Annotated in this window: 175 protein-coding genes (1 of these 175 cut by a window edge); 48 read left to right on the forward strand and 127 right to left on the reverse strand. The window is 34.6% G+C overall.

The features are described 5' to 3' along the window. On the reverse strand, nt 1–579 hold the 5' portion of the coding sequence (locus tag LY01_RS08675) for a stage II sporulation protein M (protein ID WP_104515448.1). Its footprint begins 393 nt before the window's first position; the window shows 579 of its 972 coding nt (coding positions 1–579); it begins with the start codon at nt 577–579; its stop codon lies beyond the left edge, outside the window. Nucleotides 580–618: 39 nt separating this feature from the next. On the opposite strand from LY01_RS08675, the gene LY01_RS08680 reads away from it, so the two are divergent. Both LY01_RS08680 and LY01_RS08685 read left to right on the forward strand, forming a co-directional pair. After that, on the forward strand, nt 619–1,341 hold the full coding sequence (locus tag LY01_RS08680; RefSeq protein ID WP_104515449.1) for an RDD family protein: 723 nt from the start codon (nt 619–621) through the stop codon (nt 1,339–1,341). Beyond that, entirely contained in the window at nt 1,338–1,964 is a 627-nt protein-coding gene (locus LY01_RS08685) for a trimeric intracellular cation channel family protein (protein WP_104515450.1), read from the forward strand. The genes LY01_RS08680 and LY01_RS08685 overlap by 4 nt, the downstream gene beginning before the upstream one ends. Before the next feature lie 57 nt (nt 1,965–2,021). Here LY01_RS08685 and LY01_RS08690 read toward each other — a convergent pair whose 3' ends face one another. From LY01_RS08690 to LY01_RS08710, 5 genes are all read right to left on the reverse strand, one after another. Continuing rightward, nucleotides 2,022–2,897 carry a rhomboid family intramembrane serine protease gene (locus LY01_RS08690; RefSeq protein WP_104515451.1) on the reverse strand — a complete coding sequence of 292 codons (876 nt, stop codon included), beginning with the start codon at nt 2,895–2,897 and terminating at the stop codon, nt 2,022–2,024. 2 nt (nt 2,898–2,899) lie between these two features. Beyond that, complete coding sequence (locus tag LY01_RS08695; protein ID WP_245890669.1) at nt 2,900–3,532, reverse strand: rhomboid family intramembrane serine protease; 633 nt, start codon at nt 3,530–3,532, stop codon at nt 2,900–2,902. A 26-nt stretch (nt 3,533–3,558) separates the two neighbouring features. Then, entirely contained in the window at nt 3,559–5,391 is a 1,833-nt protein-coding gene (gene mutL / locus LY01_RS08700; protein WP_104515453.1) for a DNA mismatch repair endonuclease MutL, read from the reverse strand. 8 nt (nt 5,392–5,399) lie between these two features. After that, a complete protein-coding gene (locus LY01_RS08705) occupies nt 5,400–5,681 on the reverse strand; it encodes a riboflavin synthase subunit beta (protein ID WP_104515454.1) in 282 nt (93 codons plus the stop codon). A 195-nt stretch (nt 5,682–5,876) separates the two neighbouring features. Then, entirely contained in the window at nt 5,877–7,493 is a 1,617-nt protein-coding gene (locus LY01_RS08710; protein WP_104515455.1) for an ABC-F family ATP-binding cassette domain-containing protein, read from the reverse strand. A gap of 140 nt (nt 7,494–7,633) precedes the next feature. Between LY01_RS08710 and LY01_RS08715 the strand changes: the two genes are divergently transcribed. Further along, nucleotides 7,634–9,094: a redoxin domain-containing protein gene (locus LY01_RS08715; protein WP_104515456.1), complete on the forward strand. Its 1,461-nt coding sequence runs from the start codon at nt 7,634–7,636 to the stop codon at nt 9,092–9,094. 77 nt (nt 9,095–9,171) lie between these two features. Here LY01_RS08715 and fsa read toward each other — a convergent pair whose 3' ends face one another. Further along, nucleotides 9,172–9,828 carry a fructose-6-phosphate aldolase gene (gene fsa, locus LY01_RS08720; RefSeq protein ID WP_104515457.1) on the reverse strand — a complete coding sequence of 219 codons (657 nt, stop codon included), beginning with the start codon at nt 9,826–9,828 and terminating at the stop codon, nt 9,172–9,174. Nucleotides 9,829–9,941: 113 nt separating this feature from the next. On the opposite strand from fsa, the gene LY01_RS08725 reads away from it, so the two are divergent. The 5 genes from LY01_RS08725 to LY01_RS08740 all read left to right on the forward strand — a co-directional run bounded on the left by LY01_RS08725 (nt 9,942) and on the right by LY01_RS08740 (nt 14,851). Beyond that, complete coding sequence (locus LY01_RS08725; RefSeq protein WP_245890670.1) at nt 9,942–10,760, forward strand: SUMF1/EgtB/PvdO family nonheme iron enzyme; 819 nt, start codon at nt 9,942–9,944, stop codon at nt 10,758–10,760. A gap of 259 nt (nt 10,761–11,019) precedes the next feature. Beyond that, on the forward strand, nt 11,020–11,289 hold the full coding sequence (locus LY01_RS15265; RefSeq protein WP_245890672.1) for a DUF421 domain-containing protein: 270 nt from the start codon (nt 11,020–11,022) through the stop codon (nt 11,287–11,289). Then, the gene (locus LY01_RS15270; RefSeq protein WP_245890674.1) at nt 11,280–11,498 is read left to right on the forward strand and encodes a YetF domain-containing protein; all 219 of its coding nucleotides are present in this window, start codon (nt 11,280–11,282) and stop codon (nt 11,496–11,498) included. Before LY01_RS15265 ends, LY01_RS15270 begins: the two co-directional genes overlap by 10 nt. 96 nt (nt 11,499–11,594) lie before the next feature. Beyond that, nucleotides 11,595–12,548 (forward strand): calcium/sodium antiporter, encoded by a 954-nt coding sequence (locus LY01_RS08735; protein ID WP_104515458.1) that lies wholly within the window; start codon nt 11,595–11,597, stop codon nt 12,546–12,548. 116 nt (nt 12,549–12,664) lie between these two features. After that, entirely contained in the window at nt 12,665–14,851 is a 2,187-nt protein-coding gene (locus LY01_RS08740) for a glutamine synthetase III family protein (protein WP_104515459.1), read from the forward strand. Nucleotides 14,852–14,871: 20 nt separating this feature from the next. On the opposite strand, the gene LY01_RS15150 is transcribed toward LY01_RS08740, so the two are convergent. Then, nucleotides 14,872–15,015 (reverse strand): hypothetical protein, encoded by a 144-nt coding sequence (locus tag LY01_RS15150; protein ID WP_170034574.1) that lies wholly within the window; start codon nt 15,013–15,015, stop codon nt 14,872–14,874. Between the two features lie 167 nt (nt 15,016–15,182). Between LY01_RS15150 and LY01_RS08745 the strand changes: the two genes are divergently transcribed. Continuing rightward, on the forward strand, nt 15,183–16,361 hold the full coding sequence (locus LY01_RS08745) for an AIR synthase related protein (RefSeq protein WP_104515460.1): 1,179 nt from the start codon (nt 15,183–15,185) through the stop codon (nt 16,359–16,361). Nucleotides 16,362–16,480: 119 nt separating this feature from the next. Here the strand turns inward: LY01_RS08745 and LY01_RS08750 are convergent, their stop codons facing one another. Beyond that, nucleotides 16,481–16,789, reverse strand: a complete 309-nt coding sequence (locus LY01_RS08750) for a GIY-YIG nuclease family protein (protein ID WP_104515461.1) — start codon at nt 16,787–16,789, stop codon at nt 16,481–16,483. 85 nt (nt 16,790–16,874) lie between these two features. Then, nucleotides 16,875–17,378: a peptide-methionine (S)-S-oxide reductase gene (locus LY01_RS08755; RefSeq protein ID WP_104515462.1), complete on the reverse strand. Its 504-nt coding sequence runs from the start codon at nt 17,376–17,378 to the stop codon at nt 16,875–16,877. Nucleotides 17,379–17,441: 63 nt separating this feature from the next. On the opposite strand from LY01_RS08755, the gene prfA reads away from it, so the two are divergent. Both prfA and pyrF read left to right on the forward strand, forming a co-directional pair. Then, on the forward strand, nt 17,442–18,518 hold the full coding sequence (gene prfA, locus LY01_RS08760; RefSeq protein ID WP_104515463.1) for a peptide chain release factor 1: 1,077 nt from the start codon (nt 17,442–17,444) through the stop codon (nt 18,516–18,518). 113 nt (nt 18,519–18,631) lie between these two features. Beyond that, on the forward strand, nt 18,632–19,441 hold the full coding sequence (pyrF, locus tag LY01_RS08765) for an orotidine-5'-phosphate decarboxylase (protein ID WP_104515464.1): 810 nt from the start codon (nt 18,632–18,634) through the stop codon (nt 19,439–19,441). A 111-nt stretch (nt 19,442–19,552) separates the two neighbouring features. Here the strand turns inward: pyrF and LY01_RS08770 are convergent, their stop codons facing one another. Continuing rightward, entirely contained in the window at nt 19,553–20,353 is an 801-nt protein-coding gene (locus LY01_RS08770) for an SAM-dependent methyltransferase (protein WP_170034576.1), read from the reverse strand. Between the two features lie 44 nt (nt 20,354–20,397). Here LY01_RS08770 and LY01_RS08775 point away from each other — a divergent pair, with 44 nt between their 5' ends. Together LY01_RS08775 and LY01_RS08780 are read left to right on the forward strand one after the other, a co-directional pair. Then, nucleotides 20,398–21,567: a THUMP domain-containing class I SAM-dependent RNA methyltransferase gene (locus LY01_RS08775; RefSeq protein WP_170034577.1), complete on the forward strand. Its 1,170-nt coding sequence runs from the start codon at nt 20,398–20,400 to the stop codon at nt 21,565–21,567. An 80-nt stretch (nt 21,568–21,647) separates the two neighbouring features. After that, a complete protein-coding gene (locus tag LY01_RS08780) occupies nt 21,648–22,316 on the forward strand; it encodes a ZIP family metal transporter (protein ID WP_104515465.1) in 669 nt (222 codons plus the stop codon). A 5-nt stretch (nt 22,317–22,321) separates the two neighbouring features. Here the strand turns inward: LY01_RS08780 and LY01_RS08785 are convergent, their stop codons facing one another. Together LY01_RS08785 and LY01_RS08790 are read right to left on the reverse strand one after the other, a co-directional pair. After that, nucleotides 22,322–23,287 (reverse strand): type I phosphomannose isomerase catalytic subunit, encoded by a 966-nt coding sequence (locus LY01_RS08785; protein ID WP_104515466.1) that lies wholly within the window; start codon nt 23,285–23,287, stop codon nt 22,322–22,324. Nucleotides 23,288–23,313: 26 nt separating this feature from the next. Then, entirely contained in the window at nt 23,314–24,129 is an 816-nt protein-coding gene (locus LY01_RS08790) for a dolichyl-phosphate beta-glucosyltransferase (RefSeq protein WP_104515616.1), read from the reverse strand. Between the two features lie 183 nt (nt 24,130–24,312). On the opposite strand from LY01_RS08790, the gene LY01_RS08795 reads away from it, so the two are divergent. Genes LY01_RS08795 through LY01_RS08805 form a run of 3 tightly spaced genes read left to right on the forward strand, consistent with a single transcriptional unit; the run spans nt 24,313 to nt 30,106 of the window. After that, nucleotides 24,313–27,354, forward strand: coding sequence for a hypothetical protein (locus LY01_RS08795; protein WP_104515467.1), 3,042 nt, complete (start codon nt 24,313–24,315; stop codon nt 27,352–27,354). Then, the gene (locus tag LY01_RS08800; protein WP_146080403.1) at nt 27,351–28,586 is read left to right on the forward strand and encodes a hypothetical protein; all 1,236 of its coding nucleotides are present in this window, start codon (nt 27,351–27,353) and stop codon (nt 28,584–28,586) included. Before LY01_RS08795 ends, LY01_RS08800 begins: the two co-directional genes overlap by 4 nt. Then, a complete protein-coding gene (locus LY01_RS08805) occupies nt 28,583–30,106 on the forward strand; it encodes a cellulase family glycosylhydrolase (protein WP_104515469.1) in 1,524 nt (507 codons plus the stop codon). The genes LY01_RS08800 and LY01_RS08805 overlap by 4 nt, the downstream gene beginning before the upstream one ends. Here the strand turns inward: LY01_RS08805 and LY01_RS08810 are convergent. The 4 genes from LY01_RS08810 to LY01_RS15155 all read right to left on the reverse strand — a co-directional run bounded on the left by LY01_RS08810 (nt 30,093) and on the right by LY01_RS15155 (nt 33,152). After that, the gene (locus LY01_RS08810; protein ID WP_104515470.1) at nt 30,093–31,295 is read right to left on the reverse strand and encodes a glycosyltransferase; all 1,203 of its coding nucleotides are present in this window, start codon (nt 31,293–31,295) and stop codon (nt 30,093–30,095) included. The genes LY01_RS08805 and LY01_RS08810 overlap by 14 nt on opposite strands. Before the next feature lie 39 nt (nt 31,296–31,334). Then, nucleotides 31,335–31,634, reverse strand: coding sequence for a hypothetical protein (locus tag LY01_RS08815; RefSeq protein ID WP_104515471.1), 300 nt, complete (start codon nt 31,632–31,634; stop codon nt 31,335–31,337). 122 nt (nt 31,635–31,756) lie between these two features. Beyond that, nucleotides 31,757–33,007, reverse strand: a complete 1,251-nt coding sequence (locus tag LY01_RS08820) for an MATE family efflux transporter (RefSeq protein WP_104515472.1) — start codon at nt 33,005–33,007, stop codon at nt 31,757–31,759. A 4-nt stretch (nt 33,008–33,011) separates the two neighbouring features. Beyond that, complete coding sequence (locus LY01_RS15155; protein ID WP_170034579.1) at nt 33,012–33,152, reverse strand: hypothetical protein; 141 nt, start codon at nt 33,150–33,152, stop codon at nt 33,012–33,014. A 347-nt stretch (nt 33,153–33,499) separates the two neighbouring features. Between LY01_RS15155 and LY01_RS08825 the strand changes: the two genes are divergently transcribed. Continuing rightward, entirely contained in the window at nt 33,500–35,521 is a 2,022-nt protein-coding gene (locus LY01_RS08825; protein WP_104515473.1) for a tetratricopeptide repeat protein, read from the forward strand. Between the two features lie 71 nt (nt 35,522–35,592). Here the strand turns inward: LY01_RS08825 and LY01_RS08830 are convergent, their stop codons facing one another. The 17 genes from LY01_RS08830 to mnmA all read right to left on the reverse strand — a co-directional run bounded on the left by LY01_RS08830 (nt 35,593) and on the right by mnmA (nt 55,480). Next, a complete protein-coding gene (locus LY01_RS08830; RefSeq protein WP_104515474.1) occupies nt 35,593–35,892 on the reverse strand; it encodes a hypothetical protein in 300 nt (99 codons plus the stop codon). A 462-nt stretch (nt 35,893–36,354) separates the two neighbouring features. Next, the gene (locus LY01_RS08835; protein ID WP_104515475.1) at nt 36,355–38,787 is read right to left on the reverse strand and encodes a DUF4114 domain-containing protein; all 2,433 of its coding nucleotides are present in this window, start codon (nt 38,785–38,787) and stop codon (nt 36,355–36,357) included. Nucleotides 38,788–38,897: 110 nt separating this feature from the next. After that, a complete protein-coding gene (locus LY01_RS08840; protein WP_104515476.1) occupies nt 38,898–39,623 on the reverse strand; it encodes a LytR/AlgR family response regulator transcription factor in 726 nt (241 codons plus the stop codon). A 36-nt stretch (nt 39,624–39,659) separates the two neighbouring features. After that, nucleotides 39,660–39,977 (reverse strand): Hpt domain-containing protein, encoded by a 318-nt coding sequence (locus LY01_RS08845; protein WP_104515477.1) that lies wholly within the window; start codon nt 39,975–39,977, stop codon nt 39,660–39,662. Nucleotides 39,978–39,981: 4 nt separating this feature from the next. Continuing rightward, nucleotides 39,982–41,028, reverse strand: coding sequence for a sensor histidine kinase (locus LY01_RS08850; RefSeq protein ID WP_104515478.1), 1,047 nt, complete (start codon nt 41,026–41,028; stop codon nt 39,982–39,984). Beyond that, complete coding sequence (locus LY01_RS08855; protein WP_104515479.1) at nt 41,029–42,159, reverse strand: FIST signal transduction protein; 1,131 nt, start codon at nt 42,157–42,159, stop codon at nt 41,029–41,031. 4 nt (nt 42,160–42,163) lie between these two features. Beyond that, entirely contained in the window at nt 42,164–43,375 is a 1,212-nt protein-coding gene (locus tag LY01_RS08860; RefSeq protein WP_104515480.1) for a sensor histidine kinase, read from the reverse strand. Beyond that, a complete protein-coding gene (locus LY01_RS08865) occupies nt 43,362–43,910 on the reverse strand; it encodes a heme NO-binding domain-containing protein (RefSeq protein ID WP_104515481.1) in 549 nt (182 codons plus the stop codon). The genes LY01_RS08860 and LY01_RS08865 overlap by 14 nt, the downstream gene beginning before the upstream one ends. Continuing rightward, nucleotides 43,910–44,326: a response regulator gene (locus tag LY01_RS08870; RefSeq protein WP_104515617.1), complete on the reverse strand. Its 417-nt coding sequence runs from the start codon at nt 44,324–44,326 to the stop codon at nt 43,910–43,912. The genes LY01_RS08865 and LY01_RS08870 overlap by 1 nt, the downstream gene beginning before the upstream one ends. A 253-nt stretch (nt 44,327–44,579) precedes the next feature. Further along, a complete protein-coding gene (locus LY01_RS08875; RefSeq protein ID WP_104515482.1) occupies nt 44,580–46,016 on the reverse strand; it encodes a TolC family protein in 1,437 nt (478 codons plus the stop codon). Further along, nucleotides 46,006–49,185, reverse strand: a complete 3,180-nt coding sequence (locus tag LY01_RS08880; RefSeq protein ID WP_104515483.1) for an efflux RND transporter permease subunit — start codon at nt 49,183–49,185, stop codon at nt 46,006–46,008. Before LY01_RS08880 ends, LY01_RS08875 begins: the two co-directional genes overlap by 11 nt. Nucleotides 49,186–49,206: 21 nt before the next feature. Beyond that, nucleotides 49,207–50,280: an efflux RND transporter periplasmic adaptor subunit gene (locus LY01_RS08885; RefSeq protein ID WP_245890676.1), complete on the reverse strand. Its 1,074-nt coding sequence runs from the start codon at nt 50,278–50,280 to the stop codon at nt 49,207–49,209. 197 nt (nt 50,281–50,477) lie between these two features. After that, complete coding sequence (locus LY01_RS08890) at nt 50,478–50,822, reverse strand: hypothetical protein (RefSeq protein WP_104515485.1); 345 nt, start codon at nt 50,820–50,822, stop codon at nt 50,478–50,480. A gap of 114 nt (nt 50,823–50,936) precedes the next feature. After that, on the reverse strand, nt 50,937–51,572 hold the full coding sequence (gene trhA, locus LY01_RS08895; protein WP_104515486.1) for a PAQR family membrane homeostasis protein TrhA: 636 nt from the start codon (nt 51,570–51,572) through the stop codon (nt 50,937–50,939). Further along, nucleotides 51,565–52,521, reverse strand: a complete 957-nt coding sequence (locus LY01_RS08900; protein ID WP_104515487.1) for an NAD(P)H-dependent flavin oxidoreductase — start codon at nt 52,519–52,521, stop codon at nt 51,565–51,567. The genes trhA and LY01_RS08900 overlap by 8 nt, the downstream gene beginning before the upstream one ends. A gap of 140 nt (nt 52,522–52,661) precedes the next feature. After that, nucleotides 52,662–54,242 carry a S8 family serine peptidase gene (locus tag LY01_RS08905; protein ID WP_104515488.1) on the reverse strand — a complete coding sequence of 527 codons (1,581 nt, stop codon included), beginning with the start codon at nt 54,240–54,242 and terminating at the stop codon, nt 52,662–52,664. 41 nt (nt 54,243–54,283) lie between these two features. Beyond that, complete coding sequence (gene mnmA / locus LY01_RS08910) at nt 54,284–55,480, reverse strand: tRNA 2-thiouridine(34) synthase MnmA (protein ID WP_104515489.1); 1,197 nt, start codon at nt 55,478–55,480, stop codon at nt 54,284–54,286. Between the two features lie 166 nt (nt 55,481–55,646). Here mnmA and LY01_RS08915 point away from each other — a divergent pair, with 166 nt between their 5' ends. The 3 genes from LY01_RS08915 (at nt 55,647) to LY01_RS08925 (ending at nt 57,640) form a co-directional block, all read left to right on the forward strand. Beyond that, nucleotides 55,647–56,624, forward strand: coding sequence for a fasciclin domain-containing protein (locus tag LY01_RS08915; RefSeq protein ID WP_104515490.1), 978 nt, complete (start codon nt 55,647–55,649; stop codon nt 56,622–56,624). A gap of 69 nt (nt 56,625–56,693) precedes the next feature. Next, complete coding sequence (locus LY01_RS08920) at nt 56,694–57,161, forward strand: transcription elongation factor (protein WP_104515491.1); 468 nt, start codon at nt 56,694–56,696, stop codon at nt 57,159–57,161. A gap of 20 nt (nt 57,162–57,181) precedes the next feature. After that, nucleotides 57,182–57,640, forward strand: coding sequence for a DinB family protein (locus LY01_RS08925; RefSeq protein ID WP_104515492.1), 459 nt, complete (start codon nt 57,182–57,184; stop codon nt 57,638–57,640). Here the strand turns inward: LY01_RS08925 and LY01_RS08930 are convergent, their stop codons facing one another. The 3 genes from LY01_RS08930 to LY01_RS08940 form a co-directional block, all read right to left on the reverse strand. Next, nucleotides 57,641–58,636, reverse strand: a complete 996-nt coding sequence (locus tag LY01_RS08930) for a hypothetical protein (protein WP_105023060.1) — start codon at nt 58,634–58,636, stop codon at nt 57,641–57,643. A gap of 168 nt (nt 58,637–58,804) precedes the next feature. Beyond that, complete coding sequence (locus LY01_RS08935) at nt 58,805–59,170, reverse strand: hypothetical protein (RefSeq protein ID WP_104515494.1); 366 nt, start codon at nt 59,168–59,170, stop codon at nt 58,805–58,807. A 118-nt stretch (nt 59,171–59,288) separates the two neighbouring features. Beyond that, on the reverse strand, nt 59,289–59,816 hold the full coding sequence (locus tag LY01_RS08940; protein WP_104515495.1) for a hypothetical protein: 528 nt from the start codon (nt 59,814–59,816) through the stop codon (nt 59,289–59,291). 144 nt (nt 59,817–59,960) lie between these two features. On the opposite strand from LY01_RS08940, the gene rluF reads away from it, so the two are divergent. After that, entirely contained in the window at nt 59,961–60,716 is a 756-nt protein-coding gene (gene rluF, locus LY01_RS08945) for a 23S rRNA pseudouridine(2604) synthase RluF (RefSeq protein ID WP_104515496.1), read from the forward strand. 16 nt (nt 60,717–60,732) lie between these two features. Here the strand turns inward: rluF and LY01_RS08950 are convergent, their stop codons facing one another. The 4 genes from LY01_RS08950 to LY01_RS08965 are packed head-to-tail and all read right to left on the reverse strand — an operon-like array spanning nt 60,733 to nt 65,887. Further along, on the reverse strand, nt 60,733–62,196 hold the full coding sequence (locus LY01_RS08950; protein ID WP_104515497.1) for a TolC family protein: 1,464 nt from the start codon (nt 62,194–62,196) through the stop codon (nt 60,733–60,735). Next, entirely contained in the window at nt 62,183–63,538 is a 1,356-nt protein-coding gene (locus LY01_RS08955; RefSeq protein ID WP_104515498.1) for an HlyD family secretion protein, read from the reverse strand. The genes LY01_RS08950 and LY01_RS08955 overlap by 14 nt, the downstream gene beginning before the upstream one ends. 2 nt (nt 63,539–63,540) lie before the next feature. Continuing rightward, nucleotides 63,541–65,214, reverse strand: a complete 1,674-nt coding sequence (locus tag LY01_RS08960; RefSeq protein WP_104515499.1) for a peptidase domain-containing ABC transporter — start codon at nt 65,212–65,214, stop codon at nt 63,541–63,543. Further along, complete coding sequence (locus LY01_RS08965; protein WP_104515500.1) at nt 65,201–65,887, reverse strand: TetR/AcrR family transcriptional regulator; 687 nt, start codon at nt 65,885–65,887, stop codon at nt 65,201–65,203. Before LY01_RS08965 ends, LY01_RS08960 begins: the two co-directional genes overlap by 14 nt. A gap of 172 nt (nt 65,888–66,059) precedes the next feature. Here LY01_RS08965 and LY01_RS08970 point away from each other — a divergent pair, with 172 nt between their 5' ends. Then, nucleotides 66,060–66,737, forward strand: a complete 678-nt coding sequence (locus LY01_RS08970; RefSeq protein WP_104515501.1) for a M24 family metallopeptidase — start codon at nt 66,060–66,062, stop codon at nt 66,735–66,737. Between the two features lie 99 nt (nt 66,738–66,836). On the opposite strand, the gene LY01_RS08975 is transcribed toward LY01_RS08970, so the two are convergent. The 7 genes from LY01_RS08975 to LY01_RS09005 all read right to left on the reverse strand — a co-directional run bounded on the left by LY01_RS08975 (nt 66,837) and on the right by LY01_RS09005 (nt 73,120). After that, a complete protein-coding gene (locus tag LY01_RS08975) occupies nt 66,837–67,112 on the reverse strand; it encodes an ATP-dependent Clp protease adaptor ClpS (protein ID WP_104515618.1) in 276 nt (91 codons plus the stop codon). Between the two features lie 58 nt (nt 67,113–67,170). Then, a complete protein-coding gene (gene prmA / locus LY01_RS08980; RefSeq protein ID WP_104515502.1) occupies nt 67,171–68,022 on the reverse strand; it encodes a 50S ribosomal protein L11 methyltransferase in 852 nt (283 codons plus the stop codon). Next, nucleotides 68,012–68,596: a DUF1287 domain-containing protein gene (locus LY01_RS08985; RefSeq protein WP_104515503.1), complete on the reverse strand. Its 585-nt coding sequence runs from the start codon at nt 68,594–68,596 to the stop codon at nt 68,012–68,014. Before LY01_RS08985 ends, prmA begins: the two co-directional genes overlap by 11 nt. After that, complete coding sequence (gene tpiA / locus LY01_RS08990; protein WP_104515504.1) at nt 68,586–69,338, reverse strand: triose-phosphate isomerase; 753 nt, start codon at nt 69,336–69,338, stop codon at nt 68,586–68,588. Before tpiA ends, LY01_RS08985 begins: the two co-directional genes overlap by 11 nt. 152 nt (nt 69,339–69,490) lie before the next feature. Next, on the reverse strand, nt 69,491–70,564 hold the full coding sequence (locus tag LY01_RS08995) for an ABC transporter permease (protein WP_104515505.1): 1,074 nt from the start codon (nt 70,562–70,564) through the stop codon (nt 69,491–69,493). After that, nucleotides 70,561–71,652 carry a BT_3928 family protein gene (locus LY01_RS09000; RefSeq protein WP_104515619.1) on the reverse strand — a complete coding sequence of 364 codons (1,092 nt, stop codon included), beginning with the start codon at nt 71,650–71,652 and terminating at the stop codon, nt 70,561–70,563. The genes LY01_RS08995 and LY01_RS09000 overlap by 4 nt, the downstream gene beginning before the upstream one ends. A 535-nt stretch (nt 71,653–72,187) precedes the next feature. Then, a complete protein-coding gene (locus tag LY01_RS09005; RefSeq protein WP_104515506.1) occupies nt 72,188–73,120 on the reverse strand; it encodes a peptidylprolyl isomerase in 933 nt (310 codons plus the stop codon). A gap of 127 nt (nt 73,121–73,247) precedes the next feature. Here LY01_RS09005 and LY01_RS09010 point away from each other — a divergent pair, with 127 nt between their 5' ends. Beyond that, nucleotides 73,248–73,910, forward strand: a complete 663-nt coding sequence (locus tag LY01_RS09010; RefSeq protein WP_104515507.1) for a hypothetical protein — start codon at nt 73,248–73,250, stop codon at nt 73,908–73,910. An 84-nt stretch (nt 73,911–73,994) separates the two neighbouring features. Here LY01_RS09010 and LY01_RS09015 read toward each other — a convergent pair whose 3' ends face one another. Continuing rightward, a complete protein-coding gene (locus LY01_RS09015) occupies nt 73,995–74,603 on the reverse strand; it encodes a hypothetical protein (protein ID WP_104515508.1) in 609 nt (202 codons plus the stop codon). A gap of 265 nt (nt 74,604–74,868) precedes the next feature. Beyond that, a complete protein-coding gene (gene recQ, locus LY01_RS09020; RefSeq protein WP_104515509.1) occupies nt 74,869–77,061 on the reverse strand; it encodes a DNA helicase RecQ in 2,193 nt (730 codons plus the stop codon). An 86-nt stretch (nt 77,062–77,147) separates the two neighbouring features. Between recQ and LY01_RS09025 the strand changes: the two genes are divergently transcribed. The 3 genes from LY01_RS09025 to LY01_RS09035 are packed head-to-tail and all read left to right on the forward strand — an operon-like array spanning nt 77,148 to nt 79,319. Next, nucleotides 77,148–78,113, forward strand: coding sequence for a KpsF/GutQ family sugar-phosphate isomerase (locus LY01_RS09025; RefSeq protein WP_104515510.1), 966 nt, complete (start codon nt 77,148–77,150; stop codon nt 78,111–78,113). 2 nt (nt 78,114–78,115) lie between these two features. Then, the gene (gene tatC, locus LY01_RS09030) at nt 78,116–78,952 is read left to right on the forward strand and encodes a twin-arginine translocase subunit TatC (RefSeq protein WP_104515511.1); all 837 of its coding nucleotides are present in this window, start codon (nt 78,116–78,118) and stop codon (nt 78,950–78,952) included. 4 nt (nt 78,953–78,956) lie between these two features. Beyond that, complete coding sequence (locus LY01_RS09035; RefSeq protein WP_104515512.1) at nt 78,957–79,319, forward strand: carboxymuconolactone decarboxylase family protein; 363 nt, start codon at nt 78,957–78,959, stop codon at nt 79,317–79,319. Between the two features lie 81 nt (nt 79,320–79,400). On the opposite strand, the gene LY01_RS09040 is transcribed toward LY01_RS09035, so the two are convergent. The 17 genes from LY01_RS09040 to LY01_RS09120 all read right to left on the reverse strand — a co-directional run bounded on the left by LY01_RS09040 (nt 79,401) and on the right by LY01_RS09120 (nt 97,175). Next, on the reverse strand, nt 79,401–80,471 hold the full coding sequence (locus LY01_RS09040; RefSeq protein ID WP_104515513.1) for a glycosyltransferase: 1,071 nt from the start codon (nt 80,469–80,471) through the stop codon (nt 79,401–79,403). Continuing rightward, entirely contained in the window at nt 80,468–81,613 is a 1,146-nt protein-coding gene (locus LY01_RS09045; protein WP_104515514.1) for a glycosyltransferase family 4 protein, read from the reverse strand. Before LY01_RS09045 ends, LY01_RS09040 begins: the two co-directional genes overlap by 4 nt. Beyond that, a complete protein-coding gene (locus LY01_RS09050; RefSeq protein ID WP_104515515.1) occupies nt 81,610–82,158 on the reverse strand; it encodes a serine O-acetyltransferase in 549 nt (182 codons plus the stop codon). Before LY01_RS09050 ends, LY01_RS09045 begins: the two co-directional genes overlap by 4 nt. Next, nucleotides 82,158–83,147: a glycosyltransferase family 2 protein gene (locus LY01_RS09055; protein WP_104515516.1), complete on the reverse strand. Its 990-nt coding sequence runs from the start codon at nt 83,145–83,147 to the stop codon at nt 82,158–82,160. The genes LY01_RS09050 and LY01_RS09055 overlap by 1 nt, the downstream gene beginning before the upstream one ends. Nucleotide 83,148: 1 nt before the next feature. Continuing rightward, nucleotides 83,149–84,180, reverse strand: coding sequence for an exostosin domain-containing protein (locus LY01_RS09060; RefSeq protein ID WP_104515517.1), 1,032 nt, complete (start codon nt 84,178–84,180; stop codon nt 83,149–83,151). Next, nucleotides 84,177–85,670 carry a glycosyltransferase family 2 protein gene (locus LY01_RS09065; protein WP_104515518.1) on the reverse strand — a complete coding sequence of 498 codons (1,494 nt, stop codon included), beginning with the start codon at nt 85,668–85,670 and terminating at the stop codon, nt 84,177–84,179. The genes LY01_RS09060 and LY01_RS09065 overlap by 4 nt, the downstream gene beginning before the upstream one ends. Beyond that, on the reverse strand, nt 85,667–86,809 hold the full coding sequence (locus LY01_RS09070; RefSeq protein WP_104515519.1) for a glycosyltransferase family 4 protein: 1,143 nt from the start codon (nt 86,807–86,809) through the stop codon (nt 85,667–85,669). The genes LY01_RS09065 and LY01_RS09070 overlap by 4 nt, the downstream gene beginning before the upstream one ends. A gap of 5 nt (nt 86,810–86,814) precedes the next feature. Continuing rightward, the gene (locus tag LY01_RS09075; RefSeq protein WP_146080404.1) at nt 86,815–87,618 is read right to left on the reverse strand and encodes a hypothetical protein; all 804 of its coding nucleotides are present in this window, start codon (nt 87,616–87,618) and stop codon (nt 86,815–86,817) included. Nucleotides 87,619–87,680: 62 nt separating this feature from the next. Then, complete coding sequence (locus LY01_RS09080; RefSeq protein ID WP_104515521.1) at nt 87,681–89,114, reverse strand: MBOAT family O-acyltransferase; 1,434 nt, start codon at nt 89,112–89,114, stop codon at nt 87,681–87,683. A gap of 2 nt (nt 89,115–89,116) precedes the next feature. Continuing rightward, complete coding sequence (locus LY01_RS09085; RefSeq protein WP_146080405.1) at nt 89,117–90,082, reverse strand: hypothetical protein; 966 nt, start codon at nt 90,080–90,082, stop codon at nt 89,117–89,119. Next, a complete protein-coding gene (locus tag LY01_RS09090; protein WP_104515523.1) occupies nt 90,052–91,461 on the reverse strand; it encodes a UDP-glycosyltransferase in 1,410 nt (469 codons plus the stop codon). The genes LY01_RS09085 and LY01_RS09090 overlap by 31 nt, the downstream gene beginning before the upstream one ends. Next, the gene (gene neuC, locus LY01_RS09095; RefSeq protein ID WP_104515524.1) at nt 91,448–92,581 is read right to left on the reverse strand and encodes a UDP-N-acetylglucosamine 2-epimerase; all 1,134 of its coding nucleotides are present in this window, start codon (nt 92,579–92,581) and stop codon (nt 91,448–91,450) included. Before neuC ends, LY01_RS09090 begins: the two co-directional genes overlap by 14 nt. Next, on the reverse strand, nt 92,578–93,624 hold the full coding sequence (locus LY01_RS09100; protein WP_104515525.1) for an N-acetylneuraminate synthase family protein: 1,047 nt from the start codon (nt 93,622–93,624) through the stop codon (nt 92,578–92,580). The genes neuC and LY01_RS09100 overlap by 4 nt, the downstream gene beginning before the upstream one ends. 9 nt (nt 93,625–93,633) lie before the next feature. Beyond that, a complete protein-coding gene (locus LY01_RS09105) occupies nt 93,634–94,566 on the reverse strand; it encodes a polysaccharide deacetylase family protein (protein WP_170034581.1) in 933 nt (310 codons plus the stop codon). Further along, complete coding sequence (locus LY01_RS09110) at nt 94,563–95,375, reverse strand: formyl transferase (protein ID WP_104515526.1); 813 nt, start codon at nt 95,373–95,375, stop codon at nt 94,563–94,565. The genes LY01_RS09105 and LY01_RS09110 overlap by 4 nt, the downstream gene beginning before the upstream one ends. Then, nucleotides 95,372–96,043: an acylneuraminate cytidylyltransferase family protein gene (locus LY01_RS09115; protein ID WP_104515527.1), complete on the reverse strand. Its 672-nt coding sequence runs from the start codon at nt 96,041–96,043 to the stop codon at nt 95,372–95,374. The genes LY01_RS09110 and LY01_RS09115 overlap by 4 nt, the downstream gene beginning before the upstream one ends. Further along, a complete protein-coding gene (locus tag LY01_RS09120) occupies nt 96,030–97,175 on the reverse strand; it encodes a glycosyltransferase (RefSeq protein ID WP_104515528.1) in 1,146 nt (381 codons plus the stop codon). The genes LY01_RS09115 and LY01_RS09120 overlap by 14 nt, the downstream gene beginning before the upstream one ends. A 109-nt stretch (nt 97,176–97,284) precedes the next feature. Here LY01_RS09120 and LY01_RS09125 point away from each other — a divergent pair, with 109 nt between their 5' ends. Further along, nucleotides 97,285–98,361: an acyltransferase family protein gene (locus LY01_RS09125; protein ID WP_104515529.1), complete on the forward strand. Its 1,077-nt coding sequence runs from the start codon at nt 97,285–97,287 to the stop codon at nt 98,359–98,361. On the opposite strand, the gene LY01_RS09130 is transcribed toward LY01_RS09125, so the two are convergent. The 13 genes from LY01_RS09130 to LY01_RS09190 form a co-directional block, all read right to left on the reverse strand. Then, the gene (locus tag LY01_RS09130) at nt 98,342–99,832 is read right to left on the reverse strand and encodes a hypothetical protein (RefSeq protein ID WP_104515530.1); all 1,491 of its coding nucleotides are present in this window, start codon (nt 99,830–99,832) and stop codon (nt 98,342–98,344) included. The genes LY01_RS09125 and LY01_RS09130 overlap by 20 nt on opposite strands. A gap of 17 nt (nt 99,833–99,849) precedes the next feature. Then, nucleotides 99,850–100,908 (reverse strand): glycosyltransferase family 2 protein, encoded by a 1,059-nt coding sequence (locus LY01_RS09135; RefSeq protein WP_104515531.1) that lies wholly within the window; start codon nt 100,906–100,908, stop codon nt 99,850–99,852. Between the two features lie 6 nt (nt 100,909–100,914). Continuing rightward, on the reverse strand, nt 100,915–101,940 hold the full coding sequence (locus LY01_RS09140) for a glycosyltransferase family 2 protein (RefSeq protein ID WP_104515532.1): 1,026 nt from the start codon (nt 101,938–101,940) through the stop codon (nt 100,915–100,917). A 5-nt stretch (nt 101,941–101,945) separates the two neighbouring features. After that, the gene (locus LY01_RS09145; protein ID WP_104515533.1) at nt 101,946–102,863 is read right to left on the reverse strand and encodes an NAD-dependent epimerase/dehydratase family protein; all 918 of its coding nucleotides are present in this window, start codon (nt 102,861–102,863) and stop codon (nt 101,946–101,948) included. A gap of 164 nt (nt 102,864–103,027) precedes the next feature. After that, entirely contained in the window at nt 103,028–104,146 is a 1,119-nt protein-coding gene (locus LY01_RS09150) for a glycosyltransferase (RefSeq protein ID WP_104515534.1), read from the reverse strand. Beyond that, complete coding sequence (locus tag LY01_RS09155) at nt 104,143–105,135, reverse strand: glycosyltransferase family 2 protein (RefSeq protein ID WP_104515535.1); 993 nt, start codon at nt 105,133–105,135, stop codon at nt 104,143–104,145. The genes LY01_RS09150 and LY01_RS09155 overlap by 4 nt, the downstream gene beginning before the upstream one ends. A 33-nt stretch (nt 105,136–105,168) precedes the next feature. Further along, nucleotides 105,169–106,341: a glycosyltransferase family 4 protein gene (locus tag LY01_RS09160; protein WP_104515536.1), complete on the reverse strand. Its 1,173-nt coding sequence runs from the start codon at nt 106,339–106,341 to the stop codon at nt 105,169–105,171. Nucleotides 106,342–106,352: 11 nt separating this feature from the next. Next, on the reverse strand, nt 106,353–107,297 hold the full coding sequence (locus LY01_RS09165; RefSeq protein WP_104515537.1) for a class I SAM-dependent methyltransferase: 945 nt from the start codon (nt 107,295–107,297) through the stop codon (nt 106,353–106,355). Further along, entirely contained in the window at nt 107,285–108,505 is a 1,221-nt protein-coding gene (locus tag LY01_RS09170) for an ABC transporter ATP-binding protein (RefSeq protein WP_104515538.1), read from the reverse strand. Before LY01_RS09170 ends, LY01_RS09165 begins: the two co-directional genes overlap by 13 nt. Continuing rightward, the gene (locus tag LY01_RS09175; protein WP_170034583.1) at nt 108,498–109,325 is read right to left on the reverse strand and encodes a polysaccharide pyruvyl transferase family protein; all 828 of its coding nucleotides are present in this window, start codon (nt 109,323–109,325) and stop codon (nt 108,498–108,500) included. The genes LY01_RS09170 and LY01_RS09175 overlap by 8 nt, the downstream gene beginning before the upstream one ends. Beyond that, on the reverse strand, nt 109,325–110,182 hold the full coding sequence (locus LY01_RS09180) for an ABC transporter permease (RefSeq protein ID WP_104515540.1): 858 nt from the start codon (nt 110,180–110,182) through the stop codon (nt 109,325–109,327). The genes LY01_RS09175 and LY01_RS09180 overlap by 1 nt, the downstream gene beginning before the upstream one ends. 3 nt (nt 110,183–110,185) lie before the next feature. Next, entirely contained in the window at nt 110,186–112,645 is a 2,460-nt protein-coding gene (locus LY01_RS09185; RefSeq protein WP_104515541.1) for a polysaccharide biosynthesis tyrosine autokinase, read from the reverse strand. A gap of 2 nt (nt 112,646–112,647) precedes the next feature. Further along, nucleotides 112,648–113,523: a polysaccharide biosynthesis/export family protein gene (locus LY01_RS09190; protein WP_317044689.1), complete on the reverse strand. Its 876-nt coding sequence runs from the start codon at nt 113,521–113,523 to the stop codon at nt 112,648–112,650. 227 nt (nt 113,524–113,750) lie between these two features. Between LY01_RS09190 and LY01_RS09195 the strand changes: the two genes are divergently transcribed. Then, nucleotides 113,751–115,637, forward strand: coding sequence for an ABC-F family ATP-binding cassette domain-containing protein (locus LY01_RS09195; protein ID WP_104515542.1), 1,887 nt, complete (start codon nt 113,751–113,753; stop codon nt 115,635–115,637). Nucleotides 115,638–115,876: 239 nt separating this feature from the next. Here the strand turns inward: LY01_RS09195 and rimO are convergent, their stop codons facing one another. Beyond that, nucleotides 115,877–117,187 carry a 30S ribosomal protein S12 methylthiotransferase RimO gene (gene rimO / locus LY01_RS09200; protein ID WP_104515543.1) on the reverse strand — a complete coding sequence of 437 codons (1,311 nt, stop codon included), beginning with the start codon at nt 117,185–117,187 and terminating at the stop codon, nt 115,877–115,879. A gap of 262 nt (nt 117,188–117,449) precedes the next feature. Here rimO and LY01_RS09205 point away from each other — a divergent pair, with 262 nt between their 5' ends. Continuing rightward, complete coding sequence (locus tag LY01_RS09205) at nt 117,450–118,646, forward strand: autotransporter domain-containing protein (RefSeq protein ID WP_105023063.1); 1,197 nt, start codon at nt 117,450–117,452, stop codon at nt 118,644–118,646. Between the two features lie 122 nt (nt 118,647–118,768). Continuing rightward, nucleotides 118,769–119,632: a carboxypeptidase-like regulatory domain-containing protein gene (locus LY01_RS09210; protein WP_104515545.1), complete on the forward strand. Its 864-nt coding sequence runs from the start codon at nt 118,769–118,771 to the stop codon at nt 119,630–119,632. Here the strand turns inward: LY01_RS09210 and LY01_RS09215 are convergent. The 11 genes from LY01_RS09215 to guaB all read right to left on the reverse strand — a co-directional run bounded on the left by LY01_RS09215 (nt 119,629) and on the right by guaB (nt 128,202). Continuing rightward, on the reverse strand, nt 119,629–120,240 hold the full coding sequence (locus LY01_RS09215) for a DUF1684 domain-containing protein (protein WP_104515546.1): 612 nt from the start codon (nt 120,238–120,240) through the stop codon (nt 119,629–119,631). The genes LY01_RS09210 and LY01_RS09215 overlap by 4 nt on opposite strands. 8 nt (nt 120,241–120,248) lie before the next feature. Beyond that, entirely contained in the window at nt 120,249–120,590 is a 342-nt protein-coding gene (locus LY01_RS09220; RefSeq protein WP_104515547.1) for a hypothetical protein, read from the reverse strand. Between the two features lie 35 nt (nt 120,591–120,625). Then, nucleotides 120,626–122,224, reverse strand: coding sequence for an amidase family protein (locus LY01_RS09225; RefSeq protein ID WP_104515548.1), 1,599 nt, complete (start codon nt 122,222–122,224; stop codon nt 120,626–120,628). A gap of 82 nt (nt 122,225–122,306) precedes the next feature. Beyond that, a complete protein-coding gene (gene ftsY / locus LY01_RS09230) occupies nt 122,307–123,260 on the reverse strand; it encodes a signal recognition particle-docking protein FtsY (protein ID WP_104515549.1) in 954 nt (317 codons plus the stop codon). Nucleotides 123,261–123,856: 596 nt separating this feature from the next. Continuing rightward, a complete protein-coding gene (locus LY01_RS09235) occupies nt 123,857–124,009 on the reverse strand; it encodes a DUF4295 domain-containing protein (RefSeq protein ID WP_101012092.1) in 153 nt (50 codons plus the stop codon). An 8-nt stretch (nt 124,010–124,017) separates the two neighbouring features. Further along, nucleotides 124,018–124,203 carry a 50S ribosomal protein L33 gene (gene rpmG / locus LY01_RS09240; RefSeq protein ID WP_104515550.1) on the reverse strand — a complete coding sequence of 62 codons (186 nt, stop codon included), beginning with the start codon at nt 124,201–124,203 and terminating at the stop codon, nt 124,018–124,020. A gap of 20 nt (nt 124,204–124,223) precedes the next feature. Beyond that, complete coding sequence (gene rpmB, locus LY01_RS09245) at nt 124,224–124,463, reverse strand: 50S ribosomal protein L28 (RefSeq protein ID WP_104515551.1); 240 nt, start codon at nt 124,461–124,463, stop codon at nt 124,224–124,226. A 59-nt stretch (nt 124,464–124,522) separates the two neighbouring features. After that, on the reverse strand, nt 124,523–125,779 hold the full coding sequence (locus LY01_RS09250; RefSeq protein WP_104515552.1) for a CinA family nicotinamide mononucleotide deamidase-related protein: 1,257 nt from the start codon (nt 125,777–125,779) through the stop codon (nt 124,523–124,525). Then, on the reverse strand, nt 125,780–126,115 hold the full coding sequence (locus LY01_RS09255) for an Hpt domain-containing protein (protein ID WP_104515553.1): 336 nt from the start codon (nt 126,113–126,115) through the stop codon (nt 125,780–125,782). Beyond that, nucleotides 126,112–126,726 carry a fumarylacetoacetate hydrolase family protein gene (locus tag LY01_RS09260; RefSeq protein ID WP_104515554.1) on the reverse strand — a complete coding sequence of 205 codons (615 nt, stop codon included), beginning with the start codon at nt 126,724–126,726 and terminating at the stop codon, nt 126,112–126,114. The genes LY01_RS09255 and LY01_RS09260 overlap by 4 nt, the downstream gene beginning before the upstream one ends. A gap of 3 nt (nt 126,727–126,729) precedes the next feature. Continuing rightward, on the reverse strand, nt 126,730–128,202 hold the full coding sequence (gene guaB, locus LY01_RS09265) for an IMP dehydrogenase (RefSeq protein WP_104515555.1): 1,473 nt from the start codon (nt 128,200–128,202) through the stop codon (nt 126,730–126,732). Between the two features lie 189 nt (nt 128,203–128,391). Between guaB and LY01_RS09270 the strand changes: the two genes are divergently transcribed. Then, nucleotides 128,392–129,480 carry a DNA topoisomerase IB gene (locus LY01_RS09270; RefSeq protein ID WP_104515556.1) on the forward strand — a complete coding sequence of 363 codons (1,089 nt, stop codon included), beginning with the start codon at nt 128,392–128,394 and terminating at the stop codon, nt 129,478–129,480. Nucleotides 129,481–129,491: 11 nt separating this feature from the next. Here the strand turns inward: LY01_RS09270 and LY01_RS09275 are convergent, their stop codons facing one another. After that, a complete protein-coding gene (locus LY01_RS09275; protein ID WP_104515557.1) occupies nt 129,492–131,924 on the reverse strand; it encodes a hypothetical protein in 2,433 nt (810 codons plus the stop codon). Between the two features lie 83 nt (nt 131,925–132,007). After that, entirely contained in the window at nt 132,008–132,589 is a 582-nt protein-coding gene (locus tag LY01_RS09280; RefSeq protein WP_104515558.1) for a ribonuclease HII, read from the reverse strand. A 77-nt stretch (nt 132,590–132,666) separates the two neighbouring features. On the opposite strand from LY01_RS09280, the gene LY01_RS09285 reads away from it, so the two are divergent. From LY01_RS09285 to LY01_RS09305, 5 genes are all read left to right on the forward strand, one after another. Further along, nucleotides 132,667–134,640, forward strand: coding sequence for a putative porin (locus LY01_RS09285; protein WP_104515559.1), 1,974 nt, complete (start codon nt 132,667–132,669; stop codon nt 134,638–134,640). A 169-nt stretch (nt 134,641–134,809) separates the two neighbouring features. Continuing rightward, nucleotides 134,810–135,820, forward strand: a complete 1,011-nt coding sequence (locus tag LY01_RS09290) for a hypothetical protein (RefSeq protein ID WP_104515622.1) — start codon at nt 134,810–134,812, stop codon at nt 135,818–135,820. Between the two features lie 99 nt (nt 135,821–135,919). Beyond that, complete coding sequence (locus LY01_RS09295; protein WP_146080406.1) at nt 135,920–136,207, forward strand: hypothetical protein; 288 nt, start codon at nt 135,920–135,922, stop codon at nt 136,205–136,207. Nucleotides 136,208–136,260: 53 nt separating this feature from the next. Next, nucleotides 136,261–138,726 (forward strand): TonB-dependent receptor, encoded by a 2,466-nt coding sequence (locus LY01_RS09300; RefSeq protein WP_104515561.1) that lies wholly within the window; start codon nt 136,261–136,263, stop codon nt 138,724–138,726. Between the two features lie 19 nt (nt 138,727–138,745). Next, nucleotides 138,746–139,297, forward strand: coding sequence for a type 1 periplasmic binding fold superfamily protein (locus LY01_RS09305; RefSeq protein ID WP_245890678.1), 552 nt, complete (start codon nt 138,746–138,748; stop codon nt 139,295–139,297). Between the two features lie 120 nt (nt 139,298–139,417). Here the strand turns inward: LY01_RS09305 and LY01_RS15345 are convergent, their stop codons facing one another. The 6 genes from LY01_RS15345 to LY01_RS09330 all read right to left on the reverse strand — a co-directional run bounded on the left by LY01_RS15345 (nt 139,418) and on the right by LY01_RS09330 (nt 143,889). Next, complete coding sequence (locus LY01_RS15345; protein WP_262497513.1) at nt 139,418–139,549, reverse strand: hypothetical protein; 132 nt, start codon at nt 139,547–139,549, stop codon at nt 139,418–139,420. Between the two features lie 36 nt (nt 139,550–139,585). After that, a complete protein-coding gene (locus LY01_RS09310; RefSeq protein ID WP_104515563.1) occupies nt 139,586–139,753 on the reverse strand; it encodes a lmo0937 family membrane protein in 168 nt (55 codons plus the stop codon). 171 nt (nt 139,754–139,924) lie between these two features. Next, nucleotides 139,925–141,466, reverse strand: a complete 1,542-nt coding sequence (locus LY01_RS09315) for a cryptochrome/photolyase family protein (protein WP_104515564.1) — start codon at nt 141,464–141,466, stop codon at nt 139,925–139,927. A 178-nt stretch (nt 141,467–141,644) separates the two neighbouring features. Beyond that, nucleotides 141,645–142,973, reverse strand: a complete 1,329-nt coding sequence (locus LY01_RS09320) for a DASH family cryptochrome (protein WP_104515623.1) — start codon at nt 142,971–142,973, stop codon at nt 141,645–141,647. A gap of 145 nt (nt 142,974–143,118) precedes the next feature. Then, on the reverse strand, nt 143,119–143,250 hold the full coding sequence (locus LY01_RS09325) for a DUF2256 domain-containing protein (protein ID WP_104515565.1): 132 nt from the start codon (nt 143,248–143,250) through the stop codon (nt 143,119–143,121). Between the two features lie 3 nt (nt 143,251–143,253). Then, entirely contained in the window at nt 143,254–143,889 is a 636-nt protein-coding gene (locus LY01_RS09330) for a flavin reductase family protein (RefSeq protein WP_104515566.1), read from the reverse strand. A gap of 84 nt (nt 143,890–143,973) precedes the next feature. Between LY01_RS09330 and LY01_RS09335 the strand changes: the two genes are divergently transcribed. Beyond that, complete coding sequence (locus LY01_RS09335; RefSeq protein ID WP_104515567.1) at nt 143,974–144,774, forward strand: class I SAM-dependent methyltransferase; 801 nt, start codon at nt 143,974–143,976, stop codon at nt 144,772–144,774. A gap of 23 nt (nt 144,775–144,797) precedes the next feature. After that, nucleotides 144,798–145,394, forward strand: a complete 597-nt coding sequence (locus LY01_RS09340) for a hypothetical protein (RefSeq protein ID WP_104515568.1) — start codon at nt 144,798–144,800, stop codon at nt 145,392–145,394. Between the two features lie 69 nt (nt 145,395–145,463). On the opposite strand, the gene LY01_RS09345 is transcribed toward LY01_RS09340, so the two are convergent. The 7 genes from LY01_RS09345 to LY01_RS09375 form a co-directional block, all read right to left on the reverse strand. After that, on the reverse strand, nt 145,464–145,790 hold the full coding sequence (locus LY01_RS09345) for a YegP family protein (RefSeq protein WP_104515569.1): 327 nt from the start codon (nt 145,788–145,790) through the stop codon (nt 145,464–145,466). A gap of 143 nt (nt 145,791–145,933) precedes the next feature. Continuing rightward, on the reverse strand, nt 145,934–148,360 hold the full coding sequence (locus LY01_RS09350; RefSeq protein WP_104515570.1) for a TonB-dependent receptor domain-containing protein: 2,427 nt from the start codon (nt 148,358–148,360) through the stop codon (nt 145,934–145,936). Next, nucleotides 148,341–149,732, reverse strand: a complete 1,392-nt coding sequence (locus LY01_RS09355) for an HTTM domain-containing protein (protein ID WP_104515571.1) — start codon at nt 149,730–149,732, stop codon at nt 148,341–148,343. Before LY01_RS09355 ends, LY01_RS09350 begins: the two co-directional genes overlap by 20 nt. 56 nt (nt 149,733–149,788) lie before the next feature. Continuing rightward, entirely contained in the window at nt 149,789–150,907 is a 1,119-nt protein-coding gene (locus LY01_RS09360) for an imelysin family protein (protein ID WP_104515572.1), read from the reverse strand. A gap of 150 nt (nt 150,908–151,057) precedes the next feature. Continuing rightward, the gene (locus LY01_RS09365) at nt 151,058–152,263 is read right to left on the reverse strand and encodes a DUF4856 domain-containing protein (RefSeq protein ID WP_104515573.1); all 1,206 of its coding nucleotides are present in this window, start codon (nt 152,261–152,263) and stop codon (nt 151,058–151,060) included. A gap of 287 nt (nt 152,264–152,550) precedes the next feature. Then, a complete protein-coding gene (gene lipB, locus LY01_RS09370) occupies nt 152,551–153,246 on the reverse strand; it encodes a lipoyl(octanoyl) transferase LipB (RefSeq protein WP_104515574.1) in 696 nt (231 codons plus the stop codon). Nucleotides 153,247–153,298: 52 nt separating this feature from the next. Next, on the reverse strand, nt 153,299–153,457 hold the full coding sequence (locus LY01_RS09375) for a YqaE/Pmp3 family membrane protein (RefSeq protein ID WP_015362843.1): 159 nt from the start codon (nt 153,455–153,457) through the stop codon (nt 153,299–153,301). Nucleotides 153,458–153,625: 168 nt separating this feature from the next. Between LY01_RS09375 and lysS the strand changes: the two genes are divergently transcribed. The 4 genes from lysS (at nt 153,626) to LY01_RS09395 (ending at nt 157,167) form a co-directional block, all read left to right on the forward strand. Then, on the forward strand, nt 153,626–155,317 hold the full coding sequence (gene lysS, locus LY01_RS09380; protein ID WP_104515575.1) for a lysine--tRNA ligase: 1,692 nt from the start codon (nt 153,626–153,628) through the stop codon (nt 155,315–155,317). Between the two features lie 214 nt (nt 155,318–155,531). Beyond that, a complete protein-coding gene (locus LY01_RS09385) occupies nt 155,532–156,098 on the forward strand; it encodes an OmpH family outer membrane protein (protein WP_104515624.1) in 567 nt (188 codons plus the stop codon). 143 nt (nt 156,099–156,241) lie between these two features. Then, nucleotides 156,242–156,664, forward strand: a complete 423-nt coding sequence (locus tag LY01_RS09390) for a guided entry of tail-anchored proteins factor 1 (RefSeq protein ID WP_104515576.1) — start codon at nt 156,242–156,244, stop codon at nt 156,662–156,664. A gap of 131 nt (nt 156,665–156,795) precedes the next feature. Then, nucleotides 156,796–157,167: a hypothetical protein gene (locus LY01_RS09395; protein ID WP_104515577.1), complete on the forward strand. Its 372-nt coding sequence runs from the start codon at nt 156,796–156,798 to the stop codon at nt 157,165–157,167. Between the two features lie 67 nt (nt 157,168–157,234). On the opposite strand, the gene LY01_RS09400 is transcribed toward LY01_RS09395, so the two are convergent. From LY01_RS09400 to LY01_RS09425, 6 genes are all read right to left on the reverse strand, one after another. Beyond that, a complete protein-coding gene (locus LY01_RS09400) occupies nt 157,235–157,732 on the reverse strand; it encodes a hypothetical protein (protein ID WP_104515578.1) in 498 nt (165 codons plus the stop codon). Next, nucleotides 157,729–158,265, reverse strand: coding sequence for a class I SAM-dependent methyltransferase (locus tag LY01_RS09405; protein ID WP_211289289.1), 537 nt, complete (start codon nt 158,263–158,265; stop codon nt 157,729–157,731). Before LY01_RS09405 ends, LY01_RS09400 begins: the two co-directional genes overlap by 4 nt. A 100-nt stretch (nt 158,266–158,365) precedes the next feature. Further along, a complete protein-coding gene (gene hemL / locus LY01_RS09410) occupies nt 158,366–159,658 on the reverse strand; it encodes a glutamate-1-semialdehyde 2,1-aminomutase (protein WP_104515580.1) in 1,293 nt (430 codons plus the stop codon). Nucleotides 159,659–159,671: 13 nt separating this feature from the next. Continuing rightward, nucleotides 159,672–160,517: a glucosaminidase domain-containing protein gene (locus LY01_RS09415; RefSeq protein WP_104515581.1), complete on the reverse strand. Its 846-nt coding sequence runs from the start codon at nt 160,515–160,517 to the stop codon at nt 159,672–159,674. Continuing rightward, a complete protein-coding gene (locus LY01_RS09420) occupies nt 160,501–161,448 on the reverse strand; it encodes a 1-aminocyclopropane-1-carboxylate deaminase/D-cysteine desulfhydrase (RefSeq protein WP_104515582.1) in 948 nt (315 codons plus the stop codon). Before LY01_RS09420 ends, LY01_RS09415 begins: the two co-directional genes overlap by 17 nt. Next, complete coding sequence (locus LY01_RS09425; RefSeq protein ID WP_104515583.1) at nt 161,441–161,782, reverse strand: hypothetical protein; 342 nt, start codon at nt 161,780–161,782, stop codon at nt 161,441–161,443. The genes LY01_RS09420 and LY01_RS09425 overlap by 8 nt, the downstream gene beginning before the upstream one ends. Nucleotides 161,783–161,900: 118 nt before the next feature. Between LY01_RS09425 and LY01_RS15160 the strand changes: the two genes are divergently transcribed. Genes LY01_RS15160 through LY01_RS09435 form a run of 3 tightly spaced genes read left to right on the forward strand, consistent with a single transcriptional unit; the run spans nt 161,901 to nt 164,669 of the window. Beyond that, nucleotides 161,901–162,062, forward strand: coding sequence for a DUF5522 domain-containing protein (locus LY01_RS15160; protein ID WP_170034585.1), 162 nt, complete (start codon nt 161,901–161,903; stop codon nt 162,060–162,062). A gap of 6 nt (nt 162,063–162,068) precedes the next feature. Next, nucleotides 162,069–164,072 (forward strand): urocanate hydratase, encoded by a 2,004-nt coding sequence (locus LY01_RS09430; RefSeq protein WP_104515584.1) that lies wholly within the window; start codon nt 162,069–162,071, stop codon nt 164,070–164,072. A 60-nt stretch (nt 164,073–164,132) separates the two neighbouring features. Continuing rightward, complete coding sequence (locus LY01_RS09435) at nt 164,133–164,669, forward strand: DUF4136 domain-containing protein (protein WP_104515625.1); 537 nt, start codon at nt 164,133–164,135, stop codon at nt 164,667–164,669. Nucleotides 164,670–164,731: 62 nt separating this feature from the next. Here LY01_RS09435 and LY01_RS09440 read toward each other — a convergent pair whose 3' ends face one another. The 7 genes from LY01_RS09440 to LY01_RS09470 all read right to left on the reverse strand — a co-directional run bounded on the left by LY01_RS09440 (nt 164,732) and on the right by LY01_RS09470 (nt 172,907). Then, nucleotides 164,732–167,140 carry a hypothetical protein gene (locus LY01_RS09440; RefSeq protein WP_146080407.1) on the reverse strand — a complete coding sequence of 803 codons (2,409 nt, stop codon included), beginning with the start codon at nt 167,138–167,140 and terminating at the stop codon, nt 164,732–164,734. Continuing rightward, nucleotides 167,112–168,149 carry a hypothetical protein gene (locus LY01_RS09445; RefSeq protein ID WP_104515586.1) on the reverse strand — a complete coding sequence of 346 codons (1,038 nt, stop codon included), beginning with the start codon at nt 168,147–168,149 and terminating at the stop codon, nt 167,112–167,114. Before LY01_RS09445 ends, LY01_RS09440 begins: the two co-directional genes overlap by 29 nt. 96 nt (nt 168,150–168,245) lie before the next feature. Next, the gene (locus LY01_RS09450) at nt 168,246–168,653 is read right to left on the reverse strand and encodes an OsmC family protein (RefSeq protein ID WP_104515587.1); all 408 of its coding nucleotides are present in this window, start codon (nt 168,651–168,653) and stop codon (nt 168,246–168,248) included. A 9-nt stretch (nt 168,654–168,662) separates the two neighbouring features. Then, nucleotides 168,663–169,064: a hypothetical protein gene (locus LY01_RS09455; RefSeq protein ID WP_146080408.1), complete on the reverse strand. Its 402-nt coding sequence runs from the start codon at nt 169,062–169,064 to the stop codon at nt 168,663–168,665. A gap of 23 nt (nt 169,065–169,087) precedes the next feature. Further along, nucleotides 169,088–171,172, reverse strand: coding sequence for an alpha-ketoacid dehydrogenase subunit alpha/beta (locus tag LY01_RS09460; protein ID WP_104515589.1), 2,085 nt, complete (start codon nt 171,170–171,172; stop codon nt 169,088–169,090). 56 nt (nt 171,173–171,228) lie between these two features. Further along, nucleotides 171,229–171,546: a GIY-YIG nuclease family protein gene (locus tag LY01_RS09465; protein ID WP_104515590.1), complete on the reverse strand. Its 318-nt coding sequence runs from the start codon at nt 171,544–171,546 to the stop codon at nt 171,229–171,231. Between the two features lie 47 nt (nt 171,547–171,593). Continuing rightward, nucleotides 171,594–172,907, reverse strand: a complete 1,314-nt coding sequence (locus LY01_RS09470) for a dihydrolipoamide acetyltransferase family protein (RefSeq protein WP_104515591.1) — start codon at nt 172,905–172,907, stop codon at nt 171,594–171,596. 126 nt (nt 172,908–173,033) lie between these two features. Between LY01_RS09470 and LY01_RS09475 the strand changes: the two genes are divergently transcribed. Continuing rightward, nucleotides 173,034–173,378 carry a hypothetical protein gene (locus tag LY01_RS09475; RefSeq protein WP_104515592.1) on the forward strand — a complete coding sequence of 115 codons (345 nt, stop codon included), beginning with the start codon at nt 173,034–173,036 and terminating at the stop codon, nt 173,376–173,378. Nucleotides 173,379–173,485: 107 nt separating this feature from the next. Here the strand turns inward: LY01_RS09475 and aqpZ are convergent, their stop codons facing one another. The 6 genes from aqpZ to paaZ all read right to left on the reverse strand — a co-directional run bounded on the left by aqpZ (nt 173,486) and on the right by paaZ (nt 179,109). After that, the gene (aqpZ, locus tag LY01_RS09480; RefSeq protein WP_104515626.1) at nt 173,486–174,190 is read right to left on the reverse strand and encodes an aquaporin Z; all 705 of its coding nucleotides are present in this window, start codon (nt 174,188–174,190) and stop codon (nt 173,486–173,488) included. 140 nt (nt 174,191–174,330) lie between these two features. Beyond that, nucleotides 174,331–174,927: an acyltransferase gene (locus LY01_RS09485; RefSeq protein ID WP_104515593.1), complete on the reverse strand. Its 597-nt coding sequence runs from the start codon at nt 174,925–174,927 to the stop codon at nt 174,331–174,333. A 46-nt stretch (nt 174,928–174,973) separates the two neighbouring features. After that, nucleotides 174,974–175,369 (reverse strand): four helix bundle protein, encoded by a 396-nt coding sequence (locus LY01_RS09490; protein WP_245890680.1) that lies wholly within the window; start codon nt 175,367–175,369, stop codon nt 174,974–174,976. A gap of 41 nt (nt 175,370–175,410) precedes the next feature. Beyond that, nucleotides 175,411–176,163, reverse strand: coding sequence for an enoyl-CoA hydratase/isomerase family protein (locus LY01_RS09495; RefSeq protein WP_104515594.1), 753 nt, complete (start codon nt 176,161–176,163; stop codon nt 175,411–175,413). A 42-nt stretch (nt 176,164–176,205) separates the two neighbouring features. Further along, nucleotides 176,206–176,517: a GIY-YIG nuclease family protein gene (locus LY01_RS09500; RefSeq protein ID WP_262497514.1), complete on the reverse strand. Its 312-nt coding sequence runs from the start codon at nt 176,515–176,517 to the stop codon at nt 176,206–176,208. Nucleotides 176,518–176,556: 39 nt separating this feature from the next. After that, nucleotides 176,557–179,109: a phenylacetic acid degradation bifunctional protein PaaZ gene (paaZ, locus tag LY01_RS09505; protein ID WP_104515596.1), complete on the reverse strand. Its 2,553-nt coding sequence runs from the start codon at nt 179,107–179,109 to the stop codon at nt 176,557–176,559. Nucleotides 179,110–179,429: 320 nt separating this feature from the next. On the opposite strand from paaZ, the gene LY01_RS09510 reads away from it, so the two are divergent. Both LY01_RS09510 and LY01_RS09515 read left to right on the forward strand, forming a co-directional pair. Beyond that, nucleotides 179,430–180,191, forward strand: a complete 762-nt coding sequence (locus tag LY01_RS09510; protein ID WP_146080409.1) for a hypothetical protein — start codon at nt 179,430–179,432, stop codon at nt 180,189–180,191. Between the two features lie 26 nt (nt 180,192–180,217). Beyond that, on the forward strand, nt 180,218–180,988 hold the full coding sequence (locus tag LY01_RS09515; RefSeq protein ID WP_104515598.1) for a hypothetical protein: 771 nt from the start codon (nt 180,218–180,220) through the stop codon (nt 180,986–180,988). A gap of 63 nt (nt 180,989–181,051) precedes the next feature. On the opposite strand, the gene LY01_RS09520 is transcribed toward LY01_RS09515, so the two are convergent. After that, the coding region (locus LY01_RS09520; protein ID WP_146080410.1) for a transposase at nt 181,052–181,309 on the reverse strand (258 nt) is incomplete at its 5' end.

Below are 181,309 nucleotides of genomic sequence, written 5' to 3' on the forward strand. Positions count from 1 at the left end.
AATACCATTATTAAAAATAATATATAACGAGCCTATAGAGGTAAGTAGACCGAAAGCAAAACACATCATACCTACTCTTATATTATTGATCGTAATACCTAGAAACATACCTCCTTGCCCACTATCTTGATATATAGCAGTAGGATTACCATTTGCTATATTTTCAAGTGTCATGTTTACATAGTAATCACCTAGTATTAACCTAACAAAGCTGTCGTCATACAAAGTGCTTATGGTACCTATAAATATCGCTACAAAAAATGCAAGGATGGCATAAAGAAATTCTTTTTGATATCCCGAGAAAAATAATGGAAAGTCGGTTTTAAAGAATTCTACTATACTGTTTTTGCTTTCTTTCTTATTGACATAAATTTTTTGATGTGCCTGACTAGCAAGAGAGTTTAAATACTTTAATGTATTAGAATTCTCATAGTAAGTCTGTGCATAAGACAGGTCATTAGTAAGATGAATATATAAATCAGATAGGTGATCTGGATTAATTTTCACATTAGCGTCCAGTGCTCTTTCAAAAGCTATCCATTTTTCCTTATTTTGCTTCACAAAAGCAGCTTCACGCATGGGCTATTTTTTTTTATAAAGATATAAACTTACAACTGTATGTCAAATACTGCAATTAACACAGCACAAAATGTAAACATAGAATATGAATTTGCCGGTGTTGGTAAACGCATGTTAGCCTTCTTATTAGACTTAGTTATATTTGCTATTTATCTGATTACCATGTCTCTTACTATATACAGAGCGGTAGGATTATTTGACGATAATAATACATTAGGAATTCAAGAACTTTCTATGCTTCCTATTTTTTGCTACTCTCTATTAATGCATCTTATCTTTAATGGACGTACGGTAGGTAAATTTATTATGGGTATTAAAGTGGTAAGAGAAGACGGATCACCTGCTCGTTTATCAGATTATTTAGTGCGATGGATATTCAGATTAGTAGATATTGTAATCTTTTTTGGTACCGTAGGTGTAGTTTCTATTCTATTTTCAGAAAAAAAACAACGCTTAGGTGATCTAGCTGCAAAAACCATAGTCATTAACACTAAGAAAAGCACAAAAATATCGCATACCATTCTAGAAGATCTAGACCCTAATTATCAGACTCAATTTCAAAATGCTTATCTATTAACAGATGCAGATGTTAATGAGATAAAAGATATTTACCGCCTTGCTGGAGAAAGTCGTGATTATATGACTCTAAGAGAATTGCGTATAAAAGTAGAATCTCTTTTAAATATCAATTCAGATTTGAGAGATGGAGTCTTCATACGCACTGTGCTCAAAGACTACACTTACCTAACTCAAGGACGATGAATTTTATAGAAATTATTGATTTTCTAGGGATTATTGCCTTTGCCATTTCTGGTGCACTCGCAGCTTTTTCTAAAAAACTAGATCCATTTGGGATAGTCATCATAGCCTTTGTCACAGCCGCTGGTGGTGGTACTTTAAGAGATGTTCTTATAGGAGTGCAACCCATCTCGTGGATGCGTAACATGAACTTGATCTACACCATACTAGCTTGTGTGGTCATCACTTTTATCTTCAGGGCCCAACTAGCAAAACTGCGTAAAACTCTCTTTTTATTTGACGCTATCGGTATAGGTCTATATACAGTAGTAGGTCTAGAAATGGGACTGGCCGCTGGTTTACATCCATTAATCTGTATTATTATAGGGTGTATCACTGCTTGTTTTGGTGGTGTGCTCAGAGATATTTTGATTAATGAAATTCCCGTTATTTTCAGGAAGAATATCTATGCTACGGCTTGTATTATAGGTGGTATGGTATACTTTATACTTTTAAAGTTCAACTTACCTAACAATATTGTTTTTACAGCATCTGCAGTGACGGTAATATTAACACGTGTGCTTGCCGTGGTCTTTAAAATAAAACTACCATCGCCTTACTCTAAAAATGAAATTATAAATAAGTGATTTCATTATTCCGCTTTCGCGAAAGCGGAACCAATTATCCAACTATAAAGAAATAAACTAGTCTTTTCCTGCTTTAAACAAGTAATCTTTTTCTGCTTTTGATAAAGATTCATAACCACTCGCCGAAATTTTATCAAGAATAGCATCTACCTTTTTCTGATCTGTAGATTTTACTTTACTAGCTGTTTTTGAAGATGCTGTTTTCCCTTTATAAACTGTTTTCATTTTTGCTTTACGCTCTGACTTAGGTTTCTTAACGGTAGGTTTAAAAAGGTTTAAAAAGAAGTCTCCTATTCTAGCAAAAAACTCTAGAATATCATCTCCTTCTTTCATGCGTACAGCAGCAAAATAACCTACTGCAGCACCAGCAAGATGAGCAAGACTACCGCCTGTATTTTCTTGTACCGCAACCATTACTATGTTTATCGTTAAAAAAAAGTAAGCAAAATATTTAAGCTTAATATTTACAAATACGAGTCGGTATTCAGACTCTGGAAAATAAGTGCATGCAAAAAAAATCAATGCAAAGACTCCAGCACTAGCACCTAAAATACTAGTCCCTCTAAAAAAATCAGGAAGCAATCCTGTTGCTAAAACAAATGAAATTGCGCCTGCCAAGACACCTAAAAAGAATAAAGTAAGAAATTGCCTTCCTTTAAAAATATTCAAAATAAATCCGCCAGAAATATAAATACCTAATCCATTACCTATGAAGTGCCATATATCTAGATGAAGAAAACCGTATGTAAACCAGCACCATGGTTCTAACAGTGCTGGCAAAAATCCGTTAGATAAAGTTAAAAAACCAAAAGCTGGACTATAAATACGTATTAAAAGCCAACTTAAAAAAGAAGTGAAAAACAATACTGTTATAAGTTGACCACTAGTATCAATCGTCGCAAATTTTGCTCTAAATTTATCCCAAACATTCATATTTAATAGATTCTATATTTATCCATATCGTTTTTCTTCCAGTACCATATCATGATAAAACCAAATATAGCACCACCTATATGAGCTAGATGCGCCACATTTGCAGATGATGCAATGTAGCCTAATGTAGCAAGTAATTCTTTGATCATATAGAACCCTATCAAATATTTAACTTTTATAGGTATAGGAATTGGGAATAAGATCAACTTTTCATTTGGGTACAACCATAAAAAAGCGGCTAGAATACCATAGATCGCACCACTAGCACCTACAGAAGGCACATTGTAATCTGTCGCCATGAAATGAGCATAATCAAAGGTGAAGTTATAATAATTAACCGCAGCTACTGTAAGGAAAGCACCGATACCACAAGCTAAATAAAAGAAAAGAAAACGGTTAGAATCCATCCATCTTTCAATTGCAGGACCTAAAAAAACCAATGCCAGCATATTGTACAATATATGCGTATAGTCATACTGACTGTGCATAAACATATGAGTAAGCGGTTGCCAAATTCTAAAATTAGGGTTTTGAAATGGCCACAATGCAAAGGTGCTGAACAACGGCCCTGCATTAGGAATAAACATAAACCCAAGGTAAATCACCACATTTAAAATGAGGAGATTCTTAACCATAGGTGATAAATTGAAATTAAACATCTTTAGTTAAATTTTGAATTAAGACTATCGCCAGATAGATTTATAAATATTTTCTTTCCTGAAGAGGTGATCTCAGGTTCTTTACATGCAAATAATTCATCCACTAGATTCTCCATCGCCTCGCTGTTCAACACCTCACCTGTTTTAATAGACATGCTGGTCGCCATGGTTTGTGCTAGTCTGTCTGCAGGAGAATAGGTGTTTTCTGGTAAATCATGTTGCTCTTTTGCAATAACTGCTTCTAGAACGCCAGGCACATCTTTTTCTTTTAATTCTAGCGGTAAGCCTTCTATCTCTACCACATTATTTTCTAGACTTTTAAATAAAAAACCAGTATGCTCTAACTCTTCTTGTAAAGCAATAAGTATCGCAACCTCTTCTACAGGTAAGTTAATCTTGATAGGAAAAAGCAATTGCTGGCTCACTCCATTTTGCACGGTAAGTTGTCTTAATAGTTTTTCATAAAGAATGCGCTCATGCGCTCTTTGCTGATTGATAACTAACAGTCCACTTTTTAAAGTACTGATTATAAACTTGCGTTGTAATTGAAAAATATTGCGCTGTTCTACCTCATGTTGTTGAAACATAGAAGAAGTAGACTCTTCTGTATGCGTTTCATCAATTAACTGCGTGGTTTCTTCTATACCTGCATAAAGTGATTCCCATGGTTGAGACGGTGGCTTTTGAAACGTAGGCGCTTGGTATGATTTTTCTGGTTTTGAATCTTGTTGAAACGGATTAAAATCAGGATCTACCTCTATCTTAGGCGCTTGTGTAAAGCCATTTTTTGCCACATCATAAGGCACTTCATATTGTTTCTCTTGTTGAAAATCAATAGAATTCACAGAAAACTGACCTAATGCATGCTTTACACTTGCTCTAAGGATAGCATATAGACTATGCTCATCGTCAAATTTCACCTCCGTTTTTGTAGGGTGGATATTTATATCAACACTATCAGTCGGTACGGTTAAATAAAGAAAGTACGACGGATTTGATTTGTCCTTTAACAATCCTTCAAAAGCACTTGCTACCGCGTGATTTAAATAATTATGTTTTATAAATCTATTGTTTACAAAGAAGTATTGAAGTCCTCGAGTTTTTCTAGCAAATTCTGGTTTACCTATAAAACCTCTTATAGACATCAATTCTGTTTCTTCTTCTACAGGAACTAATTTTTCATTAGTTTTTGCTCCCATAATACCTACTATACGCTGTCGGTAGGTACTCTTAACAAGATTAAAAAGTGAAGTATCATTATGGGTGAAACTTATTGCTACTTCTGGATGTACCATTGCCACACGATGGAACTCGTCTGTAATGTTACGCAATTCTACCTGATCAGATTTAAGGAATTTTCTTCTTGCTGGCACATTGTAAAACAAATTACGTACACTTATCATTGTACCTTTAGAAGTAACCACAGGTTCTTGCTTTGTGATTTTACTTCCTTCTATTGCTAACAATGTACCTAGATCGTCTTCTTCTCTTTTAGATTTTACAGAGATTTGGGCAATAGCCGCAACAGAGGCAAGTGCCTCACCTCTAAAACCTTTGGTATGGAGATTAAAAAGGTCATCGGCAGTAGAGATTTTTGAGGTCGCATGACGTTCAAAAGCCATACGAGCATCTGTCATGCTCATACCCTTACCGTTATCAATAACTTGTATTAAAGTTTTACCAGCATCTTTTATGATCATCTGGATTTGTGTCGCTCCTGCGTCTATAGCATTTTCTAGCAACTCTTTTACCACACTGGCAGGTCGTTGTACTACTTCTCCGGCAGCGATTTGATTTGCAACGTGATCTGGTAATAATTTTATAATGTCTGACATGAAGTCAATTAGAATCTAAAGATGGATAAATCAAAGTCAATAATCCAAAGAAAAATGAGAACAAGAATCGAGATAATAATTAAGAGTCTTCTCTTAACCAGCACATCTGCTCCTTGTTTTAAATCTTGTATCGCATTACCGAATTTGCCCTTGAGCCCTACATTTTGTACTGTAGAACGTTGATCATCAAACTTATGTTTGATCTCAAAGGGTTTACCGCCGGTACTATTTTTATAGTAACGTGGCTCATAATCGTATTTCTTATTCTTTCTGCGACCTATAATTCCCATAACCTCTGGTATTTTACAAATTTAACGAATACTCGATAGACAATGAACAAAGATGATGCCTAGTTATTAAGACAGTGCAATTAAGTTGCTCTAGATCTTCTTATCTCATGACAAATGCTTTTTAATTATCTCTTAAGCAAAAAAAATGCGGGCTTTGCCCGCATTTTTTTTTACTCTTATTTTATAAAATAAAGACTAAGAATACATCTTATCTCTCAATTCTTTAATTTTCTTATCGTCCATATACTCTTCAAAAGTGGTGTAGCGATCTATAACTCCTTTAGGCGTTAACTCTATCACACGATTACCTACTGTCTGAGCAAACTCATGATCATGCGTAGTAAGCAACACGGTACCTTTAAAGTTTTTTAAACTGTTGTTTAAAGCTTGTATAGATTCTAGGTCTAGGTGGTTAGTAGGCTCATCTACTACAAGAACGTTTGCTCTTTTCATCATCATGCGAGATAACATACATCGTACTTTCTCACCTCCAGAAAGTACACGTGCACTCTTAAGAGCTTCTTCTCCAGAAAAAATCATCTTACCTAAGAAACCTCTTATGTGTACTTCTTCTCTCTCTTCTTCAGTTTGTGCATACTGTCTTAACCAGTCTACCAGATCTAGATCTACATCAAAGAATTCAGAATTATCAACTGGTAAATAACTTTGCACTGTGGTAACACCCCAAGCAAATTTACCAGCGTCTGCAGTAGCGCGATCGTTTATGATATCATAAAATAAAGAGGTGGCACGACTGTCCTTAGAAAACAAAACAACTTTATCACCTTTGGCTAGATTAATATCTACATCCTTAAAAAGTACTTCACCGTCTACAGATCCTGCTAGTTTTTCAACATTTAAGATTTGGTCACCTGCCTCGCGATCTCTTTCAAAAATAATTGCAGGATAACGTCTAGAAGATGGTTTTATCTCAGATATATCTAGTTTATCAATCATCTTCTTACGAGAAGTTGCCTGTTTAGACTTTGCCATGTTTGCGCTAAAACGAGCAATAAATTCTTGAAGTTCTTTCTTCTTCTCTTCGGCCTTTTTATTTGCTTGCTGGCGCTGTCTCGCTGCTAGTTGAGAAGACTCATACCAGAAGGTATAGTTACCAGAGTACTGGTTAATTTTACCGAAATCAATATCGGCTATATTCGTACATACCGCATCCAGAAAGTGCCTATCGTGAGATACTACTATTACCGTATTTTCATAATTAGCAAGAAAATGCTCTAACCATGAGATAGTTTCATAATCCAGGTCGTTAGTAGGCTCATCCATTACTAACACGTCTGGAGTTCCAAAAAGCGCTTGTGTTAAAAGAACACGCACCTTTAATTTGTTATCCATATCTCCCATAAGGGTATAATGATACTCCTCACCTATACCTAAATTAGAAAGCAAAGATGCTGCAGAGCTGTCTGCATTCCATCCATCCATTTCTTCAAAGGCAACTTGTAACTCACCTATTTTCTCGGCATTCTCGTCAGTATAATCGGCATAAAGAGCATCGATTTGAGTCTTTAAATCATAAAGAGGCTTATTACCTTTAAGTACTGTTTCTAGTACGGTATCTTCGTCATGAGCGTTGTGATCTTGTTCTAGAACAGACATTCTTTTTCCTGCCTCTAGACTAACATGACCGCTAGTAGGCTCCATTTTTCCTGTAAGAATTTTTAGAAAAGTAGATTTTCCAGCACCATTTGCTCCAATGATACCATAGCAGTTACTACCGCCAAATTTTGCATTTACTTCATCAAATAATACACGCTTACCGAATTGAACCGATAAATTAGAAACAGTTAACATAGATTGATTTTTGAATTTGCAAAAATACTCATTCTATTCAGTTTAAAAAGAACTCTTTGACATCATTTTAACAATGCATTAACGCCACATGTAAATCAATAAGTCTTTTTTTGTGGCTATCTCTATTATATAGTGCCTTTATGATTGATTATATCTCGCTTTCGCGAAAGCGAAACTATAAAATTCTTTACATCGCTTTACTGGCGGTGTCTCTAGCAGCTTTAATAAGTTGTGAAGAAGAAAATAGTGGCGAGACTTCTATTGTATTAACTGGAAAAATTATAAATCCTAAGGCCGATTTTATCGTTCTAAGAAACTATTCTGGAGTTAGAGACACGATTAAACTAAATAAAAAAGGTGTGTTTCTCAAGGAATATGAATCTATAACGCCTGGATTATACACTTTTGCACACCCCTCTGAATACCAATCTATTTATATAGGTTATGGGGATACCTTAAGGTTAAGATTAAACACAAAAGCATTTGATGAGTCTCTTGCTTTTACTGGTGCCGCTGCAAAGGAGAATAACTATTTGATCAATTTATTTCTAGAAATTGAAAAAACAAATAGAAATTTAATGAGTGAGTACCATCGTGAGCCTAGTGACTTTAAAAAAATGATCGATGAGCTGACTGCAAAGCGAATCAAATCATTAAAGAAAACAGCAAAGAAAAATGGTTTTCAAACCAACTTTGTGGAGAACACAGAGAAGATTATCAGATTTAGCTCTTGGTCTACACTAGAGCGATATGCCTTCACACATTATGGCAAAGGTGATATTTTAAAGAGTGATGTATTACCGTCTAATTTTTATTCTTACAGACAGCATCTAGAAATATGTGACACAAAATTACTTAACAACTATGCTTATAGACCTTATGTAACCTCATTAGTTTCTAATGTTGCTTTATATAACTGCGCTCGTAAACATGGGTCTGGTGAGGCTGTAGATAGACATGGTTATGAATACCGTAAAGAGAAATTACATGTTATAGATAGCCTTTTTACTAATGAAGAATTAAAAGGTTTATTTGCAGGTATCGAGACTAGAAACTTTATTAGAAGTAGAAAAAATGCAGGAGAAATTAATGATCTGGTTGCAGAGTTTCTAGAAATATCACAAGACGAGCAACTCAATAATCAAATTACTAAAATAGCTGCAACTTATATTAATCTAGATCCAGGAAATAAATTACCTGATTTTAAGATTTATGACGACCATAAGAATATCACTCAACTATCTTCTAACATAAATGGTTTATCTGTTCTTTTTTATTGGTCTAATAAAAATGAATCTTATGCTTTAAGGGTGCATAGAAAGGTGAATGAGTTGCGATATAAATATCCAGAGATTAAATTTATAGGTATTAATCTAGATAACCCTGAGAGCGACGCCTGGAAAGATGCTAGAGAACAATTTGGTTTTAATATGGCAACCGAATTCCAACTGGTAAACAGTCAGTCCATAAGCAAGCAACTCGCTTTGAGAAATGATAATAGAAGTATGGTTATAGCACCAGGACTTACTATTCTAGACCCTAACATTAACCTGTTTCATTATAAAATAGAAACTACTTTATTAGGTTATTTAAGTAGATAAGCTAGTTACATAAAACGTAAAAAAAAGGTGCTTAGTAATATTACTAAGCACCTTTTTTATGTTTAACTAGATAAAGATTAAGCGTTTCCTTTATTGTAATCTTCTAGAAATTTTGCAAGACCTATATCTGTTAATGGGTGTTTTAATAAACCTTCTATAGAAGAAAGAGGTCCAGTCATTACGTCTGCTCCTAATTTTGCACAATCAATAACATGCATAGTATGTCTTACTGAGGCAGCAAGAATCTCTGTATCAAAACCATAGTTATCGTAGATCATTCTAATTTCGGCAATTAGGTTAAGACCGTCAGTACTTATGTCATCTAGTCTACCTATAAATGGAGATACATAAGTAGCACCTGCCTTAGCAGCAAGTAACGCCTGTCCCGAACTAAAAACTAAGGTCATGTTAGTTTTAATACCTTTATCTGTAAAATACTTACATGCTTTTACACCATCTTTGATCATGGGTAATTTTACAACTATCTGGTCATTAAGAGCTGCAAGCGCCTCTCCTTCTTTTACCATTCCTTCATAGTCAGTAGAAATAACCTCTGCACTGACGTCTCCATCAACTAGTTCACAGATTTTTTTATAGTGATTGATAATATTCTCTTGACCAGTTATTCCTTCTTTAGCCATAAGAGAAGGGTTTGTAGTCACTCCATCCAGGATTCCCATATCCTGAGCATCAGCTATTTGGTCTAAGTTTGCGGTATCAATAAAAAATTTCATCGTTGTGTATTTAGATGTTAAATATAAATCTAGTACAAAAATGGAGATTCCCTTTATTAAATAAGTATTTTTGGATCATTAAATATGATTATTTTTTAACAAGCTTAAATATTATGAATAAAATTACAAAGCACTCATTTGTAGCACTCTGTATTTTAATAATTACCACCAGTTGCAGTGTTTTTCAACCTGTAGATACTAATGATCCTTTAGTAACAGACCCATCTACTCCACCTGGCACGATACAACTTACAGAAAATTTATACATAGACAGAGTTCCAGTAACAAATCTCATGTACAAAGAGTTTCTAGATAACTTGAGTAACTACTGGTCTATGAAGAAGCATGAAGAACTTAAAACATTCCCTAGATTTAATCTAGATGCAGATAGTGTTTTTATACCATGGACTGGTAACACGAGACTTTTAATGTCTGCAACGCACAGCAACCCACAGGAAATGATCACTTCTAAACTGAGTACTGGTAACTATTCTAGTAGTCCTTTTTTTCAATGGCACCCTGTAGTAAATATTAATAAGGAACAAGCAGAATTATTTTGTCTGTGGAGAACTGACCTAGCAAATGCTGTGTATGCAATTAAAAGTAAAAACGAGAGTAAGAGAGCTCGTTTTCCATATAAAGTAAAGTACAGATTACCTACCGAAAAGGAAATGATTGCTGCACAGAATAAATTAGAACGTGAGTTTAAGCTGACTAAATATCAAAATCAAATTTTTGCGTACACTGGTGATTTTGGTTTATTTAGAAGAATGCAAAATGAAACCGAGCAATTAACCATAACTGAAATTAAGGAAATAGGAAAAGATAAAACTTATAACGCCATGCTAGATAGAAATCTTTCTTACTACCAGCAAAGTGAGCTAAAGACTGGTTTCCGTTGTATTTGTGAAATAATAGAAGAAGATGAATAATCTTTATCTCAATTTATAAGTAATTTCTAGTTAAAACAGAATTCACTTTTTAAGCTCTATAAGTATCTATAAAAAAAGATCTTGTAGAGCTTTTATTTTTTACTCTATATTCTATTCGCACATATTTTTAAGCATTTTCATAAAACCTTATCTTCTTAAATCTTTCAAAACAACTCGTCTAGTCCCTATTTTAATATGTATTTTAAGAAGAAAAACTATGGAAATTAATTGGGATCATTTCACTAAAAATTTAGACATTATGCCAGAGATACTAGTAGGAACTGTTATCATCTATGCACTTATAATTATATATACTAGAATTTTTGGATTAAAGAGTTTTAGTAAAATGACTGGTTTTGATTTCATAAATACTGTAGCAATAGGTAACCTACTTGCCATGAGTGCAGCTACTAGCTCACCATCCTTACTTGTAGGAGCTTTATTGATAGGTATCTTCTACTTAATTAATTACCTCATTACATGGTTCACTTTCAATAGCGAAACCGTTGAAGATCTCCTATGCTTTTGATGAAAGATGGTAAAGTATTACATGATAATCTAGAAAAAACTAAGGTCACCGAAAACGAACTAAGAGGTAAACTAAGAGAAGCAAATGTTTTAAGATTAAGCGAGGTAAGAGCTGTGGTACTGGAAACTACAGGTGATGTAAGTGTCATTCATACATCTGGTGATGAAGAATTAGAAGATTATATAATGAAGGATGTAAGACGGTCTTAATTCATGAAGAAAGGACAAACAACTTTCTCAACTAGATAGAAATTCATTAATACAACGATTTTCTTTTGTAGTACATTTGTTCACTAAATTGAATTAATGAGTTTATTATATTTATTTCTAGGTTTTATATTATTAGTAGTAGGCGGTGAGTTTTTAGTTAGATCTTCTGTAGGACTATCTCTTAAACTTAGTTTATCTAGAATGATCATAGGTCTAACTGTTGTCTCATTTGCCACTAGTGCTCCTGAGCTTATCGTCAGCATACAGGCAGCAATGGACGGCTCTTCTGGAATTGCACTCGGTAATGTAATCGGTTCTAACATTGCAAACATAGGACTGGTATTAGGTGTAACAGCATTAATCGCCCCACTTGCCATCGATAAAGACTTTTTTAAATTCAACTGGCCTTGGATGATTGTTTTCAGTCTATTATTATTTGTATTCTTATTTTTTAATCACGATATCAATAGATTTGAAGGTGCCGCACTATTATTATTATTAATAGTTTTCTTAGTTCTACTAATAAGAAGAGCTCGTAAAATGCCAGAAGCCGTTGCCGTAGATGATGATCTTAAAGAATCTAAATGGTGGAAAATATTTCTATTCCTAAGTTTAGGTGGTGCTGCATTATGGATAGGATCTGAATTGCTAGTAAAAGGAGCTGTTGATATAGCAGAGAGTCTAGAAATTCCAGAAAGTATTATCGCAGTTTCTATGGTTGCCATAGGTACGTCAGTTCCAGAATTAGCAGCATCTGTAATAGCCGCACTTAAAAAAGAAAAAGCAATATCTTTAGGTAACTTAATAGGTTCTAATATTTTCAATATAGCATCTGTATTAGGTATCACCTCCCTTATACAACCTATCACGATAAGCGGTGAGAATTCTGGACTTATAAGTAATGACATCTTTTGGATGCTAGGTTTTGCATTCATTATGCTTCCACTAGCATTTATACCTAAGACATATTCTATAGGCAGGTTTAAAGGTATCTTTTTAATGGCTTCTTACGTTCTTTTTGTTTACTTGATATTTACGACCCTAGCATAACAAGGGATATTCACACAATTTAACTATTATTTTATATCAATACCCTATTTAAATCAGGGGTGTATTAATTATTATACTTATTTTTGCGGTGTATTTTATTAAAATAACACCACATCATGTCTACATTAAGATTTAATGCCTTAAAAGAAACACTCAATCGCCAGCCTATTGAAGTGAATGAACCAAAACGTCGTAGCGATATATTCGGAAAGAATGTATTCAACAAATATGCGATGCGCCAGCACTTAACTAAGCAAGCTTACAAAAGTGTCATAGACGCTATGGAAAACGGCACTAAAATAAGCCGTGAAGTAGCAGATCATATTTCTACAGGTATGAAAGAATGGTCTATCCAGAATGGTGCAACACACTATACTCACTGGTTCCAACCACTTACTGGTGGTACTGCAGAGAAGCATGATGCTTTCTTTGAACTAGAAATGGATGGTGAAGTAATAGAAAAATTTGGTGGTGGACAGTTAGTTCAACAAGAACCAGATGCATCTTCTTTCCCTAATGGTGGAATAAGAAACACATTTGAAGCTCGTGGTTACACAGCTTGGGATCCTACATCACCTGCATTTATTATGGGAACTACATTATGTATTCCTACTGTATTTATAGCTTACACAGGAGAAGCTCTAGATTACAAAACACCTTTACTACGTTCTTTACAGGTAGTAGATCAAGCAGCAACAGATGTATGTAAATACTTTGATAAAAACGTTTCTAAAGTAGTTGCTACCTTAGGATGGGAACAAGAATATTTCTTAATAGATGCTGCTCTTGCAGACTCACGTCCAGATTTACAAATGGCTGGTCGTACTTTATTAGGACACTCCTCTGCAAAAGGACAACAACTAGACGATCATTACTTCGGTTCTATACCATCTAGAGTATTGAACTACATGCGTGACATGGAAACAGAATGTATGCTTTTAGGTATACCTGTTAAAACACGTCACAATGAGGTTGCTCCTAACCAGTTTGAGCTTGCTCCTATATTTGAAGAAGCAAACCTTGCGGTAGATCACAACTCTTTATTAATGGATGTGATGAGAAAAGTAGCTTCACGTCACAACTTTAAAGTATTATTCCATGAAAAGCCATTTGCAGGAGTAAACGGTTCTGGAAAACACAATAACTGGTCACTTGCGACTAACACTGGTGTAAATTTACTTTCTCCAGGTAGTACACCTATGAAGAACTTACAGTTCTTAACTTTCTTTGTGAACACTATTAAAGCTGTACACGATAACGAAGAGTTAGTTAGAGCAACTATCGCTAGTGCCTCAAACGACCACCGTTTAGGAGCAAATGAAGCGCCACCAGCAATTATTTCTGTATTTATAGGCTCTCAATTAACTAAGGTTCTTGACGAATTAGAGAAAGTAACTGATGGAAAACTTTCTCCAGAAGAAAAAACAGATCTTAAACTTAATGTAGTAGGTAAAATTCCAGAAGTAATTCTTGATAACACAGACCGTAACCGTACGTCACCATTTGCATTTACAGGTAATAAGTTTGAATTACGTGCCGTAGGTTCTACAGCAAACTGTGCAAATCCTATGACCGTTCTTAACGCGATAGTTGCAAAACAATTAATCGAGTTTAAAGAAGAAGTAGACGCACTTATTAAGGACAAAAAACTTAAGAAAGACGAGGCTATTTTTAATGTATTGCGTGAGTACATCAAGCAATCTAAGAAGATACGTTTTGAAGGTGATGGTTATGGAGAAGCATGGGAAAAAGAAGCTAAAAAACGTGGACTAAGCAATAACAAAACAACTCCTACTGCTCTTAAAGCAAAAGTTTCTAAGAAAACGATAAAGCTTTATGAAGACCTAAACATCATGAGTAAGGTCGAGACAGAATCTCGTTATGAAATTGAGGTAGAAGAATATGCAATGCGCATCCAGATTGAGGGACGTATCCTAGGTGACATCGCACGTAATCATGTGATTCCTACAGCAGTTAAGTATCAAAACAGATTGATAGAAAACGTAGTAGGATTAAAAGAAATCTACGGTAAAGACTTTAAAAAGTATGCCAAAGAGCAAATGATTCTTATTGAAGATATCTCAGAACACATTGAGAAAATCAACAAGGGAATTACAGAAATGACTGATGCTCGTAAAAAAGCAAACAAAGCTAAAAACGCTGAAGAAACTGCTGCTCAATACTGCGATAACGTAAAACCTTACTTTGATGTGATACGTTACAGCTGTGATAAATTAGAATTATTAGTAGATGATGAATTATGGCCACTTACTAAGTACCGTGAGTTATTATTTACTCGTTAATCAACTAGTTAATAAATGATTTAAAAGCCTCTAATTTTATTATTAGAGGCTTTTTTATGTTTCGCTTTCGCGAAAGCGGAAACGAAAAAACAATAATCAAAATAAGTAGTCAGACCATAAAACCAGACTATATATACGATAGAAAAAGGTGAAGTATGTCTCATCTACTTTGTTAGCTTTAAAAATAGCAGCGATATTTTAAGTGGATGTTCTTTAAATTTTTGAAAGAGAACCATCTGATTGGGATATTTCTTAACAACCTATTCATACTTTTTACTTAATACTTAAAAGTTAATAGCTCTTAATTGCTTGTAAATATTAAATTTGCCATATGAGCCAAGACATTTCCAAAAGATATGCGCAGCGTGGTGTAAGCGCTGGCAAAGAAGACGTACATAACGCGATAAAAAACGTAGATAAAGGACTGTTTCCACAGGCTTTTTGTAAAATAGTACCAGATTCTCTAACAGGATCTGAAGATCACTGCCTTATTATGCATGCAGACGGTGCTGGGACAAAGTCTAGTCTAGCCTACATGTACTGGAAAGAAACTGGAGACATATCGGTCTGGAAAGGAATCGCTCAAGATGCTTTAATAATGAATGTAGACGACTTACTTTGTGTAGGCGCAACAGATAACATTCTACTTTCTAGCACTATAGGAAGAAATAAAAACCTCATTACAGGAGAAGTAATCAGTGCTATTATCAACGGTACAGAAGAACTTATCGCAGATTTAAAATCACACGGCGTAGAAATTATTTCTACCGGTGGAGAAACGGCCGATGTTGGTGATCTAGTAAGAACCATTATCGTAGACTCTACCGTTACCGCACGTATGAAACGCAGTGATGTAGTAGACAATGCAAACATAAAAGCTGGTGACGTAATAGTAGGTCTTTCTAGCTCTGGACAGGCCACTTATGAAACAGAATATAACGGTGGTATGGGATCTAATGGTCTTACCAGCGCTAGACACGATGTTTTTAATAAGAGCCTAAAAGAAAAATTCCCTGCGAGTTATGATCCAGCAGTACCAGAAGATCTAGTTTATTCCGGTTCAAAAAACCTAACTGACGCTGTAGAAGGCAGCCCGCTAGATGCAGGTAAATTAGTCCTTTCTCCTACTCGTACCTATGCACCTATCATTAAAAAGATATTGAGCAATGTAAATCGTGCAGATTTGCACGGTATGGTTCACTGCTCTGGTGGTGCACAAACTAAAATTTTACACTTTGTAAAAGACCTGCACATCATCAAAGACAACATGTTTGAATTGCCACCACTTTTCAAAATGATACAAGAAGAATCTGGTACCGACTGGAAAGAAATGTATCAGGTTTTCAACATGGGACATCGCATGGAACTTTATGTAAATGAATCTATAGCACAAGAAATTATAGAGATTTCTAAGTCATTTAATGTAGATGCAAAAATCATAGGTCGTGTAGAAGCTGCAAGCTCTAAGAAACTTACTATCGATAGTGAGTTTGGTGTTTTTGAGTATTAGATTATAAAAGTATCTAGGGTAATTACAAGGTATACTCAAAATTAATTCAGTGTGACAAGTTATGTTTTCCTGTCACGCTGAATTTATTTCAGCGTCTTATCGATAGGAACTCAAAAAGATTATTCTAGCACCCAACCTGCCGCAAGATCCTGCCATTCAGGATTTTCTTCTTCGATCAAATTTATTTTCCATTCTCGATGCCAATTCTTCAATTGCTTTTCTCTCGCAATGGCATCATTGATATACTGAAATTCTTCGAAGTAGATTAATTTATGAGCGTTGTACTTTTTAGTAAAAGCAGATCCTTCTCCTAATCGGTGTCTTCTTAACCTATCGTCAATTCCACCGGTAACACCGATGTATAGAACACCGCCTTTCTTATTTGTAAGAATATAAATCCAATAAAGGTGTAGTGATCTTATTGCCATGGAAGTAAGATAACTTAAAATCCTCGATAAGTTCCAACAGATGCTGAAACGAGTTCAGCATGACAGTCTCTTTTCTTTTTTTTTGTTACGCTCTATTTATTTGCGCATCCCCATAATCCTTCAACATTTCCTTCACAACCTCCAACTTCGGCTCAATATATCGTTTACAAAACGGTGCTTCTGGTCTTGTCTTGTAATAATTTTGTATCGATTCTCGCGATGCTTCAAAAGATGAAAACGGAATGATATGAGTGATGTATTTTTCGTTCCGCTTTCGCGAAAGCGAGAACACAATATCCTCTATCCTACTTTTCATTTCTTCATCAAAATAATAAATAGCACTGCGGTAATCCTCACGCCTGCTGTGTTCCTTAGTCGAAGAATGTGTCTGCAAATGAATATCGATTAATTTTTCTAGATTCATAGAATCAGTAAGATGGACGATTACGGCCTCACTTCTAGTTTCAAATGGTGTGACACTAGAGACATAACCTTGTTCTACTCTCACCACACCGGTAATCGACTGAAATACAGCTTCTGTACACCAATGACAGCCACCTCCTAAGCCTAGTTTCAAATCTGTTTTCATAAGCAAGATTATAGTTTAAAATTAGAAGCAAATTCCGTATTTTCGCAACACTTGATATAGACCATGATAGATAAATTAAATATTGTAAAAAATCGTTTTGACGAGGTAAACGACCTAATCATTCAACCAGATATTATATCTGATCAAAAACGATACGTACAACTGACCAAAGAATATAAAGATCTTAAAAATCTCATGGATAAACGTGAGATTTATATAGAATTAACTGCAAATCTTGATGAGGCAAAAGAAATCATAGCAGACGGTAGCGATGCTGATATGGTTGAGATGGCTCAAATGCAACTAGATGAAGCTAAAGAGGCTATTCCTGCTCTTGAAGAAGAGATACGCATGATGCTGGTTCCTAAAGATCCAGAAGATGCAAAGAATGCTGTAATGGAAATACGTGCTGGTGCAGGTGGTGACGAGGCGAGTATTTTTGCTGGTGATTTATTTAGAATGTATGAAAAATACTGTTCTAGTAAAGGCTGGAGTACGAGTGTTGTTGATACCAGTCATGGTACTAGTGGTGGTTATAAAGAAATTATTCTAGAAGTAAATGGTGAAGATGTGTATGGAACACTCAAGTTTGAAGCTGGAGTGCACCGTGTACAACGTGTACCCCAAACTGAAACTCAAGGTCGTGTGCACACGAGTGCCGCTACGGTAATGGTACTTCCTGAGGCCGAAGAATTTGACGTAGAACTGGACATGACAGAAGTACGCATAGAACGTACTACTTCTACAGGTCCTGGTGGACAGTCGGTAAACACTACTTATAGTGCGATAAAATTACACCACGAGCCTACTGGTATGATCGTGAGTTGTCAAGATCAAAAATCGTCGCATAAAAACTTAGAAAAAGCTTTAAAGGTTTTACGTTCTCGTTTATATGAAATGGAGCTTGCTAAGAAAATGGAAGCCGATTCTGAAAAGCGTAAAAGTATGGTAAGTTCTGGTGACCGTAGTGCCAAAATTAGAACTTATAACTACTCACAAGGACGTGTTACAGATCACCGTATCAACCTTACTTTATATGATCTAGATAACATTATCAATGGTGATATTCAAAAAATCATCGACGAGCTTCAACTGGTAGATAATACCGAGAAGTTGAAAATGACGGATGAAGGTTTATAACGGCGCATGCCATGTGCCGAAACATATTTTCAGTTCATATATACCAATATTGACGCATCGCATCCATCAAACTCAGTAAAGGGCGGATCGCATCCGCCGAAATAACTACCTCTATGACCTTAGAAAAACTTTACTCTCAAATACAAGAAAAAAAATCCTTCCTATGCGTAGGATTGGATGTTGATCTAGAAAAAATACCTGCTCAGTTATTACAGGAAGAAGATCCTATTTTTGCATTTTCAAAAGCTATTATTGATGCAACTCATGATCTATGTGTAGCTTATAAACCTAATACGGCTTTTTTTGAAGCTTATGGTGTAAAAGGCTGGATGGCTTTAGAAAAAACGATCAATTACCTCAACGAGAATTATCCAGATCATTTCACTATAGCCGATGCTAAACGTGGCGATATAGGAAATACGTCAACAAGATATGCCAAGGCTTTTTATGAAGACTTGAATTTTGATAGCGTAACGATTGCTCCATATATGGGAAAAGACTCTGTGGAGCCGTTTCTTGCATTTGAAGATAAGTTTGCCATTTTACTAGCACTTACTTCTAATCAAGGTGCCTTTGATTTTCAGACTAAAACTGTAGATGGAAAACCTCTATATCAAGAAGTTCTTAAAACAGCTTCTCAATATGAGAATAGTGATAGATTAATGTATGTAGTAGGTGCTACAAAAGCAGAATATCTAGCTGATATTAGAAAAATAGTTCCAAAATCTTTTTTACTAGTCCCTGGAGTTGGTGCTCAAGGTGGCTCACTTGAAGAAGTAGTAAAATATGGAAAGAATGATCAAATAGGATTGTTAGTAAACTCTTCACGTGGTATTATCTATGCATCTAATGGTAGTGACTTTGCAGAGGCTGCAAGAGCAAAAGCTCTCGATTTACAGCAACAAATGGCCGACTTGATCTAGGTAACGGTCATTTAAAAATTTTATCCAATATTTCATAATCCCTTATCTAATTCGTTTAAGAATTAAATAAGGGATTATGAAATTATAATTGAATTAACCTTTACGGCTATTTTAATTTTTAAAAATCATGATCAAACGATCTGAAGTTTCTTGATCGTAATCTTCTAACTGGTAATTACCATAAACATCTATTAACTCTACTCCTGCTGCTGCAAAATAACTTTGAAAATCTTCTAAAGTTAATGCACTTACACGCTCAGTAAAATGGTAATCATGATCGTTATCTCTAAATTTTATGTCTTTGTAGATAAAGCCGTTTTCAAAACGTCGTGAGTTATGAAAGGTGATTCCTTCTTCTGTTTTAGAGTTTTCTTTTACTAGGTTTTCAACTACATAATGTGCGTTCATAAAATCTATAACCGCATATCCACCTGGTTTTAAGTTTGACTTAATCGCCTCGATCGTTTTTAGATTATCTGCAGCATCATCAAAATATCCAAAACTGGTAAATAGATTAAAAACAGCATCAAAAGTCTGGTCATAAGGAACGGTCATGTTGTGCACATGAAACTCTATTCGAGAAGCATCTATAGGATTTAAATCTTTAATTCCTTCATTAATAGAAGGTGTAGAAGTGGTTTTTCTTAATTCCGCTTTCGCGAAAGCGATACTACTATCACTCAAATCAACACCAGTTACACGATATCCTAATTTATTAAGATACATACTATGTCGTCCACGACCACAGGCTAAGTCCATGATATGAGAGTCTTTACTCAACTTTAAACGTTGTGTAAGTCGTTGCATAAACTGTCCAGCCTCTGTGTAATCACGATCTCTATATAAGATGTGATAATACGGTGTGTCGAACCAACTAGCGAACCATTGATCTGATGTGTTTACATTGCTCATAGACCGCAAAAATACCTTAATTTTGCCGTTCAAATCTCACGAAAATGTCTCAAAATTTTAAGATGATTGCCAAAACGCTTTTTGGCCTAGAAGAAGTACTTGAAAAAGAGTTGCGTCAACTAGGTGCCATGAATATAAAGCGTGGTGTCCGTATGGTAGAATTCACTGGTGACCAAGGCTTTATGTACAAAGCAAACATGATGTTGCGTACCGCTATTAGAATCTTAAAACCTATTTATAGTTTTAGAGCGCGTAACGAGGTGGATCTTTATGACGGAATTTATCAATATGACTGGTCTAAACATTTAACACATCATGACACGATTGCTGTTCATGGTACGATAGCGTCACAGTATTTTAACCACAGTCAGTATGTGGCTTTAAAGACTAAAGATGCTATAGTAGATCAAATACGTCGCAATACAGGACAACGTCCAGATGTGGATACTAAACATCCTGACTTGAGAATATCGGTACATATAAATGACCAAAATGTAGATGTATCTCTAGATACAAGTGGCGATCCTTTATACAAGCGTGGTTATAGAAATATGACTAACGAGGCACCGATTAATGAAGTGCTTGCTGCTGGTATTATTCTTTTGAGTAATTGGGACCAACGTTCTACGTTTATAGATCCTATGTGTGGTAGTGGTACGATAGCTATCGAGGCAGCTATGATAGGTGCTAACATTGCGCCTAATATAAACCGTCCTGAATTTGGTTTTGAAAAATGGCCAGATTATGATAATCAGTTGTTTGAGAATATTCAAGAGAGTTGTTTGAAAAAGATGCGCGAGTTTGATGGTAAAATAATCGCACGTGACGCAGATGGTTACACGGTAGAAAAAGCTATAGAGAACGTAAAGAATGCCAATCTAAGTGATTTTATAACGGTAGAAAAGGGAGACTTTTTTAGAGATCATCAAAGTGCGAGTGCTTTTATTTTGTTTAACCCACCGTATGATGAGCGTATATCTGTAGATGTTGAGGAGTTTTACAAAGAAATAGGTGATACTTTAAAGCAACGCTATGCTGGGTCTACCGCATGGATGATTACTGGTAATATGGGGGCGCTTAAATTTGTAGGCCTGCGTCCATCTCGTAAAATCCAATTATATAACGGTAAAATCGAGGCGAGACTAGTTAAATATGAGATGTACAAAGGGACTAAAAAAATACATAAATTAGTAGATAAAGAAGAAGAGGAATAGGTTTAAAACCTCTATAGCTTTAATTATTTAAGTTGATACAGTAATTAAAACTGTATTTCAATTTGCTTTGTAAAAATATAATGAATTTACTTTTACCTTTTCTCGGTGTATTAATCGGTTTTGTGGCTGCTTTATTAATAAAAGCAAAGTCTAGAAATCGCATGAAATTACTTCTCGCTTTTTCTGGAGCGTTTTTATTAAGTGCTGTAGCTAGCGAGTTTTTACCTGATATTTATGAAGGTGGTAATAGCAGGTATGGTGCCTATCTATTAGGTGGTGTGTTTTTACAAATTATTTTAGAATTCTTTTCTAAAGGTGCAGAGCATGGCCATTTACATATAAACAAAGAAATGCCGGTGTTTCCTTATTTGCTTTTCGGTAGTTTATGTTTGCACGCATTTCTAGAAGGCATGCCTTTACAAGGAGAGAATAGTATGATATATGGTATTTCTATTCATAAAATACCGATTGCTTTTATTTTTACTTCATTTCTATTATCTAGTAATTATAATAAAGTCAAAGCTGTAATTATTCTATTATTCTTTGCAGCAATGTCTCCATTAGGAAGTATTACTGCTGGAAATATAGATTTTCTACAAGATATTATGTTACCTATAAAAGCGATAGTTGCTGGTATTGTACTTCATGTTTCTACTACTCTTATTCTAGAGGCTAGTGAAGCACACAAATTTAATCTAGCAAAAATAGTAGTGATGCTAATAGGTGCGGTTCTAGGTTTTTTACTTTAAGGTAATTATTTGATATAGACTTCTATAATTTTTGCAGCCTCTGTGTCTACAGATACATTTGTTGAATTTGCAGGGATTAAAACCGTTTCTCCTACACTTATCATTTCTGTATGGTTATTTATAGTAATCTCAAATGAACCTTCTACACACATATAAATCACAAACGAGTCCTTGTTAGTATAATCCATTTGCATCGCTCTGTCTACGTCTAAAATAGTAGATGTAAAATAGGTACAGTCTGCTAATACGTTTGTGTCAGATTGAAATTCTATGTTATTACTTAAAGTAGTATTACTTCTTTTTACAGCTCTCATAGATTGATCCATGTGTAGTTCTCTTTCCTTCCCAAAATTATCTACTCGATCCCAATCATAAACTCTGTATGTGATATCAGACGTTTGTTGAATCTCTGCAGCTAGAACACCTGCTCCTATAGCATGTACCTTACCAGCTGGTATAAAGAAAGAATCACCTTTACTTACTTTCTCAGTATTCAATATTTCTTCTACATTATTTATAGTAATTTCTTGAAGTGAGGAAGTCGTTACTTTATCATCTTTAAATCCATTAATAACACAAGCGTCTTCTTCATGATCCATGATGTACCACATTTCAGTTTTACCCTTAGAATCGTGCTCTGCCTTTGCCATTTGATCATCTGGATGCACTTGAACAGATAGATTTGTTCTTGCATCTAGATATTTAATTAATAGTGGAAATTCATTACCAAAGTGACGGTAATTTTTCATTCCTACAAATTGTTCTTTATGATTTTTTATAAGATCTACTATAGAGAGACCTTTATACATTCCATTACTTACTACAGATATGTTATCCTGTACACCAGATATTTCCCAGCTTTCTCCTGTAGAATCACTGATAGCTTTTTTGTTTAAAACTGTTCTTAGTTTAGAACCGCCCCATATTTTTTCTTGAAGTATAGGCTCGAATTTGATAGGATATGCTTTCATAATAAATAATTTTAAAGAGTAGAAATTTATGCTGCTATAGAATATTCAGTTGATGCGGTGTTCATTTCAAAAGAGCCACCGTATATTTCACGTACTGAGTTATCTGTGTTCAATAAATTATAGTTGAACCATATTTGAGTTAATTTACTAGGGATAATTAAAGCATCTTTAGTACCTAATTTAGAGTCATCTACATGTACCCATCTCATTAATGGTTGCTCTGTAATTCTCTTCATAACATTATCCTTACCTAGGTGTTTTTTAAGTCTTAAAAAGATCTCTACATCAAACAACCACTTACTTAAAAAAGCTTCTTGATATACAACAGGCACTATATCTCTAGTAAAAACTTTTGCTCCACATTGAGTATCTCTGATAGGCATGCCTAGAATCAATAGAATAAATTGTTTTATGAACTTAGAGAAAACATTTCTCATAAAGTTCCTTTCTATCTTGCTATTCCCACCAGAGTTTCTAGAACCGAAAACCATGATCTTATTTTCGTTTTTCATAGTTTTTACCAGATCTTTAAAATCTCTAAAATCTGTAGAAAGGTCAGCGTCCATAAAACCTATAGAAGAGATATATGATTCATTATATAAAAATCTCGCTCCTGCTCTAACAGCCGTTGCTTTTCCAGAATTTTTCTTTACGTCTACTATACTTATAGCGTCTGGCGCTTGTTCTTTCATTTTATGTAGAACATCTAGCGTGTTGTCTTTACTACCGTCGTTTACAAAACACAGATGGTAGTCTTCATTTTGAGATACAAAAGAAACAAATGCTTCTTGGTCTAGTCTCTTTTCTTCATTATAACAAGGGATAATAATTCCAGTTTTCATACTTGTAAAATTTAAGTTTTTCATTAATTACACTACAAACATACTGAGGTAAAGAGGTCCAAATCAGCGATTTTCGATGGACGACGGTTAAGCATAGACAGAAACCACTCGTCGATAGACGGACCATTTATCGAAAGATTTATCTTTACATCGTAGAAAGAATGACTATTTTTCAAGTTCATAATGCAGACTTCAAAAACCAATAAATATTTAATCACCGCTGTCCTACTAGGAATCATATTCCATGGGACCTCTATGTTCTTTACTATAGAAAAGACATATGATGCATTGATTCATTTATTTTTTGCGAATCATTATGCTACAAGCTGGTTTGAACCATGGAGTTATAGCTGGTATACAGGCTTTACCGTTATGGGATATCCTCCACTAGTCCATCAGACTATAGGAGTACTTTCTTTAATAGGTGGATTAAAATTTGGAATGTTTACTGTAGCACTAATAGGTGTAGTTCTATTTATTACAGGTGTTTATAGGTTTACAAAGGTTCTTATTCCTAATGAGAAGGTTGCTGGTTATGCGGCGATCATGGCAGTATTCTCATCTTGCTTTGTAGAAACCTTACACATATTTGGTCAGTTGCCTAGCGTGATAGGTATCTCCATTCTCATGCATGCGCTTCCAGAGATCTATAAATGGTTAAAGACTGGTAAGAAAATATATCTTTTCAAATCATTAGGATTACTAGCCATTACGGTAACATCTCACCATGTAACACCTATTTTTGGAATGGTCTTTTTCATTTTCCCATTAATAGGCACGGTATTAATGGATGCTGCAAGAGAGAAAGTTGATAACAATAATGAGGTTACTATTTCCGCTTTCGCGAAAGCGTTATGGACACACTTAAAACGCATTATCTTATTCGGTGCATGTTCTCTAGTATTAATAATAGGCTGTATTCTACCTTACTGGATCAACACAAAAAACAATCCTATTACTCAAGTACCCATACCGCATGGATCTAGAGATAGTTTTATAGAAGTGACATCTTCTGGACTGGTATTCTTTATTATTCCATGGGGTATTTTATTGTTACTTCTTCCCTATTTTTTCTATCGTTATTACAGTAAAAGGCTTTTGTTTTTCGGAATCTCTTTTAGCATTTTATTTGTTTTAGGGACCGGTGGCACCACACCTATTCCCTTAATGGTATTGGGAGAAAATGCATTCAACATTCTTACCCTAGACCGTTTTACTTTATGGGCATCGATAATGGCTCTACCGGCATTTGGCGAGTTTTGTTATCGATTTACCGATGGAGATTATAAAGAGTTATTACAGAAGAAATGGGGCGCGGTCATTCATAGAGCTAGTGGTGGTTTTCTAGCTGTTACTTTTATTTTTATAGCTGTTTTTACCATGACGCTCGGTAAATTTAGACCTAGCCAGCCAGACCCTATAAAAATGCAACCTATTGTCAATTTCTTAAATGAAGATGATCATGACAAGTGGCGTTACCTGCCACTAGGTTTTGGAGATCAAATGGCATGGCTGTCTGCACAAACTAAGGCCACTACAGTAGATGGCAACTACCACTCTGCACGTAGATTACCAGAACTTACTTCTAGAGCCGTAGAACGTCTAGAAAACTCTAAATACAGAGGTATAGAAGGTCTGGGATCTTTACAACAATTTCTTACCGTACCAGAAAAATTTCATTTAAAGTATGTCTTCTCAAATGACAAATTCTATGATCCACTACTCTATTTTACAGGGTGGCATAGACTTAGTTTATTAGAAAACGGCATAACTGTATGGGAACGCTCTGGTATCGCTCCTTTACCTAGTATTTTACCTAAAGATGATGTCCCATTATTTCAAAAATTAATGTGGGGTATTATTCCCTTTTCTACAGTAATCATCGCGATATTGCTTTACCTAGGTAGTATGTGGTTCAACTCTTACAAGGATAATAAAGAAAAGCAACGCATTTACTTTACAGTAAAACCTGCCTCACGATTAGTCTTAAAGTTATTATACGGTATTTCACTTTTATGGTTAGGTGTTATGCTATTTTTTATCGTGTATATGGTTTACGGTTTTTACCTAAAGAAATCTGTACAAATGAGTCCTGAAAGTGTAGTAACTGCCTATTATGACGCACTAGATTTTAAAGAATTTGAAAGAGCACATTCTTATATAGATCCATCTAGTGAAAAGGAGATCTCGCAATTTATGTTAGAAATTTCTGTGACTGATGGTCTATTAAGTTCTTATGCAAAAATGGATAGCATATCGGTAAATGTTATTGATCAAACTAAGTCTACTGCAACAGGTGTGGCATCTATAAGCTGGATTACACCACTTAAAGAGATTAAAACTAGAGACACTCTTTCTATTAAAAAAGAAAAAGGTAAATGGTATATAGTGCCTAAAAATGTAGATCCTGACATCCCACCAGATCAATTAATGTTCGAGAGCGGTACACGATTTTTTAATCATGGAAAACGCAAAATAACATCAGAACAAACTTTTCATGAAGATGTTTTAAAACAGCCAGTGGTAGAGGTCGTTAATGCAACACTTGTTCAAAGAGACACTACTTTTTATATAGTTGGGTCTATCCAGAATGTAGATAATATTCCAGCAGACATTGCAGTAACTGGTGCTATTTATAATAAATTGAATGAAGAAATTGCTAGATACAATGCACAAGATATTGTAAAACACAAATTACTGGCCAAAGAGACTACTCCATTTTTAATCGAATTTAATAGTAGTAATGATCCTGACAGGCCATTTGAAATGCCAGAAAACTTTGAAATACAGGTTAAAGCAAATGTCGCGACCACCGATTTATATCAAGCTGTTGCTCCTTCTCAAATACATGTAAATAACAGCGAACTGACAGGCTTTTTATTCAACCCTAGCATAGAAGCAGCTACTATACCGCAGCTACTTATAAGTTATTATAACGAATCTAAAGAAATGATATGGACAGATGCCGTTTATGTAGATGAAAGTGTACGCCCACAACGCAAAAGACCTTTTAGCATACACTTACCAGAAATGGAGCAGCCGTTAATTATTTCTTCTAGTCTCTTAAACGTGTCCGTAAATGGACTACCCAATAAGAGTATTGCTGCCAAGGTAAACCCTAATAGAAACAAAGCTGGAACTAATGAATTTTTAATACCTGTAACTCGCTTACCATATTCATATATATCTATAAGTACTAATGCATATATAGGTAATCCACGATGATAAAAAGAAATCTACATATCCATATTTTTATAATCGTGACTCTTATAGCTCTACTTTTTTCTTGCTCTACGGCTAGTAAAGAAGAAGTAGAAAAGACTACTACCTATAATTACAGCATTAAATCACCTATTGACCAGGTAGTTACTAATACTGGAATACTAATTCAATTTGAATCTTTTGAAGAAGAGTATGTAGACCAACTAGAATTTATAATTTCAAGTACTTATGGAACAACCGTTTTACCTATTGAAATGGGTAACAAACAACTCAAAATTAATATCCCTAAAGAAATAACTCAACATGCAGGTATTATTAACTGGAAACTTATTGCTGGTGGTAAGACCATACAGAATGGCGATTTTAAATTGTTTTCAAATGTAAATGCATTAAAAACAGTAGAAAATTATTTGGGTCCACGCAGTATTATTGCAAATAATAGAGACTACACCATGCTGGTCAGCATACCTGTAGACAGTCTGGATAACTTATTACCTGATGGTACAAATGTTTTAATGCAACATCAATTTAAAGGAACTATAAATAAAGAAACACACCAGGTAACGGCAGGTTTTACATGGCAAAGAATCAACTCTCCATTAACTACTGGCAGGTTGATAACTGGTAGCACGTTAAGTAATATCTCTTCTACAGAACTAGTTGCCGATGTTTTTCCTGACATCGCAAGACCTTTTAAAATATATGAAGATAGCAACCACAACTATGCAGACGGTAACGAAATCATCAGCATTAAAACTGATCAAATTAAAGACCCTAATGGTAACGCAATGAGCGACGGTACTATAGTGACCTTTTTTATGACAGATAATTTTAATCAAAGATGGACTACTACGGCAAGTACTGTTAATGGTTACGCTTTCGCGAAAGCGTTACATCCAGAAAAACCTTCTACATGGACAGTAAGAGGAGTCATTACCGGCATGGTAGAGAGTCCTGAAATAGATATAAATTTTAAGTCTATTTTAAAAGAAATCATCATACAAAAACAAGAAAGAAACACCATAACCATAGGTCCTTTAACTAGTTATTTAGGACAAACAGTACCAGACGGCATACAAGTATCTCTTAAATTAGATGGTAAAGAAATTATCTTAAGGACTAAAAAAGGGATCGTTTCTCATACGTATAACACAAAAAATATCCTGCCAGGCAACTATGAATTAAAGGTAAAATCTCTTGGGATTACTGCATTAAAATCTATAGATCTCAAGTGAAAAAAAATAAAATCCTATACCGCATTTTTATTATCGCCGTGTTTATTTTTTTAAACGCTGGTGTTATTTATGGAATAAGTCAGGTTATTGCATACCTCAACACTGGTGCAGATAGTTCTAAGATGTTGCATCTAGATGTGGCACGCACAGATTATTATTTACCAGATGTAACCTGGGTATCTATTGATAACCCTGGTAGACCTATGGAGGCTGCAAACCAACAAAAAATAGAACAAGATTACTTGGACGCATGGTACGTTAAGAATCTAGCTCTAGAAAACAATAACATAGATGGTATTTATGATCATTATACAGAAACTGCTCGTAAAAAAGTAAATGCGTTAATTGAGTACAACGCTGCTCAAAATATATCGATACAGTCTACCACATTGAGCCATCACATTACACTCAATTTTTATAGTGCAGACGGTACTGTAGCTGTTCTGACCGACAGGCAGGTCACTGGAGTAGAAAAAATTTACAAAGACCATGTGTTTGTAACACAACGAGAATTTAACGAAGACTATAGAATCATTTTATTACTAGAAGATGGTTTCTGGCGTGTGAGACATTTTGAAAAACTTGCCGTACATCAAAATACAACCATAGCACAAATCGCGCCTGTAGGAATAGAACAAATGCAAGGGCTTAATTATTATCCAGAAAAACACCCTTGGGACACTTTTAATGATTCTATAAAAGAAGAGACTCTAATTGCTGACTTTAAAATAATTAAAGACTTAAATCTAAATACGATTAGAATATTTATAGGCTATGAAGATTTTGGAAAAGCAGAGATAGATGACCTCAAATTAAACAGATTGAACACTCTTCTAGACCAGGCTCAAAAAGCCGACTTAAAAGTTATGATTACTCTTTTTGATTTCTATGGTGATTATGACATGAACAACTGGACACTAACTAACAAGCATCTTAAAGGTATTGTTAGTTCTGTAAAAGATCATCCAGCGGTTCTATCTTGGGATATTAAAAATGAGCCCGATCTTGATTTTAAAAACCGCGGTAAGGATCGTGTACTTTCTTGGTTATCTCAAACTATTAAGGCGTTAAAACAACTGGACTCTTTACATCCTGTGACTATAGGATGGTCTTCTCACAAGGCTGCTCTTAATTTAAAAGACGATGTAGATTTTATATCTTATCATTATTATCAAGATCTAGAAGAGTTAAGTAATGCTCATAATGCACTAAAAAAGTCTACCTTAAAACCGATAGTTTTACAAGAAATAGGACTACCTAGTTATGATGGTTTCTGGACATTAAATGGAAATGATAAAGAAGATCAGGCTCTTTTTTATAAACAACTTCTTGAAACGCAAAAAAGAGATAGCATTAACTATCTCTTTTGGACTCTTTATGACTTTGATAATATTCCCCAAGATGTCGCAGGATCGCTTCCATGGCGCAAAAACAAACAGGCTTACTTTGGGATTATGGACTCCACAGGTATAAAACCTGCTTACAATGTCATTAAAAATAGATCTTCTAGACTGCCATAGGCATTTGAGGATAAGTAACCATCTCTTCTACACCAAATTCATTTAAATACATTCTTGTAATTACAGACATAGGTAATGCCGTTGCCGCTTTATAATTTGCTTGTGCTATCCCATTTCTGTATGCTGTATCCTGTACTAATTTCTCAATAGCTCCAGCTAGACTTTCTACACTTTCTGGTTCAAAAAACTCTCCTTTGTAACCTTCTTCTTTTACTAATATACTTAGATCTCCTAAGTCTGGCATTACTACCGCTTTACCATAACTACCAGCCTGGTGCAATACACCTGAGCTACCTGTGGTAGAAGTGTAAGGAAATACAACCATAGCACTTTCTGAAAATATAGTGGGCACATCTTCCTCTGCAACATAACCTGTAAAAGTAATGTTAGACACTTCTTTATATTGTTCTTTTACATTATCAAGGTATCCTATTGTGTTAGGGTTATCTGTACCAGCAATAACTATTTCTAGATCTTTACCTGTACGAGTTCTCACTTGCTCTACCGCTTCTATTAAATTCTCGACCTTTTTGTACGTACCGAATTTTCCGAAAGTCATTATTTTAAGAGCTCCAGTAGGTAACTGATAAGAAGGCTCTTCTGGTATTTCAAATGTACCATGTGGTATCAACACACAATTATCTGCTTGATACTTTTCTTCTAAGATATCTACATATTTACTTATGGTTAGTACAACTTTATCTGCTTTAAGAATAACACGTGTTAAAGATTCTCCTATGAAATTAAAAATTCCTTTTTTGATTTTATTGGTTGTAAAACCTGCACTCTCAAGATCTACCGTTTCCATAATGTTATGAAGTAGTACCGTAGTTTTTACTTTCATTAACTTAGTTAACCATGGAGAGAATAAGCCTAATGCAGCTGGTATTTTCTTATCTCCAAATTTCATGAATTGTAAATTGTACAACACCATATCTGGTTGTGTAATTCTGACTGCTTTTGCAATAGAAAGTACATTTGCATAACTATTAAATTTCCAACATGGTTTTACAGTTACTTTACAACCTTCTTCTTTAAAATCGATCACCGCCTCAGCCGCAAGATCATCTGTTAAAAGCACCAGTTCTGATACTTCTTGATGCTGTCTAAAATGTTTTACTAAATGATAGGCATATTCATTAAGAGTTACTTTACTAGGTGGATATGCTGTGACGATTGCTAATTTCATGATTTTGGTTTTTAAAGTGAGTGGAATCTTTGTAGTGGATTATGCTGCTAGCCTATTAGGATAAATAGGATTATTAATTTGTTGGAATAAAAGACTAACATTTTCAGTCTTTGCTCCATAAAACAAAAGCATCTTATCGTCTGCTATTGTTCTTTTCATTTCATTTAATCTACCCATTAAAAGTTCCTTTCCTTCTTTTAAACCACATAGGTTAAGAATTACTTTATCTTCTGTTTCTACCACTATAGAAATAAAGTTTAACAACTCTTGAACGTGAGTGTTAGAAACTGTTCCTGTTAGTGTAAGTACTCCTTCTATTTCGTTGATTTCTAAAGCCATGATATTTGTTTTAAATGTTATTATTGTTTGTTTACACTGCAAATATCTAGCATAGATTCCTTGATTTTAAGAAATAACGATAGATCGACATTAAGTGTAGACGAGTGATCATTTACTATCGTTTACGCTTTTTTTGCTCTGTGTTGTTCTTTTGAGAAATAGCAAAGTTGTGCTATAAGTAATCCTGCCATTACATATACTTGGTCCATCACAACTTGTAAAAGGCTATCATGAAATAATATAATAGTCACTACTTGTAGTGCTCCAAAAATGGCTGTTATTACTATAGGCTTGTAATGATCTAATGATAAAAAATAATAAGCAAAAATATTTGCCAAAGCAAAAAATGAAGTTGCCAGTGCATACCATCCTAATAAGGGAGCAATGCTCACATAATCTTCTCCAAAAAGTAAATACACAGCTGTAGTTGGAAAAATAAATGTAAAACCTACTATTACTAAAGAAAGAGCTGTAATATATCCTACAAACTTTTTAAGTACAGGCACAGCATCTTTTCCTTCTTTACGATTTTGAAGAACCTTAGGAAGAAGTAACATAACAAACATCCATGTTACAAAATAAACCACTCTACCTATTAGAGCTAGAGATGCATATAAGCCAGCATCATAAGATGGGAAATAATGTTTTACTAATAATATATCACTGTTATTACATACTATTTGAGTAAGCTCATAACAGGCAGTAAGAATAAAAAACAATAAAATTCTCTTTTGTTCTGTCTTAGAAATAATAATTGCTGGACTTGTATTCTTAGAATTTCTATTCAAAGGAAAAAGTCCTGCAATAAAAGAAACACCTATTGCTATAGAAACAGCATATTCTGATGGTAAGTCTACTAATAGAAGTAATGAAAAAGTAAGCAGCAACCTGCAAAGCATTTCTGTCTGATAGGTAATCGATAGGTTGAAAAAATTATTCTCCCCTTGTAAAACACCTCGATTGATACTCATTATAAAATATAAAGGTATCGCCATACCAAATGCGACAAACATACCTGAAGATTGTGTCTGAAATATATCTTTAAGCCCTCCAGCAAACCCTACCGTTATCATTCCTAAAAAAAGCCCAGTACCTATCGCATACTTATAAATCTTTGCTATAAAACTCTTTTTTTGCTCAGGAGCAAATTCTACCGTAACCTTAGTTACGGTTAATTGAAAAGTCATCGCGATAAATGATAGTACTAATAATAAGGTTATTAAAATAGCAGCATCTGCAAATTGAGTGGGTCCTAAATAACGCCCTAACATGAGGTTATAAAAATAGTTTCCGCCGTTTACTATAAATGCGCTGAGCATAAAAAGCTGCTCTTGTGTAATATTATTTCTTAAACGTTGAGTAATGGCTAACATAGTTTTATATTGTAGAAGCAATTAATTGTATAACAGGCTTATCTACCCTTTTATGTACTACGGTTAATTGATAGTTCTTTGAACTCATTCTGCCGTTATGTACGATTCTCATTGCGTTTTCATTCTTTATAAGTGTAAGTTGCATAGCTGTGTTGTTTTTAAATTCTGATACAAATATGCGATCTCAACAGCGTGTAAAACGCTCAATTTCGACCAGATGAAAAATGCTGTAGACGAATGGTAAGTATCGTTCTTTAAAAGAATTTTAGAGGTTAGAAGTGTTCCGCTTTCGCGAAAGCGGTATAAACACCTACTATATAGAGCAGTTATAAGCTATCTAAAAAACTCACTTTTTAAGTGCTGCTAGTAGTAAACTGTCGCAGGTAGAAATGGAATGTCTTTGAATCGACAAAAAGTGTAGACCAGTTGCAATTAACCGCAGATTAAAACTGTGGTATGTGGTGATAACTTGCAGGTGTAAATAAACGAACAATGAAAAATCTAGGTCTCTTTTTAATTTTATTAGTAAGTACGATGTGCTACGGTCAGGATATGAATGCTGGTTTCCGTTTTTTAGAAACTGGTAAATATGCTGAAGCACAAACCTTTTTTCAAGAAGTACTTAACGATTACCCTACTAATAAGACAGCTAGGTTATGTTATGGTCGCGCTCTAGGTCTTAATGGCCATACGGTAGAAGCTAAAGAACTTTTTACAGATCTTAAAGCTACCTATCCTAATGATTTTGAGATTTTATTGAATTATGCTGAGTCCTTATTATGGAATAAAGATTTTAAAGAGGCTAAGGGTATGTATGAAGGCCTAGTAAAAAAAGACATCACTAGTTTTCCTGCAACACTAGGATATGCAAACACACTATCTAATCTAAAAGAATATGACGCAGCTTTATTATATGTAAATAAAGCTCTAGAGATTTTACCTGGTAACCAGAATGCAGTTGTTTCTAAAAAATACATGAGACTAGGTAAAGCATCTCAATCATTAACCGCACAGGACTACCCTACTTCTATAAGTCTACTAGAAGAAAATCTTGTTGATTTCCCTAACGATGCAGACTCTATGAGTGCGCTAGCAAACGTTTATATTACCAGTTCTGATTTTGAAAAAGCAAACGATATTTATAACAAAATAGAAGACCGTAGTAATGCACTAGTAGGGTTATCACTAGTTGCACACTTAGATAGTAAAGATAAAGAAGCTCTTCAATATGCAAAAGAGGCTACTACACTAGCAAAAAACGACTCACTTAAAATCATGACTACTCAAGAGCGTTTTATACAGGCGCTTATATGGAATGGGAAATATAAAAATGCAACCCTTGCAATAGACTCGTTAACTAACCTACTAGGATCTAGTAATAGAATAAATGCTCTAAGTGCTTCTATGTCTATGTATACTGGTAAAATAAATAAAGGTATAGCCTATTATAATACTATTCTAGAAAAGGATAGTACCTCTTTCAGCGGTAATTTAGGAATTGCAAATGCATACCGTGGTCAGGGAAATTTAAAGAAAGCATATGCCTATGCTCAGAAAACTCTAGAATATTATCCAGAGCAAAAAGATGCTAAGTCTTTAATAGCAGCCATTGATAATTCATTAAGTCCTACGATAAACACAACTGCTGCATACACTAGAGATAATGGTGATAATGAAGCTTATGGAGCAAGTATAAATGCTACGGTTCCTTTTTCAGATCGTTTTACGGCTAGCTTTAATTACTCTTATAGAACTACAGAAAATATGACACTGGGTAATATGGCAAATAATACTAACATCTCATTAGGCACTAAATACAGAATCAAAAATAACACTTGGGTAGAAAGCACTCTAGGTTTTACAAAAGCAAATGCAGACGTGAATAGCTATACAGATGTAAATGGTTCTTTGTTCTTAAAAACAAGACCATTTGCTCTACAAAATCTAGAGATAGGTTACAGTCGTGAGTTACAAAATTTTAATGCTGCTCTTATAGACGAGAAGATATTTTTAAACAATTACATGCTTAATTATAATATGGGTACGACTTTTAATTTAGGCTGGTACACCGGTTTAATGCATACGCAACAAACAGATGGTAACTCTAGAAACTTGTTATTCACTTCTCTTTATTACACATTTACTAAAGCGCCAGCTATTAAGGCAGGTTTAAACTATCAGTATTTAAGTTATAAAGAGCAGTTACCTAATCAATATTTTAGTCCTAGTATCTATCAGGCTGCAGAGGCTTTTATAGATCTCAATGGCAACAGTGGTAAATGGACATATCTAGCAAATGTAGCTGGTGGATATCAATTTGTAGAACAAGACGAGGCTACTACTTTACTAAGAGCTGAGGCAAAATTAATCTACAGTTTCTCTCCTAGATTACAAGCTGGTGCTTATGGGAAATACAGTAATATAGCCAGCGCAACAGCAGCAGGATTTGAATTTACTGAAGTTGGTTTTACTCTTAGACTACAAGTTACTAAAGGAAAGTTGTTTAAATTCTAGCCTCTATTATAATCGAGTGCTTATTTAATAGTACCGCTATTTTACTTTATAAAAGTGAGATAGCGGTATTTTTATGTGGTGGATATTTCTATGCGAATACTATTTTTATTAGTCTCAATCTCTTGATTGCACTCTAGTCTATCTATAACTATTGCACACTTTTCTTTGCCAATTTCTACGTCAACCATATTCTCTAAGTATTCAATTTGGTCTGCACTGACTCCATGGTAATCAAAAACAAGAAGATCATACTTTTCAAAATCACATTTGATGGACAGCGCTTTTCGTTTTCCACCAGGTAGTTGATTAACCTTATCATGTACATCTAATTTTAAGTAGTCGGCTATCTTCTGAGCATACTTAGTATCCACTTTTATAGCATTATTAAGGTATTACTCTACAGTAATAGATTTGGTAAAGTTGAAAACTCCGCTTCTGTATGTTCGTTTGAGTGTTTTGATTTAGGTAGTATTATCTCAAAGTGATTTAATAATCTGTACCGGAAATCGCCAGTTAGATCACCTCCATTAGAGTCAAAATTGGGTAAACATAATCTAATTAGTTTTCCTGACTCTATAGTAAACTCAGGTATTAGAACTCCCTTTATAATCAAATTGAAAACTATTAAAAATCGCATTTGACATATAGATAGATAACTTACATATGTTTACTTATCTATTTTAGAATAGCAAATACACTGACATAAAATTACAAAACATTCTTAACCAGAAAATAATTACACACACTCAACTGTTCAATGAAATCAGATCCAACACAAAAAAACCATCACTCTTTCAAGTGATGGTTTTAGTATTAATAATTTTTTAAAGAATTTACTCCTTTACAACTCTACCTGAGTAGCTTTGGTTTTTATCGTCTGTGATTCTATACATATATATTCCTGGTTTTAAAGACGGCTTTGAGTAGCTCACTGTACGGTTGTTTTGACCAGTTTGTGTTTTTTGAACGTCTACTACTCTACCAGATAAATCAAAAAGTGTGATGCTTACTTTATCACTTTCATTTACTAGTTCAAATGTAGTATTGTTAACAAATGGATTAGGGTAGTTACTTACCGTTGCTTGTTCTAATAGACTATTATTATCAAGACTTAGTGTATTGCTGCTTGATTTAAATTTTAAGTCATTTATACTTAAATTAAATGGTTGAAACGTGCTATAATCTCCACTTACAGAAAACACAACAGATCTTAATTGGTCACTAGTAGTAGATGCTCCTGACGAATTCAAAAAGTCTGAAAAATTAATAACTAAATCAGCTGCTGTAAGATGTGCAGGTATGTTGTAACGGTAACGGTCTGCCCATAGTACATCTTCATCTGTAATTAAAATAATCTCCATAGGTAAAGAGTTATTTACCGTAAATGACATCTGGTCATAATCTGAAACTGTCACTAATTGATCGCCTGCTTTTAAGTGTCTGAAAAGATTTAATGTTTCTTTGATCTGACCTTGTATCGATGGATTTCTTTCTACATAATAAACATTGTTTTCCATAAAAGAATTTGTAGTGGTAACGTCAAATGTATTGATAAGAACCTCACCGTCTACATAGTCTGTACCCCATGGCCCATCTGCCAGATATAAAGCATCTATTTGTTCATTTTGATTAGGCGTTATAGAAACTCCTGCGTCAAAAATACTACCAGTATCTACTACTATAGATTCTATAGTGCTACCTGTTAAACTCAACGTACTATTAGAAGGTACTAAGCTTGCTACCTCTGTTGCTTTAAGGTTGGTATTTAAAAATAAGCTTTGATATCCTTGTGAGTTATTGATTTCTAAATACAATTTACCTTCTTCATAATAACCACTACGTACAAATACTGGTGGCACTACATTGCTTAAAGCGACGCTATTCAATGTTTTTTGAACAGTATATGCATCTAGTATATGATTTACTATATGGAACACTTGAGAATAAGAACCTCCCCAAACTTGATAGTTGTTATAATCACCAGCAGGGTAACGATCTATACTCCAAAAACTAAATACCTCATTTGCTGCAGTTCCTAATTTAATAGAAAAACTAACGGCATATTCTACTTCTCCATTATCACGTATGATAGTCGATATTAATAACTGGTGTCCTCTTGCTGTTACCGTTCTAACATCATCTAAGACTGATTTATTTAATCGATCACAAATAGCCTTAGAGTGATCATAAACCCCATTTTGGGTAGATGTAGCAAGAACTGCAGATACACGATCTGCCTGCAGGTAATAATCCACAGCCAGCACTTCATTTGCATTTGTAATACCTATTAAGTCGGTAGGTGTAGAATACTGAGCCACTTCTGTATTAAACTTACCAGAGTTAGGTAAATAACCATCTAATGAAGTAGGTATGGTTCCATTTTTCATTAAAAAAGATCTTTGCATCGACTTTTGAGACATTTTGTTGTTCTCTTTTAATCTAGTCAAATTACGTTTGGCTATAAGACCAGCTAGATCTCCATTGCTCTCTAAACCACCATCGTTACCAGAAGAAACTGTTTTAAGACCTGAATCTGGAACAGATAAATTAGTTGTTTTTAAAGCTGAAAATGGATTTGCAGTGATGTAAAAAATGGCATCATTAAAATCTTGATCACAAGATGCATAATCGCGTCGTATATCTTCAAAACCTAAAATGATACGTTCATTTTCTGAATCATTTAATAATACATTATGCTGTCTTATTGTTGGATCATTTTCTGGATTGTAATCTTCATTAGAATAAAGTTGCCACAAACCTGGAGTTACCTGGTTATTTTGATATCCATTTGCTAGTAATACCCATCCTATTCCTGTTCCTGCTGTAAAAGAACCTAAATGTACTTTGTTTCCAGGTATAAGTCCACCACCACTAAACTGTGCTGATATGTTAGGAAAAATAATAGTTACATCACTAGGTGTAGGTGCAGGATGAACAGCTACAGTCGCATCATAGGTATAAAAGCCTAAGACATTTTTATAACCGGCACCTTCTCCTACAAAGGTTACCCAGATATCTCCATCTGCCTCTAAAACAATATCAGTATCATATCCAGAAGATAAATATTGCGGATTAAAATCTGGAACTGGATAACTTTCAGGAAGTGCATTATTAACCGTTTCTAATAAGGTACCTGTAATAACATCATTGACTGGTTCTAGATAATCTGGTGTCCCATCAGAACTAAATGTTCCTAGATATTGATAATTCTGAGAAAGCGCTATTGTACTGCAAATTAATGCTAAGAGTAAAGTAATTTTTTTCATGACCTATTGATTTATAAGCCAAATTTAATCTGCTACATCGTCTTAAAATTTTTAAAACGATTAGTACCTTTTTACTGTCGACGAATGGTCGTTCTAGCTAGTTAACCTATTTACAATAAATTAAGTCTGCGCATTAATTCTGGTCTATTGGACCTACTTATAGGAATAACATTCTTTGCTATAAGCACACTATTATCTTCTATATCTATTATTTTCTTGAAATTAATAATGTAAGATCTGTGAACTTTTAAGAATAAGGAGTCCGGTAATTTTTCTACTATTTTCTTTAATGTAGAATGAACCGTATAATTTTTCTTTTCTGTTTTAATGAGTATATAATCCCCTTTGGCTTCTATCAAATAAATATCTTCAAAAAGTATCTTAACCAGCCTGCGATCTATATTCACATACAGTTCTTTTTCCACTAGTGCGGTAGATTCTTTTACAACAGGAGCTGCTGGTGCTGCCGCAACACGAGGTGTAACCTTCTCTTTTTGAGCTTTTTGAACTGATTTTAAAAAACGAGGGAAAGTAATAGGCTTTAGTAAATAATCAACAATACAGTCGTAACCAAAAGCCTCTATAGCAAAGTTTTTATCTGACGTAGTAAGTACTATTTTAGGTGGATTTTTGAGTGTCTCAATAAAATCAAATCCGCTAAAATCCGGCATATGAAGATCTAGAAATATAAGATCAATATCATTTCTATTAAGAAATTTCATTGCACTTATGGCATTAGGAAATTCTTCAATAACATCTAGATTATCTACCTGACTGCACAGGTGTGCCACTATAGTTCTCGCAGCCGCTTCGTCATCAATTATTATACAATTCAAAAGGTTCTAGGTTTTAGTTATAGAGCAATTTACATATTATAAATCATTTATAAAATGATTACATGCAACAAGTATGGATTCAAATTCAGTTTTAAGACTGCTCTTCCCTAATTTCAATTCTTCTTCGTAAGCAATAGCAGTTTCATACCCATCTACTAGTCCTAAAATTCCTAGCTTGTGTTTTAATTTATGTACGTTTTCTGCCGCTTTCGCGAAAGCGGAACTATTCATATTACTATGGTAAATTTCTATTTCTACCGGTAGTTCATCCTTTACCACCTCAATAAGTTTATTCTTAAAAGACTCATCTCCTGCAGCAAGATCGTTGATATAACTCAAATTAGGTTGTTCCATAATATTATGATTTAGGTAATGTAAAGAAAAACGATGTCCCTTTTCCTAGCTCGCTATCCAGCCATATTTCACCGTCATAGTAGTTAATAATTTTCTTTACGATGGAGAGTCCTATACCGGTGCTTTTAGAATCATTTTCTAGCTTTTGAAAAATTTGAAAAATTTTATCAAAGTATGCCGCATTTATTCCTTTACCGTTATCCTTAATCTCAAACTGGTATTTTGTATCTAATTCTCTAGAAATAATATCTATGCGCCCATTTTCTTTATCCATATTACTTACTGCATTATCAATAAGATTCTGGAATACCTGTTGTAATTTAATTTGATCTCCTTTTACAATAGGTAAATGGTGTATTTTCACCTTTATATGTTCTGGTATATGTAGTAATTCTACCGTTTCTTGAACTAATAAGTCTAGGTTTATATCTCGCTCTACTCGAGTATCTTTATCTATAGAAGAGTATTCTAGAATACCAGAAATAAGAGCATCCATTTTTTCAACGTTTGCCACTATAAGCCCACAATATCCTCTACCTTCATCTGTAAAATTAGAACTATATTCTTCTTTAAGCCAGCTTACTAGTGCTTCTATACTTCTTAATGGGGATTTAAGATCATGTGATACTATATGTGCATAATCGTTTAACTCTTGATTTTGAAGTGCTAGTTCTTCCAGTAATTTCTCTTGATTTTTATTGACTTTAATCAACTGCTCTGCCTGCTCGCTTATATATTCTGCAATGTTTTTACTTCCATTTATAGAATAACTCTCCTTATCACCATCACTACTTTCTGGTTGTACTGTATTAATTACGGTCTGCAACCTTAAGAGTAAACTACGCTGTTGTCGTGTTTCCTCCCTTAGGGATTTATTAGCTTCAAACAACTCGTCAGAACTTATTTTCATAGCTCTTTGAGTCATTTTAAACTGGTCATCTAGATTTTCATAAGAAGCTGCTACAGATTTTAAAAAGTCCTGAACATCTTCCCTATCCTTAACATCGTCTGGCAGGTATTTACGTATTTGTCTATTTAACAGTGGATTCATTTATTCACTTATTAAAGTTATAGTCATGGTCTGGTTGTGTAGTTTACAGCTGCGTTCTCCATAAAAGGGTGCTATTTCTCCATAAGAATACATACCACTTACTACCACATCTTCTCCTATTATACCACGTACTTCTTCTATTTCTTCTTCTATTCTTTGATCTAGAACTAGTTTACGACCTATACAACTTATTAGAAATGCTAACTGTGGAGATTCATTTCTTCCTTCCATGGCTCTTATGGCTGCAGTTTCTGACGCTGCGGCTATACTATCCATATTAGTCATCATTAACTGTACAGAAGAATTAATAGGTACATCTCCTGCTAGAATCATGGCATTTTTTTCTTCGTCTATATTGAGAATGGTACGAACAAATGACTGTTCATTCTCTTCACTTTTTACGTTTAATGGATATATAAGTGCAGACGCTGGTAAATCTTTTGCCTTCTCACCTAGGTAGGTTTTGTATAGATCTAGTGCTGGTTTCCCATCTATTTCATAAAGTACATTTCCTTCTGATTTTGTGACTAATCTCTCTGGGCCAAATGGTGTCCAGCCTCCATAAATAGAAAAAGAAGCCTCAAAACTATCTCCATAAAAACCGATGACAATAATCTCTCCTTCTTTAGGTGCCTCGTTATAAGAAGCAAGTGTTTTTTCAAAACGAGCGTCGTCACCACAAAGCCCACCAGTAATTAAAACCTTGGGTAAGGTTTCTTGCATCCCTTTTGTAAGAGCAGATCCATTTACAGAACTACCTTCTGATATTACAAATATGTGTTTAAGCCCTTCTGGATTAAGTTTACTTACTACTTCCTTTCCTGCAATCTCGCTATCACCTTTACTTTCTTGTATATTAAAAGTTTGAACCTCAAATGTTGTGCGTTCAAATTCAATAGCTGTTACCGTAATGTGTTGATCATTCACTTTACTACCTACCAGCTCTCCACAAGAAGAACCGAAAACTAAATGTCCATCAGGAAATAAAGATTTTAATTCATTATAAATGTATTGATCCTCTAGCATAAATCTATTTCCTAAAATAAGAACTAGTGGCTTTTTAAGCTTTATTTTCTCACTCAGGTATTCCCAATCTTTCCCTTTAGCCTTCTGTAACTGTAGTGTCTTCATAATTTTATTTTTCTATGGTAAAAAAGAAAGTTGTGCCTTTACCCAAAGTACTTTCTAACCAGATACGTCCATTATATAAATCAACAATTTTCTTTACAATTGATAATCCTATACCGGTAGACTCTTCTCTTTTATTGAGAGATTGGAAAATCTGAAAAATCTTTTGATGGTATTCTTTATCGATTCCTATTCCATTATCTTTTACAGAAAAGGTATATTCTTTGTCACTCTCTTCAAAGTCTATTTCTATAAGACCTTTACTTTTATCGCTATAATTAACGGCGTTGCTTATCAAGTTTTGAAACAATTGCTGGATTTTAACTCGATCTACTTTAATCTTGGGAAGTGGTTTTATAACCGTACAATGTATATGCTCAGGAAAGTGTAGCAAGGTTATTATGTCGTCCATGACAATGTTTAAATCTACATTAGTAAGTGAGCTAGTATCTCCCACAATACTCGAGTATTCTAACACATCTGATATAAGTTGCTCCATTTTTTCTAGAGTAGCCTCTATCATGTCAAAGTTAGTTAACGTGTCTGGAGACAGCTTTCCTTCATTATCATCTTTAATCCAACTTATCAATGCATTTATACTGCGCAATGGTGACTTTAAATCATGAGATACCACATGTGCATATTCTTGCAGCTCATCATTACTCTTTTCTAGTTTTTTAAGAAGACTTTGTTTTTGTAATTCTAGACTTCTTAACTCTGTAATATCTCTAACTATTCCTTGTGCGGCAATAGGTCTATTATCGCTATCATAGATCATACTAGCATTAACATGTACGAGACGTATAGCACCATTTGCTATAGAGATTTTAATATTAAAATCTGTTATAGAGCCATTTTCATAAAGTTGTTGAAAGCTTTCTGCTAGTCTTTCATGTTCTTCAGGAATGACAAGGTTTAATAAATTTATTTTATCATCAACAGTGTAACCTAATAGTTTTTCTGCAGCTTCATTCATTTTAAGAACATTACCAGGAATGTCCATTACTACATAAGCGTCCACTATATTTTCAAAAACCCCTTTAAGTTCTGAAGTTTTTGCTTCTACCAGTTCTTCTAATTTTTTATTAGAAACTTCTAATTCTTTGGACTTAAAATATAGCTCTCTAGATTTTTCTTCTAGAATGCGCTCTGCTTCTTTACGAGCAGCTTTTTCACGAGCGATGGCTCGTTCATACATTTTAAGTTTATCCTCTGCCATGAATTTCAATACTGAATTTTACCTCTGTACCATTTTCTTTAATGTTCTCTACTAATATACTCGCTTTAGCATTAAAATGCTCTAGAGTTTTATTCATAAGTCCTTTACCGAATGATGACATCGCTCTACTCGATTTATAAATCATCACTAGTGTATTTTCAGTTTTTTCTACCACGGTAAAAGTAGGCAGTTCTGCATCAGGGTATATCTTGCGCACCTCTACGTGTATATGATTTTCTATAGAAGATAGCATTTCTATTGGGTCAGTAAATTCTTCTAAAAAGGTAGGATAACTCTTTTCTACTACACTAAAAAAATGTTCTCCATAAACAAAAAGCAAGTCGTTTATCGGTACTCCTGTTTCTTTATTCAAATTGGTCAACAGACTTAACATCTCTGAAAAACTATAAGTTCCTACAGCAGTGTATACGCCGTTAGAAGGCAAATCGGCATTACTAAGTATGGTATCTACCATTTCAAAGCCAAATTTCTCTTCTACTAATTCTAAAAATTCTGTAAAAACTATTCCTTTCATTATGCCTTAATTAATTCATTCATACTCCAGTACTGTAAAGCTACCTCAATTTTCTTTACGTAATCGTCATATTTGAGTGGTTTTATTATATAACCAGCAACACCTGTTTCATAACATGCAAGTACATCTTTACGATTATTAGAAGTAGTTAACATGACTGTAGGTATGTATTTTAATACATCATCCTTTCTAAGTATTCTTAAAAATTCAAGCCCATTTATCTTAGGCATATTGAGATCTAGAAAAATCACATCTGGAATCACTTTATCATCTCTCAATATAACAAGTGCTTCTTCTCCATTCTTTGCTTCTATAAGTTCATGACTCAACTCAAGTTTCTTAATTGCTCGTTTTAATTTCATTACTTCTATAGCATCATCTTCAATAAGAAGAATTTTAAGCTTTATATTTTCCAACAGTTCTATTTTAGAGTATCGCCAAATATGATCATAAATTATACATTTTTTGGATAAAGTTAGATCAATACCCATTTTAGTGTCGACGAATGACCGTTAAGTGTCGACGGAGCAAATTACCGATAGATTGTTTTTGTCTCGCTTTCGCGAAAGCGGAATTATAAAAAAGCTATTTCTACCTAAAAAAGAAATGGGTAATGCCATCCACATTACCCATTTCTAATCACTCCAATCAAATAATCTTACTCATAATTTAACGCCAGCCACCACCTAGTGCTTTATAGAGATCTACAGTTGCTATCATTTGCTCTTTTTTAGTATGGATCAATTCCTTGCGAGCCTCTAATGCATCACGCTGCGTTAAAAGCACCTCCATATAATCTGCTCTCGCATATTGAAATAGTTGGTTTGCTATCTCAATGGATTCTGTTAATGACTGTACTTGTTGCTCTTTTAAATTATAACTTTTAACGAGATAATCCAGATTAGAAACTTGATTTGCAACTTCTTTATAAGCATTTAAAAGTTGCTGCTCATACTCAAATGCAGCCTGTATCTGTCGGGAATTTGCATTTTTGTACGCTGCTTTAATAGCATTTCTATTTACTAACGGCGCCATAATGTCTGCCGCGGCAGAGTATAAAAGTGACTCTGGTGTGTTTAATAAAAACTTAGGATTAAAAGCATTAAAACCTACACCAGCTTTTATACCTATAGATGGATAGAAATCTGCCTTAGCAACTTTAATGTTTAAGCGACTTGCGGCTAGTTCTAATTCTGCCTGACGTACATCTGGTCTGTTTTGCAACAATTGTGACGGGATACCAGTTTGTACAATTTTAGGAACTAGGTCTATAAAATCTGTCGCATTTCTAACGATAGGTTGCGGTGTGCGACCTAGTAAAAAATTGATTTCATTTTCTGTCTCACGTATTTCTTGTTTTACGAGATATACTTCACTTTTGTTCTTTTGCACCTCTGCCTGAAAACGTTTTACTGCTAGTGATGTGGTACGTGCACCTTCTTTTAAAAGTTTAACCACTTCTAGTGCATTTTCCTGAATTTCGATATTCTGATTCAAATTTTGTAATTCATTATCAAGTGCAACGAGTTCATAATAAGAACGTGCCACTTCAGAAACAAGATTAGTTACCAGTAGATTTTTACCTTCTGTAGTGGCTAGATATTCTAGAACAGCAGCTTTTTTTGCATTTCTAAGTTTTTTCCAAATATCTAGTTCCCATGATGCAGTAGCTCCTAATTTAAAATCACCTAATGGATCTGGAAATGCTTTTCCATCTCTTATGTTTAAATTTTCTTCTACGGCACCATTGCGAGTGTATCGACCCACTTTTTCTACCTCAGCTCCTGCTCCTAGGTTTACAAATGGTAGGTACTCTCCTTTTCTAGTCTGAATCTCATTTTGAGACATCATGATCTTTTGGAGCATGATGTTTACTTCTTTATTATTCACAACAGCCTCATCAATAAGGTTTGTTAAAGCAGGGTCTTCAAAGAAGGTTTTCCAGTCTGCCTTTGCAGAGTTTACAGAATCTGTGACTTCATTTTGATATGTTGTCGGTAGATTCTTATTAGGATCTTTTTGAGTCACTTTAGGTAATGCACAAGAGTGCACTAATAGTACAATCAGTACAGCGACTAGGGCTTTTATTATTGAATTAGTCTTCATTTTTCTGATCGTTGTAGTTATACTCTTCCGTTAATGGTTCAAAATCTTCGTCCTTAATCATAGAACGTTTATCTGCTATAGTTGCAAATATGTAATACAGTCCAGGAATTACTAGAACACCGAATACGGTACCGAATAACATACCACCCATGGCAGATGTTCCTATGGTACGGTTACCTACAGCACCTGCTCCACTAGCTATTACTAGAGGTATAAGTCCTGCAATAAAAGCAAACGATGTCATTAAAATAGGACGGAAACGAACCTTTGCTCCTTCTATAGCTGCCTCTCTTATGGACATGCCTTGATTACGTTTCTGTACAGCATATTCTATAATTAAGACGGCATTTTTACCTAGCAGTCCTACCAGCATGACCAGACCTACTTGTGCATATATATCGTTTGCCAAACCTAGAATTTTCAATAAAAAGAAAGAACCGAAAATACCTACTGGTAAGGATAGAATTACTGCTAGTGGCAGTATAAAACTCTCATACTGTGCAGCAAGAACGAAATAAACAAATATCAACACGATTCCAAAAATGATAATCGCTTCATTACCTCTTCTAGCCTCGTCAAAAGAAAGTCCTTCCCATGCGATGTCATAACCTCTAGGCAGGGTTTCTTTTGCTACTTCTTGAACGGCTTTTATCGCATCATCTGTAGTAAAACCTTTTGCAGGGTTACCTCTTATCGCTGCAGAGTTGTACAGGTTATACCTAGTAACTTCATTAGGCCCTTGCTTTTTATTCAATTTCATAAAGGCAGAATAAGGTACCATTTCACCTACATCATTCTTTACATAATAATCCAGTATATCGCTAGGATATCTTCTGTATTCCGGACCAGCTTGAGTATATACTTTGAAAAAGTTATTGAATCTTGTAAAACCTTGTTCATAGGTACTACCTATTAGAATGTTTAAGTTTTCCATTGCAACACCTATAGAAACTCCCTTTTGCATAGCAAGAGCGTTATCTATCTCTAACTCATATTGGGGATAATTTGCTGCATAAAAGGTAAATAGACCACTCAACTCTTCTCTTTTACCTAGTGCATCCATAAAATCTTGATTGATTTTATCAAACTCTTGGTAATCTGTTTCATTGTTTTGATCTATTAAACGTAAGGCTAGACCGCCAGCTGCTCCATAACCTGGTACTGCAGGCGGCTCAAAAAACTCAATGACCGCACCCATCTTTTCAGTTTCCTCTTCTAGCTGTTCAATAATCTCGTGTACAGAATGCTCTCTATCTGACCAGTCTTTTAAATTGATCAAACAAGTACCAGCATTAGAGCCACGTCCTTCAGTTAAGATCTCATAACCTGCAAGGGATGAGACAGATTTGATTCCATCTATCTCTTCGGCTATGGCTTGTAACTGTCTAGAAACTTTATTAGTTTCTTCTAGTGTAGACCCTGGTGGTGTTTGCACAATAGCATAAATCATCCCTTGATCTTCATTAGGTATAAACCCTGCAGGAAGTGTTTTATTTACAAAGAATGTAGCGGCAATAAAAGCTCCTAAGACTACAATAGTTAATAAACGTCTTGAGACTATTTTCTCTAAAACATTAGTATATCGACCGGTTAGTTTTTCAAATAAATTATTGAAACCATCTATTAAATAAGTGATAGGTGTTTTACGTTTTTTCTTACCGTGATTGTTTTTTAAAATCATTGCACATAACACTGGTGTTAAAGTAAGTGCTACCACTGCAGATAAAGTAATTGCCGAAGCCATAGTAATAGCAAACTGTCTATAAAACACACCTACAGGACCACTCATAAATGCTACCGGCACAAATACAGCTACCATAAGCAAAGTAATGGCTACAATTGCACCACCTATCTCACCTAGAACTTGCTGCGCAGCTTTATATGGAGAAATACCAGGTACTTCTTCCATTTTTGCATGCACTGCCTCTACCACAACTATGGCATCATCAACCACAATCCCTATAGCAAGAACTAACGCAAACAATGTGATTAAGTTAATTGTTAAACCAAACATTTGCATTACAAAAAATGCTCCTATCAATGATATAGGAACTGCAAGAACTGGTATTAATGTAGAGCGCCAGTCGCCTAAAAATAGAAATACAACTAGAGATACTAAGATGAAAGCCTCTCCTAATGTGTGTATTACTTTTTCAATAGAAGCGTCTAAGAAATTAGAGACATCATAACTGACCTCATATTCCATACCTGCAGGAAAATCCTGCTTCATTGTTTCCATTTTTTCTTTGATCTGCTCGATAACATCACTGGCATTACTACCATATGATTGCTTTAAAACTATCGCCGCAGATGGATATCCATCTTTATTAGAATAAATATCAAAGAATTCACTTCCTAATTCTACTCGTGCAAGATCTTTCAGTCTTAATATCTCACCATCAGGACTTGCTTTTATAATTATATCTTCATATTCTTCTGGCTTATTGTACCTTCCTTTGTAAACTAGTACATATTCTAATGATTGTGCTTCCTGACCAGAACTACGACCTAATCGCCCTGGTCTACCGATAACACTTTGCTCATTAATGGCTTCCATAACCTCTTCTGTAGAAACATTATATGCTCGCATGCGATCTGGTTTTAACCATAAACGCATCGCATACTGTCGACTACCTAGAATCTTTGCACTAGAAATACCGTTTACCCTTTTTATTTCAGGAATCACATTTGCATTAGCATAGTTGTACAAAAACTTTTCATCGTCATTTTTGTTTTTACTAAAGAGATTCACGTACATCAACATACTAGGTTGTACCCTAGAAACTACTACACCTTCTAGTTGTACTAGTGGTGGTAATTTATTGATAACCTGATCTACACGGTTCTTAACGTTAACCACCGCTACGTTAGGATCTTCACCTAATTCAAAAATTATTTGAATAGTAGCCTCTCCTGCACTAGTTGCGTCAGACACGATATATTTCATTCCTTGTACACCATTTATCGCTCTTTCTAGCGGTATAAGTGTCGTATTAGTAAGTACCTCAGCACTAGAACCTGGATAGGCTACAGTAATAAGTACACGTGGTGGGGCTATTTCTGGAAATTGCGAAATAGGAAGACTCTTAATCGATAATCCACCTATGATCATAATAATCAACGAGACTACTATGGCCAGTACTGGTCTTTTTATAAAATTTTTAAACATCTTATTATTTTTTGAAACCTATTATTCAGCTACTAGCTTTAAGTCTGCTAGTACTGTTTCTGGTTCTATGAAGTCTGTATTTATTTTTTGCCCATTACGCACTTTTCTTAATCCATCAATTAATATGCGGTCGTTGCTATCTATACCGTCTTTAACGATATACAGATAAGGCAATTCTTCTAAGATGCTTATCTGACGTTGTTCTACTTCTTCTTTATCGTTCACGACGAAAACGTACTTTTTATCAAGAATCTCGAATGTTGCTTTTTGAGGAATTATTTTAGCATTCTTGAACGGTATATTCATCAAAATGTTCCCAGTCTGTCCATGTCTTAAAAGACTTTCTGGATTAGGAAATGTAGCTCTAAACTCGATGTTACCAGTCTCGTGATTAAACTCACCTTCTATAGTTTCTACTTTTCCTTTATGATTAAAAATAGCCGAATTTGCCATTTGTAATTGAACACTAGAAGCGTGTGTCGTAGTATCCGTTACATAATTAATATACTCAGACTCAGGAACATTAAAGTATACCCACATCTTACTATTGTCAGATATTTTAGTAAGCAATTCACCTTCTTCAAGTAGGCTACCTTCTCTTGCTTCTAGATGATCCATAATCCCAGTAAAAGGAGCGTGAATAGTGGTGAAATTTAAATGTGTTTGCGCCATACGAACTTCCGCATTTGCTTTTGCAAGTCTAGCTTCTGCAAGAGCTAGTTCATTTTTAGAAACTACATTTTTATCAGATAACATTTTTGTGTTATCATATTCTATTTCTGCAGCTCTTGCTTCAGACTTTGATTTTTGAAGTTCGGCTTTGTAGACATTTGCATTTATAGCAAACATGGTCTGCCCTTTTTCTACTTTCTGTCCTTCATCGACATATATTTTTTGAAGATAACCTCGTTCTAAGGCTCTTAACTCGATATGACGCATCGCATGGATTTGACTCACATACTTTCTAGTTATGGTAGTATCTTTTAAAATTAGATTTGTTACTCTTAGAGTAGGGATGGATTTATGTTTTTCTTCTTTGTGCTGGCAACTCACAACAAGTAAGGCCATTACTATAAAAGGAATGATTTTTTTCAACGGAATGATGTATTAATTGATAGATAAATTGAGTGAGTTTAATTCAAGACATAGCAGTGTATAGAAAGCAAAAAACTTTCATAACCTACTGATTAATAAAATAAATTAAACTGAGTATCGGAATCACAGATAGAGACAGCAAAGGACTGTCTATAAAACACCTCTAAAAGGTGAAACCTGTAATTAATGGATAAAACCTAGACTCTGATATCTTCGTAAATGAGATACAAATTCTGTTGAGAAACTAAATAAACACCTTCTCTAGTAGTGAAATTTTCTTTTTTGAAAGAGTTTACTTCGGCAATAATATTACTCGAGGTGGAATGAAATAAGCTAGAAACGGTATCTGTAGAATCTTTCTCACTAACCTCTTCTTCTTCACCTACTTCTTCATAAGCGTCTATCTTTTCTTTAGAATCGTGATCTTCTTGTTGTATAGTAACGAGATTACTCAATAAACCATCATATGATGAGGAATCACCAGTTGAGGCTAGATTAAGAAAACTAGCAAATAAGAATAATAACAGCGTACTGTATTTCACGTCTTTCTATTGAGACTTCAAAATTATATAAGAAGACGTTAAGATAATATGTCTTAGTAGTACTTTAACATAAATAATCAATGAAGAAAATAAATAAGAAACTCAAAGTACTGATTATCTACCTTGTACTATACTCCATACCATGGCGGCATGACTAAGACTACCTCCTAAAACAAAAACATGCCAGATGACATGATTAAAATAAAGCTTATTCCACGCATAAAAAATGATTCCTACGGTAAAGAAAACACCACCAGCAATTAGAAGATTCATTTGTAAATCTGTAAAAGCATCACTTAGAGTTTGCAAATCAAAGACAATCATCCAGCCCATTACTAGATAAAGAATGCTAGAAAAAGCCTCAAATTTACCTGTAAAGAAAAGTTTCCAAATAATTCCAAATACAGCAATTCCCCAAACCGCAGCAAGTATATACCAGCCACTGGATTGTTCTAAAGTAATAAGGCATACTGGTGTGTAGGTACCAGCAATAGAACCATATATAGAGATGTGATCTAATTTTCTCAGTTTAAACTTTAATTTACTAGGCTCTACTTTATGATAAACTGTAGAAGAGAAATATAAAAACAATTGAGATAACACATATACAAGAATAGCTGGCAGCATGTAATCTACTGACCAGTTAGCCTCATAAATTAAGCCTATGGTAATCGCTATGAATAAAAGAAAACCAAAACCATGAGTGATTACATTCCACTTTTCTTCTATTGCAGTTTGAGTTCTAGCCATTTAAAGAAAGGTTAGATAATTCTTTTCTAGCTTCTTCAAATTCTGTAACCATATCCACCACCACTTGTGCAGCAGGAATAATATCGTTTATTAATCCAGAGACTTGTCCTATTTCTAATTCTCCTTCAATTAAATCTCCTTCAAACATTCCTTTTTTTGCTCTCGCTCTACCTAAAAGCTCTTTTAAATCTTCTGGAGTGGGCGCTTTTTTGTAAAGTTCTTGAACATCGTTCCAAAATTTGTTACGTATTAAGCGTACTGGTGCTAGTTCTTTTAAGGTTAAGTGAGTTGCTCCTTCACCTGCCTCTACCACAGCATTTTTAAAATTCAAATGACTACTCGCCTCATGTGTTGCAACAAATCTACTACCTACTTGTACACCATCTGCCCCTAGAGTCATGGCTGCTAGCATACCACGACCAGTGGCTATACCACCTGCAGCAATTAATGGAATATCAATAGCTTGTGCCACTTGCGGTATAAGAGTCAAAGTGGTAGACTCTTCTCTACCATTATGTCCACCAGCTTCAAAACCTTCGGCAACCACGGCGTCCACACCAGCTTCTTGAGATTTTAAGGCAAATTTTACAGAGCTTACTACATGAACCACGGTTATTCCAGCATCTTTTAAACGCTTTGTGTAGGTTTTAGGATTTCCTGCACTTGTAAAAACTATAGGTACTTTTTCTTCTATTATTATTTGAAGAATTTCCTCTAAATCTGTATAAAGAAGTGGAACATTTACCCCAAAAGGCTTATCTGTCCCTGCTTTTGTTTTTTGAATATGCTCTCTCAATACTTCTGGATACATAGAACCTGCACCTATTAATCCTAATCCACCAGCATTACTTACCGCAGTGACTAGTTTATGACCGCTTGCCCATATCATACCACCTTGAATAATAGGGTATTTAATTTTGAAAAGCTGAGTAATTGCGTTTTGAGACATAGATTTTGCTACTTGAATTTGATTGTGCTACAAATTTAAGGAAGATTAAATAGTTACAGTCTTCCCTTTGCTAAGAGCTTAATATTTAATTTAGAAAAGGCTTCAATATGAATAAAACACATTAAATAATACTAATTCAATTACCTAATCACCACTTTATAAGTAACATCACTTTGATCTATAGTAAAAAGATACAATCCACTAGAGACTTGGTTAAGATCTATAAAACCATCTTGTGTTGTCGCTTTTTTAATGACCTGCTGCCCTTGCAAGTTATAGAGCTGGAAAGAGGTTACGTTTTCGCCTTGAGCAGTATTAAAAAACAGAGTTTTATCTTTTACGTAATAATTAAAATCTTGTGTATTAAAACTGACAGAACTAAGTGTCTGTTGTGCTGCGCCAAAATCAGGAATTCCATAACCTAATAAATTATCTGGCAACATGGACTGGTCACTACTAGCACGCACGGCATCTATTATTTGTTGCGGTGTGAGATTAGGAAATGCTTGCATGAGACATGCCATCGCGCCGCTTATCATGGGTGCACTGAACGATGTACCACTAGTGGTCACAAGATTACCAGACTCATCTATACTCGCAGTCGCGCTACCTTGTGCTGCAATATCAGGACGTATGCGACCGTCTACGGTAGGTCCTATGCTTGAGAAACTAGATTTTGCTCTTGTGTCTGTTACAGACCCTATGGCAAATGCTCCTAAAGCGTCTGCAGGAGAGGCAACATAAGGATGCGTGGTGCTGTTACCAGAATTACCTGCACTGGTCACTACTATTATCCCTTTTTCAAAAGCAACATTAGTCCCTTGAGATATAAAAGAAGTGACACCATTCATGTCCTGGTAATCGAGACTTTCTGCCGTGTTATCAAAGCCTAAATAGCCCAAAGAAACATTAATAACATCTACTCCTAGAGAATCGGCACGCTCTGCAGCCTGCACCCAGTAGGACATCTCTGCTGGTGTTTCTTGTGCTCCTTCTTCTGTACGGAATAAGTAATAACCAGCGTCTGGTGCGGTACCTTCAAAATTATTAGGATCATTTCCTGCCATGACACTCAGTACTCTAGAGCCATGAAAGTTATCTTCATAAATAGAATTATCTCGTTGTACAAAATCCCAAGTTCCTTTAATACCATTATTGTTGCGCAATTGTGCAAAACCTGTATTTATGTCTACGTTAGGAAAACCAGAGTCTGTTACTGCTATTAACATTCCTGCACCGGCGTTACCTGTATTGTGTAAATCATCTAGGCCTATCATTTCTATCTGATTTCTAGCTGTTCCATAAACCAGAGGTGTGGTAACCATGTTTGCAAATTTATCACGATTGCTTACAGACGCACTTTTTGTAGGGTCTGTATAATCTATACTAGAAACAAAAGGCAAACTGGCCAGTGCATCGATAGCTGTCGTAGTACCTACCACATGCACACAGTTAAACCACTTAGACTGGGCTTTATAACTTATACCTGGCTGACTTTTTATTTGTGCTACATATATTTGATTCATAGGCACATCACGATCGTCTATCGCAATGTTATGTCTCATTTTACGATCTATAGATCTTTGAGTCAGTATACTCTGCGGATTTGCTAACGACGTCGCCACATTAGGTTTATCTACAAAATAAACCAATGCATGAAAATCTTGTGCATTTGTAGCAATAGAAATAAATGCAAAAAGAATAAATATTATTTTTTTCATAGAAGTAAATTTACACTTATTCTATCACAATTTGCGTGATACTAAGCTATTACCCCAGATCCTAAACAGTCATTATCTTGATACCATGCTACAAACTGACCTGGAGAGATCGCGCTTTGCTCGTCATTAAAAATGACATAAAGACCATCTTCTGTGCGGTGCAAAGTTGCTGGCTCTAGAGTCTGTCTGTATCGTATACGCGCCATAACATCTAGAGTCTCACCTACTGCTATTTCTAGATCTTCTCTTATCCAGTGCGTCTCTGCAGCTGTTACAAATAATCCACGACGGTATAAACCTGGGTGTTGTTTTCCCTGACCTACATAAATAGTATTGGTATTTACATCTGTCTCTATAACAAAAAGAGGCTCTGGTGTACCACCTACGGCTAGTCCTTTGCGCTGCCCACGAGTAAAATAATGAGCACCTTGATGTACTCCTACCTTTTTCCCGTCTGTAGGTTGATATTTACGCTTTCGCGAAAGCGTAACCAATTCATTCCCCTCGCCAGAATCTGCAGCAGCATTTACTTCTAGCATTTTATCACGACTGGTTTGTGCATCTATTTCTACAATGTCACCAGCTTTTGCTTGTAACTTCTGTTGTAAAAAATCTGGCAATCTTACTTTACCTATAAAACACAATCCTTGAGAATCTTTCTTTCCTGCGGTAATTAAATCTTGCTCAGCAGCTATTTCTCTTACCTCAGGTTTTTGAAGATGACCTATTGGAAAAAGAGTTTTAGCCAGTTGTTTTTGAGACACCTGACAAAGAAAATAGCTTTGATCTTTATTTGCGTCTGCTCCACCTATTAAGTGATGTATTTCTTTACCGTTTTCTACGGTGGTTGTTTTCTGGCAATAATGTCCTGTTGCAACATAATCTGCCCCAAGTTCTAGTGCTATATCCATAAACACATCAAACTTAATCTCGCGATTACACAATACGTCTGGATTAGGCGTGCGCCCACTCGCATACTCGTCAAACATGTAATCTACTATGCGCTCTTTATATTGCTCACTTAAATCTACTGTTTGAAAAGGGATACCTAGTTTATCTGCAACCAGCATTGCGTCGTTAGAATCTTCTAACCACGGGCACTCATCACTTATAGTAACGGTGTCATCATGCCAGTTTTTCATGAAGAGACCTATCACCTCATGACCTTGTTCTTTTAATAAATGTGCCGCTACACTTGAGTCTACGCCACCAGAAAGTCCTACTACTACTTTTGCCATGGTGCAAAAATACAATAAGAGTCAACTATAAGAGTTTTTAACGTGTTAGATTTTTCTTATCGCTACAAGTACTTTCTCTATCAAAAATAACGAGAGTTTCCACTTGCAACTAGCAATATAAATGCTTTGATTTCGTTATTTTGCAAGCTGAAAAAGAATATTGAAAATGATGAATACTTTTAAGAAATACACCATAGCTATTTTTGCTACTGTAGCTTTATTATTTACCGCTTGTGAAGATGCAGATGATGGTGGTAATATAATACCTGGCGTTAACTCGATACTCAATCAGACAGAAAACAATGCAGATCTAAGCATGTTAAACGCTGCACTTATAAGAACAGGTTTAAATACTACCTTTAATTCTTCAGTTACTTATACTTTATTTGCTCCTAACAATAATGCTTTTACAAATTACCTGACCGCTAACGGTATCGCTAGTATAGATGATATTCCTGTAGCAGACTTAAGGGATATCCTTCAATATCATACATTAACGACCGAGGTTACTACCGATGTAATGACTACCGATTATATAAAAACACTAGGTAAAGATGACGAGATAGAATTTCTAGATTTATTTATAGAAACAGGTACTTCTATTCTATTAAACGGTAATGTAACTATTATAGATGCAGATAACGACGCAGATAATGGCGTCGTACACATAGTAGATACTGTGATAGAATTACCGACTGTCTTTTCTTTAATTGCTGCAAATCCAGAATTCAGTGAACTGACTGCAGCTTTACAAACAAATGGATTACAAACTGACCTTTCTAATACGGATGGTACTTTAATGGATCCTTATACCATTGTTGCACCTAACGATGCTGCATTTCAGGCACTGGTAGACTTAAACACTACAGACGAGTTTGATTCTATTGCAGACATAACAGGTCAGACAGACATAGACGAAGATTTATTATACCACGTAGTAGGTAATGACCGTTTACGTTCTGGAGATCTTAGTACTGGTTTAAGAGTTAACACTTTAAGACCTAGCACATCTTTTACTGTAGATATAAGTGCTGGTACGGTTATAACAGACGGCACAATGAACACAGCAAATGTTACTACTACAGACATTACAGCTATTAATGGTGTGGTGCATATTATTGATTTATTTATACGCAGTAATTAATTACACACTATTCTTATTTTAAAAGTCTCGTTTAAAACGAGACTTTTTTTATTCTATATTTACTTTTATATGAGTATTATCGATTTTCCTGAATTTAAAAAAGCTATCAACACATACTGTCTAGAAACTGTAGGTGAACGATTATCTATTATAAAAAAAAATCTAGATTCTTTGATGGATGCAAAGCGCAATGAAACTAAAAGTAGCGCTGGTGATAAATATGAGACAGGAAGAGCGATGATTCAAAATGAAGAAGAACTCTATAAAAGACAACGAGCAGAAACATCTATTATCTTAGATCAACTCCTGCGCATCGATCCTGATAAGGAATGCTCCTTTATAGAACCTGGAGCCCTTGTTGTACTTCCGTCCGGTTATTTTTACATAGGCGCCGGAATGGGAAAACTAGTGGTTAATCATATAGATTGCTTTGCAATATCTCTATCTTCACCTATAGGACAGGCATTAAAAAGTAAAAAAAAGGGAGATACTATTCTATTCCAAAATCGGGAAGTAATGATACTTAACGTATATTAATTTAAATGCTCCACTCCATTATGTCAGATCAATTATACAATCAATTAACTGAAATTAAACCCTTTATAAACAAAGGAGATATAGAAAATAATAAAGTTTCTAAAAAAGGAACTTACTGGCACATAGATCATAGTTTACAAATATTAAATTCCATATGCGAGGTATTAGAACACTCTAATCCTGGAGATTATCAACCTAAATTTTCTTTTACCAAATTCATAATAATGAAAACTGGTTACATACCTAGAGGTAAAGGCCGCGCACCTAAACAAACCTTACCGCAAAATATCAAGACTAAAGAAGAACTATTAATAGAACTCGATAAAGCTGAAAAGGCTATAAAAAGTCTTAATACTTTACCTAGTAATAAGACTTTTAGACATCCTCTTTTTGGATGGTTAAACCTAGAAGACACGATTAAATTTATGGGAATACACACGCATCATCATATTAAAATATTGAGAGATATTGTGAAGTAATTATTTGCTCAGTTTATCATAATAAAGATAAGCGCCATCTTTAGCTTTACTACCGAATAATTCCTTAGCCATGTTTTCTTCAATATAAACACTATGCATAGACTCAAAATTTATGTCAGTGTCCTTACCATACCTATTTCTTTTAAATTTATTAAAAGAAACTCTTGCTCCATTTACTAGCACTAAAGGTTGAGGGTCAGAAACTCTATAATGGCTTACACCTCCTAACATCATCACCATATAACTAGCTAGAACATCTTGATTCTTTCCTAAATCAGTTTTTGAGATAATTACGTTTTTAAATTCAAAATGAGGATTATATATAAGACCGTTGTCTTCTCTTTCTATTGCCTTTATATCACTAAACTCATAACTCACTAAGTTTTTATCCTTAATTAAATGAGTAGGGACTTTTAAAACATAATTCCCTTGCGCGTCAGAATAGGTGGTTACATAATCAGTTAGACCATAAAAAGTGATTTTTGCATTTTCTATGTTTCTTTTATTTTCTTTAGATTTTATAGTACCCTTTATTTGAACAATTTCTTCAACTCTAGAAGTTGTAGCTGTTTCTATAGAAGCGTTATTTACTGCCACATTTTTATTAACTACTGCTTTATTCTCCTTACCATCTTGATAAGTATCGATCACCTTTTCAAAAGGCTCTGTAACTTTTAAAGGATTAGTTTGCCCATTACCTAAAGTGACTGCGCCTAAACTTGCTGCCATCATTAGACTCGCCGCTGTATTAGAATAAGGAATTTGAAAATAGTCTTTATCTGCTATTATTACTGGCTGTCTTAACTGGTTAGAAGACATTCTACCACAAGTGTTTTTATTTGCTTTTAAATACACCAATACTTCTTCAGGAGTTTTTCCTGTAAAATCGATAACGCTTTTTGAACATAAGTCACAAAATCTACCTTTTTGATCAGGTGTCATCTGGCTCCAGTCTTCGTCACAGGTATTGTCAAATTTGATTTGGTATGATTTCATAATACTTCAATTTTACAAGTAACTATCTAGGTGTTACTAAATTTACAAAATAAAAGTATATGATTTACAGCATCCTTTCTAGTCAGATTGAGTGAATACTGCATATCAATTAGTGAAAACTAAAAAACCAGCCTAACGGCTGGTTTTTGAATACTATAATTAAGAAGATTACTCCTCTTCTTCGTCTTTTTTCTTCACTTTGGGAACAAACAAAGCCGCACGTTGCAATAACTTTTCAGATACTTTAAACTCTCCACTAAAGTGATAGTTTGCATCTTCTCGAGCATATTTAAAATAAGCAGTTTTTGCCCATCTTAAATCAGTTGCTTTTTTAAGAAACTGATCGTGTGTAAGAACTTGCTCCACCTCATCATTTTTCCAAACGAGTACTTTGTACATTCCTACACCATTTTTCATACTTCTTTCTATCACCTCTCTGAAGGATTCTGATGGAAAAACGTGCACGCCATCTTCAGTAACTTTGTAGTCTAGGTCTTTGAATAAGATGTCAGTAAGGAATTGTTCTAAAGTCATTATCTATTTAATTTCTAATTGCAAAGGTACTGCTATCATCTCTCAAATTGATTAAAGAAATAGGTAATTAATTAAAGATGGATGTAGATTCCGCTTTCGCGAAAGCGAAACACAAATATTACTGAATATTACCTAACGGATTTAAGGGATCATAACCAGGTTGAAACTGAGCTTGTACATGAGGTTTATTCAAATCTAATATGGTAAAAATACCTAAGACAATACCCAAAACTCCTGTGATACAGTTAATGATAGCTATCGCAAAAATGAAGTTGTAATTGCGTCTTTCCTTAATGTATTTACCTGCGAGGAGTGTCAAGATCCCAATAGTCACTGTTATTAAAAACCCTATCCCACCTATAATAACGAATATATTACCTGGATGAAAAGGCATATCTACATCGCCTTGCATAGGTGCAAACGTCATTGCAGTACCTATAAACATATATAATAGAAAGAATAATGAAAATAGTATGGTTAAGATACCTTTTACGAGGTGTAAAGTCGCAAAGGTGCTTAAATTATCTGTAGGCATGTAATTATAATAATGCTGCTGGTATTGCTGTGAACCAGAAGGTTGCCCATATTGCTGTTGTTGTTGTTGTTGTTGTTGTTGATTTGGATTGTTGTTTTGGTTCGTTTCCATAATGATAGCGTTTAACTATAAGTAGTCGCGATACTTATTTTGTTACATGGGTATATTAATGATCAAGGATTTATCAATTATATATAATCCTTAAAGTGTAAAAAGTAGAATGTAAAATATGGTACAAAATCCTACCTTTGCAACATGTCAGAAACTACAGGAATACGTATTAATAAATACTTAAGTGAGCAAGGGTTTTGCTCTCGTCGCGCTGCAGATAAATTAATCGAGCAAGAACGTGTAACTATTAATGGTAAAGTACCAGAAATGGGGACTAAAGTAATGCCCAATGATGCTGTTGCTGTAGATGGAGAATCTATCTCTAAGAAGAAAGAAAAGCCTGTTTACATAGCTTTTAACAAGCCTGTAGGTATTGTGTGTACTACAGACACACGTGTTGAAAAAGACAATATTATAGATTTTATCAACTACCCTACGCGTATTTTTCCTATCGGTAGACTGGATAAAATGAGTGAAGGATTAATTTTACTTACTAACGACGGCGATATCGTGAACAAGATATTGCGCTCTCGTAACAACCATGGTAAGGAATACATAGTTACCGTAGACCGTACAATTAATGAGGATTTTATTAGAAAAATGGCATCTGGAATACCTATTCTCGATACGGTTACTAAAGAATGTGAAGTGGAACAAATAGGTCGCAAGACTTTTAAAATAATTCTCACACAAGGACTTAACAGACAGATACGTCGCATGTGTGAATATCTAGACTATCGCGTGACTAAATTAAAACGTGTGCGCATCATGAATATTCCTCTAGATGTAGCGCATGGTACATATAGAGACCTGACTAAAGAAGAGTTAAATAAACTTAACGAGCTGACTAGTGAGAGTTCTAAAGAATACCATAGACAAAAAGCGCAAGGAAATAACTAACTGTTTAAACAGCTAGTTATAAATTCTCTGGCACTATAGCTAGGCTATTAAATAATCGAGCTTTTGAGCCCAATAATTTCATACCTACTTCTAGCCTTTTAAGACTGGCTTCTATTAATTTAGTCTCTCTAGAGTTGATTAAAAATAGAGAGCTATCTCCTAATTCAAATTTACGCTCCTCTGCAGTGAGCATGAGTCTAGAATCTTGCTCGATCTCTTGTGTGATTTCATTTTGCACGAGATAAGAATCGATCTCACTAAATATTCCTTTTATTTTATTCTCTATCGCTAGACTAGAAGATAGAATATCATATTCTGCATCCTGTAATTTAATTTGAGCTAGCTTTAAATCACCACGTTCTTTCCTTAAAAATAAAGGTACAGAAAATTTTACACCAGCTTTATAATCACTTAATTTATATGAGCTTGCGTTATTCCAGTCTGGTGATAAAACATCATATTTTGCTTCTATTTTAGGCAACAATTTATTTGCTTTGAGTTTTTTATCTACCTCTAACTGATCCATTTTAAGATTTAATGCTAGAATTTTAGGATGATTATCTACCGTAAAAAGATCTAGAGACTGTCCCATGATTTCTAGTGCAGCATCTATTTGAGAAATAAGTTCTTCTTCTGGAATCACATTTTCTTGCAATTCTACTGGTACGTCATCTATCCATAGATAATTTGATAATTCTAGGCTTTTCTTTATAAAATCTATCTTTGCCTGCTCATAGCCCAAGAGTCTTTTTTTAACCGCAATGCGCGCTTCTACAGAATCTATAACGGCCTTATCTCCCGTTTCTACACTGCGTTTTACACCTCTTAATCTAGTTTTGGCATTTTTTAAAATACCATTAAATAGATCTATTTCTTGCGATGCTTGCCACCATTCAAAGTAAACTTGTGTCGCGTCATATATAACAGCATTAACTAGTAAATCTTTTTCTGACTGGGTTTGTTGTTTAAATAACTTTGCTTTTCTCAAAGTTGCCATACGGTCATTAATCCATAATCCCTGACCTAATTGTACACTAACACCAGCACTGTAAAGCCCATCTTCTGGAACAGTAAGTGATGGATCTAGAAACTCACCTTTATTACGCTCTGCACCTGCTTTAAATTCTACACCATACCATGTTGGAATTTTAAATGCGCCGCTTAACTCGTCATAATATTCTGTTCCTTTAAAATCTTTACGATTATAATCTACCTCTATTTTAGGGTCAAAACCACCACGAGCCTTTAACAATTGTGCCTGACCTTCGTCTATTACTAGATTTGCTTGTTTTACAACTGGGTGGTGCTTTTTTACGTAGCCTAAAAACTCTCTAAGACTCATTACCGTAGTATCTAGAGATATAGTTTCTGGAGGTTGTTGTAGGTCTCGCTTTCGCGAAAGCGGAGCCGCCATCACACTTAAGGAAACCATTAATAACACTATCGTAAAACAAATAGAGAATGATTTATTTCTTCCCATTCTGATCTTTTTTAGTAGTTTGAGGTGTGTAATAATTAGGTGGGAAACCGTTGAGTTTACGCCACAATTCATACCAGATAGGCACATCTTCTAACAAGGCAATGGTGCGCGCACCAGAACCTGGACGCAAGGCATCTGGCCACTCATGGTCTTCCTCATCTGGAGCAAGTAGCACACGGTATTTACCATTGTTACTTATAAAGGTCTCTACAGCAACGACTTTTGCACCATAGGTTCCATAAGATGCGTTAGGCCATCCTGAAAATATAATCACTGGCCAGCCGTCAAATTGCACACGCACTTCTTCTCCTACGTGCATAAGTGGTAAATCTATAGGCTCGATAAATGTTTCTACAGCCAGATCATAATTAGTAGGCATGATATTGATAAGCGCCTCTCCATCTTTAAAAGTCTCACCTATACCACCTTTTATTGCTTTATTTATAAAACCATCTTGTGGTGCGGTAACAAAGTACAAGTCGTTTCTAATTTGATAATTAGTACGATCTGTCTCTAGTTTACTGACCTGCGCTTCTACATCTAACTGACTCGATTGTGCCGTGAACTGATCACTTCTCGCCTTTGCTATCTTCTCAGCATATTCTTGTCTTATCCGGTTAAGCTCTATCTCTGCATTAATTAATGAATTTCTACTTTGCAATAACTTTTGCTGCTGAGATATTGTTTTAGATTGGGTTGTTCTAGCTTTTAGGTTTTTCTCTTCTACGTCTGCCTGAGATTTGAAACCTTCTTTTTCTAGCGTCTCTGTACGAGTTAATTGTGTTTGAGCAATTTGCTCGTCGTTTTTTGCTGCTTCTAGATCTGTACTGTCTTGAATAATTTTAAGTCGGGACTGGATCAACTTATTTTTTGCTTGATCTAACTTTAACTCGCGCTCTCTTCTTATAGCTACTATCTGGTTATCTAGCGCGGCTATTTTCTCACGATACGATTCTACACTAGCAGATTTTGCGTCTATCTGTTGTCCTGTACGATCTACTAGATTAGGGTCAAAGTATTCACTTTTAACCTCGCTTATTTTTAAAATGGTATCCCCTTTTACCACTCTATCACCTTCTTTTACATACCACTCTACAATACGACCTGCAATAGGAGACTGCAGCGTTAATGGTCTTTGATCTGGTGTTAATGTGGTAATAAATCCATTACTACTCACATTTTGAGTCCAAGGAAAAAACATTAATATGATGGCAAATATGGCAAAACCACCTAAAAATCTATTGAAGAATTTAAAATGCTTGCGCTTCAATACTCTTCTACCAGCCTTAAAGTTATTTAAGTCCAGCTGTTCTGAAAGTTTATTTTTAGAAATATTAAGCATAGTTATTGATCTAAGATTAATTTACCGTTGTGTAATGTGATCATTCTACCACATCGTTTCATCCATTCTCTATTCTGACTAACCACTACAATAGACCAGCCATTAGACTTATCAGTTAAAAAGTCCATAATTCTAGCAGACTCTTCCTTTTCAAATTGATCTAACGGATCTTTGAGAATAAGCATCTTAGGATATCTAACAATACTGCGCGCCAAAACAATTTTCTTTGCTACTGTATAACTTAATTGTTTACCCTCTGGAAATATGACCGTATCCAGTCCTTTAGGTAATTTTTTAAGATAATTAACCAGTCCTAATTTTTCTAGTGCCCAGTATATACGCTCGTCATTAACTGAAGCATCTCCAAAGGTTATGTTATCCCTCAAAGTACCTTCAAATGGGCTTTCTTCACTTAAGGATTGCCCTAGATTTGCTCTATAATAATTAAGATCTAGACCTCTTAAGTCTGAATTATTCACATAAATACTACCTTGAGTAGGCTCTATGATACCAGCTATTAACCTTAATAGGGTGGCTTTACCGCTACCGTTTGCGCCGTTTACTAAAATGGTACAGTTCTCTGATATTTTTAAAGATATATTATTAAGAATAGGTTGTGTTCTTTCTGGTACTGTAAAAGTTACTTGATCCAACTCTACACTAAAACTTTGATCCTGAGCAAAGGGATGCTCTCCTGATTGAGGTTCTAATTCTTTGTCTACGACTTCCCCTAATTTTTCTAATGAAGTAAGCATATCATAAAATGACTCTAGACCAGAGATTATTTTTTCAACCGCACCTATAATGATTAGGATAATAAGTTCTGCTGCGACAAATTGACCAATATTCATCTCCTGACTTAAAACTAATAAACCACCTATAATTAATAACCCTGCAGTGATTAAAACTTTAAATCCTATTAATTGAATGGCCTGTCGTACTAAAACTTTAAAATGTTGCTCTCTATAATTAAGGTAATTTGAAACTAAAGCATCATTTTTTTCCACGGCATGATTAGTAATTCCAGAGAGTTTAAAACTAACTAGTGACCTTGCAATTTCTTGTAGCCAGTGCGCTACTCTATACTTACTTTTTGACTCTAGAATACTGGTTTCTAAACCTTTTTCGGCTGTAAATTTAAATAATATATAAGCCAGACCTACTAGTAAAACACCGTAAACGATAAAGAATGGGTGATAAAACGATAGTAAAAGCAATCCTAATAAAATTTGTAATAACGCCGTAGGATAATCTACTAATAATTTAGAAAGACTTTTCTGTATAGTAAGGGTATCAAAAAATCTATTAGCTAGTTCTGGTGGGTACGTGCCGCGCAGCTCACTCATTCTAATTTTAGGAAATCTGAAAGCAAAATCAAATGAAGATCTTGTGAAAATCTTCTGCTGAATGTTTTCTGTAATTCTTATTTGCATAATTTGCAGCACACCACCAAAGGCAACACCAGCAGTTACCAAAACTACAAGAAGTATCCATGAGGTACTTATTTGCGCACCTTGTATAAGGTTAATAATAGCTTGTATCCCTAGTGGTAAGGATAACCCTACTATTCCTGCAAAAATAGCATAGTAAAAAATCTGTCTAATATCTTTTCTATCAACTTCTAACATGCGCATTAAACGCTGCCATGCTGTGAGTATATTTTTATCTTTTTTCATTTGTGATAATAAGTTGATTAATTAAGTTTAAAAAGTAATGGGTAGGTGTGGTATGACTATTACAGTCTGTGATTGCCGCAAAATGATCTTTAAGAAAATGTTGATGTAAAGCACCATCTATAATCATACTACTTAAAGAAGAAGGGAATTTATACGTAGCATCTACTGCAGTAATTAAATCCTTAAGTCGCACCACGAGGCGTTTGTAAATAGCAAAAAAACCTTCTTTATTCTCTTGATCTACCGATTTAGTCAGATATGATTTTGAGAACTCTGAAATGATTATTTTATTTAAAAGGACTTCATTTATATGACTGAAGTTAGAATCTTGAGAAACTTCTTGAGTTAAAATCTCTACCGCTTTAATTAACTTATCCTGGTCGGTAGTCATTACCATGGTTTCTAAAATCAACTGGTATTCTATCCAGCTCCAGTACCATGAGGTGAGATATAGTAAGAGTTTATGCTTACTCTCAAAATACCTATAAATAGAACTCTCGTTAGATTTTATAACAACACCTAACTTCTTAAAAGTAAATTGTTCAAAACCCAATTCATAAATCATTTCTATACTGTGACTTACTATGCGCTTACCTAAGTCAGAGCTTTCTGGATCTTTAAGATATAATTTATCATTAATCTCAACCTTTAGATTTTTAAGAAGTGAATGCATATTTTTCAATTATTAAACAAACATAATAGTATTACTATTAATCATAGTTAGTTTATATATTAATTAACACCTTAAGTGTTTTAGCTTAATGAATTAAAATAACAGAATCCCAGCTTAGTTAATTTAAAGCAAATTATAATGCTGCATATTAATGGAACATTATTTTTACTTTATGACAGACACCTTACTAGAACTTCAAAAAGCTGAAGAGAAAGCAGCGATTTTATTTCAAGAAATTGAAAATAAAGAACTTATAAAACCAGGTAAAACTGAAAAGCAAATTAATACTGAAGTTTTTGAACTAGCAGATGAGTTGTTCGGAATCAAAAAATACTGGCACAAACGCATAGTTAGAGCAGGTAAAAACACGCTACATCCTTATGATGAAAATCCAGAAGATCTTACTATTAAAGAGGACGACATACTATTTATAGACTTTGGTCCTATTATAGAAGATTGGGAGGCAGACTTTGGTAGAACTTATGTAGTGGGTAATGACATACGTAAGATAAAATTAATGCACGATGTAGAAAGCATGTGGAAAGATGCCAATGACTATCTAATTAAAAACCCAGATATCACTGGCGCACAACTCTACCAGTATTGCACCATTCTAGCTCTAAACAATGGATGGGAATACGGTGGTCCTATCGCCGGTCATTTAATAGGTCACTTCCCACATGAACAACTGGATGGTGAGGATAAGACTAATTACATACATCCTGAAAATCATACACCTATGAATCAAAAAGACACGAGCGGTAAGGATCGCTACTGGATTATAGAGATTCACCTCATTGATAGTAAGAATGAGATCGGTGCTTTTTATGAACAACTAGCAGGTTTTTAAAAATCTATCCTGAAATCACGTGACACACAAAATGCCTGCTATAAACAGGCATTTTTTATGTTTTTATTCTAATTGAATAAAAAGGGGAAAGCAAAATCTTTATTGAATCTCTGCAGTTAAACCAGCTTCTAGTAAAGCGGTACAACGCGGTTTTAAATCATCATAACCACCTGTTTTAACATTACATTTTCCTTTATAGTGAACTATAAGAGAACATTGCTCTGCCTGTACAGGCGTGTGATCACAGGCAGCTACTAGCATGTCTATCACGTGATCAAAGGTATTTACTTCGTCATTAAAAAGGACTATTTTATTTTCCTTTTGCTCCAAGACTTCCAAATCTAGTTCTGGAAGAACCTGGTCTTGTGTGCTCATTTTCATAGGCTAAATTTAATCAAATACATTGATAATATTCGTTTTTAAACCGATTAAATTAGGATTTAATCATTTTTGCAGCTATCCAGTTGTCTTTTTTGAGGTGAGAGTCATAAACAATACCACTCTCCATACATTTATTTTTAATATGAACTAAGTCCTCTTCATAAAACCCACTAAAAAGTATGGTACCGCCTTTTTTAAGGCTCTTTGCATAAACAGGAATATCCTGTAGCAGTATATTTCTATTAATATTGGCTATTATAAAATCATAAGATTTACCTTCCAGTTGCTCTGCACCACCTAGAATAACAGCGACTTTATCTGTTTTATTACGCTTTACATTTTCCAGTGCATTTTCATAACACCAGGTATCTATATCGATGGCATCTACTTTAACAGCACCTCTCATTTGCGCTAGAATACCTAGTACACCTGTCCCACTACCCATGTCTAAAACCTCAAGATTTTCCACATTTTCATTAAGTAAATGTTCTATCATCATATGTGTAGTCTGGTGGTGTCCCGTACCGAAACTCATCTTAGGCTCTATCACGATGTCATACTCTACACCACTAGCTTGGTGAAACGGCGCACGTACTTCACATCTATTATTAACCGTGATTGGGTTAAAATTCTTTTCCCATTCTGCATTCCAATTTGTTGGTGGTATTTCCGCTTTCGCGAAAGCGATATCACATAAATCATTATTCATAATATCTACTGTATCGAGAATAGTAGCAGCGTCTGTAGTTTTTAAAACATATGCTTTAATCCCAGTTTCAGTCTCTATAAAGCTCTCAAAACCTACCTCTCCTAGTTGTGCCATAAGAACATCATTCCACGGTAATTGTGGTGTAACTGTAAAGTCGTACTCTACATAAATCTGGTCGGTAGTATTATTTTCCATAACGGTAATGTCCTGTAATTTTAAAATTAAAAAGGCAGTCTTCTAACACTTGCCCTGCTCCTATATTATGTACCATTAGGTACCTTTTTTGATCTTTTGATTTGGTTTTAGAAACCATTCCTATGTGTGTTAGTCCATTATTTAAGGTCCAACTTACTATATCACCAGGTAAATAATCTTTTGCATTTTGAGTTACCGCAATACTTAATCCTTTACGTTTAAAGAACCTACGCAAGTTGGGTACTCTTCTATGATCGATATTAGTATCTGTTTTTTTCAATCCCCAGTTATTTGGGTATTTTGAAAAATGTGCTTTCATATCTACATGAACTTCTTTCTGTAAATCAACACCTAACTTTCTGTAAGTTCTTATGACTACGTCAGTACACACTCCGTATCCTGCAGGCACATCACCATCTGGATAAGGAATGCTAAAATAGCTACCGTTATAAACCACGTGATCCTTTGTTAATTCTTGGGCAGCCGCAGCTACTTTTAAACCATAATCCGTTTGTGCTATTGCTGGTAGACCAATAGTGAGAAATAATAGTAGAATTAGTTTCTTAAAAAGCATTTGCAATATCAAGGAAAGATGATCCATCTAGAGATGCACCACCTACTAGTCCACCATCTACATCTGGTTTTGCAAAAATCTCAGCAGCATTTGCTGGTTTTACACTACCACCATAAAGAATACTGGTATTATTTGCCGTTTCTTTTCCAAATTTAGTTTCTATAAAAGAACGTAAATGCGCGTGCATTTCTTGAGCTTGCTCTGGACTTGCAGTTTCTCCTGTACCTATAGCCCATACTGGTTCATAAGCTACCACTACATTTTCCATTTGCGCAGCTGTAAGATCAAAGAGACCTAATTCTATTTGTTTAGTTACCGTATCAAAATGGTTCCCAGCTTTACGATCTTCTAAATGTTCTCCACAACAAAAAATAACTCGCAGTCCTTTATCAAGAGCTGCTTTCGTTTTGGCAGTAATTAATTGATCTGTTTCACCATAAGTATCTCTACGCTCAGAGTGACCTATAATAACTGTCTTAATACCTATACTTTGCAACATAGGTACAGAAATCTCTCCTGTATATGCACCACTGTCTGCTTCACAAACATTTTGTGCTACAACCTCAATTACGGTATCACAAGTACTGTTAAAAGCATTATATAAAAAAGGATGAGATGGCGCTATCATTAATTCACAGTTAACGTCATTAACTAGGCCTTTTTTTAAATCTGTTATTAAAGCTTGTGTCTGTGCAAGATCACAATTCATTTTCCAGTTTCCGGCTACTATATTTTTTCTCATCGCGTTTGTTTTAAGGTCATTAAGGTTTCAATAATACCAAAATTGATTATTTTAATACTCTTATGCAAGCAATTGCAAAGGTATTGCCTTTTAATTATTGAATAAAGTTTGTGTGCAGATGTTTATTAAGAAGACCGCAAGTATTTTATAATTTACTCTAACTTTACTCTTGGGTCTAACCACACGTAAATTAAATCTACCATAATATTGATAAGAATAAACAACGTTGCTATTACAAGAACCGCTCCTGTGATAACTGGCAAATCTTGTGTATTGAGCGCCTCTACTATTTCTTTACCTATACCATTCCAGTTAAAGATATATTCTACAAAAACTGCTCCTGCTAGCATACTCGCAAACCAGCCACTTACTGCTGTAATTACAGGATTAAGTGCGTTTTTAAAAGCATGTCTTTTTATTACTTGTAATGTAGTAAGTCCTTTGGCATATGCGGTAGTTATGTATTCTTGCCCCATGACTTCTAGCAAACTATTTCTCATTAATTGAGATACTACAGCTAGCGGTCTAATTCCTAAAACTAATGCTGGCAATATAAGATTGCGCCACTGTAAATGCATCGCCTCACCATAATCATCCATCTCATATAGACTACCACTCATTTTAAGGCCAGTAAATTCATGAAGCACAAAACCGAAGATAAAAGCAAAAATAATAGCACTAAAAAAGCTAGGCACACTCATGCCCATAGTACTTATCACCTGTATCAATTGATCTATCCAGCTGTTTTTATACAATGCCGAAATGACTCCTAAAATCAATCCTAGAATTAGAGCTACACTTATTGCTGCAAGTGCAAGAATCATCGTGTTAGGTAAGGTCTCTCCTATTATGTAGCTTACCTTTTTACCAGTTTTCTGAAACGATTCTCTTAAATAAGGCCATTTAAAATAAGTAGATGTAGTCCCTATAGTAAAGAGATCTACACCTGTATATTTACCATTATCATAAGTAAAATCACTCTTGTCAGTACTGTGAAAAGAAACTGGAGACAGGTCATTTAAAAAGTACATATACTGAGTACCTATAGATTTATCTAGCCCGTATTTTGCTCGCACATTTGCCAGCTGTTCTTCAGACTCGTTTTGCCCCAACATCATTTGTGCTGGGTCACCAGGTAAGAGGTAAAATAATAAGAATATAACGGTTACCACTCCATAGAGAGTCAGTAAGGCATATCCTATTTTTTTAAGCACATAGCTTATCATAGAGATAAACTCTCAAAATCATTCCAGTGAGATTTACCTGTAACTACTCCTTTTTTAATAGTCATAACAGCTGGTGTAGAACGTACAGCAGTTTTTAATTGTGTTCCATCTGTCGTGTAAAACGGAATACTAAAATCATAAGATTTCATTAACGGCTCTAATTGCTCTATACCATTTGCGCTTAAACCTATAACCTCATAACCAGCTGCTTGTGCTCTCGTAGTAAAACTAGCGAGCTTTTCCATACCACCTTCCTCAATTTTTGAAACATCATAAATCATAACAAAGGCAACTTTTTCCTTATCTAGAATCTCTTGCGTATAATCTTCTCCATCTTTTTCTATAGAAAAGTCATGAATTTTAGGAAGTGCTGCTTCTTGAATAATACGTGTTTCTACTTTATCATATCCTGGACGACCTTCTGGCACCTGACCATCTGTAGTAATTATCTCTTCTTTACCATCTACCGTGTAATACCAGTCATAACCATAAATATCTGGTTGGCTAGGGTCTTCTTGCATAGCCACCTCTATATCAGTTCCTACCTTATAAGCTCTAAAATCTAAAATCGGTAAATGCATTAATACATAGTAAGCGATTATAAAACAAATGATAGTAGAAACGAGAATGATTATGGAGGACTTCGCTTTCGCGAAAGCGGATTTCCATTTATCCATATTGAAAAACAAAATCAATATCATGACTAATAGCACCACATCTTTTGCAAATGATTCCCATGGTACTAGAGGTATAGCGTCACCAAAACAGCCGCAGTCCGTTACTTTATCAAAATAAGCAGAATAAAAAGTTAGGAATGTAAAGAAACCGATCATCAATAAAAGTGACCAGATCGTAAATTTTCTTTGAAATCCTATTAATAACATGATTCCTAAGATCACCTCAAAAATCACTAAAAAGATAGCCAGAGGTAATGCAAATGGCTGTAAGAATTCTAACCCTAAAACCGCTGCACTAAAGTATTCATCTAGTTTATAAGAAAACCCTAAAGGATCATTTAACTTAATTAAACCACTAAAAATAAATAATACCCCAACGAACCAACGGCAAAATGTAACTAATCCTTTCATGCTTTTTTCTTTGTTGAGACAAATATAAGGATTAGCCATGAGGCTTATGGCATGTGATATGAGGAATTAGGACTTAAAAATTGATTAATAAAACTCTTTGTTTAAAAGAGGTTTTCTAAATAATGAAAGCTAGTGACATCCATTTCTAGACATCTGATAAAAGCATGGTTGTAGTCTTATTTTTTCAACAATTACGTAGTCAAAACCCACCTAGAAATGATAATAATGAAAAGAAACTTTTTCTTTGATCGTATTTCACCTATCTTTAGTTTAAGATTTAATAGACAAGATGAAATTTTATAGCAAACTCTTTTTAGTAACTGAATTACTCATTTTAATATCCGTAATCACTTTATATTATTTTGATGGAGTTGATGGACTTTCTTGTTTTTTGATTTCAATGTCTATGGTCTTTTTAATCATTAACCACTTCTACAAGATGTCCTATAACGCAGAATAATTTGTTTCATTCCATAAAAAAATAAAAGCCCTATTCCATAAAGAATAGGGCTTTTAAATTATAATTTAAGAATAATTACTTTACAGCAACTAACTCTACATCAAATACTAATGTTGCATCTGGCGGTATAACACCACCTGCACCAGCACTACCATAAGCGATATGCGATGGTATAACTAGACGTGCTTTATCACCTACTTTAAGTAAAGCGATACCTTCATCCCAACCAGCGATTACCTGTCCCATACCTAGTGCAAAGTCTATAGGTTGCTTGCGATCAAAACTAGAATCAAAAACTTTACCGTTAGGCAACATTCCTTTATAATGTACGCTTACTGTTTTTCCTTTTTCAGCTTTTACTCCATCACCTTCTTGAATGATTTTATAACGTAAACCACTTTCTGTTTTATCAAAGCCCATTGCGATCTCGTCGATCTCTTGGTCAGCTTGTTTTCTAGCTTGCTCTTCACGTAGTTTTCCAGCTCCTTCAAACTGACGGAATTCTTCTACAGCATTAAATGCTTTTGCCGCATCACCTTCTCTTACAATAGTAACCGTTTTAATCTCGTCACCTTGTGCGATAGCATCTACCACATCCTGTCCTTCTATAACTTTACCAAAAACAGTATGCTTGTCATCTAACCAGTCTGTAGCGATGTGTGTAATGAAAAACTGAGAACCATTTGTTCCTGGTCCAGCATTTGCCATACTTAAAACACCAGGTCCGTCATGACGTAATTCTGGGTGAAATTCATCATCAAAATTATAACCAGGACCACCAGCACCAGTTCCCTGTGGGTCACCACCTTGGATCATGAAATCTGGAATTACTCTGTGAAACTTAAGACCATTATAATAAGGTGTTCCTTGATCTTTGGCTTTGTTCTCTAAATTACCTTCAGCTAGCGCTATAAAGTTACCTACAGTTCCAGGTGTTTTATCGTGATGAAGTTGAACAAGGATTTCTCCTTTACTTGTATCAAATTTTGCGTAAATTCCTTCTTGCATTTTTATAGTTTTTTAAGGCTGCAAAGATAATTCATTAGAATTCAGTCTTCAGAAAGCTGGTATAGTTTTTTTTACTTCTTATATTGTTAGCTTTTATCTCAAACCCAACCATAAAACCAACCTACCAATGACTCGAGAAGAACAAATTCTTTTTTGTGAAAAATGTACCAATAGAAAAATGGACATGCAACAAGGCATGTTATGTGGACTAACAGGCCGCAAAGCAGATTTTCAAGGCCAATGTTTGCAATATGTGCCCGATACTAGCATCGTTGAAAGACGCGACCCATTAAATCCTGAAGATGACGTTAATCTTTACCGATTATCAGAAACGATGAATGAAAAATTAAGAGCTCAACAAAATTTACCTGTAGGAATTCTTGCTGGTATAGTCGCTGGACTAGTAGGCGCAGTAATCTGGGCAGCGGTAACCGTTGCTACTGGTTATCAAATAGGTTATATGGCTATAGGAATAGGATTTATAGTCGGTTATTCTGTAAGATTTATGGGTAAAGGTATCGACATGATATTTGGAATATCTGGTGCTGTAATAGCCGTTTTAAGTTGTTTCTTAGGTAATTTCTTAAGCTCCATAGGCTTCATGGCAGAGTATTCTGAAATAGGATATTTAGAAGCTTTAACTTCTTTTGACTATTCCTTCTTCATAGATTTAATGACAGAAACTTTCGGTTTCATGGACATACTTTTCTATGGATTTGCAGCTTATGAAGGTTTTAAGCTTGCATTCAGACAGGTTACTGCCCAAGAAATAGAAGAACTTAGAGACTAATATTACTTAATTAATCATAATCAAAAAACCTCTTAAGAAATTCATCTTAAGAGGTTTTTTCATTTATTCACTTACACAGCGATTTTATTTTTTAGAATTACGTTTAAAGTAAATTCCGTTATCCCAGTCTTGATTATCATCTTCCTGATCATGAAAATGACCAAAGTTATGATCGTTACAATCGTGTCCACGTCCATAGTTATTTCTAACAAGTACATGACCTCTTGCCGCAGTAATCTTACCGCGTCTATTATATTGTACCTCTAGGCCACCTACTTTACGCAAGACACCATTTCTGTAAGCTACATTTAATTTACCTACTCTAGCCACATCACCTCTACTGTTATAATAAATACGAGTATCCCCTATTTTCACGGCCTGTCCACTACGGTTATACCTCACATAGTTTCTTCTATAAGTAGAATAGTTAGACACACTATTAAGGCTATATCTTCGGTTCACACCTCGTCTATTAGTAGATCGCGCATTTCTATTAGGCAATTTAAATTCTATTTTACCATTAGGAAAAATGGCATAATCCACATTATTATAAGTAAATAATACCGGTTGTGCGCTACGGTATCTACTATCGGTAATTTTGAAATCATTTGATTCTTTCAGGTCGATTTCATTTGCCTGAGCAGTAATCGTCATCATCAGACCAGCTGCAATAAAAAGTAATATTCTTTTCATGATTTCTATATTTTAAATGTTGCCTACACTATCAGGTTTTCGGCTTGCCCTTGCTTACCTACTTTCAAGAGCCGTGCCATTTACTAAAACTTTTTAGAAATCAAATCAGATAAGAATATAACTTATTGATAATGTATCTATTAATTCCGCTTTCGCGAAAGCGGAATTAATAAAAAAACCCACTAAGAATAAATTTCCTTAATGGGTTTCTAATGATAAATGTATTTTTAAAAGCGTCTATCTATATAACATAATGATGTACTAATTAATTAGCTACTTCACTTATAAAGCGCAATCTATAAAGTCTTATTTCTTCTTCTTCATAATCGCCATCAAATTCTTCTACAGCTGCGTCTATTTTATCAGACTCTGACTCTATAAAATATTCATGCAATTCTTCTTGTTGATCTTCGTCCAGCATTTCATCAATCCAGTAACCTACATTAAGTTTTGTACCGCTGTAAACGATACTCTCTAGCTCGTTGATTAATTGATCCATGTCCATGCCTTTTGCACTGGCCATATCGTCAAAACTAAGTTTGCGATCTATACTAGTAATAAAGTATAGTTTATTACCAGATTTTGCACCAGTACTTTTAATTACTAGATCATCTGGTCTAGTAATATCATTATCATCTACATATGTGGATATTAGTTCTACAAAAGGTTTTCCATATTTTTTTGCTTTACCTTCTCCTACACCATGAATATTTGCCATTTCTTCCATATTCACAGGATACTTAGTAGCCATATCTTCTAAAGATGGATCTTGAAATACAATATATGGAGGTACATTCTTTTGCTTAGCTACTTTTTTACGCAGGTCTTTTAAAAACTTAACTAATTGTGCATCTACTGCGCCACCCTTTGCAGCACCTACTATTTGATCTGAAGACGTATTATAAGTATGATCATCGCTCATCATGAAAGTCTTCCCAGACTTAATAAACTCACGACCAGCATCTAGCACTTTTAAAGTACCATAAGTTTCTATATCTTTTTTAATAAGTCTAGCCACTAGAACCTGACGTATTAAGGCGGTCCAATAAGCTTTATCTTTATCCTTACCACTACCAAAGTACCCTTGTTGATCTACCTTATGGCTAGAAATCATGGCGTTATTTTTCCCCATCAGGATACTAACTATGTCCTTTGATTTATAGCGCTCACCAGCATCACCTATTAATTGAACTAATTTTTTAACCTCTTCTACTGCTTCTTTTTGTGGTTTAGGATTGCGCATGTTGTCATCCATATCACCACCAGCACCAGTAGCTGGATCAAATTTCTCACCAAAATAGTGGAGAATATACTGTCTACGACTCATGCTGGTTTCAGAATACCCTACCATTTCTTGTAGTAACGCATGACCTATCTCTTGCTCTGCAATAGGTTTACCTGACATGAATTTCTCTAGTTTTTCTATATCTTTATATGCATAGTAAGCTAGACAGTGACCTTCACCACCATCACGACCAGCACGACCAGTTTCTTGATAATACGACTCTATACTTTTAGGTATATCGTGGTGTATCACAAAACGTACATCTGGTTTATCTATTCCCATACCGAATGCAATGGTAGCAACCACCACATCAGTATCTTCCATTAAGAACATGTCTTGATGCAGAACTCTAGTTTTAGAATCTAAACCAGCGTGATAAGGAACTGCTTTTATACCATTCACTTGTAATACTTGTGCAAGTTCTTCTACTCGTTTACGAGATAAACAATAAACGATACCAGATTTACCCTCATTTTGTTTGATAAAACGAGTAATATCTGCATCTACCGTAGCGGTTTTAGGACGCACTTCATAAAAAAGATTAGGCCTATTAAACGACGCTTTAAAGGTAGTAGCCTTTGTAATCTGTAAGTTTTTAAGAATATCTTCTTGCACTTTAGGCGTAGCAGTTGCGGTAAGACCTATGATAGGAATATCTTTTCCTATACGATCTATAATCCTGCGCAAGTTTCTATATTCAGGACGGAAATCGTGTCCCCATTCACTGATACAGTGCGCCTCATCCACAGCAAGAAAAGAAATCGTTTGCTCTTTTAAGAACTCTACATATTCTTCTTTGGTAAGTGATTCTGGTGCGACGTATAATAATTTTGTAATTCCACTAGTAATGTCATCTTTTACTCGCTGCACATCACCCTTTGATAAAGAAGAGTTTAATACATGAGCAACACCATCATGATCAGAAACACCACGTATAGCATCTACCTGATTCTTCATTAATGCAATAAGAGGTGAGACCACGATAGCGGTACCTTCTTGCATTAATGCTGGTAGTTGATAGCATAGTGATTTACCACCACCGGTGGGCATGATCACAAAAACATCTTCCTTATTTAATAAGGAGGTTATTACTTTCTTTTGCAATCCTCTAAATTGCCCGAATCCAAAATATTTCTTTAGATTTTCTTCTAATCCTATCTGCGTATCTGCCATGCGGCTGCTGCGTTTTTGTTTATCTTTGTAAGCTAAATTTACGATATAATTTGCTTATCGCAAATTATAGTTAAAAGTAATCAAGTTTGGATCAAGAAAATAAAGTATTAGAAGTTGCGAGGAGAACAATTCGCATTGAAGCACAAGCTATTACAGATCTTGTAGATGGAATCGATTCCGCTTTCGCGAAAGCGGTATTACACATACATCACTCAAAAGGTCGAGTAATTATCACTGGAATAGGTAAAAGTGCCATAATTGCGCAGAAAATAGTTGCCACAATGAACTCTACAGGTACGCCTGCGATTTTCATGCATGCTGCAGATGCTATTCATGGAGATTTAGGTATTGTACAAGATAATGATGTGGTGATCTGTATTTCAAAAAGTGGAAATACTCCAGAAATTAAGGTTTTAGTGCCGCTCATTAAAAACTTCAATAATAAATTAATTGCTATTACTAGTCATAAAGATTCTTTTCTAGGTCTAGAAGCAGACTATGTATTGCACGCTCCTATTAAAGAAGAGGCGTGCCCTAATGGTCTTGCTCCTACTACTAGCACAACCGCACAACTGGTTATAGGTGATGCACTTTCTGTTAGTTTATTAGAACTAAAAGGTTTTACCGACAAAGATTTTGCTAAGTACCACCCAGGTGGCGCTCTAGGAAAAAAATTGTATTTAAGAGTGCAGGGAATTATAGACGGTAATAAAAAACCAGAGGTAAGTGCAAGCACATCGTTAAGAGTTGTTATTGTAAACATATCAGAAAACATGCTGGGCATGACCGTAGTTACAGAAAATAATAATGCAATAGGTATTATTACAGATGGTGATTTAAGACGTATGCTCTCTAGTGGTAAGAATATAGACGATCTAGTTGCGAGCGATATTATGAGTAGTAATCCTAAAACTATTACTGCAGACTCGATGGCCGTACAGGCTCGCGAATTAATGGAAGAAAAAAACATCTCCCAATTAATTGCTGTAGATGATAAAGGATATGCTGGTGTCGTGCATATACACGATTTAATTAGAGAAGGAATCGTATAATCATGGCTCGTAAAAATCTAGACCCTAATAACATGTCATTTTTAGATCACGTAGAAGAACTGCGCTGGTGTTTGATACGTTCTATAGTCGGTATTCTGGCAGGTGCTATAATAGCTGGTGTCTTTACTGACTTTATTTTTGACACGATTATCTTCGGTCCTAAGAGAGGTACCTTTGTTACTTATGAATTCTTTTGTGAATTTGGGAATTACTTTGGAGTAGTTAGTGATTTTTGTAATCCTGACTTTAACTTTAAAGTACAGTCCAAAGAAATGTCTGACGAGTTTTCTACTCACATATGGACTTCTATTCTTGTAGGTTTTATAGTCGCTTTTCCATGGGTACTTTACCAAGTATGGAAATTTATATCGCCCGGTTTAAAAGCTAGTGAAAAGAAGTACAGCAGTGGTTTTATAATCGTTTGTTCTTTGCTCTTCTTTATAGGAGTGACTTTTGGGTATTTTGTCATAGCACCATTATCAGTTCATTTTATGATGACTTATAATTTGAGCCCAGAAATATCCACAGAGCCTAGTTTATCTAGTTATATAGGCTATATAAGAGCCTCTATATTATCTTCGGGACTATTATTTGAACTACCGGTAATTATTTATTTCCTTACTAAAATAGGACTAGCAACACCTGCTGGTTTAAGAAAAAATAGAAAATTTGCTCTAGTTATAGTCCTTATAGTTGCTGCAGTAATAACACCACCAGATGTGGCTAGTCAAATAATAGTTGCCATACCTGTGTTAATTTTATATGAAATGAGCATTTTCATATCTAAATTTGTCCTCTACCGTCAGGAAAAAAGAAATAAGAAATTAGGTACCCCTTAAAATTATGAGCAATCAAGTAGAAGAATTCAATGCGTATCGTGAGAAAATGAACGATGCCATTCTTGAAGACAATAATAAAATTATAAAACGCATCTTTAATCTAGATACCAATGCTTTTACAGCAGGTAAACTAGATAAGAGAACAAAGGAATTACTAGGTCTAGTAGCTAGTACTGTTTTAAGATGTGACGACTGTGTAAAGTACCATCTAGAAGCTAGTCATAAAGAAGGGATTTCTAAAGAAGAAGTGGTAGAAGCTCTTTCTATAGCTACTCTAGTAGGTGGAACAATTGTAATACCTCACTTGCGTCGTGCCTATGAATACTGGGATGCTGTAGAAGAAAAAGCTGCCTCAGAGAAAGCTTAAATCAATTCAACATCACATAGATACTATGTTAGATCTTTTTAGTTTTAGAAAGATCTAACATAGTTTTTTTATGCCCTAAAATCAAGCGCTCTGATAAATGCTTACTAGCTTATTTATATAACGCTTGCTCCCATATTGATCCATCACATGATTGTGAAACTTTGTAGCATAATCTTCTCGCTGTATTTTATTATCAATCAACTTTAAAATAGCTGCTGACAGTAATTGAGCATTTTCTGACTCTACAACTATTCCATAATCAGCAACGACTTCTTTACACGCTCCTACATCGGTCACTACCACTGGTAAATGATGCAGGCCGTATTCTAATAATGCTACTGGTAAACCTTCTGATCGAGAAGAAAGCACCGCTATATCACAAGTGTTTAAAACGGCTCCTACATCTGCTCGAGAACCTAAAAGAAACACGTGATCCTTGAGATCTCTTTGTTCTATCGCTTGCTTTATCCTTAAAGAATAATCATCATTAAAATCTTGACCACATAAATGCAAGCTCCACTCTGGACACTCCTTTTTAAGAACTTCAAAAGCTTTTAATAAATTTAAATGATCTTTTTGTTCTCTTAGGTTGGCCAGACAGACGATTCTCTTATTCTCTCTACCAGCTAGTGGTGTTTGCAATTCTTGATTAAAAGTAGCCGTTGCAAAATTTTCTAAATACGTTACCGACTCACATTTCAACTCTTTTAAAGCCCAAGCTTTTAAAAGCTTATTTACACTTATCACCTGATTAAAATACCCAGATAAAAACCTCAATACTTTTAACGGTCGCGCTTCTAGTTGATTTGCCTTACCATAATGATCGTGCCAGATTAATTTAGGTTTATTTCTCAATAAAAGTAATATCATTACTGCAGTAAATGCAGATGTACTGTGAGCATGAACTAGTTCTATTTGATGTTCTTTAATATATCTTTTCAGCTTACTTAAAGCTACCCATCCTAGTTTCCCCTTTTTTTCTATAAATATATATCCGACTTCTTTACTTATAGCCGTTTTAAGAAGACCTTCTTTCCTTGTAACACACAAATGAGATTCATGTCCAGCTGCTTGCAACTCGTTTGCTATATTAACCGCCATACGCTCTGCACCACCAGCATCAAGACTATCTATGATTTGAAGTACTTTCATGAATGGATCAATTTAACTATTTCACGTTCAAACTTTTCAATGGTATACTCTTGAGACCAGGCCAGAGCATTTTGTGACATAACAGCCATTGCCTCAGGTTTACTTATTAGTTTTTTAATATCAAAAACTACCTGCTCTTTATTATTATAAATCAGCCCTCTAGAGCCTCTCTGTTCTAAACTGTCGTTTTCATAAGTTAGTTTTTCACCTATTCCAAGCATCCACGGTACGCAGCTTACTGGTGTCGCGATAGGTATACATCCATACCACATAGATTCTGCCACGGCTTTGGGCCAGCCTTCACTTTGAGACGCTAGAAAAGAAAAATGAGCCTTTTTATAAGCCGACTTAAGAACCTCGCTATTTTGGTTTCCATAAAAATAACATGGTGTAGAATGAGAATCGGTCCTAGTTTTTAACTCTTCCATCATGGGACCATCACCATAAAAATGAGCTTGTACCGCAATACCTTCTTTATGAAATTGCTCCATAAGTTCTACTAACAATTGCGGATTCTTATTTTGAGAAAGTGTTCCTACAAAAATGAACTGATAGGGTTCATTAAGTTCTTTTGAAAAACTGCCCTTATCGCTTTCTGAATAAGTAGCCGTAAAAAATGATTTTATATTTTTAGTCTGTCCTGTCCATTCTCCATAAACCAGAACGTCTATATTTTTAGTTAACGTGGTGTTGGAGAGTATTTTCTTTTGCCATCTATAAGCTAAGGGTTGCGACGCATGAGGATCAAAATTCCCTGCATATTTAACTGTTTTACGCTTTCGCGGAAGCGTAACCTGTATCATACTAGCCAGCAAAGCAAGATTACCTGGACATCTTAGATGAATATGATCTGCCTTGCGCATGGCATTCCATAACACTATGGCTTGGTATGGAATCGTGATTAACGATATGAATGCCGAAAGCAATGTGTGAAATTCTAGTCTACGTAAACCTATTTGTTTAAAATCTTGTTTTTTGAAAGGTTGTGTCAGCAGCTTGCGATCATACTTTGTAGGACATACGAAAGAAACATCACTGGCATGTTGCATCCATAAATCCATTTCCTTTACATAAGGTGCATACGCTTCTTTCTTAGCAGAATTACTTAAAATAGGTGCGTCAGATATAATGAGTAATCTCATAAAATATAATCAGCTGAATCGTTATCACTTACTTTAATCGCCGGCACACCTACCACAGTGGTTCCCGCAAGAACGTCTTTAACTACAAGACTATTGGCTCCTATCACCGCTTTATCTCCTACTTTTATTTTCCCAACTACCGTTGCATTAGCACCTATATAAACACGATCACCTATTACAGGAACTCCACGATTATCTCCACGACCACTTATACCTATGGTTACCCCTTGAGATATGTTACAATTCTTGCCTATAACAGCATTTGCATTAATTACAATACCAGAATGATGGCCTATATAAAAACCTTCTCCTATGGTTGCACTATATGGAATGGTTATCCCTGTTAAGATTTCTATGGCTTTTAATTTGAGAACTCCTATAGCTAATAGTGGCCATTTTAATATTTTAGGCAGCTTAGATGTATAAATCCAATTGAAAAATCGATACTGTAGTAACGCCCATAATCCTTGCTGAGTCAACAACATGACTAAAGCAGACTTACCACTGTAATCTGTATACCGTTTGATGTCTTTAGAAAACTTCATTACTTAGGTTTATTAAATATCAAACTGATCATTCCTACTGTTCTTCCCAGCGCTTCTGTAAACGCTTCTTTGCGCTCGCTCGTAGTAAAGATATTGAGAAATCTAATACCGGTAAGCAATATGGTGATTTGATACCACTTGAGTTTATTTTTAAAAGAAGGTTGAGGATGTTTTACTCGCCATACGTACCAGCCGTTACGGACCACCATTTTACCGTAGGCATATTTATTAGGTCTTCCTGCTGCGTCGTGATGGTGTTCTAACTTCACACTCGTCGAGAGATAATTTTGCCCGTATTGTAATGCTCTCAGAGAATAATCTGCATCTTCATAGAGACCATATCCTTCAAAATAGGTAGAGAATTTTATAGAATCCACCACCTTTTTTCTAAAAGACATACTCATTCCCACTAATAAATCAACTGGATAGTTATCACCTGTTAATGGATAAGAAAAAGTTCTACCATGTGAGTATGCTGGCATGAGGCTAGGCAACACATTAGACGCAAGACCTAATTTATTACGCAACACATTACGAGAAGATTCTTTAACTACATAATTTTCTAAAGCGTAAAAAGCATTCTTATCGTATTCTTTATTTTCTTTAGGCTGCCATCTATTTTCATTAGTTGCTACACCACCTATTCCTGATGCATCTGGCAAACTTTCATAAGCCTTGATAAGATTAGAGAAATATTTCTTTTCTAAAATGGTGTCATCATCAAGAAACGCAACAATATCCATACCTGACGCCACTTTATTTATTCCAAAATTGCGTTGTCTCGTGAGTCCACGATGTTCGGTTGGTACTTTGTGATAATGTATGATATTATTTCCGCTTTCGCGAAAGCGTGCACTAGTATCATCATTAGTAGAACCATCGATAATCAATACCTCATCTGGTAACTTAGATTGTATCATCACACTATCCATTAACCTTGACAAAGGCTCTGGTCTCATGTAGGTGCAAATGATAAGGGATACTTTCATATTACAATATCGATTTTAAAATAGGATGAATTTCACAAAGATAAGCGTGTCTATTCAGGTATCTCTCATATAAACTACGATTGCTATTTTGTAATTCTATGAACGATTCACGATCATGAGAATTATGAAATCTAGTTATCGCATCTGTAAGATTTTCTTCTGTACTAACACGACATATATGTTTATCCCAATTTATGATTCCTTCTAGCGGTAATTGCACGTCCGTATCTATTAATATAGGTATTCTTCCCAATGCAAGGGATTCAAAAAATCGAACTGAAAAATTACCTGCACCACGCAAGCAAAAAGTATACGGAGAGCTATTTAAATTTCCGAAAAACTCACGAGTAGATTTTTCTCTTTGTTCTACTGTTATTGAACCAGCTCTGTATTTATCCCTGTATATAAAATCTGTTTTTATACCTGTAGATTTTTCTAACCTTTTAAGGTAGCTGAATCTTTTACCAGCTGCATTATATACCTTCTGATAATCACTATGATCTTTTTTGAACCACCTCTTGATGTTACTTTTTAACGTTGACAAATTGATTCTAACCTCTTCTTTAAAACTAGCCGTGGCAAAACCGGTAAATGAAACGTGTGGAACTTTTTCATATTCTATCTGTTTAATAAATACAAAATCCTTTTCTAATGGATCGTTCATAAAAGCAGGTAAAATAAGTGTATACTCATCATTAGAACTCTTAAAACCAGCATTGCGCCATGTAATAATATTGGGGTCATTAAATGTTTTACCATAATCTCCTCCTGTATACACTAACAGCTTTTTATTCTCTTTTTGGGCTAAAGCAATCAATAGCTCATAAGATTTTCTCAAATTAGAAATTCCTTTAGATAAATAGTTCAAAGGGAAAATAATAGCGTCCGCTTTTTCAATTGTATCTACCAGTTCATACTTCTCAAAAACAATTTGAGGTGTATGTTCATAGTAATGTAGATCAAATATCAATGGATGAGCGTGTTTTCTATTTTCTGGAAGTAAAAGAGAATAGTCCGTATATAATTTAATCATAGCTCTTTTGCATAACGTTCACTAAGACTCCATGCCTTTTTAAAATGATTAAAATACTGTATTGGATTCTTAATTCCAGAATTCTTATACCATTTAAAGAAGTGAATCATCTTATAACCTAACAACTGCTTGTGCGTATAATTTTTTTTGCGATGATACATGATTTGAGGAGATGGCTTAGGCTGAATCTCTTCTTCTTGCCATGGAAACACATGAGGTTTTCTAAATCCTCCTACCGGCGCTTTTAAATGCAACATTTGAATTTGCGGTGCATAAATCACATCATTTCCAGCGTTACGTATTTGCATACCGTAATCTACGTCTTCTCCATAGCCATGCTCTAAAGCCATGTCAAATTTACATTTCTCTAAAACTTCTCTATGCATTAAAGAACATCCTGATCCAAAAGCTTCCCACTGTTTAAATGTTAATTGATTTTCTACTTCTCCTTTTTGTAAACAACACAAGTTAAGAACATCACATTTGGTTTCTTTTAAAGATTTAAAAATAGAAGTCATAAGCACAGGCTCAAATCTAACATCGTCATCAAAAAACAAGGTCCAGGTTGCTGAAGTTTTAGTCAATGCGATATTTCTAGCATTACATGCCCCAATTTGATGGATAAATTGATGATCGATTTGAAATGGCCACTCTTCATTTTTTAAATAATCTAAATCTGTGGTAGCTGTTGTATCTGCATTTTGTTCTATAACAACAACTTTTTCAGGTAAAATAGTTTGTACCGAGAGGTCTCTAAGAACATCTTTTAAATAAGATGCTCTTCCCATTGTTGGGATAATAACATTATAATCTGTTTCTACATTTTCGGTATCATTATTTTTTTGAATATCTAAAATATCTATTTTAACATTTTCTTTTTTGTAAAATAATGCTTTCGCGAAAGCGAGAAAAGGAAAACGCTTTTCATAAATCAAATGACATAATAACAAAAACAAGATCCAACCACGTTTTTTAGTTTGCGCTACAAACTTATATATCAATACATTTAACTTCTCTGACGATTGATTTTTAATCAAATGAGAATAACAAAAAAGTCCTTGAGATTGTAGGGTTCTAGTCAATAGGTTTAAATCATACTCAAAATTATCTTGAGGCTTATCAAGATTAATCTCATTTATAATCGAACTGTGAATCATTCCTAGTTCTACACTCATTATCCATGTAGGAAACCATTGATTTTCTTTAAAATTGATAAAAGGAGTATCTTCTACATAATCTATTCCTTTATTCAAAAACCCTGGCGCATTCCCTTTACTTAAAGCAGTATAATTAGTTGGTTTACGATCATAAAAACTGTCCCATTGATCTAACTTTCTTTCTTTATTTGTCCATCCTATCCATTCATTAGGAAACTTAAAAGATAAATATTTTAAATGCTCTAAAGAAGAACCTTGAGGCAACGGAATGTCTTTACCATTAAGTAAAGCTTTATTTTGATTTGTATTTTCTTGATGTATAAGTACAATCATAAATTCAAAACTAACTTATAATAATCGATATTTTCAAGCGCGTTCTTTTTAATATCAAACTTATTTTGAATTGTTTGAGTGGCGTTTTCTCCTAATTCCTTTACTAGTTCTCTATTATTAAATAATCTAGAAATCGTAGTTACATAACTGTCTATATCATCTGGATGATACATAAATCCATCCACACCATGATCAATCAAATCTTGTGCCCATCCTATATCAGTATTTACAACTGCCTTCTTTAATGCCATAGATTCTATGGTTACCATTCCTAGCGTTTCAGCAAGCGATGGAAATACACAAACATGAGCCTTCTTGATCTGACCTTGTACTTCATTATAAGGTATTTTGCCTAAATAAGAAATGCGCGCAGCCGCATTGGTCGTCATTTTTTCTTTCATCAATTCCCATGTAGACGTTGATCCGGTTTGTACGTCGCCACTGTCTGCACCTATAAAAACCAATGTACTCTTAGGTTCTATTTCTACCAATTTATTGAAGGTTTCTATAAGTTGGAAAACGCCCTTTTTCCTGATCAAGGTTCCTATATTAAGAAGGCGATACTTTTCATATGTATCTGGATGTGTATTATTAAATTTCTCTAATTCCAGACCATAATGAATAATTTTTAATTTATCCTTAGGCAAGTTAAAGAGCTCCATACTTTTTTCACCTGCAAAATTTGTAGGGGCTATAAATGCGTTTGCTCTACTCACTGCTTTTTTTTCAAAAAATTTATTTTTGAATTTTTGAGCTCGTTTTTCTATGTGACAGAAATAAGTATCACTACCATGAAATCTAATAATTAAAGGCAGTTGCAAATTCATAAAAGCAGTGATTCCTGTCCAGTCTGGTGCTTCTAGTAATTCTATGCTACCTTTATTCATATTGATATATTTTTCAATATGTTTTCGATAAAAATAAAAACCACCTAGTTGATACTTCTTTTGCGCTATTAAATGAAAGGTGATTTTATGATCTACAAACACAGCATCTACCGCCTGACCATAAACAAATACAGTTACTTCATGACCTAATTCTACTAGTGCTTCTACTAGGTTTTTAATACTTGTACCCATGCCACCACCATTGCTGATTTTTTCATGAGGATATTCTGGTGTTAGGTAGGCAATATGCATTAAGTCTATAAATTAAAATCTTTAATAATTTGCTTGGTAAAAACTTGTGCTCCTTTATCATTCATATGCGTACAATTAGCAAAATAATGTGATTCCTTGTAAAAAGAACTATAATTGATATACCCTGGATAAAAAGAAGTCAGTTTATTAAAAACAACTGTGTTATCCATATCAGGACAATAAGGTGAAGTAAAGAAATGGATTTTAGCTTTATCATTTACCGCCTCCTCTTTTATCAGTTCGGTAAATCTATTTTTTAAAGCAAAATCTTCTAACATACCAAAGTTGCTATTACCTGTATGGTATTGAGGTACATATCCCAATTCTACATATTCACTTGTATTTTTATATAGTTGTGCAAAGCATGCTCGTACACCATAAAGGTAGTCATACTTTGCATACTTGTAGAAAGGCAAATGATCTTCAGCTGGCGACAAATTTAATGCTACATGATCAATTTGTATCTCATAACTATTTACAAAAGGAACTAATGAAGCTCTAAAGCTTTCTGTCATTGCCTCATTTTTCAAACTTGGATCTAATTGAATAAATAAATTATCATAAGTGAGTCCACTTCTTTTGAGTAATTTAAGTAATACATAAGCATCTTGATAAGAACTACCACTCATCGCATAATTCTTACATATCTTACCGCTGGCTGCTTCTATAATAGAACAATCTATATAATTCTCTACTCGAGAATTCCCTAAAAAAAGATAATCTATATGTTCTTGTTCTTGCTTAATTGCTAGCTGTAATTTACCTCTAGGTGAAGTGTTTAAAAAAACATTATCGTACAAGTTATTCAAAATAACTACCCCTATGGATAGCATTAGAATCAAAATGCTTATATGCTTAAAAAAACCTTTCATTAAAACTGAAAATAAATAAAATCTTGATGATTTGAATAAACACCTAAAGTAAGTAACATTAAGATGACACTTGCTATTTTAATCCATTTCCATTTCCCAGTAAAAGGATGTTCTTCTTCTCTATGAAACCATTCATACATTACAAAAATGAATAGTATCAATAACATCTCAATATTATAACGTTCAATGTTTAGATACTCTATTTTAAAACTAGCTTCCGTAAAAACATTCTTAAGGTAATCAAATGCTGCTGCAATGTTCGGTGCTCTAAAGAATACCCAAGCTATACAAGCCAGTAGGAAAGTGAATAACATTTGTCCCATCTCTTTAAAGCTAGGTAATAATTTTCCTTTTGCTACTTGATCAAGATTATTTCTATTTCTATTTAAGAGCAATATTGGAACAAAGAACAGTGCATGAAGAAAACCCCAAAAAACAAAAGTCCAGTTAGCACCATGCCATAAACCACTCACCATAAATATGATAAACACATTACGCAACTGCATCCATTTAGAACCTCTAGAACCACCTAGTGGTATGTATAGATAATCTCTAAACCATGTCGATAATGAAATGTGCCAGCGTCGCCAAAACTCTGCCATGTCTCTGGAAAAATATGGATAATTAAAATTACGCATTAAATCAAAACCAAGTAAACGTGCTGTACCGATTGCGATATTTGAATACCCTGCAAAGTCACAATAAATTTGAAAAGCAAAATAGACAGCGCCTAGAATAAGACTCAAGCTGTTCATACTTTCGTAATTATTAAAAATACTATTTACATAAGGTGCGCAACTATCTGCTATTACCACTTTTTGAAATAAACCCCATAGAATAAGATTAACTCCAGAAATAGCTTGTTCTTCATTAAAGACGCGTTTCTTTGAGAATTGCGGTAATAAATTAGTCGCTCTCTCAATAGGACCAGCGACCAATTGAGGAAAAAAGGCTACATAAGCAGCAAAATTGATCAAGTTTTTAGAAGGCTCTAATTTCTCACGATAAACATCTATAGTATAACTTAATGTTTGAAAAGTGTAAAAAGAAATACCTACTGGTAATATAATATTTAAGGTACTCGCGTGCATCTCATAACCTAGAGAATTAAAAGCCTCTATCCATGAATCTACAAAGAAATTGAAGTACTTAAAGAAGCCTAATAAACCTAGATTAATGGCTAGTGATATAAAAAGGAATAACTTCTTTCTCGACTTTATTTGTGATTTACTAATAGCGATTCCCAAGGAATAATCTATAACAGTACTAAAGGCTATCAGACCCAAAAAACGATAATCCCACCAACCATAAAAAAAGTAACTCGCTACAAGAATAAAAGCATTTTGCAATTTCAAATTGCGGTTTACCACAAACCAATACAGGATAAAGCACAATGGTAAGAAGATTAAGAATTCTATAGAATTGAAAAACATATTTAATCTTGCTTAATTAACGAAACCAATTTTCTAGAGAACCATTCAGAACCAGAAGCGTTTAAATGAAATGAATCATAAAAATATTTTGAGTCATCACCTATAATATCATCTCTTAAATCGATAAAATGCATATTACTATTGATCAAGGTCTTTTTTTCAATAATCGCAACACAATCATTGATAACATCTCTTTTAAGATCTCGCCGCACATTTAATTCTGGTGCCCAAACAAAATAAATTATAGTATTCTCAAAGCACTTTTGATTATAAAAATCAAATGTATGATGGATTCCTTCCAACTTATTTTCTAAGTTTAAAGACTCTAGCCTCAATAAATTACTTTTATCCAATTCAAAACTTTTTTCTATACCTTTATATCCCTTGATTTTAGAAGAGTATTGAGGGTCAAGTCCAATTAGGTTAGAAAGACTCAATTTAATAAGTCTAGTATCGACTGAAAATTTAGAAACCCCTTTATATTTAAATTTTTGTAACGTTCCAGGGATCTCGTCATATACATTTTGAATATGTGAAGAATTTATAGTGGTTATTAATTGTTTTTCAAATGGGATCACATTAATCTTCGAAAAATGAGCAATATCAATATTCTGAATAATAATTTGAGGCATTTTATTTTCCTTCAAATAAGAATTTAATTTTGCATATTGTAAATTATGAGGTCCTGCATCAAAACTTAGATTAAAACATGAAAAACCTAATGTATCTTCAATAATAGCTGAATTATAACCAACCACACCTCTAGAACTACCCATAACTATTATGTCAGCATTAACATTTCCGTTTACTATTTTATTCCACTCATTATAAACACTTCCTTCCAGACTATTTAATCCATGATCCAAAATAGGTTCTAGACCATAATTTAAAACGACAAGAATTATTAAAACTTTTGATATGTATGAGAAAAACAACTTCATTTCACCATCTCCTTTATCCCATCCCAAATACGCTCACTCGCTTTTTCTGGAGACTCTGGATGGTTCACGACCTCAAACCAATCATTAGATTCTACTACAGATGATATTTTTTGATCCAACAGATCTTTAATACACTCATAGATCTCACTTTTACTCTTTGCCCAAATTACTGCTTTCTCAACATCTGGCATAGATCTAAAATGGACATATTCATACACATGTTTTATATTACTTAAACTAGGTGTTAATTGTGGTTGTTCATAATTAGGATAAATGCATGATTTACCATGTATGGCAAAATCAAACACCATAGAAGACCCTATGTTCACAACAAACTCACTATGGAAACAAGTATTTACCAGTCGTTCAAAATCTTCTTTTGTAGGCATGATTTGATTCCACTCTTTACCTACCGGTTTCCATAAAGGCTCAATACTAGTAATTACATCTTTATATTTCTCTAATACGGCATCATACCTTCCTGTAAAATCAACAGGCACTTTACGATAAATAATTCCTAAGTTATACCCTTCAGAATTCAATTTCTCCACCGCTTGTGCGCAGTCTTCAAGATAATATTGATCTAATGGCGACGTTGTATAATCATCTCCAGAAAAACAGAAATATCTTTTTTGAAGATCTAAAGAATGATCTTTAAAAAAGGCCTCCTTAGTTTTTATTATACCCTCATTATAATGAGGTTCAAATTGTGGTGTTCCTGTTATATGTATGGCAGCATTCTTAGTTTCTGGATAATACTCCAGCAATTCCTTCTTCATTAATTCTGACCAGACAAAATAAGCATCGGTAGTAATGGTCGACATTCCTTTGGGTAGATTATCCCAACTATATACCCACGTAGCCGTTTTAATACCTAAATCTTTTGCTGCAAGTATAGGCGCTATTCCCATAGTTGCCCGTTGTGTCGTAGAAAAAACCATTACCGGCTCATGTTCTTCTAGCTGACTCTTTAATTCCTTATAACGATCAGTAGAACGTTCTTTGTCATCGATTTTAATCAATAACTTTTCTAGCCCACTTTTTGAAGATCTAAAATTTTGATAATAAAAAACTATTAGATTTTTAAGCCCTTCTTTAATTCCTTTCCAGCGTAATGGAAATTTGTATGTATCGTAGACTTTATCATTAGTTCGCTTTCGCGAAAGCGATAACTCTACACGTTTTCTTGCACGAGATAAAACACCTGTTAAAGGATGAAGCCCTGCATTAGAAATTACAACTTCTTTAAACCCTAACTCTTCCTGAAGTGGAAATATAGTGTTGTTCCAAAAAACGACCTCAAAACCCATTTGCTCGCCAATTTCTTTAAAATCAGTAAAAGCAAAATTCCTTAAACCCACCCCATCTGGTAGAAGTACAAATATCTTAGGCTTATGGTCTGACATCTAGAAACTGTTTTTGATGGTTTAAATTCCATAAATCATCACTTTCTAGCGATTCCTTAAAAAGTGTTGCACTATTCCCTGAGCCAAATGTATTTTCGATTTCAAAACGCTCTTCTGGCAGATTTAAAATCGCCTCTAAAATTTCTTTTTTATCGGCATTTACATTAATCACTGCACTAGAAGTAACTCTATTTAACTGTCTTGATCCAATGTTTATGGATGGTATTCCATAATACGGTGCTTCTCGCACACCTGCACTGCTATTACCTATCATAAAAGAGGCATATTTAAGCGCTACTAGAAAATATTCAAATCTTAAAGAAGGTAGTATTCTAAATTGTTTATGAGACGCTATACTTTTCCAAGCATCTAGTATAATACTAGAACCGTGATCGTTATTAGGGTAAATGATTAAATAATTCTTACCAGATTCTATCATAGCATCTCTTAATGCATAGATTTGATCTTTTAATAAATCAACCTCGGTAGTTACTGGATGAAACATGCATATCGCATATTCTTTAAAATCGATGTCATAATAATTCTTCACTTCTTCTAGATCTGGAAGTTGATCTGAGAACATGATATCGACATCTGGAGAACCTATTACAGAAATTGCTTGTGGTAATTCTCCCATTTGCATCAGTCTGTTTTTTGCTTCTATGTTAGACACATAATGTACATGACAAAGCTTTGAAACCGCATGACGTATCAATTCGTCTATAGTACCGCTTAATTCTCCACCTTCTATATGAGCTACTAAAATATTATTCAAAGCTCCTACAGTTGCTGCTGCCAGCGCCTCTACTCTATCTCCATGAACGACTATTAAATCTGGCTCTACCTCTTTTACATAAGCACTAAAACCTTCTATAGTTTTAGCCAGTGTAAGATCCATCGTATTCTCACTTGTAAAGTTCTCAAATCGATAAAGATGAGGGAAATTACATCGTTCTATCTCTACAATCGTATCGCCATAAATAGGAATTAGATGCATACCAGTTGCAAATACATAGGGATCAAAACCATCGTGCTCCACAAGCATTTGAATCAAGGATTTTATTTTGCCAAAATCTGCTCGAGTACCTGTAAGAAATGCTATTTTTTTTATTCCAATCATGAAAGCTCTACATCACTTTTAAGCAACTGACTATCTATCTCTATATCTCTAAGAGCAACCTGACCTAAAACCTGATCATAATCTACTGCTAGTATTTCTCCTGTACCTGGTCTTTTCACCCAAATATTATCTTTAGAAAAAGCCTCTCCTTTTTTAATAGGTTGAATAGCACATACGGTTGCAAAGGCAAAATCTATGGTCACTTGCTCTTCGGCAGTTGGTTCTTTTGTCCCACCACGCATTTGTTGTAGTAACGCACTTCCTTCTATTAATTCTTTGGTTTCTTTCTCGTCCATAGAACACACTATATCTGGACCTGTGCGCTGCATGTGGTCTGTAAAGTGTCTTTCTAAAATAGATGCTCCTAATGCTACAGCACCAAAACACGCTAGATTAGAAACTGTATGATCTGACAGTCCAAAAACCAAATCTGGAAAAGCCTCATGCATCTCTACCATTGCTCCATAACGTACGAGATGTGCTGGTGTTGGATATAAATTGGTTGTATGTAAAATCGCTAGTGGTACGTTGTGTTTTTTAAATATAGCAACCGCTTTAGAAACACTCTCTATGGTATTCATTCCTGTACTGAGAATCACAGGTTTTTGAAATCTAGCGATATGTTCTAGTAAAGGATAATTATTACACTCACCACTACCTATTTTATAGCCTTCTACATCCATAGATTGCAATCTATTTGCAGCTGCTCTAGAAAAAGGGGTTGATATAAAGATCATTCCTTTTTCTTCTACATAGGCTTTTAATGCTCTTTCATCTTCTTCATTAAGAGCACAACGCTCCATTATTTCATAGATAGAAACGTCTGCATTACCTGGTATCACTTTCTTTGCAGCACCAGTCATCTCGTCTTCTACGATATGCGTTTGGTGTTTAAGAACCTCTACACCAGCTCTCGCTGCTGCGTCTACCATTTCTTTTGCAGCTGTTAGACTACCTTCATGGTTAATACCTAATTCTGCGATTATTAATGGCGGATAATCTGGACCTATTTTACGTCCTGCTATTTCTATAAATGGATTCATAGTTAATTGTTAATTGCGGCATTTGCCATATGGAAACTCATTACAATCATATCGAGGTAACGCTTGTTTCCTATTGTGCAAATCATTTGATGTAATATCCCTAGATTCTACATTAAATGAAAACTGCACCTGATGCTTTTCTAGCAAGGTTTCTGTTTCTTTTGTAAAGGTATGAAATCCTCCATAAGGGTAACAAAATGTCTTTATATCTAATGGAACAATATGAGTCATTAAATGTTCAAAGGAATCTACTATTTCTTCTTCTTGTCTAGCAAGACTTAACTTACTCATGATTAGATGATTTACCGTGTGGCTACCTATGACCATCCCTTTTTCTTGCATCTCGATCATTTCTGTAGGTGATATATAAGTTTCAGAAAATAAGTGATCTTGGTTTTCAAAAAAATGATCCATTAACACATCTAGAATAGACTCTCTATAGTCATAATCTATGTAATAATTTAATGTGCGTTTTACCAGTGCTGCATGAGCATCATTAACCTGTAATTGATAGGTATCTTCTTTAAAGGCGGTTATTTCTTCGTCCTTTAAATGCTTGTTTTCTAGAATTTCATTTAATTTGAGATACACTTCTTCACCACTGTACTTACCCAATAATAAGTGTATGCGATGTACATCTAGTATTTTCTGCTGTTGATGTACTCCTGTGTTGATATAAAACAATCCCCATAGTTTTCTTCTTAAAAGAACAGGCATTACATACTTATAATGGTCTTTAAAGCCATCGTCAAAGGTTAGAACGACACCTCGGACAGGTTGCCCAGTTTCTAAACTTTTCAAAAAATCATTTTTATCTACAAACCCATAAGTTTCTTCAAAAAAATCTAATTGTTTTTCAAAATCCTCTACATGTAGATTTTTAAAAAACGGCAGGTTTGTAGAGTCAGGTCTTACATAATGATACATAACTGCTTTCATCATAAGGCACTATTTTTTATAATAGGTACAAGAAGATCTTTTTGTTTTTTATCTCTTAAGTAGTTGGTAATTCCGCTTTCGCGAAAGCGAGAATACAACATCTCTACACTACTCTCGTCAAACATTGCGTTTTTATAAATCTTATCTTTATTTGAATCTTTAATTTGAGGCATAGAAATTAATCGATCATATTGATTAATTAGGGATGCACAAGTCTTAAAAGATTTAATAAGCAATCGATTACATATCACATGAAAAGTATCTAGCGGATACATATCTGGACGTATTTGATGTATCACTTTTCCAGTATCTATTCCTCTATCTATATTCATAAAAGTGACACCGCAATATTCTGGTTCATCATTTACAAATGGCCAGAAGTTAGTCCCACTACCTCGATAATAGGGCGATAATCCTAAATGTATATTTATAAAACGATCTGGAAATGCCTCTATCAAAGGCGCTTTGATTATAGAGCAACCGTATGAAATTATTAAATCTGGAGACAACTCAATAATTTCTTGAACGATCTCTGGATCATTAATAGCTCCTTTTTCAATATGTTTAGATTGTGATAGATCTTGACTATACGCAACAAATATTGAAAAGAAATCGATCTCTGTTTGTTCTCTAGCCTGTAAATGTTGAAATCTAAGATGAGACTGCTTTGTATCTTTAATTTTAGAAACTAGATTTCTTTCGATACTCTCGCAGTAAGTCCTGACTACCTCTATTCCAGGCTGCAACGAGATGTACATCTTGAAAAAATCATGACGCAATTCTCCAGAAGTTAAAAGTACAACTCTTTTCATGAGGCATGCATTTCTAGCATTAACTCAGCAAATTTAAAATCGGTGATATCATCTATATCTACTCTAGAAAATGGATGATCTACGACCATAGCAAAATTATGTTCTGCAAGAATGTTTCCTTCTAAAATCTCACTCACCTTTGTGATATAAAGCAGCCCATTTTCTCGATACAATTGTGGCAAATCCTGACTTCTTTGTCCCATAATATAGTTTTCTGGCACAAATTTATCGCCTACTATTTTACCGAATTTTTCTTTTAGAAAATCCACCGTCATTAAACTATCTACTTTAGAACTCTCAAAAGATTCTAAAGATTCTTTCAGTAAATTCTTTGGTCGCAACGGATTTGTAGGTTGTAACAAGATGACATTTTCATAAGAACCTGATAGGGATTCCAGAGTATGTTGCATCGCACTTATAACGGGCTCATGATCACCAGATAGTTCTGTTGGCCTTTTGATCACTTCTACGCCACAATCCATAGCCACTTGCGCTATGTCATTACTGTCTGTGGTAACGACGATTTTATCAATTAGACTACCAGCTAATAAAGCATATTGTATACTATGCTGGATTAATGGTATACCATCTAATTCTTTTAAGTTTTTTCCAGGCAGCCTTTTTGAGCCACCGCGTGCTGGTATAATGACTAGGTTAGTTAGTTGCATAGTTGGGTTCTGTAGATTGATACATTAGTAGTACTTTCTTTGTAACAATTGTGCGAGATAAATGCTCTTGCGCATAGAGCTGATTGTATTCAAAAGCTTTTTGAATCATATCTAAGTTTTGTATAGTAAAAGTAATGTTTTGCTTAATTTCTTCCATATCCTCACAATCTTCAATAAGCAAGCCATTAGACTGATGCGTCAAAACCTCGGCAGTGGCGTTTCCTGGATTGCTTTGGATAGGAAAAGCACCGCTGCAAATAGCCTCTAACATAGTATTAGGCATACCGTCAGAATTGCTGTTACCTATATAAATTAGAGATGAAGACATCAGCTTGAGTATTTGATCATGACTCAAAATACCATTTACGGTTATGTCTAGTTCCTTCTGGTTTTGAAATGCTCTGACCTCAGGATTTGTAGCACCGAAAACGATAATTTTATAATCAATGAGTAATTTACTTATAGAAACTATTGCTTCTAAAACTGGCAATGCTCTACCAGATCTATTTTGATTTCCTTTTATGAGAATAACCTTCCTTTCTGCAACAGGTTTTATATATTTTTGAATAGCTGTTAGTTTAAAACCACCACCACCAGGAAAGGCACCTAAGAAATCTCCTTTAAAACCATGTTTAATTGCAATCTTATGATCTCTTAAACAGTCTGTTATTAGGTAATCGACTCGTGGTAATACTTTTTGAATATCATTTAAATACTCTGGTATATTTTGATAATAATACAAATCGCTACCCCATGAAGAATACATCCATTTTACATTCTCATGTTTTTTCATCACCTTAAAAATAGGTGTACATGAAATATATAAAGCAAAACTATGAACGACATCTGGTTGTATTTCTAAAAGCGCTTTTTCAAATGCTGTTTCTACAGATATGTCTAATTTTGATGATAGAAACGAGAAGAATTTAGGGAACCGTTTTTTAACAAAGGTTCTTCCTCTCTTTTTTAAAAACCCTTTTTTCCATCCAGTGACTTGAGTCATCCAACTCAAAGCAGGAGAATATCCTTGATCTAATATATCAAACCAGTATACCTCATGACCACTTTCCCTCAACTGGTCAGACCAGCGAGTAAAGTGTAAATTATTCATGGAAACTAGGAGGATTTTCATATGGTAAATTTAAACATCTCTAGTACCATTCTAAGCAGATATTAAATTAAAAATTAAATAGCGCTAGAAAAAAAATAGTAGATTGCCGCTTTAAATTTTATAGTTTAAAATGAGGATTGATCAATTAACATTTACTAGATTTCTAGCAGCTATTGCCATAGTTTCTTATCACTATGCTAGAGAAACGGTTTTGTTTACTCATGAATCTATTGATTTCATTTTTAAACATGCCTATTTGGGAGTCAGTTACTTCTTTGTTCTTTCTGGATTTGTAATGGTTATAGCATATCAAAATAAAGGCCGAATCTCATTTTTTTCTTATTTAAAAAACAGAATCGCGAGAATAGTTCCTCTATACTTATTTGCTCTAGTAGCCTGCATGATTATTGACAAATCTTTAGGTTATGATAAATTAGATATCATTTACACATTTATATTAATTCAATCTTGGATTGCTGGCAAAGGTCTAGTCATTAATTTTACGGCATGGTCACTATCTGTAGAGTTTTTCTTTTATGCGATGTTTCCATTTTTAACCAATTGGATATACCAAAAATGGGAACTTAAAAATATCTCCATTGCACTGAGTCTGTTTTGGATCGCATCACAAATTCTACATATTCTTATTATAGAAAACATGGTAGAATTCCCTTATTACATTGAGAGAGATTTGAGATATCATCCTATCATGCATTTCAACTCATTTTTAATTGGTAATCTAACCGGACTAATATTCTTAAAGTATCGAAATCAGTTAAACAAACTGGGTAACATCTACCTAAGTCTATTACTTGTATCATTAATATTCTTTTCATTTAGAATGGAGATAGTAAAATACTTCCATAACGGAATTTTATCTCCTTTAATGGCTGTGTTAGTATTAACAATTGCTCTAAATGAAAAACCTCTTGCTAACTTCTTTAATAAAAACATTTTCTTGTTTCTAGGAGAAATAAGTTTTGGAATCTACATTTTACAAAAACCAGTTTGGTCTTTATTAGCAAACTTAAACCTAGAGGCACATCTAGAACGACTATATATTACAAATGTAAATGCCTTATTTAGTATTCGTCTACTCATTTTGATTACGATTTCTATGATCACTTACAAACTGATAGAAATACCTATGCAGCAACTCATCAAGAAAAATTGGAATTTCAACTTCTTTAAAACTCTAAAGGATTAACTATTTTTCTACTTGACAAATTCTCATTCTTAACAGTTTCTAATATCAACCTCTCTAATTTATCATGAAATTCAATTTCTTCTTTATTGGCAAAGACAACTAAATCATTATCAATATAGCTTTTAAACACCTCTAACCCTACTGTATCAATTAGTATGGTTTTAACTCCTAATTCCCTTGCCTCAATTGTACAACCTGAGTAGTTTGTTATGTGCAGTAAGGATCCTCTTAAAACTTCAGGCAACGGAGTGTCACTAGGTCCTTGAATAGTGTATTTTTCTTTTCTTACATGATTTTCTTCTAGGTAACTTTCAACTAAATGTGAATCTTGAGAATTACTGGGATGCAACCTAAGAATCCATTTATACTTTGAATTTTCTATTAATTTTATAATATCCGGTGTGAATGTATTCTCTAATGTAAATAAAGGAAAGGTTTGTAGGGTATATAAAACAAAAGGTTCCTTTTCTGAAGTATCTACCTTCTTATTTTCATTTTGTGTAAAAGCTAACCATGGTTGTCCATAAACTTTTGCTATTGTGTTTACCGATATTGCCCATTTATTGATTTCTTGAGCAGACTCTTTATCCCAACACCAATATTCCTTAGGCATAATCGAGAATCCATTTTTAGGAATTTTTGACCAACTAGCATATGCCATATGCACCTCAGTCTGTGGACCATGCTGAAAATCTACCGTAGGAATACCTAATTTGTTTGCTGCATGCATGCAAGACCACATACTGTCAAATCCATAATAACTAACTGCAATAACTTTCTTTGTCTTAGCCTTAATTAGGTACCTCGTATAGAAATTTGAAAAAACTCTAATCTTAGTCGACCATTTTTCTAAATTAGAATTTTTGAGTTGATTAGAAATTTCAAATAATCCATTATTATTTAAAAACACCCTAAACTGATCAACTCCTTGGGTATTGTTAGATTCTAGATTCATTAATGGATATAAAAAGCGAGTTATTTTGTATCTCTTATTATAAAAATCTAAGTACGGTGCTACTGTTTCCACAGCATTCTGGTTATAACAAGGACACAAATGTTTCTTGATTTCAAATGTAAACGAATTCTTTTCTAAATCATTTACCGCAATCATAGAGTCAAAAAACCTATTAAAATAGATCTCATTATGAATTACCTTATGCATATCGAGGCTCATAAAAAGCAACTCTCTCTTATTTACACTTTTAATAAAATTTTTAAAAGCAAAAAAAGAAATCCATAATTGTTTTAACTGTTGTAATCTAGAAGTGCATATTTGATTAACATGAATTGTTTTATTAACTTTTTGATGCTCTTGATTATTAACAGACTGAATAAGCGCATAATATAGCTTTACCCTAATATGAGGCCAGAATGGAATATCATTATACACCCATTTATCTACAGGATATTTATCTTCTATTTCTAGAATAAAGTCTTTAATAGCTGTATAACTGGTCACTTTTTCAATCATCGATATTTAGTTTGCCATTAAATGAGCACCTTTATAACCGCTAAATTTGTATCATACTCATAAAAGTACGGACGGTTGCGATAATGCAAGATAATCGTTTCTAGTAGTCTATCATTAACCAGATCCATATCTAGAACAGGTTTCGTTCTTTTGTGAAGAATTTTTTTAATTTTATCCTTACTATTTTTTAAAACCTTGGTTATTCTTATCTCCACAGGGTTTTCTGGTGGCTGAACTATTAGGCTCGCAAATAAACCGATAATTTCTTGTTGATAGTTTTGAAATTCCCAGATTTCGGCAGGTTCTTTTAAACGTGTATATGCCGCAGGATCACAGGCCAAACCCCAGTTATTATTTAGGTTGACTTTTGTGATGTTACGCTTTCGCGAAAGCGTGTAATATTCATGATTCACCTTTTCTAAGTAGCTATGAAACGGTTGCTTACTTTTTATATTTCTATACCCTTTTTCATGCCATTGATGCAATAACAAAACATCTTCCTTATACAAGGTAATCTGTACACCAATGCGTTCTAGACGGTCAAACATATCGGCATCTTCGGCACCCCAACTGTGATAGAACTCATCAAATCCATTTATGGTTTGTAATTTATCTGTATTAAAAATAGCTGTGCCGGTTAATCCACCTATAAAATCTATATGATAATCACTGAATGTTTTTAAGCTCTTACTTTCTTCTTCTTTTAAAAATCCATAGGGAAAATTAATCACCTCATTTTCTGAGGCTAGTATCAACGCCTTTTCTATAAATTCTGGATGTGTTATACAATCCATATCTAAAACCATAAAAAAGGTTGTCGTACAATTGCGCAACACCATATTAATAGCACGCGTTTTATGAAAAAGTTGACCTTGCGTAGGGCAAAGTATCAAATAAATTTTGGGATAACTTTCTTCTATTAGTGCTTTAAATTTGTCTTGATAATCTATATCACTACCGTAATCTACAATGGTAAGCATAATGCTATCATTGAGCTGTGGATATATAGAATCTAGCGTCTTTTCAACAATTTCAAAAGTTCTATTTCTATTCACTATGACTATGGAGAGATTCATTTTAATTTATTTCAAGTAATGATCTCTAAAAACTAGTGGTAGCTTGAAACAACTTATTGCATAATTGTAAACCTTTTTTTTAGAGAGAAGATTTTTAAAAAAAATAAATTTAATCCAATACCTCAAAGGTTTTTCTTTTATTTTACTGTAACTAGGCCAATATATTTTTTCTGTATCTAAGTTATTCAAATTAGATAGCTCTTGGTCCATCCAAGATTCCCAAGTATTACCTAAATGGTATGCATGGTTTTTATGAGTCGATAATCTGTATCCATCATTTCTTACAGTAGGAATGTCTAAATAAACTTCTTCCGAATTGCCGCTTAACACAAACTCCGAAGATTCATTTGGTGCAAATAGAAGAGCATCTCTTTTATAAGTAGCACAAAAATGACCGCATCCCACAGTAGCTTTAAAATCTTTTATAGTAATAGTCAATATTACATCTTTTTGATTGTCATTCAAATAAGGCCATCCAATACTTTTTGCGAATTTTTCTAATCCTTCAGGATCTGCCGAATTCTCAAATACCACCTTACCACTCCATAAATGTTCTAGCCATATATTACTAGTGAATTGATTAAATGTCTTAAAATTAGGAACAGGTGATACAACAGTCGCACGTGGAAAATTTTGAAAAACTTGTGAAACTTGAGCATCCCATCCTTTTAGAAACATTACATCACCATCCGTAATAGTAAGGTATGGCTCTTCACTTGCCCCTATCACGCGACGCAAACTATTGACCTTCCCCAATTGTTCCGTTTCTAATAAAAGCTCATCAATAAGCCCATCGTTTTGTAAATCAAGAAGTTTTGAATGTATTTCTTTAGAACATCCATTTGCAATAACGCTTATCGGTGTAATATTATCTGAAGTTAATCGTAAACTAGTCACACATGATTTAAAAATTTTGAAAGAGTCTTTGTAATAATCATTCTCATGTGGAATGTATAAAGGTATAATAACTCTATTTAAAGCTTTACTTCCTTGATATTTCTTATCATGTTCCTCGCTACGACCTATGCGCATATTTATTATTTACTTTGTTTATTCAATAATTTTGATATACCATCCTCCAAGGATACTAAATCTCTATTTAAAATCGCTCTCATTTTAGAAATGTCCGGTTGCCTGCGTGTCATATCTCCTTCTTCTAAGGCTGGTAAATGAATTACTTTTGAAGAGCTTCCTGTCACTTTTAAAATAACTTCTACTAATTCTTTAATGTTATAAACAATGTCATTACCTATATTAAACACATCATTTTTCAAAGAAACATTATCAAATATGAGCTGACTAGCCTCTATATTGTCATCTATATAACAAAATGTTCTAGACTGTAAACCATCACCATAAATTGTTATGTCATGATTATTCAATGCTTGTTTTAATAATTTAGGTATAACAAAATCAATGCTTTGCTGAGGACCATAGGTGTTAAAAAATCTAAAAATAACATAATCTAAGTCATATTCTTGTTTATATGATCTGAAATAAGCCTCTCCTATATTTTTAACAACAGCATAGGGTAGCTTTGAATTTAAGGGAGTTTCGTTCTCAATTTGAGGTAAACTTACAGGCTCTCCATACACCTCACTACTAGAAGAGTAGGATATTTTTTTTACTCCTGTGTTTTTACTGAGTTGTAATATATTTTTTATCCCATCTATGTCCTTTAGTACATCTATTGGACGTTCCAATGTTCTTTGAACACCTACTAAAGCAGCATAATGATGGACATAATCAAAAGGTTGAGACAGCATAACTTCAGCTATTTCTTCATAAACATTTACATCTAGTTTAATAAATGTAAAATTGTTATTTAGAGGCAGTTTGTTTTTATCTCCAGTACTTAAGTTATCTACCCCTACTACCTTATGACCGTTATTAAGTAAATGTGCAGCAAGCGCACTCCCTACATTTCCTGCTACCCCTGTGATTAAATGATTCATTATATTTATCTTTAGAGATACAAATTTACGTTATCTAATCAATCTTAAACAATGTACTTTGTAATTGTCGATATAAATAACAATTATTAATATCTACTATTAAGTTGATTTCTTTAAATTAAAACTTCATATTGCTAAACTTCAATTAGAAATGATTAACGATACTAGTCATAAAGTTTATTTATTTGCTTTTTAACAAAATCATAATTATACTTTAAATTAATTGTCGATTGGTTTTCAACGTAAGCTTGTTCAATCAAATGCTTTTCATTTAGCGCAAACAATATTTGATTTGAAATATCTTCAACATCTAAAGGATTATCTATTAAACACCCATTGAATCGATGAATTATTAAATCCGCTGTACTACCTCCTGGATTACTTTGAATTGGAAATGCTCCCATCATCATAGCTTCTATTAGAGTATTAGGTATACCATCTGAAATACTATTGCCGATATATATATAAGTTTGCCCCATAAGTTTAAATAATTCTTCATGGCCTAAACTATGCCTTCCATAAGTTAATAAATCTAACTTGTTCTCATTAATAAATTGAATTGTTTTTGCGTGTGCTCCAAAAACTATTATTTCAAATCTATTAGGTAAGCTAATATTATTTAGGGCTTTGATGACATTTATTGCTCGTCCAAAATCATGTTCATAACCTTTAACTAAAATAATAGATCGCTTAGATACTGGTTTATTATATTTAAAATAAAAGTTTGTTTTATAGCCACCACCTCCTGGAATTATTGTTGTTAAACCTTTATAACCAAGCCTCCTTGCTATCTGTATATCTCTTTGATTATCAACATGTAACAAATCTACTAGTTGTAAAGCATTTTTTATCTTCCTCTTATGGTTTTTAAAAGATTGATAATAGAATAAATCACTACCCCAGCAAGAATATATGACCTTTATATCAATGTAAGACTTTAAAGTTCTCACAATAGGATAAAAACAAGTTTGCATCTCAAAGACATGAATAATATCAGGTTTAATTTGAGAGATTATTTGATGTAAATATTGATTTTCGGTAATTTCTAAAATAGGCCTTATCAAAGCATATAATTGGGGCTTAGATTTTGATAAAGAGTACTCTCCTTTAATAGGCGTTATTTTGCGTTTATGCCATTCATTAAATTTTACAACTCTATTTTCAAATTCAACATTATCTTTACTTAGAACATTAAACCAATATAATTCATTAAAGTCATCATCTACATTAGATATCCATCTAGTTGCATGTACTGACGGCATTGATATAAATAATATTTTCATTTAATGATAATATTGAAGTATTTATTTTTTATCCTTTTATATAAAAAGTAATAACCTTTTTTATTCTTAAATGTTTTATTCAAGTAACCCAGACTATATAGTAAAAACAATTCCTTCTTATTAAGGTCTAATAAATCATTTGATTTTGATATAGTTTTATATAACGTTGAAATATCAACCTTTGAATTCATATAATTGTTTATGATTTCAAAAATCCATTCCTTTATTTTCTCTTTAGGTAAAGTTATATTAGAATCATCTAAGCATGACATGATGGATTCAATAAATATTCCTACAGATTCTATAACATGTTGAAAAAACTCTGGCTTTCTAGGATTATTATTATCTGCTACCCTATAGTAGCAATCTATTAGTGGAATAGATATATAGTTAGGCTTAACAGTAGCTAGTAATCTTATGTTAAAATCTACATCTTGAAATCTTTGAAGGGTTTCATTAAATTTAATATTCTCAAGAACACTTTTTTTAAAGGTAGGTCGACAAATACTCCAAGGCAAAATTTTTAAAGTTAAAAAATGATCGAGCGCTACCTTCCAACTTCCGTTAATAACTAAAGATTTGTCTTTAGCTTTTAAATCGTTATTTACAAATTTCCCCATTTCAAAGATAACTATGTCTACATTATCATTTTTTTGAAATTCCTTTATTCTATTTTCAAAGGCTGTGGATACTAAAACATCATCACTATCAAAAAATATAATATAATCCCCATTTGAAATACTCAAGCCGTAATTACGACAGGCATTTGCTCCCTTAGGCTTATTTAATGGCCTATGTTGATATGAAAACCTAGACTTATCTATTATATAATCATTTACAACCTGTTCCGTATCATCAGTGCTACCGTCATCCACAATAATACATTCCCAATTAGAATAGGTTTGATTTTTTATAGATTCTAAAGTTTCTAAAATAAGATTCGCTCTATTATAACTCGGTATTATTATAGAAATTAAATTGTCTTTCATTACTTAATGAATATAGATTAAATATTTAAAATATTAATACAATAACCCCAATATTGTCTCAAAAACATCTCTTCCATATTCTTTTAAAATATACTGTCGATTGCTCTTACCTATTGCATCCCATGAACTCTTTAAAAATATCATTTGTTCTAATCCTTGAACCATTTCAGATGGTTCATTTCGAGAACATAGAATATTATCATCAGGTAATTCATAAGGAATTGAACCTACTGAGGTTGACACGATAGGTAACCCCATACTCATAGCCTCTAGCATAACTGTAGGTAATGCTTCATGCAAACTACTTATTACTAAAAAATCAGATTGATTATACATCTCTTTTATCTCAAATCTATTTTTAGAACCAGTTAAAGAAACTACATTCTGTATTCCCAATTCCATAATAAGCATTTCTAAATTTTGCCTTTCTGCGCCTTCTCCTATTATAGTTAACTGTATCTCAACTTCCTTCTCCTTTAATAACGTTAGTAATAGAGAGACACTTCTTAAAAGGTTATCAAAGCCTTTAACTTTTTCTAATCTACCTACGGCTAGTATTTTTATTAAACTCTGCTTTTCTTTTACATTAATCGTAGAAAAAAACTTATCATCAATTGGGTTATTTATTCTCTTTATTTTCTCTGAATTAAATCCAGCAGATAACAAAGCCTTAAAATTCCAAGTAGAGATTGCTATAGGTGTATCAACATGTTGGATTATCGGAGTATAAAATTGAGGATATTGTGAAAGGTGCCTAATATCATAACCATGAAAAGTGACATGAATCTTTACATTTTGTATCGGCCCAATAACTTTTAAAAACTCTCTAGCTACATCCCCAAAATGAAAATGTATGTTTTCTATCTGATTATTCTCAACAAGTTTTTTAAACCTTTTATTGAGTATTTTTTTTTTGAAATCTTTTTTATTAAACTTAAGTAAGAGAAAGTCATAAAAATTAAATGGATTAATTAATGACAGAAGAGCTTTAAATTTTGTCAATTCATAAAAGGTTCCTATCTCAAAAATTTTTACCTTAGATATAATATCATGATATCCTTCTAACGCCTGCGTATTTGATTTTATCGTTTTTGCACCAACATAAACACTTTCTGAAACATTTAAAGCAGAAAGAATATGATCTCTAATAAAAGTCTCTGAAAGCTCTGGAAAAGAGTTCATAACTATCAGCACATTTTTATTCATTTTAAAATCAATTACAATTTCTTATACACAACAACACTATTTAAACCTTGATCTTTAATTAAGAACTTATAGATAACAAGTTTCAACTTAATCGGGAGTTTATTTATCAAATTAGTTGATTTATTAACGGACTTGAGTGAAATAGCGACTTGATTCCAATTATTTAATTTTGTTATTTTCTTTAAAAGAAAATTATTAACTATACCTAGACGATACTTGCGAGATTTAGAAATCTTAACCGATTCTACAGATATCAGTTTTAAACCAAAAACATCTAAACTTTCAAATGATTTCTTAGTAAACCTAGATATATGATGTGGTGGTAAATTCAAAGTATGGTTGATACTAGATGTGTCATGATTATCATTATTCGGTACGGAAAAAATATAGTATCCATCTTTCCTTAAACATCTTACCCCAGCTTCTATAAAACTATATAAATCACTTACATGTTCATGAACATGATTACTTACAATAATATCATAAACCTCTTTGTTCGATAAAGAATGAGTTTCAACACTTTCATCTTTAAGTCTAACACCTTTTGCCATTGCATTTTTAATGGCCAGATCATTGAATTCTAAACCTACATAGCTATTACAACTTATAACTTTTGCAAAATCTCCATCGCCAGCACCTATTTCTAAGACTTTATCTTTTTGAGTTATATATTTTTTAATCATTAAAAATTCAGGTCTCAACGGACTGTAATAATTATCTCTTATCTCTTGTAAAACTTCATAGAACTTATCATTACCAGCCATTCTAGGATCAAAAAACAAATGGCTACAATCATTGCATTTAAAAAAAGAAAAAGATTCAAGGTTGAAAAACTGAGAAAAATCTCTACCAAATGACTCTTGATAAATATTATTAATCAATTTTGAATCAAAAGTCGACTCAATTGACAAGTCATTTGATTTGCATAATATGCAATTTGTTTTTACTGAATCCATAAAGTGCTAAAGTAATTTTGTCCCCAATTCTTTTTTGGCAAGGTTATATTATAATTCCATTCCATAGAAAACTCGCAAACATTTCTCAATTCTTCTAAATCAAAAGTTCCATTTCCTAGGAATAATGAAATGTTATAAAGACCTGGAACTAGAGTCATATTTTGAATCTCTATGACTACATCAGTTCCGTTTTGTTTTTCAAATTTTAGAGAGGCTTGATGCATATTTGCTGCTGCTACTCTTTCTCCAAAATTATTTTCTAAAACATAACCAATGGTTATCGTATCATATTCTTTATAATCTAACTTTAAATGAATACGTAAATTTTGGTTATGATTAATGTTTTTCTCTTCTAATCGGATTTCAGAAATAAGGTCAGATTGTTTTATCTGCATATCATTCTGATTATTCGATGATATCTTTAAATAATCATTTATCGCGTCATTAGTTTCTCCTACAAAACTAATTTCTCCATTACTTAAAACAATAGTTCTCGTGCACAAACTCTTCACAGCAGCCATATTGTGACTCACAAAAAGCACCGTCCTTCCACTAGTATTAGAAATGTCCTGCATTTTACCAATAGCCTTTTTCTGAAATTCGGCATCTCCTACGGCCAGTACCTCATCTACCACTAGAATATCTGGCTCGAGAAAGGCAGCTACTGCAAACCCTAATCGCACGCGCATACCGCTAGAATAACGCTTTACAGGTGTGTCGATGTACATCTGACAGCCAGAAAACTCAACTATCTCATCAATCTTACTTGCTATCTCTGTTTTAGTCATTCCTAAAATAGCACCATTGAGATATACATTTTCTCTACCTGTAAGTTCTGGATGCATACCAGTACCTACTTCTAGTAAACTCGCGATGCGACCTTTAGTTTTTATAGAACCTGTTGTAGGGCTGGTTACTCTAGAAAGTATCTTTAATAAAGTAGATTTACCAGCACCATTCTTTCCAATAATACCTAGTATCTCGCCACGTTTTACCTCAAAGTTTATATCCTTTATCGCCCACACATAATCACTAGTGGCCGCAGCACTGCGATCATTTACAGCACCTATTTTAAGATAAGGGTCTTCTTTACCTCTTATCTTAGCCCAAAATCTATTTAAATCATGACTTAAGGTACCAGTTCCTACGGTTCCTAAACGGTATTGTTTAGAAACATTTACAGCTTTTAAAATAACATCATCACTCATCGCTTGCAGTTTTAAAAGGACACACAGCCATTAATCCTTGCTGTATATTATGAATTACCTGATTAGATGGTAATGAACTTTCATGATTCTTTATCATAGTCACCGCTTCATTTACCCCTATCTCATTCTTTATAAATTCTGGTTGATAAGTATTTAAACCTACAGACAATAAATAATCGTGATACTTAACACCATCACCATAAATATTATCTGAAAACTTGACCTGTACAGCCGGTATTTGATAAGCATGCGCAACGATAATACCATGTAAAGAAGAAGATAAAACCTGCTCACAATTTAGTATTTCACTAGTTGTTTCTTCTATATCGTTGGTATTAAAATCTATAATTTTGACACCTTTACTTTGCCCATAAAGTTTCTTTGCTATTTCTAGGTCAGTGATATGTGGTATGATTCCTAATGTATATTTTTTATCTACTTTAGGCTGATAATATAACGGTAATAAAAGTGCCGGATCTCCATAGACCTCTGGACACTCATAACCTAGTTCGAGTATTCGCTTTCGCGAAAGCGGACCTCTAACAGACAAAAATCTAGCACTAGCTATAGATTCATCTTTATGGTTAATACCACTACCCCATACCGTGCAATAGGTATTGATATGTGCGAGAACACTGCCTATGGTCACATACAAAGGACTGAATAGATTTCTAATAGAAAATTTTTGAGCACGTACCCAAGTTACTTTTTTACTAGAAATTTTTTCTACTAGATATTTACCTAATAGATCGCCATAGTTTTCTTTCTGTTTTTTCTGGATAAAGATTTCACTCCACCAGTATAGTCGTATTGCTGCCATTATACGGTGTCGATAAAAGTTTTTTCGGTTCTATTAAAAATTACAAGACCTACTAAAAAAGCAATAATCGCTATACACGAACTGATACCTAAACCAGAAAAAGAAATATCACCTGTACCTAATAATAGGTTTCTATATAGTTCTATCACTTGCGCTAGTGGATTTGCTTCTATAATCCATGCCCAATCTGGGCTTTTTATTTTTGCCTCGCTTAATGGATACATCACCGCACTTAAATACATTAATAGGTTGATACCAAAGGAAACTAATATAGTAAGATCTCGATACTTAGTAGTCATAGAACTCAAAATCATACCTATACCTAGTCCTAGTAAAGCCATGTTGAGTATGGCCAATGGAAATAACCAAACGTATATAGATGGAAGAATATCTATATCTTTTACAAATACAAAATATAAGTAAAAGATGACAAATATAAGTAACTGTATACCATACTTAAACAGTCCTGACAGCACCTTAGAAGCCGGTACAATAAATCTAGGAAAATACACTTTACCAAATAAGCTCGCATTTGCTGTAAATGTGGAACTAGAAGAAGTTAGACATTCTTTAAAATAATTCCATAAGGTAATACCTGCCAGATTAAATAGAAATGGTGGTACACCGCCTGTTTTAATATCTGCAAATGTGTTAAAAACTAGCGTAAAAACCACACTCGTAAAAAGTGGCTGAATTAAAAACCATAAAGGCCCTAAAACGGTTTGTTTATAGACAGTGACAATATCACGCTTAACAAAAAGAACTAGCAGGTCTCTATAACGCCATATTTCTTTTAGGTTCAGGTCAATTAATTTTCCTTTAGGCTTGATTTCATAAAGCCAGTCTTTATCTGACATAAATTAGCTCTTAAGTTTAAATATAGATCGTACGACTTTTTTAATTTTCATTAAAAAACCATCTTTCACATCATTTTCATGATATCCATTACCATAGGCTCCATAACCATAGCCGTAACCGTAACCGTAGCCATAACCGTAAGTCCCTTTATCACTAAAATGATTAAATATAAAACTCAAGTTTTTTATCTCTTCTCTTTTATATTTTTCATTCACCACATTTAGCATTTCCTTTTTAGTATAGCCCTGACGTATCATGTAAAGAGATGCATCGGCATGTTTTGCTATTTCTAACGCATCTGCCACTAGACCTAATGGTGGTGTGTCTAGAATGATGTAATCGTAATTCTTTTTAAATTCTTCTATCATATCACCGGCACGCTTAGACATTATAAGTTCGCTAGGATTAGGCGGTACAGGACCAGAAAGTACTATATCCAGATTTTCTATTCCTGCAGACCTTATAATATCATTTAAGGAGCAATCGTTTACTAAGTAGTTAGAAACTCCTAAATCGTTATCAATCTCAAAATCATCAAATATCTTAGGCTTTCTTAAATCTAAACCTACCAGCAAGGTGCGTTTACCACTTAAAGCAAAAACAGTAGCAAGGTTGATACTGGTAAATGTCTTCCCTTCCCCACTTACACTACTGGTAACCATAATAGTACGTGAGTTGTATTGTGATTCTTGATCGTAAATAAAGTGTAAACTAGAACGTATACCTCTAAAAGATTCTGCTATCGTAGATTTAGGTTTGTCACGCACTATTAAATTAGTAGGATGATCCATTTTACCCACAACACCTAACACAGAAACTGGGCTCAGTTTTTCAAGGTCTTTAGGGCTATGCACATAGTTATCTAAAAAAGTAAGTACAAAAGCGACTGAAATAGGAGCTGCAAATGCCACCATTAAAGCAATTAAGTAATTGATATTTGAGTCTTTGCGCTGTCCACCTCTACCTATATTTTTTGCAGCATCTATGACATAAATATCCGACACGTTTGCTGCTTTAACTAACTCTGCCTCTGCTCTTCTAGCCTGAAAGATATTATAAGCATTCTGTCTCAAATCAAACTGACGCTGTATTTTAAGATATTCTTGTTGTTCTTTAGGTAAGGTTTTAATCTGAGCTTCTATTTTATAAATCTCAGAGTTGAGTTGTTTTAACTCGCCATTAAGTTGAGCTTTTGAACTAGAAATATTTTCAAAAATAACTTCTTTAATAGCGTTGATATCGCGATCTATTTCTCTGAAAATAGGTGCATCTTCTCTCATGGCAAACTGCCTGCGTTTACGCTCTTCAGATAATTGTATTAATCTGGCAACACTTCCTACTACACTACCTTCTGTAATACCAACTACGGTAGGTGCCTGTATGGCTGTGTAATCTGTTTTATCTCTTAGGTAATTGCGTAGGTTATTGTAATAATCTAATTTATTCTGAAGGTTAGTTCGCTGAAATTCAAAATCAGTAAGCTTTGTATTGAAATCACTATTTTGAACTGTTGCGTCTATTAACTGACTCTTAGATTGAAAATCTTTCAATTCATCTTCAGATGCTTTAATAGCCTCTGCCTGAGCGATAAGACTACTATCGATATACTTAATCGTACTGACAGCAAATTTATTCTTACGTTCTAGTTCTCCTTTTTCTAGAACAACAGAACTGGAGTTGATATAATCTACTAACCTATCTTTATTAGAACCTCTCAAGGAAAGTTGTATGATAGAAGAACCAGTAGGCTTTTGAAGAATAGATATACCTTTATAACGACTTACCGTACCCCAGTAATCACCAAAATTAAATAACCAAGTCCCTTTTTGAATGGTACTGCTGGTCTTTTCTATAGTCACATGTAAAAAAGGCAGATCTATAGGCTTACCAAATTCAAATTTCTGTTTCCACTCTCCTTGTGGAATATCTACCTGACCTGTTTCTTTGGTGAAATAATTAAAAGCACCTGCCTTATTTGAACTAAAATCAGCACTTAACTCAAATTCTTTATCGTTTAAAACATTAATACGTATGGAATTGCCTTTTATTTGCAAGGCATCTTCTACGGCATAAATAAAGAAAGGTGTTTGCTTATAAGCGTCTACATTATAATACTTACCTTCTTTAATGTAATTGATATAAAACTGAAGTTCGTCCACAACTTTCTCTGAATGAGAGCGTGATTTGAATTGAGTAATCGCTGTAGTAACCTTATCTGTAGTACCACCCCAATTAAAGGTAAGACTGGTATTACTTGTAAATAACGGATTTGAATTGTCCTTAATACTAATTAAGGATTCCATATCATAGTAGGTCTGTATAAATTGGTTCTTATAATAGGCATAACCTATACCTACACCTAGGCAAAGTAATAACAACCACCACAAGCGCAACAATTTAGACAAAAACTGTCTTATATCAAATATACCAGTTAGGCTGTTAACTTCATTTTCTTCTTCCATGGTTAATTAGAGATATTGTTAATCAATAAAACAGTTCCTACTAACGCAGTAAACACAGATAATATAGTCGTAAAAGAAGACAAGCCAGTTGTTCCTGTTCCTAGTGCTTTTTGTGGTTTTGGATTAACGACTATCATATCATTAGGTTGTATGTAATAATAAGGAGAATATACCACATCTATACTTGTTAAATCTAGCTCGTGTGTTTTCACACCATCAGGATACTGTCTTACTATTTTTACAGCGGTTAAATCGCCCGTAATGGGCACACCACCACCGTCTGCAATAGCCTCTATAATACTTACCTGATCTCTATAGATGTTTTTTTGTCCTGTACCATTTACCTCTCCTACCATAGTATATCGCAAACCATCTAATTTTACGGTAACAAATAAATTTGCATTTTCTTTAAAATATTCAGTCAGTAGTCTTTTTTCTATCAATTCACGCAACTCTTCTACCGTCATGCCTATCGCTTTTATTTTACCCAATTGCGGCACACGTATATCTCCATGTTGATCTACCGTATAACCTGTAAAATATAAACCAGCACCTTGAGTAGATCTTGTATTACCTTCATCACCTTGTACATTAAACATCTTTACCAGATCTGGGTCTATAGGTGCTTTAATTTGAATAGAAAGTATATCGTTAATTTGTAAACGATAAGGTGGTTGTATTTTTCTAATAACAATTAAAGAATCGTTTGCAGTGCTATTAGACTCCTGTAAATAAGTAATCTTAGATGTGGGAACACAGGAACTAGCCAGCAATAATAAAAAAAGTACCAATAAACCCAACAGATTTCTCATGTAATAGAAAATAAAGTAAGCTGCAAATATAGAATTATTGAATTGAAAATCTCCTTTTGACACCATTCATTAGTATATAATCGATACATATGTTAAAAGATGTTTTATAATCTCGCTTTCGCGAAAGCGGAACAAACATAAAACAATGGAGACCACACTAGCCCATCACAGACTAATTTGAATATCCTAATATAGGAATACCATCTCAAGAAGCTTCAAATTTTATGGGATGACCTCACTATACTAACACTTAACACCGTAATATTGCATTTCTTAATTTAAGCAGGATTACCATGAATTATATAACTGTAGAAAACGTTTCCAGAGCATTTGCTGACAAAGTTCTTTTTAAAGACCTATCACTAGGTATCAACCAAGGACAGAAAATAGGTTTTGTAGCAAAAAACGGTTATGGTAAATCTACTTTGCTCAATATCATCACTCGAGCAGAAGAACCTGACAGCGGTAATGTAGCTTATAGAAGTGATCTAAGAATGGCGTTCTTATCGCAAGAACCTAATCTTAATCCAGAAATGACTATTGAAGAAGTAATTCTAGATAGTGACGTACCTACGATGAAAATCATAGCAGATTATGAGCACTCGATGGCAAATCCTGATGATGCTGACATGATGCAAAAAGCACTGGATGCTATGGATGCGGCAAACGCTTGGGATTTTGAAACTAAGTACCGCCAGATTCTTTCTAAATTAAAACTGGATGATCTGACTCAAAAAGTAGGTAAATTAAGTGGTGGACAAAAAAAACGTATCGCCATGGCTATGGCTTTACTGTCAGACCCACAACTTTTAATAATGGATGAACCTACTAACCACCTAGATCTAGAAATGATCGAGTGGCTAGAGGCATACTTTAAACAAGAAGACTACACCATACTTATGGTAACACACGACCGTTATTTCTTAGATCGTGTGTGTAATGAAATTATAGAATTAGATCAAGGTCAACTTTATACCTATAAAGGAAACTACTCTTACTACGTTGAGAAAAAGCAAGAACGTTTAGAAATAGCTCAAACTAATCAAGAAAAAGCACAACAACTTTATAAAAAGGAATTAACGTGGATGCGTCGCCAGCCTAAAGCGCGTCGTACTAAATCAAAATCTCGTATAGACGACTTCTATGTAATTAAAGAAGCCGCTCATAACCGTCGTAAAGATCACCAGGTAGAACTAGAGATTAATATGCAACGTATGGGAACAAAGGTTGTAGAATTACACAAACTGAGTAAATCGTTCGGTGATAAACATTTGATTAAGGACTTTTCTTATAATTTCATACGTGGAGAACGACTAGGAATCATAGGCAAAAATGGTACTGGAAAATCTACGTTCTTAAACATGATTACTGGTGCACTTACTCCAGATACTGGTAAAGTAGTTATAGGAGAAACAGTTAAAATAGGGTATTACACTCAAGGTGGTATTGAAGTAAAACCTGGTCAAAAAGTCATAGATGTCGTTAAAGAATACGGTGAGTACATCCCTTTAAATAAAGGTAAAATAATCAGCGCGAGCCAGTTACTGGAGCGTTTTATGTTTGATAACAAGAAAAAGCATGATTTTGTAGAAAAACTAAGTGGTGGAGAACGCAAACGTCTTTACCTATGTACAGTTCTCATTCAAAATCCTAATTTCTTAATTCTTGATGAACCTACTAACGATCTAGATATCCCTACACTAAATGTACTAGAGAACTTCCTAATGGATTTCCCTGGTTGTATTATAGTAGTAAGTCACGACCGTTACTTTATGGATAAGATAGTAGATCATTTATTTGTATTTAATCAGTCTGGTAATATTACAGATTTCCCTGGTAACTACAGTGATTTCAGAGCTTATGTAGGTAATACAGACATCGCTCTAGATAAGGATGCCACCGAAGAAGAAAAACCAGTAATAGTAAAAAAGGTAGAAACCACAACTGCTGCCCCTACATCTGGACCGACTAGAGAGCAACAAAAAATGCTTTCTAGAATGGAGAATAAAATCAAGCAACTGGAAGAGTTAAAGAAAAAACTACAAGACAGTTTCTTAGATCCTAACATTCATGCAGACCAAATGACTGAAAACTCTATACAACTAGAAAAAACTAAAGCACAACAAGAAGAACTAGAGATGGAATGGTTAGAATTAAGTGAGCAAATTGCTAAAAACTGACCTATTTCACACCTTATTATAGATTTAAAACCTTCCTCTTAAAACAGGAAGGTTTTTTTTTGTTTTCTTGGTTCCGTTCCTCAGCCCTAAAGGGTTTGGAAACAAAGGCTTTTTGCTGTTTTGTTGTTTCCATTCCCCAACTCTAAAGGGTGCAGAAACATCCACAAAAAAAAGGAACAGAATAAATCCTGTTCCTTTTTGATATAAATTATTTAGTATTTATAGATGTTGCTATAAATCTATTTCTCATCTACAGGCACGCCAAAAAGATCAAAATCTTCTGCCTCGGTGATTTTTACATTCACAAAAGAGCCAACTGATAAATAATGCTTCTCTGCATCAATAAGCACCTCGTTATCCACATCTGGACTATCAAATTCTGTACGACCTACAAAGTGATTACCACGCTTGCGATCTATCATCACCTTAAATTCTTTACCTATTTTTTGTTGGTTCAGCTCCCAAGAGATTTGAGACTGAATTTCCATGATCTCATTAGCACGTTCTTGTTTAACATCTGCTGGGACATCGTCTTCTAACTTGTAGGCATGTGTATCTTCTTCATGAGAATAAGTAAAACATCCCATACGCTCAAAACGCTGGTCTTTTACCCATTGCTTTAAAATCTCAAAATCTTCCTCAGTCTCGCCAGGGTAACCTACTATAAGAGTCGTACGTATTGCCATCTCTGGAACTAACGTTCTAAATTTCTCTAGAAGCGCATTAGTTTTTTCAAAAGTAGTACCTCGACGCATCGATTTAAGAACTGGTGTAGAAATGTGCTGTAAAGGAATGTCTAGGTAAAAACACACCTTAGGCTCATTTTTCATTACATCTAGAACATCTAGTGGGAAACCGGTAGGGAATGCATAATGCATACGTATCCACTCTATTCCTTCTACTTTTGCTAGCTCACGTAATAACTCTGCCAGTCTTCTTTCTTTATATAAATCAAGACCGTAATAGGTAAGGTCTTGAGCGATAAGAATTAATTCTTTAACACCTTTTGCTGCAAGTTTTTCAGCCTCTGTAATTAGGTCTTCAATAGGCGTACTTTTATGTCCACCACGCATTAATGGAATCGCACAAAAAGAGCAAGGTCTATCACAACCTTCGGCTATTTTAAAATACGCATAGTTTTTAGGTGTGGTTGTAACACGCTCACCTATCAACTCGTGCTTATAGTCTGCACCCAGTGCTTTTAATAGAGATGGTAATTCTGTAGTACCAAAATACTGGTCTACATCTGGGATTTCATTTTGAAGATCTGGTTTATAACGCTCAGACAGACATCCAGAAACAAAAACCTGATCTACCTCTCCATTTTGCTTACGTTCTACAAAGTCTAAAATCGTATTCACCGACTCCTCTTTTGCATTATCAATAAAACCGCAAGTATTAATCACGACTATATTCCCTTCTTCTTCATGCACAACGTCCTTACCACTAGCCTTTAACTGGCCCATCAGCACCTCACTATCGTACACATTCTTAGAGCAACCTAAAGTTATTACGTTGATCTTATTCTTTTTTCTTGTTTTTGTTCTCATAAGCGGCTGCAAATTTACGACTTAGCCCACTACTATGTACGGTTAATGGTTGTTTTTATCTCGCTTTCGCGAAAGCGCAACTTTTAAACGCATTTATGATAATGACTAATATTAAAATGACAAACAAACAGCTCTAGAACACATCCTTATTTCTAGTCCCATGAAAAAATGAAAGCAACACTTAAATCTTAAATAAATATTAAAATTTAAAACCAATGTACTAGCAGGCGATATATTAGCAGCCAACCCAATCAAAATTATTATGAAAAATTTATTATTATTAACATTGTTAATGATCAGTTTTCTGAGCTATTCTCAATCTACATTCTACTCAGGAACCTTAACAAGAAAGGATGGATCAAAAGAAACTGTATATTTTAAGAATAGAGATGTAATACTTAACTCTAACGGAGAGATAAACATTTACAAGGAAGAAAATAATAAAAGTAAAATAATTATCACTGCAAATGATTTTACTGAAATTCACTCAACAGATAATGAATTAGTGTTTATAACCTCAAGAATTAAAGAGTATAGCAATTCAAACGATGTTATCTTAAAAAAACTAATTAAGGGACAAAATTCTCTATATGTTTTTACCGATAACAAACAAGATTACTTTGTAAATGAAAAGAAAAGTGATTTTGAATTACTTGAAAAGTCAAAAACTGACAGAAAGGAGTCCATATCTTATAAAGAGTGGTTATATAAAAATCTTAATTCAACAAATAAGAATCCTGCAGCATTCAGTAAAGTATCCTACGACTCCTCTAGTCTAATTAAAGAATATTTAATGAATGACTCAAATGCTCAAGAATTAAAACTAGAGCCTAGGATTGATTTTTTTAATTTAGGTGTGCATGCTGGATGGAGTAGCAATAATTTAAAACTAGATAATAATACTGGCGCATTAACCATTGATGACATAAGTGCTTCTAATTATAGACTAGGTATCAAAACCTTTTTTAATTTAGATAGGGTTTCTGATAAAATCACAATTGTGTTAGGAGCTGATTACCATACCTCAATAGAAGGTGACTCTAATTCTATTTTTCTCCCTGAATCTGACCAACAACGTAGAGACGCTAAGACATCATTAGAATTAAATTATATTAGCTTTAATATAGCCGCTCAATATAACCTGCATTTTAACAAGTTCAGTATTTCTCCATATTTAGGTTTTGAATCAGGAAGTTATATCAATGACAACAAATTCACTACCGTAATTGAAGATAGCGAGATCAATTATGACCAGGCTATTTTTACAGAATCACCAGTAGGTTTAAATATAGGGTTATCATTTAGCTTGTTCAAAAACTTTTATGGTTTTGTGGAATATACATCTATGGGAGACATAAAGGTTACAAGTATATACTCACAAAGCGCTCAAGAAAGTTCTTTGTTAATCGATGGAAACAATGATAGAATCTCGTTTGCCATAGGTTATAAAATATTTTAAAACTAAATAAATCCTATTTAAAAACGTATCAAAGAAACCTTTGATACGTTTTTTTTGAGCCTAACTGAAATTATTTTAATGATTTAAAATTAATCAGTATCTTAAATGTTTTATTCTATTTTATGAAAAGTCTATTCATAATTTTAAGCCTTTTAACTACCATTTTTTGCTTCTCACAAAGAACAATTACTGGGACGGTTAGCGATGTTAATGGAAAACCTATTCTTGGTTCCACCATTAAAGTGAAAGGAACATTCATTACAACTGTATCAGACCTTAGTGGTAAATACTCCATTGCTATTAATCAAAATGATTTTTTAGAATTTTCATTTTTTGGATATAAGACCAAGGAAATTAAGGTAGAAAATCAAGAGGTGATCAACATTAAACTTAAGGAGGATCCGGCTTTTATAAACGTTTACTTAGGAAGAGGAAGAGAACAAGATCTGAAATTAATCACAGGAATCAATTATGAAACTTATGGATTTCATTTTTCTAGTAAACGCAGAATAATACCTAGACCTTATTCTTTTGATTTTGGAGCACAATCTGGTTTTAATGGAAACTATAATTATAATTTAGGTTTAGAACGTAACATAACTTTTAAAGATTACACTTCGATAGATCTAAAAGCCGCTTTTGAAACGGCAAATTTTAATGATAATCAGTATCATAGTTATAAAATAAGTCTGAGTAAATTATTTAGTATTCTCTCAGCAACTAAGCATCAACAATTTAGCCTAATTAGTGGTTACATGAATTATGACGGGCGTTTTGATAGTAATCAAATAGGTTACGGTTTAGGATTGAAAAGAGAAATGTGGAATTTAACCCTAAGTTCAAGTTTCATTTATTGGCAAGATTTCAATGAATTGAACGCCCAAATTGTTTACTACATCAATAATTTTAATTTAAATATAGGCTACAAACACCTCGCCAGTTATGAAGAATTTCAACTAGGATTAGGGTATTCCTTCTATTTCTAAAACTTCCTAAAACTCTTAAAACCTTTTTTAACACCTGCCGTTATTTCTAGCGGCAAATAATTCTCTGCAGAAGGAATTGGGCATGAAAACCGATTATTATATGCACAATATGGATTATACGTATTATTGAAATTAAGAACTACTTTTTCACTTAATGGGGATCTCAATTCCATATAACGCCCAACGACATAAGAACCTTTATCGTTAGTCATATCTGTAAAAAACACCGATAGGTAATTGTAGTACTCTGGATCATCTTTTAAACTAGGGCTAGATAAAACTAGTAATTTACATTTCTTCCCTTTTAAGGTAAAGTGTAAATAGCCATACTTTACATAAGAAGCAATGCGAGAGGTAGATGTTGCTAGCTTCACCTCTTCTGTATTATTTATTTTTTCAAATCGAGCTTCAACAACAAATTCAGGATCAAAATCATAGAAATTCAAATAGCCGAAGGTTTTTCTTTCTTTGGCCGTTAACACATTATTCTCTCCCGACTTATATTCGGCAGATAAATTCTTGCGGTAGTCTAATGATTCTTGCTCATAATCTTGCGCCGATAATCCTAAACTGAAAACTAATACTAAAAAAGTGAAAGTGATTTTCATAAGATCATTTAATAAAATGGTGTCGCACTTATATTCCAAATATACTCTGCTATTTCATTATAATAAAATCGAGACAGCGTGACGATTAATGCAGCAATAACCGTTACTACCCAATGGTAGTTTTTAAATAAAACGCTGGCGCCGGTTAGTATCAATACTATCAAATGAATAGCCGCCATTAAATAAAGTGGATAATAAGCATTTGATGGAGCAAGTGGATTATCCCACACCGGATTTGTAAAAATTTGTCCAATAACCACGCATAAATAAAAAGCAGCATAAATAGCAATCACTTTAGTTACAGTCGCGATACTCTTACTATTCCATATAGGCGGTCTTGTTTCTTCCAATTTCTATGCTGTTATAAATTCTTAAAATGTATGTCCTAATTTTTATAATCTTGTGGCATGACTCTATGATGAGTCATTTTCTCATAAGCGGCAGCCCAATTAAAAAGTAGCCTGTCTTCTTCATTAGGTGCTATAAAAGTAAGTCCATAAGGTTCTCCTTTGTCGTCATAACCCATAGGAACTGTCATCGCTGGAAAAAAAGCAACAGCAGCGGTACCTGCGGTGTAATTATTAATAGATATAAAACCACTCAAATCATGAGTCTTTATAAGTTTATCAAAATATTCTTGAGCTCTAGCCGTCATAGCGGTCTTAAATTCCCAAAACTCTCCATCTGTTATACTAGGCTCGTCAATAATACCCTGGAATAAACTTTGCCCATAAGGCATAGATCGTATCGAGTCTTTTTTATTTAGATCCATAACCGTATTCACATCCCAACCGCGATACTTAGAATTAGACTGACCTGCAAAATAAGCAGGAAGATCTCTCTTCATATCGGCATTAAGCAATTTTAAGAAACCATCTAATTGCGGTCTTGTATCATTTAACTCTATAAGCACCGCACCAGCTTTTTCTAGATCTAACAATGCTTGTGCATATAAAGGATTCTCTCTGAAAGAGGCCCATACTCCAAAACGCACACCTTTTACAGTTGCATTTTCTAAGTTATGAGCACCAGATCTCTCTATTAATTCAAAAGGCACACCTAGTGCTTGAGATAAAATAGCATTATCTATAACATTTTTAGTCATAGGTCCTGCGGTATCTAAATAACTAGAAATAGGCACAATTCCAGAACCACTAAAAGTCCCTGTAGAAGGCTTATAACCTACAACACTATTTTGAGACGATGGTGACAATATCGACCCAGAAGTCTCTGTACCAATAGCAGCAACAGCAAAATTTGCAGCAACTGCAACACCACTACCACTACTAGAACCACCTGTATCTAGCGATCTTCTTCCGTATGGGTTTAAAGTCTGTCCACCTACTGCACTATAGCCACTAGGACAGTCCCCACAGAAAAAGTAAGCCCACTCACTTAAATTAGCTTTACCTAAAATAACAGCACCTTCTTGTCTCAGGTTATTAACAATTTTAGCATTTTGAGAAGTTTGATTACCTATCAACACAGCTGCACCAGCCGTGGTAGGCATATCTATTGTATTGATATTATCCTTGAGTAACAGAGGCATACCTCTCAAAGTATGGTAAACTATATCTGCACCATCTTCCTTTAGGAAAGCAAGGTCTTTGTCGGCTGCATCTGCTTGCTTTAAGACATTAGGATTGATGCTGATTACTGCATTAAGTGATTTTGAATTTTCTCTATCGTACTTATAAATTCTTTTTAGATAAAAAAGAGTAAGATCACGATAAGAAAGTTGCCCACTAGCAATGGCTTCTTGAATTTCTGGAATGCTCTTCTCTAGAATTAGATCTTTTAAGTTTCCGCTTTCGCGAAAGCTAACCACCTCATCTAGCAAATCGCCAAAAATCTGATCTTTTACCAGGTACTTAGAATCTATTACTTTAAATTCTCTAAAATCTTTACTTGATGATTTAACACCTGTATCTGAAGATTTACATGCTAAAAAAAGCAGCGGTAAGAAGTATAAAATTTTTCTCATTTGGTAATTTTGTATAAAAATAAAACTCTCGCAGATATAATTAACTATCTACGAGAGTTCTAAATATATGTTTTAATGTATTCTAATTGAAGAAACTGTCTACAAATTCTACTTTATTAAAAACCTGTAAATCTTCTACTCCTTCTCCCACACCTATATAACGTACAGGAATTTGAAATTGGTCAGAAATACCGATCACTACACCACCCTTTGCAGTACCATCCAGTTTTGTAACCGCAAGACTACTTACTTCGGTAGTAGCTGTAAATTGTTTTGCTTGTTCAAAAGCATTTTGCCCTGTAGATCCATCTAGCACTAACATAACGTCATGTGGTGCGTTAGGTATTATTTTTTGCATTACTCGCTTTACTTTAGAAAGCTCGTTCATCAGGTTGATTTTGTTATGCAAACGACCTGCGGTATCAAGAAGTACAACGTCTGCATTTTGAGCTACCGCACTTTGTAAAGTATCAAAAGCAACACTAGCAGGGTCACTGCCCATATCTTGCTTAACGATTTCTACACCTACACGTTGCGCCCATATATCTAGTTGATCTACTGCCGCGGCTCTAAAAGTATCTCCTGCACCTAATACAACTTTTTTACCAGCCTTTTTAAGTTGATAAGCCAGCTTACCTATGGTAGTCGTTTTACCAACACCGTTAACACCTACTATCATTATTACATAAGGACCGTCAGTTTCTGGAATAGTAAATTCTGTAGCATCGCCATGATTTACTTCACTCATTAATCCTGCAATCTCTTCACGCAATATACCATCTAGCTCTGACGTACCTAAGTACTTATCTCTTGCTACACGTGCTTCTATGCGATCTATAATTTTTACCGTAGTAGCTACTCCTACATCACTAGAGATCAACACGTCCTCGAGATCATCGAGAACATCTGTATCTACAGTAGACTTTCCAGCTACGGCTTTACCTAATTTATCAAAAAAGCTGGTTTTAGACTTCTCCAGCCCTTTATCTAGGGTTTCTTTTTTTTCTTTAGAAAATATTTTTTTGAAAAAACTCATGGTTTGTTTAAAAGTGATACAAAAATAGGAAAGTTAATTGCAATAACGACTATCGATATGATTAAAGGATGGTTATAAGTAAATGAATGATTGATTTACAACCAGACAAGCCTATTTCAACACACTAACTGAACGAAAAATATGAATCTATCTAATATTGCTGGACGCACACAAGTAACTATGATAACAAATGTTAAAATTAAGACTTGAAATTATTAGCCTAAAAAAAATATTAGATTCTTTTAAATAAGCACGAGAGCATATAATCCATTATTTCATAAAATAGAAGTAAAAATAAAAATACATGTAATTGCTGCTTTTGTAATTTACAGCTAGAGCTAAGAATACTCTATAACGTAGAAAAAGTCAACATTTAATTATAAAATTAATTTTACATTTAAATGAAGAGATAGAAAATAAAAAAAACACCATAAACATGGTGCTGCAAAATACTTTAAAGAATGAAGTGTCTTACAAATAATGCCCTAATAGTGTATCAAATCTTAATGAGTAAGAATAGACTTTAAAACTAATAGGGATATAATAAAAAAACGTCTTACTTTTCAGCAAGACGTTTTTACGTTTTAATAACCAACTTATTTCTTATTCAAGAAATCGTTTACTAAATCTGGCGCCATAATAGCACTTACAAATGTATAAGCTCCTGTTTTAGGAGATTTTACCATTTTGATTGCTTTCGTTAATCTTACATTTCCCGTTTGTAGGGATGCGATGGATTTCTTTGCCATGTCTTAAATTATTTAATTTCTTTATGAACAGTCATACGCTTCAAAACCGGATTGAATTTTTTAATTTCAAGACGATCTGGCGTGTTCTTCTTATTCTTTGTCGTGATGTAACGAGACATACCTGGCATTCCAGATTCTTTGTGCTCTGTACATTGTAGAATCACTTGAATTCTATTTCCTTTACTTTTTGCCATCTTATATAACTTTTATAAAACTACTTAGTATAAAGACCCTTAGCACGGGCTTCTTTAATTACTTGAGTAATTCCTTTCTTGTTGATGTTTTTTATTGCTCTAGTAGACACTTTTAAAGTGATCCACTTATCTTCTTCAGGTAGATAGAATTTCTTCTTGAAAAGGTTAACGTTGAATCTACGCTTAGTTTTATTCATAGCGTGAGAAACGTTGTTCCCAGTCATCGCTCTTTTACCAGTAAGTTCACAAACTCGAGACATGATTATTGTTGTTTAAAATCGGAATGCAAAATAACGATATATTATTCGATCTCACAAGTCTATTGACCACCCTTTTTCAATAATTCTTTTTGAAGCAATTCAAACGCCTTATTTACCGTCTTCTGAATCACTCTTTCTCGATGATTTCCCATCATGAATTTTAACGCAAAACTCTCATCCTCTGTAGCTATACCAATGTATACAGTCCCTACCGGAGCATCGCTATCACCCTTTGAGGGACCAGCATTACCTGTGGTCGCAATAGCATAATTTGATTCAAATTTTTTCTTTGCAGCCACAGCCATCGCCTCTGCAACTTCATGACTTACTACCGAGTATTTATCTATTAACGTCTCGTCGATGCCTAAGATGTCCACTTTGGACGCTGTAGCATAAGTTATCGTGCTTCCTTTAAAAAATTGTGAAGCTCCAGGAATTTCGGTGATTAAATTTGCGATTTTACCGCCGGTACAACTCTCTGCAGTTGCTAGACTTTTATTCTGTTCTTTAAATAAACGACTCACCTGATCTACTAGACCTTCTTCATTACTTTCTCCCACAATAATATCTGGAATAAGTAAGTACAATTCTTTTATTTGATCATCTACACTTTTAAGAATGTGACCTTTATCCATTCCCTTACTACTCAACCTTAAACGGACTGTACCTAAACTAGGCAAGTAAGCTAACTTGATAGATGCTGGTAAATTATTCTGCCAATCTTCTAATCGAGTAGCTATGGTACTTTCTCCCTGTCCAGCCGTTAAAATAGTCCTGTGGTGTATAAATGGCAATCCCGGCATTGCTTTTAACCTAGGTAAAACTCCTGACAACATGATCTCCTTCATCTCAAAAGGAACTCCTGGCATAGATATAAATATAACACCGTTATTCTCAAACCACATTCCTGGTGCCGTACCAAAATCGTTTTTAATAATCTGAGCCTGAGAAGGTACAAGAGCCTGATCTTTATTCATATCTACCATAGCATCTTTTACATATTTTGCAAATAATTGCGTCACATGATCTAGAACATCTTGATTAAGAACAAGAGTATCATTTGTATACTCACAGATTGTTTTCTTGGTTATATCATCTTTTGTAGGACCTAAACCACCAGTCATGAGCACGATGTCAGATTGGGATTCCGCTTTCGCGAAAGCGGACAAAATATGCTCTCTATTATCACTTATAGAAATAATCTCATACACATCTACTCCTATTTTATTGAGTTCTTGAGCCATCCATTCTGAATTAGTATCCACAATCTGACCGATGAGAATCTCATCACCTATAGTTATAATAGTCGCTTTCATTTAGAAATCTCTTTTGAGCTGGATTAATATTTCGCTTAAATTTTGATTAAGACGCAGGAAATCTTCTTTAATATTTAATTCTACATCGCTTTTACCCCACAATTCTAAGGCTGCAGCATGTCTAAAGGACTCTATACCGAATAATTCTAGAGTCGGTTTTATCCTGTGAGCATAACGATGTACCCCAGCACGATCTTGCTCACTTACAGCTACTGCAAGACGTTCTAGATCGCGAGGTATATCTTTTATAAATGTATGCACCATGAGTTTAACAAAATCGCTGTCATTATCTGACATAGCTATAACGTTTGTTAAGTCGTAGGATACTTGTTTCATTTCACTTTAATATCAAACATCTCCTTACCGTGAAGAACACCTTTCAAGACGTCATTTTCTCTCACTTTTGAAACGCCGGCTGGAGTTCCTGTAAAGATCAAATCACCTATTTTAAGTGTAAAATATTGAGATACGTAAGCTATAATCTCATCGATTTTCCACAACATATGTGAGGAATTTCCATCTTGTTGCAACTGTCCGTTTTTAAACAATTGAAAATCGAGGTTATCCATTTCTGGAAGCTCTTTTTTATTTACAAACTCTCTAGAGACTACTGCTGCTCCGTCAAAAGCTTTTGCTTTTTCCCATGGCAGCCCTTTCCCTTTAAGTTTTTGTTGCACATCTCTAGCAGTAAAATCTATTCCTAAACCTATTTCTTCATAGTATTTATGAGCAAATTTTTGATCTATATGCTTCCCTATACGATTGATTTTCACAATAATCTCTACCTCATGGTGCACGTCATCTGTCCATGGTGGTATAAAAAACGGTTGTTTATGTAATAATATAGAAGTGTCTGGCTTTAAAAAAACGACAGGTTCTTCTGGACGCTCGTTTGCTAGTTCTTCTATATGATCTGTATAATTACGACCTATGCATATAATCTTCATATATTATCTACTATAATTAGGTGCCTCTTTTGTAATAGTAACGTCGTGTGGGTGACTTTCCATCATTCCTGCCGAAGTAATTTTAACAAAACGACCAGATGCTTTTAAAGACTCAATATCCTTTGCACCACAATACCCCATACCAGCTCTTAAACCACCTATGAACTGCGTCATGCTTTCTACTAAATCTCCTTTATAAGGAACACGTCCCACGATACCTTCTGGCACTAGTTTTTTAATATCATCTTCAACATCCTGGAAATAACGATCCTTAGAACCATGCTGCATCGCCTCTACAGATCCCATACCACGGTAAGATTTAAATTTACGACCGTCATAAATAATAGTTTCTCCAGGAGACTCTGTCGTACCAGCTAGCATAGAACCTAGCATAACACAGTCTGCTCCTGCTGCTATTGCTTTAGGAATATCACCTGTGTAGCGTATACCACCGTCTGCAATAACAGGAACACCAGTTCCTTTTAAAGCATGAGCTGCCTCCATGATCGCACTTAATTGCGGGAAACCAACTCCAGCGACTACACGAGTTGTACAAATAGATCCAGGACCTATTCCTACTTTTACAGCATCTGCACCAGCATCTGCCAGATATTTTGCTGCCTCAGAAGTAGCTACATTACCTACCACTACTTCTAGTTGAGGGAATTTTGCTTTAACTATTTTTAAAACATCTACCACACCTTTAGTATGTCCATGAGCTGTATCGATAACAACAGCATCTACTCCAGCAGCAACTAGTGCAGCTGCTCTTTCTAACGCATCACCTGTTACACCTATGGCAGCTGCCACTCGCAAACGACCGAACTCATCCTTACTTGCATTAGGCTGTAAAGTAAGCTTAGTAATATCTCTAAAGGTGATTAAACCTTCTAATTTACCAGAATCATCTACGACTAATAATTTTTCTATTTTATGTTCTTGTAGAATTACCTCAGCTTCTTGTAAAGACGTACCAGTCTTTGCCGTAACTAGGTTTTCTGAAGTCATCACTTCCTTTACCGACCTATCATTATCTTTTTCAAAACGCAAATCACGATTAGTAATAATACCTTTTATAAATCCTTGCTCATCGATTATAGGTATACCACCTATACCATGTTCCCTCATACTAGCTTTGGCATCACCTATGGTAGCCTGCTCTGTAAGAGTAACCGGATCGATAATCATACCGCTCTCTGCACGTTTTACACGACGTACTTTTTGCGCTTGCGCATCGATAGTCATGTTTTTATGCAAAATACCTATACCGCCTTCTTGAGCCATAGCAATAGCCATACGACTTTCTGTAACGGTATCCATGGCTGCCGATATAACCGGAGCGTTAAGCGTTATGTTTCTTGTAAATTTAGTTTTAATACTTACTTCTCTAGGAAGCACCTCGCTATATGCTGGTACTAGAAGTACGTCATCATAGGTTAAACCTTCACCTAAGAACTTGGAATCGTGGGAGATCATGCAATAGAATTTTATTGCACACAAAGGTAACTTTTTAATTGCTGCCTTTATAGGTAATTTTATATTAAAAACAAGATATGTTGAACTTTAACCTTTAAAATATCTTTAGTTAATAAACATAGAACTTAAATTATAGCCAATTACCTATTTATTAGGTCAGACAAAAAGAGTTCTTAATTAAATTTGAGTATGACACTGACCTCAAAGCAAATAAAAGAATGCCTTACTCAACCAGAGGCAGCTGCACATCTAGCAGACCTAGTTTATATTCAAGACCAACATCTTTCCATACATCGTAAAAAGCATGGAAAAGGCTTCACCTATTTAATAGATAACAAAGAAAGATTAAGTGACGCAAAGCAATTAAAAAGAATAAAATCACTTGTCATACCACCAGCATGGCAAGAGGTACGCATCAGTAAAATTCCTAATGGTCATTTACAAGTGGTTGGTAGAGATGATAAGGGTAGAAAAGTCTATTTATATCATAACATATGGACTTTGCTACGTAATCAGACTAAGTTTTTTAAAATGTCCGCTTTCGCGAAAGCGTTACCCAAAATAAGAAAAAGATTACAAAAAGACCTAGACCTAAAAGGGATGCCTAGGGAGAAATGCCTAGCTCTAGTGCTATCTATCATGGATTTAACCTACATAAGGGTAGGTAACCAATACTATGCAGATAAAAACAAAACTTACGGACTTTCTACTTTGAGAACCAAGCATGTAGATGAAGAGAATGGCAAAATTCTATTTTCTTTTACCGGTAAAAAAGGTGTTCAACAAAATACAACGATAGAAAACCCAGAGTTAATAGAATTTATCCACCAGTGTGAAGAGATTCCTGGATGGGAACTTTTTAAGTATTATGACACAAACGGTAAACACCACGCTATAGACAGTGGTATGATTAACGATTATATGCATGAAATAGCTGGAGAAATATTCAGCGCAAAAGATTTTAGAACATGGGGAGCAACTAGAGAGTTCTTTGAAAAAATAATAGAATTACCCCAACCAAAGTCTGAAAAAGAATGCGATAAAAACATTTTAAAAGGTTATGACGCGGCAGCTGCGGCATTAGGAAACACGAGAGCTGTGTGCAAACAGTATTACGTACATCCTCAAATTTCAAATATTTATGGCACTGATCAATTTGCGGATTATAGAGATAAAATAAGGTCTTATAAAGACGATGCTCTTTTTAGCGCATCAGAAAAATGCATACAAGAAATTATTGATGAGTTTGAGATAACATTTTCCCTAACCAAGGAATAACCCTATTTAATTTACCATTTATAGATAATGACATCATCTCCATCTAGAGTAGACAAATATCTATTTTTAGACTGTGCAACATCACTTTGTGATTTCCCGTACACTGGCAATGAAGATAACACCTCACCATCTTTATTTAAAACATACACTCTATGCTCTCCAGTTTCTACCACGTGGATAAAATCACCGCTAGATAAGTGTTCTACTTGTGCTGCCAGATACGTACCGTATGGCAGCGTTATTTTTTTATTATTAATGGTAATATTATTATTATCCTGTATCAATTTAATAGAACTCGTAGCATCTAGCCCAGCGTCTTTATGATAAGAACCTGTATACTTGAGAGTCCCTTTAACAGGATCTAACTCCATTAATTTACCGCTCTCTGTTAGGGCAATAGCTTTGTTTCTATACAAGAATATTTGAGAAGTTAGCTTCACTTTTTCTTTAACCTTTGTACGCACTCCACCTGTCCTGTTTAATAAAGCTATTGAGTTATCAGCTTTGGCAAAGGTTATATAATCCTTCTTCCCTACACGTATATGTTTAGGTTGAGTTTTTATAGCAGCATCTTTTTTATACTTAAAACCAGTTACCATTTTACCATCTCGATCTAGCATTACCAGCTCTTCTCCTTGTGTAACTAAAAATCGATAATCTCTTTTATTATCATAATCAAATACACTTAAAGGTTGCGTAATAGCATCTTTAAATCTTTTAGGATATGCATTAACATCTTTACCATTTCTATCTAGAAAATAAACTGAACTACCGGTTGCAAACACCATCTGTTTACGACCATTCTTATAAGCATCTGTCACTTCTATATTTCCTAGAATAAGACCATCTAACTTTTTACTCCACCATTTTACTCCTGTATCTGATAACAAATGCAAGGTAAAATCTTCATCTTGAAACGCTACATCATGCTTCTTATTTAAATGATTAGGAAACAAGAATGGACCAGCCACAATCTTCTTAGGTGATTTATAAGTACCTACCTGACTTACCTGTTGCTCTACATCATTAGAATTTACAATAGGAATAAGCATATGATAATGAGCGTACTCGTCTTCATGAACATACTGACTTACCATTAGTGGATAATCATCTTCATTTAACTTCTCAATGACTTTAAGATCATTCTTACTGCTCTTTGATGCGATATTCTTAAATTCCTTGAGACTAGTTATCTTGAGCAGACTACTGCTAGAACTTAAATATTCGCTCGTGTTTTCCCACCATGATTGCTCTGAAAGGACAGTTTTATTCTGAAAGTTAGATATAAACTCTTCAGGTGTTGTGGAGCTGTTAGAAAAGATAAGGTGCTCTTCTATAACCGTGACATATTTATATTCTCTAGCCATTACAAGCGGTTGTATCGCAGCAGTTTTCACAGGGTTAGTCAGTTCATAAACTACTTGATCTCTGTAAGTAAACTTTGCTGTAGAAAGACTATCTAGATTCATAAAGATGGCCTCATATGGTTTTAAAGTAAATACCAGAGCATTAGTTTTTTCTAGATAAACTTCACTCATTTCTTGAGTATTATCTAGAATCTCCATGAGCTGGCTGCCTACTTTTACATCGTTGCTATGAAACCTTCTCAGATTATCAACTAACTGCGATGGCTTCTTATAAGTAACTGACTTTACACTACGCAAACTTACTGGCACAATTTCTTGTATGCGATTTTCAGTAGATTGAATATTATTATATAAATCGTGATCCATTCTTACACTATCGCGATAGGTGATCACACCATCTAACTGTAGTGCAACATCATTAGGTTGCACCTCTAGTTGATACCATTGTGCATGATTACCGTTGTCATTTATATTCTTGCCTAATAAAAATTGTTCTAGCCATTTCTTTTCTGTAGCCTTTACAAAAAAGGTATTACCACTTTTTGTTCTTTTATAAATTTTCTTAAATCCATCGTCAAAAACATAATCATCTACATTTCTTCTTATCAAACTTTCTATCACCAATTGAGAAGAACTAGCCAGATGCATTCCCTTATGGTTTATAGCAAAATAAGCCCCATCAGGTTTTTGTGTTTTAATAATCTCTTCATTATTATAATTAATCAATGATGTGACACTAGTAGAGTCATTAACTTGCTCAATAGGTGACGTGATAAGTGTAATCACTACTTCATTTTTACCTTGCATACTCAATGCTATTAGAGAGTCGTCTTCTAGATCGTAGTATTTTAAAAATGATGCTGCAGCTTTCAATTCTTTAACACGTGAGAGATTAGCTACACCTTGATACAATGGGCTCGTACTAAAAAACTGATCTAAATCTTCAAGATTATCTGTATGCACAATAACCTTAGAGTCTGTAGGAATGCGATTTATAAGATCATGATTAATAACCTGATCTTCTTTACAGCCGGTAATTGTTAAGATAATAATTATAAAGACTAAAAAATGACGCATAGAATTGATTTGGATAGACAAAAATAAAAATGAAATTACTTCTAAACCAAATATTTAAGAACAACTTATGTAACTAATATGAATTAATCTGGCAGTAATTTAAAACTCACACGATGATAAGGCGTAGCACCGTATTTTTTAATTGCAGCTCTATGTTTCTTAGTAGGATAGCCTTGATTTTGTTCCCAACCATATTCAGGATGTTCTAGTGCGATGGCAGCCATATAATCATCTCTATATGTTTTGGCTAGTATAGATGCCGCAGCGATATGTAGATACTTACCATCACCTTTTATAACTGTTGTAGACTTTATATCAGGATAAGGATTAAATTTATTACCATCCACAGCAATATGTTCTGGCCTTAGCTTTAGCCCATCTATAGCCTGGTGCATCGCAAGAATACTAGCTTGTAAAATATTAATACGGTCTATTTCACCCATCATAACATGGGATACATGATAATCTAGAGCCTGCTCTTCTATTAATGTTCTTAATTCATACCTACGCTTTCGCGAAAGCTTCTTACTATCATCTAAAAGATCAGATTCAAAATCTTGCGGTAATATTACGGCAGCAGCGGTTACTGGACCAGAAAGACACCCACGACCAGCCTCGTCTGTACCACATTCTATGATCCCTTTATGTATTTGATTTAAAAGCATTTTCAAAAGTACATAATAGCACGAGTTTAAAAACGTTTAAATGGTTACTTTTGAACCTTGAGAGTGTACCCTTTTTTATGAAACGTCTTTTATTTTTATTGTTTTTAATGCCATTAGTTCTTTTTTCTCAAGAAAGAGAAATTTTTGAGCAAAATGGAACAGGAACATATGATAACCTTAACAACCCTACTAATGAGAAGGAGGTCAGCGTAAAAGGAGAAAAACCACCTATTACTGATTATCTAATTATCACTCAAAAGCGAGATACTACACATCTAGATACAACGCTTACCATGGCAAAGGATTTTAAATTTAATTTTTTTCGCAAAGATGATTTTGAATACATTCCCTTTCATAACGTAGGTCAACCTTATAATCAATTAGGTAAAAGTTTTGATCTCGATCTACTATCACCTAGAATGGGGTCACAAGCCAGACATCAAAATTATTATGAGATAGATGACATACTAGACTACTACGTCCCTACTCCACTAACAGATTTATACTTTAAAACTGTTGTAAATCAAGGGCAGCAACTAGAAGCTCTCTTTACTTCAAACTTATCACCTCAATTTAATTTTTCTATAAGTTACAAAGGAGTACGTAGCGCAGGAGATTACATAAACACCTTAACTAGCTCTGGCAATTTTAAATTCACATCTAATTACACATCTAAGAACAAACGTTATAGATTAAGAGTTCATACCGTATTTCAAGATCATTTTAATGAAGAAAATGGCGGTCTAGAAGCAGCATCACTTCAAGGTTTTATAGATGATACAGAAGATTTAAGTAATCGAGGTCGTCTAGAACCTAATTTAACTGATGCAGAAAGCACCCTAGATGGTAAACGTTTCTATATAGACCATGATTATGAATTAATAGGCGACAAAGACAGTACTTCTTATTATAGCGGTCGTATTTACAACAAGGCCTACTATGAAGATAAATTCTATAGGTATTCTCAAGACACTGCCGATGAAGACTTTTTAGGAGAATCCTATATTTCTACTAATCTAGAAGATAAAACCAATCTAGAAGAAGGTATGATAGAAGCTGGTGCATCTTATGAACACCATTTATTAGGTTACTACAAAGCTGGTGTAGCTAGACATAAATACAATTATGGGTATGACCGATTAATTAATCAAGCTAGCGGCGTTATTAATAATAGACTGATAGGTGAACTTTATCAATTTAAAGCAGAATTTGCAAAGCGCGTCGGTAAATTTGATATTACAGCAAACGGTGGTGTAAATATAACTGGTGACCTAGACGGACAGTTTATAAACAGTCAGGCCTCTTATAAATTTAAAGATTTTGATGTAAAAGCTGGAATTGCGATAAGCTCCAGAGCTCCTGATTTTATTTACACACTTCACCAAAGTGACTACATCAATTACAACTGGCAAAACAACTTTAATAACACAGAGAAACAAGAGTTTAACTTCCGCATCAACTCTGAAAAGTTTTTAAATGCCCAAGTAACTTTCACCACCTTACAAGATCATGTTTATTTCTCTCAAAATCTCGTGGTTGATACCGATGGTAATACAACTGGATATAATGCAACGCCTATTCAAACTACCGGAGATATCACCTATTTAAAAATTAAAGTAAATAAAGACATTAAGTTTTTAAGAAAATTTGGACTTGATAATACCATCATGTACCAAAACGTGACACAAACTGACGATGTAATTAACGTACCAGATTTTACAGCTCGCAGTACTTTTTATTACAAAAACAGATTGTTTAAAAATGCTCTATTACTTCAAACCGGTATCACAGCAAAATATTTTACTAAATACTACATGGATGGTTATGATCCTGTATTAGGTGAATTCTACAGTCAAAACACTGATGAGCTAGGTGGTTTTCCTATGGTAGATTTATTTGTCAATGCTAAAATAAGACAGACTAGAATCTTCTTTAAACTAGAACATGCTAATCAACTTTTTGCAAGTAATACCGATTATTTTAGCGCACCGCGCAATCCATATCGCGACTTTACGATACGTTTTGGTTTAGTTTGGAACTTCTTTTTATAAGAATAAATCATAATATCCATCCTCTTTATACTTTTAAAATGAGTTCATAGAACATCCATTTTCAATAGTTTGCACCCTAAAAAGAATTAAAATTATACGGTTTTAGAATTATTAAAAACCAAGGTTGTTAGAATTACGTAAATACATAGAAATATTAAAACTATTAACTATGAAAACTAAAATTTTATCAATTTGCTTAATCGCCGGTTCACTTTTCTTTACATCATGTGATGATGACGATAACATCAATGAAGAAAGAGCTGACAGAGCAGAATTATACGCCACTAGTGTAAACAATGGAGACATTACCATTTATGACTTCAGTGAAAACAACAGCGTTTCTACAACTACTTTAACAACTACTTCTACTTCTAATGAAGGTATCCAGTACGACGGTTCTACTGATGAATTATTTGTTGCCTCTAGATCTTCAAATAATCTTAATGCCTTTGTAAATGTAGAATCATTTTTAACTGGTGGAGTTTCTGCAGTAGTTGGTACGAGTGGATCAGTTGATTTTGCAAGCCCAAGAGCATTAGCTGTAAGCGGTAACTCTATAGTTGTTGCAGATAATTCTAACAATGTATTTTATGTTTACACTAGAACTGCAAGCGGCCTGCAACTAACTAACCAATTCGACATAAGCTTTCCAGTATGGGGTGTAGAATTTGTAGGTAACGATCTTTATGCAGTAGTGGATTCTTCTGGAGATCTTGCTATATTCAATAACTTCTTGAGTAATTCTTCTAATGGAGCACTAGCCGCAACTAAAACGATTACAATAGAAGGTATAGTAAGAACTCACGGTATCGCTTATGATGCAGAAGACAACTTATTAATCATGACGGATATAGGTGCTGCGACTGGTACTGACTTTGATACTGATGGTGGTTTCCATATCATAAGTAACGCAACTTCTTCTATAGGAGCTGTTGCAGATGGTGGTACCCTTGCTATCGCAGGAATTCAGACTAGAGTTGCCGGTGCTGCCACATTCATGGGTAACCCTATAGATGTAACTTATGACACTAACACAAATACTGTTCTTATTGCAGAAATTGCAAACGGTGGTGGACGTGTACTAGGATTTAGTAATGTAACTGCAGGTGGTAATATTGCACCTACGGTAAACAATACACTTGCAGGTGCCAGTTCTGTAGATTTTTATTCTGAAGATTAATTCTTAATAAATTTAAAGTATTAAAAAGGCTGTCCTATCGGACAGCCTTTTTTTTGAATCTTAATTTTTTTTTAACATAACATAGTTTACATTTGGCACTTGACTAATTATAAATCCATAATAGCCTCTTTGCTGTTGCTACTTTTTACTGTAGCGCAACTTTCTGTGGTTCATGAACTTTCTCATGACGACCACAGTCAGGAGTGTGCGATTTGTATAGTTGCTCATGACTTTCAGTCACAATCTTTTGATCTATCGTCTCAGATAGATTTTCAGGTTTTAGAAATTACTCCTTTTACAGATAGGATAGTTGTAGCTATCGCGTTTACAAAAACCGACTCTCAGCCTACCATCCACACCACTAGGCCACCGCCTTTTACTATTTAAATATCTTAAAAGGACCTAAGTCCTTACATAAAATAGTAATTTAAATACCCCTAATGTTTACGAAACAACTCGTGGCAATGGCTTTATTTATAAGCTTTTGTTACACAAATGCGCAAGATTGTGATCTTGTGCTCAAAGGAAAAATAGTAGATTTTCACGATTCACAACCTTTAGAACTTGCACAAATTTATGTAGTCCAACTACAAAAAACCTATACATCTACAGGTGATGGATCTTACCTCATACCAGACTTATGTCCAGGTATTTATGAATTAAGCGTATCTCACTTTGATTGTGAGATTAAGAAAGTATCTATTGAAATAGTTGCAAACAAAACTTTAAACATTGCTCTAGAACATCATGTAAATGATCTGGAACAAGTAAAAGTAATTGCAGACGTGCATGATAATCATGCTAGTACACAATCTAGCACCAGAATAAATAAGGAAACGATACAAACCTATAGTGGTGCTACCCTAGGCGATGCACTTTCTACTGTTGCAGGTGTCAGCTCTTTAAAAACTGGTAACAGCGTTGTAAAACCTATAGTTCATGGACTTTATGGTAGTCGTGTTGCTATTGTTAACGATGGCTTGCGACAGCAAGATCAAGAATGGGGCATCGAGCACGCACCTAATATAGACGTGAATACCGCCAGTAGTATTCAAGTGATAAAAGGAGCTAGTGCCTTGCGATATGGTGGTGATGCCATAGGCGGTACTATTCTTATAGAGCCTAGCCGCATTATATCAAAAGATACTTTGAATGGTCATGTAATTTTACAAGGTCAGACTAATGGTCGCGGCGGTACTGCAACCACTACAGTTAATAATTATAGACAGTCTGGATGGTACCAGCAAGCAACCCTAACTTATAAAAAACTTGGTGATTATGACGCGCCTAATTACGTACTTAGTAATACTGGTAGTGAGACAGCAGCAGCAAATCTAGCTTTAGGTTTTAAAAAATTTGAATACGGTGCTAGTTTAAAATACTCTTTTTACAACACAGAAATAGGAATATTAAGAGCCTCTCATATAGGTAATGCAAGTGATCTAGTACGTAGCATTAACTCTGGAGAGCCTACAGTTATTAATGATTTCACCCATGATATAGATGTACCTAAACAAGAGGTTGCTCATCACGGTATTCAACTTAATGCTTATAAAAGGTTTACTGGTTTAGGTAAATTGAGTTTAGACTATTCGTTTCAATTTAACAATCGTAAGGAATTTGATATAAGACGTGGTGATAACGCAGGTCGTGCATCTTTAGATATAGATCTACAGACTCAAAATGTAAGTCTTTATGGATTAATTGATCGATTTGAAAAGACCACCTATGAGGTAGGCATAAATTACATGAATCAAGTAAATAGTCCTGATTCTTCTACAGGAGTAAGAAGATTAATCCCAGATTACAATGCAAATAAAGCAGGAGCATTTGCTAGCGTTACTCATTTACCTTCAGAAAATTGGATTCTAGATGCTGGATTACGTTACGATTATTATAAAATAGATGCCGATAAGTTTTACCTGCAAAGCCGTTGGGAAGACTTAGGCTACGATCAACAATTTCCTGAATTTGAAGTAAATGAACAAGGAAATCAAATCCTTACTAACCCTCAATTTGATTATAACCTATTTGCATTTACAGCAGGTGCAAAGTATTTATTTGATGATCATTATGATCTTGCTATTAATTTGAGTACCGCAAACCGTGCTCCTAACCCTAGTGAATTATTCAGCGATGGATTGCATCATGCCCTTGCAACCATAGAATTAGGTAGACTGGATTTAAAGAAAGAACAATCCTTTAAAATCAATACCACTCTTCACGGTAATGTAGGTAAACTAGACTTTGAAATTAATCCATACATCAACCTAATAAATGACTATGTACAACTCGTACCTACAGGGCTAGAAACTACCACACGTGGCGCATTCCCTGTGTATCAATATGAACAGATAGACGCAAGACTTTATGGTATAGATGCTAGTGCGACCTATGATTTCTGGATTAAAAAAAGGTCTACAGAAATGAATACAACTTCTAACGAACTTGTTTATAATGCGGTAAAATTAATTAGTTTCAATACTAACTTCTCTTACATACATGGTACAGACTCTAATAGCGATGTGCCACTTATAGACATGCCGCCTGCACAATGGCAAAATCAATTGACATGGCACGATGCGTTAGTAAAAAACCTAGATTTTAAGCTTTCTAACCAGTTGGTGTTTCAACAAAATCGTTTTCCTGATAACAATTACGAAGTGAGTATTCCTAATGATCAAGGGGAATTAATCACCTCTACCGTAGATATTTCTAGCACACCAGATTCTTATAATTTATGGAATGCTGGTTTAAGTTACGCTTTCGCGAAAGCGAATACCAAAATAAATCTAACCGTAAACAACCTATTCAATACAAAATACAGAAATTATTTAAACCGACAGCGTTTTTATGCAGACGATGTGGGTAGAGATATTCAATTACAAATCCTTTATAACTTTTAAATTAAAAACAATGAAAACAATGAAAAATTCAATCCAAATTCTAGCCGCAGTAGCGTTACTTTCTATCGCATCATGTTCTGACGATGATGATGTAACAATTATCAATGAAGAAGAGCTTATCACAACTGTAGAACTAGAACTTACTAACCAAGCAGATGCTACTAACGTTGCTTTATTTAAATCAGTAGATAGTGATGGTGATGGACCTAACGCTCCTGTAATTACTATTACTGGTGCTGTAAATGCAAATGCTACTTATGATGGTACGGTGCGTTTTCTTAATGAATCTATAGCGCCTTCAGAAAATATTACTGAAGAGGTTATTGAAGAAGCAGATGAGCACGAGGTTTTTTATATCTCTACTCTTAGCGATGTTAGTATTGCAAAAATAGATGTAGATTCTAACGGTAACCCATTAGGTGTACAGACTACATTCCAAACTGGAGCTATAGGTACTGGTGTACTTAATGTAGTATTACGTCACGAGCCTACAAAACCTAATGACAACACTTTATCTGGTGCAGGTGGTGAGTCAGACGTTGAGGTTGCTTTTACTTTTGAAGTAGAGTAATTTTAACTAGATACTAGATAGATAACAGCCATATTTATCTAGTTTAAAATAGTGAATAGATTTATTGCATAAAAAAACCGCTCTTTACAGAGCGGTTTTTAAATTTATAGCGGTAGAAAATTAATCTACTGCATCTTCTATATCATCAGCGACATCTTCTACCTTGTCCCCTAGTGTTTTTTCTTCTCTACAGCTTACCGTTCCTAAAGTGAACATTGCTGCTATTGCGATAACTACAAATTTCTTGATCATAATAATTTAGTTTAGTTAGGTTAATTTAAGTTGTTATTATAGAGGCTTTCTACCTGAAATAATATTTATTAGTACGACGATTACAGCAATTACAAGTAAAATGTGAATTAATCCACTCTCTCCCATTCCGCCGCCTATGCCTACTAGACCTAGTACCCAAATGATTACACAAATTACTGCTACTAGCCAAAGTATACTTCTCATAATATTTCTTTTTTATTGGTTCGATACAAATGTAGGAATAGTCTGAGCTTACCTTTGTTAACAAAATAGCAATTCACCATAGTTTAACAGATTATCGTAAGTTATTCATAAAATAACGACACTTATACACCTATAAACATCGTTTTTATATAAAAAGCATAATAATACACCTTAATACCTCTCTGGATGAGCAATCACATCTTTAGCACGTGACTGGTGTTTCTCCAACAACTCTGGATCCATTTTTTTAAGTAAAGCCATCATCATATTCATACGTTGATTGCCTTTAAAATGTTCTTTTTTCTCTTCAAGAAAATTCCAATAAAGAGAATTAAAAGGACAAGCATCTTCTTCGCCCTTCTTTTTAGAAACCTTATAAGCACAACCTTTACAATAGTTACTCATTTTATTGATATAACTACCGCTACTTACATAAGGTTTAGTGGCAACCAGTCCACCGTCTGCCCATTGTGACATACCTCTCGTGTTAGTAATCTCTACCCATTCTATGGCGTCAATGTAGATTCCTAGATACCACTCATCCACATAACTAGGATCAGTCATGGTGAGCAAGGCATAATTACCAGTTACCATTAATCGCTGTATGTGGTGGGCATAGGCATTATCTAATGAATTATTAATAGAGTGTTTTAAACAATTCATTTTAGTCTCTCCTGTCCAATAAAATTCTGGGAGTTTATTTCTATTCTCTAATTTATTCTTAGTTTGATATCCAGGCATGTAACTCCAGTACATACCGCGCATGTATTCTCGCCAGCCTAGAATTTGCCTGATAAAACCTTCTACTTGTGAGATGTCTATTTGTGGTGTTCCGCTTTCGCGAAAGCGAGATAAAACAGTCTTAATTACCTCTAGCGGAGAAAGTAATTTACAATTCATCGCAAAGCTCAACCTAGAATGGAATAAGTAATCTTGATCGGTATGCATCGCATCTTGAAAATCTCCAAAATGAACTAATAAATACTCACAAAAATAATTTAAAACGTCCAGCCCATCTTGTCTAGTTGTAGGCCAATTGAAATTATTAGCATCGATGCGACCTATAGTTTTAACACCTTCTCTTTTCAGTAAATCTGTTATTTCAGTTACTTCTTTTCTAAAGCCTCTTTCATGTGGTATGGCAGTTTTCTCGTCCCATTTTTTACGATTGCTCTGGTCATAATTCCATTTACCACCTTCTGGTTCTTTATCGCCTTCTATCATGATGTCGTATTTCTTGCGCATATCGCGATAGAAATACTCCATAGTCCAGCGCTTTTTCCCTTCAAAGAATTTTTCTACATCTTTTCTTTTAGTTAAAAAATGCTCGCTGTCATAACCCTGCCATTCTATTTCTAAGGATTTACAAAAATCACGTAATTGCTGGTCCAGTCGCCACTCATCTGGTGCGAGGTATTCAAATTTTTCAATCTTATGTTCTTTAATAAGCTTATTTAGATTTTCTATTAAATCCTGAGTATTGTCTTTATGATCTAATTGATAATAAACACTTTGCCAACCACGATCATTAATCCACTCATTAAAATCACGCATCGCCATAAAAAAGGCAACCACTTTCTGAATATGGTGCGTTACATAATCTGTTTCCTGACGCATCTCTGCCATGAAATAAATCACGTGTTCTTGATCTTCTTGAAACCAAGAGTGCTGGTGATTCAATTGATCTCCTAATATTAATCGTAGTGTTTTCATGGTAGTTTATCTATTAAGTTTATTGTCAAGCCATCACAAAATGGAACTACATTAGTATATACCAAGTTTTTAAACTTAAATCAAAACCTGAATTAAAAAAATAGTCAAATTAAAAGTCTATTAACTAATCTGTTTTTAAAGTCAAAAATTTATGAGATTCCCTTGCTAATTTTCAATTTTAAAATAACCCTTCTTGCAACCACAGTCGTTGAAATTTTCCATCACTATCATAACGGCTGGCTTGCAACTGGATATTAAATGTTCTATTTCTAGGGTCATTTCCTACACCGCTATTATACATCCAGTTGCCATAATTAGAATGCACGTCATAATCGATGAGAATGTGCTCAAAGTAGGCTGCTCCTATTCTCCAATCTTGTTCTCTGTGCATGGACCAGTAGCTGGCAACATTTTGCCTACCGCGATTACTCATCCATCCTGTTGTGGACAGCTCTTTCATATTTGCATTTACAAAAGCCTCATGTGTAGTACCATTGATCCATTTATCCAGCTCTCGTAAACTAGATTTCCATTCATATTCCTTCTGTAAAATACCACCTAACATGAAAATCTGACTTTCATGTTTAAGGGATACAAACTTGAAAAAATCTCTCCATATCAATTCAAAGATTAACCAGTAGGTATCTTGATTCTTTTTGATCTCTTTTTCAAATCGTTGTACGTCGTGATAAATCTGTCGTGCAGATATACAACCTATCGCTAGCCACGCACTGAATTTGCTGCTGTAATCTATACCTAGAAGTCCATTTCTAGTCTTTTTATAGTATTGAAGTTTTTTAGTTTGCCAGAAATAATGGTCGAGTCGTTCCCAGGCAGCAGTCTCGCCACCTTGCCATGGAAAAGCACTGCGAGTGTCTTTTTTAAAATCTTCTAGTCCTAAGTCTTTTAAAGTAGGTATTTGAGTTTCTTCAATTTGTGGTTTTACTTGAGTATAACCGTCTATACCGACTAATTCTCTAACCGTAGATTGCTTCTCACACTTCTTGCGGAATTCAGTAAAAACACGCGGTATTTGATTCCAACTCTCAAAAGGTACATCTTCTGGATGAAATAAAAATTGATCGTAAACACGATGTCCTTTTACCTGATTTTTAAGTCCTGCTTTTTCTATGGCTTTACCTAGGTCTTCTTCTTGTTGCAATTCATCTCGAGTCCATTCCTTTTGTAAATAGATGTTTTTAATATCGAGTTTATCGATTAAATCTGGAATAACCTGAGCAGGCGAAGCATGAAAAACTAATAATGGAATATTGTATTTATCTAAATTGACTCTTAAATCTTCTACGGCTTCTCTTATAAATTGCGCTCTATACTTACCTGTCTTACCAAATGGCAATTCTATATCTAGATCATATTTACTGTTCTCGTAAAAATTAGGATCAAAGAAATAAACGCCTATTACGGCACCATCATTCTCACAAGCAGCTTTTAAACTTTGATTATCTTGTACTCTTAAGTCGTTTCTAAACCAAACTAAATTATTCATACGGTATAAATTAAAATCTAAACTTAAATTTAAACTCAAAAGAAATATTTTGAATTCAAATCTTTCTTATCTGTCAAGCCTTCGCAGGGCGGCTTAGTTAAATTCTATCTCAATGTATTTTTTACATCATCGACATATTAACAAATCACTTATTAGAGCTACATTTTTTACTGCAATATTTTACTGTCTCCCAATTCTTCTCCCATTTTTTGCGCCATGTAAAATCACGATTACAGACAGGACAGGTTTTAGTAGGTAAATTGTGTTGATTGCGCATGGACTATAATTCCGTTAATTTTTTACCTACCTGAGCGTATGAAAGTCTCTTATCTACTTGTGCTGTGGCATAACCATCTAATCCATTAATAGTAACTGTACCAGCTTTTCCTAGATCTAACCATCCATCTTGTGACTGGATCTCTTCTTTAAAAAAGATATCTGTGATTTTACAAATTACTAGAATGCAATTATTCTCTTCTAGAGGGTATTCATTCACATACTCGGCAGCAATTTGAACTGGAGATTCTTTTACAAATGGAGCGTTAAAACCATCTCTTTCTGACAGCTCTATGTTTAATTCTTCAAATTCTGAAATACTTGCATCATACTTAGCACTAGATTGATGTGCACGTTCTACAAGAGTTCTACTCACATGATTAAGCGTGATTTCACCAGTCTCTTTAAGATTATAATAGGTATGTCCCACACCATGACCTAGCGGTCTTTGGACAAAACTAAATAAGGCTGGATCGCTACCTAGATGTGTTACACTGCTAAAAATAGCCACATTATTCACACCATCTTTTGATCGCGTCGCAAGCAAGTTGGCGCTTTTAAAACCAGTAATACTATTTACAAGATTACCTCTATAAATGCGCTCGTAACTTTTAAGTTCTTGTTGGTCTATGTGTTTCATTTGTTTAACTTATCAGCTCAAAGGTAAAACAAAACAACCTCGGTAGCTGTTTTTTAACTGTTTAAACTTTCCTAAATTGCTATCATGGATTTACAGAAAGCATTTGAGACCAATAAAGAAACCTGGAATAAAAAGACAGAGATTCATTATGAGAGTGATTTTTATGATAAGTACGCTTTCGCGAAAGCGAGAAACTCATTAAACTCTTATGAATTAAACGCTCTAGGAGATGTAACCGGCAAGAGTTTACTGCATCTGCAATGTCATTTTGGCCAGGACTCTTTAAGCTGGGTCAACAAAGGTGCACAAGTAACCGCTGTGGACCTATCTGACAAGGCAGTCGATAGGGCTAAAAAACTGAGCGCCGAACTAGAACTGCCAGCTAAATTTGTGTGTTGTAATGTATTAGAAACCTCGCAATATGTAAAAGAGCAATTTGACATAGTATTTGCTAGTTATGGAACTATAGGCTGGTTGCCCGATTTAAAACCATGGGCACAAATGATTGCAGAACGTTTAAAACCTGGAGGCGTTTTTTACTTAGTGGAATTTCATCCTATATTATGGATGGTAGACTATACAGAAGAAGAGCCTTCTTTAAAATATCATTATGCACAAAATGAAGCTATCTACGAAGAATATCCAGGCACATATGCCGACCAAAAATCTGAGATGATCTCTAAAGAATACGGCTGGAATCATTCTTTAAGTGAAGTTATTCAATCCTTGATAAATGCAGGATTAACACTAGAACTGTTTGCCGAGCATGATGGCAGTCCATACAACGTATTCCCTGATATGGAATTAAGAGAAGACGGACTTTATTACATTAAAGATGGTTTGAGCCCAACTTTATTTGAAGTAAAAGTTAGGAAAGGTGAATGATAATTAATCATTAAAACTAAGCAATGAAAAATAGAAACTTGATCGCTATTTTTAGTTTATTTCTTACTCTGTTCACGTCGCTGCAATCTTTTTCACAAACAGAAGAAGATTATAGATCACTTATTTCGATAACGATAGATAGATTTGAAAAAGAAAATTTGCGAATTTATAAGAAATTTGAAAACAATTCTTTACTTGAAAAATTAGATGTTTCTTTTTCTAAAAAATTTGATGAAGTAAAGGTTCGTTTAGAGAAGAATAAGAATGATTCTTTAACTGAAAATGTTTATCTATTTGATATCGTGTTGAGTGACACATTACTAGTTAATGTAGGTGGTATTAAAGTTAATTATAATTCTACAGCAGAAAAACTCGAAAAAACCAATGGTGAAAAAATTAAACGTTATGTAAAATCTGATTTTATAAAACGTAAAACAAATGAAAATCATGCATCTCTTTCTTTCCCCTTGCTTTCCTCGACTGGAACTAAAGCTATAATTTATGTACTAGTCAAAAACACGGTTTCAACTACTCAACTCCACCTCTTAGAATTTGAAAAAACCGACAACAAATGGATATTCTTAAAATCTGATATCATTTCATGGACTAGAGGATGTTAAATTAAATAATCAAAAAAAATCCCTTTTCAATTAAAATTGAAAAGGGATTTTTTTTAACCTAGAATAGTTCTAAGACTCTACCACCTTTGCTTCAGGCGCATTTTTCATAACGCTCTCGATTCCGTTATCTCTAGCGGCTTCAGAGTTATACATCTCGCTTTTACCTATTACCTGACCGTTAGTTGCAGTAAGGTTAAAATAAGGCTGATCTGATTTGCTAACTCCATTTACAAAGCGTTTTTCATCTTGAGAATTCTTACGTACCGATTCTATACCATTATCTCTAGCAGCTTTGGTCGTATAACCTTCACTAGCAAGAATAGTCTGACCGTTAGATGCTTTAAGTCTAAAACGGAACTCTCCTGACTTATTTTTATATATTTCAAATTTTCCCATGTCTGTATTTTTAATGAATAGCTAAAGGTAGTAAAAAGTAAAAGTTGTTTTGAGGTTTTAGCTTATTCTTCTCTACTCTACAAACTTTTCCTAAATCTTAAATCAGACAGGTTCTAGCTATTTAGATCTTAACTTTTAGATACCTAGATTTTTATCTCTAGCGTCATGTAATAATTACGGTTAGGCGACGGTATGATTCCTGGTCCTGGATAACCAGTTGCTCTTCTTGTGAAGTAAGCGTTATCGAGCACATTATTGATTCCTGCTTCTAACTTAAATCGCTTATTAAACTTATAAGAGGTAGAAAAATCCATGATATCATAAGATGGTATAGAACCTATTACACCACTTAAATTACCGTCTACAGCATTTGTAGCATCTGTAAATTGCTCTGATAGATAAGAGTATTGAAGGCTGGCAAGAAAGTTCTTATACCCAAATTTCAAACCTGTCTTAAAATTAAATTCTGGTATAAATTCTACCTTATTACCTTCTACCCCATTCTCTTCAGAACTGGTGTATTCAGAACTTAAAACAGATGTATTAAAAAACAGATTAAACACATAGTCTGTATCATTAATAAGTAATTTATTCAAATTAAAATCTACCAGACTCTCTAGTCCATAAATAAAAGCGTCACCTACATTACCTCTCTCACTTTTTACACGACCGTCAGACACGATCTGTCTAAAACCTATGCGGTCTTGATATACTAGTGCAAATACACTCGCGTCATAGGATACAAAATCTTTATAATTACCACGAGCACCTACATCTGCTGTAAAGCCTTTTTCATCATCAATATCTGGATTGATCTCAAAAGCTGGATTTGCCGTGCTTATATCTGTATAAGTAACAGATCGGTAGTTTTGAGATATGTTTCCATAAAACTCTAAAGATTTATTTGCTTTATAACTAGACCCTAAACCCAGTAATACAAATGTTCTATCATTGACACGATTCTCATCAACACGTTCATTAAAAATGACATTTCCAGCAGCATCTGTTCTTATTTCTCTAGAGAAACCATCACTTTCTGTTTTTATATATTCCAGTCTAAAACCAGGAGTAATAGATAGTTTATCATTCAGGTAAATGATATTCTCACCAAAAAGAGAAACATTTAAATTAGGATACACAAATTCATTTTGATTAGGATAATTAGGAAATTCTTCTGTTTGAAAATCAAAGTTGGCATCACTACCGTCACTTCCAGGACCTTGCTGGCTCGTATTATCTGCCTTATAGAATTTAGAACCTATCAAGAAAATTGATTTTTTTCCAGCTAGCTCATAATTACTTAAGAAACGAGCCTCTGCACCAAAGTTGTTGAACTCTCCTTTTATTAAATCACGCTCTGTTCCTGGATCTACTTGGTCTACTCTATTGGTTCTAAAACCTAAAGCATTTCTTTGTGCATCGAGTCCAAAGGCACTAAAAGTAAATTTAGTATCCTCAGAAAAATCATGAGAAAAAGTAACGTTATAAAGCAACCAGTCTACTTCAAACCAGTTGCGCTCTCTATTACTTTGAAAAGGATCTTCTTGAAACTGATTATCATTTAAACCACCAGCCTGTTGCGCTAGGTAATTCAGGTAAGTAACCTCGGCAGTTACTTTAGTTTTCTTATTAAATTGATAACCTACATGAGCATAAGCATTCTTTGATTCAAAACCAGAATTAGGTCTAAAACCATCACCACGCTTATAATTAAAAAAGGTATAATAACTCCACTTACCAGCTGTACCGCTAAGACTAGAGAAATTAGTATACAGACCGTTACTTCCTACCGTGTTGCGAGTTATAAACTCAATAGGCTGAGTAGCATTAGGCTTTTTAATAACAAAGTTTACTAACCCACCGAATTGTGTTCCATATTGTAAAGAAGCCGCTCCACGTATAATCTGTATGCTACCTAAAGCCTCTGTAGGTGGTGCATAATAACTTTCTGGATAACCTAAAACATCTGCACTGATGTCATAACCATTCTGACGTGTGTTAAAATTCGCTGTTCTATTAGGGTCCAGTCCACGACCACCTATATTGAGCTGTAAACCTGCATCGTCATTTTGATAAATATTAAGCCCAGCTACTTGATTGTAAATTTGTCTCGCATTGTTAGTGGCTAGGTTTGCCGTAGAGTTTGTTATAAGGACAACTTCTGTCTTTTTACCGGCATAAATCGCCGTTCCTTCTACATCTTTTAAACGTTCTATCTGGAATATTTTTTCCTTTCTAGCCGTTATTTCTATAGCCGTTAATTGTTCAGATAGTTCCTTTAATTTAAAATTATGAACAGCATCGCTAGATATAGAAAGAGTGGTTTCCAGCACGTCATATTCATAAGTAAAGAAAACTAGAGTAAGAGCTGTTTTTTGAGTCTCAAAACGGTAATTACCACTTGCGTCTGTAGTCGCGAGTACACCAGCATCTTTATCATAAATATCCACATCATTAATAGCAACACCAGTTACAGCATCGGTTACTTTTCCAGATATTTGAAATTGTGCTATCGCACTGCAGCTCACTAATAGAGCTATTATTATAAAACTATAATCCTTTAATCTCATCGTTGAATGGTAAAATCCAGCTTTTATGCTGGAATGATTCTTTAATCGCGTACAAATTTACCGCTTTATCTACGTACGGCTGGCTTAATCTTCCATTAAGAGCTACATAACTATCCACATAAACTGCCACGTTCTTATGACCTTGTTTTGTAAAATGATCTCCTAAAAAGTGAGCGTACTGTAAAATAAAGTCTGGCTGATAACTCATTTGCTTTTCTTGAAATGGAGTTAAGAAGTCGCTGTTTTGTACATAAAATGACTTCCCATCTTCATCAACTATTTTAAACTGAGCGCTTCCCATTTTTTCCATAAGCATGACGCGCCATGAAAATCTGTATCCTTCTTCTGTCCAGAATAACTCTCCTGGATAGGCTAGATAACGCCAGGGCAATAGTAATTGTAAAGCAAAGAAAACTCCTAAAACTGGTAAAATGAATCGCTTGTATTTAAGTTCCATTGCTTTTTTGGGTATTCGCTTTCGCGAAAGCGGAATAAAAAACCTCTTTAATGGTAACAACAGTCTTCTTATATAACTAATGATTCTTTCATGCAGTCCAGAATCAAAAAAGATAAGTGCGCTTACTATCATGACAAATGGGAACATACCGATAGGAAATAAAACACGCGTCAACACATGAAAAATCACCACGGCTGCAAATGCGACAATTCTTGTTCTTTTATATAAAAGTAAAAATGGTATAAATAAATCGTACAACATTCCCGACCAGCTGAAGGCATAGTGCACCCATTCTAGTTGCATGAGGTCTCCTAATAGTGGTATGTCATATTTTGAAGGCAACCATATTTTTAAAGGCATAGCTTTTATGAGCCAGTCGCTATTCAATTTGGCCAGACCTGCATAGAAATAAACTACTCCTAGAAGTAATTTTATACTATCTATAGTCCATTGAGGTATTTGAGGAGTTTGTTTTTTCCCATCTTTTGCAACAGTATTGCCTAAAGTATCTATGGAAAAATAACGTGCTGCTGGTAAAAAAAAGAGTAAAAAACTTAATGCACTTATAAAGTAATAATGGTTGAGATAGGTAGTTTTATCCATCAACTCGATGTAGGTAAAACTAAGAAAAAACACTAGCATAGATATACGGTATTTATAACCTAAGGCTACAAATAATGCTGCCAGTCCACAAAGTGCAAAAATCAAATAGGTCGCATTACCTAGAGGCTGCACCCAACTGAACCCATAATAACTAAAATGAAATTGTGGTTCTATATATAAAGTATTGATCCAGCCATGAGCTGCAAATCTTATAATACTATATAACATCATGACCCCAAAACCAATACGGAAAACCGCCAGTGGCGCCGCAGATGTTGTCCTATTTAAATATGTATGAATTTTTGATTTCATTCCAAAAAAAAGGTTGCCACAAAGATGGGCAACCTTTTTTAAATATTAGTTATCGATTAGTCACCGTCTGCATCTACAAAGTCAACACTTATATTTAGTGTTTGTAACATATCTATTTTAAATAAAACAGTAGCAACTTGCAACTCGTCATAAGTTCTAGTCATTAATGTGTTATCTGTATTTACTTGATTTGCAAAATTATCATCCAGTACATTCATTTGTGCTCTTGCTGCTGCTAGTTGGTTATTTATAGCAGTGGTAAGATCTGAAGTACCATTATTAGTTCTTAATTCTGTCACATAACTTGCATAACTAAGCCCTGTTGTAGTTCCGTTATAAGCTCTACCATTAAAGAAATCATCTACGGCTTGTAAACCTTCTAGAGCAAGCTCTTTAGAAAATTCTTTACTATAAAGACCTTCTACTCTATCTGCTAGAGGTGTAGTAGAAAATACTCCTGCAGGTATACCTACTTTATTAGCTCTCAGTCCTTTTTCATAATAAAAGATAAAATCATTTATCAATAAGTTTACTGAACTAGTCACTGTATTACCTGTGCTATTAACAAATGTATCTCTATAAGAACCTGTCCAGTCGCTTAAAACCGTAGTGGTTAATGCATCCATTTGATCTATGACATCACTTAGATATTGCTGGTGTGAAGCCGCAGAAAAATCGGTAGAATAGTAGTTAAGTATATCAACATCGTTATTTGCCGTACCATATAATAAGTAATCTACAGCAGGAAAACCTACTGCGTCATTATTATTAGGGCTTGTTAAATCATAAGATGCACTTGCAATGTTATTTTGGATATCAGTCACATTTGTAGGATAAACATTCATCTGGAAAGAATATAAAATCTCTTCTGCCCTACCTATGTTAAACATCTCCACATATTGCCATGTCATGTAAGCATCTAGCCACTTTTCTCTTAGCTCATCTAGGTTAGCCTGGTTAGGCGTTGCGATAAAAAGATCTTTAGAAGTTTTAAGCGAATTCAAGTCGTCACTTAAATCTTGTAATGCTGGGATAATAATATTATCGGCTGCATTTTCTAGCAAAGCTTTTCTATCAAAGCTGTCTGTAGTTGTTACTCCATCATCTTCAGACTCACTACATGATCCTATAGCGATCGCTGCAAAAAGCACTAATACTAAGTTTCTTAACTTCATTTTTTAATTTTAAAAAGTTTGCAAATTTAAGATGGTAGTCGGGAATATGACTCATTAACAACACCAACTTAATGTTAATCTTTTAATCCAGAAAAATTTCAAAACTGCCCGAGGGCAATTTTGAAATTTTTCATTGGCTAATTATGACTTTTAGTCTGCTGCTTGTGCAGTAGTAAAAGTAAATCTTGCAGAAATCTCATCAGAGATTCTGTCTAGAGTTGCTGTATCTACATCCCAAAAACCGTTACCAGTCATTAATTCTGTAAGGTAAGCATCTACTTCAGTTTTTGTGAAGTAAGGTTGAGTAGTACCAGGCTGTCTAGTAAACTGTAAGCTGTATATAAAACCATAAGCTTCAGAAAGTGCATGGAATGCTCTTGCAGGGTCTGCTGTTAAGTTTCCTTTACCACTTTGAAGATAAAACACAGCTCTTACTGCTGGTATCATTGATATATTTTCTTTAATAATATTTGCTTGCTCATCTCTTAAATCATAATCACCTTCTACTATCGCAGCACGACCTAATTTAAAAGCGTCATATATAGTTGCAGCAATACCTGTAAAGTCGCTATCACCTTCTACACGGTCTAGATATTCACTTAAAAAGCTATCTTGATCTAGAACTGGTGCAGTAGCATCTGCCTCAGCACCGTATAGGTAACCAAAAGCCTCGTCCCACTTATGTTCCATAGTAGTATAGTTCTTACCAGATTCAAGAACAGCGTTATCATTATCAACTCTATTATCTCCTGCATCAAGAACAGCTGGACTTAAGTAGTTATTAAGAATTTGATCTGTCATTAGTGCACCTAGAAGACCTTTGGCAAACGCTTGATCATATTCTAGACCTTTTGCATTTACATATCTTACTGTACCACCACCAGCTTGTTGAATCTGTCCTGCAACACCAGCTGCAGCATTAGAATTCCATACTGGAAATACATCGTTTACTTGAGAAGAGATAAAACCATCAAAATCTGCTTTGATAGCTGCTGCAACAGTTGTGTTTGCAAAGAAAAAATCTGCACTCGCTGCTACTTTAATACGTACACTTTTATCAGATGCGTTTAAATCTGCATCAGTAAAATCACTTGCTCCTTCTATATGAGCAAACATATTATCTAATTGTGTTTCTGTAAGTGCTGTATTTTTAAAACCAGACTTAATTTCTTCGGCCATTGCGATTCTAGTAGACTGTCCAGAATAACTTACCGTTGTAGCACTATTTCTTTGGAAAGAATAAGTTGCAGGAGTTTCAACAGCGATAGTTGCCACGTCATCATCACTATCACAAGATGTGAATAATGTAGCTGTAATAGCTGCGATAGATAAAATAGATATTTTGGTAATTCTCATTTTAGGTTTATTTAGACTTGATATAAATAATTACTTGTTTACGAGCGCAAAGATAAAACCCTTATTTAGATTAAATAAACATAAGTGATTCTTTTATCAATTGTTATTACTTATAATAAGCATCCGTACTATTGATAAAATATATAGAATGATTCTAAATAGAATAAAATAAACACATAAGAACCTTATTACTAAACATGTAATAAGTAATTGATAGATTAAAAATATGTATGATGTATATGTGTTCTCGCTTTCGCGAAAGCGGAATGATCAAAAAAATAACTCTCTTAAACTAACTCTGCTTCAAAAAGCTCTACAAAGTATTGTTGAATTTTAGCCTTCACCTCTTCCATATCAACCTCCCTTTTAAGTTCTGCAGCAAGAGACGTAACCGCCTTATCTTCTATACCACAAGGAATGATGTGATCAAAGTAACCCAAATTAGTATTTACATTAAATGCAAAGCCATGCATGGTCACCCAGCGACTAGCCCTTACACCTAGTGCACAAATCTTGCGTGCAAATGGAGTTCCTACGTCTAGCCATACACCTGTCTCACCATCGCTGCGTTCTCCTTTAAGTCCGTAGTCGGCTAGAATTTTAATAAACACCTCTTCTAAAAAGCGCAGATATTTATGGATGTCGGTAAAGAAATTATCTAGATCTAGAATAGGGTAACCGGTAATCTGTCCAGGTCCATGATAGGTAATATCACCACCACGATTAATTTTATAAAAGGTCGCTCCTATATTTTTAAGTAAACCCTCGTTTGCTAGTAGATTTTCTAAGTCGCCACTTTTACCTAATGTATACACATGGTCATGCTCTACAAATAGTAAATGATTTTGAGTCTCTAGACCAGCTTCTTCTCTCCTATTCTTGATTTTAGTATCGAGAATATCTTTAAAGAGTTGCTCCTGGTAGTCCCAAGTTTCTTTATAATCCTTGCGTCCTAGATCTTGAAAATTTACTTTCTTATTCATGTTGCAAAGGTAAAAGTAAGTAATCAGTTTACCTTATAGTAAGAGATAGTATTTACCTATCAGGATTATTCAAAATAATCAATGCCGCAATTACTCCAGGAATCCAACCTAGTAGTGTCAACAAGAATACTATAATTATAGAACCGCAGCCTTTACCTATAACAGCTAGTGGTGGAAAAATGATGGCCAAAATAACGCGCCAAATACTCATACTTTAAAGTCTTTTAATTAATGGTAAGCAACCATGTACATATTAACGTCTAGCAAATTATCAAAAAGTCGTGTTAATAAGAGCTGCCTATATAAAAGACTTACAGAATTCTATTTTGTTACACGGTTATACCAAGTTATCTTTGCAAGCTTAATTCAAATAAACATTATGCAACTTTCTGAACAAGAAATCGTACGCCGTGAGAAACTCGGCAAGCTGCGCGAGATGGGAATAGATCCTTATCCAGCGGCACTTTATCCAGTAGATAATACGTCTAAAAAGATTAAAGCCGATTTCCAGGAAGGTAAACAGGTAGTAATCGCTGGTCGATTAATGCGTAAGAAGATTCAAGGGAAAGCCTCTTTTGGTGAGATTCAAGATGCAGACGGTCGTATTCAAGTATATTTTAACCGCGACGAGATATGTCCTGGTGATGATAAATCTATGTATAATGACGTGTTTAAAAAGTTACTGGACCTAGGAGATTTTATAGGTATTAAAGGAGAGCTTTTTAAAACACAAGTAGGTGAGATTACGGTTAATATTAAAGAATATACTTTATTAAGTAAATCTTTAAAACCATTACCACTACCTAAAACAGATGCTGAAGGAAAGACTTATGACGAGTTTAATGATCCTGAAATGCGTTACAGACAGCGCTATGCTGACCTTGCTGTAAACCCACACGTTAAAGAGGTTTTTATTAAAAGAACTAAACTTTTTAATGCTATGCGATCGTTCTTTAACGACCGCGAATATTTTGAGGTAGAGACTCCTATTTTACAACCTATTCCAGGTGGAGCGTCTGCACGTCCATTTATAACACACCACAACTCTCTAGACATGCCTCTTTATATGCGTATCGCAAATGAGCTGTATTTAAAGAGACTTATAGTAGGTGGTTTTGATGGTGTTTATGAATTCAGTAAAAACTTCCGTAATGAAGGAATGGATCGTACACACAATCCAGAATTTACTGCCATGGAAATCTATGTAGCCTATAAAGACTACAACTGGATGATGGATTTTACAGAAAAGTTATTAGAAAACTGTGCTGTAAAAGTAAATGGGGCAACGACGAGCCAATTTGGTGAGCATACTATAGAATGGAAAGCGCCTTACCCTAGAGTAACCATGCGCCAGTCTATCATTGATTTTACTGGGTTTGATATCCATGGAAAAAGTGAAGAAGAGTTGTTCGCTTTCGCGAAAGCGGAAGGAATAGAAGTAGATGCAACCATGGGTAAAGGAAAGCTTATCGATGAGATTTTTGGAGAAAAATGTGAAGGACAGTACATACAACCTACTTTTATCACAGACTATCCTAAAGAAATGTCACCGTTATGTAAGCAACATCGTGATAATCCTGAATTAACAGAGCGTTTTGAATTAATGGTTTGTGGTAAAGAGATAGCAAATGCATACTCTGAGTTAAATGACCCTATTGATCAAAGAGAACGTTTTGAAGCACAATTAAAACTAGCAGATCGTGGTGATGACGAGGCTATGTTTATAGATCAAGATTTCTTGAGAGCTCTAGAATATGGAATGCCTCCTACCTCAGGATTAGGAATAGGTATGGACCGTTTGATCATGTATCTTACAAACAACCCTTCTATACAAGAAGTACTTTTCTTCCCTCAAATGAAGCCAGAAAACACAACAAGTGTAGAGCTTAACGAAGATGAAAAACACGTTTTTGAACTACTTTCTAAGTCTGGTAAAATTGAGCTAGCTGCTCTTAAAGATCAAGCTGGTTTAAGTGGTAAGAAATGGGACAAATCTATTAAAGGACTTACAGGTAAAAAAGTCGCAAAGGTTTCTAAAACTGAAGACGGACTTTTTGTAGAAGTAGTTTAAAACTTCACTACTCCATTTAAAACCTGCTGATTTAAATAAATCAGCAGGTTTTTTTTTGATTTTTTTTTCAGAAGCTCTTAAATTATATTTAATTCTAAAAAGACTTCTTAAATAAGTTTTTTGAAGCTTTTAATAAAATACACTTGATCATGATCCATGACGTTGTTTTAGATAATTAATATGAATACATTTGGCAAAATTTAAAAAACCACAAATGAAAAAATTTATCGCCCTAGCAGTTATTTTAATAGGCGCAGCATCTTGTCAAGAATCTCAAAAAATAGCATTTGTAGACAGTGAAAAAGTCTATGAAGAATATCAAGAAAAAATTGACCTTGAAGCAGTAATAATAAAGAAACAAGAAGATTTTAAAAAGAAGACAGATAGTCTAGGAATGGCTTACCAAATGGAAGCAGCACCTATGCAGGCAAAATTTAGTAGACTAAGCCAGCAGCAGCAACTAAACAATCCTGAGATAGTAGCATTTAGTCAAAAATGGCAAATGGTAGAGTCTCAAATGAAGGCTCAAGAGCAAAGTATGCAAGAGCAACTAGACAAAGATTTAAAAGAACTAAATACTCATGTAGAAGAGTTTATTGCATCTCATGCAAAAAAGAACAATTACTCTTTTGTATTCGGTAAAAATAACTCTGGCGGATTAGTTTATGGAAATGAAGCTAGTGATATTACTGAAACCGTAATCACAGAATTAAATAAAGCTTATAACAGTGAAGGTGATTCAAAAACGACAAGTTCTGAGACATCAACAAAAACTGATTAATCTGATCAAAACTGATCATTATCAACAGTTTACATATTGTTTAAATTATAAAGTCATGCCCAGTGCATGACTTTTTTTTGTGCTTTCATTAAACCTTATTGAAAATATCATGTCATAGAATTGTAACATTAAAACATAAACACATGAAAAAGATATTGTTTTTATTAGCTATTTTAAGTGTAGGAATTACACAAGCTAACAACGGAAAAAAAGATCGTACTCCAGAGCAAATTGCTTCTATACAATCTAAGAAAATGACTCTAGTTTTAGACCTAGACTCTAAACAACAATCTCAAGTTGAAAAACTATTATTAGTAGAAGCGAAAGATCGCAAGTCTAATAAAATGAAAAGAGAAGACAGAGAAAAACTTACTGAAGAACAAAGGTTCACAAAGTCTGAAGCTGCTCTTGAAAAAAAGATTGCCATGAAACGTGAAATGAAAAGCATTCTTAATGCTGATCAATATGCTAAATGGGAAAAGATGATGGCAAAGCGATCTAAAGGAAAAAAAAGAGGTGGCAAGCACAGAAAAGGACAAGATGAAAAAAGAGGAAATCGTAACTAGTCAATCTTAAAGTAATTAACTAACAACGTATTACTTTCCCTTTTTACTAAAGCTGGATTCTTAATTGAGTCCAGCTTTTTATTTTATTATCCAAATAAATTCTTATTTTTAGAAACTAGAAAACACCCATCATGAAAAAAGTATTATTTATTGCGGCTGTTCTTGCCAGTTCTGTGACGTTTGCACAACAAGAAATAAGCCCAGCACAACAAGAATTAAGTAGAAAAACTACTGCTAGAGTCCAAGATTTTAATTCTAAAATGGATGCTAAAGTTGATAAGATTATGGATATTACTAATTTAGAAAGTGATAAACGCAGTCAACTGAGTGAAATAGTCACTACTAAAGAAAGTAGACTAGATCGCCTTGCTCGTGAAGGAAAAGAAGCTACTGATGTTCAAGGTAGAAAAAACGACATCATGAATGCGTATCAAACACAATTAAAACAACTTTTAGGTGATTCTAAATACAATTTACTACAAAGTAAAGTAAGCCCTAAATAGTTACTATTTTATAAGCATAAAAAAACCGCTCTTTTCAAGAGCGGTTTTTTTATGCTTTAATTTTAAATTACATAGTATGGGCAAGATAAACGACTCCATAAGAAAAACTACAAAGCACCACTTCCTTATTCCACGTTTTTAAAATATCAAACTTGCTTGTGTTCAAAGGAGTTAAAAGACCCAAAAACCAAAAGAGTAAAGAAAGTCCGATATCCCAAAAATCAAAATGTCCGTTTGTAATCCCAGTATATTGTAACAGCTCCATACCTACACAAAAGACTAAAGGAAGAAAGTATAAAAAGATTTTCTGATCTCTAATTTTAAAAAACAAATTCTTAGAAGTGAGTGTAATAGTAAATATCCATAATGCCTCAGGTAAAGAATAAACAATTAATTCTGGCAGTGGCATTGCGGTTCTAACTGTAGATTTAATCGCCGTAAAAGATTCTTGTGTAAACAGATAGATCCATAATTGATTTATGAGTGTGTAGTCCGTTCTATAAAAGGTATAGATAAACAATGCAATAAACATTGTAATAGCGATTAAAAAATTTCTTTTAATCATGGCTTTTTATAGATCAACAGTTTAAAATATCGCAGTCTACTAAAATGTATTTGTTCCTTGAGCTCTATTTTTTTTAAAGCTTTTAAATCCTTTAAGTAAAAAGCAGATTTGAAATGAAAAATAGGAGAAAACAATTGAAAAGCACGATCTATATATCCCAAAAAGTTATTGGGTGTAAAATGATTGAGTAGTATTAAAGAGCCATCTTTTTTTAAAACACGACAGCATTCTTCTAGCATTTTTTCTGGATGCTCTACCACAGCAATTACATGAGATAGAACAATATAATCAAAGCAATGATCTTCAAATTCTAGTTGCTCACCACTCATATGCAACAATTGCATTTCTTGCGTTGCATAATCAATAGCCTTAGAAAGCATGCTCTTAGAGGTATCTATACCTATAAGAGCATGCTTTTTATAAAGTCCTAAATGAGTTCCATTTCCTACTCCTATTTCTAACAACTTACCATGATCTAGTAAATTTATCTCTTCAAATAATCGGCGTTTTTGAGGCCGCAAGAATACATCCACAATGGGATATAGTTTAGAAAACCTATCGTAGAATTTTATGGAAGATGTACTCAAAATTAAGAATAGTATTTGTTGTTATTCTGCTTTCGCGAAAGCAAAATTACCATCCTGCAACCACTTCTCTACTCGCTTCTATAGTCTTGTCTAGGTCTTCATAACTCAATGCGTCATTTAAGAAGTAAGATTCAAAAGCACTAGGAGGCAAATAAATACCGTGGTCTAGTAATCCATGGAAATATTTTTTAAACCACTCATTATTACCTGTCGCTGCACTTGCAAAATCCACCACTTCTTGATCTGTAAAATGAACAGACATCATTGAACCGATACGGTTAATTTTATAATCCATTCCTTTTTCAGAAAGAACAGTATCAATTCCTTTATGCAGATATTCTGTCTTTGCAGCTAGATTATCATAAACACTAGGGTTGTTATTTAAATAAGTCAACATCGCAAGACCAGCACTCATCGCTAGCGGATTACCACTTAAAGTACCTGCCTGATAAACTGGACCTAATGGTGCTAGATGATTCATAATTTCTTGTTTCGCAGCAAATGCACCTACTGGTAAACCACCACCTATTACTTTTCCATAAGTAACAATATCTGCTTTTACACCAGTAATTTCTTGAGCGCCACCACGAGCTAGTCTGAAACCAGTCATTACCTCATCAAAAATAAATAATGCTTCATGCTCATCACATAAAGATCTTATACCTTCTAGAAAACCTTCTTTCGGCAATACACAACCCATGTTACCTGCAATAGGCTCAATAATGACACAGGCTATTTCACCTTTATTTTGCTTAAATATATCTGCAACTTGTTCTAAATTATTATAGTCTGCAAGTAGAGTGTCTTTTGCAGTTCCTTGAGTAACACCTGGACTGTTAGGGCTACCGAAAGTTACCGCACCACTACCTGCTTGTATTAAGAAAGAATCACTATGACCATGATAACACCCAGCAAATTTAATAATCTTATCACGTCCTGTATAACCACGCGCTAGTCGTACAGCACTCATACAAGCTTCTGTACCAGAGTTAACCATTCTTATTTGGTCTACATTAGGCGCCATAGATACGGCTAGCTTTGCTATTTCAGTCTCAATAGCAGTAGGCATTCCATAAGAAGTACCTTTTTCTGTAGCTTTAATTACTGCCTCAACAACTGGTTCAAAAGCGTGACCCAAAATCATAGGTCCCCATGATGCGATGTAATCTATAATCTGGTGTCCATCTTCTGTTTGTAAATACGCACCTTTTGCACGCTCTACAAATACAGGGTCTCCACCTACCGCATTAAACGCACGCACTGGAGAGTTGACTCCACCTGGAATATATTTTTTTGCTTCTTGAAAAAGCGCACTACTTCTTTGATATATAAATGACATGAAAAATGTATAATTATTTAACGATAAGTGCTTGACCTACACTTAGCACGTTAGTTTTTAATTTATTAAGTTTTTTAAGCTTATCAACAGTTGTATTGTACCTCTTAGACACACTGTATAAGGTATCTCCTTTAACAACTACATGTTGCTTTGTAAATCCAGATGTATTGTTTTCTTTTACCTCTTCTATAACTCTAGGCTTCTCATCTACAGCTTTACCTAAAGCAATATTATCATATTGATACAATTCATATCTCTCGATAAGACTTATTAATTTTTGAGGATACCTCTTATCTGTAGCATATCCTGCTTTTCTTAAACCTCTAGCCCATCCTTTATAATCGTCCTGATCTAGTTCAAAAAGACCTGCATATCTTTTACGGTCTTTTAAAAATAAGGAGTGATCGCGATAAGAATAACTCGCATCGTTATACGTACGGAAACATTCTTGATCTTCATCATCATCGTGATAGATGCGACCACCAGTCCAGCCCGTATGGCATTTGATACCGAAGTGATTATTTGCCTCTACAGCTAGTCTACCGTTTCCAGAGCCACTTTCTAATACTCCTTGCGCTAGTGTAATACTAGCAGGTATTTTATAAAGTTTCATTTCCTTCATTGCGATATCCTTAAAATCGTCTATGTAGTTAGCAACTTTATCTTTACTACGTGGGCTTGTGGTAGTAGTTACTTTATCTTCATCATCTGTAACAACTACTGGTGTTGTTTTATCAGCTGTGCTTGATGTTGTAGTCGTTTTAGGTTTTGTTGTTCTTACGCTCTTTTTTGATCCACATGAGGTAAGTAGCATTCCTGCTACCATTAAAGAGCAAAGTAGTCTATAGTTGGTTTTCATAGCTTATCTTAAGACGTCGTTTTTTTTCTAACACTTTGTTATATCCAGTGATAGATTGTAAACCACCAGTATGAATGGCTAAAATACGAGTTTTCCCATTGATAACGCTACTCTCCACCATTTGTTCTATGCCGTACATCATTTTTGCGGTATAAATAGGTTCTAGTGGTATTCCGCTTTCGCGAAAGCGGATATTCATATAATCAATCAATCGATCATCTGACTTTGCATAACCACCAAAAGCGATTTCATCAATCACCTCAAATTCTTTTCCATGGGTATACTTTTCAATTTCAGATCGCATAAAATCTCCCTTTAAGGCAGAGAATACCATCACTTTTTGATGCGGCGCAGCACTGTTTATGATTCCAGCAGCTGTACCACCAGTTCCTGCAGCAACACAAATGATATCATAATTCTCTTTATCGCTTTCTGTAAGAATCTCTTGTGTTCCTTTTACAGCAAGCTCATTAGTACCACCTTCTGGAATGTTGTAAAAATTACCGAATAAGACTTTCATTTCTTCCAGAAACAAATCTGTTTCTTTATCTCTATATTTCTCGCGCGTGACAAAATGAAATTTCATTCCATCTACATGCGCTTGTCTTAAAGTAGCATTTCCAGCAAGTGTTTTATTGAGGTCTGCTCCTAACTCTTCACCACGGATAATACCTATGACCTTAATCCCTAGCAATTTACCTGCAGCTGCTGTAGCTGCTATGTGGTTAGAAAAAGCACCACCATAAGTAAGAATGGTATCCTGACCTAATTCTTGCGCCTGTAGAAGATTGTATTTTAATTTACGTAATTTATTACCAGACACTTCTTTATGTAATAAATCATCTCTCTTCATGTCCATCTCTATGTCTAGATCTCGATAAGATTTAAACCTCTCATTAACGGAATCTTGAGATTTAAAAAGTCTATTCATGCGCATACTTCTTACCATAGAATTTAAAAAAGGATAACAACTTTCTCTCTTTTAAATAATCTAAATTACTTTCATTTAAATAAGCTTCTCTTTCAAATACTATGTTTCTATAAGCCTTATGATGGTTCATATATCGCATGAGATTAAATAGGTAATCGAGACCATACCATAAATAAAAAAATACGACTAATAATTCCTTTTGTTGAACGGCGTGAATGTTCTCATGATTCATAAAAACAGCATCCGTCAATTTACTTTTATTACTTACTAGTAAAAAAGGCCACAGCGTCATGCCGCTATATTTTTTAAGATATTTTGATTTTAAAGGAATCATATCGCAAAGTTATTGAATTAGCTTGTGCTATCGTAAATCCTAAGAAATCATTTACCCTTACTTAAAACCAATCTCGTTGCAATTCTTATATCTCTAGCAACTATTGTATTTTTATAGCATGAAGAAGATTATTCCCGTAGAAGAAGGCGATTATTACTTGACACCAGAAGGATACCGTTGTTTTACAGAGCAATACCATCTTAAAAGAGGTTATTGTTGTGAGAGCGGTTGCCGTCACTGCCCATACGGATACGATAAAAAGACAAACAGCCAAAACTAAGAATTCATGAGTGAAGATATTTCTATAGCACGCTTTCGCGAAAGCATACAAACAGGAATTCCTGAAAAACTACCAGCACCACACGTTTATGATACTAATGTAAATCATGCCCCTAAACGTAAAAAAATACTCAATGCTGAAGAAGAGAAATTAGCATTGCGCAACGCACTGCGTTATTTTGACCCAAAACATCATGAAATTCTTTTACCAGAATTTAAAGAAGAGTTAGAGAAGTACGGTCGTATTTATATGTATCGTTTCATGCCTGAATATAAAATCAAGTCTAGAAATATTGCCGACTATCCAGCAAATTCTCAGCAAGCAGCAGGTATCATGCTTATGATACAGAATAACCTAGATCATGCCGTAGCACAACATCCACATGAACTAATTACTTATGGTGGTAATGGTGCTGTGTTTTCTAACTGGGCACAATATTTACTGACCATGAAGTACCTAAGCCAGATGAATGACGAGCAAACGCTGGTTATGTATTCTGGTCACCCTATGGGATTATTCCCTTCTCATAAAAAAGCACCGAGATGTGTAGTTACTAACGGGATGATGATTCCTAATTACTCACAACCAGATGACTGGGAAAAGTTTAACGCTCTAGGTGTTACTCAGTATGGACAGATGACAGCAGGTTCTTTTATGTACATAGGACCACAAGGTATCGTTCACGGTACAACTATTACCGTTCTCAATGCTTTTAGAAAAATAAAAAAAGAACCAACTGGAAACATATTTGTAACCTCAGGTCTAGGTGGAATGAGCGGTGCACAACCTAAAGCTGGTAATATAGCTGGCTGTATCACTATTTGTGCAGAGATGAATCCTAAAGCTGTACACACCAGACACTCACAAGGTTGGGTAGATGTGGTTATTAAAAATACAACAGATTTAATCTCTCGAGTACAAAAAGCTCAAGAAGATAAGGAGACAATCTCTATCGCTTTTGAAGGAAATATAGTTCACGTTTGGGAAGCGCTTTACGATGCTGATATTCACATATCGATAGGTAGCGATCAGACCAGTTTACATAATCCATGGGCTGGCGGATATTATCCAGTAGATCTTACTTTTGAAGAATCTAACGAGATGATGAGCAATCAACCAGACGACTTTAAAATAGAAGTGCAAAAATCTTTGAGACGTCATGTAGATGCGATTAATAAACACACAGAAAAAGGAACGTATTTCTTTGACTACGGTAATGCATTTTTGCTAGAATCTAGCCGCGCAGATGCTGATATAAAAGGAACAGACACTGAGTTCCGTTATCCTTCTTATGTGCAAGATATTATGGGACCTATGTGTTTTGACTACGGTTTTGGTCCGTTTAGATGGGTTTGCGCATCAAATGATCCAGAAGATCTTAAGAAAACAGATCAAATCGCGACTCAGGTATTAGAGCAATTGTCAAAAGAGGCTCCAGAGCGTATCCAGCAACAAATGCAGGATAATATAAAATGGATTAAAGGAGCACAAGAGAACAAACTAGTAGTAGGGTCACAAGCTAGAATTTTATATGCAGACGCAATAGGTAGAATAGAAATTGCTCGTGCCTTTAATAAAGCTATAGAAGCCGGTGAGATAGGGCCTATAGTTCTAGGTCGTGACCACCACGATGTCTCTGGTACAGACTCTCCATATAGAGAGACTTCTAATATCTATGACGGTTCTCGATTTACTGCAGACATGGCTATACAAAACGTTATAGGTGACAGTTTTAGAGGTGCAACCTGGGTTTCTATACACAATGGCGGCGGCGTGGGCTGGGGCGAGGTTATGAATGGTGGTTTTGGAATGGTAATTGATGGTAGTAAAGAATCAGAAGATAAGCTAGAATCTATGCTTTTCTGGGATGTAAATAACGGTATTGCTCGTAGAAACTGGGCGCGTAATGAAAATGCTGTTTTTGCTATTAAGAGAGCGATGGAAATAAATCCTGCTTTACAAGTCACGATACCACATATGGTAAGTGACGATTTGATCGATAATAATTAATCCGTTTTTAAGAAGGTGGTTTTAGGTTCCGCTTTCGCGAAAGCAAAAAAAACAAAAGCAATGAAAAAAGTATTAACTCTTCTCGCAGTAATTACATTATTAGTAAGCTGTCAAACGGTACGTGTTTCTCAAGACTATGCTATAGGAACCGAATTCAATAACTACAAGACCTATGCTTTCTTTAAAAAAGGAATAGACGAGGCTAAGATCTCTGAGCTGGATAAGAAACGTATTCTCAGAGCTATCGATACAGAAATGGCAGCTAAAGGTTTTGTAAAGTCTGAAAACCCTGATATAATGGTAAGCATTTTTACCGACTCAAAAGAACGTGTAGACGTTTACAACAATAACTGGGGCTGGGGCTTTGGTTACGGTTGGGGCTGGGGCGGCGGCTTCTGGGGTAATAACAGGAATAGCGTTAATAGAACAACAGAAGGTATTCTATACATTGATTTAATCGATGCAAAAAAGAAAGAACTTATCTGGCAAGGTGTAGGAAAAGCACCTCTTAAATCTACACCAGAAGAAAAGGTAGAACGTACTAACGAGATCGTAAAAGAGATCTTAACGCAGTATCCACCGATGCCTAACAATTAAGAAGATACAATTAAGCACATATTGAAAACCCCATTTCATTGAGTTGAAATGGGGTTTTAATTTTAATTCACATAATTCTTAAACCAAGAACATTCTTTTAAGACCTCTCGATAATACTCCGTATCGGAATATTCATTATTCAATTGATTAAAATAATCTTTGTGCTGTCCACAAATATTAAAGGTGTACGTATTTGTATCATAGTCATAGCGACCGTCTTCACAGCTGTTTGTTTTGGCTAGCATAAATAAGATAGCAGCCTTAGTCTCTCTAGAACCGCTTTCTGCTCGTAGTCCTTTTAAGAAATAATCATTTGCTTGATACATGATAAAACTATCATCTATTTTACTCTCGTCACTGTCATCATCTCCATAGCTAGATCCTGCCAGTTCATTACGGTTATTATTACCTATATAGTAACTGTCATTCATAAACCAGCCTTTATAACTCATGTTGTACCAGGCATTACCTATCATGTAATAATAATCGGCAGTTTTACTAGGCTGTGTTTGTGCTAGCTGCTTTAATTTAATTAAAGTTTCTGCTAGCTTTATCTTATTATCCTTATAATTTTCACGTTCTAGATCTTCCCTTTCTATTACAGCGTTCTCTCCTAAAACAGCACTATAATCTTCATGAAAACCGTTAGACATAGAGATAAATGGAACATTCATATATTCTTTAATAGATGCTGAGAATATTTCTGTACGCAAACCTTTTTCCCAAAACACCTCAGGGCTTTTTACTTGTTTAAACTCAATTACAGCATGTTCTAGTAAATCCTTTCTCATGTAATAAGTACCTCTTAAATCATGAACATAATCCTTAGGCGCCGCTTTCATTCTTTTTAAAATTGTTTTTTCAAAAGCTGTAGGGTTAGAACGACTTATAAAAAGGTCAAAATTATTAATATAATCATCTCTTAAATAATGATATTTTGAATCGTATTCCCAACTATAAGCGTGCGTCGTCCCTACTCCTGCCCAATCGTACTTTGTATCATTAGCATAAGAGTCATAATTTATAGAAGTAAGAATACTAGCTATAGGATTATCAGCTTCATTATATAAAGCGCTTATATGATTAAAAAATGCTGCAACTGTAGGCTTGTGAGTATGCAAATCTACATCGCTAGCTATAGTTTCATAACTGCGTTTAATAGCCTGTCTATCTAGTGACTTAATGGCCATAAATGAAATAGCTGTTTTAAGTCTCTTAAAATGTTTTTTAAACCCAACTGCTGGTTTATGATTTTCTAAAGTGGCTAGTGCTTTATTATTTTCTTGATTATAAAGTTGAGTAGTGGCAAGTATCAACGTCCATAAATCTTTATTCTTAAGGTTTTTATTTTTCAACAAATCCTTACTAAAGAAACCCAAAGCTGCAGCATTAGAGCCTGCAGAATCTTCATCATCACCATAATAATAGTTAGAAGTATGCTCAAAAACCTCTGACTGCATCTGGTCCAGCCATCTTACTGCTAGTACATCCAGATAGGGAGAGTTCACATTCTCTCTAGAGATGTTCTCCATTTCTCTCAACACATTACCACGACCATGAAATGCTTTGAAAAAACTCTTCACATCGTTATTCTCATTAAGCTTTTTAAAATCGTAACTATTTTCTAAAAGATTCCAATTTAAAAATCTCAGGCTCACACCTGCGGTATATCTTCTATCTGGTAATTGATCATAAACCTCTAGATAAGAAACTGCTGCAAGAACCTGATTATTGATATTAAAAGCTGCGCCAGCCATTTCTTCCATCGCGCGGTAATACATGTAATTACCTGTTGAAGACTTTTTAAGTATGGTATTAAAATATCTTATAGCTATCTCATTTTCTTGTAAATAATGAGACAGTTTTACCGCTTGAAAACCGGCACGATTACGCATAAAATCATCTGGTGCGGTAGCGACCAGCTCTAGTGCCTTAGAAAGTAATTCTCTTTTATCTATCTTTCCAGCATCACCACCATAATAATCAGTCTCTCCTTGATACCAGCCATTACCATTTGATTTATCACTAGAAGCATGTTGAGATATTTTAGCTAGCGCGAGGTATTTCTTGAAAAATAGGTTTTCTGGTTTATTTAATTTATCGCCTACCTCATCGTTATAAGATTCAAACCCTTCTTGATCTAGAAACCACCCTACAGGTCGTTTATAAATTATATCTATAAGCTCTTTTTCTGTAAAAACGCCTTTGTAGTACGCTGTCCATTCTGCTATGTTTTGTGACTTTTGATCCTCTTCTTGGATAGAACAAAATGGTGAGTCTGGACAATTTAAAAACGCATGAAAATCTGGACTTACTAGAGAGAATTGATCTACAATAGGATAATAATTGTCTTCCCATGCAGGATCCCAACCGCAAAAAGCTCCATTGGTATTATTAACTGTATTCCCAAAAGCAACCACCGGCAACACCAGTAACCATAATTTACTTAGCAAAAGACGAAAGGTCATCATAAGAGAATTTTGAAGTTAATGAAGTATTGATATGGTAATATATAGTTTGATAATCTCTATTAGACGGCGCAGCTTCCTTAATCATAGCAGCCAGCTCTTCCAGTTTATCTTTGGTTATAGTTTCTACTCTTACATGATCTCCTTTATAAATAAAGATGCCATTGACGTACGAGTCTGATGTTGCCGTATAGCTGTTTTCTTTTTCCGCTTTCGCGAAAGCGGACTCTAACAAACCAGGAGTAAGATCTCTTAAAAGACCTTTGAGTTTTCCATCTCTGTATAAAACACCCCACTCAAAAAGAGGAAGCGCAACATCAAACGGTAATGGGTATTCATCTAACTCTTCTAAATATTGAGCAGTAATCTCGTTGCTTAAAATAGAATTAGTCTCCTCTACACTGCCCAAATTACCAACATTATAAGCCATCAAAACAACTTTATCTACTGGCGGCACACCAGTACGGTCTTTATATTTTACCTGGTGCAACCTCAACGTAGAACTGATGCTGTAACCAGGCATTTGATTTTTAAGGGATTTTAAGAACATGAAAAAACTATCTCTTGTGCTATCTGTCCAGTCGCAATCTATTTGTATTTCTCTTACTGCAACTTGACCAGTAAGATGCTTGTTCTGGATTCTTTTTATTTTATCGGCCGTGTTTAAAGCTAGTTTTTGAATATTATTCCCATTACCATCTTTATGTAAAAACACCTCGTTACGTATATAGATAACAGGTACAATTTCAGTAGCGAGAAAACGTGTGTTTTCTTCAAACTGAACTGTTGCAACAGGATAAACTTTATCTACATTTTGGTCTATAACAAGATCAAAGAAACGCACATATTCTTTAAAAGTTCCGCCATGTTTAATGAGCTGGTCCGTTTTATCAGTAGGTTTAAAATTTGTACTCCAGTGGTAAAAAGAATAGTTTCTACCCTCATTTTTCACATCTTCTTTACAAGATATAAGCAATAAAGCAGAGCATAATATTAGAAAAATATAGCGCATGTAATGGTATTGAAAATCAATGACAAATATACCATTTGCAACAAGTGATAATCAAAGAATTAACAAACTTAAAAATGATAAAATTTAATGAATTTATTAATTCACTTTAACCTCATATGTGATCTCCACACACTTATCAAAACTCTTTGAAACTGAGCAGTATTTCTCAAAACTCAAATCTGCTGCTTTTTGAGCTTTATCTGGATTGATATCGCCTTCTAGTAACACAATCACATGCATAGATTTAAATGGCTTAGAATCATCTAACTCATAACGCTCTCCAGTGACCTCTACTTTATAACTCGTAATGTCTTGGCGTTGCTTTTTAAGAATGGCAATAATATCTATCGCACTACAAGAACCTACACCCATAAGAAGTAACTCCATAGGACTTACTCCTCGAACGGTTTCCATGCCGCTATGGTCTATCATAACCGTATTACCAGAAACACCTGTTGCTTCAAGTAGGTATTCTGTGTTTTTTCTTTCTATTTGTACTTTCATTTTAATAATTTAGGGATTGCCGCCACAGGCTATTTTAATAATATCACTATAGTTTCGAGTGAAATCGATACTCTTACATATTTCTATAAAATTTTCATCATTTGGTTTAAAGCCAAAAGACTTCATTATTTTGACTTTAATAGATTCTTTAAATTCTACGAAGTTTAAGTTGTCAACGTCTCTTTTCAAAATCAATTCTCCTTTATAAATGCAAAGAGTATTTTTAAATATTTTTTTCCAACTAGACTCGTTGAAGTAATGATCAATTATTTCATAAACATGACCATTACCATCTACATATTTCTGATTAATGAGTTGCTCTCTTTTTGAATAGCAAACTTCTAGATCAGACAGAAAAACCGTGTCGTATTCAGCAAAACCTTCTGTCCAGCTTTCAAAAGATATGTTCATCAATGGAAACTTAATCAACATGATTAATAATTAAGAATTTCCTCAATCTTAGTTTTTACTTTCTCTGTACTAGGAATCATCGTTTCCTCAAGAACAGAATTTAATGGAATCGCTGGCATATTTTCAGATCCTATGACCATTACCGGAGCGTCGATGTATTTGAAACATTCTTCTTGAATGCGACCTTGTAAGGCACGTGAGAAACTATTCTCACTAGGTTCTTCAGTAACTACCAGGCATTTACCACATTTCTTCACACTCGCAAAAACCGTTTCATAATCTAGTGGATGCAGCGTTCTTAAATCCACTACTTCTACTCTATCCTGTAAACCAAGTTCTTCTGTAGCATTCATTGCCCAGTGCACACCCATTCCGTAAGTAATAATACTCAAGGTTTCTTCTTCCTCTTTTTTCCAGATTTCTTGAAGCACCCATGCTTTTCCAAACGGCAACACATAGTCCTCACTAGGTTCTACACTTGTAGCGCCTTTAGTTCCTTTTACTTTAGACCAGTACAAGCCTTTATGTTCAAAAATCACCACCGGATTAGGATCATAATAAGCAGCTTTCATCAATCCTTTTAAATCGGCACCATTTGATGGATAGGCGATTTTAAGACCTCTTATGTTAGAAACCACACTTTCCATAGAACTAGAATGGTAAGGACCACCAGAACCGTAAGCACCTATAGGTACTCTCAATATCATTGACACTGGCCATTTACCATTACTTAAGTAATTAGATCGAGAAACCTCTGTAAATAACTGGTTCAATCCAGGCCAGATATAATCTGCAAATTGCACTTCTACAATCGGTTTTAAACCTGCGGCACTCATTCCTACGGTACTACCTACTATAAATGCTTCTTGAATAGGCGTGTTGAAAACTCTATTATCGCCAAATTTTTGCGCTAGCGTTGCTGCTTCTCTAAAAACACCACCTAATCTACCACCTACATCTTGCCCATATAACAAGCATTCTGGATGTTTTTTCATCAATTCTTCAATGGCAAATAGAGCACAATCTACCATCACGACTTTCTCCGCACCTAATGGAGAGCGCTCTCCTTTTTCTTCCGTTATTGGCGTTGGTGCAAAGTCATGTGTGAATAAATCTGCTGGCTCAGGATCGGGCATTTTCATTGCTTGATCAAGAGATTTTTCAGATTCCGCTTTCGCGAAAGCGTCATAACCATCTAAATCCTGCTCACTAAATCCATTATCGAGAAGTAACTGTCTCATACGCGGATATGGATCACGGCTTCTCGCCTCTTCCAAATCATCGCGATAAAATTCCATTCTTACACCACTCGTGTGGTGATTTAATAACGGCACTGTAGCGTGAACCAGAAACGGTCTACGTTCTGTTCTTATTTTTTCAATCACCTCGTTTAAGGTGTTGTAACTTTCTTGAAAATCAGTCCCATCGATAGAAATAGCTTCTATACCGTGGAATCCCGCAGCATATTCGGCAGCATTTTGTGCACGAGTTTCAGCAGCGTTTGCACTGATATCCCAACCGTTATCTTGTACTAAATAAAGAATAGGCAACTGTTTCAAAGCCGCCATTTGAAAAGCCTCAGCAATCTCTCCTTCTGTTACTGATGCGTCACCTAGAGAACAAACAACAACAGAATCTGAAGTTACACTAGAGTCAGAACTTGCGTCCACAGCTGCTCGTTGCTGGTCAGTTAAACTCTCGCGATAATGAAATCCTAACGCCACACCAGTAGCAGGAATAGCCTGCATTCCTGTAGCACTAGATTGATGTGGGATTTTGGGCTTATCGATATCATTCAAAGACGGATGTGAATAATAAGTACGACCACCAGAAAATGGGTCATCTTTTTTAGCCAGCAACTGCAACATTAAGTCATAAGGTTTCATCCCTATAGAAAGTAACATCGCGTCATCACGGTAATATGGAAAAGCATAATCTTGTGGTAACAACTGCATTCCTAGCGCAGTCTGAATCACCTCATGACCACGACTGGTGGCATGCACATACTTAGAAACTGTTTTAAAGTTCTCTTCGTAGAGCTCTGCCATTGCTTTGGCAGTGGTTAGGTTTTTATATCCGAATTCTAAAATTTCTTTACTTATTTTCATAATATCTTGAATTTCCGCACTTGATGCGGAATCTGATTATACTTACTCCATACTAATTAATAATTCTCATCATCCCACCAAGCCTCTGCAAGATCTAGCCATTCTGGATTATCCTTTTCAATAAGGTCTATTTTCCATTGCCGCTTCCACTTCTTCAGCTTCTTCTCTCTTGCTTGTGCCTCTTGAACCCATTGAAATTCTTCAAAATAGACCAGTTTTTTAGTCTGGTATCGTTTTGAGAACGCTTTCTTATACCTTTCTTCTTTATGTTGTCCAGTTCTATGCTTCACATCATCTGTCATTCCAAGGTACAAAACACCATCTTTCTTATTAGAAAGTAAATAGACATAATATTTGTGCTCGTAACTGGCCATTAGATAAAACTAGCAGTTTCCGCGTCGAGCGCGGAAAATCAATTTCATTAATAATCTTTATCAGGAGCAGCCTCTAGATTCAAAGCTACTTGCTTTAAAAAGCTACCTCCTAAAAATCCATCTACTACTCTATGGTCAAATGATAATGATAACATCATCATACTTCTTATCTCAATACTGTCTACGCCATCTTTGGTCATGACCTCAGCACGTTTTTTAATGATTCCTGTGGCTAGAATAGCTACCTCTGGCTGATTGATAATAGGTGTTCCCATTAATGATCCAAATGTTCCCACATTTGATATCGTAAATGTTCCTCCTTTAATATCGTCGCCACCTAATTTATTTTCACGTGCTAGGTTTGCCATGCGATTCACATCTGCAGCGATTTCTTGCAGAGATTTTTGGTCTGCATTTTTTACCACAGGTACTATTAAATTACCTGATGGTAATGCGGTCGCCATTCCTACATTGATATTTTCTTTAACGATTATGTTTTTGCCGTCTACACTAGCATTAATATTAGGATATTCCTTAATTGCTCTCGCTACCGCATCTACAAAAAGCGGTGTAAAAGTTAATCGCTCGCCATATTTTTCTTGAAAAGGTGCTTTATTTTTATTACGCCAGTTCACTAAATCTGTAAGATCTGCCTCCACATAAGCAGTCACGTGCGGACTGGTATGCTTAGAATAAACCATATGATCTGCAATCATAGAGCGCATGCGATCCATTTTTATAATGGTACCTGTTCCTTTATCCAGTTTTAATTGTGGTATACGATATGCCGTAGGATCTGGTTCATTATTTACTGCTTGTGCAAATTGAAAAGGTCTTCCTTCATTAATATAATTTACCACGTCACTCTTGCGCAACCTACCTTCATGACCAGTTGCTGGTATGCGAGCTAGTTCTTCATAAGACATATGATTCTTACGAGCCATAGAATCTATAAGCGGACTCACAAAAAGATCTTGATTTACATAAGAGTTAGAAACAGAAGTAGTTTTTGAAGTTGTCTTTACTGGTTTAGGCTGCTTACTCACAGAAGATTCACTCTTAACTACCGTATTAGACACAGCAGATTTTGGAGTGGCTACCGTCTTTACAGACCCATCTGACTCTTCAAATTGAGCAATCACGCTACCTATTTCTACCACATCACCGTTAGCGCATAAATGCTTAGACATTATCCCTGCCGCTGGTGCTGGCACTTCATTATCTACCTTATCTGTACCTACTTCAACAAGAATATCACCTTCTTCAAAAGCTTCTCCTTCTTGAACTAGCCAGTTAAGTATTGTTCCTTCTGTTATTGATTCTCCCATTTTTGGGAGCAAAAAATCCATAGTCTTTGCCATGGTATAAAAATAAGAAAACTAACGCTTGTTAGTTGCATAAATTTTGTTGTAATTCCGCTTTCGCGAAAGCGGAATTCTCAAAATCAAAAAATCATTACTTATTTTCACGTTGTTAAAGAAGAAAGAATGCAAATTCATTATAAGGAAAAAGCGCTGCTAGCAAATCAATATAAAATTGAAAAAGCAGAACGCTCCAAAAATTGGATAGGACGCAACTGGATTAATGTTTTATTGTTTGGCCTTTTTATCAGCTTTGTAAGACCTACTTATACAAGTGTTGCTGACGGTGTTTATAGAAAAAAGAGTGTTACGGCGTTAGATCTTAGCGATTTTGGATATTTCGGAACTGTACTATGCATCGCAATATGGTACGCTGCATGTATGACTATCGCTTATTTTGTCTGGAATTATCAGGATAATAGAAAAATAGATCGATTAAAAATGAACGAATACAGCTTCAAAAAGAATTAGAAGAATTACGTCAACCAGAATAAACAACCTTTTTTGTAAATCATCAAGTATAAAAAAAACCAGAGCGATTGACTCTGGTTTTTAAATAACTTATGACTTGTTAAATATTAATTATTATTAGGAGCCATAAATTTATAGACGACTCCTGCTAGAGCTGCTCCTACAATAGGTGCTACCCAGAATAACCATAATTGCCCCATAGCGTCTGCGCCTGCAAAAATAGCCACGGCTGTACTACGAGCTGGATTAACTGATGTGTTAGTTACTGGTATGCTTATTAAATGAATTAAAGTTAAAGCAAGACCAATTGCCATACCTCCAAATCCTGGTGAAGCATTTTTATGTGTCGCTCCTAAAATCACTATTAAAAACATAAAAGTCATAACAACCTCGATAACTAATGCTCCCACTAATCCAAAGTTTACACCGTAAACATTTGCATCATAAAAATTAGTAGCAAACGCACCTGGATTAGACCCTAGTCCTGTAAAATCTGCAGAGCTACTTATAATAAGATAAAGTACCGCAGCACCTACAGCGCCACCTAATACCTGTGAAACAATATATCCTAGAAGATCTTTGCCTTCAAATCTACCGCCCATAAACAAACCTATGGATACAGCAGGATTAAAATGTCCACCAGATATATGTCCTAATGCATATGCTCCTGTTAATACGGTAAGTCCAAAAGCTAAAGAAACACCTACGAGTCCTATTCCTATATCTGGAATGCCAGCTGCGAGTACTGCACTTCCACATCCACCTAGTACAAGCCAAAAAGTTCCAATAAATTCTGCTAATAGTTTTTTCATAAAAATAAATTTAAGTTGGTTAAAAATAAGTAAACTACTCATTATCAATCACCTAATTTATTACACAATTTTCATTTATCAAAAAAAGCAATACGCAAATGATGTAATCTCTACAAATAACACAAAAAACAGACGAGATACTACTCCTTTTTTATCTCTTGTAGCGTCTTATAAAAATCTTCTTGAATCGGTCTGTTTTCTGGGATTTCACGCAGCGGCTTTACTTCTCTCATCGTCTCGTGACAATCTGCTGGTAATTGCTTATATAATTTTGTGCCAGCGGTTTTCCAGGCAATCATTTGATCTGAGACTTCTTTGATTTTTTTGGCTGGATTCCCTACGATAAGACTGCGTGGTTCAAAAACAGCTTCGGCTTTTACAAATGCCATCGCTCCTACTATGCTTTCGTCTCCTATAGTAGCGTCATCCATTATGACACTATTCATACCTATCATACAATTGCGACCTAGATTTGCACCGTGAATAATTGCTCCATGACCTACGTGCGCGCCTTCTTTAAGCGTGATACTTTTCCCAGGAAACATGTGTACAGTGCAATTCTCTTGTACATTAACGCCATCTTCTAGAATTATCTCGCCCCAATCGCCTCGTATTACAGCTGAAGGTCCAACGTAACAATCCTTGCCTATGATCACATTACCAATTACGGTCGCTTGTGGATGAACAAAACTGGACTCGTGAATTACTGGAATGTGGGATTTGAAAGAGTAGATCATAGAGCTATGAGTTTTGAGCTATGAGCGGTTAGCTCCTAGCGTTCAATTATTTTGATTTTAATTTACTTCTTAGTCCAGAAATCATTTTACCTATTTCAGTAAGCACGGCTCGATTATTTTCAAATTCCTCTTTTGAGATATACTTTCTCAGAAATGCTTTAGTATTCCAAGTAACGCATTCATGACTGCTGTCCCAAGCCATTTTAAGGTATCTATTAAAATTAGGATCTGTGCTTCCTGAACCTTCTGATATATTAGCAGCTATTGAATCTGCTGCTCGACAGAATTGTGAGGATAAGCGATACATTTCCTTTTTAGGAAACTTATCTACAAGTTGATTAATAGTCTCGCCAAAATCAACAGCTTTTTGATAAACCTTTAGATTTTCAAAACTGAAATGATAATTACTTTCAAATTCCATAATTCTAATTTGAATATTCATTGTAATTTTAATAGGATTAACTCATAACTCACAGCTCAAGACTAGCGAAAGCGCTTCAACGTTTCCTTTGTAAATTCACTCAATACCAATCTACCTGAAATTTTTGCTCTTTCAAAAAGAAGTTGATCCCAGTTTTCACAACCAGTCCAGAACATCTTTTTCATTTCTGCCATAGCATCTGGATTATAAGTACATAGATTTTCGGCAAATGCTTTTATTCCTGCATCCATTTCTTCTGTAGAATCATAAACCTCAGCAAAAAGACCGTTGTCTTTTGCCCATTGCGGTGTGTAGAATTCGTTTGCATTGATAGCAATCTGACTCATTCCTGTCAATCCAAGTTTGCGCTCTACCGCTGGACCTACTACAAATGGCCCAATTCCTATGTTGAGTTCGCTTAATTTAATACTGGCAAATTTAGTCGCAAAGCAATAGTCCGTTGCACTAGCTATACCAACTCCACCACCAACGGTTTTACCTTGTACACGACCTAGTATAAATTTAGGACACTTGCGCATGGCATTAATCACATTTGCAAATCCTGAGAAAAATATCTCTCCTGTTTTTGCATCGTTTACAGCAATTAATTCTTTAAAACTAGCTCCTGCACAAAAAGTACGTTCTCCACCAGATTTTAAGATGATCACCTTAGTAGCGTCATCATTTCCAGCATCAGTAATGGCTTGTGCTAATTGAGCTAGAATATCACTAGGCAACGAGTTGTGCGCTGGATGAAAGAATTCTATGGTTTGTATTTGATTTTCTGTTGTTGTTTTTACGTAAGGTGCTGTCATAGTATAATTTTCCGCGCAGGCGGAAATCTTTAAATTATTATCTCAATCTTTATAAATGTCTAAGTTCCAGCCTTGACTTAAATCAAGCCAGTCCTGGTTTACTTCTTGAATCAATCGCATCTTCCACGCTCGATTCCATTTTTTTAGTTGTTTTTCTCTTTTATGCGCTTCTTCCCAAGTTCCTTTTACTACTTCGTAATAAACTAACCAATCTACATTGTATTTTGACGAGAAAGATGTTTTATATTTCTTAGTCTTATGCTCAAAGGTTCTTCTTTTGATATCATCAGTTGCACCTACATAAAGTATTCTATTATTTTTACTAGACATTATGTAAACATAGTAGGTTTTCACTGTTATGGATTGTACAATTTAATATTCATTACGATGGTACTAAAAGATTTCCGCCTGCGCGGAAATATTAAACTGTTCAAAATGATGACTCAAATGCTTTCTCTCCAATAAAGTCCACTCATATTTACTCAGCGCTCCAAAAACAGCATTCTTAGTAGTTGCTTTTGGATTCTTTTTATAGAAATCTAGATATTCATTTCTAGCTTCTAGCAGTTGATGTTTTGCTGTTTCTAAGTCTTCATGCTTTAAGTCTTCTAATTCGCCATCTTTCATTAATGGCATTTTGTGATTTTGTGGCATTTTATCATAATTCCACAAAGTCGCTGCTACTTTTTCTAGATATTCATCTGGTGTTGCAACCTCAAAATCTTGAATCTTTCCACTAGCAATTCTATAGCTCATCTCGAGATGTTCTACCATGTGCTGTGGTGTCATTGTACCCCATTGAGGTTTAGCGTTTGCATCTAATTTTGCAAAAGCAGACTTTATGTAACCTTCCGTAATTTCTGGAAAAACGGTTTGTTTTTTCTCTACCATAGTAAGAATAGTCGCTACCGCTACAAGTGCTGTTGCTTCTTCATCAGTCTTACCATTTTCATAATCAACTGGCTCTGCATCAAAAACTTCTACATACCATTTTACAATTCCAGATGGATGTTCTCTACCAGCAACATCTCTTTCTCGTTTTTCTTTACAAGTTAAACGTACATAAATCGTGTCATTATGATATAATGGTCTCAAGAATCTAATATCTTCCAGACCATAATTGGCGCTTACCGGACCTTTATTAGGATAAACAAACAATCCTGCTGCTGCACTGATTATAAAATAACCGTGTGCGGTACGTTTCTTAAATATACTTCCATCTAAACTGGTAATATCTGTATGTGCATAGAAATGATCCCAAGTTAAGTTTGCAAAATTCTGGATATCATTATCAGTCAATGTTCTTTTATGAGTTTCTAGGCTCATTCCTGGTTTAATATCTTCATAATGGTATGAGAATGGATGATTCTCTGCTTTTTTATAAGCTCCATTAGGCTGGTATATTCCAGTGATTTCGGTAAGCGATGTTGGACTTCCTTGAACAGCACAACGCTGCATATAGTGTTTAATACCTCGCAGTCCACCCATTTCCTCGCCACCACCAGCACGTCCTGGTCCACCATGTACTAACAGTGGTAATGGCGATCCGTGACCAGTGGATTGTGGTGCACTATCTCTATTTAAAGTCAATATTCTACCATGTGACGATGCTGCGTTTATGGTGTACGCTTTCGCGAAAGCGTCATCACCAGTAACTACACTGCTCACCAACGAGCCTTTACCCATATGAGCCAGTTCAATCGCCTCATCTAGATTTTTATATGGCATCAACGTACTCACAGGACCAAAACATTCTACTTCATGAGCTGCGGTATTTTTAAACGGTTGATCTTCTCGCATTAAAATAGGTGACATAAACGCTCCTTTTTGGGCGCGATCTCCTAAAATCTCCACCTCATCTAGGTTACCATAAACCATTTGTGCGGTTTGAGCAATTTTTAAAATTTGTGATTTAGTAGTTTCTCTTTGATCGTTATTAATAAGAGCACCCATGCGCGTTTCTCTCAATAATGGATCTCCTATCACGGTTTTAGAAAGTTGTTTCCCTAATGCGATTTGCACGTCTTCCATTAAGTTTTCTGGGACAAGAATTCTTCTAATCGCGGTACATTTTTGTCCAGCTTTAGAGGTCATCTCTTTACGAACTTCTTTTACAAATATGTCAAATTCTGGAGTTCCAGGAACAGCATCTGGTCCTAAAACAGAAGAGTTTAATGAATCTGCCTCCATTGTAAATGGAACCGATTCTTCTAATAATCGTGGATGTGCTTTTAATTTTCTACCTGTATGCGCACTACCTGTAAAGGTTACAACGTCTTGCGAGTTTACCGTATCTAAAATACTTGTAGTCAGACCACTTAAGAGTTGTAAAGAACCTTCTGGAAGGATTCCTGAATTTATTATTTCACGCACTACAGCTTCCGTTAAAAATGCTGTTTGTGGTGCTGGCAATACTATTGCTGGCATACCAGCCATCCAGTTTACAGCACATTTTTCTAACATTCCCCAAACTGGAAAATTAAATGCATTGATATGCACGGCGACACCTTTGCGAGGTACTAGAATGTGATGTGCCATAAAACGACCACCACGCGATAAATCAATAGGGTCACCTTCTACGGCATAACTCTGATCTGGAAAGAGTTTTCTCAAACTAGCATTTGCAAATAGATTTCCAAAACCACCTTCTATATCGACCCAACTATCTGCACGTGTAGCACCAGTTTTGTAACTAATGTCGTAAAACGCCTTTTTTCTTTTATTGAGATAAAGTGCTAATTTCTTAATCATATTACCACGTTGCTGAAAGGTCATATCCCTCAACACTTTACCATGATCGCGACCATATTGTAACGCACTAGCAATATCTAAACCTTCAGTACTTGTAAGACCTATGATGTCACCAGTAATGGCGTCATACATATTACGTGTAGATTTCTCTTCACCAGCTTGCCACTGGCCATTGATGTAACTTTCTAAGATCATATTCTTTTTAATAGATGGTTGTGATCTCGCTTTCGCGAAAGCGTAACACTTATATATGTCTACGAAAATACGAAAAGCAACCGAATAGACTAACACTTGTTAGTTAAAGTAGATTAAGCCTGTAAAAATTCTAAAAGAAAATAGTAAAACTAGAAATTTTACCGCACTTCGTCCTTAAAAAACAACTAGTGGTAGAAAACATTTGAGCTTTTCTAATAACAAGGTTTTTGAAGTAGTATTATTAACTAATTTAGCGGTTCTAAAATTTTATAGCCATTATATTGAAACGTTATATAACACTCATAACTATACTCTTAGCCATGTTAAACATGAATGCTCAAGTAGGAATAGGAACCACAAATCCAGCTCCAGGAACTGTTCTCCACGTAGACGATGGTAGTGGAACAGAAGGTGTAAAACTTCCTGATGCAGATATAGTGGATTTAAACACTATAGCACCACTTCCTTCAGGAACAGAAGAAGGCATGATGGTTTATAATACAAATACATTTACTGGTCAAGGATATTTTTACTGGAATGGTTTTGTGTGGGCACCTATTCAATTATTCGATAACATATCAGCCAAGTTTGATTTTGATGAATCAGTAGATGGAGATTCCACTTTAGATTTGAACACAACAACTGAAATTGACATTGAATTGATGAATGGTGTCGTCTTTAATGATAACGCGACCTTATTCACCCCTATTCCTGATCCTTCTGGAAGTGTAAATAGTCTTAGAATTCAACAAAACGGACGTTATCGAATTACTGTTTTTATTAGTTTAGAGCAGCAGGAAAACACAGGGTCGAGTGCAATTCAAGGAAGATTGAAGATTACCGATGATTCAACCACAATACCTACTATAAGATATGACGGTAGTTTACATAGAAGTACCGAGATGGATCGAAATGGAGGTAATAGAGATGACGATGGGACTTTGTATTTTACAGAAGTAATCGAAATTTATGCAAATGAAAAAATTTCGGTTGCTTGCCGTGGATTAGAAGGAATAGATCTTGTTTCTGTAAATGAGCATCCAGAACGAAACTCTGCATTTATTATTGAAAAATTAAGATAAATTCAAAACTAACTTTTAAAAATACTATGAAAAATATTTTTCTACTCTTTATAATTTTAATTGGAGTCTACAGTAATTTAAATGCACAAGTGGCAATAGGCACTGATACTCCAGGTATAGGTGCTGCCTTAACTATTGAAGATTCTACAGGAACATCTGGTGTTCTTTTTCCAAAGGTTAGCATCGATGACTTATCTACAGTAACTCCTTTACCTATAGGAACAGAAGATGGAACAATTGTTTATAATACAAATACTACAACTGGAGTTGGTTATTACTTCTTTAAAAATAATAGATGGGAACCTATTTTTGGTACTGTAGGTGGTATGGCCAAATTCACTAATGCAGTTAGTGGTGCTTCATCAAATAATTTGAATAATGGATCTACAACCGCTCAGCTTTTCGGAGCTAATTATTTTAATGATAATGCCGTAATTTATCAAATAATTAATCCGTCTATTTCTGCAAATTCTATTAGAATAGGAGCTGCTGGCAGATATAAGATAATTATAAACCTATCTTTAGTAGGATATTCTAATAATTCCAGCGAACGATTACTAGCTGTAGAAGCTGTACTGAATATTAACGGTACCGCTACAGGTGGTATTTATAGAAGTAGTGAAATGATATCACCGAATAGTTCTTCTCCAGATTATGGTAGCATTGAGTTAACAGAAATAGTAAATTTAAATACTAATGACGTCATAACAGTTAACGTAAATAGAACCCAAGAAATAGGCAATGTTTATTTGAGAAGTTCAAATACATCTTCTATTTTTCTAGAACGACTTAATTAATAAATGACACTATCCTGAAAAGTGTGTAAGTTAAAATAACTTGGGTTTGACTTTAATTAATATTTAGAGTTGAACCCTTTTATCATATATAGTTAAGAACTGATTAAGTATGATTCCCCAGTTTCTTACTGGCATAGACCATTTCTTAGTTGCTTCTCTGATTGCCAAATATACAGATTTCATAACAGCTTGATCTGCACGGAAAGACAACTTGTTTTTGGTGTATTTACGTATTTTTCCATTAAGATTTTCGATAAGGTTTGTTGTATAGATGATTTTTCTGATCTCGATTGGGAACTCAAAGAACACGGTAAGCTCATC

Source organism: Nonlabens xylanidelens, from assembly GCF_002934445.1.
In the GTDB taxonomy this organism is placed as follows: domain Bacteria; phylum Bacteroidota; class Bacteroidia; order Flavobacteriales; family Flavobacteriaceae; genus Nonlabens; species Nonlabens xylanidelens.

Coding starts and splice junctions, on each gene's coding strand:
- LY01_RS09365 (WP_104515573.1), bottom strand. CDS start 152,263: ATGAGAATTACCAAAATATCTATTTTATCTATCGCAGCTATTACAGCT.
- LY01_RS09485 (WP_104515593.1), bottom strand. CDS start 174,927: ATGATCTACTCTTTCAAATCCCACATTCCAGTAATTCACGAGTCCAGT.
- LY01_RS09425 (WP_104515583.1), bottom strand. CDS start 161,782: ATGATTCCTTTAAAATCAAAATATCTTAAAAAATATAGCGGCATGACG.
- LY01_RS08780 (WP_104515465.1), top strand. CDS start 21,648: ATGAATTTACTTTTACCTTTTCTCGGTGTATTAATCGGTTTTGTGGCT.
- LY01_RS08970 (WP_104515501.1), top strand. CDS start 66,060: ATGACAGACACCTTACTAGAACTTCAAAAAGCTGAAGAGAAAGCAGCG.
- recQ (WP_104515509.1), bottom strand. CDS start 77,061: ATGGCAGATACGCAGATAGGATTAGAAGAAAATCTAAAGAAATATTTT.
- LY01_RS08960 (WP_104515499.1), bottom strand. CDS start 65,214: ATGAAAAAAGATAAAAATATACTCACAGCATGGCAGCGTTTAATGCGC.
- LY01_RS08745 (WP_104515460.1), top strand. CDS start 15,183: ATGAGCCAAGACATTTCCAAAAGATATGCGCAGCGTGGTGTAAGCGCT.
- LY01_RS08790 (WP_104515616.1), bottom strand. CDS start 24,129: ATGAAAACTGGAATTATTATCCCTTGTTATAATGAAGAAAAGAGACTA.
- pyrF (WP_104515464.1), top strand. CDS start 18,632: ATGACCTTAGAAAAACTTTACTCTCAAATACAAGAAAAAAAATCCTTC.
- LY01_RS09100 (WP_104515525.1), bottom strand. CDS start 93,624: ATGAATCCATTTATAGAAATAGCAGGACGTAAAATAGGTCCAGATTAT.
- rpmB (WP_104515551.1), bottom strand. CDS start 124,463: ATGTCTCGAGTTTGTGAACTTACTGGTAAAAGAGCGATGACTGGGAAC.
- LY01_RS09205 (WP_105023063.1), top strand. CDS start 117,450: ATGAAAAATTTATTATTATTAACATTGTTAATGATCAGTTTTCTGAGC.
- LY01_RS09335 (WP_104515567.1), top strand. CDS start 143,974: ATGGATTTACAGAAAGCATTTGAGACCAATAAAGAAACCTGGAATAAA.
- LY01_RS08710 (WP_104515455.1), bottom strand. CDS start 7,493: ATGTTAACTGTTTCTAATTTATCGGTTCAATTCGGTAAGCGTGTATTA.
- LY01_RS09350 (WP_104515570.1), bottom strand. CDS start 148,360: ATGAGATTAAAGGATTATAGTTTTATAATAATAGCTCTATTAGTGAGC.
- LY01_RS08935 (WP_104515494.1), bottom strand. CDS start 59,170: ATGACTTTAGAACAATTCCTTACTGACATCTTATTCAAAGACCTAGAC.
- LY01_RS09050 (WP_104515515.1), bottom strand. CDS start 82,158: ATGAAGTTTTCTAAAGACATCAAACGGTATACAGATTACAGTGGTAAG.
- LY01_RS09195 (WP_104515542.1), top strand. CDS start 113,751: ATGAATTATATAACTGTAGAAAACGTTTCCAGAGCATTTGCTGACAAA.
- LY01_RS09180 (WP_104515540.1), bottom strand. CDS start 110,182: ATGTCAGATAAAGACTGGCTTTATGAAATCAAGCCTAAAGGAAAATTA.
- LY01_RS09005 (WP_104515506.1), bottom strand. CDS start 73,120: ATGCAAGAAGGAATTTACGCAAAATTTGATACAAGTAAAGGAGAAATC.
- LY01_RS09440 (WP_146080407.1), bottom strand. CDS start 167,140: ATGATGACCTTTCGTCTTTTGCTAAGTAAATTATGGTTACTGGTGTTG.
- LY01_RS09250 (WP_104515552.1), bottom strand. CDS start 125,779: ATGAAAGCGACTATTATAACTATAGGTGATGAGATTCTCATCGGTCAG.
- LY01_RS09115 (WP_104515527.1), bottom strand. CDS start 96,043: ATGCAACTAACTAACCTAGTCATTATACCAGCACGCGGTGGCTCAAAA.
- LY01_RS08770 (WP_170034576.1), bottom strand. CDS start 20,353: ATGAGCAATGTAAACACATCAGATCAATGGTTCGCTAGTTGGTTCGAC.
- LY01_RS09060 (WP_104515517.1), bottom strand. CDS start 84,180: ATGATTAAATTATATACGGACTATTCTCTTTTACTTCCAGAAAATAGA.
- LY01_RS08795 (WP_104515467.1), top strand. CDS start 24,313: ATGCAGACTTCAAAAACCAATAAATATTTAATCACCGCTGTCCTACTA.
- LY01_RS08925 (WP_104515492.1), top strand. CDS start 57,182: ATGTCAGATCAATTATACAATCAATTAACTGAAATTAAACCCTTTATA.
- aqpZ (WP_104515626.1), bottom strand. CDS start 174,190: ATGAAAAAACTATTAGCAGAATTTATTGGAACTTTTTGGCTTGTACTA.
- LY01_RS15345 (WP_262497513.1), bottom strand. CDS start 139,549: ATGATCAAGAAATTTGTAGTTATCGCAATAGCAGCAATGTTCACTTTA.
- LY01_RS09270 (WP_104515556.1), top strand. CDS start 128,392: ATGACACTGACCTCAAAGCAAATAAAAGAATGCCTTACTCAACCAGAG.
- LY01_RS09345 (WP_104515569.1), bottom strand. CDS start 145,790: ATGGGAAAATTTGAAATATATAAAAATAAGTCAGGAGAGTTCCGTTTT.
- LY01_RS09190 (WP_317044689.1), bottom strand. CDS start 113,523: ATGGTGTCAAAAGGAGATTTTCAATTCAATAATTCTATATTTGCAGCT.
- trhA (WP_104515486.1), bottom strand. CDS start 51,572: ATGGCTAGAACTCAAACTGCAATAGAAGAAAAGTGGAATGTAATCACT.
- LY01_RS08750 (WP_104515461.1), bottom strand. CDS start 16,789: ATGGCAATAAGATCACTACACCTTTATTGGATTTATATTCTTACAAAT.
- guaB (WP_104515555.1), bottom strand. CDS start 128,202: ATGATCTCCCACGATTCCAAGTTCTTAGGTGAAGGTTTAACCTATGAT.
- LY01_RS09000 (WP_104515619.1), bottom strand. CDS start 71,652: ATGAAAGGATTAGTTACATTTTGCCGTTGGTTCGTTGGGGTATTATTT.
- rpmG (WP_104515550.1), bottom strand. CDS start 124,203: ATGGCAAAAAGTAAAGGAAATAGAATTCAAGTGATTCTACAATGTACA.
- LY01_RS09130 (WP_104515530.1), bottom strand. CDS start 99,832: ATGATTGAAAAAGTGACCAGTTATACAGCTATTAAAGACTTTATTCTA.
- LY01_RS08680 (WP_104515449.1), top strand. CDS start 619: ATGTCAAATACTGCAATTAACACAGCACAAAATGTAAACATAGAATAT.
- lipB (WP_104515574.1), bottom strand. CDS start 153,246: ATGAATAAGAAAGTAAATTTTCAAGATCTAGGACGCAAGGATTATAAA.
- LY01_RS09315 (WP_104515564.1), bottom strand. CDS start 141,466: ATGAAAACACTACGATTAATATTAGGAGATCAATTGAATCACCAGCAC.
- LY01_RS09490 (WP_245890680.1), bottom strand. CDS start 175,369: ATGAATATTCAAATTAGAATTATGGAATTTGAAAGTAATTATCATTTC.
- LY01_RS09355 (WP_104515571.1), bottom strand. CDS start 149,732: ATGAAATCAAAAATTCATACATATTTAAATAGGACAACATCTGCGGCG.
- LY01_RS09170 (WP_104515538.1), bottom strand. CDS start 108,505: ATGAGTGATGATGTTATTTTAAAAGCTGTAAATGTTTCTAAACAATAC.
- prfA (WP_104515463.1), top strand. CDS start 17,442: ATGATAGATAAATTAAATATTGTAAAAAATCGTTTTGACGAGGTAAAC.
- LY01_RS08815 (WP_104515471.1), bottom strand. CDS start 31,634: ATGGCTTTAGAAATCAACGAAATAGAAGGAGTACTTACACTAACAGGA.
- tatC (WP_104515511.1), top strand. CDS start 78,116: ATGGCTCGTAAAAATCTAGACCCTAATAACATGTCATTTTTAGATCAC.
- LY01_RS09465 (WP_104515590.1), bottom strand. CDS start 171,546: ATGGCCAGTTACGAGCACAAATATTATGTCTATTTACTTTCTAATAAG.
- LY01_RS08880 (WP_104515483.1), bottom strand. CDS start 49,185: ATGTTTAAAAATTTTATAAAAAGACCAGTACTGGCCATAGTAGTCTCG.
- LY01_RS09510 (WP_146080409.1), top strand. CDS start 179,430: ATGTTAAACATGAATGCTCAAGTAGGAATAGGAACCACAAATCCAGCT.
- LY01_RS09275 (WP_104515557.1), bottom strand. CDS start 131,924: ATGCGTCATTTTTTAGTCTTTATAATTATTATCTTAACAATTACCGGC.
- fsa (WP_104515457.1), bottom strand. CDS start 9,828: ATGAAATTTTTTATTGATACCGCAAACTTAGACCAAATAGCTGATGCT.
- LY01_RS09495 (WP_104515594.1), bottom strand. CDS start 176,163: ATGACAGCACCTTACGTAAAAACAACAACAGAAAATCAAATACAAACC.
- LY01_RS09070 (WP_104515519.1), bottom strand. CDS start 86,809: ATGCATATTGCCTACCTAACACCAGAATATCCTCATGAAAAAATCAGC.
- LY01_RS08930 (WP_105023060.1), bottom strand. CDS start 58,636: ATGAAATCATACCAAATCAAATTTGACAATACCTGTGACGAAGACTGG.
- LY01_RS08695 (WP_245890669.1), bottom strand. CDS start 3,532: ATGGTTAAGAATCTCCTCATTTTAAATGTGGTGATTTACCTTGGGTTT.
- LY01_RS08985 (WP_104515503.1), bottom strand. CDS start 68,596: ATGCTTTTTAAGAAACTAATTCTACTATTATTTCTCACTATTGGTCTA.
- LY01_RS08735 (WP_104515458.1), top strand. CDS start 11,595: ATGAGTTTATTATATTTATTTCTAGGTTTTATATTATTAGTAGTAGGC.
- LY01_RS09110 (WP_104515526.1), bottom strand. CDS start 95,375: ATGAAAAGAGTTGTACTTTTAACTTCTGGAGAATTGCGTCATGATTTT.
- LY01_RS09415 (WP_104515581.1), bottom strand. CDS start 160,517: ATGAAAACCAACTATAGACTACTTTGCTCTTTAATGGTAGCAGGAATG.
- LY01_RS09040 (WP_104515513.1), bottom strand. CDS start 80,471: ATGAAAGTACTTCAAATCATAGATAGTCTTGATGCTGGTGGTGCAGAG.
- LY01_RS15265 (WP_245890672.1), top strand. CDS start 11,020: ATGCCAGAGATACTAGTAGGAACTGTTATCATCTATGCACTTATAATT.
- LY01_RS08855 (WP_104515479.1), bottom strand. CDS start 42,159: ATGAAGACACTACAGTTACAGAAGGCTAAAGGGAAAGATTGGGAATAC.
- LY01_RS09135 (WP_104515531.1), bottom strand. CDS start 100,908: ATGAATCTCTCCATAGTCATAGTGAATAGAAATAGAACTTTTGAAATT.
- rimO (WP_104515543.1), bottom strand. CDS start 117,187: ATGAGAACAAAAACAAGAAAAAAGAATAAGATCAACGTAATAACTTTA.
- LY01_RS08900 (WP_104515487.1), bottom strand. CDS start 52,521: ATGTCTCAAAACGCAATTACTCAGCTTTTCAAAATTAAATACCCTATT.
- prmA (WP_104515502.1), bottom strand. CDS start 68,022: ATGGAAAATAATACTACCGACCAGATTTATGTAGAGTACGACTTTACA.
- hemL (WP_104515580.1), bottom strand. CDS start 159,658: ATGTCATTTATATATCAAAGAAGTAGTGCGCTTTTTCAAGAAGCAAAA.
- LY01_RS09065 (WP_104515518.1), bottom strand. CDS start 85,670: ATGATTGTACTTATACATCAAGAAAATACAAATCAAAATAAAGCTTTA.
- LY01_RS08800 (WP_146080403.1), top strand. CDS start 27,351: ATGATAAAAAGAAATCTACATATCCATATTTTTATAATCGTGACTCTT.
- LY01_RS09125 (WP_104515529.1), top strand. CDS start 97,285: ATGAGGATTGATCAATTAACATTTACTAGATTTCTAGCAGCTATTGCC.
- LY01_RS08775 (WP_170034577.1), top strand. CDS start 20,398: ATGTCTCAAAATTTTAAGATGATTGCCAAAACGCTTTTTGGCCTAGAA.
- LY01_RS09475 (WP_104515592.1), top strand. CDS start 173,034: ATGCAAATTCATTATAAGGAAAAAGCGCTGCTAGCAAATCAATATAAA.
- LY01_RS09015 (WP_104515508.1), bottom strand. CDS start 74,603: ATGAAAAGAATATTACTTTTTATTGCAGCTGGTCTGATGATGACGATT.
- LY01_RS09235 (WP_101012092.1), bottom strand. CDS start 124,009: ATGGCAAAGAAATCCATCGCATCCCTACAAACGGGAAATGTAAGATTA.
- LY01_RS09285 (WP_104515559.1), top strand. CDS start 132,667: ATGAAACGTCTTTTATTTTTATTGTTTTTAATGCCATTAGTTCTTTTT.
- LY01_RS08825 (WP_104515473.1), top strand. CDS start 33,500: ATGAAAAATCTAGGTCTCTTTTTAATTTTATTAGTAAGTACGATGTGC.
- LY01_RS09420 (WP_104515582.1), bottom strand. CDS start 161,448: ATGAATAGACTTTTTAAATCTCAAGATTCCGTTAATGAGAGGTTTAAA.
- LY01_RS08875 (WP_104515482.1), bottom strand. CDS start 46,016: ATGAAGACTAATTCAATAATAAAAGCCCTAGTCGCTGTACTGATTGTA.
- LY01_RS08810 (WP_104515470.1), bottom strand. CDS start 31,295: ATGAAATTAGCAATCGTCACAGCATATCCACCTAGTAAAGTAACTCTT.
- LY01_RS08955 (WP_104515498.1), bottom strand. CDS start 63,538: ATGCTTAATATTTCTAAAAATAAACTTTCAGAACAGCTGGACTTAAAT.
- LY01_RS08940 (WP_104515495.1), bottom strand. CDS start 59,816: ATGGAAACGAACCAAAACAACAATCCAAATCAACAACAACAACAACAA.
- LY01_RS08950 (WP_104515497.1), bottom strand. CDS start 62,196: ATGGGAAGAAATAAATCATTCTCTATTTGTTTTACGATAGTGTTATTA.
- LY01_RS09010 (WP_104515507.1), top strand. CDS start 73,248: ATGACTCGAGAAGAACAAATTCTTTTTTGTGAAAAATGTACCAATAGA.
- LY01_RS08690 (WP_104515451.1), bottom strand. CDS start 2,897: ATGAATGTTTGGGATAAATTTAGAGCAAAATTTGCGACGATTGATACT.
- LY01_RS08725 (WP_245890670.1), top strand. CDS start 9,942: ATGAATAAAATTACAAAGCACTCATTTGTAGCACTCTGTATTTTAATA.
- LY01_RS09455 (WP_146080408.1), bottom strand. CDS start 169,064: ATGAACATATCTTTTGAAAGCTGGACAGAAGGTTTTGCTGAATACGAC.
- LY01_RS09145 (WP_104515533.1), bottom strand. CDS start 102,863: ATGAATCATTTAATCACAGGGGTAGCAGGAAATGTAGGGAGTGCGCTT.
- LY01_RS08740 (WP_104515459.1), top strand. CDS start 12,665: ATGTCTACATTAAGATTTAATGCCTTAAAAGAAACACTCAATCGCCAG.
- LY01_RS09155 (WP_104515535.1), bottom strand. CDS start 105,135: ATGAAAGACAATTTAATTTCTATAATAATACCGAGTTATAATAGAGCG.
- LY01_RS09280 (WP_104515558.1), bottom strand. CDS start 132,589: ATGCTTTTAAATCAAATACATAAAGGGATCATAGAATGTGGTACAGAC.
- LY01_RS09215 (WP_104515546.1), bottom strand. CDS start 120,240: ATGAAAATCACTTTCACTTTTTTAGTATTAGTTTTCAGTTTAGGATTA.
- LY01_RS08965 (WP_104515500.1), bottom strand. CDS start 65,887: ATGCATTCACTTCTTAAAAATCTAAAGGTTGAGATTAATGATAAATTA.
- neuC (WP_104515524.1), bottom strand. CDS start 92,581: ATGATTGGAATAAAAAAAATAGCATTTCTTACAGGTACTCGAGCAGAT.
- LY01_RS09310 (WP_104515563.1), bottom strand. CDS start 139,753: ATGAGAAGTATACTTTGGCTAGTAGCAGTAATTTGTGTAATCATTTGG.
- LY01_RS15160 (WP_170034585.1), top strand. CDS start 161,901: ATGAAGAAGATTATTCCCGTAGAAGAAGGCGATTATTACTTGACACCA.
- LY01_RS09515 (WP_104515598.1), top strand. CDS start 180,218: ATGAAAAATATTTTTCTACTCTTTATAATTTTAATTGGAGTCTACAGT.
- LY01_RS09400 (WP_104515578.1), bottom strand. CDS start 157,732: ATGATTAAAAGAAATTTTTTAATCGCTATTACAATGTTTATTGCATTG.
- LY01_RS09035 (WP_104515512.1), top strand. CDS start 78,957: ATGAGCAATCAAGTAGAAGAATTCAATGCGTATCGTGAGAAAATGAAC.
- LY01_RS08860 (WP_104515480.1), bottom strand. CDS start 43,375: ATGGCAGAGGATAAACTTAAAATGTATGAACGAGCCATCGCTCGTGAA.
- LY01_RS08905 (WP_104515488.1), bottom strand. CDS start 54,242: ATGAAAAAAATAATATTTATTCTTTTTGCATTTATTTCTATTGCTACA.
- LY01_RS09175 (WP_170034583.1), bottom strand. CDS start 109,325: ATGGCAGCAATACGACTATACTGGTGGAGTGAAATCTTTATCCAGAAA.
- LY01_RS09390 (WP_104515576.1), top strand. CDS start 156,242: ATGAAAAAGATATTGTTTTTATTAGCTATTTTAAGTGTAGGAATTACA.
- LY01_RS08785 (WP_104515466.1), bottom strand. CDS start 23,287: ATGAAAGCATATCCTATCAAATTCGAGCCTATACTTCAAGAAAAAATA.
- LY01_RS09140 (WP_104515532.1), bottom strand. CDS start 101,940: ATGCGCATAGGTCGTAGCGAGGAACATGATAAGAAATATCAAGGAAGT.
- LY01_RS09395 (WP_104515577.1), top strand. CDS start 156,796: ATGAAAAAAGTATTATTTATTGCGGCTGTTCTTGCCAGTTCTGTGACG.
- mnmA (WP_104515489.1), bottom strand. CDS start 55,480: ATGGCAAAAGTAGTAGTAGGACTTTCTGGTGGCGTAGACTCAAGTGTA.
- LY01_RS09375 (WP_015362843.1), bottom strand. CDS start 153,457: ATGAGTATTTGGCGCGTTATTTTGGCCATCATTTTTCCACCACTAGCT.
- LY01_RS09120 (WP_104515528.1), bottom strand. CDS start 97,175: ATGAAAATCCTCCTAGTTTCCATGAATAATTTACACTTTACTCGCTGG.
- LY01_RS15155 (WP_170034579.1), bottom strand. CDS start 33,152: ATGCAACTTACACTTATAAAGAATGAAAACGCAATGAGAATCGTACAT.
- LY01_RS09290 (WP_104515622.1), top strand. CDS start 134,810: ATGAAAACTAAAATTTTATCAATTTGCTTAATCGCCGGTTCACTTTTC.
- LY01_RS15150 (WP_170034574.1), bottom strand. CDS start 15,015: ATGAGACATACTTCACCTTTTTCTATCGTATATATAGTCTGGTTTTAT.
- LY01_RS08755 (WP_104515462.1), bottom strand. CDS start 17,378: ATGAAAACAGATTTGAAACTAGGCTTAGGAGGTGGCTGTCATTGGTGT.
- LY01_RS08715 (WP_104515456.1), top strand. CDS start 7,634: ATGATTGATTATATCTCGCTTTCGCGAAAGCGAAACTATAAAATTCTT.
- LY01_RS09255 (WP_104515553.1), bottom strand. CDS start 126,115: ATGAAACAAGTATCCTACGACTTAACAAACGTTATAGCTATGTCAGAT.
- LY01_RS09305 (WP_245890678.1), top strand. CDS start 138,746: ATGAAAAATTCAATCCAAATTCTAGCCGCAGTAGCGTTACTTTCTATC.
- LY01_RS08705 (WP_104515454.1), bottom strand. CDS start 5,681: ATGGGAATTATAGGTCGCAGAAAGAATAAGAAATACGATTATGAGCCA.
- LY01_RS08915 (WP_104515490.1), top strand. CDS start 55,647: ATGATGAATACTTTTAAGAAATACACCATAGCTATTTTTGCTACTGTA.
- mutL (WP_104515453.1), bottom strand. CDS start 5,391: ATGTCAGACATTATAAAATTATTACCAGATCACGTTGCAAATCAAATC.
- rluF (WP_104515496.1), top strand. CDS start 59,961: ATGTCAGAAACTACAGGAATACGTATTAATAAATACTTAAGTGAGCAA.
- LY01_RS09320 (WP_104515623.1), bottom strand. CDS start 142,973: ATGAATAATTTAGTTTGGTTTAGAAACGACTTAAGAGTACAAGATAAT.
- LY01_RS09450 (WP_104515587.1), bottom strand. CDS start 168,653: ATGAAAGTACAAATAGAAAGAAAAAACACAGAATACCTACTTGAAGCA.
- LY01_RS09055 (WP_104515516.1), bottom strand. CDS start 83,147: ATGAAAGTATCCCTTATCATTTGCACCTACATGAGACCAGAGCCTTTG.
- LY01_RS08835 (WP_104515475.1), bottom strand. CDS start 38,787: ATGAAAAAAATTACTTTACTCTTAGCATTAATTTGCAGTACAATAGCG.
- LY01_RS08975 (WP_104515618.1), bottom strand. CDS start 67,112: ATGAGCACACAAGACCAGGTTCTTCCAGAACTAGATTTGGAAGTCTTG.
- LY01_RS08995 (WP_104515505.1), bottom strand. CDS start 70,564: ATGATAAGCTATGTGCTTAAAAAAATAGGATATGCCTTACTGACTCTC.
- LY01_RS09445 (WP_104515586.1), bottom strand. CDS start 168,149: ATGCGCTATATTTTTCTAATATTATGCTCTGCTTTATTGCTTATATCT.
- LY01_RS09165 (WP_104515537.1), bottom strand. CDS start 107,297: ATGGATTCAGTAAAAACAAATTGCATATTATGCAAATCAAATGACTTG.
- LY01_RS09340 (WP_104515568.1), top strand. CDS start 144,798: ATGAAAAATAGAAACTTGATCGCTATTTTTAGTTTATTTCTTACTCTG.
- LY01_RS15270 (WP_245890674.1), top strand. CDS start 11,280: ATGCTTTTGATGAAAGATGGTAAAGTATTACATGATAATCTAGAAAAA.
- LY01_RS09330 (WP_104515566.1), bottom strand. CDS start 143,889: ATGAAACACATAGACCAACAAGAACTTAAAAGTTACGAGCGCATTTAT.
- LY01_RS08920 (WP_104515491.1), top strand. CDS start 56,694: ATGAGTATTATCGATTTTCCTGAATTTAAAAAAGCTATCAACACATAC.
- LY01_RS09430 (WP_104515584.1), top strand. CDS start 162,069: ATGAGTGAAGATATTTCTATAGCACGCTTTCGCGAAAGCATACAAACA.
- LY01_RS09300 (WP_104515561.1), top strand. CDS start 136,261: ATGTTTACGAAACAACTCGTGGCAATGGCTTTATTTATAAGCTTTTGT.
- tpiA (WP_104515504.1), bottom strand. CDS start 69,338: ATGAGAAAAAATATAGTAGCCGGAAACTGGAAAATGAATTGTGATCTT.
- LY01_RS08850 (WP_104515478.1), bottom strand. CDS start 41,028: ATGAATCCACTGTTAAATAGACAAATACGTAAATACCTGCCAGACGAT.
- LY01_RS09225 (WP_104515548.1), bottom strand. CDS start 122,224: ATGAGAAAAATTTTATACTTCTTACCGCTGCTTTTTTTAGCATGTAAA.
- LY01_RS09435 (WP_104515625.1), top strand. CDS start 164,133: ATGAAAAAAGTATTAACTCTTCTCGCAGTAATTACATTATTAGTAAGC.
- lysS (WP_104515575.1), top strand. CDS start 153,626: ATGCAACTTTCTGAACAAGAAATCGTACGCCGTGAGAAACTCGGCAAG.
- LY01_RS09080 (WP_104515521.1), bottom strand. CDS start 89,114: ATGTTTTTCAATTCTATAGAATTCTTAATCTTCTTACCATTGTGCTTT.
- LY01_RS09460 (WP_104515589.1), bottom strand. CDS start 171,172: ATGAAAATAAGTAAAGAAATTTTAGAATTCGGATATAAAAACCTAACC.
- paaZ (WP_104515596.1), bottom strand. CDS start 179,109: ATGATCTTAGAAAGTTACATCAATGGCCAGTGGCAAGCTGGTGAAGAG.
- LY01_RS09160 (WP_104515536.1), bottom strand. CDS start 106,341: ATGAATAAAAATGTGCTGATAGTTATGAACTCTTTTCCAGAGCTTTCA.
- LY01_RS08820 (WP_104515472.1), bottom strand. CDS start 33,007: ATGTTAGCCATTACTCAACGTTTAAGAAATAATATTACACAAGAGCAG.
- LY01_RS09185 (WP_104515541.1), bottom strand. CDS start 112,645: ATGGAAGAAGAAAATGAAGTTAACAGCCTAACTGGTATATTTGATATA.
- LY01_RS09150 (WP_104515534.1), bottom strand. CDS start 104,146: ATGAAAATATTATTTATATCAATGCCGTCAGTACATGCAACTAGATGG.
- LY01_RS09260 (WP_104515554.1), bottom strand. CDS start 126,726: ATGAAGATTATATGCATAGGTCGTAATTATACAGATCATATAGAAGAA.
- LY01_RS09325 (WP_104515565.1), bottom strand. CDS start 143,250: ATGCGCAATCAACACAATTTACCTACTAAAACCTGTCCTGTCTGTAAT.
- LY01_RS09090 (WP_104515523.1), bottom strand. CDS start 91,461: ATGTCAGACCATAAGCCTAAGATATTTGTACTTCTACCAGATGGGGTG.
- LY01_RS08685 (WP_104515450.1), top strand. CDS start 1,338: ATGAATTTTATAGAAATTATTGATTTTCTAGGGATTATTGCCTTTGCC.
- LY01_RS09105 (WP_170034581.1), bottom strand. CDS start 94,566: ATGATGAAAGCAGTTATGTATCATTATGTAAGACCTGACTCTACAAAC.
- ftsY (WP_104515549.1), bottom strand. CDS start 123,260: ATGAGTTTTTTCAAAAAAATATTTTCTAAAGAAAAAAAAGAAACCCTA.
- LY01_RS09360 (WP_104515572.1), bottom strand. CDS start 150,907: ATGAAGTTAAGAAACTTAGTATTAGTGCTTTTTGCAGCGATCGCTATA.
- LY01_RS08865 (WP_104515481.1), bottom strand. CDS start 43,910: ATGAAAGGAATAGTTTTTACAGAATTTTTAGAATTAGTAGAAGAGAAA.
- LY01_RS09045 (WP_104515514.1), bottom strand. CDS start 81,613: ATGAGATTACTCATTATATCTGACGCACCTATTTTAAGTAATTCTGCT.
- LY01_RS09470 (WP_104515591.1), bottom strand. CDS start 172,907: ATGGCAAAGACTATGGATTTTTTGCTCCCAAAAATGGGAGAATCAATA.
- LY01_RS09210 (WP_104515545.1), top strand. CDS start 118,769: ATGAAAAGTCTATTCATAATTTTAAGCCTTTTAACTACCATTTTTTGC.
- LY01_RS08845 (WP_104515477.1), bottom strand. CDS start 39,977: ATGGAACAACCTAATTTGAGTTATATCAACGATCTTGCTGCAGGAGAT.
- LY01_RS09385 (WP_104515624.1), top strand. CDS start 155,532: ATGAAAAAATTTATCGCCCTAGCAGTTATTTTAATAGGCGCAGCATCT.